This is a genomic window from Sphingopyxis terrae subsp. terrae NBRC 15098, assembly GCF_001598815.1.
GTDB classification, from domain to species: domain Bacteria; phylum Pseudomonadota; class Alphaproteobacteria; order Sphingomonadales; family Sphingomonadaceae; genus Sphingopyxis; species Sphingopyxis terrae.
The window spans coordinates 1-197,109 of the sequence record NZ_BCZQ01000017.1 but is presented as its reverse complement, the minus strand read 5'-3'; the positions used below and the strand labels follow the sequence as shown (position 1 = coordinate 197,109).

Genomic DNA, 197,109 nt, shown 5'->3' with positions numbered 1-197,109 from the left:
AGGTTCAGCGTGCCTACCCGGGTATCCAGCGAACGGTCGCGATAGCCGTTGCGCCAGGTCGCGCGCTCGCTGCTGCGTTCGTGGCGACCCGCGCCGATCAGGCCATCAACGTCGGCCTCCATGATCAGCTGCAGCACGTTCTCGGCGATGGTGCGCAAAAAATCCGGTTGGCCGCCCTTCGCAGCAAGCTCTTCGATCAGTAATCTGTCCTCGGTCATCGGGAACTCCTCTTCGTCACGGTTGAAGTGTGCAAACTCCACCATAACGATGAACCCGGTGGCCACCAGCGACGCCGCATTCCGGGGTGGGGCATGCCCCACCCCGGAATACACCATCGCCTACACCGGAAATTACACCACGAGCGCGGACGCTAACGCGGACGGTCGATGCGCTGGCTGCACCAGCGACAGGCCAGGCATTTCTTTGGGATACCGAGATCAAAGGTTTCGGTGTCCGTGTCGGCGCAACCGGGACGAAAACCTTCGTCATCCAGTATATGAATGAGGAAGGCCGGGTTCGGCGAGTGAAGATCGGGCGCTTCGGCGTGATGACGGTCGAGCAAGCCCGCGAGTTGGCAAAGATCCAGTTGGGCAAGGTCGCCTCTGGCGAAGATCCCGCAGAGGAGTCGCGCCGGGTACGGAAGGATCTCAATGTCGCCGAGATGTGCGAATGGTATCTCGTCGAAGCGCGGGCCGGCCGCATTCTTGGACGGAAGAACCGCCCGATCAAGGACACCTCGCTCAACATGGATGAGAGCCGCATCCGGACGCATATCATCCCGCTGACGGGTAAACGCCTCGTGCGGAAGCTGACGATCGCCGACGTCGAGGCCATGCAAAATGACATCGCCACCGGTCAAACCCGAAAGCCTCCTTCGGGCGGGCGCGGCGGCCGCCCGACGGGCGGTGCCGGCGTCGCCGGGAGGAGCCTCGGCACCCTTCAGGCCATTCTCGGCCATGCAAAGCATAAGGGACTGATTGCCGAACACCCCACGAAGGGCGCGAAGAAGCTCGCAACCAAGAAAAAGACCCGGCGTCTCAGCATCGCCGAGATCGAGCTGCTCGGTCGGGCGATCGGCCGGGCCGAACTGAGTTCCGAGAACCCCGTTGCGCTCGCAATTGTCAGGACTCTCCTTCTGACCGGCTATCGGCGGGAAGAGGCGCAGGCACTGCAGCGGCAGTGGGTCAACCCCATCTGCGGTTACGTCGCGTTCCCCGACACGAAGAGCGACGCGCAATATCGGGCGATCGGACCCGAGGCGGTCAAGATCGTTGTCGCACAGCCCGAAATTGCCGGCTGCCCCTACGTCTTTCCCGCGTCGAATGGCGAAGGCCCTTTTACCGCCGTCAGCGACTGCCTGGCTCGCCTGTGCCGCTCGGCCGGCATCGAGGGTGTAACGCCGCATACGCTGCGCCACACCTTCGGGAGCATGGCTGGCGAACTCGGCTTCTCCGAGCTCACGATCCGCGCGATGCTAGGCCACGCGTCGCAAAGTGTGACGCAGGACTATGTTCATATCGATGAAGCTGTGAAGCTGGCGGTCAGCCGCACTTCGGACGAGATCGCAAAACATCTCGAGACTGGCGTGCGGAAGGCGGCAAAGATGAAGTTCGCTCAATGACTCTTTCGGTCAGCGCATCCGGAGCGCGGATTGATCGGGTCGATCGAGTGCGCGGCTACTCCGGGAATGCGCTGGCCTTCAGCAATGTCATAGCTCATAGCGCCTCCCGGCAAGGTCGCCTCGTTCCCCTTTCGAAACCAGCATCGACTTGCTCCGCAATGCAGCCGGCAGGCTCGTGCAATCGGCGGCCCGGACGGGCCCAAGAATCCGGCAAACCTCGGCAAGATATTCGTCTGGAACCCGCATCCGGGCGCCTTGCAGGGCGGCATGAAGCATGACCGCTATCTCTTCTTGATTCAGCACGCCGCGCGTCACCGGACTCAGTAGCAATTCTGCCGAGCTAACGATTGGCAAGGCCGGGAAGCGCCGACTAGCGAGGCCGATCGCCTTGCGCTCGTCAATCATCGCGGTACCGCCGATCTGGAGGGCGTGCGCCAAAGTTGCGGCCTCACCATCGTCGAGCGTCTCGCTGATCGAACCGACGACGAACCCCATGAACAAGGCTTCTGCGTCCGCGTGCAGCTCGGCGACTTCGACCAGCCCCATCTCGATCAGCTCGGCCATCCTCTCGGCCGTCGCTCGCCCCTTGTCGCGGCCTCGCTCAAGTTCACCGAGCACAATGCGAGGCAGGATGGGCGGGCGGACAAGCGCTCGAAGGATCGCGATGGCCTGTCCCCCTGCGATGATGTTGATCCAGACGCTGGCATCCGCGACGAGCGGACGGCCGCCATCAAAGCAGGAACGAGGGGGACTCATCGGTCTCCGCTCCTTCCGCTTCGAACTCGTCGATCAGCGCGCGGGCATCCACGCGGTCGATATGCAGCAGACGCGCGACCTGGCCTTCGCTGATCAGCTCGCGGCGCCATGCCTCGCTCGCCATGAGGCTCATGCGCATCGACACCTGGCGCCGTGCGTCCGCGCGCGCATCGTCGGCCGGAATCGCGTCGCCGAGCACTTCGCGCGCCTGGACGTCGGTGATGCGGCCCTGATGCGCGAACCAGTCCCAGGTCCCCGCCTTAGTTAGGCCAAGTTCCTCGAGCCGGCGCACCATCGCCTCGCGCGACACACCGAAATAATGCGCGAGCAGGATGATATGGCGGCGAGTGAGCTTCGCCGCGCCCGCGGTCAGCTCTTGGAACTTGGCCGCAACAGCCCTCGCCGGGGTCAGGAAGCAGCGCCCGAACGCATTGGCATAACGCTCTTCGCGGCTGGATTCGGGGGAATTGGCATGGAGCGCGTCCGGCGACCTCCGGGTCGAAATGAAATGGCCAAGCTCATGCGCCCCGGTCTGGGTGCGCCGGTCGCGCGGATGGGCGGCGTTCAAAAGAATGCACGCGCCGATCGCATCGTCAAAGGCATAGAGACCCGAAATCTTCGGGTCGATGCGGCGGATGAACACTCTGGCGCCCAGCTGCAGTTCGAGCAAGGAGACAATGTCGTGGATCGGCGCCAGGCCGAGCCCCAGCAGCTGCCGCAGCTCCCACGCATCCTGTTCGGCCTGGAGCAGGACATTGCCCGGCAACAGTGGGCGCTCGGGCGGATCGAACCGCACGCGCTTGATGCCAAGGAGATTTTCCAGCTCGAGTTCGGCCTGGACAAGGCTGTTGAGCAGGTTGATCGCCGGATCGATCTCGTCGCCCTGCTCGCCGGCTTTGCGGAAGCGCGGCCGCAGATCGACCTTCGCGCTGTCCTGCCGGAGCAGCACGTTGAGCGAAGTTCCATAGAGCGCAGCCAGCTTCTGCAGTTCATCGACGCGCGCGCGGCGTTGCCCCTGCTCGATCGCGACAAGTGTGGTGCGGGCGACATTGAGCGCCGCCGCAGCCGCCGCCTGGGTCATCTTGGCATTCTCGCGCGCGTCGCGCAGCAGCTCGCCAATGCCTTCGGCGGTCAGGGATCCGGTGATCATTGCCATGGCGACACCATCGCGATCCGCGAGACGAACGATTCCTTGCCGAGGCTCGCGAGAAAGGCGAGCCATTCCGACCGGTGCCGTTCGAGCAGATCGAACATTTCCCGCTCGGCGACCGCCGCTTCTATCCCGAGCCCGTCGGCGGTTTCATGCGCAACGCGCCGCACTGCGCGGCGATGCAAGTCCGAGCGCGCGAGGGCGGCGAGATGATCAAGGTGAAGAATCCCCGCGATCGCATAATCCTCGAATGCCTTGCTCATCCGGGCAAACCCTTTGACGGTGCCGCCGTGAATGTCGCTCGCACCGAGATTTTCCCAGATATATTCGTCGGATGCCTCGACGATCCCGGCGGTGTGCATGCTCATGCGGCGCAGCATGCAGGCCGCGCAGATGCCGCACTGGCGTCGGCGGCCGCCGAAACTGACACGCCGCGAATCCTGCCAGCACGAGCGCGTGTCGTGCCAGGTCGGAGCAGCCTCCAGCGCGTGAGCCGCGGCAAGAGTCTCGCCCTTCGTATACCAGATGCGCGGATACTCGTAGGTCGGGACGCTTTTTCCCATGGCCGCGAACAGCTTCTCGATCCGCTGAGTGAAGGCGGGATGCACGCGATAATCGGGATAGATCTGACCGCTCGACGCGATGATCGGACCGAGTGCGCCTTGTCCGCTCTCGGTGACGACAATCCGATCGACCTTCGCCAGCTGCGCGGCGATGCCAGTGATCATCGCGAACTTGAACCCGCGTGACCGCGCGGAGGATTCGACGCGCTGGCGCTTGCCCAGCTTCACATCGAACGGAACCGCAGTGAACCGCCGCTGCTTGCGCGGCGTCCCTTTAGTGTCGGCCCCCTTGGTGCCGAGACGGACCCGCACCAGCCCGCCTTTCTCCTTTGCCGCGACGAGGGCGGCCACGGCCCGTGAATCGAGACCATCGCTATAGGGCATGATGATCTTGTCGGGGATCGAGAGATCAAGCTTACGCGGACCGACCTCGACGACATCGTGCTGGCGCCGGACGAAGCTCAACGCCCAGCGGTCGCCGGTGAGAAAGGCAAGTGCTTCCCCCAGCGCTTGTCGCACCGATGGCTTGTTCCAGAGGCTGTCGTCATGAACGGCGACGCGCAGATCGAAGGCGCGCGCCCAGCCCCACGCCGGACGGCGCACGCTCAGATCGCAATATTCGACGGCGGCAGCGATGATCATCAGGTCGACCAGCTCGGGATGCCAATCCGCGAAGAAGAAGTCCTTCAGCCCCTCAATCGACAGCGTGATGCTCTTGCCAAGGATCGCGCCCTGCGCCCCGTCACGCAGCGGCTCGTCTTCCTCCACGGCGTCGATCCGAACGCCTTCCGCATCCGCCACATGATAAGCCTTCACATTCACAGCGGCACTCCGTCGTCTAGGCCGGAATAGGTGGCAGCGGCCGGAGCCTGCGGGGCATCCGCGGTGCGAAGCACTTGCCGCGCCACCGCGGAAATATCGATCTCGCCATGCGCGCCTTCGAGACGCGACCGCACAGCGCGAGCGCGCTGGCCGGACGCCTCGCGGAACATATGCTCTTCGACCTGGCGAAATCCTGCGAGCAGCCGGTCGGAGACGGTGCCCTCGGCCGCCTGTTGCAGGGCGTCGGCCGGAGCGCAACCGTCATTGAGGGCATCGACCGCGTTCCGAAGGAAGCTCGCCTCCATCGGCGAACTGGCCTGGGAGTGCATCGCGCGGAGATCGGCAACGGGGAGGTCGCGAAATAGGCCAGGTTCATCAGGGCCGATGATCAGGCTGGACACCCTGCTGAGAAAGCCTGGCGACAATTCGGCGCGGCAATCCCGCTCGGCAGCAGCATGCAGCGCGTCGGCAATCTCGCGGGTCGAGAAAGCCTCAACATAAGCGCATTTGGCCGCGAGCTTCCAACGTGGCGACATAGGCAGTGAACGATAGGGCCCATCACTCATGGCAGATCTCCTGCCACGCTAACTAATTAGCAATCTGACATTGTCAATAATAATTTTTTATAAAGCTGACATTTCTCGCATATTGCCTTCCCCGAGCAGGCGCAGTCGGTCGCCAGCGGCCAACCCGCTGGTCGTCTCGGGGCCTCCGCAGACTTGTCGGTGCTCAGGCGGACTGCAGGTCCGGAAGCGACATTTCGGGTGCCTATTCGACGCTGGCGAAAGTCCGCGAACCCGATGGCAAACTGATCACGCCGGCTTCGCCGCCGTCGCGGGTATGCGGCATCCTCTGGCGGGGAGGTGTCGACACCGACCGGTTTCGCTTTGCCCTCAGCTTCTGCCGTCGATTCGGAACGGGGTACCTCCAATTCCGCCGCTGCGAGATGCGACAGCACCGCCGCGTAGCTGCCGAGACCGCGCACCGTTTCCGCCGAGATCAGGATTTCGTCATCGTCCGAGGCGCTGAAACGCCGAACGGTCGTGCCGTCAAAAACCACCCGCTCCGGGCCGAACGCCCCGGGAGCGCCGCCAGCCCAGCGCGCGAATACAAGGGCATGATCGACACAGAAAGTCTCGATCGCCTCGAACCGGCCCAAGGCAACATCATGGACGGCCAGGGTAAGCGTCCGGATCCCCTGGACAGGCAAAATCTGGGACAAAGCCGTCGTTAGCAGGTCAGACGGCGTCCGTCGGCTTTCGGTAAACGCGGACGTTCGATGAGCTTCCCTTCAGAGACGTGGGAGCCAAAGAGCAAGAAACGCCGCTGCGTTCAATTCGTAGCCAGCAGCGCGCGGGCTTCAATGGGCTTGTTTCTGCACTACCGCGCCCTGCGAATCCGGATCACCTGTACGAATGACCAAATAACGACGCTCGGCCGGGGCAGCATCCGCGACAATCTGGCGGATCGGCCCGACGGCGTTGACGATGGCGGCGCCGGCCGGATTGGTCATGAATTTGGCAAGAGGTTGAATCGCACCCGTCCCGTCTGCTTTGGTCGCCAGTCCAAGCGTGAACGGTTGCTTTGACGGCAGGCCCGCGACGGCGGCCTGCAGGATCTGGACCTGCCCCTGATCGAACAAAGTGACCTGGCTCTGGCCCTGGCCTGACAGGGTCAACTGGACCTTGCCGCTGGCCATATCGAGCGGGACCAGATTGGCCATGCCGTCGCCCGAAGGCACCGCGCCCGGCACATAGGCGACGCCCTGCGGCCCCTGACCGATAGGGATGGTCGTGAGCAGGCGGTTGGTCGCAGTATCGATGACCGCAACGCCGTCGCCATTCTCCAGCCCAACATAGATGCGGGTGCCGTCGCCCGAAGGCCATAACCCGTGCGGCAGCGCGCCGACCGGGACGGCGGCGACCTGCTCGAAAGTATCGGTCCGGAACACCTTGACGATATTCTGCGTGCCGACCGTCACATAGGCGAACTGTCCGCGCGACGTGCGGGCGATGTTGACGTGATTGGTGATGGCGCCGGTGTCGATCGTCTTAAGGACAGCGAACGGCGGCTTGGCATCGAACACCATCACCTTGCCGACATCTTTGAGCGTCAGCCAGACCTGCCTGCCATCGGGGGTCGCGGCGATGTCGGGGCAGAAGGGGCTAGCTTGGGCGACACGTCCGACAATCTTCTTGGCTTTGGTGTCGATTACGACCGTCTCGGGCGAGAAGCTCGAGCAAACGTACCCGTATTTGCCGTCGGGCGAGAAGATCGTCATGCCCGGGCCGTTCGGGACGGTGATGCGCGTGGCAGGTTCGAACGTCTTGCCATCGAGCACCTGGATATAGTCCTCGCCGCGAACGCTGACCCAGACCTCGCGCCCGTCGGGACGGAAGAACGCCTCGTGCGGCGAGCGGCCGACATAGGCGGTGTGCTTGACCGCGTTGGTGGCCGTATCGATGAAGGTCACCGAGTTCGACCCGATCGAGATCACCGCCAGCGTCCTGCCATCGGGTGAGAAGCCCATGCCGTGGACCAGAAGCTGACCCTTGTAGAGTGGGCTCAGATTGGCGGGCGTCAGATCGCCGAGCTTGATGACGCCGAGCAGCCGGTTGGTTGACGGGTCGATGACCGATACCGTGTTGGAAAACTGGTCCGAAGTATAGAAGCGGTCCTGCGAACTGATCGGCCGGTCGGGCGTCGCATTGGGCACCTGCTGCGCGGATGCGGTGTTTGCAAGCAGGCCGAGGGCGGACATGGCGAACGCCGTCTTGAGGTGATTCATAATCATTTTCCGTCTCCCTGATGCTGGTGAGGCACACTCGGCGGTGCGCCCTTCTCGGCAAGGATCGCCTGCATGACCTCGATCTCCTGACGCTGTTCAACGATGATGCCCTGCGCGAGACGGCGCAGGCGTTCGTCCTTGCCGTAGCGCAGCTGCGCCTGTGCCATCTCGATCGCGCCCTGGTGATGCGGGATCATCATCGCCGCGAAGTCGCGGTCCGGATCGCCGGACGGCGCGACCATCATCTCATGGTGCATCTGCTCCATCGCGGCGGCCATGTCGGTGGCGAAGTCCTGCGGCGCCGCTGCGAGCGCGCCTGCAGATGCCGCGAGGCCGAGGCCGGCAAGACCCAGTATCAGTTTCAAGCGCATGCCCCTTCTCATGATAGTCTCGCGATAACGCCTATGATGGCAGCCAGTGTCATCATCGCCGCCGGCAGCAGGAATATTTGCATCGTCGCCTCGCGGCCGCTGATCGTCAAGGCGAGGATTTCGACCGTACCGTTCAAGAATTCGCCGAAGCTACGCTGCCGCTCGCCCGGCACCGGACTGTCGGCAAGCAGGATGCCGCCCACGATCAGCGAGAAGTAGATGACCATGAACAGGGTCACCATCACCAGTACGCTGGCGGCATAGGCATCGCGTGCAAAGAAGGTCCAGAAGGACGCCACCATCATCGCGTAGAAGCCGACCAACGCGACCAGCACATGCGGATGCACGCCGCGATTGGCGACGCCGGGCGCCGGACGCTCCAGCTCCGCATAGGGATCGTCGGGCCGGACCAGCCGTAATGCTGGCTTGGCCGCCGGCTCGACCTGTGCCTCGGCCTGAAACTCGGTCTGCTTGATGCGCGTTGCCATGTCGGATCTCCGGATCGACAGCGCTGCGAAATGAAGCGTCGCTGTTCCTGTGATCAAGATGACGGCTCACCAGTCATCGATCCAACCGATGATACTTGTCGTTCCGATCACGAATGGAGATGAATGGCCTGGCTCGACGAACCCGACCTGATCAAGCGACGGCGGCAGTCCTTGGCGGATACACATGTCGCACAGCTCGAATGCTGGCGCGAAGGGCTGTTGGCCGACGGCAGACCTGTGCCGCATTTCGACCCGGCGGACGGCGGGATCGACGCCCGGCTGCTGTTGCTTCTCGAAACCCCGGGTCCCGGGCCTGAGCGCACGCGCTTCGTGTCGCGCGACAATCCGTCCGGGACCGCCCGCAATCTGCGGCGCTATCTCGACGAGGCCGGCATCGACCGGTCCGATTGTGTGCTCTGGAACACCGTGCCTTGGATCATGCATCCACCCGGCGCCCGCAATCGCACCGTGCGCAAAGCCGAGATCGATGCCGGGCTGGCCACGCTTCCCGGGCTTCTCGCGCTGCTGCCCAAGCTGAAAGTCTGCTTGCTGGCCGGCCGGGTGGCGACCAAGGCCGGACAACTCGTGTCGGCGCATGATGCTTCGATCAAGATCATCCCGATGCCGCACCCCAGCCCGGCCAACGTCTGTACAAGTCCGCAGGTTGGGGATCGCCTTCGCGCGGCATTCAGCGAAACAGCGGCCCTGCTCGACCAATCGTAAATGACGATTGGAACGATCCAATCAACAAGTTGGAACGATTGATCGCGCCGGTCTATTGATCCCTGCAGGAGATCGATATGACCCTCGAACAACTTCGTATTTTCGTTGGCGTCGCCGAGCGCGAGCATATGACCCGCGCCGCCGAGGCACTCAACGTCACCCAGTCGGCGGCGAGTGCCGCCATCGCCGCGCTCGAAGCGCGCCACGACGTGCCGCTCTTTCACCGGGTCGGGCGCGGCATTGAGCTCACCGAGGCCGGCCGCATGTTTCTGGACGAGGCGCGCGCCGTCCTTGGCCGGGCCGCGAGCGCCGAACTGGCGCTGTCGGAGTTCGGTGGTCTCAAGCGCGGTACGCTGCGGATCGTCGCGAGTCAGACCATCGCCAGCTACTGGCTGCCTGCGCGCCTCGCTGAATTTCATCGCCGCCATCCGCTGATCGGCATCGAACTGGTGATCGAAAACACCGACGGTGCTGCTGCGCAGGTGCTCGACGGCACGGCCGAACTGGGCTTTGTCGAAGGTTCGGTCGACCAGCCGGCACTTGCGCACTGGAAGGTCGCCGAGGACCGGATGCTACTGGTCGGCGCAGAGCGAACCAGGAATGTTGATGAAAACTGGATCCGCGAGGCCAACTGGATCGTGCGCGAACAGGGATCGGGCACGCGCTCGACCTTCGAGGAAGTGCTGCGCCATCGCGGCATCGATCCCGCTGACCTGCGCATCGGCATGACCCTGCCGTCCAACGAAGCGGTTCGTTCGGCGGTCGAGGCCGGCGCCGGGGTGGCGGTGCTGTCCGAGCTGGTCGTCCGCCGTGCGCTCTTGGCCGGGCATCTCCAAGATCTTGGCCTCGGACTGCCGGCGCGTCCGTTCGAAGCGCTGCGGCACAAGGAGCGCTTTCGCACCAGGGCAGCCGATGCGCTGACCGATCTCGTGAAGGAGCTTGGATGATGACCGGCGATCTCAAGCCCGTGCTCGACGGCCTGCGACCGCTCTCGCGGCTCGATCATCCCCGCGAGATGATCCGCCAGTTCACGCCCAACTGGTTCGCCGCGACCATGGGCACCGGCATCCTCGCACTGGCGCTTCCGCAGGTGCCGGGCATCGGCCCGACGCTGAAGCCGGTCGGCGAGGTGCTTTGGTTCTTCAATATCGCGCTCTTCGCGCTCTTCACCGGTATCTATTCTGCGCGCTGGATCCTGTTCGGCCATGAGGCGCGGCGGATCTTCGGCCATAACACGGTGTCGATGTTCATCGGCACCATCCCGATGGGCCTCGCCACGATCATCAACGGCTGCCTCGCCTTTGGGATCGCCCGGTTCGGCGACGGCATCGTCGGTGTAGCGCATGTCTTGTGGTGGATCGACGTTGCGATGGCGGTGACCTGCGGTGTCGTCATTCCCTATTTCATGTTCACTCGCCACGAGCACAGCCTAGATGGCATGACTGCAGTCTGGCTACTTCCAGTCGTCGCGGCCGAGGTCGCGGCGGCGAGCGGCGGCCTGCTCGCGCCGCATCTCGCCGATCCGCATGCTCAGTTCGTGACGCTGCTCACTTCCTATGTGCTCTGGGCCTATTCGGTGCCGGTCGCCTTCAGTATCCTCGCGCTGCTCATCCTGCGCATGGCACTGCACAAGCTGCCGCACGAGGGCATGGCCGCGTCGAGCTGGCTCGCGCTCGGCCCGATCGGCACCGGTGCGCTGGGCATGCTGGTGCTGGGCGGCGACGCGCCCGCCATCCTTTCCGCACACGGCCTCGCGTCGATCGCCGGCGTGGCACAGGGCCTCGGCAGCATCGCCGGGCTGCTGCTCTGGGGCTTTGGGCTGTGGTGGCTGGCGCTCGCGATGCTGATCACCTGGCGCTACTGGCGCGCTGGCATCCCGTTCAACCTCGGCTGGTGGGGCTATACCTTCCCGCTCGGCGTCAACACGGTCGCAACCTTCCGCCTCGGTACGACCTTCGACCTCGCCTTCTTCGGGATCGTCGGGACGGTGCTCACCCTTGCCCTCGCCATGATGTGGGTGGTAGTCGCCGCCAAGACGCTGACCGGCGCATGGAAGGGGCATCTCTTCGTATCGCCCTGCATCGCCACACCCAACTGATCGCCTGAGGCGATCAAAATCGAAAATCCGATCGCTTGGCTCGACGAGCCGGGTCGGCCACGTTCGCCCGAAGAAGGGAATGCTATCATGGACAAGCTCGACACCTGGCTCGCCGCGCAAAGCAGTCGTCGCCGTTTCCTCGGCCAGGCCGCACTGGGCGGTGCCGCGCTCGCCGCAGGCCCAGCGCTCGCACAGAGCCTTGTCGATCTCCATCTGCCAGGTGGCAATGCCGGACGGCCGATGACCAGCGCCTTTCCCGGCAAAGGCAGCATGATCCTCCAGCGCATGCACCCGCCGCTGCTCGAGACCCCGATGGAGGTGTTTGACCGCGACGTGTTCACTCCCAACGACCAGTTTTTCGTGCGCTGGCACTGGGCCGATATCCCGACGTCGATCGATGTCGATACCTTTCGGCTCACCGTTCGAGGCCACGTCAACCGGCCGCTATCGATCAGCCTTGCGCAGCTGCTCCGCCTGCCGCGCGTCGAGATGGCCGCGGTCAATCAGTGCTCGGGCAACAGCCGCGGCCTGTTCCAGCCGCGTGTGCCCGGCGCACAATGGGGCAATGGTGCGATGGGCAATGCCAAATGGCTCGGCGTGCGGCTGCGCGACATCCTCGATTTTGCCGGCGTGAAGCCGGGCGCGGTGCAGGTGCGTTTCGGCGCGCTCGACCAGCCCGTCGTCGCCGGCGCGCCGGATTTCGAGAAGGCGCTCGACATCGATCACGCCCACGACGGCGAGGTGATGATCGCCTTCGGCATGAACGGTGAGCAGTTGCCCTTGCTCAACGGCTTTCCCTGCCGGCTGATCGTGCCGGGCTGGTATTCGACCTACTGGGTCAAGATGCTCAACGACATCGAGGTGCTGCCCGGCCCCGACGACGAATATTGGATGGCCAAGGCTTACAAAATCCCGGCGACGCCTGGCGCCAATGTGAAGCCCGGTGCCAAGGACTTCCCGACCGTCCCGATCAACCGGATGATCCCGCGCTCCTGGGTAACGAGCCTCGGCGAAGGACAGGCCATTGCCTTTGACCAGACGATACCACTCGGTGGCATCGCGATGGGCGGCGATTGCGGGGTCGCCAAGGTGGATGTCTCCACCGACGGCGGGCGTACCTGGTATCACACCCGCCTCGGTCCCGATCACGGCAAATACAGCTTCCGCCGCTGGGACACGCAGGTGCCGCTGCCGGCGCGCGGAAATGTGCGGCTGATGTCGCGCTGCTGGAACACGGCCGGGGTCGCGCAGCCGATGGCGCCGATCTGGAACCCGGGCGGGTTCATGCGCGGCAATATCGAAACCACCAACATCACTGCGTCCTGAGGAGAGCCGAGATGAAAGTCCCTTCGATCGGCACGCTCTCGTTCGGCGCAGTCGGCCTTGCTGCCCTCGTACTAATCGCGATCGGCCCGCCCGGCAGCCGTGTAGCCCCGCCACCTCCGGCTCCCAGCGGGCCGGCGCCATCGAGTGTCGCGTTTGGAGGCTTCACACTCACATCGGACGCGGTCGACCTGCCGCTCGACGACCAGCAATATCCTGACGGACCGCACGCCGACGTGATCAATGCGAACTGCACCTCGTGCCATTCGGCCAGCATGGCGCTGACCCAGCCCGCGCTCACGGCCGACCAGTGGAAGGCGACGGTCACCAAGATGAAGGAGGTCTATAAGGCACCGGTCTCGGAAAAGGATATCCCGGCGATCGTCGACTATCTGACGGCGCTGAGCGCGAAGCAGGGCAGCGCGGCGCCGGCCGGCAAGGAATCCGGAAGTCAGGGCGCTCCCGACGCGTCGGGCGGGACTGGCTGAGTGACTTATCGCCGCGCGCCGCGTTGCTTGAATGAAGGAGGCGCCCGATGCGTATCGAGAAATTTGTGCATAGCTGCCTGCGGCTGACGCTCGACGGCAAGCGGCTGCTGTTCGACCCGGGCAAATTCTCGTTCGTCGATGGGCGCGTCGATCCTCGCGACCTCAGCGACGTGGATTTCATCCTATTTACGCACGGCCATCCCGATCATTTCGACTGCGAGGCGCTACGCACCATCGTCGGCGATGGCGAACCGCGGATATTCGGAGGCAACAAGGTCGCAGCCACGTTGCGCAGCCAGGGCTTCACCGTCAGCGAGGTCGGAGAGGAAGGGCTCGACCTTGGACCATTCACGGTCCGTGCCCTGCCGGTGCGCCATGAGCCGATCCTCGCCGAAGAAATCCCGGCCGTTCTGGCATTCGTCGTCAATGATCGCCTTCTCAATCCCGGCGATAGCTTTGATGAACGGCTCCACCAATTTGCTGGAATTGAGGCGCTGGCGCTGCCGGTGATGGCGCCGTTCCTGACCGAGATCGGCGCCTACGAGTTCGCCAGCTCCATGCGTCCAAGCCATGTGCTCCCGGTCCACGATGGCTATGCCCGCGACTGGTTCCTGACGCAGCGCTACGATACCTATGAGCCCTATTTCGAGAAGGCTGGCATAACCTTCCACCGGCTCCAGCAGCCCGGTGACGGGTTCGACCTGTGACCGACGACACCCCGCCGGACCCGGCAAAGCCCGCCCACGCGGCCAAGCAGTTGGTCAAGAGCGCCGACAAGCTCGCGACCAGCGCCGAGCAGCAGACCAACAGCGCCGATCGCCGCACAGTACTTGCTGCGGATCGGACCGTCCTCGCGGCCGAACGGACCTATGCCGCCTGGGTGCGAACCGGGCTCGCTGCTTTGGCAGCCGGCATCGGTGCTCGCGCCTTGCTCGACAAGCTGGTGCCCGACTGGATGATCGCGGGCACCGGCTCGGTTCTGGTCCTATTCAGCGCCCTGTGCTTTATCGCCGCGATCTGGCGCGAGTTCGCACCGGGTGTGCCGCCGCCCAAGCCCGACACGGCGAAGCTACCCGGCTGGCTATTGATCCTCGTCAACGGATTCCTGGTCATGGTGTCGATCGCAGCGCTGATCGGGCTCTGGCTCGCCTGATCGCGGCGTCGTCAGCTGTAGTACCGGATGCGCGCTCGGCGCAGGATCTTGTCTTCGAGTGAGTAATAGAGCCAGATAAGCGCAATGGCTGTGCGGATAACATCCTGCGTTGTGCAGGGTGTGTTGAATTTCGAGGAGAGCGACAGGTTTGCCCGCAGCTGCCGATACAAACCGATTGAGCTGAGGCTTCGAAATTTGCTGCGACGGCTAGCGCCGCGCCCTGGCAAATCCGCGATCGGTCGCGACGAACCGTTCCAGCATCGGCGGTATGAGCCGTTCGATCGACAACGGCTCCGACAGGCCATTTTCCTTCGCATGTGCCGCCGCATAGTCAGCGAGATCGCGCGCAAGCTTGCCCGTGAGTTCGACAGTAGCCTTGACCGGCTTCTCCTCGACGATCGGCCCAAGTCGCAGCCGACTCATCTCCAATCCGCCTGTGGCTCGAGAATAAGGTCGCGGGTAACGACTACGCGGAGCGCGAAACCCGGCCGGATGGTGAGCGTCGGACGCACCGCCAGTTCGCGCTCGACGATGCGGCGCCCGGCCTGGCTCGTGCTGTCCTGCATCCCGTAGCGGAGCGCCCGGGCGAGTTCGTCGTCGCCGCCGACGCTGAGCTCGCTCCCGACCCCGAGCAGGGTCGAGACGAGCGCGGCGCGGACCATCCGGCCCCAATGATTGTTCACCCGATCCTCCAGCCCCGACATGCCTGCGGCGTCGGCGCCGGGCTGCCGTTCGAGGCGGATCGATCGTCCGCCAGGCAAGATGAGGCGATCCCATGCGAGGAGAACCCGGCTCTGTCCCGCCGCGATCTCGCTGTCATATTCGCCGATCAACCGCGACCCTTGCGGGATGAGCAGGATACGCCCGGTCGGACTGTCATAGATATTCTGCGTCACCTGCGCGCTGATCTGGCCCGGAAGGTCCGAGCGTATGCCCGTGATGAGCGCTGCCGGAATGACAGTCCCGGCCTGGACGATCAGCGCGGAGCTCGGGGCGATCAGCCGCTCGCCACTTTCGAGGGGCCGTTTCGAACCCGATGCCAGAAACTGACGCCGCCCCTCATTGGCCGTGCGAGGCTCCGCCGCCTGTTCGGGCGCGGCCGCCTCGGCAGACACAATATCTGTTGCTGCGGAACTTGCGGTTCCGCCCCCCAGAAAGAGCCGGCTCGTCTGGGCGCTCTCGCGCTCCTGCAGTGCCCGCTGCCGCGCCTGTTCGGCGGCCGCCACGCGCGGATCGGGAGGATTGCGCCCTTCCGCGCCGATCGGCGGGACGGGGATGGCTTCGCCGCTCCCCTGCGCCGCAACGATCGGCCGGCCAAGGTCGCCGGGGAGCGGCGGACCGAGCTTCGGCACAGCGCCATAATCGGCGGGTGCTCCGGTGACCGCGTCGGGCCGCGCATTGTTGCTCGCTTCATGGAGCTCCTGACGCTCGGCCGGGGCCGGCGTTCGCAGCGCCCACATGAGCGATGCCGCAATCGCAAGACCGCCGGCCCCGCCGATAACCGCCAGCGTTTTCCGCGACAGACGCATGACCCGCGGCGTCTCACCCGCCAGGCGGAACGCATCAGGACTAGCAGGGGCGATCGGCGCGACCTCGGCCTCGGCGGGCACAGCCTCTGTGCTCTGCTGTTCGGGCGCCGTCACGACCGGCCTCGCGGGCGCGGCGTTTCGCGTTCGATCCGCACGGCCTTGGCGCCGCGCCCGCTCCCCAGCCGGAGTTCGGCGCGATCGAAGAGCCGGTCGACGATTATGTAACGCCCGTCGACGCGGTAGTTGAGCAGCTCGGCCGCGCCTTTCTCGCCGACCGCGAACAGCGGGGGCATGTCCGCCGTTGCGATCGCACCGCCGAACTCGACGAAGAGCTGGCGCCCATCATCAAAGACCCGCACCGGCCGCCAGGGGACCTTCGCGCCGGAGATGCGATAGGCAAAGCTCAACGCCGCGAAATCGATCCCGCCTGCAACCGGAGCGAGCCGCGCCTGTTCGGTCTCGGCGGCGCGAAGCGCGATCAGCTCGTCCTGCGGATAGGACCAGGAGACCGCCGCCATATAGGTGGCGGGGGTCGCGCGCAGCTCGATGTGATAGGTCCGACGGCTGGTGTTGATGACCAGATTCGTCATGATGTCGGGGCGCGTGGGCTTCACCAAAATATGGACGCGGCGCGACGCGCCCGTCCCGCTCACCGTATCGCCGATCACCCAGCGCACGGTGTCGCCGGCCGCGACAGGCCCCGGACCGACAAGCTCCTCGCCTTCCTGCAATGCGATGTCGGTGACCTGTCCGGGCGCGGTGTAGACTTGGAACAGCGCGCCATCGGCCCAGGCATATTTCTGGATGGCGTTGAGGAAGGTCGCGCGCTCGGGCTGGACGCGCGCCGCGTCGTTCGCGCGGCCGACCTGCGTGCGCGGATCGGCGGGTGCCGCCTGCGCCGGCAGCGCGAGCGCGGCAGCGCCGAGAAGAAGGGTAATGCGGATCATTGGCTGAGCTCCTTCGACCAAGAAATAGCGGTGACAAAAACGCCGAGCGGGTTCCGGCGCAGGGCGTCGGGAGTGCGGGGCGGCTGGATCGAGGTGGTCAGGATCGCCGACCAGCGCGACGTCTCGACCAGGCTGCCATCCTGATAGCGGCGCTCGGTCCAGGCGATGCGAAAGCTGTCGCGCGATGCGCGGATCACGCTCGATACATCGACGGCGACCTGCATCTTGCCGACTTCGGCAAAGGGATCGTTCGCGCGGGCGTGATCGCTCAGCGCCTGCGCGCCCTTGGGCGTGGTGAAGTCATAGGCGCTGAGCCAGTCCTTGCGGAGCACCACCGGATCGGCCGGGATCGAGCGGACATGCTCGATGAAGCGCGCGAGATGGAATGCGATCTGCGGGTCGGTCGGCGAATAGTCGGCATCGGCGGGCGCCACCGATCTTGCCTCGCCGAGCATGTCGACCTCGACGACCCAAGGGGTGATCGTGCCGCGCAGCGACTGCCACACGAGCGCCGAGGCGAGTCCGCCCGAAAGCGCGAGACAGCCGAAGAAGGCGAGGCGCCAGCTTTTCGCCTGGGTGCGGGCCGAGCCGATGCGGTCGTCCCAGACCTGCGCCGCGCGCTGGTAGGGCGTAACCGGGACCGGGGACTTGCCATAATGTTGGGACGGGCGTCGAAACATGAGTTCAATCCTTCTGGCTGATGTCGGGAGCGGAGCCGGCGCCATGGCTGTCGCCGGCCTTGAGGGTCTGCGAGGCGATGGTGGCGCCCGAGGTGACGGCCTGCCGTCGCTTCATGGCGGCCGCCCAGGTCGGGGGCGACGCCGCGCCGTCGCTGGCGGTGGCAGTGCCGGCCACGGACTTGCCCGCCTGCCCCGCGGCATAGCTTTGACGCAGGCGGTCAGCCGCGGCGCGGAGCGGCGAACCCGCGCCGCGCGCCGTGTCACGCGCCACATTGGCGAGCCCCGCACCGAACGCCCGCATCCCGCTCTTCCCAGCCGCGCCCCGGGCGTAGGATGCCGAAGCGCTGCCGGACGCGCGCGAGGCTCCGAGCGCGGTGCGACCGACGGCGCTGCTCGCCGCGCCGGCCGCCAGCGTCGCGCCCGCCGCGCCAGCGGCGAGGGTCGCCCCGGCCGCGAGGGTCGTGCCTGCGGCGGCGCCTGCGCCGAGCTGCGGGCCGCCCGCCACGATGCCGTTGGCGACGCTCGGACCGAAGATGCCGAGACCGAGCAGGGTCAAGGCGCCGAGTGCGATCGCCATCACCTCGCGGATGTCGGGTTCGGTCCCGAGCCCGGCGTCCATGAAGCGCTGGAAGAGGGTCGTGCCGATGCCGGTGATGACCGCGAGCACGAGGAGCTTAATGCCCGAGGAGATGATATGGCCGAGGACGCGCTCGGCCATGAAGGCGGTGCGTCCGAAGAAGGCGAAGGGCAGCAGGACGAATCCCGCGAGCGTCACCAATTTAAACTCCAGGATCGTGACGAAGACCTGCACCGCGAGAATGAAGAAGGCGATCACGACGATCACCCAGGCGATCAGCAGGATCAGGATCTGGACGAAGTTGGTGAAGAGCCCCACCGGGCCGACAAGATCGGCGGTCGCGTCGAGCAAGGGCTCGGCCGCGTCGAGGCCGGTGGACGCGATCATGCCGGGGCGCATGAAATCGCCGATCGCCATCGCGCTTCCTGCCGCTTTCAGGCCCAGCCCGGCGAAGCTCTCGAGCAATATCGTGGCCAGCGCCTGGAAATTGCCGATGATGAAGGCGAAGACGCCGATATAGAGCGTCTTCTTCACCAGCCGCTGCAGCACATCCTCGTCGGTGCCCCATGCCCAGAAGAGCGCCGCGATCGTTATGTCGATCACGATCAGCGTCGAGGACAGGAAGCCGACCTCGCCGCCGAGCAATCCGAACCCACTGTCGATATAGGTCGAGAAGACCGACAGGAAATTATCGATAACGCCGGTGTCGTTCATGGCTTGCTCTTTTCGGTCCGGAAGAAATGGCGCCGCTTCGCTTCCCAGGCCGCCTCGCATTCGGGATCGGCTTCGGTGGCGGTTCGGCAGCGACGAAGGGTGTCGCCATAATCGGGGGGTGCGTCCGCCCCGGAGATCGCGGGAGCGGACGCACGGGGCGCGGGCGGATCGAGCGCGGCGACAAGGGCAAGGGTCAGCGCAAGACCCAGGACGATTGCCCCCATCACCAGCCCGCCCGCCCGGCCCATCTCAATTGCCCTTGCGGAAGCGGCGGAAGCGTTCGCGGCCTTCGGCCTCGGCTGCGGCGGCGCGCGCGGCATCGAGCATCTCGGCGCGGCCCTGCGCGCTCATGACGGCGGCGAGATCGGCGATCTGCTGCGACTGGATGGCGAGCAGCTGGTTGCCCGCCTGCGCGGCCTGCAGCGCGCCGGTTGCCGACTGGCTGGCGCCGACGATCGTCGAGATCGACGTCCGCGTTCCGCCCATGTTCGTGACGATGCCGGCCTGCACCTTCATCGCATCCTCGAAGGCGCCGACGCTGTCCTTCCAGCGCGCCTCGGCATTGGCGACCATCTCGGCGGCAGAGCCCGTCAGCGCTCCGCCCTTGTAGCGCGCCTCGAACCCCTTCTGGATGTCCGACACGTTGAACGCGATGCCCTCGGCCTGCGCGAGGAGCTGGCGCGTCTGGTCGACCTGCGCCTCGAGCGTGCCCAGCGTCGATGTCGGCAGGCTGTTGAGGTTCTTCGCCTCGTTCATCAGTGAGGTCGCCTGATTCTGCAGCTGCTTGATCTGGTTGTTGATCTGCTCGAGCGTGCGCGCCGCGGTCAGGATATTCTGCGAATAGTTGCGCGGATCGTGAACGATGCCGCCGAGCTGCGCGCTCGCCGGGACGGCCAGCATCGCGCCCGATACTGTCAGGGACGCAAGTGTCGTGGCAGCGACGGCGCGGACGATATAATTCTTCATCGGGGGAACTCCTCATTGGGGGCGGCAATGGTGGGGAGCAGCTCGGCCGCCCATTCGAGCTTGCGGTGGGAAAGCCAGGCGGCCGCGAACCCTTCGGGGCCGTGCGCTGCGAACAGCTCGGCGATGCGCGTCTGGTCGGTCTTCGAGGATGCGGCGGTGAAGGCGAGCGCAACCTCGCCTAGCCCCAGGTCGAAGAGGCGATTGCCGCGCCGCGACTGGCAATAATAGTCGCGCTTAGGTGTCGCCCGGCTCAATATCTCGATCTGCCGGTCGTTGAGGCCGAAGCGCTCGTAGATGCGGGCAATCTGCGGCTCGAGCGCGCGCTCGTTCGGCAGGAATATGCGGGTCGGACAGCTTTCGATGATCGCAGGCGCGATGCTCGAGGTTTCGATGTCGGCAAGGCTCTGCGTCGCGAAGACCACGCTCGCATTCTTCTTGCGGAGCGTCTTCAGCCATTCGCGCAGCTGCGCCGCGAAGGCCGGGCTGTCGAGCACGAGCCAGCCTTCGTCGATGATGATGAGCGTCGGCGAGCCGTCGAGCCGTCCGGCGATCCGGTGAAACAAATAGGACAGGACAGGTCCCGCCGACGCGGCGCCGACAAGGCCTTCGGTCTCGAAGGCCTGCACGCGCGCGGCCCCGATGCGCTCCTCGTCGGCATCGAGCAGCCGCCCCCAGGGTCCGCCGACCAAATAGGGCGCGAGCGCCTGCTTGAGTTCGCGCGACTGGAGAAGCACCGCGAGCCCCGTCAGCGTGCGTTCGGCGACAGGCGCCGTCGCGAGCGAAGTCAGCGCCGACCAGAGATGCTCCTTCGCCGCCGGGTCGATCATCATGCCTTCGCCCGCGAACAGCGCGGCGAGCCATTCGGCCGCCCAGCTCCGCTCGGACGCCTCGTCGATCCGGGCGAGCGGCTGCAACGCCACGCCGCCCTCGCCATCGTGGAGCGCCCCGCCAAGATCCTGCCAGTCCCCGCCCATCGCGAGGGCCGCGGCGCGGATCGAGCCGCCGAAATCGAACGCGAAGATTTGCGAGCCCGGATAGCGGCGAAACTGCATCGCCATCGTCGCGAGCAGCACCGATTTGCCTGCCCCCGTCGGACCGACGACGAGGCAATGACCGACGTCGCCGACATGGAGGGAAAGGCGGAACGGGGTCGAGCCTTCGGTCTTGCCATAGAGCAAGGGGGCGTCCCCGAAATGCTCGTCCCGTTCCGCCCCCGCCCACACGGCAGACAGGGGGATCATGTGGGCAAGGTTGAGGGTGGAGATCGGCGGTTGGCGAACATTGGCATAGGCGTGGCCGGGCAAACTCCCGAGCCAGGCCTCGATCGCGTTCATGCCCTCGATCGTGCAGGTGAAGTCGCGCCCCTGGATGACTTTCTCGACCAGCCGGAGCTTCTCCGCGGCGAGGGCCGCGTCGGCGTCCCACACGGTTACGGTCGCGGTCACATAGGCGACGCCGGCATGATCGGCGCCGAGTTCCTGCAAGGCCATGTCGGCATCGGCGGCCTTGTTCGATGCGTCGCTGTCGACGAGCGCCGATTGCTCGTTGGTCATCACCTCCTTGAGGATCGCCGCGATCGACTTGCGCTTGGCGAACCATTGCCGCCGGATTTTCGTCAGTAGTTTTGTCGCGTCGGTTTTGTCGAGCATGATCGCGCGGGTCGACCAGCGATAGGCGAAGGCCAGCCGGTTGAGATCGTCGAGCAGGCCGGGCCAGGTGGCGGTCGGAAAGCCCGTGATCGTCAGGGTCCGCAGATGCTGCTCGCCGAGCCGGGGCTCAAGCCCGCCGATGAGCGGCTGGTCCGTCAGCAGCGCGTCGAGATAGACTGGCGTCTCGGGGACCCGGACCCGCTGCCGCTTCGTCGATACGGTTGAATGGAGATAGGTCAGAGTCTCGCCGTCATCGAGCCATTCGGCCTCGGGCATGAAGCCTTCGACGAGATGAAGGATGCGGTTCGACCGGTCGATGAAGCTCGCGAGATGCTCCTTCGGATCGACCCCCGAGCGCTCCATACCCTCATAAAGCCAGCCCTCCGCCCGCGAGGCATCCTCGGCCGGCGGCATCCACAGGAGGGTCAGATAATAGCGGCTCTCGAAATGCGCCCCTTCCTCCCGGAATTGCTCGCGGCGCTCCATGTCGACCAGAGCGGATGCCGGATCGGGGAATGAGGATGCGGGATAATCGCTCGATGGCAGCCGCTGCGCCTCCACGAACAAGGCCCAGCCCGAGCCGAGGCGCCGGATCGCATTGTTGAGCCGGGCGGTGACCGCGACGAGTTCGGCGGGGGTGGCGCTGTCGAGATCGGGGCCGCGGAAGGACGCGGTTCGCTGGAAGGAGCCATCCTTGTTCAGCACGGCGCCCTCGGCAACCAGCGCGACCCAGGGGAGATAATCGGCAAGGCAGGCCGACTTCGAGCGATATTCGGCGAGGTTCATCATGGCCGCATCCAGACAGGATATTTGAGGTGACGCTTGGCGACGTCGACGAATTGCGGGTCGCGGCGCGCCGCCCAGACCGAGAGCGCATGGCCGACGATCCAGAGGACGAGACCCGCGATCCAGAGGCGGAGACCAAGGCCGATCCCGGCCGCGAGCGTGCCATTGGCGATCGCGAGGGCGCGCGGCGCGCCGCCGAGCAGGATCGGCTCGGCGAGCGCGCGGTGCACGGGCGCGAAGAAACCGGTGACTTCGGCCGGAGCATCCATCAGACGACGGCTCCGCCGCCGAAGGAAAAGAAGGTCAGGAAGAAGCTCGACGCCGCGAAGGCGATCGACAGCCCGAACACGATCTGGACCATGCGGCGAAAGCCGCCCGACGTGTCGCCGAACGAGATGGACAGACCGGTGATGATGATGATGATCAGCGAGATCACCTTCGCGACCGGCCCCTCGACGCTTTCGAGGATCGATTGCAGCGGCGCTTCCCATGGCATCGACGAGCCACCGGCCCGAGCCGGGAAGGCGGTAACGAGCGCGACATAAAGAGCGGTCGGGGCGAGCAGGAAGCGCGGTGCCTCCCGCCGGGCGGCGTGGGTCATGGTCAGTCTCCTTCGGGGGTAAAGAGGGGGGTGATGCGATAGTCGCCGGTCGACGCATCGAGACCGTCGACGCGGGCGAGTTCGGCAAGGCGCCGCCCGGCGCCGTCGCGCACGAGAACGGCAACGAGATCGATCGTTTCTGCGAGGAGGGCCCGCGGGACCGTGATCACGGCTTCCTGAATGAGCTGCTCCATGCGGCGGAGTGCGCCGATCGCGCTGCCCGCGTGGATCGTGCCGATGCCGCCGGGATGTCCGGTGCCCCACGCCTTCAGAAGATCGAGCGCCTCGGCACCGCGGACCTCGCCGATCGGGATGCGGTCCGGCCGAAGCCGAAGCGAGGAACGGACGAGATCGGACAGCGACGCGACCCCATCCTTGGTGCGCATCGCGACGAGGTTCGGAGCCGCGCATTGGAGCTCGCGGGTGTCTTCGATCAGGACGACGCGTTCGCTGGTCTTGGCAACCTCGGCGAGCAGGGCATTGGTGAGCGTCGTCTTACCCGTCCCGGTTCCGCCGGCGACGAGGATATTGAGGCGCTCGGCGACCCCGGAGCGCAGCGCCTCTGCCGCCGGTGCGGACATGATGCCGGCTGCGACATAATCGCCGAGCGAGAAGACGGCGACCGCGGGCTTGCGGATTGCGAAGGTCGGCGCCGCGACCACGGGCGGCAACAGACCCTCGAAGCGCTCGCCGCTTTCGGGAAGCTCGGCCGACACGCGCGGCGACCCGGCATGGACCTCGGCGCCGACATGATGCGCCACGAGCCGGATGATGCGCTCGCCATCGGTGGCCGCGAGCAGGATACCGCTATCGGTGATCCCTGCGCCGAGGCGATCGACCCAGAGCCGACCGTCGGGGTTCAGCATGATTTCGATGACCGCGGGGTCGGCAAGCCACTCGGCAATTGCGCCGCCAAGCGCTGTCCGCAGCATGCGGGCACCACGCCCCTGCGCCTCGAAACGGACCGGCCCTGCGCCCATGATAGTCCCCGTTGGATGGTCCGGGCAAGGACGCCCGGCTCGACGGGGACGAGTAAGAGACGCAGAGATTCACTATTTTCAACAGAGATTTGCGCGCGTCGTACTGTGGGTAAGAAAGACAGGGAATGGCGTAGGCCGCGATGCGATCAGTTCCGATTCGGAAGCGATTAAATGAAGGTCGGCGGGTTGTGCCGAGCGCGATTTTGACAACAGTGTCAGGATGAGTGATTCGGGGTCGCAGCATTCGGACGAGTTCTTGAGGTGGACGCGCTTGACAGAAAAGCAGCGGGCCTGTCTCGATTTGCTGCTGGAACGAAAAACCTCGAAACAGATCGCCCGCGACCTCGACATATCGAAGCAGGCGGTGGATTTGCGGCTCACCACCGCACGCGACACGCTGGGCGCGGCCAACCGCGACGAGACCGCGATCATCTATGCGCGGCTCCGCCAGACCTATGATCGGATACCATGTGATCCGGTCATACTACCGCCAACCCCCGAACTGGTGCCATCCGATTTCCCGGACGGTGACCCCGCTAGCTTGCTGCATCTGAACGATAATTTGGCAAGTCGAGCCGGGTCTCGGAGCGAAGGCTCTCCGTTCAGGGATTTGCTGAGGCCGAACTATAGGCCTCAGGCCCGGGTCGTGATCGTCGTGAGCTTGCTCATCGCGGTCCTGCTCATGGTCATCGCAGGCCTGTCGATCGGTCAGACGCTGACCCGGCTCGCCTCGGCCTGATCCCATATCGTGTTGAACCATGGTCCGGGAGCGCAGCGCGCTTCTCCGGAGAGGAGAGTCTATGCAAAATTTGAACAGCGTTGCCGCGGAGCGGTTGCAGCGAGTGGTGCCTGCAGCCGAAGCGCAGATCGATGGCGCCCTCATCGCCGTTTCGTCGCTGATGGCGGAGGTCGTCACTGCCCGTCGAGATACGGCCGGCGTCCCTGCTGCCAAGGGACATGCGACGATCCGCCGCATCGCCGAAGCGCAACTGGCGCTGGTCGGGGTGAGCGGCGACATCCTTCGTGTTCATGGCGACCTTGCCGATATCGGCCGTGAAACGTCAGGCCTCGACCTTCACGAATGCCCCGCAGCTGCCGAAGCCGGCCCCGCAAAGCTTTCCCTGGTGAGCTGAGCGACATTGACGATGGGCCATCGGCATGGTGAATGAGCGCGATGCTGCGGATCGCAATCTTCGTGACATTGCTGCTGGTGGCTCTCGTCTACGCTCTCCGCAAGGGCGGCGGCCCGGAGAGAGCGGTGGCAGCCATTCTCCTGTTCATGCTGATTTCCGATCAGGCTCTACACCTGATTTTTGCGGTGAACTTTGTCACGGTCGATACGGGTCACTTGCTGATCGATCTGATAGCGGCGGCCGCGACGATGACCGTAGCGCTGACGGCCTATCGCTTCTGGCCCATGCTGGCGGCAGTCCTGCAATGTCTTCCGCTACTGGCTCACACGACCCGCGCGATCGACATGGAACTCCACCCAATAGCGTATCTGACGATGCAGGTCGCTGCATCCTGGCTTCTTCCGCCGCTCCTCGTGGCCGCAACCTGGCATCACCAAAAGCGATTGGCTCGAGCCGGCAGCGATCGGTCCTGGTACATTTTATTGCGACCATCGAGCCCGAACGCTGCGAAGCCTTAGCGGACCGGCTACTTGTCGCGTTTCATTCGATCAGCCGCATTTGGGCGCAGTCGCCAGAAGCGCTCGCTCGCGTCATTGGTGACGCGCCGCAGGTCGCAGAGGTCATTCTCGAGGCACATAAGCTCGCCACCGAGAGCCTTTCCGGCGATCTTCGAGGTATCAGCATCGATCCCTTCGACCGGAGGCTCCGCTCCTACCTCATCATGTCGATGGGCTCGCTCTCCGACGAACGGCTCCGTATCCTCTTCCTCGACGGTGGGCGCCATCTTCTCGCCGACGAGGTTTTGCAAAGCGGCACGCTTGCGCAGCTTGCCATCTACCCCCGAACGATCTTCCGGCGTGCGCTCGAACTCAATGCCGCCGGGCTAATCCTCGTCCACAACCATCCGAGCGGCGACCATCGCCCCAGCGTCGAGGACATCGAGGCGACGCGGAAGCTCGAAATGATCGGACGGTCGCTCAACGTCGAGATCATCGACCACATCGTTGTGACATCAACCCACTGCCATCACGTCATCAGCAACGACACTCTTGCGGGGACGCCGATTCCGTCAGCCTCCTTCACATTGCGAAGTCCGGGAGGTCCCGCCCGCATCGACCATGGGGACATTGCGCTGGCTAATGCGAAGGCCGCGATGCGCAGGCGCCTCCTCCGCCAACAACTGATCGGGGCCCCTGAACTCTTTGGCGATCCCGCATGGGAAATGCTGATCGATCTCTTCGTTCACGAATGCGAGCGAAAGCGCCTGTCCATCAGCGCGCTATGCGTCACGTCCTCGATCCCGATGAGCAGCGCGCTACGGCTGGCGCAGCGCCTCTGCGATGCCGGCATTACGCGCCGCGTACCCGATCCGATCGACGGGCGCCGGACTTTCATCCGGCTCGATCCGATCATCGCTCACCGGATGCGCGCCTATTTCGAAGCCGGTGCCGAATGAACGATGCCGAGGCCGGATCGTTAATGTTCGCGCGCGCTCCCCGAATGTTCGGCGGCCGCGCGCACCATTTGCGCCCAGCTCCCGATATAGGCAGCACGGTTCTTATATTGATCCCCGGACTCGGCCGTCATTAGCGCCACGCTGCCAAGCGTTTCGGCAAACTCATTGGTTGTGCAGACACCCTTTCGCTCCAGCACGCCGCCGAGCGCTGCCAATATTGAACCAACCGCAAAAAGTGCGTCTTCGTCCATGATAAGCTCCTTTTTATCCAGCAATTAGCGGATCGCAGAACTGGGATACTTGGATGTGGCATCTTTCCGGTCGGGGGGCAAAGCGCCAGCGGTAACCCAAAATTAGGAGCAGCGACGATGTCGCCATATAATGTGGCCAACGAATTTGACCGCGCGAAAGAGGAGGAAAGGTGCCCAAAACGCTCGCTGAGGAATCGCCCGATGGCCGCGTCTTTTTCGCGCCGGGCATTCTACGCCATTCGCCGTTCGCCAGCGACGTTGCCTATGTAATTGCTCTGTGGGCGCATATCGATGGCGATATTGCCTCGATCCTCAGCCGGATGCTGAAAAGCGACATTGCGGTCGGCACTGCAATGTATCTCTCGCTGGTCGGAGCCGGTGCACAGCGGGGCGCACTTGATGCGGCAGCGCACGAAGCGCTCCCCGAGTGGCAGCAACTGCTGTTCAAGGCGATCGGCTCGGTCGCAGAGGAGTCGCGCAAGACCCGCAATCATTTTGCCCATCGTATCTGGGGGCATTGCTCCGAACTCACGGAAGCGATCCTGCTCACCCACCCCAAGACCATCGTGAAGTACAACATCAGCCATCGCCAGCGCGTGGAGGAACTTCCCGACGGTCGCGGCGTGATCCGGCCTATGCCAATCGATGAAGAGAAGATCCTGGTCTATCGGCGGCCTGATTTCGATGCGGCGATCGAGGAAGCGGAGCGAGCGCAGACGCTCTATCGGCTCTTTTACGCCATTATGTGCGATTCCGGCGAAGGGCCAAAGGCCCAGCTCCTCGCCGATCCCATTTTCAAGGCTCGCCTCGATCAGATTGCGAAGGGCGCAAACGCCGAGGCGAAAGCCATTCTAGGGATCAAGGCCAAAGAGAAACGGAAGCACTGACTATGCGATACTGGAACACGGGGGACACGCCCACCAATTCGAACCTCAGCGCGCTCGAGAATCTTGCGCGGCCGTGGGCCGGGATCGACGCCGAGCACCTCCTCGATGTCATCCGCGGAGTGATCCGGATCGAGAAGATGCTGCCGAAGGCGGTGCGGGTGCATTTCAAGCTGCCGCATCTTTTCGTCGGCGCTGGCCCCTATGATTGGGACGCCGCGCGCCGGGATGAATATCATAGCGAACTCTGCGAGGCACTCAGTGCGGGCCTTGCCAATGTACAGGCCGACCCCACTCTCACGAAAGATGGTGGAGCCGATCTCAGCGACCGCCCTCCGACGCGGGGTGAAGAGCTTGAGTTCGCCTGCAGGGCCTGGAGCCGCAATCGGACGAGTAGCAATCTCGACGATCTGCGCATTGCATGCAGCGTGCAGGGGATGCAGAGCCGCTTCGACAAGCTGGAGCGCTGGCTGGGTCGAAAGCGTCCGGGCTCGTCGCCGCACTCGGTGGAGTATGAGGTCGAATGCGCGCTCGGTGACATCGATCGCTACGCCGATACCTATCACTCCATGGAAGCAAGCTACCGCTACGCCGAAAGACTACGCGAGCGCGAGCAGCTAGGCGAAGCGGACTGAACGAAGTTCGGCTTTCCAGGAAATGCGGCAAGATATCCCCAGACGCACCCCCGACTGTTGATAAAATTGCGATTCACCCTGTTGACAAGCGACTCGCCTGAGGGGCACTCCAGCCCGGAGGGCTTATCCCTCACGGTAACCCGCACGCGCATCTGTAACAGCGCGCCATTTTCGCGATGAATCCGTGAGGTTTGTGATGACCGACATGCCCCGTCTCCCGTCCGTAGGCGAGCGTCCGATGACTGACCGGGAGGCCGAACTCGCCCAGTTTATGGCGCTTGTGCAACAGGGCCGCCACAAAACGGCGGTGCTCCTCGAACTGTGCCGAACTCCTTTGGCCAAATATCTGGTTCTCACGATCATGCTGCTGGTGGCTGCTCTGTGCGGTGTCCCCGCCGAGGCCATCAGCTTTCTCTTAAAACTGCGAGCTGGATGAGCCGGTTAAAGGCTTCAATTGGAACCGCCGACATCACGCATCAGCTCCGCGGCGAGCTTTGGTCCAACTTCCATCCTACGTGAAAGGGCATCGACGAAAGCCTCCCAGCGCCGCTTCCCGCTGGCCTGCGCGGCCGGCAAAGCATCATCGGGCAAAGGCGCCGTGCTCGTGAGCCAGTGCCGGACGAACAGGGCCATCGCTTCTCCCGACATTTCCCCATGCCATTCGATGCGGTCGAGCTGGCGGCCGATGCGGTCGAGGCGCCGGGTCAACAGCGCCTCGATCCGCTCCTCCTGATCTGGCGAGAGAAAGGAGCGCAGCGCAGCCTCCAGCACTTCGGTCCGCGTCAGGCCGCGTCGGCGGGCAAGGTCTGTCAGGTCGCGCGACAGGCCGGTTTCGATCCGGAAGGTCTGTTTGACATGCGATCGGATCACAGCTGGATCCCGTCGTCAGGATCGAGCGCCGCTGCCCGGGCGCCCCGCGCCATCTGCCGATCGGCCGCGGCGCGGAGCCGCGCCGCATCGGCCTGCGCTCCATCTTCGCTGAAATCGAACTCGCCGTTGACGCTGCGCGGCGGCGGCGGCGCGATATCCTCATGGACGGGAAGTTCGGGTTCCTGCCGAATGCCGCCATTGGCCGCGTCATCGTCCTCCGCCGCCTTCGCTCTCGTCTCCATCGGCTGCGGTACCCGGTCGGCCATCCAGTCATGGGCGGCGGGAAGACCGCGACCGGGTGCGGGCGGCGGAATGACGCGGCCGGCCAGGCGCCGGTCGCCATAGTAGCGCGCCTTCTTGGCCCTGATCGGCGCGAGGCCGGCGGCCATCACGATCTCGTCGTCCGGGGGGAGCTGCATGACTTCGCCGGGGGTCAGCAGCGGCCGGGCGGTTTCGGTGCGCGACACCATCAAATGGCCAAGCCAGGGCGAGAGCCGGTGGCCGGCATAATTCTTCATCGCGCGTTGCTCGGTTGCCGTACCGAGCGCATCGGAAATCCGTTTGGCGGTGCGCTCATCGTTCGTCGCGAAACTGACCCGGACGTGGCAATTGTCGAGAATCGCATTGCTCTGGCCATAGGCCTTCTCGATCTGGTTGAGCGACTGGGCGATCAGAAAGGCCTTGATGCCATAGCCCGCCATGAAGGCGAGCGCGCTTTCGAAGAAGTCGAGGCGTCCGAGTGCGGGAAATTCGTCAAGCATGAACAGCAGCCGTTGCGACCGCGCCTTGGGATTCAGCTCCTCGGTCAGCCGCCGCCCGATCTGGTTGAGGATCAGGCGCATGAGCGGCTTGGTCCGGCTGATATCGCCGGGCGGCACCACGAGGTAGAGCGAGACCGGGCGCTCGCTTCCGATCAGGTCCGCGATGCGCCACTCGGAATGTCCCGTGACCTTGGCGATCACCGGGTCGCGATAAAGGCCGAGGAAGGACATGGCGGTCGACAGCACGCCGGACCGCTCATTCTCGCTCTTGTTGAGCAGCTCCTGCGCCGCCGCGGCGACGACCGGGTGGACGCGATCTCCCAAATGGCGGGTGGTCTTCATCCGGTGGAGCGTCGCCTCGATCTTGCGCTCGGGGTTCGACAAAAACGCCGCGACACCGGCGAGGCTCTTTTCCTCCTCGGCGTAGAGAACATGGAGGATCGCGCCGACGAGCAGGGCGTGGCTGGTCTTCTCCCAGTGGTTTCGACGCTCGAGGCTTCCTTCGGGATCGACCAGCACGTCGGCGACATTCTGCACGTCGCGCACTTCCCACGCGCCGCGCCGGACTTCGAGGAGCGGATTATAGGCCGCCGATGCGGGGTTCGTCGGATCGAAGAGCAGCACCCGGCCATGCTTTGCGCGAAAGCCCGCGGTGAGCTGCCAGTTCTCACCCTTGATGTCATGAACGATGCAGCTCCCCGGCCAGGTCAGCAGGGTCGGCACCACGAGGCCGACGCCCTTCCCGGATCGGGTCGGCGCGAAGCAGAGGACATGCTCGGCGCCATCGTGGCGCAGATAGGTTCCGGCCATGCGCCCGAGAATGACGCCATCGGGGCCCAGCATGTTGGCAGCCCGTATCTCGCGGTCCTGCGCCCAGCGTGCCGATCCATAGGTCTCGGCCCGCCGGCGCTCGCGCGCACGCCACACCGACATGCTGATCGCGACGACAACCGACAGCAGCCCGCCCGACGCGGCGATCGCGGCGCCGCGGTAGAAGATCGGCGGCGCATAGGCGTCGAACGCAAACCACCACCAGAAGAAGGCTGGCGGCGGATAGACGGGATAGTCACCGATGCGGAACCAGGGAGCGCCGAGCGCCGCCTGAAATCCGAGCGCTTCCGCCGTCGATTGGGTCGCGGTCCAGACCGCCGCGAGGACGATCAGCAGCACCGCGAAGATCTGGCCCCATAATATCCTGTCGCTCATCGTTCATCCTTTCTCAGATCGCGATCCCGCGATTGCGGCCAAGGCTCCAGTCGATGCCGCCCGCGGTGGCGGTGCCGGTGACATGCTGCCCGAGGTGCCGGTCGAGCGCCGGGCGCCAGGGCACGAGTTGAAAGCCAAGCCCATCGTCGATCATCGCGAAGCGCCCCGAGGCGAGCGACACGCGCTCGCGGTAGGTCCCGCTCACCGCGTCGCCGGTGGCCGGCGGGCGATGCGCGAGCCCGGTGCGCGCGGCGATGGTTTCGCAGGCCGCCTCGAGGTCACGCCGCTTCAGCGTTTCGATGAGATCCGGCGCCAGTACGAGCTTGCCGTTCTGACGGCTCGCGAGGCCTTCGCTCGCGAGAAACTCGGCGCGTGCTGCCATGGCGCGGCGAACATCGATGCCGAATCCCGACGTTCCTGCCGTGGGCCTCGCCGCGACCAGCTCGCGGTCGAGCCAGGTTGCGCCGCGCGCGGATATCTGGTCGGCGACCGCAAGGTCCGATCGCAGGGCGAGCGAGAGATGCTCGCCGCCGTCGCGTCCTTCCCAGCGCCGCAGCTCGACGACCGCGCCCGGCTTCGCGTCCCCGGTCCATTGGAGATCAGAGAATTTGATGTGATGGGTCCGGCCATCGGTCCCGTCGACGATGGCGAAGGCGGAGCCGGCAAGCTCGTCGTCGAGGCCGCGTGCGACCAGCCGCCCGACGAGGCCCGAACGCTCCGCCTCGCCGTGAAGGGCGAGCCTCGATGCGTCGAAGGAGAGCCCTTGCATGCGCATGGCGCGGTGGACGCCCTTGATGATGTCGCCTCGCTCGCCGAGGTCGCGCAATATGGTTTCGGCGCGCGGATCGATCTCGAATATGCCGGGTCCAAGGCGCGTCGCGAGCCCAAGCGCCTCGAGCTTCGCCGCACGTCCGATGAGATGCCGATCGCGGCCCGGCGGCGAGCTTGGGTCGGGACGAAGATCGACGATCCCCGTTTCGCCGCCGCGTTCGCGCAGGCGCGCGTCGAGCCCGGTCCAACGCTCGGCGCCCGTCTCCCGCACGAGGCTCGCGTCGATCTCCTGTTCGTTTCGCGGACCGAGTTCGAGGGTCGCGATCTCCGACGCCCGTCCGCGCACGCCTTCCGACATATAGGCGCGGTCGACGACCAGGTCGCTTCCGTCCTCGGCGACGCCGCGCACGAGTATATGGATATGCGGATTGTCGGTGTTCCAGTGATCGACCGCCACCCAGTCGAGCCGGGTCTCGAGATCCTTCTCCAGCCGGCCCATGAGATCGCGGGTGAAGGTCCGAAGGTCCTGGAGCCGCTCGGCATCTTCAGGGCTGACGATGAAGCGGAAATGATGGCGATCGTCGGCGCAGCGATCGGCGAAGGCCTCGCGGTCGGCGGCGTCTCCAGACGCATCGAACATCATGGCATCGCGTCCATCGCGGGTGACGCCGTCGCGTTCGAGATAAGCGATATGCCGTGCGAGCGGCGCGGAGCGAAACTGCGCGCCCTTATGCCGGACGATGCGCGCCATGACCGTGACGCGGCGCTGCGCGGGACCCCGCCGCATCGTCGCAAGCGCGGCGCGGCCGCGGCCGTGCCGACCGGTCCCGCTGCGACCGCCGCCGCCACGACGGGAGCGGGTGTAACCCGAGCGGGCGGCTGCCTTGCGCACCTGCGCCGCGAGCCTTTTCCCGCGCCGCGCCGATCCCGAACCAGCGTCGCGCCCCCTTCCCGGTCGCACCCGAAAATCATGCTCGTCGCCGCTCACGGCGCCGGTGCCATATCGTAAGCGCTTGTTCTGCCTCGGAAATCCAGAGGTCGATATGGCAGCCGGAGGGGGGTGCCATACGCATAAAGCGCTGTAATCCAACCACAATCTGCCAGCGAGCTGGCAGGTCTTTTATCTTGCCATCCCCCCGAACCCCTTCTGAACGCAAAGCAGTGCCTATCCATGGACCCGCGCACTCCAGCAAATATCGCCAGGACGACCATCACCGATTGTTCCCGGAAAGCGGGACGAAGAGGGGCGAGGGAGCAAGCGCGGAATGCGACGGCCCTGCAGCCGCGGCGTCGCCGCGCTGCACCGAAGTTGCAGCCGGCGTGTCCGATCGCTGCTCGGCGAAGAGCGACGCGCTGCGCCAGCTCGGCGGTTCGGCCGTCCGCGCCATCGTCGCTGACGGAGCAGCCGGCGCACCGAGCCCGGGTGCGATGGCTGCGACATAGGCGACCGTCTCGGCGGGCAAGCCGCGCCGTCCCGCTGTATAGGCGTCGGCGCGGCCGGGGCCCGCATTATAGGCAGCGAGCATGAGGCGAACGTCGCGATATCGGTCCCACATCGCGCGCAGATAGGCCGCGCCCGCGAGGATGTTGGCGCGCACGTCGAAGGGGTCGGACCCGAGACGGTGCTGCGCCGTCAGCATCGCCCAGGTTGCGGGCATGATCTGCATCAGGCCCATTGCACCGGCATGCGAGAGCGCCCGCGGCTTGCCGCGGCTCTCGACATGCATCACGCGCCATATCCAGACCTCCGGAACGCCGAAGCGTTGCGATGCCTCCGCCACATGGGCGGCATAGGGGTGGGCCGCGGCCGTCGGCGCTTCCGCCGGTGCCGCGCCCCATGCCCGGTCCGGGGCGGCGCTCGCCGAGCAGAACAGCAGCAAGGCGAGGCGCACGGCGCGGACGCGCGCCGAGCGAGCCGGATGCATGATGCTCACGCTTGTTCGCGTGGGACGGGACGCGTCCAGAGGAGATGATATTCATCCTCGTTCTGCGTCGAGCGGAGCAGATTGGCGCGCAGCGGAACCGCGAGCGCCGGGTCGTCGATCTGCAGGGCGATATAGGAGCCGGCGCGTTCGCTGCGGCGTTCCCAACCTGCGCCGATCTCGACGCCGGTGTCGGCTTCAACGAGGAGGACGCGCCAGGCCGGTGCATTTTCCGCGTCGTTCGGCTTCGCCGGAACGATCGCGATCATCGCATCGAGCAGCATCGTCCGGATCTGTCCGGCATAGCCGTCGCCAGCGGTTTGAAAGCTTCCGATAATCATGAGGACATATCCTTTCCTTCGGGGGTGAATGCGGAGCGATCGGCGTCACGGCGCCAGCGCAGCGGCGCGCCGGGCGCATCGCGGACGAGCAGCGGGTGCGCGACGCCGACGACGCCGGTGTCGGGGAGCGGTCCGAAATATCGGCCGTCGAGACTGTCGGGCGCGGGGTTGAGGAGGAACAGTTCGCCGGGGCGCAGGCGATGGCAGCCGAGCCAGCGCGGCAGCGGCCGCCCGAGGCGGTCCGCGTCCCGCGCGCGTGCTGCCGGCGCGCCGTCGATCGTCACGAAGGTGCCGCTGCGGCAGACGAGCGCGCCTTCGCCGGCAGCGATATGCTTCAGGAGCGGCACGCCGCGCGGCACATAGCCGCGCACCGCGAGACGCGCCGCGACCGCCTCGGGCGGGTGGAAGAGGATGAGGTCGCCGACCGCGGGCTCGGCACCGACATCGACGCGGTAGAAGCCGATCGGAACGCTCGGGCTCGCGTTCCAGATGAGGCGCGGTTGCGGCGCGAGCGCTGCCGCGGCGACGAACAGCGCCGCGAAGAGCGTAGCGCTCGCCGCGGTCGCGCGGAACCAGCGGCGGTTCATGGCGCGATCGCCTTGCGCTGGAGCCAGGCGCGGTGCCGCTCCGGACCATAGGGCCGGAACGGCAGTCCGTCGGCGATGTGGCTGCCGATGTGGCGCCAATGATCGGGGGCCGTCTCGCACGGATCGAGCCCGGCGGCCTCGATCGCATCGATCGCCGAGAGAACCTGCTGGACCCTCGGCCAACCGTCGACGCGCAGCAGGATGTCGCCGCCGGGGCGCACGTAGGGATGCGTCGCGAAGGGGGCGCGCGGCGCGGGCGCCGCGATGACCGAGATGCTCGAGAAGATCGTGCCGAAATCGTTCGCGCCCCAACGGACGAAGCCGAAGACGGCCTCGGGCCGGAAGGAGACGATGCGCGTCCGGCGGCTGACGATGCGCTCGGCGGCGACGCGGCCGAAGCGCAGCCAATGCTCGAGCCGCTGCTCGATCCAGGTCAGCTCAAGGTCGGTGAGACCGCTCGCGGTCGCCGCGACCGGCTGCACGCCGGGAGCGGGCGGGATGTTCTGGGCGGAGCGCATCAGCGGCGGACCGGGCGCGCGGGATGGACGACGCCCTTGCCGGGATCGGATGTCGACTTCTTGCGGCCGATCTCGGCCCAGGCGTCGAGATCAGCGATCGCGTAGACGATCCGCCCGCCGAGTTTTCGGTATTCGGGACCCGTTCCGAAGCAGCGATGTTTTTCGAGCGTCCGGCTCGACAGGCCGAGGTGCAGCGCAGCGTCGGGCGTCTTGAGGTAGCGCGGCGAAATGGGGGTGTGCATGTCGCTCAAGAGGGGCCTCCGTTCGCAGCGCCGGGTCCCGTGGCGGGCTCCGGCGGAGAGGCGGCGACATTCGGAAATCGGGACGCGATTTGGGAACGGACAAAGTGACGACGCGCGGAATGTCCCGATCAGGCGGCGCCGAGCAGCTCCTGATAGCCGCCGTCGCGCATCGCGATCGCGGCGCGGTGCCAGCGCGCGATGCGACGGCGCTCGCTCGATCCGTCCCAGTCGGCGGCCGAGAAATCCTGGGCATCGTCAAGGATGAGGGCGGCGGCGATGTCGCGCGCCGAACGCCCCTCGGCGGAGGCGTCGAGGAGCCGCAGCCACTGGATGAGACGCCAGCGCTCGGATGGTCCGGGGGCGCCTCCCCGCAGGAAGCGATGCGTCGTGACGCCCGCCGAGAAGCGGCGCTGTACGGCGAGGCTCACGGCCATCCGCAGCTCGCTGTGCGGATCGGCCGGATTTACATAGGCGAGCCGTTCATCGGCGAGGAAGCGGCGAAGCCAGAGGCGGAAGCGCCGTCCGTCGGCCACGAACACAAGATGCCACTCGCCCGGCAGGATGATCTCGGAGGCGATGTCCGCCGAGGCGATGAGCTCGGCGAGCCGCGGCGCGGCGAAGCCGTCGGGCGCCGGTTCGGCGATGGCGACATGCGCGCAGGCCTCGGGCTGCCAAAGCGCAGGGGAGTCAGTAACGGATCGGTCAGGGTCCAGGGCGAAAGACCAACCCCCATCGTCGCGCGAGCCCCGCGAGGCGCGCGGTGCGGCGCCGCGTCGGCGCCAACGCGGCCGAACGATAGGCGCGGCGGTACGCCGGGCTTCGGCGCAGGAACTCCTGCGCGAAATCGGCGCGATCATATGTTTCGAATATTCTCGGAAAATATGGCGATTGCCAATCGACGACCTGATCCATTCGCACCTCCGGCTGATCTTCAGGAATGAAAGCAAAGCCTATCAGCAGCTTGCCCGCATCGGCTGGAACATGGTTAGCGGCATGCAAAGGATCATCGTAACGCATTGCGGCGGAGAATCCCCGCGCGAAAAGCCTCAAAATGAGAGTATCGCCGCCCGGCTTGCGGCCGGGCGGCGATACTCGATCAGTCGCGCCGCTGGGGACGGGTCCAGACGAGGTCATAATCGCCGTCGCTTCCTTCGAAGAGCTGCGCGAAGAAGGGCGCGGTGAAGCTCGGGTCGTCGAACTTGGTCGAGAGATAGGTGCGGTCGTCCTGGCTGGTCTTCTCCCAGGCCGCACCCACCTCGACGTCGCCGACATAGATGCGGTGGGTCGGAGCGCTGGGTTTGGGATTGTCCTCGGGGACGATGCGAACCGCGTCGACCGAGAGGGCGAGGCTCGCGATTGCGCCCCGATATTCGCCCTTCGCTTTCTTGAAGGTTCCGATCTTGGCCATGTTGAAGTCCTTTCCTTGCGTTCGAGCCGCAGGATCGCGGTCTCGATGCGCATCGGTGGCCGGAAAGGAGGCCGCGCCGCAGCCGCAGGCCCGGAGCGCATGCGGAGGACGGCAGCGCAGCGATTTTCTTGGTCCGCGAGGAACGGCGGCACGCCGGGGGAAGAAAATCGGGAGCGCCGTTGCGGCCAGCGGGCTCAGCGCAGCGGCTTGCCGGCAGATCGCGCAGGGAAGAGACCGTGTTCCTGCGGCGGGAGCGAAGGACTCAGAGGCGGTCGGAAGCGGGCGAAGCGGAGGCCGGGATCGCGGATGCGCGATCGTCACATTCCCGGTCACCGACACCGATTGCATCCACCGAAGACCCGTCAAGTCCCCGGACCGCCGCCACTGCGGCGACGACGGCAGCGAGCACAGGCAGGATCGCCACCAGCATGCCCTCCGTAGCGAAGAGCCGCACGATCCCCGTCATGCCATAATAGCCTGCGACCCCCGCCGGGAGGAGGAAGAGCATTGCGACACAGGCTCGCAGCAATGTCGATCCGCCGTGCGCGTAGAGGTGCCGTCCAGCAAGATGGAGCAGGATCCCCGCCAGGAATGCCATCGCAAGGGCAGCGCCAATGCCATAGCCGCGGTCCTGAAGCTCGAAGGCGAGAGCAATGCCGGTGCCAAGCGGCAGCGCGAGGGCCGCCAGCCGGAACAGAAGCCAGATGAGATAGAGGCCTGCGGCAGCGCCGAGGATAAGCATGAAAGTCACGAGCGTCCTCCTTGGGGACGCGCTCTCCACCACCACCACAGCGCGGTCTGCACCGTCAATCTAGCAGACAGCCGCCCGCGACGGAACCGGAACTGGAACCATCGCGGGGCAAATTTTGCGGGTTCAGCGGTTGAACGGGTCATATTCGCACACGATGTGTTCGGGGTCGCCGTCGAACTCTTCGATGGGCATCACCGCATAGCCTTTTGTCGTTTCGATAAGGACGATGATCGTCATCATCGTGCGGGCGAGGCTCCAGCCGAGCGATTGAGCGGTGGAAAGCGGCATGGGTTTGGCTCCTGTCCTTTCGGAGCGGGACCGTTCCCGCTCGACAGTCGCCCCGCCGGCCGGGTGCGGGCCGCAATCACCGCAGCAAGGCTGCGGCCGCACGCGAAGCGTAGCGGACCCTTCACGGGTTGATTGAAGGAGGCCCGGCTCCGCGCCCAGGGACCAGCGGCTATCGAGAGCGGGTACGGTTTCGCGGGGGACGAGAGGCCCTTGCGCCTTCCTCCCGGACCATAATCTGCGGGCTCCGTCGCCCCGGCGTGCGCGAAGAACAGGGAGAATGACGCAATGGCAGGTCAGCGCAGTGAGTTCGGATATTATCCGCGGCCGCTCGATATCACGGTTGGACCGGTGTCGATCGCGACCCGCGATGGGCTCGACGATATGGTGAAGAACGTCAACGAGGACGAATGGCGCGAGGGCAAGTGGATCTATTCGCCGTTCAGGGAGGTTTCCCATCTCGGCGGGGGGCTTAACACCCGCCCCTATCCCGCCCGGGTTTTCAGTCTCCCGAAGACCCACGACATCACCCATGCCACCGCGCCGGACCTCGACCCGGTGAACTTTCATGTGTGGAGCCTGTCGTTTTTCAAGGGAATGCGGTTCACGATCACCGAGGCCGGGTTTCTCGACTCGACGCCGGTCGAGCCCGATGTCCTCGTAGACTTCGTTCTACTGGGTGGCAGCCTGGAGAAATCGATCGAACTCGCGGAGGCATTCTGGCTCGACAATCTCGCAATGCCTGAGCGAGCGCGCATCTGGGTCGCCGCAGTCCATGCCCTGTTCCTGAGTCAGAACCCGCAGCATCTACAGTTCGAACGCTTTCTGTATCTTTATACCGCGCTCGATGCCTGCTTTGCACTTGCGAAGTCTTTGAACCCTCCAGCAAGGAATTTGTCGCATGGGCAGCGCATCGCTTGGATGTGCGACTGGCTCGGGGTGCCGGTTCCCCCATGGGCAGATCCGGCTGCAGCGGGCGGGGTAGAGGTGGCGGCGATGCGCAATCCGATGATCCACGAAGGCCTCTACATGGGCGAGCCGCTCGGCTTTGCGCTTCATGGCGTGGGCGGGGGGCCAAACCTCACCCTCGAAATGTCCGGCTTGGTCTCCAGGCTCCTCGTCGCCCTCCTTGGCGCGCGAAACAATCGCTATATAACAAGTTCAACCGGCACCCGCCAAAGACAGGGGCTCGACCTTGGCTAAACCTGCAAAGACAAAAGCGCCCGCCTATGAGCAGCGCCTGATCCTGTTTCTCGACTTCCTTGCCTTCAAGGAGGTTGTGGCCGAGACCGAGCGCGACGCGACGGCGCTCGAACGCCTCGTCGCGGCACTCGACGAGGTGGGTCAGACGGTCGAGCCCGGCCTTTCGAAGAGCGAGCGGGTGACGCAATTCTCGGATTCGCTCGTCCTGTCCTACAAGGTCGAAGAGACATCAGCAGTCTTCTGGATGATCGATGCGATCGCCCGCACCGTCGTGCTCCTCGCCGATCGCGGCTATCTGCTGCGCGGCGCCGTGACGGTCGGGAAATTGCTTCACGACAAGCGGCACATTGTCGGGCCGGCAATGGTCAAAGCCTATGAGCTGGAATCGCGCACCGCATGCTTTCCCCGCGTGATCGTCGACCGCGAGGTGCTCAGGATGGCGCGCACCTACAGGCAACCCCAGCATTCGGGGCCGCAGGAAGAGCGCTATGTCCGGTCCTTTCTGGATGAGGACAAGGACGGCTGGCTGTTCATCGACTACCTCTCCTGGGACAAGGTGGTCGAGGCCATGGGCTGCGAACATGACGCCTATCCGGACTATCTCGGCCGGATGGCACGGTTGATCCGAAAGGGGTTGAAGCATGCCGACCCGCGTGTCGCGCGCAAATATCTGTGGCTGCGCAAGCGCTATCTCAAGGCGATGAAGCCCTATCGGGACCTTCCCGCCAATAAGGTGAACGATCCCGATTTCTGCGCGGCGATCGACGCGCTGCCGCGAATGCGCAAGCGCGCCCGCAAGGCGCGGAAGCGCGTGAAGGCATTCGACGCAAAGGCAGCTGCGTGATGGAGCCGCAAGACGTCGCGGGTAGCGACGACAAGGCGGCGGCGCCGAGCGCCAAGGCTGCTCCGGCGGTCCCCGAACGCGAGCATCCATCCATCTTCCACTATCCGATCGACGCCTGCGACGTCAGCGACAAGGCCTTGCTCGAGGCGTTTCGCGATACACTCCAGCATTGGTCCGAGCTGTTCGAGCGCGATCCCGACGCATCGCTCGCCGGGCAGTTCGCCGACATGATGTGGTTCGACATAGCCTGGCGCACGGCGAATGAGGCGCGGCAGTTCGCTGATGACGACGGCACCCGAGGCTCGACCGCGCCGCTGATCGCGATGATGCTCGACCGCGGCTATCTTGCCGGACAGGTCATCTCCATCACCCGGCTGCTCGAAAAGGCACCTGCGAACCAGCCGAAGAAAGCTGTGATCTCACTCCCGCGGATCGTCGATGAGATGCGCGCGGCACGCGAGCTCATGACACGCGAGAATTTCGTGTGCCGCGACGCGCTGCCTTATGACTATGAAGCCTTGCAAGCGGCGGAGCTGGAGCGGCTGTCCGCCGAAATGGCCGCCAATCCGAACAAGGCGCGGCGGGTGAACCTCAGCCTGTCGGGACCCGAAGGGTTCGACCAGGCGCGTATGGAACATGAGCTGTTCGACCTGTTGTCGGGGGTCGCTCCCGAAAATCGGGCGCGCGGCGACCTGATTGGCGAGGACTTTTTCGACCGACTGGACGAGCTGCTCGCGAGGCCGCCGCTTCCCGAGATCAAGGCGCTGCGCAACAAGAGCATCGCGCATGCTGCCGACGCCTTTTCGCGCGCGCAGGCAAAGGGGCTCCGGTCAGGCCTCAGCATCCACGATCTCGACCGCGCGCATTATCTGTTGTTCGCGGTATTCCAGACGCTGTCGGTCGTGCTGTTCGGCGTCTGGCGCGCCTCCCCCGTCCCCGTTCCCCAGCACAATATGTTCGAACATCTGACCGAGCCGTTTCTCGCCGAGAAGCGACTCGAGGCGATGCGCGGCTTCTGGGACAAGCATATCGGTGAGCGGGAAGGCTGGATGAACGACGTTTTCCGAGAGGTCGTACCCGATCCCGCAAAGGCCAAAGCCGCCTCCGCCGGGGACGGAAGCTAAACCCCACTCAGTTGGCAACCTTGCCTTCCGAACGACGCCGCTTGCCTTTTTACCCTAGGTAGGGGTAGGGGGTATCCCTATGGCACATCTTTCAGGCGATAATTCCGAACTCATTGCGCGCGTCCGCCGCATCAGCGGACAGGTTGGCGCGATCGAGCGAGCGCTCCAGTCGCAAGCGCCGTGCGCCGAAGTCCTGCATCTTGTTGCGGCGGTCCGCGGCGCGGTCGCCGGGCTCATCGAGGAAGTGATCTCCGATCATCTCGAGGAGCATGTCTCGCGCCCGGGGCTGACCGACGCCGAGCGCGCGGCCGGTGCCGAGGAGTTGCTCACCGTTATCCGCCGCTACAGCAAATAGGATCGCATAATGGCCACTACCTCCATCGCGGACGCGCGTGTCCACGATCATATGTTCCTGGGCGCGTCACATGACGAGAATGCCCGGCGCACGCTGCTCGTCGTCGTTTTGACCGCGCTGATGATGGTCGGCGAGATCATCGCCGGCTACATCACGGGATCGATGGCGCTGCTCGCCGATGGTTTCCACATGGCGACGCATGCCGGTGCCCTCGGCGTGGCGGCGATCGCTTATGGTTATGCGAAGCGCAATGCGCACAACGCGGCCTATAGCTTCGGAACCGGCAAGGTCGGCGATCTCGCCGGTTTTGCCTCGGCGATGGCGCTTGGGCTTGTTTCGCTCGGCATCGGCGTCGAAGCGGTGTCGCGACTGTTCAATCCGACCAACGTCGCTTTTCTCGAGGCGACTGTCGTCGCGGCGGTTGGCCTTGGCGTAAACATTGCGAGCGCCTTCCTGCTGTCGGGCGGGCATCATCATGGTCACGGGCACGGACATCACCATGGTCATGGCCATGGCCATGGCCATGGCGACGATCATCATCACAACCATGGGCCAATGGCGCAGAGCGGCGACAATAATCTGCGCTCGGCCTATGTGCATGTGCTTGCCGATGCGTTGACGTCGGTGCTCGCCATCGCAGCCCTGCTTGCGGGTCGCTATCTCGGATGGGTGTGGATGGACCCCGTAATGGGGATCGTCGGCGCGATCGTGATCGCGCGCTGGTCGTGGAGCCTGATGCGCGACACGGCCGCGGTCCTGCTCGACCGGAGCGACGATCATGTGGCGGAGGAAGTCCGCGAGCTGGTCGAGGCGCCCGGCGATGCCCGGATCGTCGATCTTCACGTATGGCGCCTCGGACCCGACGCGCATGCCGCGATCGTCAGCGTCGCCGGGCCTGCCGGTCTCACCGGCGCGGCGATCCGCGAGCGCCTCGCGCCGGTCCACGAGCTGCGTCACGTCACGATCGAGTGCAACTGAGCGATGCGTTCGCCCTGCATCGAATTATGTGCGTTCGACGGTCGGACGGGCTGGTGCCGCGGCTGCGGCCGCACCCAGCCCGAATGCCGGAGCTGGAAGAAGGCCTCGCCGTTCCAGCAGCGCAAGCTGGCCTCGGAGCTTCCGCGCCGATTGGCGAAACTCACGCAGGAAAAATGACGGCCCCGCCCGAAGGCGGGGCCGCTGGGGTCAGCTCGGCGGGTTCCAGATAAGCACCTTCTTCATCGGATCGTCGCCGGGCGCGTTCGCGATATTCGCGTAGATCGTGCCGAATTCGGGGGCCGAGAGGGTGACCGAGACATATTCAGTGCCGTTCGACTGCGACGTGCGGGTCCAGCCGGCGCCGACCTCGTAGCCGTTCTTGCGCGCGATCACGCGGAAGTCGGGCTCATTGTCCTTCACCTTGCGGCCGTTCGGGACGATCGCGATCGGCGCGGTGACCAGAAGGGTCGTCAGCGTGCCTTCGAAGCTGCCGTCGGCCTTGACGGTGAGATTTGCGATGGTGGCCATGTCGTGTCTCCTTGGGTTGCTCGGGACCATCCCCGATGGCGCCAGCCGAAGGGCCCGCGAGCCGCCGTCACCGAGCGGTACGCGAGGGCGAACCCCCGCAGGGGGTTGACGGCATGAGGCGAGCCGAGGCCCGCAGTCAGGCAGCCAAGGAGGGAGTGGTCCTGCAACCGGAGCATTTGGCCACCATCAGTGAAAGTCATGGCTCCGGACGCGCAACGCAGGCTCGCGGCTGTCGGGCCCGCCCCCGTTCCGCGCCCCGTCCCCGCGTCCCGGCGCAATGGAAAGCGAGCTGCGCCCGACCTGCCGCAGCATCGCGTCATGGTCGGTTATCCGGTCACAGATGACATGGATGATCTCGCCTTCCTTCTGGACGCGGCCGCGCATCGCGATCATCGACGCCGCCATGACCTGGCGCCGATAGATGTCGAAGCGATCGGGCCAGAGGATGCCGTTGGCGATACCAGTCTCATCCTCGATCGTGACGAACAGCACGCCCTTCGCCGAGCCGGGCCGTTGCCGCACGAGGATCACCCCGGCGACCTCGATATTCCGGCCATCGCGGATCGAGCCGAGATCCGCGCAGCGGACGATCCCCATCCGGTCCAGCTCCTCGCGCAGGAAACTCAGGGGATGCGCGCGCAAACTCAGTTGAAGCGTGCGATAATCCTCCACCACCTCGCGTCCTTCGGTCATCGGCCGAAGCGCGGTCGGCGGTTCGAGCCCTTCGGGCGAGAAGTTCGCCTCGCGCGCGTCGGCGGCCGCGAAGAGCGGCAGCGGCGCCTCGCCGAGGCCGCGGACCTTCCACAGCCCCTGCCGCCGGTCCTCGGACAGAGAGGCAAATCCATCCGCTTCGGCGATCCGCTCGATCGCGGCGCGCGGCACGCCGGCGCGCCGCCATACATCCTCGACGCAGTCGTAGGGCACATCGCCGCGCGCCCCGACGATCGCGGCACCATGTATGTTCGCGAGCGATCGAACCTGGCGGAAGCCGAGGCGAACCGCGAGATAGCGCCCGTCGCTCCTTTCCAGCGTACAGTCCCAATGGCTGTCGTTGATCGACACCGGACGCACCTCGACGCCGTGATTCCGGGCATCGCGCACGATCTGCGCGGGCGCGTAGAAGCCCATCGGCTGGGCGTTGAGCAAGGCCGCGCAAAAGACGTCCGGATGATGATGCTTCATCCAGCAGGAGGCGTATGCGATCTTGGCAAAGCTCGCGGCGTGGCTCTCGGGAAAGCCATAGGAGCCGAAGCCCTCGATCTGCTTGAAGGTGCGCTCGGCGAAATCCTTGGGATAGCCCCGCTCGACCATGCCGCCGACGAGCTTGTCGTAGAAATGCGACACGCCGCCGGTGAGCTTGAAGGTCGCCATCGCGCGGCGAAGCTGGTCGGCCTCGACCGGCGTGAAGCCGGCGCCGACGATCGCGACCTTCATCGCCTGCTCCTGAAACAGCGGCACGCCCAGCGTCTTCTCGAGCACGGCGCGAAGCTCGGGCTTCGGATATTCGGGCTTCTCCTTGCCCTCCCTCCTTCGCAAATAGGGATGGACCATGTCGCCCTGGATCGGACCGGGGCGGACGATCGCGACCTCGATCACGAGATCGTAGAAGCATTTGGGCTTGATGCGCGGGAGCATCGACATCTGCGCGCGGCTCTCGATCTGGAAGACGCCGAGCGTATCGGCCTTCTGGATCATGCCATAGACCGCCGGGTCGTCCTCCTGCAGGTCGGCCATGCCGACCGAAATCCCCTTATGTTCGGCGAGCAGGTTGAACGCCCGGTTCATGCAGCCGAGCATCCCGAGGCCCAGCACGTCGACCTTCATGAATTTCAGAACGTCGATATCGTCCTTGTCCCATTCGATGATCTGGCGGTCCTCCATCCGCGCCGGCTCGATCGGCACAAGATCGTCAAGCCGCTCCTCGGTCAGTACGAAGCCGCCCGGGTGCTGGGAGAGATGCCGCGGCGTCCCGATCAGCCGCCGGGCGAGATCGAGCGTCAGCCGCAGTCGGTAATCACCGGCGTTGAGGTTCAGCTCGGCAATGCGCTCCTCGGGGATGCCGTCGACCGACCAGCCCCAGACGAGGCCGGTGAGCATCTTGGTGAGGTCGCGCGGCAGCCCAAGCGCCTTCCCTACCTCGGCGACCGCGCCACGGGTTCGGTATCGCGTGACCACGGCGGTCAGCGCGGAGCGATGACGGCCGTAGGTCTCGTAGATCCACTGGATGATTTCTTCGCGCCGCTCATGCTCGAAGTCGACGTCGATATCGGGCGGCTCCTTGCGCTCGCCCGACACGAAGCGCTCGAAGAGCAGCTCATGCTTGATCGGGTCGATCGAGGTCACGCCGAGCAGGAAGCAGACGCAGCTGTTCGCGGCCGACCCGCGGCCCTGGCACAATATGCCGCGGCGCCGGCTTTCGGCGACGATCGAATTGACGGTCAGGAAATAGGGCGCGTAGCCGAGCTCGCCGATCAGGCGCAGCTCATGCGCGATCTGTTTCCGATAGGCAGGCGGCACGCCGCCCGGAAACATCCGGTTCGCACCTTCCTCGGTCAACGCCGCTAACGCCTCTTGCGCGGTGCGGCCCTCCATCACCTGCTCGTAGGGATATTGGTAGCGGATCTCGCCAAGGTCGAAGCGGCAGGCTGCCGCGATGTCGGCGGTCGCCGCGATCGCGTCGGGGAAGAGCGCGAAGCGCCTTTCCATCTCGGCCGGGCTCTTCAACGCCCGGTCCATGAAGCGTTCGCGTTTGAACCCGAGTGCATCGACCGTCGTCTTCTCGCGGATCGCGGTCAGCACGTCCTGCAGCGGGCGCCGTTCGGGCGCATGGTAGAGGATGTCGCCGAGCGCGACGCTCCGTACCCCCACTTCCTGCGCCAGCGCATCGAGCGCGCGAAGCCGCGCGAAATCGCCGGGCCGGCGGTGCAGCGCGAGCGCGAGAAAGGCGCGCGGGCCGAAGGCGCCGCTGAGCTCGGCGAGATCGAGCCGCGCCCGCTCGTCGGCTTCACCGGTCAGGAGGATCGCGACGAGGCCCTCGGCCGCGGCCGCGACGTCGGGCCAGTCGAGCCAGCAATTGCCCTTGCCGCCGCGCGCCTTCCCCAAGGAAAGCAGCCGGGTCAGCCGCGACCAGGCCGCGCGATCGGTCGGATAGAGGAGGATCGAGCGACCGTCGCGGAGGTCGACGCGCGTCCCCGCGATCAGCCGGACGCCGGTTGCTTCCTGTCCAGACAGGCCGCGCACCATGCCGGCGACACTGCCCCGGTCGCAAAGCCCGAGGGCCGAATGGCCGAGGGCAGCGGCGGTCGCGAACAATTCCTCGGGCGAAGAGGCCCCCCGCAGAAAGGAAAAATGGCTCGTGGCGTAGAGTTCGACATAGGTCGTAACGGGGTCCGTCATCCGAACACGCCATGCATGTACCAGCTGAGGTCACCCGTCTTGTCGGTGATCGCGTCGCCGCGGCGGAAGAGCCAGAAGCGCTCGCCGCTTGTCGCCTCGACCCGGAAATAGTCGCGAACCGCCCACATCTCGCCGGGACGACGCCACCATTCGCCATGGATCCGCTCGGGGCCATCGCCTGCGACCACCGCATAGCTCCGCCCGCGCCACGCGAAGCGGCGCGGAGGGTGGTCGGGAAGCAAGGCGACGACGCCCGACAGCGCCTCGGGCCGCGCGAGCATCCGGATCGGCCGCGGCCAGACGGGCCAGCCGGCGGGCTTGGCCAAAGGCCCGGCGCGCGCGATCGCGCGCTCGGGGACATCGCTTTCGATCGCGGACAGGCGGAACAGCGCGGCATCGCCGGCGCGGCCGGCCAGCGCATCGACGAGCGGAGCGAGGTCGGGCGCCTGGCGTGCCGTGTCGAGCACGGCGGCGATCGCCTCGGGCGCCAGCGCTTCGACCTGCGGCGCCGCGAGAACCATCGTCTCGATCCCGAGCCCCGGCTCGATCCGGTCGATCCGGAGCCTGAACAGGCGCATCAGATGTTTCGCATCGCGCGTCGCGCGCGCCGTGCCGACGGTGACGAACTGCGCGCCCATGTCGAGCCGGTCGCAGCGCAAGACGAGGCTTCGCACGCCGAGACTGCGCTCGCGCAGCGCGAGCACGAGATCGCCGAGCAGGTCGGCGATGACCTGCTCGATCGCCTCGGCGGTCCCGATCGGTTCGAGCAAGGAACGGCGCGCCTCGGGCATGTCGAACGGCACGACCGGAACGATCGGCTCAGGTACGAACCCTCGCGCCTGGTCGAGCCGCTCGACCGCGCTGCGCCCGAGGCGCCGGGCCAGGGGCCCGCGCGGCATCGGGTAGAGATCGGCGATCCGCTCGATCCCGAAGCGTGCCGCCGCGGCGAGCGCCTCTGGCGCCAGCCGGAGCGCCGCCAGCGGCAAAGGCGCCAGCGCCTCGCTCTCGCCTCCTTCCGGCAAGATCCGCACGCCCGCGCCGCCATAGCGTGCGAGCGCGTGCGCGGCGCCCGGTGTACCGGCGATCGCGACACGCGCGGTGAAACCGAGGCGCCGCAGAAAACCGAGCAATCGCGCCGCGAAACGCTCTTCGCCGCCGAAGAGATGCGTCGTGCCCGACAGGTCGAGCCACAGCCCGTCGGTGCCCGACACCGCCGCCGTCGGCGTCCAGCAGCGGGCGGCGTGGAACGCCAGGCGATCGAGCCACGCGCGATCGGCGTCGGGTGCGGCGTCGAGTAGGTCGAGATCGGAGACCAGCGCGCGGGCATGGGCGGCCGCCATGCCGGGCACGAGGCCGAGATCGAGCGCCGCCGGACAGGCGGCCGTCACGAGGTCACGCTGGCCGGTTCGCGCGACGACGATCGTCGGGCGGAGGCCCCAGAGCGGCGGCAGCGGCGCAGCGATCCCGCCCGACGTTCCGTCGTCCGAGCGCAACGCCCGGAACACCGGTGCGGCAGCTTCGCTCCGCCGTCCCAGCTCGCGCATCGTCGGTCGCTGGTGCGCCGGGAGGGCGTCGAGCGACGGCCCGCCGGAGTGCGTGCCTTGCGCCCAGCGCGCGCCCGGACGCCAGCCGCCGCCGCGCGGTACCGAGCAGGTGCCGGGATTGTCGTCGACAGGCTCGGGGAAGCGCGGACCAGCCCGCGCCCGATCAGGCGGCGTGCCCGAATGCGACGGTGTCCGTTCTGCCCGGCGCAACCGCTCGATCGGCAGTTGCGGCAGGAAGAGCGAGGCGACCCTGGTCATCGCACGCCTCCAGTTCGAGGGAAAAAGGCGGGCCGCCGCGCTGCCGGACCAGCTCGACATTCCAGCGCCCGCGCCCGACGCCGGGCGAGGCGAGGCGGCCCGACGACAAGGTGCCGATGCGCCAGCGGGTCATCGCGAGCGACGGATCGGCGAGCGGGCATTGGCCGTAACGCCGGTACCGGCGATAGAGGATCATCGGCGTGTGGCCCTCGGATGCGGCCAGTTGCAGCCGGCGCGTCGCGGTCTGATCGGCCGCTTTCACTTCGGCAACGACGCAGGCGAGCGAACCATCGCGCAGCGCGTCCTCGCACAGCGCCAGCAGTTCCTTGTCGGTCCTGCCTTGAGCATAGAGCACGCGGTCCGGACCGAGCCCCGCCTGTTCGAGACCGGGGGCATAGAGATCGAACCGCGTCAGCGCCCAGAGCGCCGACACGTCGGGCGCCGCCGCGAAGCGCGACGCGATTCCAGCCGCGAAGAGCGTTGCCGCAGCGTCGTCGCTCCAGCTTGCCGAGGCGCCCGCGACCTCGTGCAGGCCTGCGCCATCGAGCCCGCCGCCAGCGAGAAGATGATCGACCGGCCCGACGCCGAACGGCAGGACCGGCCCGCGCGAGGCGGCTGCACGCGCCACCGCCGCGCGAAGCACGTCGATATCTCGGGCACTTGGCCGAGGTGCAGATTGGGGCGTCGTGCTCATGGGAATATCGACTCAAATGTTCCCTTTATGTTCCACCGAGTCAAAGGGCGCGTCAAGCGGGCCGCGACGAACCGCCGGGAATCGGTGTGCGCCTTCCGCCCGGCCTCTGTAAAAGCGAAACAAATTGGGCTCATGATCGTGACGGCTGCGTCCTGCTGACGGAACGAGGATAGCCGCCAAAGCATTGGAAGACCGGTGACGGACCTATTGCGAGGCGAATCATGCGTGAGAATCACAGCCGCTATTCCACCGTCTCGATCGTCCTGCACTGGACGATCGCCATCCTGATCATCGCCAATGCCACCTTTGGCGGCTGGATGGAGGACGCCTCGGACAGCGAAAAACTTGGCTATTATCAGCTGCACAAATCGGTCGGGATCACGATCCTCGCGCTCAGCCTTATCCGGCTCGGCTGGCGCTTCGGCCATCCCTGGCCGGCCTTCCCCGGCGGCATGCCGTCATGGGAACGGCTGCTCGCGCGCACGACCCATATCCTCTTCTATGTGCTGATGATCGGCGCCCCGCTTCTCGGCTGGGCCGCAGCGTCGGCGGGCGGCGCGCCCGAAGTGCCGCTTTACGGCGCCGTGCCCGCGCCCAATCTTCCGCTACCGCTGAACGAGGATCTCGCCGAAGCGCTCGGCGACATACACAAGCTGATGGTGAAGGCCGTTTACGTCGTGCTCGCGCTGCATGTTCTCGGCGCGCTCAAGCATCATTTTTTCGACAAGGACGAAGTGCTCCACCGGATGCTGCCGCTGTTTCGCAATCCGCGCGGCTGACACGCGTCGGCGTCACGGCATGCTGTCGTCGCGGCTGAGCAGGCCGAGGGTGCGCTCATCGCGCTCGCCGCCGAACCAGCGGATGAGCGCGGCGGAGAAGAGCGGCCGCCGGCTCACGGCCTCGAACAATGTCAGCGATGAACGCAGCTTGACGGCGTCGACCTCGCCGAAGACCGCCACCGGGTCGCTTGCGGGCAGGTCCTGGATCGCCTCGACGCATTCGGCATAGCGCGCGCCGAGAAGCGGATGGGCCAGATAGGCCCGCGCCTCATCGGCTCCCGCGAGACCGTAGAGCTTCGACGTCGCGCTTCGGCCAAGGCCTGCCAGCTGCGGGAATATGAACCACATCCAGTGCGAGCACTTCTTGCCGCGGCGAATCTCGCCGAGCGCGCGCGCATAGATTTGCTCCTGCGCCGTCACGAACAGGTCGAGCCCCTCTTCGTTCGTCATAAGGCAAGAGCGCCTTGCGCGGGGGGCTTGCCATATACCTGCGTCACCTCGAGGCTGCCTTCGGGAAGCCATTTCAATATGTCCTCGGCCGGAACGCGCGGATCGAGCCAGGCGGCCCATTGATCGCGCGCGAGCGGAATGATCTGGCGATGGTGATAGGGTGCGATGTCGGGACCGGCGTCCATGGTCAGGAGGCTGAAGGCTTCGCCGACATGGCTGTCGCGCCACACACCGGCCATGCAGAACCAGCGATGGTCCTTCAGCGTGAACAGCCACTTGTCGAGCCGCTTCTGCGCGGGGTCGGTGGGATCGGTGAACTCATAGAAACCGTTGCAGAGGACGAGGCATCGCTGCATGCCGAGATCGCGGCGCTCCGAGCGCACATTATAGACCGGTTTGCCGCCCTGTCCGGGCCAGCTCCAGCGCCGGTTGACGAGCGATCCGGCGGCGGCGCCGTCGCTGCTCCTCACGATCGGCGCGGTATCGGTGATGCGGACATCCTCGCGCGCCGGCACGTTCGGTGCGCCCTCGGGCATATCGATCTTGATCTGGAGGTTGTCGAAGTCCTCGGCGATCGACGCGATGTCTACCTCGAGCCGATAATCATTGCACATGCGCGTCGGTCCCCTCGCCCTTGCGACTCAACATCGTTCCCATTATGTTCCACATATGGGTATCGCGCCAACCCCTTTCGATCCCGACGCCCCGAGCGGAGGCGTGCAAGCGCTCGTCCGGCGCAATCCCGACAATATGACCGAGATCGAAATGGTCAAAGCGGTTTGGGGTTCCGACCCGCGGTTCAACGACGGGATCAATTATCGTTTCGTGCGCGCCGAGGGCCGCGCCTTCCCGGCGCGCCGCTGCCTGATCCCGGCGTCCGAGTTCCGCATGGGAACCGGCGATCACCGCTACCGGGTGACGCTCGACAGCGGCAATTTCTTCTATCTCGCCGCAGTCTGGGACCCGCCACTTGCCGACTGGCCGCTGTCCTACCGCATCCTCACCATCCCGGCGGGCGCCGATGTCATCCCTTATCAGTCGCGCCACGGCGTGATCATCCAGCGGCGCGACGCGAACCATTGGCTCGACGGCAGCGTGCCGAACGAGGTGCTGTTCGAGGAACCCCCGCGTCACACGCTGTTCGTTGAGCCTTTGCGCAAACAGGCGGAACTTCCGCTCTAGATCATGATGTCGCCGGCCCGCAGGGCCCGAACAACCGCACTCTTGGCGAGCCCGCAGCGGGGCGGCGTGCGATGCGCGCCCGTGCCTAGCCGCCGCCCCGCAAGGATAGCGAGCCGAGCGTGCCGCGCGGCCAAAACAAAAGTGCGACCCCTGGCCGAGCCTGCGAGGCGAGAGCGCGCTCATCAGATGCCGCGCCCGACATGCCGCCGCGCGGCCGTCCCGCCGGGCACGCCGGCGGGACGTACCGGCTCAGCCGTTCAGACGATCCTTGACGGCCTTCGCGGCGCCAAAGGTCAGCTTCTTCGAAGCCGCAATCTGGATGGTTTCGCCGGTCGAGGGATTGCGGCCTTCACGCGCGGCCGATTCCTTGACCTTGAACTTGCCGAAGCCGTTCACCGAGACTTCGTCGCCCTTGGCGGCGGCGTCGGTGATCGCGGCGAAAACGGCATCGACAGCCTTCTTCGCATCGGCCTTGCTCAGACCAAGTGCGGTTGCGACGCTGTCCGACAGTTCGGCGTGGTTCATAAAATCATCTCCTTGAACGGCCGGAAGGATCCCGGCCGGGCGGGCGCTATAGCGCCGCGGAGGGATCGGCGCCATCTGCGCCGCGCCAAGGCGCGGCACGCCGAGTTGCACTCGGCGGCGGCGTGCGGCAGTAGCGGCGGATGCTTCCCCACCGCCTCATCGCATCCGCCCTGCTCCTGCTGGCTGCTGCCTGCTCGCCCGCGACCTCCGCACCCGCAAACCCGCCTGTTCCATCGAAACCGCTCAAGCTTGCGAGCTGGAATCTGGAATTTCTCGCCGCGAGGAACGGCGAAGGCTGCAACCCCAGGGATGACAACGATTATGCCGCGATGCGCCGCATCGTCGACGACCTCGACGCCGATGTGATCGCCTTTCAGGAGGCCGAGAATGAGACCGCCGCCGCGCGGGTCTTCGACCCCGCCAAATATGTCGTGATCATGGAAGCGCGGAAGGGCGCGCCGGGCGGCACCTGCGGCGGCAGGTTCCCGTCGCAGACGGTAATCCGCCAAGCCGTCGGTTTTGCGATCCGCAAGGACATGGCCTTCGATCGCCATGCCGATGTGACGTCGCTGATGCGCGGCAACGAGCAGCTTCGCTCGGGCGTCGACATCACGCTCCGCCCCGAGGGCCGCACACCGATCCGCCTTCTCGGCATCCACCTCAAGTCGGGCTGCTTCTCCGGGAGCGAGGCGAAGGCCTGCCCCATATTCCAGGACCAGATTCCGGCGCTCGAAGCCTGGATCGACGCGGCCGCCGCCGGGCCCGAGCGCTTCGCGGTGCTGGGCGACTGGAACCGCCGGCTCGCGCTTCCCGGCGACGCGATCTGGACGGAAATCGACGATGGCGATCCGGCCAACGCCGATCTGATGCTCGCCGACGCGGGCCAGCCGCCGGCCTGCGACCCGCGCTATGACAGTTTCATCGATCATATCGTGCTCGACCGGCGCGCCGCCGCTGACCGGACGGGGTTCAGCGAGACGCTCTATGCGCCCGGCGAGAAGCATTATTCGGACCATTGCCCGATCGCGGTCACGCTGCGGCGATAGAAAAAAATTCCGGGCCTCGAAGTAGCCCACGGAACCATCGCGCGCCCGGCACGTTTCACTTACCTGTCCAGACGAAAAAATGGCAGAATTTGATCGCATCTTCGGATGCAATCTAGGGAAGCCCCGCTGCAGAGATGTAGCGGGGCTTACCATTTCCGCTCCGCAGATATGCGGGCGCCATGGCGCAGGCGAGAAGCCAGCGGCCCGACGATCATTCTGCGTCAGGCACGTCCTCGACACTTTCCCGACCGTCGTCATCAGGAAGGGGAACCTGCTCCGGAACTTGCTCGGGGCCGGTCGGGGGAGAATCGGGATGCGGGTCGGGCGGTGCGCTTGCCATGACAGCTCCTATGGACGTTGCCACTGGGAAACGGCCGGCAAGTCCTGCGGTTCCGGCGAGCCCGAGCCGCCCTGCGATCAGGCCGCAGGCCCCGGCACAAAATAGATCCAAAATGGTTTGATCTGGCGGCGGCACTTCCGTTTCCCCCCTGTTGACGATAGCGTGCCGCGCCATGACCGTGGGGGAAGAGGAATCGATCGGACCGGGATCGTTGTGGCTGCGATGGGATCCGCACGTCCACGCCCCGGGCACGATCTTCAACGACCAGTTCAAGGGCGATTGGGAAGCCTATCTTGCCGCGATCGAGGGTGCGACGCCGGCGATCCGTGCGCTCGGTATTACCGACTATTACGGGCTTGAACTCTACAAGGATGTTCGCGCGCGCAAGGAGCAAGGTCGCCTCAAGGACTGCGACCTGATCTTTCCGAATATTGAGCTTCGGTTCAGCGTGGGAACCGCGCGGTCGTGGATCAACGCCCATCTGCTCGTCTGCCCCGACGATCCCGATCATATCGAGCAGCTCACGCGCTTCCTTCAGCGCCTGACCTTCAAGACCACGACCGACACCTTCGCCTGCAATCCTTCGGAGCTGATCCGCTTGGGACGGTCGCTCAATTCCGAGCTGACCGATGATCGTTCAGCGCTTCGCCACGGCTCCGAACAATTCAAGGTAAGCTTCGATCAGCTCCGTGAAGAATATAAGGGGATGAGCTGGGCGCAGGAGAATATCCTGATCGCGGTCGCCGGCGCGAAGGGCGATGGGACATCGGGACTTCAAGATGGCGCAGACCAGGCTTTGCGCCAGCAGATTGAACATTTTGCTCACATCATGTTCGCGTCGAGCCCGGCGCAACGTGAATTTTGGCTCGGCCGAAAAACCAGTCGCGAGCATATCTGCGAGACCTACGGCGGGCTCAAGCCCTGCATGCACGGCAGCGATGGGCATTCTGTGGAACGAACGGGCGCGCCCGATGGCGACCGCTATACCTGGATTAAAGGTGCGGCGACATTCGACGGACTGAAGCAGGCCTGCATCGATCCCGAGAGCCGCGCTTACGTCGGGACCGAGGCGCCGCCCGCAGCTGCGCCGTCCGAGACGATCCGCCGTGTGACCCTGACGAATGCGCCGTGGGCCCCCAATTCGGTGATCGATCTCAACCCGGGCCTCGTCGCGATCATTGGTGCGCGCGGGTCCGGCAAGACCGCGCTGGCCGACATGATCGCAGCGGGCTGCGATGCCCATGCCGACCAGCTCCCTATGCAGTCGTTCCTGGTTCGGGCGAGCGAATATCTCGACGATGCGACGGTGAAGCTCGATTGGGGCAATGGCGTTGTCACCGAACGCGGCCTCGATAATGCCGCGGCGGCATGGGACGGCTACGCCCGCGCTCGATACCTGACACAGCAGTTCGTGGAATCGCTCTGCTCACCGGAGGGAATGACCGATGGCCTGCTGTCGGAAGTCGAGCGCGTGGTGTTCGACGCGCACAGCCCGACCGAGCGAGAGGGCGCCGTCGATTTTGCGGACCTTCGCGACCTCAAGGCAGCCCGGTTCCGCGAGGCGCGACGCCGCGAAGAACAGAAGCTCGAGGAATTGTCCGACCGGATCAACATCGAGCTCGAGAAGCAATCTCAGATCGTGGCCATTCGGAAGCAGGTCGACGAGAAGAAGCTCAAGATTATCCAGCTCACCGATGACCGCGGCAAGCTTGTCCGCAAAGGCAGCGAGGACCGGATCAAGCGCCTCGAGGCCCTGACCGAGGCAGCAAACGAGGTGCGCGCACGGGTTAGGCGCCTGACCAATCGCGAGCAGAAGTTGCTACTCGTCCAGGACGAGGTTTCGGACTTCCGGACCCATCAGGCGCCCGAAAATCTGCGCGATGCGCAAGAGCGCCACAAGGATGCCGGCATAGCCGGAGAGGCGTGGGACCCGTTTCTGACGCAGTACAGCGGCAATGTGGACGGCATCATCAACGACAACCTGTCCTCCACCCGGAAGAACCGTGACGGGTGGCGCGGGATCGATATCGCAATCACCGATCCAGCGACCCCGCTCATCGCCGACGATGCCGATCTGACGAAACTTCCCCTTGGCCGGCTTGATGCGGAAATCCGGCGGCTCGGCGATATCATAAACGTCGACAAGGAAACACGCGAACGGTTCAATTCCCTGTCGACGAAAATCACGACCGAGACCGAATTGCTCTCGGTCCTGCAGGACAAGCTGAAGGACTATGAGGGCGCAGAGGAGCGCGCCAAGGGCCTGCCTACGGAAAGGCAGTCAAGCTACCGGCGGATCTTCGAAGCGGTGTTTTCGGAACAGCAGGTCCTCAACGACCTTTACGCACCCATCCGGGCGCGAATGGACGAGACGGGCGGGACGCTCGGGAAGCTTGCGTTCACTGTCACCCGCCGAGCAGACATGGCGGAGTGGGCAAAGCGCGGCGAGGATCTGCTGGACCTTCGCCGACAGGGCCCGTTCCGCGGCGAGGGCAAATTGCTCGAGGCTGCGAATGACGAGCTTCGCGGCGTTTGGGAGAGCGGAACCGCCGAAGAAGTGACCGAGGCGCTGAAGGAGTTTCGCCAAAAATATCAGAAGAGCTTCTTCGAACATGCTCTCGCACAGCGCAGCGATGCCGCCGCATTCCGCGGCTGGCTCAAGCTGTTCGCGCGCTGGCTCTATGGCACCGATCATATCGAAGTCCGATACAGCGTCGATTATGATGGGGTCGACATCCGCAAACTTTCGCCGGGCACGCGCGGCATCGTACTCCTGCTACTATACCTCGCGCTCGACAACGCAGATGAGCGGCCGCTGATCATCGATCAGCCCGAGGAAAATCTCGATCCCAAGTCGATCTATGATGAACTCGTCGGCCTGTTCCTCAAGGCCAAGGCGAAACGCCAGGTCATCATCGTCACGCATAACGCCAATCTGGTGATCAACACCGACGCCGATCAGGTCATCGTTGCATCAGCCGGCCCGCATCCGGGGGATGGCTTGCCCGAGATCGCCTATGCGAGCGGCGGCCTCGAAGATGCACCGATCCGCAAGATGGTCTGCGACATTCTCGAGGGCGGGGAACATGCGTTTCGCGAGCGCGCACGGCGCCTGCGCGTTCGCCTGGAGCGTTAGTCTCAATATTTTGCACGGGCTCAAGGGGGAGCAAAACCAATGAGGAAAATCATTCTGGCTGCGGCGCTGATCTGCGCGCCGGGACTGGCGCAGGCGCAATCGGGCTGCACAGCCTATACAGGCACCACGGTGCAACCGCAGACCTTCGACCAGGCTATAGCGTCCATCAAGCCCGTCGCGCCGAAGGACGAATTCGAGACCAGCGATGCATACCGCGCCCGGCTCGCAGCAGCGGGCGGCTCCGGCCCCCTCATCATCTCGAAGAAGATCGAAGGCGCGGAATATCTGGCCTATAATGCCGATCTCGGAGCCTTCGAGGTGAAGTCCTACCTGTTTGACAATACGAACTTCAGCGCTTGGGACACCTTCTATTATGCAAAAGTCGAAAGTCCGAAGGCCAGCACCCTCAGCAACCTCGACGTGACGATTTCGAGCAGCGAGGTCACGACCGGCACCTATTCCGCGCAGAATGGCTTCGGGGCGAAGGCCACCATCAGCAAGATTACCCGGACCGAGAAGGCGATCTTCGAGGGTGAACCGGCGCGCTATGGCGAAGAGCTTTTCATCGCCAACAAGGGTGGCGTCATCGGGACCGTCCCCATGAGCGTCGCCGAAGCGCAAGCCTTCAAACCCCAAGCCAAGATTGCCTTTGTTGTCGTGCCGAAGCTCCCGAATGTCGTTCGCGCCACCTACCCCTATGGCAAGACGACGATCAGCAATCCGACCGATATCACGGTGAATTCGACGGTCCTGGTCGCCGACATTCAGTGCGGCCTGCTCATGGACGGGACGAACAAGGTCGTCGCAGCCTTCACGACACGATGACCGCGTCAGAAGATCCCGGAGACAATTCCGGTCATAATGCGGCCGATCACCGCGCGGAGGATGAGGCAGAACGCCCACAGCCGCCGGTCGACGAACTCCTCGTTCTCGACGAGCGCCAACTCATCCGGATCGAGGCCGTACACAGGGGTTTCCTCTACCAGCATCTTTACGCGGCAGCGTGCCTTCTCCTCGCGGGAAAGGCGGGAGCCGAACATATCATCGTCGAGCGGGACGAGGACATCGAAGTCCAGCTTCCGGACGCCCGTATCTATGCGCAGGTCAAAACGCGGCAGGTCGTCCTCAATCCCAGTGATATTTCAGGAGCACTAGAGCGTTTCGAGGACATACGTGCGGAGCATCAGAACGGCCTGCGAGCTGGCGACGCGAGATTCGTGATCGCGACGAATGCGCCTCCGTCGCCAGCCCTGCTCAAGAAGATTGCCGCGGATGACTGGCCAGACGATGTCGAGCTGCATTGGCCAGGCGGTCCTGAGCCCTCCGACAATTGCCTGCCTCGACCTGCCGACAATGTTGCCGGTATGGCTGCATATTGCTCGGATCTCGCGGCGCAGCTGCCATTCGGGTTGCTCAGGCCGGAGACGCTGACCTGGAAGTTGGCCGCCATGGTCATGCTCGCATCCGCTGGCACGCCTCCGCGCGAGGATCACAGTTTTTCCCGCGAGGAATTGCCGGACCTGTTCGAGCAGCTCGTGGTCCAGATGCAGCAGCTTCCGGCGCCGCCACCGGTGTATCGCGCCCAGATCGACGAACCCGCCCTGCTAAGTGACCAGCCCGTCCGCATCATAGCGGGACTTTCGGGCTCGGGGAAAACCGCCTGGATGGCCGAGGCCGCGGTCCATGCTGCGCTCCCGGTCACCTATCTCGACGTTGGGGACACGCCGGGACCCGCGCTCGCGTCAGCGGTAGCACGCGAAGTGGCGGCGAAGATGTTCGGTCGCTCCAACGACAAGCTCGGCGAAATTCTTCTGCCGGGCGCGAGCGGATTGGACATGGTGAGCGCACTGAGCATCAAGCTCGGCGAAGACGGCCTTCACGCGGCTGTCGTCATCGATAACAGCCACCGCATTCCCGCGGCCGATATAGAGGCGCTGGTAGCACGGGGCCCCAATCTCCGATTTGTCCTGCTGAGCCAACCGGGTCGGCACATCGCCGAACTCGAAGCAGGACTAGATATTCAAGCCGAGACTCTGGACGGCTGGGACGAAGACACTATCGCGGCGGCAGTTCGAGATGCTGGTTGCCGTGCCGATTTCGGCGATTGCGAGCGGCTATCCAGAATTACCGGAGGCCTGCCATTTTATGTGCTCAACGCGGCGACGATCGCGGCGCGCGAATATGGCGGCGATATTCGGGCCTTTTGTACGGATATCGAGCAGCAGACCAATATCGTCGAGACGGCTCAAGAGATTATCCTGAGGCGCGCGTTCGAAGGCTTGCCGCCGGCCGACAGAGAAACGATTGCGGTCCTGAGCCTCGCCGACGTCGCGCTCTCAAGGGACGAAGCCAGTGCCTTGCTTCAAGCCGCGTGCGACATCGACGCGAAGGCGGCCACGGCCCGGTTGCGCGCGCTTCCCGCAACGGGTGCGCTGGAATTATTCGGGAATAGCGGCTTAAAAATTCACGACGCGGTGAGGATACTCGGCAACGCGGACGTCTCGGCAAAGGGTCAGGACTTCGAGCAGAAAGCCTTGGGCTCGCTGCAGCGGGTCATCGTAAGTTCGATCCGGACCAACTGGAGCCTCGCGAAGTTAGGACTGCTCATCCGTCTGTTCGGGCTTCTCGGTCAGGCGAGAATATTGGTGCAGTTTGCCACAGACGAATTGTTCCACGAACTCGGGGTCTGGCCGGAAATCGAACCCTATCTGCTGACGATCGCGGCCGATCCGAACGGAGATGCCGAGACAAGACTGTGGGCGCTCGACGGCCTGGTCTTCAACGATCTGCGGGAGGGAGATTATGAGGCCGGCCGGGAGCGCGTCGACGAGATGGAATCGCTGCTGAGGGCGAACGAGCTTGGCGACGAGGAGTGGATGGCCTGGGGCATGAAGCGGATGTTGCTCTTGTCCGAGCTTGGCGACATTGATGGCGTCCGGGCCATGCTTGACCAAGTTGCGGACCGACTTCCCGACCAGCCCGAACATCTGCGCGTGTTTCGTTACAATCGCGCCCTCGCCCTGTTCAAGCTAGGCGACAACGATACAGCGGTAAGTGAGGCACTCGCCCTCATCGGCGAATATTATCGGGAGCTCGGGATCAGGCCCGACGATGTGATAGGACGGAACGCCCCCGAACTTCGGGAGCTTCTTCCCAAAGACGAAGATCTCACCGATCGGCTGAAACATCTGGCAGACAGTCACGATCTTTTCGCGCAGGCCTTGGGCCGGAAGAGCCAGCGATCTACTCTCGCACGTATCCATGCGATGAAATTCTACGAACTGTCGCAATCCTACCAGTCATTCGTCCGGGTTGGTCTCGATCTTGTCGAAGAACTGGTCTGGGTGAACGACTTCATAAGCGCCCGCGAGGCCTTCGAACGGAACATCTTCCCCATCTTGCAAGGCGCGGGCCTCGCGGGGCCCGTTCTCGAAGCTCGCGCTCTATATGCGGTGGTTCTTGCGTACTGCGGCGACCATGATGCGGCGGCGAACGAGGTCGAGCGGCTGCTGCCGTTCGAGGATGCGATGGATCCGAACCATCGCGCGGCATTCCAGGAGCAGAAGGCCATCATTCGCGAGGTTCGGCGCAAAGGCGGTCCCCCGCAGCGACAGGTTGTGATTCCTGCCCCTTTGCAGGCGCTGTTCGATCAGCGTCGCGGTGCCCCCAGGGAGGTTGAGCCGAGGAAAAAGGTCGGCCGCAACGAAAAATGTCCCTGCGGTTCTGGCAAGAAATTCAAAATCTGCCACGGGCGGTGATCGCGAGCGGCTAGAGGCGGTCGTAGATGACGTTCGGCAGAAATTTCATCAGCCCAGCGACGAGCCTCCAGCGTTTGGTGACATAGGCATGAGATTTGCGGGCGCGAATGGCACTGTAGATCTGCTTCGCCACCTTTTCAGGCGAAGCAACCCAGAAGAGCCCGTCACCCTTCGCCATCGCGGTGTCGACGAAGCCGGGCCGCACGTCGGTCGTTGCAATCGGCAAGCCCCGACGTGCCATGTTCTGGCGTAGCCCCTCGATGTAGTTGGAGACGAAGGCCTTGGACGCATTGTAGGCGGGCGCATCGCCGCCGCCGCGTAATCCCGCGATCGACGAAATGGCGACAAGATGCCCCGTGCCTTGAGCGAGGAAGTGCTGCATGCCGATATTGGCCGCGGCCGCGAACCCCTCCACGTTCACCGTGATCGTCTCGCGTTCCGCCTCCCAGCCAAGATGGGCATTTATGTGGCCGACCCCGGCACTGATCACCAGTAAGTCGAGCCCGCCAAGCCGCTCGATCAAAGCGGCGAGCCCGCGTTGCATCGCGTTCGTGTCGGCCACGTCGAATGCCTCGCAGATTATCGAACCGGAAGAATTGCCAGCGAGATCGGCGAGCAGGTCGCGGCGCCGACCGGTGACGCCAACCGAGTAGCCATGACGCGAGAGCAGCATCGCCAGCTCTCGGCCGATCCCCGAACTCGCGCCGACTATGATCGCTCTGTTCACGGTCAAGCTCCTGGAATGCGCCGGAACATGACTCCGATCACAGCCTTCGTCATCAGATTTCAAATGCTCCGAGAAAGTCGGCCATAATTTCCGCGGCATGTCGCTGCCGCAAGATCCGGGCGTTCAGCAGATCGGGGTCGGCCGAGACATCGGCTTCGTCGTCTTCGAAACTTGCCACGGCGACGGGCCCGTCGCGCAAATAGCTCTCGTCGGGATTGGGATCGCGGAAGCGAGCCGCCAAGCGAGTAAGAGCCTCGCGTATCGACTCGGCATGCGGACCGGTCAGTGCAGCCGCGAATGCGGATTGCGCCGCGCCGACGCCACCTTCCAGATTCTCGATGCAGTAGATCAGGTCGTGCGCATCCTTGCGCTCGAACCTCTGATCGAAAGCAAAGGCCTTGAGACAGGTGAAGGTGACGATGTCAGCGTAGCGCACGACCTCGGTGGCACGGCCCTTACCGTTCAGCAGGTCCGCCGTGATTTCGACGGTCCCGTGATGGTCGAACACCATGGAAGCGTGGGGGATGTTCAACGCCGAGACATTTCCGTCCGAAGGAAGTTCCTTGACCTTGCCGCCTCCAAGTTCCGGCGAGTCCGCCAGAAACTCGAGGATCATCGTCGTGCCGTCCTCGATCTCGGCGCGCCACCGCCAGGATTGCTTCGCACCCTTTTCATTCTCGGCGCGCTCGAAGTTCATCGCCTTTAGATTTTCTTCTAGCGTACTGTAGGCTTCGGTCGTCGTGAGGATTCCGACGTCGACGACGATATCGACGTCACCCGTGCCCGCATGTTTCGGGACTTTCGGTGGCCTGGCGGTCACGAGATAGCGCGGCGCGAGTCCGCCGACGAGAAAGACCGAATCCTTCCATGGTCCAAGCCCGCGCAGGAGCGTGACCAGTACGCGCTCGCACGCGTCGGTGACCATGTCCTCATAGCCGCTGATCGTCTGTGGTTTGGGCATTATTTATCCAGACATTCGCTACGGAGGTGCATCGCCATTTCACGGGAACGGCCGGACGCCTGGAGCAGGTCGAGATAGACCTGCAGCGGCGGCGCATAGCAGACGCCATCGATCCGTTGGCCGACCGCGACATCGCGCCGGCTCTTCGCCTCGATGATACCGAGATTCCACCCCTCCGCCACGGGCCGGGCGTCGAGATTGAGCAGCGCCTCGATCAGCTTCTGCCCGGGCTCGATCCGGCAACGGAGCTGCGAGATGGAAGAAAGATAGGGGGCATAGATTTGAGCGGCTACCTCGCCGGTGACCGCATAGGCGGCTTTCGCCTCGTCGCACGCCCGATCAAGGCGCAGCGCCAGCGCCAGTGCGTCACTCCCTTTCGGGACATAGTAACGCCGCACTGTCGGCGCCTTCTGATCGCTCGCATAGCTGGTCCAAGCTTCGAGAAGGGGCCGTGCGGCGCGCAATCGACGCTGTTTCGACGGACCCGCCCCCTGCACATCCACCCACTCGCGCCGTTCGAGTTCCGTGAGGGTCTCGGAAGCCGTAGCGGGCGATACGCCGCTCGCATCGGCGAGATCCTTCACGCCCAGCCAGTCCTGCCGCCTCTCATAAATTTCATGGAGTGCGCGCGCCTTTTGCCCCTGAAAAATGGAATCGAATTTCTTCGTCCCTTTTTTCGGAGCCGGTTTATCGAGAAATATGAATGCCTTTTTCCCCGGAATATAAAGCGAGCCTCCGAGGTCGTAATATCCGACGCGCTCTTCCCGAAAAATCTCTCGAGCGCCCGGCGAGATCGCACGGGCGACAAAAAAAGGAATGATTTCCCGGTCGTCACCGGAATTGCTGAGATGGGCCTGATTATTCCGAAGCTGCCAGATTGCTTCGCGCACATCGCGCGGAAAAAGCTGCGCCTTGATTTCGACAAGCAATAAGAGCGGCTGGCGGCCGATATATGCGCCGATCAGGGCGTCGGCGCGGCCGCGAGGCCCGATTTCGACCTCATATCGCTCGATTTGCGCGTGCGACTGCGGCAGCGCCAAAAGCGCCTCCAAAAGCGCATCGAGCAATTCGCGCTGAGAATTTTCAAATTCGGCCATATTTTGTGCCCAGCAAAAATCACCCTAAAAGTGAATATTCGGAAAAACCTTGATATTTGCTGCGCAGAAAATTTGCATTAAAAAAATGGAAAAAATTTCATCTGAAATCTGGAAAGCGTCGAAACTGGCAACGCTCCGGTGGCGTCAACGAAGGATTTTGGCGTCACCGCGCCTCGAGGGTGATTTCACGCCTGCTGAACTGAGATGGCAATTTGATCTCGATATCGCCCGATGTGATAGCCCAATCGGTCGTCACCAAGGCTGGCTCTTCGCCACTATCGTCCTCGGACACCAGCACCTCAACATAAATAGCCGCGCTGGAAGTTGGACGAGCATGGTAAGTCCGAATATCCAAATCAGGCTCTCCCCGCCGCGAGATGACATACTCATGACCCGTCTCACGAACGTCGGCTTCGACCTCAGCCAAGACTTCGACCTCAAGGACAAAATCCTGTCCCTCCTCGGATTCGTCGACGAGAAACACGCTCGAAATCTCAAGATCGAAGAACTCGACATCTTCAACCTCGATATCGACACGGCGCGGACGATAGGAGTTAAGGCGTGCCCTCAGCCTTTCGAGCAGGGACGCGTCTCCACGGACATGCGCTTCAAGACGCTTCACCAACTGGGCTGACGCCAGAGCCAGCGAGAGAAGCTGGGCAACGGAGTCCAATTGGATCAGATCGTCCCGTCCCTCGCAGAATTTCACCAAGTCCGGATCCTTGCCAACCACATATATTCTGGGTCGACCGGGCCGGATCCAGGCGAGGAGGCTCGACAGCACAAAGGCGTCCGGAAACTCGCTCTTTTTTTTGCCCTCCCCAAAGGGCGCAGCACCAGCAAAATAATCGTCAAAAATCGCTTTGTGATCGGCAACAAGGGGGATTTCGGTAAATTTTGCTGTCGCTAGGAATTCTCGAAAGCGCGCGTGAAGCAGTGCCTTTCGATCGGCTGGATCGGTATCACCAAAGGGACCGCTTTCTCCAAGCTGGCCAAAAATCGCGCCGTGCTTCTTCGCTGCTGCTTCCGCCTCCGCCAGCGCTTCCGAAAGTCTCGCTTCAACCTCCCGCGTGGTGATGGAAGTCGTGATCGGCTCGAGCGTGCTCTTCGACGCTAGATCGATCAGGCTGGACCAAGTTCGCGATTGCCAGTCGAGACCCGCCGCACGAAAAGCCTCGGTATCGATGAAAGCATATGGTGTGACGAGGCGCTGTCCGCGCGGTGCTGGTGGTTCGCTCATCGTTGCAAACTAGCTTTTGCGACGGATTTCCTCAATCGTTCCCTTGAGCCTCGCCGCCCAATGCGACGCTTGAGAGAGAGCTAAGAATGGCGCAAAACTGGCTCACATAGGCCGATGGACGGAGAACTAGCCTCAATTTGGTTCTAAATCTCAAATCGCCACTGCATGGACCGGGTCGCCGACGCTAGAGTTGATCGTCGGAGGTGACGATGATCATTTTCAAGATGCTGGCGATCGCCAGCCTGACGATCCTGACAGCATGTGCTCCGCCGGAGCCACGCAGCGTTCAATATTTCGAGGCCAATCTCGATGAGGCACGCGACGTCGTCCAAAGCTGCACGGCGGGCGACAAGCGCGGCGATGAATGCAGCAATGCCAATGTCGCGGTCGAGACTGCCGAGGGAAAGGCCAAATTCGAGCGGTTCCGCGGGAAAAAGTAGCGGGTCTCAACCTGCCTGACGCGCTGTTGTCTCAAGCTCAGCGATGCGGTCACGGCAAATAGTCTCGACGATACCGGCGAGATGCTGAACCCGCGCGCCGAGCCATTCCAGTTCGTCGGCGGTGATCGCGTAATGCTTCGAATAGCGCGCCTTGATGTACGCTTCCTTCAACTTTTCGAACCGCGACCGGTCGGCCTTAACTTCTCGCGGCCATGCCTCGATCAATCGATCATCGATCCGCTCGGCTTGGGTGCGCAGGAAAACAAGATTATGGATGTGCGGCGTGTGGAAAGTGCATACCAATAAGATGCAGTGGTAATATCGTTCCGTCGCCTGATGAAGCTGAAAGGCCGCATTGTTCAACCAACCTTCAGCGACAGCGCTTCGATAGTGATGAAGAAACTGCGCTCCGCTGGGATACCACTCATCAAAATACTCGCGCGCCATCTCGAGCGCCGCATGCGGCGTCATCGGCTTGGGTTCTGCGAGCTCCTTCCCGTCGGCCTCGTACAGCGCGATCCCGTCACGAGCGACGTCGATGAAGAAATAGCGACCCTGCGTCAGTCCGGCATTCACCTCGTCGAGACTGTGAACGATGAAGTTCACCGGCGTGCGGAGCCGCTTGGTCACCGACAGCTCACGAATGAGCCGGTCGTCGAGCTTCGACCAATAGTCCGCCCGATCGGTCAGCCGCTTGTCGTTGACGATGATCAGCAGGTCATAGTCCGACTGATAGCCCTTCGCCGTGTGCGGCTCGTCGACCCACCCACCCCGTGCATAGCTGCCGTAGAGGATGATCTTGGAAATCCGGCCCTTGCGCTTCCAGTCCTGCGTCGCGAGCGCCAGCGCATCCTCGAATTCCTCGAAGATGATCTCGACGACGCGCTCGATCTCGCGTTGCTTGTGCGGGGGAAGATGTTCGAGGCTGCTCTGCATTGGGGTCACCCTAACAAGGTGGCGGCACCCTTGCACCCGGAAGATTGTTCCGATGCGCAAGGGTGCCGCAAGATGGCCGCCGCTCAATCGGCGGGTGTCCAGATGATCGCGAAAACATCGTCGCGATCCTGCCCCGCGGCCCGCCCGAGATTGGCGTAGATGCGCCGCGGCCCGAACTCGGGGGTCGCGAGCGACAGCGACACATAGGGACGCCCCGATTGCTCGGCGACGCGGACCCAGCCGGCGCCGATCTCGGCGCCATCGGACCAAACGCGATAGTCGGGCTGCACATCGCTCGCCTTGCCGCGGTTGGGGCGTATCTCGATCGGTGCCTTGATCGAAAGCGTTATGAGCTGGCCCACAAAGCCCTTCTCGATGCTGCCGCTGACGATGCCGATGCTCGCCATGTCGATACTCCTGCTGATTTGCCCGGGACCATCCCGGGCGTGCAGCCGGGCGGGTCGGCGGCTTGAGGCGCTTGCGCACCCGAAGGGCCGAAGCGCAGCGGAGGAGTGAGGCTACGCCTCGCTTGCGCGGGCGCCGCCGCCGACCAGATTGGCGGAGCGCTCTTGGATGGGACCGATCGAACTTAGACAGTGGAAGAGCGATAAGGGCGAGCGATCGCGCCAAGGATATGACGAAGCCGAAAAAGGGGCTGCATCGATACGGATGCTTCCCGGCCTCGTCGCGGCGATATATAGGCCTGCTCTATCGGACGTGGTCCTTCTGAAGGCACGCGCTCGACGGTCGTAACTCTGCTGAACAGGATCGTGTCGATGCCGTGGCCAAAAGGTACGCGCGCCCTCGTGCTGCACAATGCAAAGGCGCGGCAGGGAGAGCAGGCGCTGGTTCCCGTTCGCGAGCGTCTCGCTGCCGGCGGCCTTCTGGTGACGGTCGAGCCGTTCGAGAGCTTGCCCGAAATTGCACGCGACGTGACACGCTTGCATCAGACCGCCGATATCATTGTCGTGTGCGGCGGCGACGGTTCGATCTCATCCGCTGCGCCGGCTGTGATCGAGAGCGGCCTGCCGCTGGGAATCATTCCCGCCGGAACCGCGAATGACCTGGCGCGCACCCTGTCGATCCCGCTCGACTTCGCGGCGGCGGCCGACGTCATTGTCGAGGGTCACAGCCGACGGATCGATGTCGGCACGGTCAATGGCCATGCCTTCTTCAATGTAGCGAGCATCGGGATCAGCAGCGAACTTGCGCAGAAGCTCGACCCAGCGATCAAGAAAAGATTCGGCCGCCTCGGCTATGCCGTCGCCGCGCTGCGGGTCATCCTGGCCGCCCAGAGGTTCCGGGCGAGGATCAGGGAGAAGGGCGAGTCGAGGACCGTCAGCACCTACCAGGTCGCGATCGGCAACGGGCGCCTCTATGGCGGAGGTAATGTCGTCGAGGAAAATGCCGCAATCGATGACGGCACGCTCGATCTTTATAGTCTCGAGGTCAAAAACCTCTGGAAGCTCGCCCTCATGCTCCGGGCCTTCCGGTCTGGCACACATGGCGCGTGGAAGGAAGTGCGCACCGCCAAATGCGTCGAGTTCGATATCGAGACGCGGCGGCCGATGCCGGTGAACACTGACGGTGAGATCGTCACCGCGACGCCGGCGCATTTCCGCGTCTTGCCTCGAGCGATATCGGTGCTCGCCCCGTGCGAATGCCCGACCACCGCACGGCAATTCCCGCTCTACCATCACTGACCGAGCGAAGGCCCAGCGCAGTTGCGGCTGCAGCGTGCGGCGACGATTTTCAGTCGTTCGAAATGGCTCTGTGACATCGCGCCGCGCGGACGTCCAAAAATCGTCTCGTTAAGTATTTGAAAAATTTGAGTTCATATCGAAGGTTGAAAAACGAGGAGGCACAGGGTAGTTAAATTAATAAATTAAGCAGTGTGACATCGACCATGACCACCATCGCGCAATATCTTTCAGAGCATGGCCCATCGCGCTCGTCGCTGATTGTCGAGGCGCTCGTCGCTGCCGGAGCGAGCCCAGAGGCAGCGCGCCAGCGCGTCGCTCGGGTCGCAAAACCGATACGCCGCTTTCCAGTCCCGATGCTGCCCAAGCGCGAAGCCTTTCTCTATCTCGACAAGGATCGGAACAGCGAACGCTTCTGGCAGAATTTCATTCGCGACATGCGCGCGACCAATTCGGTCTTCGCTGCATCGGTCGATGGCATGATCGCACGCGGCGGCCTCATCCGTGCCGACCAATTCGCGTCGATCAGCGGCGCGACGGTCATCCCGCAGCGCGGACAGCTGCCGGTCGAGACGGTCGCGCAACGCCTGATCGCCGCAGGGTTCATCAAGGAAATACATAATATCGACCACGGCCGATGTTTCGAGCTCGCGCCGTCGCTGGCTTTCGGCACGCCTGCCGGACTAAGGGCCCGCGACCTCACAGAGGGGATTCTGCTCGACGGAATGCGCGAATGGGCGAGGAAGATCGGATTTGCGAGCTACAATCTGATCCGCATCCGCGGCGACGAAGAACTCCAGCCCATCGGCCCCTTCGCCTTCGATTTCGCCGGCCCGAGCTACCTGCTTCCGCTCCAGGGTCCCGGCGGCAAGCCCGGCTTCATTGTCGCCGACGTGTTCGCTGAGGGGCGGCTTACCGCCGACGAAATCCAGTTCTTCATCCGCAAGGCGAGGATGCTCAAGGCGACCCTCAAGAATATCGGGGTGTTGTCGATCATTGTCGCGGAAGAATTTACCGGCGAAGCAATGAAGGCTGGCCATGCCGCGGGCGTGATGCTCGCCACGCCGAAAGATCTGTTCGGCAAACGGGTTGGGGTGGCGATTGCGTCACTATGCGAAGTCCTAAAAAATGCCGCCAAATATGCATCGTCCAGTCCTGAGCGGCTCACATACCTCCTCGACAATTTGCTCGACATCGAGGGACGCAGCCTCAACCTGCGCGGCATCCTATTCGAGTTAGTGGTCGGCTACCTCGCCCGGCGAAGCGCTATCTCTATCGATATGGGGGTTACCGCGCGAAATCCTGCGACCGGCCAGACCGCGGACATAGACGTTCAGGCCATCACCCAGCAGTCGAGCGCGGTGACAGCGATCGAATGTAAAGGCAAAGAGCCCGGCGGATCACTGTCGCGCGCTGAGGTCGAAATCTGGCTCAAAAAGATTCCGATCTTTCGTGCGCACTATGCGAACCATGCCGCCCTACGAGAAGCCGAACATCGCTTCGAGATATGGACGAGCGGAACGATCGATGCCGACGCTCTCTATCTTCTCAAGGAAGAAAAGGCCAAGCGGTCCAAGGCGCCGATCGACTGGAAGGACGGGGATGCGGTTCTTGCGTTGGCGCGTGCCGGAAAGGAAAAGGGTATCGCCGACGCGCTCAACCAACATTTTTTCAAACACCCGTTCGCCGAGGTCGGCAAGACGCTCGCGGCCGAAAATCCTCCAGAGTTCAATTTCCCGTCGTTCATGATGCCTGCTTTCAAGCCAGACACGGGACCCGGCCCCTCGGGGCTGCCCGCCCTTCCCGACCTTTCGGGGATGGTCACCGAATGCTCACTCGACGACGAACTAAAGGGCGCGAAATAGCCTCGCGGTCCGCAGGAATTTGACTCGATCTGGACCTATCTCCGCACAGCCGGCTTGCAAGCGACAGGGGCAAAGCTATGCTTTGAGGTGCATCGGGCAAGGCGCACGGTGCCAGGCGTGAGAACCTGCTTAGCTTAGTTTTCCTATTCCATCCTGCCGGGTGGCCGCTGCGCATGTCCAAGCCCTCGGGCTAAAGGCGGCGGCGCTTGTTCGCTAAGCAAGTTCTCAACGCCCGGCTTGCCGCCTTCGTCCCGAACGGGAAGGCGGCAGGTATGGACTTCGAGGACAAGGACAGCGAGCGACCGGGTATTGCCGGCGGCGACCCCTTGCCGCCAGAGGATTGGGAGCGCTTCGGCCGATCGGCGCGCATCGAGGCGATCTACTCCGAACACCGCCCCCAAATAACCCGCTTCTTCAAGAGCCGCGCGCCGACCCAAGATGTCGGCGACCTTGTGCAGGAAGTCTTCAGCCGCTTTGCGAGCGCGCGCGGCGGCCTCGCTGCGCTGGTCGAAGGCCCCGGAGCCTATCTCGTGAAGAGCGCCCGGATGCTCCTCGCCGAATATGGTCGCGCCGACGGGCGCCGTCACCGGTCGCAGCACGACAGTTTCAGTGACGAGCATGAGGGAGCGAGCGACCCGCACGCCGCGCTCGAAGCGCGCGACGTCCTTCGCCGGGCAGAAAAAGCCATTTCGAGGCTATCTCCGCTCACGCGCGAGATTTTCCTGATGCATCGCTTCGAAGGACTACGCTATCCCGAGATCGCTCGAATCAAGGGAATCAGCGTGAAGACGGTCGAAAGCCACATGACCAAAGCCCTTGCCGCCATCAAGCGCGCGCGGGGTAAGCAGTGAGCCGCGCCGAAAGCGAAGCCACCGCCTGGCTCGACAAGATGATGGGCCCCGATGCCGACCAGCACCGGGCGGCGTTCGACGAATGGCTGGCCAAGCCGGACAACGCCAAGGCCTATGACGAAGCGCGCGACAATTGGAACTGGTCTGCGGCGATGTCGCCGTCCCGGATCGAGGCCGATGTTCGGGCCGATGCCCGGGAGCGTGAACCCGGCGGGCGGCGATGGGCTTTTGCCACAATTCTCGCTGCGGTGATCGCGGTCGGGTTCGCCTGGTATCTGGTCGGCCGCGACAGCGATCAGCCGATCATCGCCACCAATTCGGCGCAAGGCGAGAGCCAGCTCGCCGACGGGACGCGCGTGACGCTGATGGACGGCGCCCGCATCGAGACGCGCTTCTCGGACGGCGAACGCCGCGTCATTCTGTATGACGGCCGAGCCAGGTTCGAGGTCGCACACGACGCGTCGCGTCCCTTTCTCGTCGAGGCCGGAGATTCGGTCACGCGCGCGCTCGGCACCATCTTCGAGGTCGATCTCCGCGCGGATGTTCCGCGCATCGCGCTGGTCGAAGGCTCGGTCGAAGTGCGGCGCCTCGAAGGCGGAAAGGCACTTCGCCTCCGCCCCGGCGAACGCGCCGAGGTCAGGTCGACCGGCCCCCAGACGATCAAGAGCGAGGAGGCGAACGTCCCGGCCAAATCACTGTGGGCCGACAATCTCCCGCTTGGCGCGATCCTCGACCGCGCTGGCCGCGAGAATGGCGTCAAGATCAGCTTGGCCGATCCGGCGCTGGCATCGCTGCAGGTGACGGGACGCTTCGACATGACCGATGCCCGGAAACTTGCGCTGAAGCTCGGCGCCGCGCTCGATCTCAAGGTCGAGTTCGGTGCGAACGGACCGATTCTCGGCGCGAAATCCGAGTAGGACACCCAAGAAAAACCCATAGGGTGTTCGGAGCCCCCGTCATTTTTTCCCTTCAGACGGCCAAAATCGGCCGCACGGGAGGGATGAATGACGATGAAATTTTTCGCGGCCGTTCTGGCTTCGGGCGTCTCGGCGACCGCACTCTATGCACCCAGCGCGTGTGCGCAGACGGGCGAGCAGACCTACAATATCGAGGGTCAGCGCCTTAGCGACGCACTTCGCAAATATTCGGACATTTCCGGCCGCGAGGTCATCGCGGCTTCGAGCCTGCTCGAAGGCCGACGCAGCAACCGTGTCCGCGGGCGACTCTCTCCCGACGCCGCCCTTTCCCGACTCCTCACCGGCACGGGCCTGACGATCGAACTCGTCGAAGGCGCATGGGTCCTTCGCTCGGGAAACGTCGATGCCGGGGAGACTGGATCGACTGAGACGAACGGCGAAGCGATCATCGTTACAGGCTCGCGCATTCGCGGTGCAGGACCGACCGGTTCTCCGGTCGTCACCATCGACCGCGAAGCCATCGAAAAGAGCGGCTATGGCACTGTTCAGCAGATGCTCCAATCACTGCCACAGGCATTTGGCGGCGGCCCCAACGAGGCAGTCTCGACGACCACGACCCGGAACGGCGGGGGTTCGGATTCGACTTTCGGCTCGAGCATCAACCTGCGCGGCCTCGGGACCTCGTCGACCCTCGTCCTCATCGACAATGCGCGCCCAGCGCTTGGCGGGATCGGCGGCGTCTTCGCCGACATCTCGCTCATCCCGGTAGGCGCGGTCGAACGGATCGAAGTGCTGATCGACGGCGCATCGGCGATCTACGGCGCCGACGCGGTCGCCGGGGTGGTGAACGTGCGGATGCGGAGTCGCTTCGAGGGAGCCGAGACAATGCTGCGCGCGGGCACCGCCGATGGCGATACGACCGAGTTGCAGTTCGGCCAAATCTTTGGTCGTGACTTCGGCGGCGCACGGCTGGTGCTTGCTTACCAATACTCGCAGCGCGGTGCGCTCGCGGGCGCCTCCCGCGATTTCGCGCGCGAGGATCTGCGGGCCTTCGGAGGCCCCGACTATCGGACCAACTTCGCGGTGCCCGGGACGATTACGGCCGCGAATGGACAGCGGTTTGGCATCCCGGCCGGACAAGACGGCCGCGCATTGACTGCCGCTCAGCTGATTCCAGGTGTCCAGAACCGCTACGACGGTCGCGTGAACAGCGACATTTTGCCGAGAACGCGCATTCACAGCCTTTATGCCGCTGCCGAATTCGACCTTACCGACACGTTGACCTTTCGCGCAAGCGCGCTCGCGGCGCAGCGCCGCTACAGCCGCGTCAGTACCGGAGACTTCATCCAGGCCGCGCGGGTGCCGGTTACCAATCCTTTCTACGTTGATCCGATCGGCACGAACCAGCCGGTCAGCGTCGCCTATCGCTTCGTGAACGACTTGGGACCGCAGATCGACAGCGGCCGGGCGCGCGGCCTCACCGCCTCAGCGGGCTTCGACCAGGAAATTGGCCGCTGGCGCGTGCAGGTCGGCGGCGCCTATGGCCATCAGCGCGGCATCGCGAACAAGGCCAATCTCGTCAATCGCCCGCGCCTTGCTGCGGCGCTTGCCGACACCAACCGAGCAACCGCATTCAACGTCTTCGGAAACGGCACCGCAAACAATCCGGTCACCATCGACAGCATTCGCGGCACATTCCAGTCGGTCAATGATTTCGAAAGCTGGTCGGCGGCGCTCCGCGGTGACGGCCCGCTCTTCCGCCTGCCCGGCGGCGAGGTCCGGCTCGCGATCGGCGCGGAGTATCGCCGCGAGAATTTCGACTATTACACCGTCAACGGATTCAGCCTCGCGACGCCCTTCACCGACCCATTCGACATCATTCCGAGCGTGCGGAAGGTTCGCGCAGCCTATGCTGAACTGCTCGTGCCGGTCTTCGGGCCGGATAACGGGATGCCGGGTTTCCGCAGGCTCGACATTTCGTTGGCCGGGCGCGCCGAGAAATACAGCGACGTCGGCCGAAGCGAAAATCCCAAGGTCGGCGTCCGATGGGAACCGTTCCAGGGCATTGCGCTGCGCGGGTCCTACGGAAAATCCTTCCGCGCGCCCGCCTTCGACGAGCTCATCGGCGAGGCGATTTCGCTGTTTCAGACCGAAGCGGTCCCCGACCCCGCTTCGCCGACGGGCACGACCAACATACTCGGCCTGTTCGGCTATGCACCGGACGTAGGTCCCGAAAGAGCGACGACCTGGACCGCGGGCATCGACGTCGCCCCCTCGTCGCTTGCCGGTTTCAAGGCGTCGGTCACCTATTATGACGTCGACTATCGCGACCGCATCGGGACGGCGAGCGAGGATTACACCCGCTTTCTTGTCGACCGGGCGCGCTTCGGCGGGCTGATCACCGACAATCCGTCGCTGGCACTGGTAGAGGGATATTTCGCACGTCCCAGCTTCGTGAACGCAGCAAACATCGCGCCGGGCCAGGTCGCCGCGATCCTGGACGGTCGCATCCGCAACCTCGCCGCCGAACGCCAGCGCGGGATCGATTTCGATGTCGGCTATTCCCCCGCATTCGCGGGCGGAACGCTCGACCTCGGCATCGCGGGCACGCATATCTTCTCGATAAAACAGCAACTGACTCCGGGCGGGCCGCAGGTCGATGTCGTCGGCACCTATGCCAAGCCGGTCAAATGGCGCCTTCGCGGTCGCTTCGGTTGGGCGACGGGCGGCTTCTCGGCCAATGCCTTCGTCAACTACATCGACGGCTATCTCAACCAGGTCGTGACGCCGATGGAGCGGGTCGGTTCTTGGACCACGTTCGACCTCAGCATCTCGCAGCGCATCGGGGGCGGCGATGGCGTGGAAGGGCGGGGCCTGCGGCTCAGCCTTGGAATCACCAACCTGTTCGACAAGGATCCGCCCTATGTGAACAACCGCAGCGTGTCGTCCGCGCTCGGCTACGACCCCGAGAAGGCGAGCCCGCTCGGCCGCATGATGTCGCTCCAGGCCACCATCCGATGGTGAGCAAAGCCGCGATCCTCGGCTGTCTCCTGGCCGCGGCATCGCCCGCGGCCAGCCAGACGACCCCGCGCGAAATCGCCGAGATTGCCGACCTGTCGGGGCTCGCGGTCTCTCCTGACGGAAATTGGATCGCCTATCGGGTCGAGCGCCCATCCACCGTCACCAACCGGATCGATATCGACTGGTATCTAGCGCCCACGGACGCCACCGCCCCTCCCCGCGCGCTCGGACGACTCGGCACCGCGATGTGGAACGACGCCGGGAGCGTCCTGCCCGGCGAAGCCACATGGATGCCCGACGGCAAGGCAGTCGTTGTCCGTGCCCTTGTCGACGGACGAATCGGCCTGTGGGTGAGTCCCATCGACGGGTCGGGATTCCACGAGATCGGGCCAAGCGAAGGCGAAATCGAGGCCTTTGCCATCGCCGCTGACGGTACCGTCATCTCGCGCGAAGGACCTCCGCGCGATGCGATCGCGCGGGCAGAGGAGGCCGAGCGCGACACCGGTATCTTGTTCGACGCGCGCGTCGATCTTGCCCAACCCCTCTATCGCGGCGCCTCAATCAATGGACGTCCTTCGACGCAGCGCTTCTCTGGTGACTGGTTCGACCGCGTGCCGCTGCTCGAAGATACACCGCGCGCTGTCGTTGCCCGAGACGCATCCGGCACCAGCGAGCGCCCGGCGAACGACGCTGAACGCGCCCTGCTCAAGCCGGCGCCCGGGCCGGACATCCCCGAAAGCCTCCGCGGCATTCTTCGGCAGCGCGGCGTCTGCGTCGCGGCGAGCGGCTGCCCGAACGATGCGGAGCGTATCGCATGGCGGAGCGGGCTTGCCGACGGCCGCGTCCTGATCGCACTCCGCGCCCAATCGGGCCAAACGACCCTGCATGTGTGGACGCCCGCGTCGGCGAAGTTCAAGATGATCGCGGTCTCGGCAGGACAGCTCTCGAGTGGGCGGAGCGACAGCAAGCCCTGCGCTGCAGGCGAAAAAGCAATCTTTTGCGTCGAGGCGGCCGCGTCGGTCTCACCCCGCCTCGTCCGGATCGAGGCCTCTGGCCGCAAGAAGATCATCGATTCCCCAAATTCATTTCCTGGCCGCGACGGGCTCCTTGTCGAAACGATCGCGTGGCAGGTGAGCGGCAGCCGTGCGTCGGGCATACTCATCCGCCCGAAGATCCCCGGGCGGCTGCCGCTCTTCGTCACCTACTATCGCTGCAATGGATATCTGCGCGGCGGAACAGGCGACGAATGGCCTCTGCGCGCGCTTGCCGCGGGCGGCATCGCATCGCTCTGCATCGACGTCCTCCCAGGCGGCGAGATCGCGCAGGATCGCTACCAGATCGGCATGGAAGCCGTGCGGGCCGCGATCGACACCCTCGACCGGCGCGGAACGATAGATCGCAGCCGCGTCGGCATGGGCGGTCTCAGCTTCGGAAGCGAGGTTGCGGTATGGACTGCCATGCACAGCGATCTTCTCAAGGCGGTTTCGATCGCCTCGGTCCAGATCGAACCCACGTATTACTGGTACAATGCTCGCCCGGGCCGCGAGACATTCGCCCGCAATATCCGGCAGAACTGGAAGCTCGGCCCGCCGGATACCGAACCTGCCGAGTGGCAGGCGCTTTCGGCCGCGCTCAATATTGATATGATCACGGCGCCGATGCTGCTGCAACTTCCCGAGAGCGAAGCGCGCCAGTCGGCCGAACTGATGAGCAAGCTTGCTACCAACGGTCTCGGCGAGACCCACCTCTTCCCCCTCGCCCCGCATCTGAAGGTCGAACCCCGCCAGAAGCTCGCGGCCTATGAGCGCAATCTCGACTGGTTCCGCTTCTGGCTCAAAGGCGAGATCGACCCCGATCCAGCGAAGGCCGATCAGTATCGTCGCTGGCGGCTGCTCGGCCCCATCAAGGGCGAGGCTTCTACCGACCGCACCCAACGTTCGACATCGGCGATTTCGAGCAGCCGGAAATAGGCGAAGTCGCCCTCGACGAGATCGTGCGCGAGGTAGGTCTCGATCGCAGGCTTGTCCAGCAGCCCGCGTTCCGCCAGCCGCCCGCCGAGCAGGAGGTCGGCGAGCGCACCGCGCTGGCGAAGATAGCTTGCGGTACAGAGGGAATCGAGCCGCCCTTTGCCGCGCCTCCAAACGACCTCCGGCGGAAGTCGCGACGCGAATGCGGCGCGGGCAACCGCGCGGTCGCGACCGCCCCTCACCCACGCCCAGCTCGGAACAGTAAGGCAAAATTCTACCACCGGCTGTGAAAGCAGCGGCGCTACGACATCGCGGTCCCGCCAGCGGCGCGGCCGGTCGACGAAGTCGAGGATGCGCCGAAGCGCGCGCACATGGTTGCGCTTGCCGCGCGGCGCATCCTCCTCGCCCGCATCCCAGGGATGAGCCGGCGGCGAGGCCGGCACCTGGTCCGCGACGCAGAAGCCGGTCTCACGGCGCCAGCCGCTCGGGCCGTCCCGCACCGCCCGATACGCCAAGCGAGCGGCCTGCCAGACCGTTGCATCGCCCGCGCGCGCGACGTCGCGCATCGTCTCGAATGCAGGGCGCCGCGGCCCGAAATGACGAAAGGCGTCGAGGATCGGCGCGACGCTCGTGTCGAAATCGAAGATATTGTCCCCACCGATGCCCCCGAAGATCGCGGCATCGGAAACGGGGAACGCCGATTCGAAGGCATCGTCGATCCCGCCGAGCACGCCATAGGCGGAGGGCCGCGCGTGAAGGACAGGCGGTAGCGATACCAGATCGATGCCGGTATCCGCGTGGGGCATTTCGAGAAGCTCAGCACCGCAATGCGCCGCGACGGCGCGCGCGTAGGGACGCTCGTCGCCGTCGGCACCGGACGAAACGAAAGTGACGGCAGAGAAATTGGCTTGCGCCGATGACAGGCCTGCCGCGACGATCGAAGAGTCGAGTCCGCCCGACAGCTCGAGCAGGATGTCGCTCCGATTCCCACACCAGCCTCGCAAGCACCCAAGGAACCGACGTTCGAGGTCTAGCGCAAGTTCAGCGACTGGTCGAAGATCGGGCTGCGAGACAGCCTTCCAAGGCGTCCACAAAGTCTGGACAGCTGACTCCTCGGCCAAAAACTTGGCACAGCTGCCGGGCAATAGCTCGCTCACACCTTCAAGCCCGGTCCGTTCGGTCCGCAGATTGGCGTACGCCAAAGTCCCGGCGATGAACTGCCAATCGAATGACCCGATGCCAAGCATTGGCGCGACCAGCTCGAGATCGTTCCAAAGCAGAAAGCCGTCTTCAAACCGGGTCCAGTAGATCGGCATGCCGGTGAGCGCGGCGCGCGCGATCTCGACCGATGCATCGTCGACGGTGAAGGCCAGATAGCTTCCCCAGCCGTCGCCGGGCGCGTGGCAGGTAGCGCCCGAAAGCGAATAAATGTCCCCGAGCAATAGGGCACCGCTTTCCATCACTTGGTCAGCAATGCCGGCGCCTGCATAGACGGTCAGTGCGCCCGCATTCTGAACGCATCGCAATGCGTGGCGCTCGGCAGCTGCCGCAAGCGCCAGCCCCCCGGACGTGGTTCCCACAAGTGCGAGAATGCCGCGTTTCATCCGATCGCCAATATTGGTGTGAAGTTGCGGGCCTCGGCCGAGGTTCCGGTCAACACCGCGCCGGGACTCTGTAACCAGCAATGTGCGGCAAAGGGGCTGAGACGCACCCCAAAAACCAGCCGCGCGCCTAGGCCGTGCGACAGGAGGATGTGGTCGAGCGCTAGCGCGTCGATCAAACATCGTGGCGGGGTCCGCGCCATCCAGCGCGATGCTGCATAGGATGAAGCGATGCCCCGAACCGCCGCTTCGGCGCCCGGCACGCCGAGCCGAAGCTTTGCGTTCCGCATGGCTTCCACCGTTGACGCGATCCGGTTTGGCCGCATCGAACGTCTTGCCCAGCGCAGCGCGCGGGACGCTGCGAAACCCATGCGGAGCGATGTCGGTCCGTCGGCGACCGCCGACAAATCGTTGGCCGGAATGTGAGGCGAGGCCGGATCGAGCTTCGTCGGCTCGCTCGACCGTGCGAGGAATCCTGTCGCCACAAGACGCCCCATCGCCTCGCTGTCGTTCGGCTCGCCTGCCCGAAGCCGCTCGAAGGCCGCGCGGTCTTGCCCGCGCAGCGCGAAATATTTGTCCCGGACAAGGTCGAGGAAGACGAGATCTCCGTCGACTTCGCAATAGCCCGTTCCGGTTGCCAGTTTCCAGCCGGTCGTCATGGCGCCGCGCGAGACCCGGGAGCCGCTCGATGCTGGACGGCTCCCGGATACACCAGTCAGTCCTGGACGAGACCGGGCGTCGGCATACGGCCGCCGGCTTCGACATACAGGCCCCAGTCGCCGGCGGTGTCACCGGAGACCGAGCCGAGTTCGACGAGCGTGTCGTTATCGCGTTCCATGTTGCTTCCCTTCTCAGACACAAGGAAACGACCGGGGGCCGGCCTCGGGCCGGTCCCCGGAGCGCTGGTCAGTCCTGGCTGAGTCCGAGCGGCTTGAACTTGCCGTTCGTTTCGATGCCGACGTCTTCGCTGCCCGCGGTGTCGCCGGTAACGCTGCCGAGTTCGATCAACTCATTGAGTTCGCGGTCCATGATCGCTTCCTTCCATGATTGCCGCGGAATTGCGGCCCTCTCGAAGCTAGGGAGGCCGCGCCGTATAGGAATTTAATACGACTCATATTCTCCGAATATTATCCAGCGGCTCGGACCGGCGCCGGATTTCGGCCGCGACGCGGCCGGCATATGACGCGCGGCGGCGATGGAAGCGCGTGATTTTACTGCGTAAAGCGCTCCATCGACCGAACCGGTAATCGTCCGCCATCGCCGTGAGCGCGTCGCCCACAGACCCATCGACACGAACCTCCAATGTGCGGATTGTCATGCTTCGCTCGACACAATTGATGATGGTAGCGCGAAGTTCGCCGTTGCTGCTGCCGATTGCGATGGTCCGGAAGAGGCCATTGAGCCCCTCAGGATAGGCCTGGTGATTCGCGAGCGAGATCAGTCCGCCTGGCAAATCGGGCCTCGGCGTCCTCCCCTTCAACGCCAGCGAGAGAAGGGCGCCGGTCCACCAATAGAGTTCGACCAAATCCGCCTCATTAAGAAGGGGCTGCCGAAACCCCTCCTGATGCCAGCTCTCGATGATCCGCTCGCCCGACAGGCGATACAGGGCATCGCGAACGGGGGTAGCGCTGGCCGCCAGCGACTTTGCGAGCTGCGCCGCCTCGAGGCGCGTACCGGGCGGATAGGTGCCCGACAGGATACGCGCCTTGAGGTCCAGATAGACCCGCTCCATCGTGGTGCCCGGGCTCATGCCGCGAGCGTCCCGTCTCCGCCCGCCGATCTTTGGTCGCCGATATAGTCGGCAAGAAGCGCCTGCTGGTCGGGCCGGAGCGCATCAACGGCTGCGATCGGGTCGGGGGGATAGCCGCGGAACAGGATCGAGGGACACTGGCCCTCGAAGTTGCCGAGGTTTGGGCGATGCTGTACATAGCCGGTCAAGGCCGCCAGCTCCGGCGGAAAGTCCTTCGCGACGTCGGGTGGATAGGCGAGCCACTGGTTCTCATATGGTTTCAGCCAGCCAAGGCAGTAGCTGATGATGATCCCGCGCCGCACCGACGCGCTGCAATTGCCGCCGGCTCCGTGGAGCGTCGAACCCAGGAAGACGATGGCATCGCCCGGCATGGTCTCGGCAATGATCGGCTCCTCCGCCGGTTCCTCGATGAGCGCCTCGAGCCCATGGCTTTTCGGCCAGATGATCGTGGCGCCATTCTCGGTGGTGAAGGGCGTCAGCGGCCACATCACATTCACGAGATATTCGACCTCACCGAGTGTGCCCTGCCACATATCTTGATCGCGGTGCGGGAATTGCGGAAGCGCTCCCGGATGCAGCTCAATCGCTTGGGCGAGATTGAGCTGGATGCGCTCACACCAGTCGCCGAGCGCGGCCTCGGCGAGGGCGAGGATCGCCGGGTTCATGACCAATGCGCCAACATGCGGCGAGCGGATGAGCAGGCGGCCGAAGCGCTTGGTGCGTGTCCCATAGAAGCCGCCCTCGCAAAAGGGCGTCGCGGCGTATCGCGGATCGAGGTCGCGATCGATCGCCGCGATCAGCTCGGCGGGAACGGCTTCGCGAACGATCGCGTAGCCGTTTTCCTTGAGCGCCCGCATCGAAGCAGAGGGCGGCTGGTGGCTATCGACTGGAGCGATATCGGTAATCATGGTCCCGCTCCTTTCACGCTGCATTGGCCGCGACCGGCGTCGCAGCGCTGCCCGAAACAATCCCCGCCGACTTGAGCCTTGCGGGGGTGTCGGCGTCGATCTCGATCCGCAGCGAGGTCAGCGCGCGGCCGTCGTAAATGCCGGCTTCGCCGAGCGCCTTGCAGTCCCAGCCAAAGGTCCGGATCTGAGCGAACCAGTCGAGCTCTGCGACGCCGGTGTAGGAGCGGATGCCGTTGGCGAGCGCATAGTCTACCAGCCCGACAAGAAGCGTGTCGCGCGCGGTGCGGCGCTGGCGCGCACCGATCCCCGGCGACAGGCAGAAGCGCGTGATCTCGAAGATGTCGGGGCCGGACGGCGGGATGCCGTCGACGAGGCCGGGGAAGAGACCATCGAGAAGAGCCGGGCGCGTGGTGGGAAGGAGGCGCGCCGAGGCGAGATGCCCGCCCTCCTGATCGCCGACGATCAGATAGGTCGCATGGGGATCGTCGAAATGATCGATCTCGAACCGGTCGGCGAGCACCGGCAGGTCCCATTTCAGAAGATCGATGAAGACGCGCTTACGCGCCTCGAACATCGCGCGGAGCAATTGATGCTCGTGCGCGCGGTTGGAATGGTCGATTACCGAAAGCATGGATGTGTCTCCTTTTCGAAAGAGACCATCCAATTGAACGGCTTTTTGCCACTCCACCATAGCACGATCGGGGGGTGTCGGCGAAAAAAGTTCAGCGCTTGGCGATATCCTCGTAGCTGAGGTCGCCGGCATAAAGCGCGCGCACCGTCAGCGTGATCCCACCATTCGCGTCGTAACGCTGCCGCGCGTTGCGAAGATGCTCGCGAACCGTGTCGGGACTGAGATCGAGGATGCGTCCAACCTTCGGGGCACTGTTGCCTTTGGCGGACAAGATCAGACATTCGCGCTGGCGGTCCGTCAGCCGCGGCCCGACCTGCGCGAGTTCGGGATTGGCGAGCAGCCGCGCGGCTTCGAAGGCTGGCCCACCGATCATTCGGGCAAAGAGGAGCGCCATATCATTCGCGGCGATCCCCGGCGTCCAGGCGAAGGACACCGAACCATGCGCCTCGCCAGGAATATGCGCCGGTATGGTAAGCCCGTCTCCTATTCCGTGCCGCTGCGCCTCACTGAGAACCAGTTCGTCCTCGGGGCGTTCGCCCGAAAGCGGCTTCATGTTGCGCCAGAAGAAACCCTCGAGACTGCGGTGACTGGCGCGATGCACCGGATCGGTAAGCCCTAGGCCGCGCTCGTCAAACCAGCGGGCCCAATCCTCGGGATAGTTGTGGACGCGAACACCCCTGTCGGGAGCCGCGAGGAAATCGACATGGTGGCTCAGCGCGAACCAGGAACAGCCCATGCGCGCGCAGGCCTCCGCCAGCAGATCGGCCAGACCCGCCGCATCCTTCACCCGCGTGACGTCGAGCGCAAAAGCATGCGCAGCGTCCATCGTCGGCATTGCGACCCATGGCAGCGGACGGCAGTCGTCGCCAAGTCGGCCGACCGTCCCTGCTCCTCGTCATGGCCTGCGAGCGGTGCCCTCTCAATGGGCCGTCCCGCCGGCGACGGGTGATCGCCGCTGGTCATAGCGATCTACAATGATGTAAATTTGCGGATGTTACGAATATATTTCAATTATATTCGGGAGATAGAACCAGATTGGGGCCATTTTGCCGAAAGCGTCCGAATGCCCGACGGCTGTCATCGGCCCCGCTTGCGAAAATCCCAGACCGGAAGGCCGATCTTCGCAGCCTTGTCGGCGAGATTGTCCTGGATGCCGGTGCCGGGGAAGATGATGACCCCGACCGGCAGTGCTTCGAGCATCCGGTCGTTGCGCTTGAACGGCGCGGACTTGCCATGCCGGCTCCAGTCGGGACGGAAGGCCACCTGCGTCACCTTGCGGGTTTCGGCCCAGCAGGCGGCGATGCGTTCGGCCCCCGTCGGCGTTGCCCCATGGAGCAGGATCATATCGGGATGGCGGTCGCGTGCGCGATCGAGAGCATCCCAGATCGCCCTATGATCGTCGACATCAGCGCCGCCGGTGAACAGGATGCGCGTGCCCTCGGGAAGAAGTGCAGCCGCTTTCTGGCGCAACCGCGCGTCGAGAAAGTCACGGCTGTCGATCATCGCCGCGGTCATCGACCGGTGATGCGCGCGCGATCCGGTGCGCGGTGACCAGGCCTTGCGGCAGTGGGTCCGAAATTGTTCGGCGGCGCTTTCGCGGAAGAATTCCATCGCATCGCGCCGTTCGATCAGGCTGATCCCCTGCTGCACGAGGCGTTCGAGCTCGACCGACCGGATCTCGCTCCCGTCCTGTTCGCGCTGGGCTCGGCGTTGCGCCTGTTCATTGTCGTCGAGGCTGCGTTCGACCCGCTCCCCCGCGCGGTGGAAGAGGTTGACGACGTTCCAGAGGAGCTCTTCGAGATCGGGCTCGATCCGCGTATCGTCGAGACAGCCGACAAGGGCATCGAATATGTCGGCGACAGCGCCGGCCGCCAGGCGGGCATCGGGCAGCGGGCGCGGGTCGGGTTCGTCTTCGAAGGGGCGATGTCCGAAGAGTTGCATCTCCTGAAGGAGGAGATGGGTGGCGCCGGCTTCGGCAGGATCGTCGGCGGGTTCGGTGGGGCTCAACATGATCGTCTCCAGTCGGGTTTTGCCGCGCTCGCGCGGCCTTCGCGGCGACCCCTCGCGGCGCGCCGTACCGAACTGCACCGCGGCCCCGGCCGCGGCCGAAGCCGAAGGCGGAGGATGGCGGGCGAAGGCTATTTTGTTTCGCGATGCAAAGGGGCGCCGCGCGCCCCGGCGGAAAATAGCCGCCCGCCCGCCATTGCGGGCCCGGTACGGTTCGCCGCAGTCGCCCTCTTGCGAAGGCCGGAGCGCGGCCACCCCGTGGTGCTGCATCAGCACCGGTCCATCCCTCGCCCGCCCTCCTTCCGGCCGATGCTGAGGCGTCAGAGCAGGAGTGAACGATCCGCAGTCCGGAGCTGGGATCGAAGCGAGCCGATCATTCGCTGTCGGCCGAGTGTCATGAGATCGGCATTGAAGTCGCCGCGATCCGCTTCGAGCGCGATGACCTCGATGCCGAGCGGCCGGGCTCGGTCGCAAAGCGTCCCGAAGGCGGCCGCACCCGCCGGGTCGTCGTCACGCGCGACATACAGTCGCTGCAGTCCGCGCGGGAAGGTCAACGCTCCCAGATGGGCCGCCGAAAGGGCGGCGATCATCGGCAGGGCTGGTGTGATCTGACGCAAAGACAGGATGGTTTCGATGCCTTCGCCCGCCGCCATGACCGCAGCCGACGTGCCGAACCGAACGCCATGACCGAGCAATTGGCCCATGGCGCGCCGCGGATAGGCAACCGGCGCCTTGTCGCAGGCGGCCGAGTCGAGCCAGGTGCGATGGACTCCGGTGACATTGCCCGCCTCGTCAGTGATCGCCGCGATCAGGGCGGGCCATGCCCGGCGGACATCGGGGGCGTCGTCCTCGGATGGATGATAGAAGCAATGGGGATGGAAACGAAGCCATTCGGCATCGCGAAGGTCGCCGATCGCGCGGGCAGACAGATAGGCGCGGGCAAGGGTGCCGCTGAGCGGCTTCGATCCGGCCCATAGCCTGCGGGCGGCCTCGGGGGTGCCGCGCGGTGCTTTACGCGGAGCCGGATTTCGGTCGCCGGGCATGACGGCAGGCAGGCTCAGAAAGCGGCGCGCCTCGTCGAGCGTGTCGCGGAAGGATGTATGGCCGCAGCTCGCGGCGATGACATCGAGAAGATCGCCATGATCGCCGCTGGCGGCATCGGTCCATTTGCCAGCGGACCGAAGACCGTCGGCGGTGCCAGAAAGGCGAACGTAAAGGCTGCGGCCCGGCGAATTACGGACGTCACCGACCATCCAATAATGTCCCTCGCGGCGTCCATGGGAGAGATATCGGCGGCAAACCGCCTCGGCATCGTCGGCGAGGCGTCGCGCGACCTCGGCTGCAGGACTCGACATGGGGGCCTCCTTCACAAGACAGGCTGCGCGCGATCCCGCCCGGTGGAGCGGGTCAGGAAGGCATGCGGCGGTCTGGCAGCCCCTGCCGGACACCTCCGATGTTCGCGCGGAGCGTCCTGATTTCAAGGGCCAGCGAAAAAATGGGGAGCCCGGCACAGCGCCGAACTCCCCGAATGATAGTCGGTGGCGTTATTCGGCGGCAATCGCTTCGATGTCGTCGTCGCCCAGCTCGTCATGGCCCGCTTCGATTGCAGGGCCATCGTCATTGGCCGCAGCCAGCTCCCCATCACCGTCGGGCTCGTCGATGACGGGCGTGCGCAGCGGATGTGCAAGCCAGCCGGTGCCTTTGAGCAGGTCCTCGGCGGCGCTCGCCATCTCGGGCTTCTTCAGTCCCGCAATCCGCGCCGCCGCTTCGGCCCCGCAAGCCTCTTCGACGGCATCGAGGATCCCCGGCTTGGTCACCCGTCCGAGGTAATTGGCCGTGGTAGCAACCCAGCCCGCCTGGACCATGTCGAGGCCCGACGCCCGCGCGAGGATGTGCGAATGGTCGATCCGGCTCGCCACCGCGCGGGCCGACACCCGGCCTTCATTATAGCGGGTCGCCGGCTCCCACACCGCATTGACGCCGAAGGAGACGCAGTGCGCGAACAGTGCTGCCTGGTCATCAGCGTCGAGACCGGCAAGCACGTCCCACAGATCGGCGGTCGCATCGGGCAGCCGCTCGGACCAGCCTTCGTGCCGTTCGCGAATGGCCCGCGCGGACGGCGTATCGTTGAGCCCCGCATCATAGCCGACCATCGAATGATTGCGCAGCGCGATGCCGACGCAACTCGCCGAGGAGGCATAGGTGTAGAAGCATTCGAGAACGATGGCGTGGAGCATCGCCGCAAACGCCACCAGCGGGCTTGCGGCCAGCGCGTCGCGCAGCGCAAGGGTGCGGTGCGCGGTGAGGTCGGTCACGAGCTTGTCCGGAAGCGGGCGGACGAGATCATCCGGATCTTCGCCCTCGCCGGTGCCGCCTTCTTCCGGAGATGTCGCGCCGACCGCATCTTCCTGCATTTCGTCGCCGATCACGCCGCCGGCCGCTTCCTCGCCGCCCGCAGCTTCCTCGTCAACGGGCTCTTGCGGCTCGTCCTCGGGACGAACGAAGCCGCGTTCGATATGCAGCGACCCGTCGACATCGATGCTCACGAAGGTGCCGGCGATCGCCACTTCCTCCGGGTCGTAGATCAGCGGCTTCGAGACGAGCGGCGCGATCTCCTCGTCGATCGCATCGATCCGGGCACTGATTTCATCGGGGATGTCCTCGGCGCCCGCCCATTCGTCTTCGAGCCGGTCGGCTTCCTCGCGCAGCGCTTCGATCCGCGCCTCATCGTCGGCGCTCGTCTCGGCCGCCACGCCATCGAGCGGGCGGTGGCCGAAGGTGTGGCCATAGGGGAAGTCGACCGCCGTCTCGATCCACTTCCAGCCTTCCGCCGCGACACGCGCAACCTCGGCTTCGAACTTCTCGGCCTGCAGCCGGTCGAGCAGCGCGACGTCCTCGAGCCAGCCGCCGTCATCGCTTTCGAAGAGATCGCGAAGAATATGTCCGCCTGCCTCGCGATAGGCGTCGAGGGTGACGAACTGGACGCGCTTGTCCGATGCCCGAACCTTGTCCTCGGTCAGCCGCGCGCGGATATACCAGGGCTGCTGGGTGTGGCTCGAGGCGAGCATATCCCAGACCTGTTCCTGCCGCGCGTGATCGCTCGACACCGAAAAGGACATCAGCTGTTCGAGCGTCATGCCGTCATCGGCGTAGATGTCGTGGAGCTTGGGCGAGACCTCGGCGAGCTTGAGGCGCTGTTTCACGACCGCGGGCGTGACCATGAAGGTCGCCGCGATCGTTTCGATGTCGGTGCCCTGTTCGACGAGCTTCTGCATCGACCGGAACTGGTCGAGCGGATGCAGCGGTTCGCGATGGACATTTTCGGCGAGCGAATCCTCTTCGGCCGACACGGCATCATCCTCGCGGACGATGCAGGGCACGGGCTCGGTCTTCGCCAGGCGCCGCTGTTTCACCAGCATCTGGAGCGCGCGGAAGCGGCGACCGCCGGCCGGGACTTCGAAGCGACCGGTTTCCTGGCCCGCCTCGTCGCGCTGGGCGCGAACAGTCAGGCTCTGGAGGAGGCCGCGCCGCGCGATGTCCGCGGCAAGGCTGTCGATCGACACCCCGGCCTTCACGCGCCGCACATTGGCCTGGCTCAGCACGAGCGCGCTGAAGGGAATTTCCCGCGCGCCGCTGAGGGTGATTTTTGCCTGTTTCGTCATGATGCTTCTCCATGACAGGCCGCCGCGAGACTCTCTCCCGGCTCTCAGCCCGTCATGGCTCCGGCGCAGCCCTCTCCCTCTGAAGGGAAAGGACCACGCCGCCGGCGAACGCGAGATTTGCTCAGTGGACCGAGGCCAGAAGCTTGGCACCCTTGGCTTCCAGCTCGAGCCGTCCATCCTGATGCGGACGCTCGCGGGCCAGCGCGGTGATCCCCTGCACGAAGTCGAAGATCGATGCGGGCGGGTGCCCCTCTTCCTGCAGCACGCTGCGGATGATCCGCTCGCTCTCGCCCTTCGAGAAGCCGCGTTTGCGCAGGAAGGTCTGCCGATCGTCATCGTCGCGCGCGACGATCGCGGCCCGAGCGGCCTTGATGCCGTTCATAAAGGAGACCGGCGAGGAAGAGGCGAAGCGTTCGAGCGCGGGCGCCGCTTCCTGCGCGAAGCGACCGGCCGCGAACTTGCTGTGCCGGATGCTGATCTCTTCGAAGCCCTCGGCGCCCCAGATGTTCCGGTTCATGCAGACGGCGCGAAGATAGAAGGTCGCCATGCCGAGGGCTTTCGACCCGACCTCGCTGTTCCAGCAGTAGAAGCCGCGGAAGAAGAGGTCGGGATCGCCGTTGGGCAGACGACCGGCCTCGATCGGATTGGCGTCGTCGACAAGGAAGAGGAAGACGTCGCGGTCGCTGGCGTAGAGCGTCGTCGTATCTTTCATGACCTCGACGAAGGGATTGTGGCGCATCGTCGACCAGTCGAGGAGCCCCGGCACCTTCCACCGCGTGTCGCCAGTGCCATTGCCCGCGATCTTCATGACCGCGGCGACAAGCTCATGATCCCAGATGCGGCCATAATCGGGGCCGGTCACGGCACGCAGCTCGGTGCGCCCGTCGCCGGTCTCGAGCGTCTTCACCAATTCCCCGCGATGCGCGAGCAGACCGTGCTGCATGTTGATGCCCGCCAATGCGGCGGGAAGCTGGCGCAGATAGGCCGACGGCGCCCCGACGAGACTGCACATTTGCCCGAAAGACCAGTGCGTGGGTGCAACCGGCGCTTCGCGGTCGGGAAGGAGCAGGCTCAGTCGCTCGGGTTCGTCGGGCGCGGCGATGACGCGAATGGCGCGGGTTTCGACAGTCCGCGCAGTCGCGGTCTCGGCCCGCGCGCGCACTGCATCATAAAGGTCGGAGAGCGACAGGTAGCGCTCGTCGTCGGGCCGGGAGAACCATTCGGACGAGACGCGGCCGATGCGCCGGCCTCGCGAGATATCGACCTTGTAGCCCGGGGACGAATCGCGGGCGAGGGTGCTGGGTAGAAGTGTCATGGCGTGTCTCCGCGACGGGTCCGGAAGACTCTCTCCCGGTTTCAACCCGTCACCTGGCCCCTCTCTCCTCTCCCTCTGCGGCCGCCGAAGGGGGCCGCGCTTCGCGGCGGGACATCGCACCACCGACGCAGGTGCCGGCCGAGACCGCTTGCTGCTATCGCAATCGGGTGCGCGCCAGGTCCGGCTGGATGGGCCTGCTTCGGCGGTTATCCGTCGGTCAGATCGTAGAGGCTGCGATCATCCTGTGGGTGCGGCTCGAACTTCGGCAATAAAGTCGAGAAGAGCGGGCGCGATGAACCGACCGAAATCGCGGCTTGTTTTCACGTTCGATGACAGCGAAGCCGCCGCCAATCGGCCACGGGGAATGATGCTCGCAAGCTCTTCGGCCAGCGACTGCGGGTGTCTCGCGTCGTCACCCGCGAACAAGATGACCGGAACGGAAATGACGGCAAGCTCTTCGGGATCTTTAAAGGATCGGTCGCGACCGATCGCCGCAGCCGCGGCAATGCTCTCCGCATCGGAACGCGGGATCGCCTCGCAAACCATCGCGCCGATGATCGGAGATAGATGCGGCAAGAGGGGCTCCCATCCGGCCAGAATGCCGTCACGCTGTACTCGCAAGGCGAACGCCTCCATCATCCGGATTTCAGCCTCCTTTGCCTTATCGTCCTCGATATCCTCGATCCCGATCGCGATGACAGCCAGAACATAGGTCGGAAGATCCACCGCGAAGCGGAGTGCTATCGTCGATCCAAGTCCGGCGCCTCCGATGATGGCGCGCGAGAAACCAAGGGCGTCAAGCAACGCGACTGCATCGGATACATATTGGGCCCAAGTGTGGCGCGCCGTGTCGCGACATCGCGATCGGCCATAGCCGCGCACATCGGGAAGTATTACCGCATATTCGTCCGGGATTGTCTCGATCAGGGGCAGGAACATTGCGTGATCGGGTCCGCCACCGTGGCATAGCAGGATCGGCGTTGGATTCTCGATCCCTGGAGCCGCCGCCGACACCCAGGCAGACAACTCACATCGATCATCGCCCAGAAACCGGATCTCGGCCAGAGCCGCTTGCCTCGACATGATCGCCTCTCCTTCATTCTCGGGCCTAGGCGGTGTCTGCAGCTTCGCCGTCGCGAAGAAAGCGAGCGACGATGCAGCCATCATCGCTTATTCCGTCGCGGCGGGCATCGTCTAGAATGCCCTCCAGTTCCAGCCTCCCGATCGGGTCGTCGTCATTTTCCAGGAGACCGCGGGCCGATCGTTCGACTTCGGCGACGTCGAGCGGCGAAAGGATAAGGCGGCAAAAATAGTCGATCGAAAATTCTTCGGCTGCAAACATAGAGATTAGTTCGATCGCCGTGGGGCAGGCGTTGTGCACATATCCGCTCTTGCGGTCGCGCCTCTTCAGCCAGTTGTCATAGCGTCGTGCGACGCGCTGGGAAGCAAGGGTGTCGTCGAACCAGCAATCCAGGATGAGCACGGCGCAGCGCGCGACGCGCGACGCCTCGCGCAATGCTCTCGGCAAATTCTCCGTATGATGTGCGACATAATCGAGCGTCACGACGTCGAAACTGCGGTCTTCGAATGGCAGCGCTTCGGCACGACATGAAATGACGTCCAAACCCCGGGATCGCGCGCGGACGCAAGCTTGGGTTTCCGGCTCGATCCCGACAGTGCGGGCGATGCCCGCTTCGCGCGCTGCGACGAGAAGATCGCCCGTGCCGCATCCGACGTCGAGTAAGGTTGCCGGCTTGAGAGCGACAATTTCGTCGAGCAATTGGCGCTTATATTCCCCATGGGGACGGGCGGCGGACGAACGCTTCGTGGACTGGATCATCATGGGTAGGCGCATAAGGTCTCCGTCGATTGCGAAGACGATGCTGAGCGTTGGAGACTATGTCCGATAGATGATATCAGGACATAATGAATTCACTATCCGACAAGAATGCTCCTTCGGTCTCGATCGAGGTGGAACGAGCCACATTCCATGCACGAAGCATCGGGGAGTGGCACCGGCACCCAGTAGTCCAACTGATATACCCGAGCAGGGGGGTCATGATATTGCACACCCGTGAGGGACAATGGGTCGTTCCGCCCCAGCAGGGCGTTTGGCTGCCCGCGGACCATGAGCATCGCGTCGAGACCTCGGGCGGTTTCGAGATGTACAGCATATATTGTTTCGGCAGCATTCTACGGAGGCTGCCGAAAGAAGCCGGGCTAACTTCCGTGAGCCCCTTGATGCGCGAGATCATTTTTGCGGCCGCAGGCACGGGCGCAGGGGCGCGTCAGCGGCATCTGGCCTTCCTCTTCGCCGACGAGATGGCGTTGAAAATATCGCCTGCCCTGACGATCCCGTCGGTCACAGCGCCCCGTATCGCGCAAATCGCCGCGGCACTCGATCGCAATCCCGGCGACCGGAGGAGCCTCGAAGCCTGGTCGGAGCAACTCCATATCTCGAGCCGAAGCCTTGCGCGGCTGTTCCAACGCGATACCGGAACAGGCTTTACCGCGTTTCGGAACCAGATTCGGCTCAAGGCCGCGCTCTTGCGGCTGGCGCAGGGCGAGGCGGTCACATCGATCGCGCTCGAACTCGGTTTTGGGACGGCGAGTAACTTTATCCGCTCGTTTCGCGAACTGACCGGTGTAACGCCGGCACGCTACTTTCCCGATCGCAAGCGGAATCGAGACAATTAGTCTCCCGCTCTCACCGAGAGTGGCTTGGCGCGCAAGTTTTTGCGCAATCGGCGCGTGACATTCTGTTTTACCTAGCTGGGAGTCGGCGAAGTTGTATAGACGACTTATGAACCCTTCGCTCACTCGAAAATCCCCCGCTTCAGAATCTCGGCCCCGCGAGGCAACCCGGCCGCCCGAAGAGACGGGAGGCGAGGTGATGCCCCGGTACGTCGCCATCAAGCAAAGCATTTGCGATGCAGTGCGGGACGGCCGCCTCAACCCAGGAGACCGGGTGCCGTCGGAAGCGGAGCTGGTTCAGCAGTTCGACGTTTCGCGGATGACCGCGAACCGCGCTCTACGCGAGTTGCAGGCGGCGGGCGTCGTCGTGCGGCGCGCCGGCAGCGGATCGTTCATCGCAGAGCCAAAGCCGATCGGCCAGATGATTGAAATCCGCAACATCGCCGAGGAAATCCGGGAGCGCGGTCATGCGTACCGCGCCCGCGTGATCCAGAACCGCGAAGAGCGCGCCAATGTAGAGACGGCGCCGCTGCTCGAGGTGTCCGTGGGCACGAAATTGTTCCATTCGATCATCGTCCATCACGAAGCCGAATTTCCGATACAGATAGAAGAGAGGTTCGTTCTCGCGTCGATCGCCCCCGACTATGGCACGCTCGACTTCACGCGGATGACACCAAATGAATATCTGACGCGCATTGCACCGCTCGAACGGGTCGAGCATCGCGTTTGCTCGACGATGCCCGACGAGCGGATGCGCGGCATGCTGGGATTGTCCGACGGCGAACCGGTGCTCCAGATGACGCGCCGGACTTGGAGCCGCTCGCGCCTTGTGTCGCATGCCTGGCTGACACACCCCGGAACACGCTTCGAGCTGTCAGCCGCCTTTTCGATCGACGATTGAGGCCGGTCAGCCGGTGCGGGTGACCACGACCGGCTTGCGGCGCCGGCGCAGCCAACGGAAGTCGGCGCGGCTGAAGCTCTTGAACAGCAGATAGAAGCCGGTTCCCGACAGCCATAGTACACCGAAGGCGACGAAGATGATCAGCGGGTGGTTGAAGCTCGACCGGTTGATATAGTCCATATTGTGGAGCATCCAGAAGAAGTCCCATGTGCGCCAGGTATCGCCGCGCATGACGAGGAAGCGCGCGGTGTCGAGCGAGACATAGGCGCTGCTGTTCTCGTCGTCCGCGAAATCGACGCGCCACATCGCCCCCTCATGATCGCGCGATTCGAGGTTCGGCTTGGCGATTACGCTCACCTCTCGGATCGGCGCCTCGTTCATCATGGAGGCGACTTCGCGCGCCATGGCCTCGTCGACCCGGATGTGCTCGCCGCTTGTCGCGTCGACGAGACGGACGCCTTTTGCGGAGCGCACTTCATAGACCGGCCGGGTTCCGAGATCGCGAAGGATCACGCCCGTGACAGGTTCGCCGCGCGGCAGGGCCGCCACGTCGAAATATTCCCCCGGTGGCAGTGGATGCGCATGCGACATCCCGCCGCCGTGCCCGCCGACCTTATCCTTGTCGAGCAGCGCCATCACCGATCCGCTGAGCGCCCAGAGCAGGAACTGGAGACCCAGGTTCAGCCCGACCCATTTGTGGATGCGCCGGAAGAAGAGCGGCGTCAGTCGGATGCGTTTCATGCCTGCTTCCTCTTGCGGCGTTTGAAGGACCAGATCAGCAACCACGCCCCGCTGATCGCCATCGCGAAGACGCTCCAGGTCGCGACGCGGAGCAACGGGTTGTTGACGTCGGTCCGCTCATCATAGTCCATGATGTGGAGCATCCACGCGAAGTCGAACACGCGCCACAATGCGTGGCGGCGCGAGATAAGCTCACCGGTCGTCGGCGACAGATAGAGCGTCGGGCGGTTCCAGCCCTCGAACTCGACCTGCCAATAGGGCGGCTTGCGCGACTGCATTTCCTGTGGCGCTTCGGTCAACAGCCGCACCGACACGATCTTGCCGTCGCCGGTGTAGATGCGCCGCGCCTGCTCGCGGACCTGGGACTCGGTAAGCGCAGGCAGCGGCGCACCCGAGCGGGCATCGAACAGCCGCGCCCCTTCGGGAGTTTCAGCGCGCCAGACGGGGCGATCGAAGAACCGCTGCAAGCGAACCTCGGACGCACCGGGCGCGGCCGCAACGATCCGCGACGGCGGCGCGAGGCCCGCGAGGTCGAAGGGCTGAACCATCGGCGCGCGCACGAGATGGTCGCCATGGATGGTGTCGATATGCACGACCACCATGTAGAAGCCGGTCAGCGTCCAGAGCAGCGCCTGGACGCCGACCACCAAGGCCAGCCATTTATGCGTTCGCCGGACGAGCAGCGGCCAACGGATCGCCATATCGATTACCCTCAGAACGCGGTGCGGAAGCCGACGTAGAAACGCCGTCCGAGCAGGTCATAGGTCATCGTGTCGGTGTTCGCATCGGTGAAGCTCTGGATATAGGGCGCCTTGCGATCGAAAAGATTGTCGACGCCGACCTGGAAGCGCGTCTTCTCGTCAATCTCGAAGGCGACCTGGAGATTGTGGTAGAAGACGTTCGGCGTGCTGTAGCCGATTTCGCCGGGCGCCGCATTGAAGTCGGTCGCCTTGCCAATCCACTGGGTCGACCAGGTGGCGCTGACGCCGTCCTTCTCGGCGGTCAGCACGCCATAGCCGCGCCACTTCGGATAGCCGCCATTGCCGCCGCCGATGAAGCCGTCGAAATCGATCGGCGCGCCGCCGGGGAAGGGCAGGACGACATATTTGTTGAGATAGGTGACGTTGACGTCGAGCGAGACGTTCACGCTCCCGATGTTGTTGTTGTAAACGAGGCCCAGATCGAGCCCGTTCATCTCCTCACGACCGGTGTTGATCGGCTGCGCCGACAGGAAGGTGACCTCGCCGGTCAGAGGGCTGCGCGTGAAATCTTCGCAGAAGGGGTGCGAGAGATTCTGGCTCGCATAGCAGATGCTGAGCTTGGTCGACCCGGGAATGGCGCGGATGGCATCCTTGATCTTGATGTCGAACCAGTCCGCAGTGAGCGACAGGCCGGGGACCAGACCCTTCGGCGAGATCACCGTGCCGACCGTCCAGGTCGTCGAGCTTTCGGGCTTCAGATTCTCGTTGCCGCCGACCGTGGTCAGGATCGTCGTGCCAAGCTGGACATAGTTGGCGGGAACCCCCGACGCTTGGCAATTGGCGATCAGCGTCGCATTGCCGCTGGTCGCGTAACGCGAGCAGGGGTCGGTGGTCGTCAGATTGCCCTCGGAGACGCCGCCGAACAGTTCGGGGACATTCGGAATGCGAAAGCCCGTGCCGTATGTGCCGCGCAGGCGGAAGCTGTCATTGATGACCCAGTCGACGCTCCCCTTGTAGTTCCAGTCGCTGCCAAACAAATCATAGTTCGAGTAGCGAACCGCGCCGTCCAGAGTAAGCGACTGGAAGAAGGGTGTGTCGGCCAGAACGGGCACCGACAGTTCGAGATAGGCTTCCTTCGCGGTGCTCGTTCCGGAGATCGGATCCTGCTGGTTGGTGTTGGCAATACCGAGCACGGTCAACGGATCGGGATCGCGCCAGCCCTTTTCCTTGCGGTAGACGACACCCGCCGCGAAGGAGACGGGGCCGGCGGGCAGCTTGAAGAGATCGCCGTTGATATCGGCCGTGACCGTCGCAAGCTCGTTACCGCCGCGATCGCGCGAGGTGAACAGGATATAGTCGAGAACCTGCGGGGTCAGGTCGCCGAAGCCGAGATAGTCGGCGCAGGGTATCGAAGCGCCGGCCGCGAGGCTGCACTTGGTCGTATCGAGGGAATTCGCCACACGCTCGAGGTTGGCGATGTTGGTCGAACCATCGACCGCGGTGTTACGGCCGAACGCGCCGGCGACTTCCCAGCCCCAGTTGTTCGACAGTTTGCCGCGGAGGCCGAAAGTCCCCTGCCACGTGTCGGTTTCCTGGAAGAACTGCCGCGGCCCCGGTTCGGCGAGGCGGCGCTGGATGAGGACGATATTCTGCCCCGTCGGATTGGTGGGATTGCTCGCCGCGATCGAGAGGTTGCGAAGCGTTCCGGGCGTCGCGATCTGGTTCGACTTGCGGAAGGTGTATAGGAATTCGCCGAACGCCTCGATATTGTCGGTGAGGTCATAATCGGCGAAAAAGGCGGTGCTGACGCGCTCGACCGGGCTCACCGCGTTGAGGAACGGGTTCGAGTTGAAATTGTGCTTCGCCGCGCTGTAGGGCTCGAAGAAATTGCCGTTGCCGCCCAGCACCTGATTGAAGTTGATCTGCTGTCCGTTCGGCAGCACCGCGCGGCCGCCTATCGTCGACGCACTGTTGACGCAGCTCAGCGCGCCGGGCGTGGTTTCCGCCAGCGAGCAGGGCGCGCGGCTCGCCATGTTGACCGCCTTCGTCTTCTGATAGGTGACCGCCGCCATGAATCCGCCCCGGTCGTTGCGGATGCCCCAGAGAAGATCGGCGGTAAAATCGGATCCGTCGCCCTTTTCGGTGATCCCCTGGCGGACGCTGAGACCCAGCCCCTCGTAATCGGTGCGGGTCACGAGGTTGACGACGCCCGCCATCGCATCGGCGCCATAGATCGCCGACGCGCCATCCTTCAGCACATCGGTGCGCGCGAGCGCGGCGACCGGGATCATGTTGAGGTCAGGCGACGAGTTGGCGCCGGTGCCGCCCGCGACGAGGCGGCGGCCGTTGAGCAGCACGAGCGTGCGCTTGATGCCGAGGCCGCGGAGGTTGACCTGCGCGGTGCCATAGCCGTTGTTCGCCCAATAGGCCGAGGTCTGGTTGCCCGCGAAGCCCGCATTGGCGGGGAGGCGCTGGAGCACGGTTTCAATGTTTACGACGCCGGTATTCTCGATCTGCTCCGCCGAGACCACCGTTGCCGGACCGACGCCGGCCAGATCCTGGCGGCGGATACGCGATCCCGTGACGACGATATCAGAAGCGTTGGGGGCGTCCTCGGCGGCTGGCGCCTGTGCCGGAGCGTCGCTTTGCGCAAGGGCCGGCGTTGCGAAGGTAGCGACCATTGCGGCGCTGGCGAGCAAAATTGTCCTGGTCATCATAGCGAAACCCCCTGATGGTTGGCTGATTCCCCTCAGAGAGCATCAAATGTATATACAGGTCAATAGGGATTTATTGAATCATATCAATTGGTTATGAAGTAAATTCCGGGCGCACGATACTTGCTAGATACGCACCCCAAAGCTCTACCCCTCATCAATTTTGAAATTTTTTCCGGCCTGAGCCTTTTCGCGCAAGGAGCCGGCGGGCCCCTCCCTCGGCTTGCTCATGAAATGACATGATTAAGTGGGTCGGCACAGCTTGGGGGCGCGACCGACTTGAGCCGCTCAATGCGAAAGTATCTGTTCGAGAAAGGTCCGTGCGCGCTCGCTTTTCGGCGCGGCGAAAAAATCTGCCGGCCTTGCGTCTTCGATGATCTGGCCCTGATCCATGAAAAGCATGCGATCGGCCGCCTCGCGCGCGAATCCCATTTCGTGCGTCACGCACACCATCGTCCGTCCTTCGCCGGCAAGGGACGTCATCACATCGAGTACCTCCTTGATCATCTCGGGATCGAGCGCCGATGTCGGCTCGTCGAAGAGAAGAATCCGGGGTTCCATCGCCAAAGCGCGAGCTATCGCGGCCCGCTGTTGCTGCCCTCCCGAAAGCTGCCCCGGATATTTGCCCGCCTGGTCGCCAATCCTCACTTTGTCCAAATAGGATATGGCGCGCGCTTCCGCCTCCGGAAGAGACAAGCCGCCGAGCAGGACGGGCGCGAGGGTGCAATTCTCCAGCACCGTCTTGTGCGGGAACAGATTGAACTGTTGAAAGACCATGCCGACGGCGCGGAGCGCCGCAACTGACTCCCGCGACGCCTCGGTTATCCTGGTTCCCTCGATCAGGACGGCGCCGGAGTCGGGCACCTCGAGCCTGTTCATGCAGCGAATGAGCGTCGACTTGCCGGAGCCCGAAGGCCCGCAAATCACGATCCGCTCGCGCGGGGCGATTTCGAGGTCGATCGAGCGGAGCGCATGATAGGCGCCATAATATTTGTCGACCTGCCGCAAGCTGACGGCCGCGTGGCCCGAACCGTCGGTCATGACGCCTGCCCCCGGCCGCGTAGCGCTCGTACCCGCGCGAAGGCTGCGGCGAGGTCGGCGATCAGATCCTGCGGCGCTTCGAGTCCGGCGTGAATGCGGATCAGCGCCCCATCTGCCTCGCCATTCGGAAAATCGCGGATCGGAGCGGGCCACGCCGGAACCGCGAGACTTTCGAAGCCGCCCCAGCTCGAACCCAGCTGGAATAACGAGAATTCGTTGAAAAAGGCGCTAGTTTCGGGCGGGGTAAGACCGTCGAGCTGAACACCGAACAATCCGGACGCACCGGTGAAATCCCGCTTCCAGATCGCATGGCCGGGGTCGGCGGGATGAGCCGGATAGCGGACCGCAACCACTTCGGGTTGCTGGGCGAACCATTCGATCAGCGTCGTTGCGGTGCGCTGGTGGCGTTCAAGGCGCGCATCGAGCGTCCTGATGCCCCGGTGGACCAGATAGCAATTGTCGGGACTCGCGCAGTTGCCCCAGCGCGCCGCCGCGTCCTTGAGCTGGCGGTAGACGGCATCACTGGCGGCCGTCATCGTGCCGAGCAGACAGTCGGAGTGCCCCGAGAGATATTTGGTTGCCGAAGCAAGCGAGATGTCGACCCCGTGGGCCAAGGGCTTGAAGAAAAGCGGCGTCGCCCAGGTGTTGTCGAGAGCGGTCAATATGCCCCGGCTGCGTGCAACGGCCGTGATCGCGGGGACGTCGATCATATCGAATGTCTGCGAGCCCGGGGTCTCCATATAGATGAGCCGGGTGTTGCTGCGGCACAGCCCGGCAATCTCCGCTCCGATATCGGGCCGGAAATATTCCACCTCGACCCCGAAACGCGCGAGAACGTCGGTCAGAAACTTGCGGGTCGGCCCATAGACGCAATCCGCAACGAGCAGATGATCGCCCCCGGCCACGAAAGCCGTGAGGGCCAGCGCGATCGCGCTGGTTCCGGACGAGGTGATGACGGTGTTGCAGCCGCCTTCAAGTTCGCTGACAGCCTCGGCGAGCGCAAAGGTCGTTCGCGTTCCGTACAGGCCATAGATGACCTCATCGTAGAGACCCTGGTGCCGGTCCATATAGGCCTCGACGCTGTCGTAGATAATGGTCGAGGCTCGATCGACGGGCGGATTGATGAGGCCCCGCTGATCGCGCGGGCGGGGACCGCCGTGCACGGCACGCGTCGGATCCTGCCAAGCGTGCCCTTTCGGGCTCGCCGGCTCCTCGAGCCATTTTCCGTCATGATTATCCTGCATAGTCTAGTTTCCGTTCGATCTTCATGCTGAGCCGGGACAGGGAGAAACAGAGGAGGAAGAAGATTGTCCCGGTGAAAAGATAGGCTTCGGCGAAATAGGGTCGCCATTGCGCCTCGACGTAGGAGAGGCGGGTCGTCTGCAACAAATCGAAGACGCCGACGATGAGGACGAGCGTCGTGTTCTTCACCTCGCTAATCGAAGTGTTGACCAGTCCGGGTACGCTGACTTTCAGCGCCTGCGGCAACAGGATATGGCGCCGCGCCTGCCATTTGGTGAGGCCGAGAGCGTGCGCGGCCTCGGCCTGCCCGACGGGAACCGCCAGCAGGCCGCCCCGGATGACCTCGGCCATATAGGCGGCAGTGAAGAATATGAGCGCGAGCTGGACGCGCGGCAGGCTGTCGATCGAGAGATAAGAGGGCACGAACAGCGGAAACAGGACCGCAGCGAGGAAGAGCACCCCGATCAGCGGCGTTCCGCGAACCAGCTCGATGAAGACGACGCTCGGCCAGCGAATGCCGCGCCGCGTCGACCTGCGGCCGAACGCGAGGAGTATGGCCAGCGGAAACGCGCCGACAACCGCGAGGCTCGCGAGCAGCAATGTGACCGGCAGGCCGCTCCACTTCTCCATCGGGACATAGGAAAGGCCCGCGAATCCTCCTCGTAGCAGAAGTACCGCCACCGCGATCGCGCCGAGCCAGGCCAGGCCGAGGCGGCTACGCCAAAATCGCGGGACGAAGGAGAACGCGAGGCAGGAAAGCAGCGCCGCCGCCGCCGCTGCGGACCGCCACTGCTCGGCTTCGGGATAGGTTCCGAACAATATAAGCCGCGCATTTTCGCGGAGGAATGGCCAGCAGGCACCGCTGGCCAAACGGCAATCGGCCGCGCCCCCGGCGAATGTCGCCTCAAACAGCAGCCACGAGAGTCCCTTGCCGACGAAAGCCGCGGTCATGGCGAGGATCGCGATGGTCAGTATCGACTGGCGTCCTCCTCTGAACAGATTGCGCCGCATCCACGACGGCCAGGCCGCCGCCGAGCGTAGCGGAAAGGGTTCGAGGGGCGCCGACTGGATGCTGCGGCCGGGCTGCCCGGCAACGGTCCAGCCCAACCGGCGGGCATAGCGGCCGGTAACGAACGCCAAGGACAGCGAGAGCAGGAGAAACGTCGCGACGATCAGACCGACGCCTTCGATCGCCTGACCTGTCTGGCTGATGACGGTATCGACCACCGAGACAAATTCGGGATATCCGATCGCGACGCCCAGGGAGCTGTTCTTGATCGTGTTGAGATGCCAGCTCGTCATCGGCGGTATGGCAATGCGCAGCGCTTGCGGGATCACGATCCGTCCCATCGTTTGCGCGGGCGACAGGCCGAGCGCTTTGGCGGCCTCGCTCTGCCCTGCTGGAACGGCGAGGATCGCGCCGCGGAATATCTCGGCCAGATAGGCCGAGGCATAGACCGAAAGGCTGGTGACCAGAGTCAGAAACTCCGTTGAGAAGGACAGTCCGCCGACGGTTCCGAAGCGCCCCGCCCGCGGCAGATCGATCCCGCCCCACAGCAAGAGCGGCACCAGGGAGATGCCGGCGAAGGCCAGCGCAGTGCGCGTGCGAACGGCTCCTCGCCGCACGGCACCCAGCAGGATCGCACAGGCGACGATCGCGATGAGCAAGACCGGCCGTCCCGGATCGACCAAGGAGAGCGCGGGGAGGTGCAATCCCCGATTATCGAGGTCGAACGGTCCGACGGCGCCCGGGCCGGGTCCGGGCAGACCGAACAGCAGCGCGGCGTACCAGACGAACATCTGGAGCAGCAGGGGAATATTGCGAACCAGCTCGATATAAAGGCCGGAGAGCCTCGCAAGCAGCCAGTTGGACGACAGGCGCGCCATGCAGACCGCGAGGCCGAGCAAGGTCGAGAAGATGATGCCGAGCGCCGATATCAGGAGCGTGTTGAGAAGACCCACCGCCAGCGCCGCGGCATAGGAATCGCCAGGCGCGTAAGCAATCAGCGTTTCGCCAATCGCGAAGCCCGCCCGGTCGAACAGGAAACCGAACCCCGTCCGGATGTTTCGGTCCGCTAGATTGTCCGCCAATGTCGCAAACAGGCCGTAGGCGACCACAAGCCCGCCCGCGATCAGCAGCCAGGGCAACGCAGCGATGGCAAGCCGCCTGTGTTTATGGTTCATCGCATCGGCAACGGGTAGATCAGCCCGCCGTCCCGATAGAGCTTATTCTGTCCGCGTTCGACGCCGAGCGGCGTAATGTGCCGGTCGAAGATTTCGCCATAATTGCCGGTCGCCTCGATTGCCCGGTACGCCCAGTCATCGTCGAGGCCGAGCGACTTGCCGAATCCGGGCAAGCCGCCGAGCATCTTGCGCACTTCAGGGTCGCGCGAGGCCATACGCATGCGCGCGGCATTCGCGCGGGTGACCCCCATTTCCTCGGCAGCGAAGAGCGCGTTCAGCACCCATTTGTTGATCTCATACCATTGCTCGTCGTCGCTGCGCACGACTGGGCCGACCGGCTCCTTGGTGAGCCGCTCGGGCAGCACCACATAATCGTCGGGATGTGCGGTGTCGGCCAGGCGGATCACCGTCAGCGTGAAGGCATCGGTGGTCATTGCGTCGCACCGCCCGGCAAAGAAGGCGAGCTTGGCTTCCTCGGGATTCTCGAACACGACCGACAGGAAACGCAGCCCCTTGCGCTCGAAATATTCGGCGGTGTTGAGTTCGGAGGTCGTCCCCTTGGTGATGCAGATCGATGCGCCATCGAGATCCGTCGGAAGCCGCACGCCCGATCGCCGGGGCACCAGGAAGCTCTGCCCGTCATAATACATGGTGCCGACGAAATTCACCCCGAGGTCGGTGTCGCGCGTCAGCGTCCATGTGGTCGTCCGCGACAGGACGTCGGCCTCGCCCGTCTGCACGATCGTGAAGCGCTTGTTCGAGGCGACCGGCATGAACCGGACCTTGCGGGCATCGCCGAGGACCGCAGCGGCGAGCGCCCGGCAGTAATCGACGAAGAAGCCCTGCCAGCGTCCGCGCTTGTCGAGATAGGACATGCCGAGCTGCCCCGTATGAATTGCGCAATTGAGCGTTCCGCGCGCGCGAATCCGCGCAAGCGTCGACCCCTTCGCCGCGGCGATTTCATGCCCACCGGTGCCGGCGGGCTCGCGGCCGCAGCCGCCGAGTAACAGGGCGCCTGCGGCGAGCAGCGCCGGTAACCAGCGGCGCGATGCGTGCGACCTATTCATAAACGAGGCTTTCAATGCTAGCGCCATAAGAAATAGCTATAGGGAGCGATGTCCGATGAACCTGCGTCACCTCGAAGCCTTCAGGGCCGTGATGCTCTCGGGATCGGTCACCCAGGCCGCGCAGTCGCTCAACCTGTCGCAACCCGCGGTGAGCAAGATGCTTGCCGAGCTCGAGCATCAGCTGGGCTTTCAGCTCTTCCTGCGTTCGCGCGGCAGCGCGCTCACCGTGACGCCCGAAGCCGACGCCTTTTTCTACGAAGTCGAGCGGAGCTTCTCGGGCATAGCGGCCCTGAAGCGGGTAGCGGAAGACATCCGCAACATGGCGACCGGCACGCTCCGGATCGCCGCCCTCCCGGCGCTCGCGGTCAGTTTCCTGCCGCGCGTGATCGCGGCCTTTCGCGAGACGCATCCCGGCGTCACCGTTCAGCTCCAGACCCGCAGTTCCTCGACGGTGCGGCAATGGATGGCGAACCAGCAGTTCGACATCGGGCTCGCGACGCCGGCGCGCGAATTGCCCGGCATAAGGATGGAGCGCTTCCTGCGCTGCCCCGGCGCCTGCGTTCTCCCTGCCGGTCACCGGCTGGCCGTCAAGGACGTCATTCGGCCGGCCGATCTCGAGGGCGAGCCCTTCATTTCGCTCGCGCTCGAGGACGGCGTGCGTCACCGCATCGATCGCATTTTCGAGGACGCGGGCGTCCACCGCGAGATGGTCATCGAAACCCAATATGCGATGACCATCTGCGCGCTTGTCATGCAGGGGGTCGGATGTTCGATCCTCAACCCCGTGACCGCAGCGGATTATGCCGAGCGGGGCCTTACGGTCCGTGATTTCGCGCCGGAGGTCCATTTCGAATATATGCTCTTCACGCCGAAGTTGAGGCCGATGTCCCAAGTCGCTGCGGCCTTTATCGCGGTGCTCGAATCCCACCGCGACGCGATGTTCGGCTCCGACGCCAGCTGAAGACACAAGACGCCGCACGGCCCTCACGGCCACCGATCAGAAGGAGGCGGTCGCGCGAACGTACCAGAAGCCCCCGTTGAACCCCGTCGGCGCGAAGCGGAGATATCGGATCCCGTTGTTGATCTGGGATTGCCGCGCCTCGACGTCGGGGTAATTGTCGAAGATATTCTCACCGCCGACCGCGAGCTTGAGCATGTCGCTGACCTTGTAGGACAGCTCGAGATCGACCAGCAGTTCGGCGCCACCCGTCTGATCGGCAGCCGGTGCGGCGCCATAGTCGGTCCATTTTCCGTAATAATTTGCACGCGCGACGAAGCCGAAGCGCTCACCCGCATAGGTGAAAGACGCATTGCCCTTCCACTTCGGAACGAAGCCCTCGAGTTCGAGCAGCCGCTCGCGGTCCGCAGTGATCACCGGCGAGGCCTTGATGACATCTGTCTTGGTATAGTTGCCGTTGAGGCCCAGCGTCGCCTTGCCGCCGCCGAGGTCGAAGCCAACCGTCAGCACGGCGTCGACGCCTTGGGTGCGGCTGTCGAAGGAGTTGGTGAAGAAGCTCACCTGCTGGAAGGAATCCCCACCGGGAATGCCAAGCGCCGCGAGCTGCGCGCGCTGCGCCGGGGTGAGATTGAAATTGCCCGATACGGCGATCCGGTCTTCGACCTTGATGTTAAAATAGTCGAGCGTGAAGGTGATGCGATTGGATGGCTTCACGACGATGCCGCCCGCAAAGTTGAACGAACTCTCGGGCCGAAGCGGTGTTGCGCCGAAGAATTGCGCGACCGGATTGTTGGGCGCGATAATGCCCGCGGTCAGCGGCGCCCCGGTTATCGAGTCGATGTTGGTCTGGACCTGCGAGGCGTTCGACTGACCAGGCGTCGGCGCACGAAAGCCGGTGTTGACCGATCCGCGCACCGCGAAGACGTCCGAGAAATCATATCGCCCGTTGACCTTCCAGGTGAATTTCGAGCCGAAGTCCGAATAATTCTCGTAGCGACCGGCAAGGCCGAATTGGAGCGCGTCGGTGAGATTGCCTTCGAGCGACGTATAGGCGGCCCAGTTGCTGCGGGCGAACTCACCGGCCTGGATGGGACTGAAGCCCGGGAAGCCGTTCGAGCCGACCGGCAGTCCGACGCGGTTCCCGGTATCGGGATCGATGACCGAGGCGAAGGGTCCGACCTGCCAGGATGCGATGTCGCCGGCCGTGATCTCATATGTCTCGCGCCGATACTCAAGACCGCCGGCAAGCGTCAGCGGATCGGAGGTGCCGATCGCGATGGGGTAAGTGAGATCGAGATTGAAAGCGAGTTCGCGCTGCTCGAGCTGCCCCGGCTTGAAGGACGTTGGCGACGCGAGGCCAAGCGACGGATTGACAGTATTGTCGATCCGGTAGGACGCATGGTTCTGACCATAGGAAGCGCTGAGGTCATAGGTCAGACCCGAGGAGAGTTCGCCCTTGAGTCCGGCCGCAAGCGCGGCGTCGGTCACCGTCGCGCCGAAATCCGGGGTAAAGCCGCCGGGAAAGAGCTGGCGGAAGCTGAACCGCTGTCCTCCGGGCGTACCCGTGAGCGGAATCGAGGTGGAAATGAAGCTGGCATTGGGGTTGCGGTAGAAGAAGGCCGTCGTGCCGCGGCTCCAGCTGTAGTTGCCGAAGGTGTAGAACTCCATCTCGTCCGACAGTTCGATGCCCGCGTTGACGAAGATGCGCGCCGCCTCGGATTCGGGATTGCCCCAGCGCTGCGCCGGGACCGGGACGTCCTGAACGCCGGCATCGATGAGCGCCTGGGCGTCGGGACGCTGGATGCCGCGCGACGTCGTGCTGGCGTTCACATATTCGCCGCTGATGTTGACAAAACCCGCGTCGGTGAAGGGAAGCCCGACATTGCCCTGGACGAGGAAATCCTCGCCGTCGCCCTTGTAGAATTGGCCGTAGCGGGCGATCAGCAGCCCGCCCTCGCGGTCGCGGCGCAGACCGAAATTGAGAACGCCCGCGATCGCATCCGATCCGTAGAGCGCGGATGCCCCGTCGCGAAGCACCTCGAGTTGGCCGATCGCGATTGACGGGATCGCCGAAAGATCGGGTCCCTGCGATCCCCGGATATAGGGGACATTGGTGAACTGGACCGTCGCGCCGCGATGGCGCCGCTTGCCATTCACGAGCACCAGCGTCTGGTCCGGCGGCAGGCCGCGCAGCGAGAAAGGCCGAGTGAAGACGGCGCCGTCGTTGCTGACGAGGCGCTGGACGTTGAGCGACGGGACCTCGGTACGGAGGAGATCGTTCATGTCGGCCGTGCCCTTTTCGAGCAGTTCGGCGCCGGTGATGATGTCGATCGGCTGAGCTGAATCAGCCGCCTTGAGATCGTTCCGTCGCGTGCCGGTCACGACGATTTCGCCCTGCGTCGTTCCCGGCTTCGGCGCCTCTTCGGCGGCATCTTGTGCGAAAGCGGCGACGGCCGACGTGGCGGCCAGAACGGCAACAATCGAGCCACCCGTGCGAAGCAATTTCCTCATGGTCCCCTCCCATTTGCGAAAGCTCTCGGCTTCACCACCGAGCTATCTTCGCGGCCTTGCCATGACCAGAAATAATCACGACTCATCGCTACAAACGAGATGGTTATTCCATTTAGTTATATCTCGCACTCCGTGCGGCACGGCGTCGCGCCGCGCCCAACCCGCGGCCTCGCCGTCCATTCTCCCGGACGGGTTCCGGCGCGAACAGCATGGATTTCCGGGGCCGAGCGCCGTGGCGACAAACAAAAGGCAGCTCCCGCCGGAGATTTCCAGTCCCGACGGGCGCTTCATGCCGGCTGTCCCTGGGCGGCCGGCCGACAAGCCTCATCGGCAAATGATCACTTACTTTTTATCCATATCGTGCCCGGCGTGCGGATCGGGCTCGGATTCTACGGGCTTCGGCGCTTCCGGCGCGGCCTTCGCCCGCGGCGGAACAGCAGGTTTCGCGGCAGGTTTGGAATTCTCCGTCGCCCTTGCTGCTTCTGTCGGCGCCGCTTCGGGGGCTGTTGGCATCTCGTCGGCAGCCGGCATGGTCTCGACCATTGCCGGGGTTTCAGCGGCAGGGACTTCGCTTTGTTCCGGCGCCGTGCTGCTCTCCCGTGCAGGCTCGGCGCCGCATCCCGCCAGTGCGACCATCAGCGCTGCGGCGCTCGCGAGGGGAATATGTCTCGTCATATCAATCTCCACTTGTCGTTCCGACAGGTCATGCGCGAAATTGCGAAACCTTGCCGTCGCCGGCGAACGCCATCACTTCGAATGCGTCCGCGCTTCCGTCCGGCATTTCCATTCCCGGAGAACCGCGCGGCATGCCGGGCACGGCGATCCCGCGAATGTCACGCGGCTTGTCGCGAAGAAGCTTCGCAACGTGCGGCATCGGCACATGGCCCTCGATGGCATAGGCGCCGACGATCGCGGTGTGGCACGACGCCAGCTCGTCGGGCACGCCATATCGCGCCTTCACCGCGGGCATGTCGGCACGGTTTTCGACGGTCACCGCATAGCCCGCGGCACGCGCAATATCCGCCCAGACCTCGCAGCATCCGCATTCGGGATCGCGGTAGACGAGCATCGGCACGGCGTTTGCGCCTTTGGCTGGCGATTGCGATGCTGCCGGCCCGTCCGCCGCTGTGATGGCGGCTTGCTTTCGCTCGCATCCTGCAAGCAGCGCGCCGCCGGTGGCAGCGAAAAGCCCGAGAAGTCCACGCCGGCTATAAACGGACGTCCTATTCATTTTCGCTCCAATATATGCTTCATCTGGTCGATCTCGGCCTTCTGGCCAGCGATGATGCCGCTACATAGCTCCCGGACCTCTGGATCGGAGAGTTTGGCCTGTTCGCACATGAGGATCGCGCCCGAATGATGCGGGATCATCGAACGCAAGAAGGCCGTGTCGCCGATCGTCGTCTGCGTGCGGATGAGCGCGAAGCTACCGAAGAAGGCGACGGCCGATCCTAGCAGCAGAAGCATATTGAAACGCTTCGACGGGAACATGCCCGGCATCGCGACGATCATCAGCACCACCATCGGGGAGACCATCATCAGCGTCATGTAGAGCATGTTGAGATTATTGTAGAAGCTCGAAAGGCGGTCGATCATGACGAACATCACCAGATACATGATGACGCCGCTAACGATCGTCTGCAGCGCGAGGCTGCGATAGGCTGGTTTCACGGCATTTCTCCTCGACGTGTCGCCACCCCGCGAAACTTCTAGAACCAGGCCCGCACCCCCATCACGAAGCTGACGCCGCTCGCATCCTCGCCCGCGGCGCGGGCGAAGCGCGCGGTGTCACCGACCTTGCGCGCCCATTCAACGCCGACATAAGGCGCGAATTCCTTCACGACCTCGTAACGCAAGCGAAGCCCGAGCTCGAGATCCGAAAGCCCCGAACCGACGCCGGTCTCGGGCACGTCCTGCAGCGCGAAATTGACCTCCGCCATCGGCTGGAGGATCAGCTTCTGCGTGATGCGCTGGTCGTAATAACCTTCGAGCCGGGCGAGCAGGTCACCCTTGTTCGAAAGAAACAGCGCGCCCTCGACTTCGAACCAATAGGGCGCGAGCCCCTCGAAACCGATCGTCGCATAGGTGCGATCGGGGCCGGGTCCGAGGTCCTGCCTGATACCCGCCTGCGCGTTGAAATAAGGTCCGATCGCGCGGCTGTAGAGCGCCTGCACCTCGGCGCCCTCGATTCCTTCGCCAAAGACGCCTTCGCCTTCGCTCTTGATGGTCAGCCGGTTGATGTCGCCGCCGTACCATGCCTCGCCGTCCCAGCGAAAACCGTCGCGGCCCTTGCGCGCCTGATATTCGGCGAGATTGAAGCTGATGAATGCGATGGTTTGCGCGCCATTCTCTTTCATCATGTCGTGGCGCGAGTGCTCCATTTCAGCTTTCGGGTAAATGCGATCGGCATACCAGTCGCCCGGCGGCGCGGGAGCGGTCGCATCGCCGGGTGGCAGGTCGGTTCCGCTCCCGCCGCCCATGCCCGGCATCGGTTCCATTCCAGGCATCGCTTCCATCCCTGGCGTCGGCTCCATCCCCGGCATTGCGGGCATGGCGTCGGCTGAACTGGCCTTCGGAGTGCAATGACCCATTTTCGCGTGTTCGGGCGGACAATCTGGATCAGAAGATGACGACGCCTCCATTTCCATCGTTCCCATGCCGGTAGCGGGCTTCGCGGAAGCCTCGGCATCCGGCGTGCAATGCCCCATCGCGGCATGTTCCGGCGGGCAACTCGAAGGCTCGGGCGCCATGTCCATCCCTTGCATGCTGCCATGATCCATCGGCTCTTCGGCAGGCGCGGTCGGCGGCGGCGACGCTACCGGTGCGGGCGTGGGGGCCGGCGTCGGCGCGGGCGCCGAGCCGTGCATCGAATGATCCATCGATTGCGCAGCGGCCGGAACCGCGAAAGCGAGCGGCGCGATGCCGGCGAGGAGGAACGCGATCCGGGTCATTGCGCGTCCTCCTTCGGACGGACGCTGACGACGCGCATCATCCCGGCGTGCATATGGTAGAGAAGGTGGCAGTGGAACGCCCAGTCGCCGAGCGCGTCGGCGGTGAAATCGAAACTCGCGGTTCCGCCCGGCTGGACGAGCACCGTATGCTTGCGCGGCGAGCGGTCGCCTTTGCCCGTCACCAGCTCGAAGAAATGGCCGTGCAGATGGATCGGATGGCTCATCATCGAATCGTTGATCAGGTTGATCCGCACCCGTTCGCCTTCGATGAAGGGGATCGGCTCATGATAGTCGGACATCTTGATGCCGTCGAACGACCACATGAAGCGCTCCATGTTGCCGGTCAGATGGATGTCGAGCGAGCGCGACGCCGCGCGCACGTCGGGATTGCGTTCAAGCGCGACCAGGTCGTGGTAGGTCAGCACTTTGTGCCCGACATCTTCGAGCCCCTGCCCCGGCTCGCCCATACGATCCATCGGCATCGGCGATATCGTCTGGACGCTCGGATCGCGCTTGACCTGCGGCGCGACGCTGAAATCGCGCATGCTGTGCTGCATGCCGCCGGACCCATGATCCATGCCCGCCATCGCGCCGCCTTCGCCGGCGGGTGTGCAGTGACCCATCTTGGCGTGTTCCGGGGGGCAGGAAGGATTGGCCGCAGGCATGGGCATGGCGCCCATGTCACCGCCGCCCGAATGGTCCATGCCCGCCATGGAGCCGCCCGACATGTCCATGTCGCCCATGCCCATGTCCTTCATCGTGGCAAGCGGGCGTTCGCGAAGCGGTGGCACCTCGGCGATCATGCCGGCGCGCGGCGCGAGCGTCGCGCGGCCCATGCCCGACCGGTCATTGGCCTCGGCGACGAGCGCATAGGCGCGGTCCTCGACCGGGGTCACGATGACATCATAGGTTTCGGCGACGGCGATCTGGAATTCGTCGATTTCGGTCGGCACGACATTCAGCCCGTCGGCCTGCACCACCGTCATGCGAAGACCCGGGATACGCACGTTGAAGATGGTCATCGCCGAGGCGTTGACGATGCGCAGCCGCACGCGTTCGCCGGGATTGAAGAGCGCCGTCCAATTGTCGCGCGGCCCATGGCCGTTGACGAGAAATGTGTAGGTCGACCCGTTGACGTCGGCGACGTCGGTCGGGTCCATCCGCATCTTGCCCCAGTCGATTCGCTCCTTCAGCGGCTGGTCCTTGCCAGCGAGCAGTCCGGAAAGCGTCTGGCGCTGCATGTTGAAATGGCCGGGATTGACCTTGAGCTTGCGAAAGATCGCCTCGGGCGACAGCTGGCTGTGGTCCGACAACACGACCACATGTTCGCGGTCGTAGCCGATCGGATCGGGTCCGGCAGGATCGATCACGATCGGCCCATAATGGCCGAGTTGCTCCTGCAGTCCCGAATGGCTGTGATACCAATAGGTGCCCGACTGGACGACGGGAAATTCATAGACAAAGGTCGAGCGCGGCTTGATGCCGGGGAAGCTGACGCCGGGCACGCCGTCCATCTGGAACGGCAGAATCAGTCCGTGCCAGTGAATCGAGCTGTCCTCGTCGAGATCGTTGACGACGGTCAGGCGCGCTGTCTGCCCTTCCTTCAGCCGGACGAGCGGCGCGGGCACGGTGCCGTTAATCCCGATTGCACGGCTGACCTTGCCATCGATGCGCATCGTCTGGCGCGCGATGCGCAGCGTGATGTCGTTACCGGATACGGTCGGGAGGGGCGCGGTAATGCCGGACGACACCGGCTGGGCCCAGGCCGGGAACCATGCGGCCATCGCCGCAGCCGCCCCTCCGCCTAAAGCTCCACTGACGAACCGACGCCTTTCCATCTGCATATTCTTTCCGACCGTTACTGACTGTTCCTAAAGCTATACGCAGGCGGCACGGCTGCCCCTCAACAAAAATGCCGGACGATGAGGAGATGACGCCTGAACGAGCGGTCGAACCGTCAACCCTCCGCACTCGCGGACGTTCCCGCGAGTAATTCCCGGAGCCTGGTCCGCGCTCGGTAGAGGCGCGTTTCGACCGTCTTCTCGCTGACGCGCAAAATGACCGCGGTTTCGGCCTGGCTGACCTCGTCGACACCGCGGAGGAGCAAGACTTCGCGCAAATTCTGCGGCAGCTGGTCGATCGCCCCGCGAACCTTGGCGAGTTCTCGCCTGTCGGTCGCCTCGGAATCGGGCGCCGGACCATCGCTTGCTACGTGATGCGCATTTTCGAGCGGGAGCGCGCGGGAGAAAAAGGCGCGCACCTTTCGCCGTCTTGCCCAGTCGCGACATTTGTTGAGCGCGATACGGGCGATCCACGTGCGGAAGGGGCGTTCGCCATCATAGCGGTCGAGCGCCGAAAAACCGGAGACGAACGTCTCCTGCGTCAAATCCATCGCCTCGTCGGCATCGCCGATCTGCTTTACGATGAGCCGGTAGACACCCGTTTTGTAGCGGCGCAGCAACTCGCGATAGGCATCGTCACGTTGCGCGCGGGCGAGAACCGCCAAATCCTGGTCGCTACATTGCGATAAGTCGGCGCTCACCGCGCGTCGGCGGTCAGCGCCTTGACCACGCTCCTGTCGAACATTTCCGCCTGGTCGGGGTTGAGAACCCCGCGCATCGCGAAGAGATGCTGGAGCGTTTCCTTCTGCAACGTCCCCATCACCTCATGCGTCTCGTCGATCGCCTCCGTGACGCGCGGTCCATAGCCATGCTCGGCTTCGATCGCCTGCGCGAGCCGGACATTGGCGGCGCGCATCTCAAGCTCAAGCGCCTGCCGGCGACCGGCAAAGTCGGCTTCGATCCGCTCGAGTTTCGTTTCCTGCTCCGGGGTCAGATCGAGTTGACCGTGAAGAAGCGCATGAAGTTCGGTTTCGCTGGCTCTGGGCGCATCGGCCACCAGACGACCGACGAACACGCCGGCAATCGCCGCGGCGAAAGCAATGAGCCCCACGAGAAGAAGACGGCGCGACGGCATCGTTACTGCACGTCCAGCAAGGTGGAAGGCGCCAATGCGCTCGGCGGACCGAACGGGGTAAGGGGACTTGCCGCGACCGCTGGCTGGGAAATCGCGCTCCCCGCAAAAATACCGCCGCCAAGGGAGACAAAGGCCGCGAGCGCCATCAGGCGGCGCGTTGCTACCGCTTCGCGCCGGCGGATCGCCAATGCGCCCATGATGCGATCGTCGAGCGCGTCGAGCGCTGCGGGCAGATCGATCCTGTTCAAAATGCGAAGCTCCTCATCCATCGATCGTCTCTTCAAACCTTTCCATCATTGTACATACGCGCCGAAGCGCTTCACCCCTCACACTGGAATATTATACCGGAATATTTGAGGGCCATGCCGATATCCTGCGTATTAGCAGGACAGACACGCATTTGGAGGTGTTCATGTTCAAGTCTCTTCTCCCCTCTGCAGTGGCGGCTTTCGCACTGCTTATCACGCCGGTCGCAGCGAGCGCGCACACCAAGCTCGTCAGCTCGACGCCGGCCGCCAATTCGACCGTTTCGAAGGTCACGTCGGTCAATCTGCAGTTCAACGAAAAGATCGTCGCCTCGACCCTCAAGACCGAGCTGGTCATGACCGGAATGCCCGGCATGGCCAATCATGCACCGATGAAGGTGCCCTACTCGTCGATGATGGGCAAAGAGGGCAAGTCGGCGATGCTGATGCTCAAGCGGCCGCTGACGCCCGGAACCTACAAGGTCACATGGTCCGCGGCCGGCGCCGATACCCATCGCATGGGTAGCGAATTCAGCTTCACCGTTAAGTAAAGCGGTGGGGGACCCCGTCCTGATCGGCATCAGGTTCGCACTTTATGCGGACCTGATGCTCATCGCTGGCCTTGCTGCGTTCCCGCTCTATGCGCTGACACGAAGCGAACGCCTTGCGCCGCAGTCGATGATGGCCTCGATCTGGCGCGCAGAGCGATGGCTCTGCGCCGCCGGACTGCTTCTCTCCATCTTGGGGATGGGCGTGCTCGCGGCTTCAATGCAGGGTGTGGGGCTCCTCTCCCTGGAACTCCAGCCTTTCTGGGACCTTGTTCGCGAGACCGAGGTCGGCACAGCCTGGGTCTACCGGAGCGCAGCGCTACTGCTCGCGCTGGCCGTCGCGATCTGGATGGTCCGCTGGCCGACAACGTCGGCCGCCGTACTCGCGGCCGCAGGCTCGGTGGCCGTCGCGAGTCTGGTCTGGTCCGGCCACGCCGGCGCGACCGAAGGCGCCGCAGGCACCGCGCACCGGATCAGCGACATCTTGCACCTGATCGCAGCCGCGGTCTGGATCGGCGCGATCGGCGCCTTCCTGATCCTGATCTCACCACGTCGTGTCCGCGAATGGCCGGGCGGGCCCCAAATTGCGGCGCGGAGCCTCGAACAATTCTCGCGCGTCGGCACGATCTGCGTCCTCGTCATCGCCGCCACCGGCCTCATCAATAGCCAGATGATCGTCGGCGCCGAGAATCTCGGCCGGTCTCTCGGGTCGCCCTATGGACAATTGCTCCTTGCCAAGCTCGCTCTGTTTGGACTGATGCTTGCGCTCGCGGCCGCCAATCGCTGGCGACTGACGCCTGCGCTCGCGGCGGCGACGGCGGCAAGCGACGATGCAGAAAGCGTCGATTCCGATCCAGATGCGGCGCTCGCGGCCATGCGCAGGAGCCTCATCATCGAAGCGTCGGCCGCGCTCGCCATACTCGCGCTGGTTGCCTGGTTCGGGACGCTCGAGCCGTTCGTCGCCGCCGATCCGGTTTGACGCTCAACACCGTCTCCTGGTCCGGCTCGATCATGCTCGGGACCGGCTGGGCATTGATCGATGCGCGCATCGGGAACAGCCGTCCTCATGGCCATGTGGCGCATCAGGTCAGCCTCGCCGTCGAACGCGACCTCGAAATTTCCGGCGATGCCGACATGATAGTCCCTGCCGGACATGCGGTAGCCATTGCGTCGCAAGTCCGGCACCGCCTGGGGCCGCCAGGCGCCCTCGTGCGATCATTTTATCTCGACCCGCTTTTTCGCGCCGACGCGCGGCTGTCCGTCGGATCGGCGCCTGTCCTGTTGACACCGGTAGAGACAGCCGGACTATGCGATATCGCTAGCGGCGCAGACGCAAAGCGCTGGGCGTCCGGCTATCTCGACCGGTCGCAGGCGCGTCCGGTGGATGCACGCCTGTCCGAAGCGCTCGCGGCCCCCGATGATTTGTCGAGTGCCCGCGCCCTGGCCGACGTTGCCTGCCTCTCACCCTCGCGCCTGCGCGAAATCGTCAGCCGCGACTTCGGCGTGCCTCCGGCCAAATTGCTGCAATGGCTCCAGCTTCAACGCGCAGTGCGGGCGCTGGTCGGCGGCGGAAGCCTCGCCGCCGCCGCCGCCGCGGGCGGCTTTGCCGATCAGTCGCACTTCACGCGCCGCTGCGCCCAATGGCTCGGCGTCACGCCTTCGGCCGGCCTCAGCGCTTTCGCTTTCGAAATCGTGCCCTGAGCCACACGCGCCTAGCTCCGGCGAAACATTCAAGACCGGCGCGCCAGCTCGCGCCTAAACGTCTCGTCGAGACTCGCGCAGCCGCAATCCAGCGGCAAGCCAAAGCGTCGAAAGGAGACGGCCATGCCCGACCCGATACCCGTAGCGAGTTCCTACACGCCAGCGGCAGGATATCACTTCTTGACGCCCTTTTATGATTTCGGCGTCGCGGTGACGACGCGCGAGCGCGTGTGGCGCGACCGTCTCGTTCGCCATATGGCGCTCGGCGAGGGTGACGTTATTCTCGACATCGGTTCGGGTACGGGAAATCTCGCGCTGGCGATCGGCCGCCATAGCCGGGACGTCCGCTATCTCGGTATCGACCCCGACGAAGCTGCGACGCGAATTGCCCGAACCAAGACCGCGCAGATTGTTCCGCCGCCGGAGTTTCGCGTTGGCTTTTTCGCGGCTTCGGCGATCGATGACTGGCCCTCGCCTGCCAGGATTGCGATCTGCCTCGTCCTTCATCAGGTCGGGCTTGAGGAAAAGGCACGTCTGCTACGCGAGGCCTGGCAGGTGCTCGCGCCGGGCGGCAAACTCTATGTCGCCGACTATGGGGAACAGCGCAGCCGCCTCATGCGGTTGTTGTTCCGCCTCACGATCCAGCAGCTCGATGGCGTCCAGGACACCCAGCCCAACGCCGATGGATTGCTACCGGTGCTGATGAGAGAGGCTGGCTTTCGCGATATTTGCGAGCTTGAGACATTTCGCACGCTAACCGGTGCGATCGCCATCATCGAGGCCGGCAAGCCCCGGATCTGATTGGACGGGGCAAAGAAAATCCGAGGGATAATCACCTTCCTTGCGTATCGATAGGAGCGGCTCCATTCTGGAGCCGCCAGGAAAGCCACCAACGGCGAACACGGCCGGCGGCGTTCGGACGGCTCCGCCATAGGGTGGGCATCCGATATGGACGGGAGCGGCGACGATGCACGATCATCAAGGCGCGGAAAATGGCAGCGGGAGTACGACCGATCCGGTCTGCGGCATGATGGTCGACCCGGCCACCACGCCGTACATGGCGACGCACGGCGGCAAACACCATCATTTTTGCAGCGCAGGTTGCCTCGCCAAATTCGAGGCCGATCCCGATCTTTATGCCGCAAAGCGCGAGCCGGCCATAGCCGATGCACCCGAGGGCGCCATCTGGACCTGCCCGATGCATCCCGAGATCCAGCGCCCCGGCCCTGGAAGCTGCCCGATCTGCGGCATGGCACTCGAGCCCGTCATGCCAGCCGCATCCGACGGCCCGAGCGAAGAATATCGCGACATGCGGCAGCGCTTCTGGATCGGGCTCCTTCTCGCCCTCCCGGTGGTTGCGCTCGAAATGGGCGGTCATCTGACGGGCCTCCACCAATATGTCGGCCGCCAGACGAACAACTGGATCCAGATGCTGCTTGCGACCCCCGTCGTGCTATGGGCGGGCTGGCCCTTCTTCGAGCGCGCGTGGCTCTCGATCCGCAACAAAAGCCTCAACATGTTCACTCTCATCGCGATGGGGACGGGGGTCGCGTGGGGCTACAGCATGATCGCGGCGATAGCCCCGCAAATCTTCCCTGCCGCCTTCCGCGCCGCCGACGGCTCTGTCGCGGTATATTTCGAGGCCGCCGCGGTCATCACGGTGCTGGTGCTGCTCGGGCAGGTACTCGAACTCAGGGCGCGCGAGACGACGAGCGGCGCGATCCGCGCGCTTCTGGACCTCACGCCCAAGCTCGCCCGCCGCGTCCGCAGCGACGGAAGCGACGAGGAGGTCGCGCTCGAGGAAGTCGCGGTCGGCGACATGCTGCGCATTCGTCCGGGCGAAAAAGTCCCGGTCGATGGCATCGTCGTGGAAGGCCGCGGCTCGGTCGACGAATCGATGGTCACGGGCGAGTCGATGCCGGTGACCAAGGAGGCCGGCGCGGCGCTGATCGGCGGGACAATCAACCAGACCGGCGGCCTGCTCATGCGCAGCGAGAAGGTCGGGCGCGATACGATGCTCGCGCGGATCGTACAGATGGTCGCCGACGCGCAGCGCAGCCGCGCCCCGATCCAGCGCCTCGCCGATACGGTTTCGGGCTGGTTCGTGCCGGGCGTCATCGCCGTCGCCGTCGCGGCTTTCATCATCTGGTCGCTCGTCGGACCGGCGCCCGCAATGGCCTATGGCCTGATCGCCGCCGTCTCGGTGCTCATCATCGCCTGTCCCTGCGCGCTCGGCCTAGCGACGCCGATGTCGATCATGGTCGGCGTGGGGCGCGGCGCCGAAGCCGGCGTGCTGATCAAGAATGCCGAGGCGCTTGAACGGATGGAGAAGGTCGACACGCTCGTCGTCGACAAGACCGGGACGCTGACCGAAGGCAGACCCTCGGTCGTCGCGATCGAAGTCGCCGACGGCTTCGAAGAGCAGGATTTGCTGCGGATTGCCGCGAGCCTCGAGCGTAGCAGCGAACATCCATTGGCGGCGGCGATCGTCAAGGCCGCCGACGACCGGGGCCTCGCGCTGGTCGAGCCATCGGGGGTCGATCAGCCAGTCGGCAAGGGCATCGTCGGGGTCGTAGACGACAAGGCGATTGTCCTCGGCAATGCGAACTTTCTCGAAGAATATGACGTCGATCTGGGCGCGCTCGCCGAGGCAGCCGACCGCCTTCGCACAGACGGCGCGACGGCGATCTACATCGCGGTCAACGGCAAGGCGGCCGGCGTCATCGCCATCGCCGATCCGGTCAAGGAGACGACAAGCGCAGCACTCGCGGCGCTGCGCGAAGCCGGAATCAAGGTCATCATGCTCACCGGCGACAATCGCGTCACCGCCGAGGCGATCGCACGGCGGCTCGGCATCGACAATGTCGAGGCCGACGTCCTCCCCGACCAGAAGAGCGCCGTCGTCCAGCGGCTGCGCGAAGAGGGCGGGATCGTCGCCATGGCCGGCGACGGGGTCAACGACGCCCCGGCGCTTGCCGCCGCCGATGTCGGCATCGCCATGGGTTCGGGAACCGACGTCGCCATCGAAAGCGCAGGCGTCACGCTGCTGCGCGGCGACCTTATGGGTATCGTCCGGGCGCGGCACCTCAGCCATGCGACGATGGGGAACATCCGGCAAAACCTTTTCTTCGCCTTCGCCTATAATGTCGCGGGCATTCCGGTCGCGGCGGGGGTGCTCTATCCGGTCTTCGGGCTGCTCTTGTCACCGATCATCGCCGCCGCCGCGATGGCGCTTTCGTCGGTGAGCGTCATCGCCAATTCGCTGCGGCTGCGGTTCGTGAAAATCTGATCGAAGCGTCGCCGCGCCGTTCGGCGGCGGGTATTGAAAAAGGGAGAATGGGGATGAGAGGTTTCACTGCAGCGGCGATCGGGCTGGCGCTGGCCATGGCGGTTCCCGCCCACGCGGCCGCAACCCCGGATTATCAGGCGGCCGCCGCGACGCTGGCGCAATATAAGCAGGCGATCGAGAGCCGCGACCTGTCGGGCGTCGAAGCCTTGTTCGCGCCCGACGCCCAGATCTTCGAGTCGGGTGGCGTCGAAGGAAATTTCGCGCATTATCGCGACCATCATCTTGCCCCTGAATTGAAGGCGTTCAAATCCTTCGCGTTTAGCGACTATAAAATCTCGGTGCGCGGCGAAGGCGAGGTCGCGCTCGCCACCGAAACCTATAATTATACGATCGTCCTCACCAATGGCGAGACGATCGTGCGCGCGGGCGTCGCGACCAGCGTGCTCAAAAGGACCGACGGCCAATGGCGGATCATCAGCTTGCACAGCTCCTCGCGTAAGCCGAAGGCGTGAGCGGCGAGCGCGCGATAGGGTGCCTGTTCGCCGCGGCGCGATCAGCCCCGCTCGAAGACCGAAATAATCGGGCAGTGCGTCCGGTGGATCGTAACCGCGGCGGGGTCAGCCGCGAACTGCACATTTGACCCGCCCGAGTTTGGAATTGACGGCAAGTTGGACAAGGATCATGTGTCGACCGTGAAGCGTTGGCTTTCCCTCTTGCTCCTTCTGGGAGCGATGCTGGGCCTTTTGGCCCAGGAAGCGGCGTTCGCATCGGCGCCTGCCATGCCCATGCCGGCGGACACCACCATTGCCGCATCGGCGATGAGCGATGAATGCGCGGAAATGATGGGGATCGACACGTCCCAAGATAAGGCGCCCTGCAAGGGCCTGACACTCGACTGCATCGCCAAGATGGGCTGCGCATTGCCGCCAACGGTCGTGACTCCTGCCACCTTGTTGGCGACGTCCGACCATAGCGCCGAGCCGACCGACCAATTGCCGATCGCGCGTCTGCGCGGCCGCACCTTCGGACCCGAGCCCGACCCGCCCCTATTGCCCGGCTGAAACGCGCGATGCGCGGTGACCGTCGTCGCCGCGCATCCTTCTGCTTTTCAACCGAGGATATTCGACATGAAGACGATCATTGCGATGGCCGCAGCGCTTGCGGCTTTCACCACCGTGCCCTCCTTCGCCCAGGAGGCGGGCGGCCATTATGAATGGCAATCGCGGCAGGTCCCGGGCCCGAACAAGTCGGGCGCCACCACGAGGGTTCGCGTGTGGGTCGCGGACAAGCCCGAGCAGATGGCGAACTGCGACTGCGCCATGATGAAGACCGACGCGGCCGGCTGCATGCAAGCCATGCCCGGGCAGCGCATGTCGCCCTCCAAGGGCTGACGGCTTCCGTCCCCCGGCCGCCCGGCCGGGGGACATTCCCGCCTGTCTCGAAAGAGGGGGACATATGCGCATATATCTTGCGGCAATTTTGCTGATCCCGATGCCCGCGGCGCTGCGTGCCGAGCCGATGACGCTCGATGCGGCGCTCGTCCGCGCGGCATCGGAGGCGCCCGAATTGCAGGGCCGCGAAGCCGGCATCGATGCCGCCCAATCGGCGGCGATCGCCGCCGATCGGCTGCCCGACCCGAAACTCAATATCGTCCTGCAGGATTTCCCGGTGACGGGTCCCGATGCAGGCCGGTTCAATCGTGACAACTTCACGATGCAGGTCGTCGGTATCAGCCAGGATTTTCCGAACCCCGCCAAGCGGCGCGCGCGTGCAACGCGCGCGCAGGCCGACATCGGCATCGCCCGCGCCGACGAAGCGGTCACCGCGCAGGACATCCGGCTCTCGACCGCTCTCGCCTGGGTCGATCTCTATTATGCCAAGAAGCGGCTGAAGGAACTCGACCTGCTCGATGACGGCCTCGAGGATCTTCAATCGACGGTGACGGCACGGCTCGCGAGCGGCGCCGCGCGCCCGGCGCAGGCGCTCGAACCCGACCAGCTTCGCGCCGCGATCAACGATCGCCGCAGCGCGCTCGCGGCCGAGATTGCCCGCGCCCGCGCGCAGCTCGCGCGCTTTACCGGCGACGCGGCCGCCGACACGCTGGGCGATTTGCCGCCGCAGGCGATCGACGAGCAAGGATTGCGCGCCGGGATTGATGCCTTGCCAAGGCTGCGGGCGCTCGACGCCCGCGCCATCGCCGCCGACGCCGAAACCGGTCTCGCACGCGCCGACAAGCGCCCCGACTGGAGCGTCAACGCGGCCTATGGGCGGCGCGAGCCCAATTATGGCGACCTCGTCACGGTCGGGGTTACCGTCGACCTACCCTTCTTCTCGAAAAAGCGGCAGGACCCGAAGATCGCCGCACGCGCCAGCGAAGCGACGCGCGCCCGGCTCGACCGCGAGGCCGCGAAGCGCGACATCGCCGCGGCGCTCGACGCTGATCTCGCCGACCATCGCATGCATCATGAGCAGCTTGGCAATGCACGGTCACGGCTGGTGCCGCTCGCCAAGAAGCGCGCCGAACTCGATCTTGCAAGTTACGCCGCCGGAAAGCTCGACCTCGGGACTGCGCTCCTGTCGACTCTCGCGCTCGCAGAGGCCGAAGTCGATGCGCTCGCACGCGAAGCCGAGGTCGCGCGCGACGCGATCCGGATCAACTATATTTATGGGGAGGCAGGTCGATGACCGATGCAACATCAGCGGCGCGTTGGCGCGCCGGAATCCTGACCGCGGTACTGATCGCGGGCGGCGGCGGCTATTGGCTCGGACAGAGCGGTCAGAGCGACGCACCAACCGAGGCCGGAAGCGGCGGGCGGAAGATCCTCTATTATTATGACCCGATGTTCCCGAACCAGAAGTTCGACAAGCCCGGCAAGTCGCCCTTCATGGACATGCAGCTCGAGCCCAAATATGCCGACGAGGGCAGCGGTGCGGCGCCAGGCGTGTCGGTCGACCCGGCGGCGCGGCAAAGCCTTGGCATAAGGGTGGTCGCCGCAGAAATGGGCAGCCTTGCCGCGACCTTCGACGTCAACGGCAGCATCGATTTCAACCAGCGCGACGTCGCGATCGTCCAGGCGCGCTCGGGCGGTTTCGTCGAGCGCGTCTATCGCCTCGCGCCCGGCGATGTGATTGGCGTCGGCACACCGATCGCCGACCTGCAATTGCCCGAATGGGGCAGCGCGCAGACCGAATATCTGAGCGTCAAAAAGCTCGAAAAACCCGACCTCACCGCGGCGGCGCGGCAGCGGCTGCGGTTGATGGGCATGCCCGAAGGCGTGATCGCCGAGGTCGACCGGAGCGGTAGGACCGGCGGCAGGATGACGGTCCGCGCGCCAATCGGCGGGGTCGTTCAGACCCTGAACGCCCGCGCGGGCGTGACGCTCGCCACGGGCCAGACGCTCGCCGAAATCTCCGGACTCGGCACGGTTTGGCTAAACGCCGCGCTGCCCGAGGCGCAGGCGGGCCAGGTCCAGGTCGGCCAGCGCGCGACGGGGAAGCTCACCGCCTTCCCCGGCGAAGCCTTTGTCGGCAGGGTCGTCGCGATCCTGCCGACCGCATCGGCGGACAGCCGGACGCTGACAGTGCGCGTTGAGCTCGCCAATCGCGGCGGGCGCCTGCGCCCCGGCATGTTCGCGGTGGTGGCGCTCGGCGGCGACACGAAACCGGCGCTGCTGGTTCCGAGCGAAGCGGTGATCCGCACCGGTACGCGCAGTATCGTGATGCTCGAGAAGGGCGACGGACGCTACCATCCTGCCGAAGTGGTTGCCGGACGCGAAGGCGGTGGCAAGACCGAGATATTGCAGGGGCTCGCCCCCGGCGAGAAGGTCGTCGCGTCGGGCCAGTTCCTGCTCGATTCCGAAGCAAGCCTGACCGGCCTCACCGTCCGCCCGCTGGAGGCGGCGCAATGATCGCGAAGATCATTCATGCCTCGGTCGCGGCACGCGGGCTCGTCGTTGCGGCGGCGCTGATCCTGACATTGCTCGGGATCGTCGCGGTGCGCACGACGCCGGTCGATGCCCTACCTGACCTGTCGGATGTCCAGGTCATCATCCGCACCACCTATGCGGGCCAGGCGCCGCGGATCGTCGAGGACCAGGTCACCTATCCGATCACGACAACGATGCTCTCGGTGCCGGGCGCGCGCGTGGTGCGCGGCTATAGCTTCGTCGGCGACAGCTTCGTCTATGTCCTGTTCGACGACGGCACCGATCCCTATTGGGCGCGCAGCCGCGTGCTCGAATATCTAAGCCAGGTGCAAAGCCGGCTTCCCGAGAGCGCACGCGCAAGCCTCGGCCCCGACGCGACCGGGGTCGGCTGGATCTATGAATATGCGCTCGTCGACAAGAGCGGCCGCCACGATCTCGCCGAGCTGCGCAGCCTTCAGGACTGGTTCCTCCGCTTCGAGCTCAAGTCGGTTCCCGGCGTCGCCGAGGTCGCGAGTATCGGCGGCATGGTGCGCCAATATCAGATCATCGTAGATCCACAGAAGCTCGCCGCCTTCGGCGTGACCGCATCCGAAGTGGCAGACGCCCTCAAGCGCGCCAACCAGGAAAGCGGCGGCGGCTCCCTCGAGCTCGCAGAGGCCGAATATATCGTCCGCGCGAGCGGCTATCTGAAATCGCTCGACGACTTCCGCGCGGTGCCCGTTCGCACCGCCGCCGGCGGCGTCTCGGTAACGGTCGGCGATGTCGCGACGGTCCAGATCGGCCCCGACACAAGGCGCGGCATCGCCGAACTCAACGGCAAGGGCGAAGTCGCGGGCGGCGTGATCGTGATGCGCGAAGGCAAGAATGCCCGCGAGGTCATCGACGGCGTCCGCACCAAGCTCGCCGAGCTCAAACGCAGCCTGCCGCCCGGCGTCGAGATCGTCACCACCTATGACCGTTCGGGGCTGATCGACCGCGCGGTCGACAATCTTACCTCGAAGCTCGTCGAAGAGTTCATCATCGTCGGGCTCGTCTGCGCGCTCTTCCTCTGGCACGCGCGCTCGGCACTGGTCGCGATCCTGACGCTGCCGCTCGGCATCCTCATCGCCTTCATCGTGATGCGGCTGCAGGGACTCAACGCCAATATATTGTCGCTCGGCGGCATCGCCATCGCGGTCGGTGCGATGGTCGACGCTGCGGTGGTGATGATCGAAAATGCCCATAAGCATCTCGAACATTGGGAGCGCGATCATCCGGGCGAGGAACTGAAAGGCGCCGAACGCTGGCGCGTCATCACCGACGCCGCCGCCGAGGTTGGGCCCGCCCTCTTCCTCAGCCTCCTCATCATCACCTTCTCCTTCCTCCCCATCTTCACGCTCGAAGGCCAGGAGGGACGGCTCTTCTCGCCGCTCGCCTTCACCAAAACCTATGCGATGGCGGCCGCCGCGATCCTCTCGATCACGCTCATCCCGGTGCTGATGGGCTGGCTGATCCGCGGTAAGATACCCGCCGAACAGAGTAATCCGGTCAACCGCTGGCTGACCCGCATCTATCGCCCGGCACTCGACTGGGTGCTCGAACGGCCGAAAAAAGCGCTCGTGATCGCCGGCCTCGTCTTCGCCACCAGCCTGTGGCCGATGACCCAGATCGGCGGCGAGTTCATGCCGCAGATGCACGAAGGCGACCTCCTTTACATGCCCTCGGCGCTACCCGGCATCTCGGCCGCAAGGGCATCGAGCCTGCTCCAGCAGACGGACCGACTGATCAAGACCGTGCCCGAGGTCGAGAGCGTGTTCGGCAAGGCGGGGCGGGCCGACAGCGCGACCGACCCCGCGCCGCTCGAGATGTTCGAGACGACGATCCGCTTCAAGCCGAAGGACCGTTGGCGCCCCGGCATGACCGAGGAGAAATTGATCGAGGAGCTCGACGCGCGGGTCCGGGTTCCGGGGCTCGCCAATTTCTGGATTCCCCCGATCCGCAATCGCATCGACATGCTTGCGACCGGGATCAAGAGCCCGGTCGGCATCAAGGTCGCGGGCTCGGATCTTGCCGGGATCGATCGCACCGCCAAGCGCATCGAAGCGGTCGTCAAGACCGTACCCGGCGTAGCGTCGGCGCTGGCCGAGCGGCTGACTGGTGGGCGCTATATCGATGTCGACATCGATCGCGCCGCCGCAGCACGCTACGGCCTCAATGTCGCCGACGTGCAAGCGATCGTCTCGGGCGCGATCGGCGGCGAGACGATCGGCCAGACGGTCGAGGGGCTCGCCCGCTATCCGATCAGCGTCCGCTACCCGCGCGAGCTGCGCGACAGTATCGGCGAGCTCGCGAGCCTTCCGGTCCTGACGCCGTCGCGCCAGCAGATCACGCTCGGCACGGTGGCCAGAGTCAAGGTCAGCGACGGGCCGCCGATGCTGCGCAGCGAGAATGGCCGCCCGGTGACCTGGATCTACGTCGACAGCCGCGGCCGCGATTTGCAGGGCCTCGTGCAGGACATCCAGCGGGCGATCGCGCGCGATGTCGATCTGCCGCCCGGCGTCAGCGTTTCCTACACCGGGCAGTTCGAGTTCCTCGTTCGTGCGACCGAGCGGATGAAGGTCGTCGTGCCGGTCACGCTCGCGATCATCTTCCTGCTGCTCTACCTGACCTTCCGCCGCTGGGACGAGGCGCTGCTCATCATGGCGACCCTGCCCTTTGCGCTCACCGGCGGGCTCTGGCTCCTCTATCTGCTTGGCTATAACCAGTCGGTCGCGAGCGCGGTCGGGTTCATCGCGCTTGCGGGCGTTGCCGCCGAGTTCGGGGTCGTCATGCTCATCTATCTCAAGCATGCGCTCGCCGATCGCAGCGACGGCCACATATTGGCCGCGGTTCGCGAAGGCGCGCTGCTCCGCGTCCGCCCGAAGGCGATGACCGTTGCGGTTATCCTCGCGGGCCTGTTCCCGATCCTCGTCGGGACCGGCACCGGCTCCGAAGTGATGAGCCGCATCGCCGCGCCGATGATCGGCGGCATGCTCACCGCGCCGCTGCTGTCGATGCTTATCATTCCCGCCGCCTATCTGCTGATGCGAAGGCGTGCGGCTCATCCCGTCCAACCCGAAGGAGAAACGACATGAATAAACTCACTGCGATTACGCTCAGCCTTGCGCTCGGCGCTGGACTTGTCGCCTGCGGCAAGCAAGGCGAAGCACCGAAGACGGAAGAAAAGGCCGCGATGGCCGATGACACAGGGACCATGGCGGCCCCGGCCGAAACGAAGCATGGCAAGGGCACGGCGACCGTGACCGCGATCGATACGGCAAAAGGCCAGGTCACGCTCGATCATGGCGCGATCGCCGAACTCGAATGGCCGCCGATGACGATGGGTTTTGCGGCGAAACCCGAGCTGCTGAAGGACATCAAGGTCGGCGACAAGGTCGCGTTCGAGCTCAATTGGGACGGCAAGGCCGGGACGATCACCAAGCTCGACAAGGCGCCGTAACGCGCCGCCATTGCGCGCGGTGGCCCTAGTTGCCGCGCGCAATGGCTGCTTTGGGGCGCTGGCGGAAGACGGCTGTACTCGAACCTAGTCGGACAGCGCCTCCAGAAGCGGGCAGCCCCCGGCATCGCCGGCGCCGCACGCCTCGACAAGATCGCCCAAGACAGCGGCCATCCGGTCGAGGTCGGCGCGCTTGGCGAGGACGTCGGCAAGCTGGCTCTCGGCCATATGGCGCGCCTGATCGCAGCTATGGCCGCCGCCTTCGGCAAGAAGGAGCAAAGTCCGGACCGTATCGAGGGGAAACCCCAGTTCGCGCGCGCGGCGCACAAATGCAAGGCGCCGCACACCAGCTGAATCATAACGGCGAAATCGCCCGTACCGGACCGGCGCGGGCAGAATGCCGATGCGCTCATAATAGCGGATCGTCTCGATATTGCAGCCGGTAAGCCGAGAAAGCTCGCCGATGGGGATGGTGCTTGAGGGGGCCATTGCGATTCCGCTTGCATCTGTAGTCACTACAGATGGTAGACTTGCCGCTACCGCGAAACAAGGAGTTTGAATTTGGCTGGAGATGCAAGGCGTCCAAAAGGATTTGGGGCCATTTCGCTGGCGCTTGGCGGGATCGCATCGGGCTTTCTCGCAGCCACCTGCTGCGCCCTCCCCATGCTGCTGGCCTCGGCGGGGCTCGGGTCCGCCTGGCTCGTCGGCATAGCGGTCCCGGCCGCGCCCTACCGGCTCTGGTTCGTCGCATTCGGCGCAATTTCGCTCGTCGCCGGTGGCGTCCTGCTGGCGCGCCAGCAGATGCGCGCGGCGCGCTGCGGCGCCGATGGCCTGTGCGTGCCCGCGTCGCTGCGCTTTGTGACCCTGATCGGACTGCTCCTCGCCGCCGTCCTCCTCTGGCTCGGCTATCGCTATGCTTGATCCCTCGCCGGTCCTGCAATCGACGCTGACGTGTCCGCTCTGCGGTCAAATCGCCGACGAAATCATGCCCACCGATGCGTGTCAGTATTTCTACGACTGCAAGGGATGCGGCGCGCTGCTCAAGCCGCTGCCAGGAGACTGCTGTGTCTTCTGTTCCTATGGCACGGTACCCTGCCCGCCAATACAGGTTGACGGCGGCAAGGGCAGTTGCTGCGGCTGAGCCGCAAGCCGCCGACAGTCCCGATAGCGCGGCGGCTAGGCATTTCCGGCGGCGATGGCCTCGATGACCCGGCAATCCGACACCGGCCCGCCATCGCAGAGCTGGACGATACGGGCAAGTTCAGCACGGAGCCGCGCCATCCGTTCCAGCTTTTCATCGACATCGAGCAGGTGACGCGCCGCAACTGCGCGGATTTCGGCGCAGTCCTGCCCCGGCCCCAAGGCCAGCGCCGTCAACGACCGGATTTCATCGATCGAAAAGCCGAGGCCGCGGGCATTGCGGATGAATGCGAGGCGCCCGACATCCTCATCCCCGTAGGTGCGCCGGCCAGAGGCTGTGCGCGCTGCGCAAGGCAGCAATCCGATATCCTCATAGAAGCGGATCGTGTTTACCTTGGTGCCGGTGCGTTTCGCCAGGCCGCCGATCGGCAGCCGCGTGTCGCGCGCCATCTCCCTTCCTCTCAGTCTCGTTTCGATTTCAGCTTGCTTCTACAGTTACTGTAGAATGTAGAACAGGGGAATGAGCAACGACAGCAATTGCGGCTGCACGGGCGACACCGTCAGGGCCGAACGCGATCCCGCCTATCGAAGGGCCTTGTGGATCGTCGTAATTCTCAATCTCGGCTTCGGCGCGATCGAGATCGTCGGCGGGTTCATCGCCAACAGCCAGGCGCTGAAAGCCGACTCGCTCGACTTTATCGGCGACGGCACGATCACGTTGGCCGGCCTCGTCGCGATAGGCTGGACTGCGCTCGCCCGCACGCGTATCGCCTTAGCCCAAGGCCTGTTCCTGCTGTCGCTTGGCATAGGGGTCATCGGCGTCGCGCTGTGGCGTGCCCTGACCGCGGTTCCGCCCGAAGCCGAGCTGATGGGCGGCATCGGCGCCGCCGCCCTCCTCGTCAACCTCACCTCGGCCGCGGTCCTCTCGCGGTTCCGCGAAGGCGACGCCAATGTCCGGGCGGTGTGGCTGTTCAGCCGCAACGACGCGATCGCCAATGTGGCGGTGATCATCGCCGCCGGCCTCGTCGCATGGACCGGGCAAGCCTGGCCCGACCTTGCAGTCGCCGCCATCATTGCCACGCTTTTCCTGCATTCGGCCTATGAGATTCTACGCAGCGCGCGGACCGAATTGCGCGAACTGTCGACTGTGCCCGGACAATAGGGCCAATGCCCCCCGCCCGCCGCTTTCTCTCTCTGCTGATCGCGCTCGCTGCAATCTGCGGCCTCGTCGTGCCGACGGCACAGGCCCGCACTGATGCCGGCGAAGTCCAGACCATCTGGCGCCTGCTGGACTATGTTGCGGTCGACTATGGTGGAGCGGTCTCGAATGGCGCGGTGACGAGCACGGTCGAATATGCCGAGATGACCGAGTTTTCCGCCACCGTTCGCAAGGGGATCGAAGCGCTTCCGGTATCCCCGGCGCGGGCTCGCCTTGTCAGTGAAGCGGGACAACTCCAGACGGCGATCGCATCGAAGGCGGACCCCGGCAAGGTGGCTGGCCAGGCGCGCGGACTCGCGGCGGACCTCCTCGCCGCCTACCCTGTGCCCCTCGCGCCGCGCAACGCTCCAGATCCCCGGCGCGGAGCCCAAGTCTATCTGGAAAATTGCGCCAGCTGTCACGGCGCGCGCGGCGATGGCAATGGACCTCAGGCCAAGGGGCTCGACCCGGCACCTATCGATTTCACCGACGCCGGACGCGCTCGCAAGCGCAGTCTGTTCGCGCTCTATCAGGTGATAGGACAGGGGCTCGAAGGCACGTCCATGCCCAGTTTTGCCCATTTGCCCTCCGACGACCGCTGGGCGGTAGCAGCCTATGCCGGTGGATTTGCCTTTCGCGACGTCGCAGCCGGCCGGCGTGTCTGGAACCAGACCCCTGCGGCGCGCGAACTGGTCCCCGACCTGCAAGCCTTCACGAGTCTCAGCCCGGAAGTGCTTGGTCGTGGGCTGGGATCGGAGCAGGCCGACGCGCTTACCGCCTATTTGCGCTCAGATCCCCAAGCATTGACAACCGCTTCGCCCGCGACGCTTGCGGTTGCCCGTGACAAATTGGCGCAAAGCCTTGCCGCGTACCGCAAGGGAAATCGGAGCGAGGCAGAGCGTCTCGCGCTGTCCGCCTATCTCGACGGTTTCGAACCGATTGAGCCGATCCTGACGACGCGCGATTCCGCCCTTATGGCGCAAATCGAATCCGCGATGTCCGATTATCGCGTGTCCATCGCGCGAGGTGTGCCGGTCGATGCGGTCGCGGGTAAAGCCGCCGCAGTCGAAACCCTTTTCGCCGATGCCGAAGCTGCACTGTCTCCCGATGCAGCCAGCGACGCATCGACCTTTGTCGGGGCGCTTACCATCTTGCTGCGCGAGGGTCTCGAAGCGCTTCTGATCATCGTGGCGATGATCGCTTTCTTACGAAAGGCCGAACGGCCTGAGGTCCTACCCTATGTCCATGGCGGCTGGATCGCAGCCCTGGCAGCCGGCGGCGCAACCTGGGCAGTCGCGACCTATGCAATCTCGATCAGCGGAGCGAACCGCGAGTTGACAGAGGGATTTGGCTCGCTTTTCGCCGCAGTCGTTCTCGTCTGGGTCGGCATCTGGATGCACGGAAAGTCACATGCGGAGAGCTGGCAGCGCTATATTCGCGAAGCGATGGGCAAAGCGCTTTCACGTCGCTCGGCCTGGTTCCTGTTCGGGCTCGCTTTCCTCGTGGTCTATCGGGAAGTCTTTGAGACCATCCTGTTTTTCGCAGCTCTCGCCGCGCAAGGAAGCCGCAGCGCGATCGCCGCCGGAGCCGGAACCGCAGTGGTGATCCTGGCAGCAATCGCATGGGTCATGCTTCGTTACAGCCGGGTCCTGCCGATCGGAAGATTTTTCGCTTACAGCTCTTCGCTCATCGCTATCCTCGCGGTTGTCCTGGCCGGCAAGGGCGCGGGCGCGCTACAGGAAGCCGGCCTCCTCGGCATCACCCCGCTAGCTCATTTTCCCCGCTTCCCGGCGATGGGGATATTTCCTTCGCTCGAACCGTTGTTGCTCCAGCTTCTCGCGCTTGCAATCCTCTGGATCGGCTATCGTTACAACAGTCGGCAACATCGCCGCATCGAGACAGCGCCCGGTCGATGAGGGGAATCATCACGGGGTCGGCGCACTCCTCCTTGGCCGTAAGACGGCTTCCGAAAAGAGCCTCCGAGCCAGAGTGCTTACCCGGCGCCCGTTACGCACACGAGTTAGGCCTGCTATTGCGACCCGATGCCCGAAACGTCCAACTGGAACGGCCGACTTAGCCTCGGCGACTATCATGCTCTCTGGTCGGGTTCGGTTGGCGATGCCGCCGCGCACCGCCATTTTGCGGCGCAGGCAGTGTTTTGTGCCGAGCCGCTTACCGTGGTCGATGCTGATGGCGCGCGCCTGTCGGGGCGTTGCTTGCTCATCGAACCCGATACCGTGCACCGGCTGCTCCCCGCGCCCACGGCTGAATTATGGTTCGTCGAGCCGACAGTGGTCTTCGGTCCGCCGGTAGATCTGAAAGACCGGCTGATCTGCTCCGATCCGATTCATGTCGCGCTGCCGGGACAGCGGTCCTTCTGGAAAAACTGGCTCACGCGAGGCGCCCGACCCCCGCTCGATCCGCGCATCACCCGCGCCGCCGCCTCGATTGACCGCCTGATCCCCATGGGCTCTGTCCGTCTCGCGGCTGTGGCGGAGGAGAGCCGCCTTTCGCTCGGCCGCTTCCGGCATCTCTTTGCCGCCGAGATCGGCATGCCCTTCCAGCGCTTTGTGCTCTGGCGAAGGTTGATTATCGCCTTCGACGAATTGGGAATGCGCCGCAGCGCGACCGAGGCCGCACACATGGCAGGGTTCAGCGACAGCGCGCATTTCGCCCGCACGATCAAGGCGATGTTCGGTATCCGGGCAAGCGACCTTTTCATCGAATCATAGCCTCTCCGTTCAAGCCGGTGCGTGATCGCGCCTGGTAGAGGCGCATCATGTCAGACGCACACAGAGACTTCGTCCCGGCACTCGGCAAGAGCGGATCGCTCGACCGCTACGATGCCGCCATAGCCCTCATGACCAGAGAGAAAAGATGGCGAAGCGACTTGCTGCGCTTCGCCGAACCGCGGCCGGGCGAGCGGATCGTCGATATCGGGTGCGGCACGGGAACCTTTGCGATCGCCCTCAAGCAGGCGGCGCCGGAGAGCATCGTTCTGGCGGTCGATCCCGACCCCGCCGTGCTGGAAATCGCGCGCGCCAAGGCTGAGGTTGCCGATGCCGAGATTCGATGGTTCGAGGCTATGGGCGACGAGCTGGACGGCATCGACGCACTCCGGCAATGCGACAAGATCGTATCGAGCCTGGTCCTTCACCAGTGCCCGATGGCCGTTAAGGAAGCGATTGCCGCGCAGATGTTCAGGCTCCTGAGGCCGGGCGGGACCCTTTTCATAGCCGACTATGGCGAGCAGCGCTCGCTGCTGATGCGCATGCTTTTTCGACAGATCCAGCTGCTCGACGGGTTCGAATATACCGAACCCAACGCTAAGGGCTGCGTCCCGGTGATCCTTAAAGCCGCGGGTTTCGAGGCGGTCGAAGAGATGAGAGTCATCCCGACGCCGACCGGCTCGATTTCAATCTATGGGGCGAAGCGGTAGTTTCTCGCCCGGCCCGCGCGGTCGCGGCTAGCCGCGCCAGTGACGCCCGCGGTGATGGTGGTGCATCCGGCGCTTCTGATAGCGCCGCTCGTAGCGGTCCCGCCGTTCATAGCGGCGATCATGGCCGCGGTAGTAGGGATCGTAGCCACGATAGCCACGATCATAGCCATAATTGGGCACGCCGTGGCGTGAGGAACGATAGTCGCGGTCATGACCACGTGGCGCGTCATGTCCGCGGCTATATCCCCCGCGATAGCCATGGTGCTGGGCAAGCGCTGTTCCGGGGAGCGCGAAGGCGAGCATCGCGGCCGCGATCGTCATCAGTTTTCGCATGTCAGTCTCTCCTTTTCGTGGCGTTCAAAATCCCCCTTCATGTTTGAATGCGCTGTGAATATTGGCTCCGATGCTGCCGATCGGACGGTGACCCGGCGTCTCCATGCGACAGGCCGATGGCGGGAGAGACAGTATCGCGCCGCATGGTGGGCACCCGTCCCGCGTGGACGAAGCGGGACGGGTGCGGGCCCTCATTTGCCCTTTGCCGCTACCGCGGCCTGGACTCGGGCCTCGACCTGTTCGGGGCTCGGCTGGACGAGCATCTCGCCATTGACGAAGAAGGTCGGCGTGCCCCGGACGCCGACCGCACGCGCGTCGGCGATGTCCTGCTCCATCCAGGCCATCGCATCGGTTGTCGGCATCGCGCGCGCCTTCGCGACATTGAGGCCGGCCTTCTCGGCGGCCGCCCAGGCACCGTCCATCTTGCCGTCGTGCCATTCGGGCTGCGCTTCGAGCAGGGCGGCCGTCACCGGCTCGAGCTTGCCCTGGACGCGGGCGGCTTCGAGGATCACGATCGCCTCGGCCGAGCCGGGGTGCAGCGGCAGGTAGCGCATAACGAGACGCACATCCTTGGGATATTTGGCAACGATGCCCTTCACCGTGGGATAGAAGGCGCGGCAGGCCTCGCACGACGGGTCGAAAAATTCGACGATGGTGACCGGGGCATTTTTCGGTCCGATGATCGGCGAATGCGGGCGAATGAGGCTGTCGACGGGCCCCGCCACGACCTTCTTCGTGGGTTCGCCCTCGGCGGTTCCGCTGTAGAGCATCGCGCCGCCGGTGAAAGCGAGTGCGGAAACGACAAGCGTGGCCACCACTCCGATGCGTTTGTTCATGATTTCAGTCTCCTTTGGAAGTTGAGCAAGAGGGTGAGGATGAGCGCGAACGCGGTCAGCGACGGGAGGGGCAGCGGCACGCCTCCGATTGCCATGCTCTCTCCCGAGCATGATGGACCGCCGGTGCAGGGGACGATCGGGGCCGGAATGACGCCGACGTAGAGCAGGCTATGATAGAAAGCGACGAGACCACCGCCCGCAGCCAGCGCCAGCCCATAAGGAACGATGGCGCGGTCCGACCTGAACGCCGCGATGCCGAGAATGATCGCAAGCGGGAACATGAAGCTACGCTGGAACCAGCAGAGGTCGCACGGCGCCTGGCCCATGACCTCGCCGACGAAGAGGACGGCCAGGCTCGACAGGAGGGCGATTGCCCAGGCCGCGCCGAGCGGACGCCATTTGTGCGGCGCGAGCAGCGGAAAGCTCGTCATCGCCGGCCACCTTTGAACTTGGACTTGGGCCGTCGCGGCGGCGGTGGCGGCTTGCTGTATTTGGACTTGAGGTAGCTGAGCAGGATGCCGTCGATCGACGCGATCATTCGCTGGAAGCTGGTCTTGATGCCGGGAAGCCGGAGCCAGGCAAAGGGCCCGCGGCAACGATAGCGGTGAACGAACTTCGTCCCGCTCGCCGTCGGCGTCAGGATATAACTCTCCTCGAACTGGAGGATGAAGCTCGGCTTGACGTCGAGTATCAGCTCCTCGCCCGGGCGCGCGGAGAGCACCGCCGCGGAGACTTCGAGAAACTTGGGCTTGTGCGGATCCATGCGCATCGAATAGCGGATCGCGATCGGGTCCTCGGCAAGCTGCTCGATCCGGACATAGGGATTCCAGATCCGGTGGTTCTCGAAATCGCCGAGGACCGCCCATATCTGCTCCGGACTATAGGGGAGGTCATGCTCCCGCTCGAACTCCATCAGCTTAACTCCTCTATCGATCGGCCGCCGGGCTTTGCCCCGCGCCGATGTCGGTGACGCCCGCAGGCGATGGGTCGGCGTGCGCGCCGCCCGTCGTGAACCAGCGGCGCAAGCGCGGGACCATCCGGCGTTCGAAGCCCGCCGCGAGGCTGAAGGACGCCGGCACGATCAGCAGTGTCAGCATCGTCGACAGGATGAGCCCGCCGATCACCGTGACCGCCATCGGCGCGCGCCATGCGCCGTCGCCGGTGAGCGACAGCGCGGTCGGGATCATGCCCGCGACCATCGCGACCGTGGTCATCAGGATCGGCTGCGCGCGCTTGTGTCCGGCGTCGACAATCGCCTCGTCGCGCGGCACCCCCGACGCCATTTCCTCGATCGCGAAGTCGACGAGAAGGATGCTGTTCTTGCCGACGATACCGAGCAGCATCAGCACGCCGATGAACACGGGAAGCGAGAGCGGATAGCCCGTCAGCAGCAACGCGACCGCCCCGCCGAGCGGGGCGAGCAGAAGCGAGCCCATGTTGACGAAGGGCGGGATGATCTTGCGATAGAGTAGGATCAGCACAGCGAGCACGAGAAAAATCCCCGATACGACCGCGATCGCGAAGTTGCGCAGCATCTCGGCCTGCCACTTGGCGCTCCCGAGTACCAGCCGCGTGACCCCGGCGGGCAGCGCCTTGAGCGCCGGCAGCGCCTCGACCTTGTCCATCGCCTGACCGGTCACGAGACCCGGAGCCAGGTCGGCCCCGATGGTGAGCTGGCGCACCTGGTTGGTCCGATTGATCTGGGTCGGGCCGGCGCCGAAGCCGATCTCGGCCACAACCGAGAGCGGCACCGTTCCCCCGTTCCGGGTCGGAACAGGCATATTGCGCAGCGTATCGAGCCGCTCGCGCGCGGTTTCCGCAAGCGCGACGCGAACGGGGATTTGCCGGTCGGACAGCGAGAATTTCGCGCTATTCTGGTCGATCTCGCCCAATGTCGCGACGCGGATCGACTGGCTGAGCGCCTGCGTCGTCACGCCGAGCTGCGCCGCGAGCGCGAAGCGCGGGCGAATGACGATCTCGGGGCGCTGAAGATTGCCCTCGACACGCGGCGACCGGATTTCCTTCACGCGGGCCATCTCGGCAAGCAGCCGGTTGCCGACATCTTCGAGCTTCTTCGGGTCGTCGCTGCCGAGCGTGATCGAGATGTCGCGGCTGCTGCCGCCGCCGCCGCCATGCTGCGACTGGAAGTTGATTCGGGCATCGGGAACCTGCGCTAGCCGCGGCGCGCGGTCCTTTTCGAACTCGGTCGAGGTCAGCTCGCGGTCCTTGCGCAATTTCAGATAGACCGTCGCCGTGCCGACATCGATCCGCGACAGGGCGGATTCGACGAGCGGGTCGCGCTTCATGAGATCGGTCACCTCGTCGGCCACTGCCTCGGTCTGTTCGAGCGTTGCGCCCGGGGCGAGCTGGATGGCCACGCGGCTCGTGTCGGAATCGATCGACGGCTGGAAGGTCATCGGGAGCAGCGAGAAGCTGAAAATGGTCGCAAAGAGCGCCAGCACACCGATGCCGACCACCCAGACGCGATGGTCCTTGATGTAACCGAGCCATTTCCAGCGCCCGCCGCGCGCACGCGCGGCAGCGGCCCCGCTGGTGTCGAGGCTCCAGCGCAAGATGCGCATATAGGTGTCGATCAGCGGGCCCTCGCCATGCTTTTGCGGACCCTGCGCAGAGAGAAAATAGGCGGCGAGCATGGGTGTGATCATGCGCGCGACCGCGAGGCTCATCAGCACCGCGGCCACGACCGTCAGTCCGAAATTCTTGAAATATTGCCCGGCGACGCCCGGCATCAGCCCGACCGGCAGGAACACCGCGACGATCGTCATGGTTGTCGCGAGCACCGCGAGGCCGATCTCGTCGGCCGCATCGATCGAGGCCTGATAGGCCGATTTGCCCATCCGCATGTGGCGCACGATATTCTCGATCTCGACGATCGCATCGTCGACCAGCACGCCGGCAACGAGGCTGAGCGCGAGCAAGGTCATCATGTTGAGCGAGAAGCCCATGAGGTCCATGAACAGGAAGGTCGGGACCGCCGACAGCGGGATGGCGAGCGCCGAGATCAACGTCGCCCGCCAGTCGCGCAAGAAAAGGAAGACGACGACGACCGCGAGGATCGCGCCCTCGACCATCGCATTGATCGCCGAATGATATTGGCCTTTGGTATATTCGATATCGCTGAACAGCTCGGTGAATTTGACCTTGGGGTTTTCCTTCTCGAGTTTTCGCAGCTCCTCGACCGCAGCGTCATAGACGGTCACATCCGAGGCGCCCTTGGCGCGCTCGAAGCCGAAGGTCAGCACCTGCCGCCCGTCCTGCTTCGAGACCGAGCGCTGCTCGGCGTAGAGATCCTTGACCTCGGCGATATCGGCGAGGCGCACGGTCCGGTTCGTCCCGACCGAGATTAGCGTCTCGCCGAGCGCGTTGGCGCTGCTCGCGTTCCCGAGGATACGCACCGCCTGCTCGGAGCCCGCGACCTCCATCCGGCCGCCGGCCGCATTGACATTGAGCTGGACGAGCTGGGTGTTCACCGCGGCGGCGGTAAGGCCGTAGGCGCGCATGCGTTCGGGGTTGAGGATGACGCGGATTTCGCGGCTGACGCCGCCCCGGCGATAGGCGTCGCCCATGCCGGGGACCGCGATCAGCCGCTTCGCGACGACATTGTCGACATACCAGCTCAATTCCTCGAGCGTCATATCGGTGGCCGAAGCCGACCAATAGGCAAGCGTGTTGCCCGAGGTAGAGAGGCGGATAACCTGCGGTTCGAGGATGCCGTTCGGCAGGTTGCTGCGGATCTGGGTGATCTTGTCGCGAATGTCAGTCACCGCCCGGTCGATCGGCGTGCCGATCGCGAACTGGACGAAGGTCTGCGACTGGCCTTCGGTAACCGTCGAATTGAGCTCGTCGATCCCCTCGATCGTCCGCACCGCCGCCTCGACACGCTGCGTGACCTGCGTTTCGAGTTCGGTGGGCGCGGCGCCCGGCTGGGCGATGATGACGATGGCGCCCGGAAAATCGATGTCGGGATCGCTCTGGACCCCCATCATGAGGAAGGAGACGATGCCCGCCACCGTCAGACCGAAGAACATGACGAGCGGCGGGATCGGGTTCCGGATGGACCAGGCCGAGATATTCTTGAAGTTCATCCTCTCTCCCCCTTCCGGTTCGATCCCACCGCGACTGTGCGCCCTCAGCCCATGCTGCGATCGCGATAGGCGAGCAGGCGAAGCGCGTTGGCGACGACGACGAGGGTCGAGCCTTCGTGCGCCGCGACCGCCGCACCGATTCCGAGTCCGAAGATCGTCGCCGGCACGAGGACCACGACGACGCCGAGGCTGACCACCAGATTCTGGCGGATGATGCGGCGCGTCTGGCGGCTAAGTCCGATCGCGAACGGCAGATGAGCGAGGTCATCGGCCATCAGCGCGACGTCGGCGGTTTCGAGGGCAACATCGGACCCCGCGGCGCCCATCGCGATCCCGACGGTGGCGCTCGCCATCGCCGGTGCGTCATTGACGCCGTCACCGACCATGGCGACCGGCTGCTGCGCCTTGAGGTCGCGAATGGCGTCGACCTTCTGATCGGGCATCAGGTCGCCCCAGGCCTCGTCGATCCCGACCTCGGCGGCAATCGATTCCGCGACCTTCTGGTGATCGCCCGAAATCATGATCATCCGGCCGATGCCGAGCTCGCGCAGTTTGGCGATCGCGGTGCGCGCCGCTTCGCGCGGCGTGTCCATCAGACCGATCGCGCCAAGATCGCGGTCGCCCATACGAACGACCATCGTCGTGCGGCCCTGCTCGCGGAGGCCGGCGATCGCAGCCGCCACTTCGCCGCCGATCGGCGCGATGCCGTCGGCACCGAACATTTCGGCCTTGCCGATCAGGACGGTTTCGCCCTCGACCTTTGCCGTGACGCCGCGACCCGTCAGGCTGTTAAGGTCGTCCGCCACCGGTACGCGCGTCGACGTCAGCATGGCCTCGCCATCGCGCGCGATGGCAGCGGCAAGCGGATGATCGCTCAGCCGCTCGACCGCCACCGCGATCCGCAGCAGTTCCTCCTTCGGCACGCCGCTGGCCGGCAGGACGTCGGTGATGCGCGGCTTTCCTTCGGTGAGCGTTCCCGTCTTGTCGAACGCCAGCGCGGTCAGCGAGCCGAGATTTTCGAGCGGGCCACCGCCTTTGACCAGCACGCCGCCGCGCGCCGCACGCGCAACGCCCGACAGGACGGCACTCGGCGTCGCGATCGCGAGCGCGCACGGGCTTGCCGCGACAAGGACCGCCATGGCGCGATAGAAGCTGTCGCGGAACGGCTCGTCGACAACGACCCAGGCGAAGAGCAGGACGAACACAAGCGCGAGCACGCTCGGCACGAAGATGCGCTCGAACTTGTCGGTGAAGCGCTGGGTCGGCGATTTCTGCGTTTCCGCCTCGCTCACCATCTTCACGACCTTAGCGAGCGTGGTATCGGCCGCAAGACGGGTTACCGCGATCTCGATCGCGCCATAGCCGTTGATGGTGCCCGCGAAGACGCGATATTTTGCGTCGAGTGCATCGGGCTTTGCCGCGGCCTGCGCACGATCGGCCACCGGTTCCTTGTCGACGGGGACGCTCTCGCCGGTCACCGGAGCCTGATCTATCGCCGTGCGGCCAACGACGACGAAGCCGTCGGCGGCAAGACGCTCGTTGGGCTTGACGATGACGGTGTCGCCAATCGCCAGCTGCTCGACCGGGACTTCGCGAGCCGTCCCGTCGGCATCCTTCACCGTCGCGGTCTGCGGCGCCAGCTCCGCAAGCGCCTCGATTGCGCGCTTGGCGCGGCCCATGGCATAATGTTCGAGCGCATGGCCGAGGCTGAAGAGGAAGAGGAGCAGCGCGCCTTCGGCCCACGCACCAAGCGCGGCAGCGCCGGCCGCGGCGACGAGCATCAGCGTGTCGATCTCGAAGCGCTTGAGCTTCAGATTCTCGATGGCCTCGCGGACAGTGAACCAGCCACCGAAGCCATAAGCGGCAATATAGAATGCGAGCGGCACCCACTCCGGCGCCGCGGCGAGCTTCTCGATCGCAAAGCCGATGCCGAGGACGAGACCGCACAGCAGCGCGAAGATCAGCTCGGTCCGCTCGCCGAAGATGCCGCCATGATCATGGCCATGGTCGTGGCTATCCTCGCCCGTATGGCCATGTTTGTGATCTGGCCCATGCGCGTGATCCGGACCATGGTCATGGCCATCATCGCCATGTTGGTGGGCGGCTTGTGCCGGGGCAGCCGCGGCGACGGCAGTCGATTTCTGAGTGACGCCCATATCCGAGAGTGTCTTTCTGATCATTTCGATGGAGGTCTCCGAGCGCTGGAACTCGGCGCGCAGCGTACCGGCGGCGCCGACTTCGGCCTCGATCACGCCCGGCATTTCGCGAAGCTTCAGTCCGATCGTCCGCGCGCGACGGGCGTGGCCGACGCCTTCGAGGTCATCCCAGAAGAGATGCTGATACTGGCCGGTGAGCTCGGCACCGGCGCTGCGCGCGAGCTGCCGCACGCGTTCGAGCGGGAGAATATCCGGACGGTAATGGATGCAGAGCTGTGGCGGCGAACCGTCGCTTGAGCGGACAACATGGACCTTGTCGACGCCTTCGCGTCCTTCGAGTTCGCTCGTCAGGCGCGCGACGCAGCGGTCGGCGGTATCGGCGACTTCGGGGAGGAGAAGCGGAATATCGAGCCGCAACTGGTCACTCATGATGCCATCCTTTTCTGTTGGCGGTCGGCAATGCGATCCGGGCGCATGTTAAACGCGCGGCAGGATGAGGTGCGGGAGCCATTGCGGGATGCGACCCGGCTCCCGCACCTCCCTGACAGCCGGAAATCCCTGCCCGTGGTGAGGGGGGCGATTGAGAGGGGCCTCCGACGGCCAGGTTTCGAATTCAAGATCATGCGCGGCGCCCGCTTGGCCGCGCGTAGCGGGACTGAACTGTCGTGCGACGGAGTTGCTGTTCGAGCGCCATGTTCGAGCGCTTGAGAAAAACGCTGCAAACCCGCCGCAGAATGGGATAGCCGAGCCATGAGAAGAGACCCGCGCATTCCAGGCGATGGGTAACCTCCACCCCTTGGCCGAGCTTTTCGAGCCGGTAGCTCTCCTCGATGACGAGCAGCCCGCGCGTGCCTGTCCGCCAGGAGAAGCCCGTCAGCCAGTCGAGGCCGGTTATCCGCCCCTCGGATGCAAATTCCGGACCCCGCTTCCCGCGCGGAGAATAGACATAGCCTACGCGCTCATCATCTCCCGGACGATCGGTGAAACGGAGCGTCGGATGCCAGTCGTCGTACCGCTCGATATCGACGAGCAGTCGCCAGACCCGCCCGATCGGGACCGGCAAGCGGAGCGAGGTGCCTACCGAGAACATCGGAGACCTCCTCGCTCGCACGAGCTGGTCCGCGACGCAGGCCGGGGACCTGCGCCGCGGTGTAGACCGGCAAGATGCCGGTCAGCTCTGAACATCGGGGGGCTCCGCGGCGGATTTCCCGCCGAGGATTTCGACCGCTTCGAGCGTGATGAGCCCGATGTCCGGTATTTCGGTCAGCTGCGCCGCAAAGTCGCGGAGCCGCTGCTCCTCGTCGATGATCTCGATCACGACCGCCCGGTCATTCTCCAGCGCATGCTTGCGGTGGAGATGCGCCGAGCGACCGAAACCGAGAACCGCTTCGAGCACCGTAACGCCTGCCAGCTTTTGCTGGCGAGCGAGTTCGGAAATGAACTCGAAGACCCGCTGATCACCGAAGAAGGCGGATTCATCGGTGTAGATGCGCAAGAGCTTGGATGCTTTTGTCATGACAGTCTCTCCCTATTCCGTGACCGGCTGGACCGCCGACTCCGCTTTTCGCTTGAGGAACTTCGGCTGCCAGTTCGCCCCGAGGACGACTTTTGCGATCGCGGGGAGAACGAGCAGCGTCAGGATGGTCGCCGCGATGAGACCGCCGATGACGGTCGTCGCGAGAGGCTTCTGCACCTCGGCACCCGTGCCGGTCGCGATCGCCATCGGCACGAAGCCGATCGCGGGCACGAAGCCGGTCATGATCACCGCACGCATCTTCTCGGTCATGCCCTCGCGGATTGCCTCCGTGAGCGGGACATCATTCTCGAGCCGTTCGCGGATCGCCGTCATGACGACGAGACCGTTGAGCACCGCGACGCCGGCAAGGCAGATGAAGCCCACCGCCGCCGACACCGAGAAGTTGATGCCCGTAAGCGCGAGAGTGAACACCCCGCCCGCGAGCCCAAGCGGCACGGCGAGGAACACGGCGGTCGCGCGCCCGAACGTGCCGAGCGCCATGTAAAGCAGGATGAAGATGCCCGCGAAGCAGAGCGGCACCACGATCGAGAGCCGCTGCGATGCGGCCTGCAGACTTTCGAACTGCCCGCCCCATTCGAGGTAATAGCCCGCCGGAAGCTTCACATTGGCGATCTTCGCCTGCGCTTCGGCCACGAAGGATCCCGCATCGCGGCCTTCGAGGTTCACCTGCACGACGACGCGCCGCTTGCCATTTTCGCGGCTGATCTGGTTGAGCCCTTCGGTCAGCCGGATCTGCGCCACCTGGGCGAGCGGTATCTGTCCGCGATTGCCGCCCTCGGAGGGCAGCAACACGGGCAGCGCGCGGATGTCGTCGAGATTGACCCGGGTCGCGTCGGGGACGCGAACCGTGATGTCGAAGCGCCTGTCGCCCTCATAGAGCAGGCCGGATTCCCGCCCGCCGAGCGCCGCCGACACCGTATCGGCAACCTCCTGTACCGAGAGACCGTAGCGCGCGATCGCATTGCGATCGAGCTTCACGTCGAGCGTCGGAGCGCCGCCCACTTGGTCGGCCTTGACGCTGCCCGCACCCGGTATGCCCTGGAGCACGCGCACCATCTCGTTCGCCGCGAGCGACATCTTGTCGAGGTCGTCCCCGTAGAGCTTGATGGCCACGTCGCCGCGAACGCCCGCGATCAGTTCGTTGAAACGAAGCTGGATCGGCTGGCTGACTTCATAAAGCTGGCCGAGCTGGCCGCCAGCGGCTTTCTCGATACGCTCGACGACATCGGCCTTCGAATCGACACCTGCCGGCCACTGATCCTGGGGTTTCAGGATCACGAAACCGTCGGAGATGTTCGGCGGCATCGGGTCGGTCGCCACCTCGGCCGTACCCGTCTTCGAAAACATCAGCTCGACTTCGGGCAGGCTCGAGATCGCCGTCTCGACGTTGCGCTGCATGACCAGAGACTGTTCGAGGCTCACCGAAGGCACGCGCGTCGAGGCAAGCGCCATATTCTTCTCGTCGAGCTGCGGAATGAATTCCGAGCCGAGCAGTCCGAACGCCGGGATCGCAAGGACGAAGAAGGCAAAGCCGCCGGCGATGAAAGCCCACGGCTTGGCGAGCGCCTTGTCGAGCAAGGGCAGGTAGCGCTCCTTCGACTTGCGGATCGCCCAGACTTCCTTCTCGGCAACCTTGCCGCGAATCATCAGCGCGACAAGCGCCGGAACCAGGGTGATCGCGAGAATGAAGGCCGCAACGAGCGCGAGCATGATGGTGATGGCCATCGGCGAGAAGGTCTTCCCCTCGACGCCCGTAAACATCAGCAACGGCGCGAAGGCCAGTAGGATGATCGCCTGGCCGAAGACGGTCGGTTTGATCATCTCCTGGCTCGCGCGCATCGTCTCCTCGAGACGTTCGCGAAGGTTGAGCAATCTCCCTTCATGCTCCTGCCGGTGCGCCAGTCTGGCGAGGCAGTTTTCGATGATGATCACCGCCCCGTCGACGATCAGACCGAAGTCGAGCGCGCCGAGGCTCATCAGGTTACCGGGGACCCGGAAGGCGTTCATGCCCATCGCCATCATCAGGAAGGAGAAGGGAATGACGAGCACCGCGATGATCGCGGCGCGCCAGTTGCCGAGCAGGAAGAAGAGCGCGGCCGCTACGAGCAGCGCGCCTTCGGTGAGGTTCTTTTCAACCGTGCCGACGGTTGCGTTCACGAGCTTGGCGCGGTCGAGTACCACCTTCACTTCGACGCCGGGCGGCAGGGTCTTCGACACCTGCGCGATCTTCGCCGAAACATCCTCCGCAACAGTGCGGCTATTCTGCCCGATCAGCATGAGCACGGTCCCGATGACCGCCTCCTTGCCGTTCATGCTGCCCGCACCGGTTCTGAGGTCGCCGCCGATCTTCACATTGGCGAGCTGTCCAACCGTCACGGGCACGCCGCCGCGCGTCGCGACGACGGCGTTGCGGATTTCGTCGACCGAGCGGACGCGTGCATCGACGCGCACGAGATAGGCCTCGCCTGCCCGGTTATAGTAGTTGGCACCGACCGCGAGGTTGGCGCGTTCAAGGGCTTCGCCCAGTTCGCTATAGGAAATGCCGTAGCTGGTGAGGCGGGTCGGATCGGGTTCGACCACGAAGGTCTTGGCATAGCCGCCGATCGAGTCGACGCCGGCGACGCCGCCGACCGACTTCAATTGCGGGCTGACGATCCAGTCCTGGACCGTGCGAAGATAGCCCGATTTGGCGATCTCGTCGGTGAGGATATCGCCCTCGGGGGTCAGATAGCTGCCGTCGGGTTGCCAACCTGGTTGGCCCGCGACCTTCTTGGCGCCCTTCCCGTCGGGATTTTTGTAGCCGACGGTGTACATGACGACCTCGCCGAGACCCGTCGTGACGGGACCGATCTGCGGCTGGGCCCCGTCGGGAAGATTCTCGCCCGCCTGGAGAAGCCGTTCGCCCACCTGCTGGCGCGCGAAATAGAGGTCGGTTTCATCGGTGAAGATTGCCGTCACCTGGCTGAAGCCGTTGCGCGAGATCGAGCGTGTCGTCTCGAGCCCCGGAATGCCGGCGAGCGAGATTTCGATCGGATAGGTTACGAGCTTCTCGATTTCGACCGGCGAGAGACGCGGATCGATCGTGTTGATTTGCACCTGCTTGTTGGTGATGTCGGGAACCGCGTCGATCGGCAGCTTGGTGAGCTGCCATACGCCGAGTCCCGCGATCACGAGGAAGAGAAAGAGTACCGCCCAGCGCGCGCGGACGGATAGCGCCATCAGTTTCGCGATCACGGTTTATTCCTCCTCGCCCGCGCCCTTGCCGAGTTCGGCCTTGAGCAGGAATGCGTTCTTGGTCGCGACGATCTGGCCCGGCTTCAGCCCGGCGAGGATTTCGACACGGCCCGCGCTGCGCTGGCCGACGGTCACCTGCTGCGCGCGGAAGCCGTCCTTCGTGCGGACGAACACCACGTCGCGGCCTTCGAGCGTCTGGAGGGCTTCGTCCGCGATCACGATACGGGCCGGCCCACCGGTTTCGGCGCCGCGGCTCGGAAGCAGCCGCACCCGGACCGCCAAGCCCGGCTGGAGCGCCCCGGGTACGTCGAGCACGGCGGTTGCCGAGCGCGTGTCGCCCGACAGGCCGGGCGTGACGGCGCGCACGCGGGCATCGATCGTCCGTCCGTCGGGAAGTTCGATGATCGCACGGTCTCCGGGCGAGAGCCGCTGGGCATCGGCCGGACCGACGGCGGCCTCGATCTGCACCTTGCTGGGATCGGCAACGCGGAACAATTCGGTTTCGGGCTGAACGAAGGCGCCAAGGCTGGCGTTCTCGGCCGTGATCCGTCCCGAGATCGGGCTTGCCACGATGACGCTGCTGCCATCGCGCGTGACCTGCGCGGCGCTCGCTGCGGCACGCGCGCGCTGCGCTTCGGCCGCGGCGGCCGCGGCTTCGGCTTGCGCCTGCTCATAGTCGACGCGCGCCGACACCTTCTGGTCGAACAGGGTCTTCTCGCGGTGGAGATTTTTCTGCGCGAGCGTCGAGCGCGCATCGGCGGCAATCCGTTCGGCCGCAATCTGGGCGGCGTCGCGGCTTTGCACGATCGCGATCGTCTCACCGGCGCTGACCGGATCGCCGAGCCGCTTGAAGAGACGGGTGACCGCGCCGCCCGCGCGGGCGGTGACGATCGCCTCGCCGCTCGGCGCGGCGGTAACGGTCGCTTGCGAGATGATTTCCGAACCGAGTCCGCCGGCGCCGATCGTCTCGACGCCGATCTCGGCGGCCTTGATCGCTTCGGGCGTGATGGCGAGGCTGCTCGGAAGGGCTTCGCTCGCCGCTTCCTTTTCGCCTTCGGCAGCCGGCGCGGCGGCCGGGTCGGCGGTGCAGCGTGCAACGCCGAAGCCCGTGACGGCAGCGAGTATCATGGCGCCCGCGACAGTGCCGAGGAGACGCTTGTCCTTGGTGATCATATTCTATCTCCGCTGTTGATGCGGTTCGCGCGCCGACCGGCGGCGCACCCCTGTTGACTTGGAAGGACGATGGCGAAGGCGCCTCCGTCCACTGGAAGGCTCGGCGCGCTCATGGCTGATGATCCGCATCGCCGTCGGCGGCTGCCTGGCGCGATAGGATGGCGCGGGCTTCGGCCCGGGCCTGGCGCGCCGCGATCAGTTCGGCCTGCGTTGCCGCATAGGCCTGCTGCGCGTCGATATATTCGACGAGCGAGGACTTGCCGGCGCGGTAGCTGAGTTCGGCGAGCCGGACACCTTCGCGCGCCTGCTCGATGCCGCTACCCTCAAGCGCCGCGAGGCGGGCCTCTGCGGCTTCGAGTTCGGCCTGCGCATTGGCGATCTCCGCCTGAGCATTGACCACTGCATTCTCGCGCCGCGCAATGGCGGCGGCGACATCGGATTTGGCTGCCGAGATGTTGCCGCGGTTGCGGTCGAAGACGGGGAGCGGCACGGAAACATTGGCGATCAATGCGCGATCGCCGGTGTCGCGAAGCTGACGCACCCCGAAGCCGACCGACGGATCGAGCCGGCCATCGGCGCGCTGCCCCTGGAGCCGCGCTTCAGCAATCAGCTTCTCGGTTTCTGCCAAGCGAACGTCGAGCGTCGCGAGCGAGTCCACCGTCTCCGGTGCCACCCACATATCGCCTTCCATCAACTCGGCAGGCGGGACCGAGCTTCCAAGGAGCGCCGCGAGCGAACGCCGGGCGGTCCTTTCTTCGGCCTCGGCCGTGCGTAGCTCGGCGGTGGCCTGAACGAGAGCCGCATTGGCGCGGAACGCACGGAGCGGCGGCTCGTTGCCGGTATCGACCATGGCCTGTGCCACGCGGACGAGTTCGCGGGCACGCGCTTCATTTTCGCGTGCGAGCGCGAGGCTATCGCGGGCCGCGAGAGCGGTCGCGAACTGGTTGCGGACATCGAGCGCAAGATCTGCGCGTGCAATCTCCAACTTGTACTTCGCGGCCAGAAACTCGGCGTCGGCGAGCGTCATGCGCGACCGGCGCCGGCCCCCGATATCGAGACGCTGATTGACCGACACGGTCGTTTCGAGACCGTTCAGGCCCGAGTAGGGGCCGGTGCCTGCGAAATTCTCGACATCGACATTGAGCGTCGGATTGTAGCGATAGCCCGCCTGACGCTGGCGACCGCGAGCGGCCTCCACTTCGGCTTCGGCGGCAACCACGCGCGGCGAGCGCGCGTCGGCTTCCTCCATCGCCTGCGCGAGGGACAATCGAGCGGGAAGCGGGCCGGTACGCACGGCCTCGCCTGCGGAAGAAGGCGGTCCCACCAGCTCCGTCGCTGCCGACTGGGCAGCGGCGGGCGCGGAATTTGAGCCTGCAACGAGCGCCACGAGACTCGCGGCGACAACTATGGATTTCATGAAAAGGAGACTCCTGACGTTTCCAGGGAGAAGCGCACGCGAAGGGCACGCGCAGACCTAGAGCGTCAGGCGATTGGAGGGCGGAACGTCCCGATATAGGCGACGGGCGGCAAGGCGGCCGTCAGGATGCGCGTATGCGCTTCAGGGGCAGGCGTTTCGGTCGCTGCCGACAGCGATTCCGCCGGGACGCCCGAATGGTGACCGTGGCAGCCATGAGCGGCGGCAGGCACCTGCTGCTTTTCGCCGGGAGAGGATTTTTTCTTGTCGACTTCGGCGCCTTCGATCGCCGGTGCGGGAACGCAGCCGGCTTCGATCACAGCAACGAAAAGGCTCGCCTCGGCCCGATCCTCGGTCGCATGTGCGAGCGACCCCGCAACCGTTCCGGATGCAAGGAGAAGGGTCAGGAGGAAGAGGATCACCCGTCGCATTGAAACCGGCCCCTAGCATCGAAACGGCGCGGTGAAAAGTAGAAGATTTTCAATCAACTTCGGCGGCACTCTTCGAACCCCCGAACCGGCTCCGTAATTTTATCTCATGGAGGTAAGAGAGCAGTGCACCTTGCCCCTCTATAGTTGCAGATGCGCCTCAAGAAACAGGATATCGGCCGAACAATCACGCGTTAAGCACAATAATTCTACAATTGTCTTTCACTCTTATTTCTATCGCTTCGCTATTGGCTCCCGCCTCCTTTGTTCGGGACGACATTCGAGCGATATGCTTCCCGTGAGACGAGGGGGTAAATCGGACGCAGAGCGGCACAGCGTCCTGCCGGAACATCAGGGCTTGACCCTGTATCTACTACAGGGTGCAAGAGCCTGCCCTGCACAAAAAAGGGGGAAAGAGGATGGTGCCGCCGACAGTAAATCCCGTGAGCATGGCCGTCATCGAGCCGCTGCTGCGCGAGCAATATCGCCTGTTTTGCGAATCACGCCGAATCGGAGATGAAGCCGCTGCGTGGCAGGCGCTGGAATGGGAACATATATTGAGCCAGCCCTATATGGGCGCGCATCTCGCCTCCCACTGGCACATGTTTCGCTATGCGATCGAGCTCGGCGATGCCCGTGAAGCTACCGGTCAGGCAATGCGGTTCCTGCTCGTCCCGCTCGGTTCGCTGACCGGCCGCCTCCCCGCAGGGAATAATGGTCGCGCGCGGGTGAGCGCCTTCGAGCCGATGCCGATGCCGCAGGCCCTCGAAGCGCTGATCGAAACGGCCCGGTCGACGGAGAGCCGCGCTGCGCGAACCGATTGATCCGGTTTTGGACTTCCGGAACGGGTCATTCGCTGTTAGGGGCGCGACCATGTCCGGCGCTACCCTTCGCCTGTTGCTTGTGTTCATCCTGCTGCTCAGCGGGCTCCACAATGCTGCGCCGGCGATGGCGGGCATGACGCACCATGCGACGGATTCGCATCTTTCGCACCATGTCGAGCCGGGCCATGCGTCGGACAAGGACACGCAAAAAGGTCAGCAGGACGCCGACCTCCACGGCAGTCACCATAATTGCCCGGTCGCATCCGATCAGGCCCTTTCGGGTCATGACGATCTGTCCTGTTTTTCCGGCGGCCTGCACTTTGCGTTGCCCGCGACGCGCCTCGCTTCGCGCGCGCTCGCACCGCCCCTGAACCCTCCCCTCGCCTGAACGCCGCCTGCCGCGCGGCCCCTTTTCGGCCTGCGCTCAGTCGAATCGTTCAGGAGTGATCATTCATGCATATCCATATGCGCGCCGCCCTGTTGGCCGGGGCTGCGCTGCTGGCGGGGTCCGTTTGGGCCCAGCCGCTAACGCTCGACCAGGCGGTCGAGCGGGCCATCGCTGCATCGCCCGAGCTTAGAGCGGGCGAAGCGGGGGTCGACGCCGCGCGCGCCGACCAGCTGCAAGCCCGCGTCCGTCCCAATCCGACCGTGTCGGTCGACATGGACAATGGCGTCGGGACGGGCGGCTATGGCCTGTTCCGGCAATCGGAACTCACCGTCACCTATTCGCAGCCGCTCGAACGCGGGGGCAAGCGCGAGGCGCGAATGGCGCTTGCCGAGCGCGGTGTCGTTCTCGCCGAGGCGCAGTGGCGGCTCGTCCGGCTCGACATCGCCCAGGAAGTGCAGCGCGCCTATATCGACGTCCAGATCGCCGAGCAGATGGTCTGGATCGCAGAGGATCGCGTCAAACTTGAAAAGGAGATGCGGACCGAAGCGATCAGGCGCGTGCGCGGCTACAAGGATCCGCTCTTCGTCGAGACGCGCGCCGATGCCCGCATTCTCGAAGCCGAACTGGCCCTGAAGGAAGCCCAGGCGAAGCGGCAGTCCGCACGCGCATTGCTCACCTCCTTCTGGGGCGGCACGCCTGACAGCCTCGTTATCGCCGAGGGGATCGAGAAACCCGATCCGCGCGATCCGCCGCTCGCCGAAGCCGACGCGGCGGTCTTCGACGCCGCCGTCGACCGGGCCCGCGCGCAGGTCGTCGTCGAGCAGAGCCGTGCGCACCAGGACTATACGGTCTCGGGCGGCACGCGCTTTCTTCGCGAGACCAATGATGTCGCCGTTCTTGGCGGCATCTCGATCCCGCTCGGACGGTTCGACCGCAACCAGGGCAATATCGCCCGGGCGCAGGCCGAACGGCGGCAGCTCGAGTTCCAATCCGAAGCGAGCCGGCTCGAGCGGCTGCGGCGCCTCGCGTCGCTGCGCGCCGATGCCGACGCCGCACGCGTCCGGGCCGAGGGCATCATGAACGACGTCTATCCCAAGGCGGTGAAGACGCTCGGCCAGGTGCGCGAAGGCTATGCCCGCGGCGGGTTCCTGTTCGCCGACGTACAGGATGCCGCCGACGTCATCATCCAGATCCAGGGTCAGTGGGCCGAGGCCATGACACGCTACCGCGATTTGCTCGCGGAGATCGATCGCCTGACCGGCCGCTTCGATGCGGCTCCCCTTGCGGAGAATATTCCATGAAGAAGTTTCCATTTCCCGCCGCGGCTGCGGCGCTGTTCCTTGCTGTGCCTCTCGCTGCCTGCGGTGGCGGAGCCGAGGGCGAAGACAAGCATGAAGAAGGCGAAAGCCACGCTGAGGGCGAAGGCGAGGAAGATGCCAAAGGCCCGAACGGTGGCAAATTGCTCAAGAATGGCGATTTCGCGGTCGAGGTCATAATCTTCGAGAATGGCACCGAGCCGCAATTCCGCGTTTTCGCAACGCGGGACGGCAAACCGGTCGACCCGAAGGATGTCCAGCTCGCCATCACCCTCACGCGGCTTGGCGGCGACGTCGATCGCTTCACCTTCCGCCCGCAGGGCAAATTCCTCGCAGGGCAAGGTGTCGTCACCGAACCGCACAGCTTCGACGTCGAGGTTGTCGCGGTGACGGGCGGCAAGCGGCACGTTTGGAAATATGCGAACCCCGAAGGGCGCACGCGGATCGGGGCTGACGCCGCCAAGGCCGGAGGCATCGAAACCGCGGTCGTCGGACCGGCGACGGTGGGCGAAATGCGCGAACTCTACGGCACCGTCCAACTGTCGCCGACCGCCCGCTCCGAAATTCGCGGCCAGTTCCCCGGCCGCGTCGTCTCGGTGACCAAGGCGGTGGGCGACAGCGTCCGCCGTGGGGAACTGCTCGCGCGCATCGAGTCGAGCGAGAGCCTCCAGGTCTATCCGGTATATGCGACGGTCGGCGGCGTGATCGCCGAGCGCAACGCCAACCCCGGCGACGTCACCGACGGGCGCGCACTCTATGTGGTCACCGACCCGGCGCAGACCACGGTCGTCTTCAACATCTTCCCCCGCGACCTCGCGATCATACGTCCGGGCATGCGGGTGACGGTGGAGACGCAGGACGGCGCCGAAATCGCGACCGCGCCGCTCGGGCAGTTCCTGCCCGACGGCAATGTCGAGGCGGGCACTGCGCTCATCCGCGCGACCATCCCGAACCGCTCGGGAACGCTCCGCCCTGGCATGGCCTTGCGCGGCCGCGTGATGGTCAACCCCGTCACCGTGCCGCTTGCCGTGCGCACCGAGGCGATCCAGCCCTTCCGCGACTTCAAGGTGGTCTATGCCAATTTCGGGCAGGACTATGAGGTCCGGATGCTGAAGCTCGGCCGTTCGTCGCCCGAATGGACCGAGGTCCTGTCGGGCATCAAGCCCGGCACCGCCTATGTCACCAAGGGCAGTTTCCTCGTTCGCGCCGACATCGAAAAGTCCGGCGCGGGCCACGACCATTGATCGGGGAGCAGGATAACATGCTAGCCAGAACCATAGGCTTTTCGATCCGGCAACGATGGCTCGTCCTCGCGGTGGTCGCGCTCCTCTGCGCGATCGGCGCGTGGAGCGCGACCAAATTGCCCATCGACGCCGTTCCCGACATCACCAACGTCCAGGTCCAGATCAACACCAAGGCGGAAGGCTATTCGCCGCTCGAGTCCGAGCAGCGCATCACCTATCCGATCGAGACCGCGATCGCGGGCATCCCGAACCTCAACTATACCAGGTCGATCTCGCGCTATGGCCTGAGCCAGGTCACTGTCGTCTTCGAGGACGGGACCGACATCTATTTCGCGCGCCAGCAGGTCAACGAGCGGCTCCAGGCCGCGCGCGGCCAGCTTCCGCCCGGGATGGAGCCCGAAATGGGCCCGATCTCGACGGGCCTCGGCGAAATCTTCATGTTCTCGATCGAGGCCGAACCGGGCGCGCGAAAACCCGACGGCACGCCTTATACGGCGGAAGACCTCCGGACGATGTCCGATTGGGTCATCCGGCCGCAGATGCGCACGATTCCGGGGGTCGCCGAGATCAACACGATCGGCGGCTATGCCCGCCAATATCATGTGACACCCAACCCGGCCTCGCTCGCCTCGCTCAATCTCTCGCTCAACGATGTCGTCACCGCACTCGAGGCCAATAATGCCAACCGCGGGGCCGGTTATGTCGAGCGCAGCGGCGAACAGATTCTGATCCGCGTGCCGGGTCAGGCCAATAATGAGCGTGACCTGTCGCAGATCATCGTCACCACCCGCGGCGGGGTTCCGATCCGGATCGCCGACGTCGCCGATGTCGCGATCGGCTCGGGGCTCCGCACAGGCGCCGCAACCGAAAATGGCAAGGAAGTCGTCCTCGCGACGGTCTCGATGCTGATCGGCGAGAATCCGCGCGTGGTGGCGCAGGCCTCGGCCGAACGCCTCGTCGAAGCCTCGCGTGCGTTGCCGAAGGGTGTCGTTGCCAAGCCGCTCTACGATCGCACCGCGCTCGTCGAGCGGACGATTTCGACGGTGCAGAAGAATCTCGCCGAGGGCGCGCTGCTCGTCATCGTGATCCTGTTCCTGCTGCTCGGCAATTTCCGGGCCGCGCTGATCACGGCGGCGGTCATTCCGGTCGCGATGCTGATGACGCTGACGGGCATGCTCCAGACGCGGACATCGGCAAACCTCATGAGCCTCGGGGCGCTCGACTTCGGCCTCATCGTCGACGGGGCCGTCATCATCGTCGAGAACTGCCTCCGCCGGCTCGGCGAGGCTCAGCACAGGCTCGGACGCCTGCTCGACCGCGACGAGCGCTTCGGCCTAGTCGCTTCCGCAAGCGCAGAAGTGATCAAGCCGAGCATCTTCGGCATTATTATCATCACCGCAGTCTATCTGCCGATCTTCGCGCTCGAGGGCGTCGAGGGCAAAACCTTCCATCCGATGGCGATCACCGTCGTCCTCGCGCTTACCGCCGCTCTGCTGCTGTCGCTCACCCTGGTTCCGGCCGCGGTGGCGCTGTTCGTGACCGGCAAGGTCGAAGAAAAGGAAAATTGGCTGATGCGCGGGCTCGGCAAGGGCTACCGCCCGATGCTCGACCGCGTCCTCAATTGGCCGAAGGCTGCGCTGGCTGGTGCTTTGGCGCTTGTCGCGCTGAGCGGCGTGGCGGCGACCAGTCTCGGGTCCGAGTTCATCCCGGACCTCGACGAAGGCGATATCGCGATGCACGCGATGCGCATTCCGGGGACGAGCCTCACCCAGTCGATCGCGATGCAGGAGGCGCTGGAGAAGAGGATCAGGCAGTTCCCCGAAGTCGAGCGGGTGTTCGCGAAGATCGGCACTCCCGAGGTAGCGACCGATCCGATGCCCCCGTCGGTCGCCGATAATTTCATCATGCTCAAGGACCGGAAGGAATGGCCCAATCCGAGAAAGACGCGCGACCAGCTCGTTGCCGAACTCAACAAGGCGGCGAACGAGGTGCCAGGGAACAATTATGAGTTCACCCAGCCGGTGAAGATGCGCATGAACGAGCTGATCGCCGGCGTTCGCGCCGACGTGGCGATCAAGTTGTTCGGCGACGACCTCGATCAATTGCTCGAATCGGGGCAGGCGATCGAGGAAGTCGCGGGCGGGATTGCGGGCGCGCAGGACGTGAAGCTCGAACAGGTCACCGGCCTGCCGATGCTCTCGGTCACGCCCGATCGCGACAAGCTCGCGCGCTACGGTGTCAGCATGGAAACGGTGCAGGATGCGGTTTCGACAGCGACCGGCGGCCGTCAGGCCGGCGAGCTTTTCGAGGGTGACCGCCGCTTCGACGTCATCGTCCGGCTTCCCGAGGCCATTCGCACCGATCTCGCGTCGCTCGGCAATCTCCCCGTTGCACTTCCGGCCGGCGGCTTCGTGCCGCTTTCGGAGCTGGCGGAGATATCGCTCGCGGCGGGGCCGAACCAGATCAGCCGCGAAAATGGCAAGCGCCGCGCGGTGATCACGGCGAATGTTCGTGGGCGCGATCTGGGCTCGTTCATCGACGAGCTCACGCAAAAGGTCGAAGCTGAGGTCGTGCTGCCCGATGGTTACTACATCGAATATGGCGGCACATTCGAGCAGCTTCAGTCCGCGACCGAGCGCCTCCAGATCGTCGTGCCGCTGGTGCTGCTGCTGATCTTCGGGCTGCTGTTCATGCTGTTCGGCACGGTGCGCGATGCTGCGATCGTCTTCTCGGGCGTGCCTCTGGCGCTGACGGGCGGGGTCGCGGCGCTGGCGCTGCGCGACATTCCGTTATCGATCTCGGCGGGCGTCGGCTTCATCGCTTTGTCCGGGGTCGCGGTGCTGAACGGCGTGGTGATGCTATCCTTCATCAAGGATCTGCGCGAACGCGGAAAAGCGCTCGTCGAGGCGATCCGCGAAGGCGCGCTGACCCGCCTCAGACCGGTGATGATGACGGCGCTGGTGGCGTCGCTCGGGTTCGTACCGATGGCGCTCAATGTCGGGGCTGGGTCCGAGGTGCAGCGGCCGCTGGCAACTGTCGTCATCGGCGGGATCATCTCGTCGACGATCCTGACTTTGCTCGTGCTGCCGGCCCTGTACCTCCTGGTCCATCGACGGACCGCGAAGGCCGAAGAGGAAGAGCTGGCGCGCCCGAGCAGCGTCCCCAGCCCCGAAGGCTGAGACACTCCCGGATGGCCGCCATTCCCCCCTGTCGGCGGCAACCGAGAGTGCTGACTGGGGCGGAACCCAAGCGGGTTCCGCCTCCTTTTAGGGATGGTGAGGATTGAGGAGCTTGCAATGAATGAAAAAGCATCCGGGAGCGAACGCGAAAAGCGAACGCTCCAGATCGTTCTCGTCCTGAACTCGGCTATCGCGATCGCCTTCCTCGTAACCGGCGGGCTCGGCGATTCGAGCGCGCTCATCGCCAATGGGCTCGACAATCTGTCCGACGCCGCGGTCTATGCCTTGAGCCTCGTTGCGCTCAGCCACGGCCTGAAATGGAAAACCCGTGCTGCCACGGCATCGGGTGTCATGCTGCTGGTCTTCGCGGCCGGCGTCCTGTTCGATGTAGGACGGCGCTATTTCGAAGGCAGCGAACCGATCGGTCCGACAATGATGATCATGTCGGCCGTCGCTGCGGTGGTGAACTATGCTTGTCTGAAGCTCTTGCAGCGCATTCAGGATCCGGACGTCAACCTCAGAGCCGCGACAACCTTCAGCTACAACGACTTCATCTCGAACGGCGGCATCCTGATCGCGGGTGTCCTCGTCTGGTGGCTCGGTACGAACTGGCCGGACCTTCTGGTTGGATTTGCGACTGCGCTGATCGCGATCAAGGGCGGCATCGAAATCCTTCGCGACGCCCGCCAAGAGGCCAAACAGCAGAAAGATTAGAGCATGTGAGGCGTGTCGGATCGGCGGAAGAATGTTCGGACCTCTGCGAACAACGTCGCCGATCCTGCCCTAGAGGCACCCGACAGCTCGCTCCCATCATATTACGTCCTTATTACGCGAGGCAAAAATCGAGCCCACGTAACGACGCGTATTACGCCGCCATTCGGCGTAAGTGTCTGAAATTGTTAGGAAAACTGGAGCGGGCGAAGGGATTCGAACCCTCGACCCCAACCTTGGCAAGGTTGTGCTCTACCCCTGAGCTACGCCCGCTCTGGCGGCTGGCGACCGGTGGGTGCCAGCGGGTGAGGCGGGCGATTAGCACCGGCTTTTGGAGTCGGCAAGCCCCCCCTTGTACTTTTCTTACAGGGGCCGGGCGAAGGGTTGGCATCCGGCGCACAATTCCCACATAACGCGGCGAAGAGATTCTTTTCGCGTCGGCACGGGGCCATTGCAGCCCGCCACCATGGCGCGAAACAACCGGCAAGGAGCATGAGCGTGGCGACATTGGGGCTGAACCCGCAGGAAAAGGAAGCCGTCGAGGCCTTCCGCCGCGACGTCGTCGAACCGTCGATGACGAAGCTCGTCATCCTCGATTTCTGGGCCGAATGGTGCGGGCCGTGCAAGCAGCTCGCCCCCGTGCTCGAAAAGGTCGCCGCCGATTACGCCGACAAGGGCGTGGTGCTGGCGAAGGTCGACGTCGATGCGAACGGCTTCATCGCGAGCCAGTTTCAGGTCCAGTCGATCCCGACCGTTTACGCGATCTTTCAGGGCCAGCCGGTCGTCAACCTGACCAACGCGCGCAGCGAAAGCCAGCTCAAGTCGATGCTCGACCAACTGCTCGCCCAACTGCCCGTCGAAAGCGACGCCGGTGCACGCGCGGTCGAGATCGCCCCGCTGCTCGAAATGGGCGAATCGGTTCTGGCCGAAGGCGACGGCCCGCGCGCGGTCGGCATTTTTTCGCAGATCGCCGACATGGCGCCCGACAGCGCCGCCGCGCACGGCGGGCTGATCCGCGCGCTGCTCGCCGCAGGCGACAGCGAAGGCGCGGCGCTGGCGCTGGCCGCCGTCCCCGCCGACATTGCGGGCGATCCCGCGATTGCGCAGGCGAAAAGCGCGCTCGAACTCGCCGCAGATGCCCCCGACGCGGGCGAACTCGCGGCGCTGGAGGCCGCGACCGCCGCCAATCCCGACGACCATCAGGCGCGCTTTGATCTTGCCGTAGCGCAGATCGGCGCGGGACAGCGCGATGCCGCCGCCGACAATCTGCTCCACATTGTCGCCGCCGACCGCGAATGGAACGACGGTGCGGCACGCGCGAAACTGCTGTCGCTGTTCGAAGCGGTGGGGCTAGAAGATCCGTGGGTCGCCGCGCAGCGCCGCCGCCTGTCACTGATCCTGTTCGGCTGATGCCGACCGACGCGCCCCTGACCATTCAGCGGATCGCGATTTTTCCGCTGCCCGGGGCGGTGCTGTTTCCGGGGCTGCACCTGCCGCTCCACATTTTCGAGCCGCGCTACAAGGCGATGGTGCAGGAAGTGCTGGCGCGCGACCGGCAGATCGGGATGATCCAGCCGCGCCAGATCCCCGGCGAGGAGGATCGCGAGCCCCCCGCGCTTTATGATGTCGGCTGCGTAGGGCGCATCATCGACGTCGAGGCGCTGGCCGAGGGGCGGTTCAACATCGTCCTGGAAGGTGTCGCGCGCTTTCGCGTCCGCCGCGAGCTCGACGTCACGACACCCTTTCGCCAGGTCGAGGCAGAGATAGAGGCCGAGGTCGAGGATGAAGCGGTGCTGTCGAGCATCGAGCGCGCGAGCCTTGAGCGCGAGGCGAAACGCTTTGCGCAGCGGCAGGGCTATGTTGTCGACTGGGCTTCGGTCGGGCAGCTCGACGACGAAACGCTGGTGAACGGCATCGCGCAGGTCGCACCGTTCGACGCCGCGGCCAAGCAGGCGCTGCTCGAAACCTCTCCGCTCGAAATGCGCGCCGAGCTGGTGATCCAGTTGATGCAGTTTTTCGGCCGCTTCGACGGCGACGACGGGCGCGCCACGCTGCAATAGGGCGTCAGTGCGGCTTGCCGCCCGCCGCCTGCGCCATATCGGCAAAGGCGCGGCGGACGATGTGACGGTCGCTTTCGCCGAGCCGTTCGACGAGCGAATCGACATGCGCGAGCTGGCGCCGGACGAGCGCGCGTTCATGCGCGAGCCGCGTCGCCGCGCGCGCTCCTGCCGCTCCGCCGCGCGCGCCGCCTGCAAGCGCCTTGCCGCGCCGCTGCGCCCATTCGGCGACGAGCCGGTCGGCGCACAGCGCGGCGAGCGCATCGCGCGCACCGCCTTCGGTCGCGCCTTCGGCGGCGGGATCGGCCAGCCAGTCCCCGGCGCCGTCGTCGACCAGTGCATCATAGGACAGCGTCACGGCGCCGCGCCGACCCGCGCAGCGCGGGTCGCCATGCAGGCGCAGGCGCAGCGCCTGAAGCTCGGCGCGAATCTGCCAATTGGCATAGGTGGTAAAGCGTGCGCGCGCGGGATCATAGCGTTCGGCCGCGCGGTGCAACGCGATCGCGCACGCCTGCGCCGCGTCATCGACACAGTCGCCAAGCCCGTAGGCGCGCGTGAAATAGCGAATGCGCGGCGCCGCGAGCGCCAGCAGATGCGCAAAGGCACGATCGATCCGCGCCCGTGCCCGCGCACCCGGTGCCGCCTCTGCCGCGGTGTGCGCCGCGATCAGCGCGCCGACCGCGCTTTCGAATGCCTCGCTCCTGTCCGACATCTTATGTCCCCTGTTCCCGGCGGCAAAATGGCCGCGCAGGATCAGGCTATGCCGCGATGGTTAGCGCGGCCGCACCGGACACCTAAGTAGGATTACCTATATTTCCGTGCCGGCGAGCAGCCGCGGCAGATCGCCAGCTTCGCCGCGCGCTTCGTCCATGAAGAAGCGCTTGAGCGCCGGCATGCGCTGCACCGCGCCGAGCCCGGTACGGCGGACAAAGGAGGCAGTACGTCCGGGAATGCCGAACAGCCGCGTCAGTCCGTCGGTTGCGAGGCTGACCATCAGATTGTCGAGCCCGCGCCAGCGCTGATAGCGCGCGAGCAGCGCCGCGTCGCCAAGGTCGAGCCCGATCCGCGCGCCGTCGACCAGCACCTCGGCCAGCGCCGCCGCATCGCGCAGCCCCAGGTTGAGACCCTGCCCCGCGATCGGATGGATGCCGTGCGCGGCGTCGCCGACCAGGACGATGCGGTCGCCGACGATCTGCGCGCTGTGATGGAAGCCGAGCGGATAGGTCATGCGCGGCGCGACGAGTTCCATCGTGCCGAGAATGTCGCCCGCGCGCTTGCCCAGTTCGGCAAGGAAGCCCCGGTCGCCCAGCTTGGCGAAACCCGGCCCGTCCTGTTCGGATACGGTCCACACGAAGGCCGAACGATGCCGCCCCTCGGCATCGTCGACGAGCGGGAGCAGCGCGAAGGGCCCCGAGGGGAAAAAGATTTCGTGCGCGACCTGATCGTGCGGGCGCGAATGCGCCACCGCGCCGATCATCGCGTGATGATGATAGGACCAGTTGGCGATCGTGAAGCCCGCCGCATCGCGGGTCGGCGATCGGCGCCCTTCGGCGACGATGAGCAGCGGCGCCGCGAGCCGCGTGCCGTCGGCGAGGGTCAGCGTGACGCCATGCGCGTCGACATCGCGCGCGACCACCTTCGCCGGCATGAACAGGCGCACCAGCGGCGCTTCGCCGAGCGCCGCCGCAAGCGCGAGGCGAAGCTGGCGGTTTTCGACCATCGTACCGAGCGCGGGGGCATCCGCATCGGCGACGAAATCGAGCTCGCCCGCCTGTCCCCCGTCGCTGACCTTGATCGCGCGGATCGGGCAGCCGTGGGGCGCAAGCCGATCGGCAAGGCCGAGCACGCCGAACATCTGCCACACCGCGCTGGCGATCGCCGAGGCGCGGCCGTCGAAGCCGGGCGCGATCGTCGCAACCGGATCGGCGGGGTCGACGATCTGCGACGACAGACCATGATGGGAAAGCGCGATCGCCAGCGCCTGGCCGACAAGCCCGCCGCCGGAGATCAGGACATCGCTGCGCAATACTTCGCTCATGCCGCCGCTCTACTCTGGCCCGGCGCGCTTGGGAAGCGGGCAGGCGCACGCGGACCATCGGCGCGCCGGGCGCCGCTTGACGACGAGTCCGCCCCATGCGCATATCGCCGTGGTTAATCGATCGAGGACCGCATTCCGCATGGCAAGCCGCAAGGCCGCATCGGCGAAGGCCGACTGGCGCACCGTTTTCAGACAAAGCATCGCGCGATCGTTGGTGATCGCCGCGGCACTGGCGCTCGCCGCCTTCACGCTGTTTTTCGCGCTCGCCCTGCTTACCTACGACAGCACCGACGCAGCGCTCAACACCGCTGCCGGCGGCAGCGCCGCCAACTGGATGGGCCATGCGGGCGCCTGGTTCGCCGACCTTGGCCTGTCGGTCGGCGGCGCGCCGATCGCACTGCTCGTCCCGCTGTTCGGCATCATGGCGTGGCGGCTGTGGGCGGCCGAGCCGCAGCCCTATTGGCTGCGTCAGCTCGCCTATTGCTTTGCCGGCATCCTGCTCGTCGGCATGGGCGCCGAGCTTTGGTCGCCGGCGTCGGGTTCGCCGATGCCCGCGGGGTGGGGCGGCCTGCTCGCCCTGCTCGCGGGGAGCGCGATCACCCCGCTGTTTGCGCTGGCGGGCGACCCCGCCGCGGCGCTGATCCGCTTCGGTACGATCCTGCTGCTCATCCTTGTCGGCCTCTGGCTCGCGATGCGCTCGCTGCGGCTCGAAAAGGGCTGGCTCGGGCGGCTCAGACTGCCGGCGGCCGAAGGAAGCCGGGTCGTCGAACCGGCGCGCGCGGCCCCGGCCGATGCGCCGCGCCCCGCCAATCTGGTCGAGCGCGTGATCCGGCCGCGCCCGCGCGCCGAACCGAGCGACCGCGCCCCGCCCGAGATCGCCGACCCGGCGCAGCGCTCGGCGCCGTCGAAGCCGCGCGCGAAGCCGCAGACCGAGCTGTTCACCAATTACCAGCTTCCCTCGATCGACCTGCTTGCCCCGGCCCCCGACACGCCGGCGGGACAGATCGACAAGGCGGCGCTCGAACGCAACGCACGCTTGCTCGAATCGGTGCTCGAGGATTTCCAGGTCAAGGGCGTGATCACCGCGGTCCGCCCCGGTCCGGTCGTCACCATGTACGAGCTCGAGCCCGCGCCCGGAACCAAGGCGAGCCGCGTGTCGAACCTCGCGGACGACATCGCGCGCAACATGTCGGCGCTGTCGGCGCGCATCGCGCCGATCCCGGGGCGCACCGTCATCGGCATCGAATTGCCCAACGCGCACCGCGAGGCCGTCGTGTTGCACGAGATCATCGGCAGCGGGCTGTTTCAGGAACATAGCGGCGCGCTGCCCATCATCCTCGGCAAGAATATCAGCGGCGACGCGGTGATCGCCGACCTCGCGCCGATGCCGCACCTGCTGATCGCCGGAACCACCGGGTCGGGTAAATCGGTCGGCCTCAATGCGATGATCCTGTCGCTGCTCTATCGCCTCGGTCCCGATCAGGTGAAGATGATCATGATCGATCCCAAGATGCTGGAACTCAGCGTCTATGACGATATCCCGCATCTGCTCGCCCCGGTGGTGACCGAACCCAAGAAGGCGGTGCGCGCGCTCAAATGGGCGGTCGAGCAGATGGAGGATCGCTACCGGATGATGTCATCGCTCTCGGTGCGCAACCTCGCGTCCTACAACGACAAGGTGCGCGGCGCGCTCGCCAAGGGCAAGTCGCTCGGGCGGCGTGTCCAGACGGGCTATGATCCCGAGACCGGCCAGCCGGTCTATGAGGAAGAGACGCTGGATTATCAGCCGCTGCCGCAGATCGTCGTCGTCGTCGACGAGCTTGCCGACCTGATGATGACCGCGGGCAAGGAAGTCGAATTCCTGATCCAGCGCCTGGCACAAAAGGCGCGCGCGGCGGGCATCCATCTGATCCTTGCGACGCAGCGTCCGTCGGTCGACGTCATCACCGGCGTCATCAAGGCGAACCTGCCGACCCGCATCAGCTTCAACGTGACGTCGAAAATCGACAGCCGCACCATTTTGGGCGAGGCTGGCGCCGAACAATTGCTGGGCAAGGGCGACATGCTTTACGTTCCCGGCGGCAAGCAGATCACGCGCATCCACGGTCCTTTCGTGTCCGACGACGAAGTCCGCGCGGTCGCCGATCATTGGCGCGGCCAGGGGCGCCCCGACTATGTCGAGAGCGTCACCGAGGATCCCGAGGACGGCGGCTTCGCGATGGAAGGCGCACCTGCGGGCGGCGACAGTGCCGAGGACCGCATGTATGCCAAGGCCTGCCAGATCGTGGTCGAAAGCCAGAAGGCATCGACCAGCTGGCTGCAACGCCAGCTGCGCATCGGCTATAACAGCGCGGCGCGCCTGATCGAGCGGATGGAGGACGAAGGGCTGGTCAGCCCGCCGAACCATGTCGGCCGCCGCGACGTGCTGACCGACCAATATGGGCAGCCGCGATAGGGAACCTTTCGCTCCGCCAACGACTTGAACAGCGTCTAAAGGCCGGGTTCAGGGCGGGTTCAATGCCGCCCTGCAACAAGCCGGCATCGACCGAAACAAACAAGAGAGCCCGATGACCCTGACGATCGACCGCCATTTCCTGACCCGCGCCGCCGCGCTGGCGCTCGCGCCTGCCGCCGCCCTCGGCCTGACGCTGGCCGCGCCCGCCATTGCGCAATCGGCGAGCGCGCTTACCGCGGTGCAATCGCACCTCAAGTCGACCAGTTCGATGACCGCCGACTTCGTGCAGACGGATCGCAACGGTCAGCGGCTGAGCGGACAGCTGACGCTGAAGCGTCCGGGCAAGGTCCGCTTCCAGTATCAGAAGGGCGTCCCGCTGCTGATCGTCGGCGACGGCAGCCGCCTGACGATGATCGATTATGAGGTCAAGCAGGTGCAGAGCTGGCCGGTGAAAAATTCGCCGCTCGGCGCGCTGCTCAATCCCGATCGCGATCTCGCCAAATATGCGAAGGTCGTCCCGACCGGAAACAGCGATGTGCTGAGCGTCGAGGTCAAGGACCCCAAGCGCCCCGAATATGGGACGATCACCATGGTGTTCATCCGCGATGCGGGGGCGCCGGGCGGATTGCGACTGCGCGGCTGGGTCGCGCTCGATTCGCAGAACAACCGGACACGGATCGATCTGTCGAATCAGCGCTTCAACGTGCCGGTCGCCGATTCGGCTTTCCGCTGGACCGATCCGCGCCCCAAACAGCGCGGCCGCGTCTGACGCCAGCGCGACTTTTATGAACGGGGCGCCGTTTCCCCAAGGGGATTCGGCGCCCTTTTTCCGCCCAACCGACGTTCGGCATCGACGAACTGCAAATGTCGCCGACAGCCGCCGATTTTCGTTCAGCTTGGCGACAGGGAAGGGGGGCTATTTCATCTCTCGAAGGCGCCGACACGGCCTCCGGATTTTGGGTTTCCCCCTGTTGCCCCAACCGGATTGCCAGGTGTCTTCATTCAAGAGCGTGACGAACGCTGACCTTGAACCCCCGTTCCACCGCCCCTGGAACGGGGGTTTATGTTTATGCGCGGCGTGTCCGGCGCGTCGGTGCAGGCGGCACCAGCCCGCAACGATTGCAGTGAAGGCTTCGCACCGATAGAGCCGGACTCCATGACCCAAACGAGCATTGCTTCCTGGAACATCAACAGCGTGCGTGCACGCATCGGCATCGTCGAGAAATTCCTGCGCGAAGAGGCGCCCGACGTCCTCTGCCTGCAGGAAACGAAGGTCGAATGCGGGCTGTTCCCGAAACAGATGTTCGAAGACCTGGGTTATCGTCACATCGTCACCAACGGCCAGCGGATGCACCATGGGGTCGCGATCGTCAGCAAGCTGCCGCTCACCGATGTGCGCAAATATGATTGGCAAGCCAATGGCGAGGCACGCCATGTCGGCGTGACGCTGCCGTCGGGGGTACGGCTGGACAATGTCTATATCCCGGCCGGCGGCGATATACCCGACCGCGCGCTCAATCCGAAATTCGGGCAGAAGCTGGATTTTCTGGGGCGCATGACCGAATGGGCGGGCGCGCTCGCCGATACGCCGACGGTGCTGACCGGCGATTTCAACGTCGCGCCGCTCGAAAGCGACGTATGGAACCACAAGGCGCTGCTCGACGTCGTCAGCCACACGCCGATCGAGGTCGATACGCTCGCCCGTCTCCAGGCCGCGGCCGGCTGGATCGATCTCGGCCGCCAGTTCGTGGCGCCGCCGACCCCGCTCTACACCTGGTGGAGTTACCGCGCGAAAGATTGGGAAGCGTCGAACCGCGGTCGCCGGCTCGACCATATGTGGGTCACGCCCGACATACGGAACGCGGCGCAGAGCCACCGCGTCGTCCAGCCGGCGCGGAGCTGGGAACGCCCGTCAGACCATATTCCGCTCGTCACGGAATTCGCATTTTGAGCGACGCGCCGGCCAGCGACCGCGGCGCCCGCCGCGCCGCGCGTGCGATCGACGCGCTGCGCCGCGGCTGGCCCTTTCGGATCGAAGGCGCCGACGGGGCTCTCGATCTGCTGGCCGTCGAAAGCGCGCGCGATGCGGCGCTGGCCGAATTCGGCAGCGCCGACCTGCTGATCTCGGGCGAGCGCGCGGTCACGCTGAAGCTTACCAACCAGCGCGCCGCCGCGACGCCGGGGCCGGTGCGACTGGCGGACGGCGCCGCAAGCGTCGCCGCGGCGCTGGCGATCGCCGACCCGGCGCTCGACCTCGCCAATCCGCTCAAAGGACCATTCCGCACGATCGCGAGCGGCGGCGAGGCGGCAGCCGCGACCGCGATGACGATGGCGCGCCACGCGGGCCTGCTCCCCGCCTTTTTCGTGCGCGCGGCCAAGGGGGAAGCCGAAACCGCCTGCTCCACCGCCGACGTCGCCGCCCTGCTCGACCCGTCGCGGCTCGAAATCGCGGCGCGCGCCCGCCTGCCTGTCGCGGCGAGCGAAACCGCCGAGATCGTTGCTTTTCGCAGCCCCGAGGAAGCGTCGGACCATGTCGCGCTGATCATCGGCAAGCGCGACGGCAATCCGCCCGTGGTACGCCTGCACAGCGAATGCCTGACCGGCGACGTGCTCGGCAGTCTCAAATGCGATTGCGGACCGCAACTGCATGCGGCGCTGCACGCGATGGCCGACGCCCCATGGGGGGTGTTGCTCTATCTGCGCCAGGAAGGCCGCGGCATCGGCCTCGTCAACAAGCTGCGCGCCTATGCGCTGCAGGATCAGGGCTATGATACGGTCGATGCCAATCTGCGGCTGGGTTTCCCCGTCGAGGCGCGCGATTTTGCGATCGCCGGCCAGATGCTCGCGCTGCTCAACATCCCGCGCATCCGCCTGATGACCAACAATCCTGAAAAGGTCGCGCGACTGGAAAGGGAGGGCATCGACGTCGTCGAACGCATCCCGCTCGCGCTGCCGACGAACCCGCACAACGAACGCTATCTAGCGACCAAGCGCGACCGCACGGGACATCAATTGTAAAGCCTCGTCATTGCGAGGAGCGCAGCGAAGCAATCCAGGGCGGTTTACGCGTGCTCCGGATCGCCGCTTCGCTTCGCTCCTCGCAATGACGATGTTTATTGTCGGGGGTTAGTGCACGAAACGCGCGACCACATCGCGGTAGCTGCGGCTGACCTTCACCTGCGCGCCCGAACCGAGCACGAGGAAACACTCGCCGTTGGTGTGCGGCTTGACCTGCTTCACCTGGCTGAGGTTGACGATGGTCGAGCGATGCACGCGCTGGAAATTGCGCGGGTCGAGCCGCTTTTCGAGATCCTTCATCGTTTCGCGCAGGATCAGCGAATTGTCGGCGGTGTAGATGCACATATAGTCGCCGGCAGCGTCGATTCGTTCGATGCTGTCGACATCGACGCGGAAAATCTGCCCGCGATCCTTGATGTTGATCATCTTTTCGTAGCGGTCGGCGGCGGGCGCATCGGCCGCCGTTTCGGCATCATATTCCTCGACCGCGTCGGGCGCGACTTCGGCAAGCACCGTCTTCAGCCGCTCAACCTCGGCCACGCCGCGCTTTTCGGCGAGGCGCTGGCGAACGCGGTCGAGCGCATCGGCGAGCCGCTCGGGCTCGACGGGCTTCACCAGATAATCGACCGCCTGCGCCTCGAAGGCGCGGATCGCATGGTCCGAATAGGCGGTGACGAAGACGACGAGCGGGGGCTCGACTTCCATCAGTCCCTGGATCACCGAAAAACCGTCGAATCCGGGCATCTGGATATCAAGGAAGACGAGGTCGGGCTTGTGCGTCTTGATCTTGCGAATGGCCTCCCGGCCGTTCTGCGCGGTGTCGACGACTTCGACATCGCTATGCGCTTCAAGCCGCAGTTGCAGGCCTTGGGTCGCCAATTTCTCGTCATCCACCAGGATGGTTCTGATCGTCATGTGCGTTCGGTTCCAATCGTCGCTTGTCCATCGGGCTGAAACGGAATCTCGATAATCACCGTGAATCCGCCATCGGTGCCCGATTGCACCTCGAACCGTTGCTGGTCGCCATAGGCCTGGGCCAGCCGGTCCCTGATGTTGGCTAAACCCACACCGGTCGATTCCGTTGCAATCCCGGTGGTGGGGTCGACGCCATCGGCTGACAATCCCGTGCCGGTGTCGGACACGGTAATCCGAACATTTTGACCGGCAAGCTGAGCCGTCAGCGTAATGTCGGCTCCTTCTTCCTGCGGTGTCACCGCATATTTGATCGCATTTTCGATCAGCGGCTGAAGCAGCAACGAAGGCAGGCGCGCGCGCTGCGCCGCCGGATCAATCTGGAAATGCGGCCGCAGCCGGTCCTCGAAACGCATCTTCTCGATGTCGAGGTAGAGCTTCAGCGTCTCGACCTCCTGCGCCAGCGTTACCTGTGCGGTCGGTTCGTTGGCGAGCGTGTAGCGCAGAAAGGCCGACAGGCGCGACAGCATCGCATTGGCGGGCTCGGTCTGTTTCAGAAGGACGAGGGTCGAGATGCTGTTGAGCGTGTTGAACAGGAAGTGCGGGTTGAGCTGGTAGCGCAGCATCGCGAGCTGCGCCGACGCGGCCTGCGCCTCGAGCCGCAGCACGCGGTCATTCTGTTCCTCGAGCTGCAGGAAATAGTTGATCGCGAAATAGAGCGCCGACCAGGCCGCGAGCGTCGTCGCGTCGATATAGATCGACACCAGCAGCAGGCCGGTAAAGCTCGTCTCGCTGTCGGGTTTCAATATCTGGAACAGCCAGGCGTCGATGAAAGCCCAGACTGCGGTGGCAAAGGCCAGGAGGCCGAAGCTTGCCCCCCACATCAGGATCGTGCGGCGGTTGATCAGCGCGCGGTAGCAAACCGAAAGCAGCAGCGTGAGCGAAAAACCCGTAACCGCCGAAACAACGACAAGGACAAGGAAATCGAAGGATTGGCCGCCCGCCAGCCCCGACACGACGCGCAGGCCGAACCAGCCGAGCCAGCCGAGGATCTGGAGATTCCAGAAGGCGCGGACCTTGTTCCCGAAAAACGGTCCGGGCGAGGAAAAGCCGAACAGCGGAATCGGGGAAGTCTGGCTTGCCATGTCAGCCGCCGAAATCAGGGGACGAGCGCGCCGTCCGCAAAGTGAGGATCATTCGGCCGCGACCGGTGCCATCCGCACGCGCGCCTGGCCGAGCGGCTGGAGTTCCGAACGATGTTTCCAGACAAGCTCGCCATATTCGAGCGGCCGGCCGTCGTGCGCGGTGATCGTCACCGGGCCGATCGGCTGTTCGTCATGCGAATCGACGAGCACCGGGGTCGAGGGAACTCCCGCCCCCCATTTTTCGCCCCACTGGCGCAGCGCGATCATCGCGGGCAGCAGTTCGACGCCCTTCTGGGTAAGCTGGTACAGAACCTTGCGGCGATCCTCCGCCATCACTTCGCGCGCCATGATGCCATGATCGACCAGCTTCGAAAGCCGGTTCGACAGGATGTTGCGCGCGATATTGAGCTCCTGCTGGAACTCCTCGAAATGGTGGACACCGTTGAAAGCGGCGCGAAGGATCATGAAGGACCATCGTTCGCCCATCGCCTCCAGCGCGAGCGGCAAGGCGCAATTGCCCCCATCAAGATCGTTCAGTTTTTCGCGTAATTTTCCCATAGGCCATGCCCTAACGTAAAATCGCCGCCGTGCCAAAAAAATATAGGGCCTCGGTTGCATTTCGCAACGGACGCACCAGATCGCGAAGCGCAACCTTCCGGTTGTCAAAAAAAGGAGGCTCCCATGTTCCATTTCCGGCTTTCCCCCGGCACCCCGATACTCGCCCTGGCGGGCGCGCTGTCGATCGGCGCCGCGGCGCTCCCCGCTGTTCCCGCCGCCGCCGCTGGCGGCCCTTTCTATCGCGCCGAACTGGCCGACGCGGCGAAGACCGCGCGCTTCGTCGCCCGCGATGTCGTCTGGGTCTGTGAGGGCACGACCTGCACGGCAGGCCGCGGCACCAGCCGCCCGCTGATGATGTGCGCCGCGCTCGCCAAGAAGGCCGGCCGCGTTACGAGCTTCACCGTCGATGGCAAGCCGATCGAGGACGCCGACCTCGCGCGCTGCAACGGCGAAGGCTGACCCTTCGCCCGCAAGAAGGGCCGCGCACGCTCTCCCCTCTGCACCGCGCGACCCTTTTCTTGCCTTGGCGAAGCCAGCGGCTTCGCTGCTCCACCGATACAAATATATTGCAATTGGCATCGCATGAACGACATTGGATGCGATGCTGAGGCAGTATGAACTTGTCGAGCGCGTGCGCGCTTATGATCCCGACGTCGACGAGGCGCTGCTGAACCGCGCCTATGTCTTCACCGTACAGAAGCACGGGAGCCAGAAGCGCGCCTCGGGCGACCCCTATTTCAGCCATCCGGTCGAGGTCGCGGGCATCCTGACCGACCTGCATCTCGACAGCGAGACGATCGTCACCGCGCTGCTCCACGACACGCTGGAAGACACGCTGACCACGCCCGAAGAGATCGAGCGGCTGTTCGGCGCCGACGTCGGGCGGCTGGTCGACGGCGTCACCAAGCTCAGCAAGATCGAGGCGCAGACCGAGAATGAGCGCGCCGCCGAAAATCTGCGCAAATTCCTGCTCGCCATGTCCGACGATATCCGCGTGCTGCTCGTCAAGCTCGCCGACCGGCTGCACAATATGCGCACGCTGCATTTCATCAAGAATCCGGACAAAAGGCGCCGCATCGCCAAGGAGACGATGGACATCTATGCCCCGCTTGCCGAGCGGATCGGCATGTATGAATATATGCGCGAAATGCAGCTTCTGGCCTTTCGCGAGCTCGAGCCCGAGGCCTATGCGACGATCACCGGCCGGCTCGCCAAACTGACCGCGGGCGGCAAGGACAAGGTCGCCGGGATCAGCCGCGAGTTCAAGGAGCTGCTCGCGAAAAGCGGGATCGAGGCGGACGTGTCGGGGCGCGAAAAGCATCCCTATTCGATCTGGCGCAAGATGCAGGAACGCCACGTCAGCTTCGAACAGGTCACCGACATCATCGCCTTTCGCGTCATCACGCGCAGCGATGCCGACTGCTATGCCGCGCTTGGCGTCTTTCACCGCAAGTGGAAAATGGTCCCCGGCCGCTTCAAGGATTATATCTCGACCCCCAAGCGCAACGGCTACAAGTCGCTGCACACGACGATCATGCACAATGAAAATATGCGGATCGAAATCCAGATCCGCAGCGAGGCGATGCACCAGCAGTCCGAATTCGGCTTTGCCGCGCACTGGGCCTACAAGCAGGGCGGCGGCTCACCCGACGGACAGGCGGGGTGGATTCGCGACCTGCTCGAAATCCTCGACCAGACGCACGACCCCGACGAACTGCTCGAGAATACGCGCATCGCAATGTATCAGGACCGCATCTTCGCCTTTACGCCGAAGGGCAGCCTGTTCCAGCTTCCCAAGGGCGCGACGCCGGTTGATTTCGCTTATGCCGTCCACACCGGGCTCGGCGACCGCACCGTCGGTGCCAAGGTCAACGGCCGGCTCGTGCCGCTGCGCACCCAGCTCGTCAACGGCGATACCGTCGAGATATTGTCGTCGGAAAAGCAGACGCCGCAGCCCGCGTGGCTGGGCTTTGCGGTGACGGGCAAGGCGCGCGCCGCGATCCGCCGCCATGTCCGGTCGAAGGAAAAGGTCGAACTCGCCGCCCTTGGTCGCAAGATGTACGACGAGATCGCCCGCCGCCTGCCCAACAAGGTCGGCGACAAGGCGCGCGCCGCGGCGCGCGAGCGGCTGAAGCTCGAGGATGACAGCGCGCTCTATGTCGCGATCGCGCGGCGGCGATTGTCCGACGACCAGATCCTCGAAGCGCTCGTCCCCGGCATCACCGCCGAGATGAAATCGAAGCCCGGCAAGCTGCGCCAGGGCGCTGCGGTGTCGATCGAGGGGCTGACCCCCGGCGTCGCCTACAAGCTTGCCGACTGCTGCCACCCCGTTCCCGGCGACCGCATCGTCGGCCTCGCGCGGCCCGGCGAGGGGATCGAGGTGCATGTTATCGACTGCCCCAGCCTGGCCGACGGCATCGACGCCGACTGGATCGACCTCAGGTGGCAGGAGGACAGCGAGGGCGGCAATGCGCGGCTGTGCGTCGTCATCCTCAACGAAACCGGCACGCTCGCCGAAATGTCGGGCATCCTCGCCGCCAATTCGGCGAATATCACCAATCTGCGGCTGTCGAACCGCGAGGGCGATTTCCACACCTATGACGTCGTCGTCGAGGTGCGCGACGTTCAGCATGTGATGCGTATCCTGTCCGCGCTCCGCGCGTCGGACAGCGTCGTGCAGGCGGAGCGACTCTAGGCGATCAACTCAGGCAGCTTAGGGGTAGGGAACAGCCATTTTCCAACTTTCGTCATCCCGGACTTGATCCGGGATCCATTCATCCGGCGTTGAAAGAATGGATCCCGGATCAAGTCCGGGATGACGATGCAAGGTAAGCCGGCCTAGCTGCCTTCGCCTTCAGTTCGGGTAGGCCAGCGGCGGTCGCCACGCCGCCTGATCGACGGTGTCGCTGACCTTGTAGACCAGCCCCTTGCTGTTCAGGAACAGCTTCTCCATTTCGGGCCGGGTGAAGGGGCGAGATCCCACGCGGCCGAACACCGCCATCTGCCCCCCCGTTTCGTCGACCGCCCGGTCGCGGTCGAGCCCCTTCGACAGAGCGAGCGCCGGCGACGGAGTTTTGGCCCAGGCGATCAGTTCGGGCGTCGGCGCGGGCGAGAAGCCATAGAGGCCGGGATTGTCCGGACTGGTAAGCTGAAGCACCTTGATGCCGTTCCGTCCGTCGGCGACATAGGCGAAGAGCGACGCATTGGTCGATGCGACGATCACATCCTCTGCATCGTTGAGCGCTCCCCCGAAGGTCATCGCGGGCCAGACGGCCGGCGCCATCGGCCGCGTCACATCGACGATCACCAGACCGTCCTGCTTGGCCGCGACGTACATGAAGGTGCGCGCGAGATAGATTTTGCGCGCGTTGGCGAGCCGCACCGTTCCCGCCGGCACCGGTTCCGGCCGGTCCATATGCGTGATGTCGAACAGCTTCACGCCCTCCGCGTCGGTGACCCACAGGTACCGGAACTGCACGGCACTCGCGCGCGCATCGGTCAGCGGCAGCTGCGCCGTCACCTTCGGCTCGAGCGGCGTCGACAGGTCGAGCACGACGAGCCCGGCATCGGCGGTGACATAGGCATAGTCGCCCGCAAGCGTCACGTGGCGGGCCCCGGCCAGCACATTATCGGGATTCCACGTCAGCGCGCGGGTCAGCTTGTTGTTGCGGAATTCGCCGTCCGCCATCGTGTCGATGTCGACCAGAATCAGGCCTTCGACGCTGTCGGTGATGACGGCATAGCGGTAGAGCGGGTGCAGTGCCTGTTCGTGATTTTCGGGGAAATCCTTACGGATATGCTCGTTGCGGGCCATGCTGATCGGCTGGGTCGTGCCGATCGCCATGCAGGTCGCGTTCGTCGTTTTGACATGCGTATCGTGCCCCAGCGGCGAAAAAGGCGCGCGGGTGACGCGTTCGGAGAAGCCCTTGTTGCCGATCGATGCGACGTCATAGACACGAAAGCCGCCCCTGCCTTCGGCGACATACATATATTCGCCGCGCAGTTGCAGGCAGTTGACCCGGCCGCTCGTCCCCTGGACGATATTGGCGAATTCCTCGAGCGCATGGCTTTCGCCCGACCCCTTCTTGTCGAAGGTCTTGCCGCGCACCCAATTTTTGAGCTCGCGATGGTTCTGATCGACGTGCAGGCGCCAATAGTCGGGATAGGCATATTTCTGCAGATAGCTGCCGATCACCGCCTGCGGCTCGTCCCATTCGGTGACGCGCGTCGCCTGGAAGCCGTCCTCCAGCCCCGACCAGACATTGAGCCCGACGAAATTGACGAAATTGGTCCCCATCAGGAGCAGCTGCGACATGATCGCATTATTGTCGTCCGCCTGCGACAGATGGCAGTCGGTGCACTGTTTCGTCTCCTGACGCCGCACCGTATGTGGGAAATGCGGCGCGAAGGCCTGGCTCGAGAAGCCCGCAGCAGAGATCGGCGGCTGCTGGATATAGATGCGTTCGCGGTTGAGGTTCGTCGAGGACAAGACCAGCGCCGATGTCGACCGGATCGGCGCGATGATCCCGCGCGGATTGCCGTCGGCGTCGGGCTCGCCGGGCTTGGTCAGCATGTGCCGGCCGAGCTGGAACATCTCGTCGCGCGCCACCTGCGGGTTATAGGTCGCGAAGTTGCGCGTCTCCTCCCCTTCGAAATGGTGCATGCTGGTCTTCCAGTTCGCCTCGATCGGCAAATGGCAGCCGCCGCAGCTCGTCGTCCACGACAGATGGCAGGTGAAGCAGGCCATCTTGTCGTCGCCGTGCGCGCGATCTTCCCTTGCCACGCCCGGCCCCCACGCAAAGCTGCCATCGTCGGCGCCGCTGCGCGACATCAGTTTGGCGCGCGCCGCTTTCGCGTTGAAATGCGGCCCCGGCGTCACCGCCTGCTTGACCAGGCTGACCTGCCACTGGAGCTTCGGATCGACGATGGACCGCTGGATCAGCCCCGTGATTTCACCATTGTCGTCATATTGGAATTCGAACCGGCGCCGGCCGTCCGAATTGCGAAGCAGCGCAAGATTGGTCCCTTGCGGCCGTGCTGCGACGTTCGAGGTGAGCAGATTGGGATAGGCATCGGCGGTGCCATGGCAATCCTTGCACCCGATCTCGACCGCGTTCGCGACTTCGCCCTGGATATAGCCATTGCCGTGCGCATCCTGCGCGAAGTGGCAGTCGGCGCACTGCATCCCCTTTTCGGCATGAATGTCCATCATATGGACCGCCTTGCCGGGGTTGATGCCGGGCGGCACGAACTTGCCCTCGACACCGGGTTTGGCGGGATCGGCGCTGGCGAGACACAGGTCGCGCTGCGCCGGGTCGCTGTAGCTGGCGCAGCTCTTGCGCCATTTTTCGGGATCCTTGGGATCGACGATGTGCGCCTTGTCGGTGCCATAGGTCGACATATTGCCGTCGGCGTCGAGCAGATTGCCGCTGCGGTCGCGCTTGAAGATGCCGCGGAAGTTCCAGCCATGGCCGTGATAGTCGGCGAACTGGGTGTCCTTGTTGCTGTCGTTCACGTCATAGACGTCGCGCAGAAACTCGACGTCGGCCCACAGGCCGCGCGGGCTCGCGCCTTCGGGATTGCGTTCGAGAACCTTGTGGACTTCGGCGGCGGTCGGATAGCGTTGTTGCTTGTATTTCTTCTGATATTCCTCGTCGCTCATCCCCAGTGGGCGCGGTGCGGTGTTGTCGGGACCGGGCCATAGCTGCGGCGCGTCCGATTCATAATCCCACATCGTGTAGCCGAGGTAGGAGTTCAGGAAGATATTGGGCTGGTGCATGTGGCAATTCATGCACTGCGCCGTCGGGATCGCGCGGGTGAAGGCGTGGGTGATCGGATGCCCCGATTCGCGCCGGTCCTTCGCGGGTGCGGCTTGCGGTCGGGCTTTTGCGGCTTGGGGGTCGATCAGCGCGCCATGGCCATCGGGCGACGGCGCATGTTTCGCCGGATCGCCATGCGCGTCGCCAGCAGCGCCCCCACCATGTCCGCCGCCATGCCCGTCATCATCGGGTTTCCATTTCTTCCCCGCGATCGTCGGATCGATCGTCGCGCTTTCGCCATCGCGGCCATATTGCGCATAAGTCAGGCTGTGCCGCGGTTCGCGGTCGTTGGCATAGATGACATGGCAGCCGGCGCAGCCCGACTGGCGATAATCGCCCGGCTGGTCGTTGGTGCCCATGAACCACATGAAGGGGTCGTTGAGGCGCGTCTTGTGGATGTTGAGCACCGGAATCGCGACACGCAGCCCGGTGCCGGGACCGCGGTTCGACTGTTTGAGGTCGGGACGTCCGGGTTCCTCGAGCCGCTGGATGCTGCCGGTCGGGTTCGGCAGGCCGATTTCGGCGAACTGGGTGTTGATGTTGCGGCCGCCGCGTTCGAAGACGCGGAAGACGTCGCCGGGCGGGATCACGCTCCAGCGCGGCAGCGGGTACATTTTGGCAAGCGCGCCGCGCTTCTTTTCGGCGTCGGTCAAAATCTTGTCGAAGCCGAACTCCGGCTTGCACGCCTCGGCATATTCCTCTTTCGTCAGCCGCGACGAGGGCGACAGGATGCAGGCGGCCTTGCCGTCGCGCGTATAGGCCTCGCCGAAGATGTAATTCTTGTAGGGAACGATGCCGTTGTTGTACGCGGCCCCGCCCCACAGCATCGCGCCGGTCGACATCAGCGACCGCTCGGTCGCCTCGATGATCTCGAGGTGGCATGACCCGCACGCCTCGCGCGCCACGCGGTAGTCGCTCGGGTTGACGAAGCGGATATATTCGGGCGCTTCCTTGTTGAGCAGCGTATAGCTGCGCTTCGGGTTCGCCGATGTGCCACCCCACGCCCCGGGCAGCGTCGGCTGGGGATGCGCGAGTTTCATCGCCGCCAGATTATAGGGATTGTCGTAGCCGAGTTCGGGGCGCCCGAACGCCGCGGGCGATTGCGAATCGCCGCCGTGGCAGTCGGTACAGCCGAGGCGCACCGCAGGCGTCGCGTGCATCGACGGCCGGTCGGTCTGGGTGTGGCAGCTGTAACAGCCCTTCGACTTTGCCTCGACGTCGGCCTCGCTCTGTTCGCGCGGCGCCGGCGGCGTGAAGCGATAGGTGACGGCGACCGGCTTTTCGCCTTCCGACGCGCGCGCGCCCTGCATACCGGCGGTCATCGCCATCAACAGGAAGATCAGGAGGGCGAGGAGCCTGCGCATCATCGTCTAGAAACTCACGATCAGATTGGCGAGGACCGAGACATAAGCCCGGTCGCGCTCGCGATTCTCGAACAGATCCTTGAACCCGTCACCGGGCAGCAGCACCGCGGCGCTGAGGCGGCCGACGATATTCTGCGTCGCCTTGGGCCGCCAGATGCCTGCCACCGACAGATCCCAGCCGATATCCTTGGGGATCGACCCTTCGCTGCGCAGCACCTGCAAACCCGCGGTATTGTCGAACCACAGATGATTGGCGTTCACGCTGACGCGCGTTTCGGGTGACAGGTCGAAATCGGCGCCGGCGCCGACGAATACGGTGCCGGGGTTGTTGAAATTCGACTGCCCCTCTTCTTTCGACGAGCGCAGAGAATTGAGGATGCCGTTGCGGCCATTGATCGAAATGACGCGCCCGCCGCCCGCAAAGGGAATCGTCTGACGAATCCAGTAGCTGGTGTCGGCGCCGCCGAAGATCGGATTTTCGAAAATCGCGTCGAAGCCGCCCTCGACATCGTTATAGGGATCGCTGTCGCCGGTGGCGTAGAGGCCCGACAGGCGAAAGCGCATCCAGTCGTGATCGTAGCTGAGTTCGGCGGCGCCGAAGCCCGCGCGGATCTTTGCCGGCTTGCTGGTGAAGAAGCTGTTCCGGTCCTCGCCCAGCGCCGCATAGAAGCTGGCGGTCAGATTGATCCGTCCGATGCGCCCGTCGGCGCTGTAGCCGAGGTAGGTCACGTCATATTCGCGGCCGCGCAGATCGCCGAGAAGCGCCGGGCGCACCGGAAAGCCGTTGTGGTCGATCTGGATGTCGTTCTTTTCGCGGTTTCGATTGTAGGTTACGCTGACCTGGCTCGTCAGCCCGACGAAGGGGAAGTCCTGACGATAGAGGTTCGCGGTGAAGATGAAATCGTCGCGCGGGCTTTGGGTGATGTCGTTGAGCCCGCTGTTGGTGTCCTTTTCGAGCCGCCAGAAGGCCGCGACATTATATTGAAAGCGGTTATTGTCGCGGTTGCCGAACAGGCGGATGCCAAGTTGGCTGTCGTTGAACAGGAAACCGCGAAAATCGCTCTGGAACGGCTGGATGCCGATGCGGATCGAATGAAAGTCGTAACGGTCGCTGTCGTTGCCCAGATGCTTGTCGACGAACAATTCCTGTACCCCCAGGAAATTGTCGTAACGATGGCTCGGCTGCGACGGGCGCACGTCGAGCACGCGCCGTTCGGGCACGTCGACATAGTTGAAATTATAAGCCAGCGTGACGCGATATTCGACGTCGGGCGGCTTGAAGGCGGTCGATCCCTTGATGAGCGCGGCGCCCGCGATCAGCGTCTGCGACAGCACGAAGCTGCGGTTCTTGCCGAACACGTCGAGGCTGCCCGGCCGCTCGGTGGTCTGGACGCCGACCGGAATCGGAAAGGTGCGCGGTTCGAACACCGTATCCGACACCGCACTGGCGACGAAAAACCAGTCGTCGCCCCTGATCGGCAGCCACGGCACCTTCGACCGGTCGATCGGCCGGTCGCCCTTCAGCGTGTTCTGATGATAGGGATCGAACCAGCGTTCCTTGACCACGCCGAGCGATTCGATGAGGCGCCAGCGGTCGGGCACCGGCAGTTGATCCTCGATCCCCGGAAAGGCCTGCGGCGGCGGCGGACGCAGCGCGCCGACATTGTCCTGCCGCATCTGGTCGGGCAGATCGGGCGTGTAGCCGGGGCGGCGGCGGCCTTCGATAATCTGGGTGACCAGATCGTCCTTCAGTACATCCTTCCAGTCGACCGGCGGCGGCGGCGGGATCAGCGCTTCGCCGTCGGGTGCCGGGATCGCAGCCGGCGCCGCGTCCGGCGCGGCGCCATCGGTCGCGGGCGGTTCGGGCGGCGGCGGGGGTGGCGGCAGCGCCTGACCCGCCGCAGGCGCGCCCTGCGCCGCGAGCGTCGCGATGATCGGCAGCAGGCTGCTTCCAAGCGCGCTCATCGCCTATAGCCCCTGGCAGACATTCTGCTGGCTGGTGTCGAGGAAAGGCGCAAAGGGGCAGCTGATGTAGCGCAGACGCACCGTCTTTCCATCGGACAGCGTGACGACGATATTGTCGGCACGCTTGTCGATCGGGGCGTTACCGATCGTGCCGACGCGCGCGCCGCCGTTATGCGTCCCGAGGAAGCTGATCATATCGTCCTGGTCGATGCCGTCGCCCGACACGCCGATCGCGCCGACAAGCTGCGTCCCGCGATAGATGGGCACCGAACCCGGGAAAATCTGGATACCGTTCTGCAGGCGATTCTGCCCCGCCGCGACGTCGGGCAAGGTCGTGCAGCGTTGCGGCGTGTCGGTCGCGCTGGCGCCCGACACGAAGCCGAGGTGCACGCCGATATTGCCGATGACGAGGGCGGATTGCAGCCCGGTCGAAAAGGGATTGAACTGCGCGATCGGGCGCGACAGCGGGCCATTGGGCCGCCCGACCTCGCCGTCGGGGAAATAGGGGCGCGACAGATTGCCCCCCGACCGGTCGGCAAAGGCAAAGGTGCCGGTCAGCGCGCTCGGATCGTTCAGGAAGCTGCGCACCGCGGGGACGAAATGCTGCACATCGGCGCTGGCGTTCGCGCTGAGCTCCGTCCCGGCGTTGGCGCCAGAGAAAAAGGCCGCGGTGCGCGCCTTCTGCAGCGACACGTCGGTGCCGAAAATCGGCGCGTCGGGCGCGCGCACGATGCCGAGCACGGCGCCATGCGTATCGACGAGGCTGATCGTCACCTGCGCCCGGCTGTCGAGCGGGCGGCGAATCTGCGCGCGCGCGCGGCTCATCACCGCAAAGGCATCTTCGAGCACGGCGCGCACCTCGGCCTGGGTCAGCGGCGCGCTGTTGGTCGATGCATCGGTGCCGGCACGGATCGGGAAGCGGTTGGTGCCGCTGCCATTGGTCAGGACAAAGGCATCGCGGTTGGAAAATTCGGCTGCGGTCGAGGCGCGGATTCCCGACGCTTCGCTGCCATAGGCGGTGCCCGCGACGATCGCCGCGGCGGCATAGCCGATGACCGCGACCAGATTGCCGGCCGTGCCGTTCAGACTGGCGAAGCTCGCGCCGCCGCTCGTCTGCAAGCCGCCATAGGTGGCGTCCGAAAAGCGCAGCGTCGTCCCGTCGACGGTGATCTTGTCGGCGGTGATCGCCGCCGGCGCCTCGAACCCGCGCGTCCCGGCGAGCGCGATGAACTCCTCGGCATCATTGTCGATGTCGAGGATGTTGGGATCGCTGCCATAGACGCCGTCGCCCATCACCCCGATGCCGCCGACGAGCACGCCATTTTTGTAAAGCGGCAGACCGCCCGGATCGGCCGCGAGGCCGAGCGGCGAGCGCTTCGGCCCGATCAGCGCGCCGCCGCCCATGGCGCCGAAGCGCGCGGCAAGATCGCTGCACGGAAGCTGGCTGAACTGCACCCCGAACAGCGGCCCGCTTTCCAGCCCCGCAGTCGTCGGCGCGGGCGGGAAATGCTCCTGGACGATCTGGCTCGCGGTACGCGTCGAAAAGGCATTGCCGCCGCTCGACAGATAGGCGCCGGTGATCGCCTTCGCGATCGCGCCCGCTTCTGCAGGGAAGGTGACGTTCTGCGCGTCGATATTGTCGCCGTTGGGCGCCGCCGAGGTCGTCGCGGTGGCGCGCGCGCCGTTCATGCGGAAGACGCCGAGAACATTGCCGACGCGGTCGGTCACCGCGATTACCGACGGCAGGCCGCGCGCCTGCGCCTCGGCAATCGCGCCGGCGAGTACGGTCTGGACGTCGGCGACGCTGAGCGACTGGCTCGCCGGCGGGGTATAGAGGCCGCCGGTCGGGGTGGGAGTCGGCGTCGGCGTGGGAGTCGGCGAGGGGGTCGGCGTGCCGCCGCCTCCGCCGCCGCACGAGGCGAGGAGCAGTGCCGGGCCGGCGACAAGGGCGGCGGTGCGAAAGAGGCGCGATCGGGTCCGCATCGGCTTACCGCAGCGCCTGAATCGCGCGCACCGCGCTGCCGAAGGAGGCTTGGAAGTCGCTGGGCTTATAGGCGTTGGGATCCTTGACCGAGGCATAGGCACGGTCGATGTCGGCGCGGATTCCCGCCGCAGCGCCGATGGTGATCCGCCCCGACGAAACCATGGCGTTGAGCAGCGTGTCGACCCCCATCACCGCCTGCGACGACCCCGCATAGTCGGTGAAGCGGTCGTTTACTGCCTTGCCCGCAATCGCATCGACCATCGCAAAGGCGTCGGTGCCCGAAAAGGCGCGCGCCGCGAAGGCGCTTTTGAGCGCCGCGACCGTCTGCGCCAGATCGGCGGCGGCGCGAACAGCCGCCGGCCGGTCGGTCGCGATCGCGCGGTGGAAGGCGGCGCTGCGCGCGCCGAGCTGTTCGGCAAGCGCGGGCGAGGCCATGCGCGCGGCGGCCGAGAGCATGATCAGATTTTCGTCATTATAGGGCGGCATGCCTTCGGGAATGCCCGGCCGCGCCGGATTGTCGACGCTGGTCTTCACCGGCTTCGCCTGATCGTAGATCCGGCGGTGGCAACTGTGGCAGTCGAGGAAATAAAATTCGGGGAACATCCCCTCGGTCCCGCGTTTCGACTGAAACAGCGCGAGGCTGCGTTCGAGCGCGGTCGCTTGCCCCACCGCCCACATCTGCACATGGTCGGTGCGCGCGCCCGCCGCGCCGAACTTGCGCCAGCCATAATCGGCATCTTCCTGATGATGCGCCTGGAGCGAGGAGAAGAGGTCGAGCTCGAACGAAATGCGCGGATGCCCCGCCGCCATGATGCGGTGGGTGACGAACTGCCCCTCGCCCGCGGCTCCGAAATGGCAGTCGACGCAGACGCCCGCGCGCACCACCGGATCCTCGAGCCGGCGCAAGCCGGCGCGCAAATTGGCGAGATGCTTCTCGCGCATTTCGCCGTCGGGGCTGGGGTTGTCGCCGACCCCGGCATAATGGCTCGCGATCCAGCCCCCTGCAGGACCGTGGCAGGATTCGCAGGTGACCCCGTCCTCGATCGGCGCGGTACCGCGGCTCGTCGCCGCATCGCTGTGGCACCCGAGGCACATCGACGCGCGCGCCGGATCGCCGATGCCAAGGTTGCGGGCAATGAACTGGCTGCGGCTGGTGTTGAGCACCGCCCAGGCGCGGCTATGCGCGCCGCCGGGGGTCGAGGGTTCCTGCCAGCGCATCAACTCGTCCTGACGGACAACGACGCCGTCGCCCTCCATCCGGCCGTGGCAGGTCGATCCCGCGCAGGACGCAACACCCAGGAAACGCCCGCCGCTTTCGCCCTGCGAGCGCGCCGGAGGCGCCGAAAGCGTCGCGGCGATCGCAAGCATGGCAAGCAGCAGAGCCAGTGCCGCCACCGCCGCCCACGACCGATCGCCGCGCCCGATGCCAGCGTGCGTCGTCATTCCCACGAGTCCCCTTTTGCCCTGAGGGCCTTTTACCCTAAACGACCCCGAACGCCAGCATCGCGTCGGCGACTTTCTTGAAGCCGGCTATGTTCGCGCCCTTCACATAATCGATATAGCCGCCGCCCTGATCGCCATAGGTCAGGCAGCGTTCGTGGATGCCCGCCATGATATCCTTGAGCATCTGTTGCAGCTCGGCTTCGCTCCAGCTGCGCCGGCCGCTGTTCTGGCTCATTTCGAGGCCCGAAACCGCAACCCCGCCGGCGTTGGCCGCCTTGCCGGGCGCGAACATGATCTTTGCGTCCTTGAAGACATGAACACCGGCAAGGTCGGTCGGCATGTTCGCGCCCTCGCTCACCGCGATGCAGCCGTTTGCCACCAGCATCTTCGCGTCATCGCCATTCAGCTCGTTCTGCGTCGCGCACGGCAGCGCGACGTCGCACGGCACCGCCCACGGCGTTTTGCCAGCGGTAAAGGTGGCGCTCTTGAACTCGGCGCAATAATCCTCGATCCGGCCGCGCCGGTGCGTCTTATGCGCCTTTACCCAGTCGATCTTTTCCTGGGTGATGCCGTCGGGATCGTGGATGAAGCCGCCCGAATCGGACAGGGTGAGCACCTTGCCGCCCAACTGCACGATCTTTTCCGCCGCGTGCGTCGCGACATTGCCCGATCCCGAAATCACCGCGCTCTTGCCGACGAGATCCTGTCCCTTCGCCGCGAGCATGTTCGCGAGGAAATAGACGGCGCCATAGCCCGTCGCCTCGGTTCGGATCAGCGAGCCGCCCCATTCGAGGCCCTTGCCGGTGAGCACCCCGGTAAATTCGTTGGTAATGCGCTTGTACTGGCCGAACATGAAGCCGATTTCGCGCCCGCCGACGCCGATGTCGCCCGCCGGCACGTCGACGTCGGCGCCGATGTGGCGATAGAGCTCGGTCATGAAGCTCTGGCAGAAGCGCATGATCTCGCGCACGCTCTTGCCCTTCGGGTTGAAATTCGATCCGCCCTTGCCGCCGCCCATCGGCAGGCCGGTGAGCGCATTCTTGAACGTCTGTTCGAACGCCAGGAATTTGAGGACGCTTTCGGTCACGCTCGGGTGAAAGCGGATGCCCCCTTTATAGGGGCCGATGGCATTGTTGTTCTGAACGCGCCAGCCGCGCTGGACGCGGATATTGCCGTTGTCGTCCTCCCAGCAGACGCGGAAGGACACGACCCGGTCGGGTTCGGCAATGCGCCGCAATATCTGCTGCGCGTGATATTCTTCCTTGTCGGCGATGAAGTCGAAAATATCCTCGGCGACTTCCTGCACCGCCTGGACGAACTCGGGCTGCCCCGGGTTGCGCCGCTTCACACCTTCCATGAACGTCGGAAAATCGACGTGATCCGCTACCGCCATGCACCCCTCCCACGCAAAGACTTGGGAAAACCGGTGCGACCCCCTGTTTTACGATTTTATCGTTGACCGACCTCGCCCGACAGAGGCTACACCTTTGCCCGCCAAAGGCAATATGGCGCGGCACCGTCGCGCGCGATTTCGCCGCGGCGGATATTCGGGGGATGGAATGAGCGAAACCAAGGGTATGTCGACGACGAACCGTGCGATCCTGATCGCCGCCTTCCTCCTGCTAGCCGGCGCGATCGGCTATGCGATCTGGCGCGATTCCGCCAATAATGCCGCGGCGCCCGCGCCGACGGCCGCAGCGTCACCCGATGCCCAGCTTGCCGCAATCGAGGAACGGACGCGGCGCGAACCGCAGAGCGCCGACGCATGGATGGCGCTCGGCGCCGCGCGTTTCGACCTCGGCGATTATCCCGGCGCCGCCGCAGCTTATGAAAAATCGGTCGCGATCGCGCCCGAGTCGGCCGGGCTATGGTCGGCGCTTGGCGAGGCGCGCGTGATGGCGAGTCCGCGCGATCCGATGCCAGCCGCCGCGGCCGAAGCCTTTGACAAGGCGATCGCGCTCAATCCCAAGGATCCGCGCGCGCGCTATTTCATGGCGGTGAAGAAGGATATCGCCGGCGATCACAAGGGGGCGATCGACGAATGGTTCGCGCTGCTCGCCGACACGCCGCAGGGCGCGCCGTGGGAGGCCGACCTGCGCCGCACGATCGAACAGGTCGGCGCGATCAACAAGATCGACGTCGCCGCGCGCCTCGCCGCAACGCAGCCGCGCGCGCTCAAGGCCGACGAGATGCCGGTCGCCGCGCGGGCGATCCCCGGCCCCAGCCGCGCCGACATGGAAGCCGCCTCGCAGCTTCCCAAGGGGCAGCAGGACGCGATGATCGCGGGGATGGTCGACGGGCTGGAGGCCAAGTTGAAAGCGAATCCGGCGGACGTCGACCGCTGGATCATGCTGATGCGCAGCCGCATGACGCTCGGCGAAACCGCAAAAGCGGCGCAGGCGCTGAAGGACGCCCTCGCCGCCAATCCGGGGGCGGCACAGCGGCTGAACGCGCAGGCACGGATGCTCGGGGTGCCGGGGGCTTAGGCGTCGGAACAACCTGTACTCCCCCGCCTTCGCGGGGATACGCCAATAACAAAAGAGGCAGGAATTACCCCGCCATCAGCGCTGCATTGCCGCCCGCTGCGGTGATGTCGGTCGAGATCGATTTTTCCTCGGCGAAGCGGTGCAGATAATGCGGACCGCCGGCCTTCGGCCCCGTGCCCGACAGGCCGCGGCCGCCGAAGGGCTGCGATCCGACGATCGCGCCGATCTGGTTGCGGTTGACATAGACATTGCCGACCGCCGCGCGCGCCGCGACATGCGCCGCGACGCCGTCGATGCGGGTGTGGACGCCCAATGTCAGGCCATAGCCCGAAGCGTTGATCGCGTCGATCAGCGCGTCGAGCTCGCCGCCCTTCCACGTCGCGACATGCAGCACCGGGCCGAAAATCTCGCGCTTGAGGTCGGTGACATGGTCGAGGCGGATCATCGTCGGCGGCACGAAGGTACCGCCCGCCGGCCAATCGGTGCGCGCCGCCTGTGCAATCACCCGGCCCGCGGCGCGCGCTTCGGCGATATAAGCCGCGATGTTCGCTTGCGCCTCGGCATCGATGATCGGACCGACATCGGTCGCGAGAATAGCGGGGTCGCCGATATTGAGTTCGGCCATCGCGCCCGCGACCATGTCGATCATGGTTTCGGCGACATCTTCCTGCACGCAAAGCAGGCGAAGCGCCGAACAGCGCTGACCCGCCGACTGGAACGCGCTGGCGACGGCATCGCGCGCCACCTGTTCGGGAAGTGCGGTCGAATCGACGATCATCGCGTTGGCACCGCCGGTTTCGGCGATCAGCGTCGCGATCGGACCGTCGCGCCCCGCAAGGCTGCGGTTGATCGCGCGCGCAACCTCGGTCGATCCGGTGAAGGCAACGCCGATGATATCGTCATGACCGGTCAGCGCCGCGCCCACCGTTTCGCCGCGACCGGGGAGAAACGCCAACACATCGGCGGGCACCCCCGCCTCGAGCAGCAGTTCTATCGCGGCATGCGCGATCAGCGGCGTCTGTTCAGCGGGCTTCGCCAGCACGGCGTTACCAGCGGCGAGCGCCGCCGACACCTGCCCCAGAAAGATCGCGAGCGGGAAATTCCACGGGCTGATGGCAACGAAGACGCCCTTGCCTTCGAGGATCAGTTCGTTGCGTTCGCCGGTCGGGCCGGGCAGCGCGATGGGGTAGGTGAAATCGGCGCGCGCCTGGGCGGCATAATAGCGCAGGAAGTCGACCGCCTCGCGCACTTCGGCCACCGCATCGACGAGCGTCTTGCCCGCCTCGTCGATCGCCAGCCCGAGAAAGAGAGCATCGCGTTCCTCGAGCAGATCGGCCGCGCGTTCGAGCCGTTCGGCACGGAAGGAGCCACCGGCAAGGCTCCAGTCGCCCTGCGCCGCGCGCGCGGCGGCGACGGCGGCATCGACCATATCGGCATCGGCCTCGATCACATGACCGACGACCGCGCCGGTCGCCGGATTGCGCACCGCTTCGGCGGTGCCCGCCGCTGCCGTGCCGCCGACGATCGGCGCCGCGATGCGCCCGATGTCCCGCGCCCCGGCAATCGCGGCCGCCAGCGCCTCGGGCACGCCGGGTTCGCCAAGGTCGTAGCCGCGCGAATTGCGCCGGACGGGATCGAAAAGCTGGAGCCCGGTCGGGATTTTCGACGGCACGCTGGCGATGCTGCGCGGGTCGACCGCCAGCTCTTCGGCGGTCACGTCGGGGTCCGAAAACTGGTGCACGAAGCTGCTGTTCGCGCCATTTTCGAGCAGGCGGCGGACCAGATAAGCGAGCAGGTCGCGGTGGGTGCCCACGGGCGCATAGACGCGCACCGGGCGCGGCGGCGGCGACAGCGCAACGATCGCATCATGCGCGCCTTCGCCCATGCCGTGCAGCCGCTGCAGTTCGTAATCGGCGCCGTCGAACAGCTCGGCGATAAAGGCCAGCGTCATCGCATTGTGCGTCGCAAAGGCCGGGAAGATGCAATCCTGATGCTCGCGCAATATCTGCGCGCACGCCATATAGTTGAGGTCGGTGTGATTTTTTGCAGTGAAGACCGGAAAATCGCCCAGCCCCATCGTCTGCGCACGCTTGATCTCGGTATCCCAATAGGCGCCCTTGACCAGCCGCATCGACAGCATGACGCCCCGCGCGCGCGCCTTGGCGGCAACCCAGCGGATCGCCTCGCTCGCGCGCTTCTGATAGGCCTGGATCACGATGCCGAGCCCGGTCCAGCCGTCGGCGAGCCCCGCGTCGATCAGCGCGCCATAAACGTCGAGGTGTGGTTCGAGCCGGTCGCTTTCCTCGGCGTCGATCATCAGCGGAATGTTGACGCCGCGTGCGGCGCGGGCGAGCGCGATGACATCGGGGATCAATTCTTCGCGAACGCGGTCGGCCTGCAGATATTCGTAACGCGGGTGAAGCGCCGACAGCTTGATCGAAATGCCGTGGTTGGCAAACGGGTCGCCCGGCTTCGCATCGCGGCCTATGCGCGCGATCGCCGCGGCGTAGCTGTCATAATAGCGCCGCGCATCCTCTGCGGTGCGCGCGGCTTCGCCGAGCATGTCGAAACTCGCGAGTTCGCCCTTATCCTTGTCGGCGCGCCGTACCGCTGCGTCGATCGTTTCGCCCATCACAAACTGCTGGCCGAGCAGTTTCATCGCCGCGAGCGCCGCCTGACGGATCACCGGCTCGCCCGAGCGGCGGATCATCGACTTGAGCAGGGTGAGCGGGTTCGCCTTGCTGCCCATCGCGCCCAGCATTAGCGTCGCCGAGCCCAGCGACAGGCCGCGCGCCGACAGCGCGACGACCAGCGGGCTATCCTCATCCTCACCCTCGCGCCAATGGCGTCCGGCGATCTTGTCGCGGATCAGCGCATTGGCGGTCGCGCTGTCGGGGACGCGCAGCAGCGCTTCGGCAAGGCACATCAGCACGACGCCTTCCTCGGTCGACAGGCGGTAGCGGTTCATGAGCTGCGCGACGAGCGTCTCGCGCTCGCCCTCGGCCTTCGCCTTGCGGATGAGCGCGAGTCCGCGCCGCGTCACCGCGTCGAGGGTGGCGGGCGAGCGGGCAAGCTGGGTCCGCAGATCGGCGACGATGTCGGCTTCGGAGCGGCGGGCGAGGGCGCGGATGGCGGCGCGGTCGGTCGGCTGGGTCATGGCGCATGATAGCATGCGGCGAAAAGGCAATCCGCCTTCAATCGCGCTCGAACGATTATCTTTTGACCTATTATCGGCGTCATATTAGGCAATCCGCATGGCAAATACGAAAATCTTGGTCGATCTGGACGAGTTCGATCGCAAGATCATCGCGATATTGGGCCGCGACGGGCGGATGACCTACACCGAACTGGCGCAGCGCGTCGGCCTGTCGAAGACGCCGTGCCAGCAGCGCGTCAAGCGGCTGGTCGACAGCGGGCTGATCACCGGCTTTCGCGCGATCGTCGACCCCGCGAAGCTGGGGCTCGACCATGTCGCCTTTACCGAGGTCAAGCTGTCCGACACGCGCGAGGAGGCGCTACGCCGCTTCAACGACGCGGTGCGGCAGATTCCCGAAGTCGAGGAATGCCACATGATCGCGAGCAGCTTCGATTATCTCCTGAAGGTGCGCACCCCCGATATCCGCCGCTATCGCATCGTGTTGGGCGAGAAAATCTCCAGCCTGCCACACGTCGCGAGCACCTCGACCTTCGTCGCGATGGAAACGATCTGCGAATCGGCCCGCTGAGCCGCCGAATGTTGTTGGAGCCGCTGAAGCTCAAACCGCTGCGCTATCGAAGCCAACGGATGTCCTCCTGCAACTGCCAGCAATTTCCGATGGGCCGGAACAGCAATTGCCCATCCGAATCGGGATGTGTCCCGGGCGGGAGCGGTTTGCCCTCAGGGCCGATGATATTCCCCAGATCCTCACCGCCTTCCGATTGGCCATCATAGTGGACGCGCGCCCAATCGACCGAGAAATCGTCACTCTGGCTCTGGTTGAACTGGATATCGAGATACTCGTCCTCATCCCCGGGGGACCGGGGCTTGGCGGGCTTGTAATAGAAGTCGACCTGCCGGACCGGAAAATCCTCGTAGGAATTCGCGGGCACGTCGCGCGACGAAATTACCCTGCCCTGAGGGTCCAGCACGGCAGACGTGATGGTGGGCGCGCTATATTTGCGCCGGACGGCCGGTGATATCGCAATGGCCGTGAAAAGCTGCTGAAAGTCGCGATTAGCACAGGCGCGCTCGGCCATCTCCAGCGCGTTGCGATCTTGCTCGTCGAGTGATGTCGGTGCCGCAGCGCCCGGCATATACTGCGCGGGCGCCTCCGTTCCCTGTTTCGTCGGATGCGTATCGGCGCCATTTGCGCCATCGCAGGCCGCCAATGTGATCACTGCCATGATGCACAAGGTGAGCGCATTCGTAACAGACTTGGGTCGCAAGATCAGAACTCCCGTCAATTTCGTCGACATTACCCCGCCGATGATAGCGCGCGAACGCGCGGGATGTACCGGTACGCGATTGCCTCCTCTCGCCTTCGGGGATGCTGGAGTAGGCTGACGCCCTTGAGATTATCAGCGCGAGGGACCATGGCTACCGACGATCATCTGAGCCGCCTTGAACGATTGACGCGGCTGCGCGAAGCCGGGGCGCTCAGCGCGGAGGAGTTCGACCGGGAAAAGGCGCGGCTTCTGCAATGGCATGAAGCGACAGCAACGACAGCAAGCTCGCCGGAAGACCCGGAAGACAAGGCCATGCCGGTCGACGGTGGCAGAGAGAGGGCGCCCGGCAACCGACGATGGCCGTTTGCGGCACTCGCGGGACTGACGCTGCTGGGCGGGAGTGGATGGGCGCTGGCGCATCGGGGCGGCGCGACATCGTCCGTGGCCATGGCGGATGCGGCGCCGGGGGTCGCTCGCAAAGCGTCGGCCACCCAGTCGCCACCGACGGCCAAGCCTGCTCCGTCGGCCATTCGCAGCCTGCCGGAAGAGAAGCAGATGGATCTGGCGTTTGATGCCGTCTTCGGACTCGGCGAGCGGGAAATGCGCGTGACCGAAGACGCTGTCTATACCTATGCGAAGGGCAAACTCGTCTGGGCTTCATTCGGCCCCGTCCTGATTGTCGAAGGGAACGGCGAGCCTTATCCTGCGGGCCTCGGGACGCTCGGCATCTTCTATCTGCGCGAAATGCCCGGTGCCAAATTCGCAGAAACCGGTCGATGGCCTGACGCCGTGACGGGCAGCATAATGGGCAATCCGCCGCAGTGGAAAATCCGGCGCGACATCCTCGATGGACTCGTCATCGAATCCACCGCGGGCGGTGTTTGGCAGGGCTATGTCTGCGACGCCAAGACGCTGACCGAATTGACCCCGACCGGCCCGAGGTCTCTCGTGACCTTCGATTCCCATTATGACAGCAGCGGTGCCGCCGAAGAGGGCGGCCAGAGCTATGATGGCACGATCGTCAACGTCGTGCGCAATCGCTCGTTCGATGTCCGCTTCGCCGGCAGCCGGCTCATCACCCAGAATTTCGTCCGCAAAGGCACGCACTATGTCAGCTTGCCAGCCGCTGACGGCGAGGAGAGCAAAAGCGCGATCCCGACCTGCTGATCGCCGGGCCTGGCAGTATGGCCGGGTATCGATGGAAATTTGCACCTCCGGAGGCTCCGGCGCGCGCGAAAGCCCGATGGACCGAAGGGAACCGGTACATCGCAGCGCTTCGCCGGTGGGGGAAACAGGAACATTGATTGGTCCGACATTCGAAGCGCGGAGGAAATATATGGCGGGCAGGGTCACGCGGGCTGAAGGCGACGCCCAAGCCGGTCCGGCTACGCGGGAATGCTTTGAAGGGCTGTCGCGAGGCGCGCTGGCAGGGATCGGCCTGTCGGCAATTCTGCTCTGTGTCGCCATGCCTTTGTCCGCCAGCGCAAAGCCCGATGCGCGGGACGGCATCGGCGAGATCGTCCAGCCCGCCACGGGCACCGACCGGGCGGTCTATGCCCCGATTGCGCCTTCGGCCATCCTGCCGCACTTTCTGGGCGACTGGGCGACCCGTTCGGGCAACTGCGTGGGCCAATCCTACAAGAACCGCATGGGATTGAAGCCCGATCTTGCAATTATCGCGGGAGAGGCGCTCACCGTCCGGACGGTTTACGTCGATACCGGCACGTCGCATGATCGCGGCGATGATGCGCCGCCGCGTGCCGCAGATTATGCCGATGCGCGCGACATGCTCGCCAGTCTTGTTCGACCCGGAAGCAAGGCCGTCCACTTTGTCCATTTCCGCTTTTCGGAAGCCAGCGGTCGCCTGATCGTCGAGGAAGTAGGCAAACCCAGACGCGCCTATGTCCGATGCTCGATGTGATGTCTGTGCGATTTTGGGGCTAGCATGGCCCCCGACAGGCAGGGCGATTGCTCAACCGCGGTCGGGCTGTAAGGTCGGGGGTTCGGCCGTGCGTTTGGCAAGATAATCGGACACACTATCCAGAAGAGGACTGGCCGGATCGAGATTGCGGCCATAAAGCACCCATCGCGCGGCCTGGTCAGCGCCGCCAGCGGCATCGCGCTCGCCCAGCCACAGTGCCGCCAGCGCCGCACCGCCGCAGCTCGACGCATCGCCAATCTTGCAGCCTGCCGCAAACCAACCGAGCCCTGTATGCAGCTGCGTCGGCGCGCGATAGCCGATCAGGTACATAAGGCCGACATTGTAGCAGGAGCGCCCGCTGCCAAGATTGCATCCCCGAACATAGAGGCCGAGGGCGTCGCGCTTGCGTCCCGCCGCCCTGATTCCGTCACCGGCTAAAATGCCGAGCGAACGACATCCCTCTCCCTCGCCACCGTCGCAGGCTTGGCGATAGAGGCGCGCCGCTTGTTTCTTTCCCGCAGCCCCCGGATCGGCACGCTCGACAAGATAGCCCAGATTCTTGCACGCAATCATCTCGCCCTTGTCGCACGCCATTTTGAACAGGCCCTTGCCGATCGCGAAATCTTCCGGATTCCAGTCGTTCTGCACATATTCAAGCGCGAGGTTGCTGCACGCCTTCGCCGAACCGAGTCGGCACGCACGGTGATAATAGTCGAAACCCGCAAGCCGGTCAGGTGGACCGCCCGTGCCGTTCAGCGCCATCAGGCCAGCATTGAAACAATTGAGCGCGCGGCCGCCCCGCTCGCAGCCGAGGATAAAGAAGCGCCGGGCCGCTTCGAAGTCCTTCGCCGTACCCTCGCCCTGATGCAGCATTTCGGCCAGATCGCCGCACCCGTCCGCTTCCCAGGCTTCGCAGGCCCGCCGCAACAGGACGAGCGCACGCGGAAGATCCTGCACCCCCGACAGAGCTGACCGGTAATAGCCAGCAGCGGCGACGCAACCGCGCTGAAAGCCGCCTTCGCACGCCCGGTCGAAGCTGGCGAGAGCCGTCGTCCGGCGCGTCTTGTCAGCATCAGTTTTGAACAAGTCTTCGTTCAGCAGCCCCGCATTATAACAGCTCTTCATATTTCCCATGGCGCAGGAGCGATCGAACGCAGCCAGCGCGATCACCGTCTCGCCCGCAATCAGCGCATCACGCCCGCGATCATAGTCGTAGCCGCCGATTTCGGAGGGGACGGTAACGGGAACGGGCGGACGCTCGGCGAGCGCCCGCCCGGAGGGAAGAAGAAACAGCAGGGCGAGCCCCATCGCCAGTCGCGCAATCATCGAGGACCTTTCCCTGCAGCTTGCCCCGCTGGATAAGCCACGGCTTTCGCTGCGACAAAGGCGTCGACGTACCAGTTCATCGTCGGGGCCGACGATCCGTCCCGTGCCTAGAAGGCCTGTTTGAGATTGACGGTCACCCCTTGATCGGAGCCTGCTCCGGTCGCCTGGCGATTATTATATTCGACGTCGAACGACGTCCGCTCGCCGATCGCCATTTCGAGGCCGAGGCCGAGCAGCAGCCGACTGCGCGCGTAGCCCGCGAGCGGAACGGCGTTGAACGGTCCGCCGGTCTGATCGAAATAGGCGACCAGCGCGTCGCCCTGCCGTTCGACGTCGCGCTGATATTCGACGCGTACGCGCGGCAGGAAATAGCCGTTCTCGACCGCGATGCGATAATCAAGCCGCGCGCCGAGGCCGAGCGAGGTGAACGCCACATTCTGATCGAGGAAGCGCAGGTCGAACAGCGAGCCGCTGCTTTCCACATAACCATTGAGCCGGCCGCGCTGCGCGTCGATGCGCACATAGGGAGTGACGCGCAGATCGCCCGTCTCGATATCGGCGCCGGCCGAGATCGCGCCGAACCACTGCCGCCCCTTGCGCGACGAATTGACCAGCGCGCTCGTCGCGGTGACGTAGCGACGCAGGTCGAAATCCAGCCACTGATAGCCGCCGAGCCAGTCAATGAAGAAGCCGCCGCCGAGCAGATGGCTGCCGTAGAGCGCAATCGTCTTGGCCTCACCCCGGCTTTGCGACCCGTTGCGCCCGACATCGGTCGTATCGCGGCCGATCCCGACGCCGATGCCGATCGCGAAATCCGGACCGAAACGATAGTCGGCGCCGAGCGTGATGCCTTCGGATTCGAAGCGCTCCGACGGCCGCCCGGTCGAGGGGTCGCGATCGCCATAGCGGATCGCGCCGCCCGCCCAGATCGCGAGCGGTGCGTCGATCGGGCCGCTCGACGCCGACGCGTTTTGCCCGTCGTCCGCATCCGCCGCCGTCCCGGTCCCCGCCCCGAAGCCTGCGCCGGCACCAAGCGGCGGCTGCCCTGTCCGGCCGGGGATGGCCCGCCCTCCGCCGGCCGGATCACCGCTCGCACACAGGCTGTTGGTCCAGGCCGTCAGCGTGTCGAGGCAGGGATCGGACGCGCTGATCCGCAGCCCGTTGCGGAATCCGCCGCCTCCGCCATGGCGGAGCCCTTCGAGCCGGCGGGAAAAATTGCCCACCTGAACGTCGGCGAAGCGCCGCGCCGAGGCGACCTGCGCCTGCACCAGACCGCGCACCTCGGGATCGTTCGCCGGATTGGGCCGTGCGGTCACGGCGAGCACATAGCTCACCGAAACGGTCGACGCCGTTCCGCCGGTGCTGTCGGTGACCAGAATGGTGAAGCTGGCGTTGCCCGAGCCGGTCGGCGTACCGCTGATCAGCCCCGCCGGACTTATGGTGATTCCCACGGGCAGGCTGCCCGCCGACACTGCGAAGCTGTAGGGCGCGACACCGCCCGCCGCGGTCAGTTGCTGACTGTAGGCGATCCCCTGCACCGCGCTGGGCAACGACGCGGGCGTGATCGTCAATGCCGCGTTGGCAACGGTCAGCGTCAGCGCGGCCACACTCGTCTGCCCATTGGCGTCGGTCACGGTTACGCCGATCGCGAAATCGCCCGATGCGGTGGGCGTTCCACTGAATGTCCCGTCGCCCGCGAGCGCGATTCCGGCGGGAAGCGTTCCGCTCGCGAGCGCATAGGAATAAGGCCCGACCCCGCCAGACGCCGACAGAAGCGCCGAGTAGGGCGCCCCCGCGGTGGCCGGGGGGAGTGCCGCAGGCGTCACGAGGATCGTCGGCGCCGCCACGGTCAGGCTGTAGCTTCCCTGCGCGGTGAAGGGCGCGCCGGGACCGGTGGCGCCGTCATCTCTCGCCGTCACCGAAAAGGCGAAGCTGCCAACCGCCGTCGGCGTCCCCGCGATCACGCCCGTCGCCGGATCGATCGCGACGCCGGCGGGCAGGTTCCCGCTGACCGCATAGCTGTAGGGACCGACGCCGCCGGTCGCGCTGATCTGTTGACTGATGGGAGCAGCATAGGCGGCGGCAAAGCTTGCCGACGGCGGCGCGAGGGCGAGCGTCGGCCCCGCCACCGTCAGCGTGAATGCCTGCGACCTGGTAAATGGGCCTGTTCCCGTCGAGGCATCGGTGCCCGAAACGGTCAGGACGAAGCTGCCCGCCTGAGTCGGCGTTCCCGATATGCCGACGCTGCCGGCATCGCTTGTCGAAACGGTCAAACCGGCGGGCAGCCCGGTGACCTGATAGGCCGAGAAAGGCTGGGCGCCGCCGGAAAAAAGGAAGCGCCGGTCAAAGTGCGTTCCGACAATGGCCGCCAGCGACCCGTCGGCGGCGATGGAAATCGTCGGCGCCGAAACCTGGATCGTCGCAGTTGCGGGCGCCGAAGTGCCCCCAGCATTGCTGGCCGTATAGGCAAAGCTGTCGGGTCCGGCATATCCCGCCGCGGGCGTGTAGCGGATCGCCGTCCCCGACACGCTCGCCGTGCCGTGCGACGGAGCGTTCGTGATCGCGACGCTTGCCGGCGTCCCTCCGCTGATAGCGAGGGCGATGGCCGTATCGACGCTGCCATAGGCAACGGTCGCCGACACTGCTCCGGTGACGGGCGTCTGTTCGACGATCGTCAGTGTATAGGCCTGCGACGTCGAATAGGGCCCGGTTCCGCCCGAACTGTCGGTCGCCGTGACGGTGAAGGAAAAGCTTCCGAAGGCGCTAGGCGTGCCCGTAAGCTGCCCCGTTGGCGAAAACGTAACGCCCGCCGGTAGCGCACCGCCGGTAACGGCATAGCTGTAGGGCGCGGTGCCGCCGGTCGCCGCAAGGATCGTCGCGCTGTAGGCGGCCCCCACCTGGCCCTGCGGCAGGCTGGTCGCGGGCAATGTCAGCGCCGGAGCGGCGACGACCAACGTATAGGCCTGCGCGCCCGACTGACCGTTCGCGTCGGTTGCGGTGATGGTGAAACCGAAGCTGCCGCCGACGGTCGGCGTCCCGGAAAGCCCCCCGCCGCCCGATAGCGTCAGCCCCGTCGGCAAGGCGCCGGCGGTCACCGCATAGGCATAACCGCCGACCCCACCCGACGCTGTGAGCGTCTGGCTGTAGCTGGCGGCGACCGTCGCGCCGGCAAGCGCCGCCGGTCCGATGGCGATCGTCGGAGCGGGCACCGACAGGCTGTAGTTCGCCGATACGGCAAACGGTGCCCCCGGACCGGTCGATCCGGTGTCGGTTGCCGTTACCGTGATCGGATAGACGCCCGGCGCACTGGGCGTGCCGGTCAGCATATTGCCGCCGAACGCCAGTCCGGCGGGGAGCGTCCCGATGACCGAATAGCTGAACGGGCCAACCCCGCCGCTTGCTGCAAAGGCTTGCGAGAAGGCCGCGCCATAAGGCGCCGGGAGCGTTCCCGCGCCGGGCGCGAGCGACAGCGTCGGCGCATCAACCGTCAGCACGAAGGGCTGGCTGGTGGTGAAAGGGCCATTGCCCGTCGAACTGTCGATGGCGGATACCGTGAGGCTGAAGCTGCCCGATTGGGTCGGGGTGCCCGCGATCGTCACGCTGCTCGCATCCGAACCCGTGATTGCGACGCCCGCGGGCAGATTGTTCACCTGATAGCTGCCGAACGGCTGCGCGCCGCCGCTGAAGCTGAACGTCTGGCTGTAGGCCGTGCCGACGGTCGCTGCGAGCGGTCCGGTGGCGGCGACGCCGATCGCCGGGTCGGCGATAGTCAGACTGACGGTCGCCGGCGCCGAGGTGCCACTGGCGTTCGCGGCGCTGTAGGTAAAGCTGTCGGGGCCTGCATAGCCCGCAACGGGCTGGTAAGAGATCGTGGTTCCGGACGCCGTCGCGGTGCCGTGTGACGGCGGGGTAACGATCGCGACGCTCGTCGCCGCGCCGCCCGAAAGGCTGAGCGTGACGCCTGTGGAGCCGCTGCCATAGCCGATCGTCGCCGAAACGGCATTGGCGACGGGGGGCGCCACCGCGATGTCGATCGCAAAATCATTGAATGCCGAATAGGGGCCGCTGCCCGTCGAACTGTCGGTGGCGGTAATCCGGAAGCTGAAGCTGCCCGCCGCGGTGGGGGTTCCCGAAAGCGAGCCAGTTGCGGGGTCGAGCGTCACCCCGCCGGGCAGGCTGCCGCCGGTCACCGCATAGCTATAGGGCGCGGTGCCGCCGCTCGCCGCGGTGATCGTAGCGCTGTAGGCTGTACCGACCTGCCCCGCCGCCAGCGGGGTCGCCGGCAGGACGATGGTCGGCGGCGCGATCGACAGGCTGTAAGGCGTCGAACCCGAAAATGGCCCCGGTGCCGCGCTGCTGTCGGTCGCGGTGACCGTGAAGTTGAAGGTGCCGCCTGCGGTCGGCGTTCCTGACAACAGGCCGCCAGGCGCCAGCGTCAGCCCCGATGGCAGCGCGCCCGCCGTCACCGAAAAGCCATAGGGTCCGGTGCCCCCGGTCGCCGAGACCGTCTGGCTGTACGGGGCCGCGACCTGTCCTCCGGTAAGGGCGCCGGGTGACAGCGTAACCGGAACATCGTCGTTGGTGATGGCGATGAACGCCGTCGGTATGGCGATCGTCGCGTTGACGGCGCCGAACAGGCCGAGCGAGAAGGCCTCGTTTGTTTCGGGAACGGTGTCGCCGACGACGGAAATCGCGATCGTCCGGCTGGTCTGCCCCGGCGTGAAGGTCAGCGTTCCCGACACCGCGCCGTAATCCGATGGCTGCGTCGCCGAACCATTTGCCGTGGCGTAGTTTACCGTCACCGTCTGGCCGCTTGCCGTGTCGAGCGTGACCGTGACGATGGCATTGGACGAACCGCTGTTCCCTTCCACGATCGACACATCGGACGTGGAAATCGCCGGCAGCGGATCGTCGTTGGTGATTGTGCCGACCCCCTGCCCGTCGATGACGACCGCATTCACTACATTGGTGACGTTCGCGAAGAATGTCTCGCTCGCTTCGTTCAGAGTGTCGCCGTTGACCGTGACGGTGAAGCTTGCGCTGCTCGTTCCCGCCGGGATCGTCTGGCCGGTCAGGCTGCGAGCGACATAGTCGCTCCCCGCGGCGGCAGTGCCGTTGGCGGTCGCGATATCGAAGGAGACGCCACCCGGTCCCGCTGGCGCCGACAGGCTGACCGTAAACGTAAAATTGGTTGTGCCACTGTTTCCTTCGGCCGCGGTCACATCATTGATGCTCAGCGACGGAAGATCGTCGTTGAGGATCATGCCCGTCGCGCTGTTCGGCGCACCGACGACATAGCCGGTGCCGGCGGCGAGCGACAGGATGGCCGTTTCGTCGGCTTCGATGGTCGCATCGGCCGTCGGATTGACCGTGACGGTTCCCGATGTGCTGCCCGCCGCGATGACGAGCGGCGACGCGAGGGTCGCATAGTCGGTGCCGTTAGTGGCCGTTCCGCCGACCGTATAATTGATCGACACGCTCGACGACGGCGCCTGGGAGAGCGTTACGGTGTAGACGAGATTCGGCGCACCATCCTCGGCCACTGCAGCCGGCGACACGGCGATCATCGCGGTCGGAACATCGTCGTTGAGGATCGTACCCGTGGCGCTCGACGGCGCGCCGACCGTATAGCCGGTGCCGGCGGCCACGCTCAGCGTAACCGTCTCGTCTGGCTCGATGATGCTGTCGGTGGTCGGGTTGATCGTGATGCTGGCCGTCGTCGACCCCGCTGGAATCGTCACGCTGGCTACATTGCCCGTATAATCGACGCCAGCGGTTGCGGTGCCGCCGGTCGTGATATTGACCGTTGTCGGCGACGACAGGTTCGCACTGCGGGTGACGGTATAGGTCAGGTTGGTCGCGCCGTCCTCGCTGACCGAGGCCGGCGAGACCGCGATCGAAACGCTGGGTGCCGACACGACATTGATCGTCAGTGTTTCGAGCTCGAAATATTGGCCGGGCCCGCTGCTGCTGTCGGTGACGCGCAACTGGACGCTCGCGCTTCCCGACGAAGAAGGCGTTCCGGTAATAAGGCCGCCTGTCGAAAGACTGAGCCCGAAGGGCATGGGGGTGCCGGGAGGTTCGGTGGCATAGATATAGGGCGCGACCCCGCCATTGGTCGCGAGCTGGGCTGATGCCGCCGTGCCCTGAACCAGCGTTACCGTTCCCGTTGCCAGCGAGAGCGACGGATTGCCGATCGTTCCGCTATAGCTCTTCACCGCAGTTGCGCCGAGCGAGTCCTGCGCGGTGACACTGAACGTATAATTTCCGCGGCGCGATGGCGTGCCGGAGAGTATGCCGCTGGACGACAGATTCAAGCCGGGGATCAGCGTCCCGCCGGACACGCTAAAGCTATAGGGCGCGGTGCCGCCCGTTGCACTCAGCGCCTGATTAAGTGCGGTCCCCGCGTTCAGCGAAGGAAGCGACGCGGGGGTCACGACAATAGACGACGTCGGCGCGCTGATGGTGATGGTGATCTGGATCCAGAATCCGTCATTGTCCTGAATGTCGAATACATCCTGCGTCGCCGCATCGCCGTTGTGGCTGTATGTGAGGATCGATGCAGTCGAGCTCGGCGGGACAAAGCGTTCCGATGTCGTCGCCGTTCCGTGGGACGGCCCGTTTCGCGTCACCGCGACGCCGTTTCCCAAACCTATATGCGTATTGTCACAAGATGTGAGGTCAACCTCGACCACCCCGCCAGACGCAACGGTTGCGGTGCGCGGCGAACAATAAGGCGACGTGTGCTGCGCCTGAGCGGCTCCGCCGAATGCGAGGCCCCCGACGGTTATCATCACCAGGAGCGTCCAGCGCATCCACAGCCGACGCAGCGTCAAAAATCCCATCGCCCCCATCCCCCGTACATTCGGAACGGCGGTTCTGGGCGTCGGACCAGCGGGGCGCCAGCGCGGCCATGCACCGGTACGTTTCGGCGTCTCGAACAAAAATGGGGACGGAGATTGCTCTCCGCCCCCAGGTCGTCGTCTCGTCGACGATCAGAATTTGACCACGGCACCTGCATAGAAACGGCGACCGTAGAGATCGAACACCGGCGATGTTTCGAGCCCCGTCGGCGTACCGAATGGCGAGCCGGGAATATATTGCGGCTTCTTGTCGAAGATATTGTCGACGCCGACATAGAAATCGAACTTCTTGTCTTCACCCGGCTGCCAGCGAAGCTGGGCATTGTGGAGCATGAAGCCGTCGATCTTGTTCAGCGCCTGAACGGCGGGATTGGCGTTGAAATAGTCCTTAATATAGTCGCCGCCACCATGGTAATTGGCCTGCCAGCTAATGCTGAAGCCGCCGGTGCGATACGTCAGACGCGAGGTCAGGTTGTGCCGCGGATTGCCGAACGTACCCGCATAGTTGATCACGTCATCGGCCGGGTCACCCTGTTGCTTCGACGCGATCAGATAGGTGTAATTGAGGCTGAACCCCAGGCTGTCGTCGGCGCTGAGGCCGAGCGGCATATTATACCGGACGCCGACGTCGACGCCTTCCGACCAAAGGCCCGCAACGTTTAGCAACTGCCCGTCGACGCGGGTAACGAACCCCGTCGTCGCATCGCGCGTCACATTGTCGCAGTAGATCGGCAGGCCGGTCAACACGCACTGGCTGATCGAGTAGGAGCGCCCGAGCGTGCTGATCGCGCCTTCGACCTTGATATTATAATAGTCGACGGTCAGCAGCAGGTTCCGCACGAAGCTGGGCTGATAGACCATGCCGAGCGTGTAGGTTTTGGCCGTTTCCTCACGCAGCGCGGTGTTGCCGCCGATAAACCCGTTGATACCCTGAAGATCGGCGAGCGAATATTTGAAGATGCCGTTGGCGGTAATCGCCGCCTGCACCGCCGGAATGGCGCGGCAGGCCGCCCCGTAATCGCCCCCCGTCGATGCCGTGATCCCGTCGCAAGGATCGCTGACCGACGCGAAGGTTTCCGACGGCGCGGTGAACAATTCGCTGATATTCGGCGCGCGGTTCGCTTCGGCATAGACGCCGCGGAAACGCAGCCCGGGCAGCGGCGACCATTCGGCACCCGCATTCCAGCTGAACGTCGAACCCACCGTCGAATAGTCCGACAGGCGTGCCGCCCCGATCAGCCCGAGATATTCGAAGAAAGGCTTACCCGACAGCAGCGGTACATTCACTTCGCCGTAAAATTCGAGAACGTCGAAATCGCCGCGCGTGTCGGGGATGACGTTCCCCGAGTTACCGCCCGTATTGGTCAGGATGTCGAGGTCACTGACGCTACTTTCCTTGCGATATTCGACCCCGAGCGCCAACCCGACGTCGCCGGCGGGCAGCGCAAAGACCGGGCCCGAAATATTCGCCGACCACACCTGTTGCTTGTTGGTGATGAGCTCCGATTTCGGAACAACCGATTTCACATAGTTGGCGGCGCGGGGATCGGCGGTGTTGTAACCGAAGATGTCCAGCGGAATGCACCCCTCAGCCCGGGCCGCGGCGTCGGCGCAAACGATATCCACGCCCACGACATTGCCCGGCCCGACGCGGATCGCGTTCAGCGCGTTGCGGTAGCGGTTATTGTCGATATCTTCGCTGGCATTATAGTCCCGCAGGTGCCCGTAGACATAGCTTGCGTCCCATTTGAAACGGCCCAGTTCGCCCTTCAAACCGGCGACAACGCGCCAGGTGTCGCGGCTGACGACGTTCGAGCGATCGAACACATCGTTCTGGCGACGACGGCCGTTGATCGCATCGACGTCGTTCGTCGGATCGGCATCCGAATTGGCAGCAGCAATCGCCGCGGCAACTGCCGCGGGGATGAACGGGTTGGTGATCGGAATGCCATAGGGATCGATATCGCGATAATAGACATCGCTCAGAATATCGAGCGCGAAGGGTTCGAGGCGCGAACGCGACTTGACCTTCGCATAGGTGACTTCGGCAAAGGCGGTGACATTGTCGGTGAGATCGAAATTGCCGACCCCGCTCGCAAGATAACGCTCGAGCGGAACCGAAATATAGCGCTCGCCGTTACGGTTGAAGCCATATTGGCCGGTGTCGAAGCCGGCGAGGTAGGCAACCGAATTGTCGGGGTTAAACGAAAAAGTGTTGCGACCGCCCGGCAGGATATTGACCGCCTGCCCCGACGCGTTGACCGTGCGGAACTGCCCCTGCGGCGCATAGGAGGAATAGGCCCCCAAACCGCATACCGTTCCTGAACAATCCTGCGCCGAAATCGCGCGGTCACGCGAGCGCAGTCCCATGTCCTTGTCGTAGGAAAAGTTCAGCAGGATATTGCCGCGATCTTCGGCACCGAAGCTTGTGCCAGCGGTGATGCTGGCGAGATAGCGCCCATTGTCGCCATGTTCGGTGATGCCATATTGGCCGCGTACCGAGACGCCGTTGAACTTGTCCTTCAGGATGAAGTTTACAACGCCCGCAATCGCATCCGAGCCATAAACGGCCGAAGAACCGCCGGTGACGATTTCGACGCGGTCAATGAAGTCGGTCGGGATATTGTTGAGGTCGACTGCAGAGTCGCCTGCAAAGCCCGAAATGAAGCGCCGGCCGTTGACGAGCACCAGCGTGCGGCTGGAGCCGAGATCGCGCAGATTGACCGTCGCGATGCCGGTGCCCGAGGTCAGGAAGTTGGTGTTCGTCCGGGTAATCCCGATTGCCGTTTGCGGCATTTCGTTGAGGATGTCAGAGATGTTCGGCGCGCCATCGAGCGCAATGTCCGCGCTGCCCACGACAGCGAGCGGAACGGGGCTCGCGGCTTCGTCGGTACGTGCGATGCGCGACCCTGTAACGACCAGTTCAGTCGCAGCGACATCGGTTCCGTCATCTGCCTCTTGCGCGGAAACCGAAGGCGCCAGCGCCATAGCCGCAACGGCGATCGGAGCCGTCGCGAGCCTCAAGCGAATGATGCGCGATTTTGCCAATTTTTTTCCCCTTTTTACTTCAGATCATGCCAGCCAAAATCCCGCTCGGCCTTATGGGCTCGAACGGCAGGACAATAGATGATGGGGTCGCGTCCGTCAAGGTGGTGTAATTTCGGCTGTGGCCGTGGGCCATCGTCAGGCGGCTTTGGCGGTGATGTGTAGGGGCTGATTTTCCTCCTCGATCATGGGTTGGTTGAGTTCGGCCATGCCTTCGATCTGCATGTATCGGTG

The 197,109-nt window shown here is 64.9% G+C and carries 179 protein-coding genes and 1 tRNA gene; 73 read left to right on the top strand and 107 right to left on the bottom strand.

The genetic code is table 11. The annotated features are described in order from the left end of the window. Positions 1-218, bottom strand: a 218-nt coding sequence (locus tag STE01S_RS11550) for a transposase (protein ID WP_174531837.1), incomplete at its 3' end; no start/stop codon positions are given. 131 nt (positions 219-349) lie between these two features. Here STE01S_RS11550 and STE01S_RS11545 point away from each other — a divergent pair. Continuing rightward, positions 350-1,621: a site-specific integrase gene (locus tag STE01S_RS11545; RefSeq protein ID WP_062767789.1), complete on the top strand. Its 1,272-nt coding sequence runs from the start codon at positions 350-352 to the stop codon at positions 1,619-1,621. An 87-nt stretch (positions 1,622-1,708) separates the two neighbouring features. Here the strand turns inward: STE01S_RS11545 and STE01S_RS11540 are convergent, their stop codons facing one another. The 8 genes from STE01S_RS11540 to STE01S_RS11505 form a co-directional block, all read right to left on the bottom strand. After that, positions 1,709-2,377 (bottom strand): hypothetical protein, encoded by a 669-nt coding sequence (locus tag STE01S_RS11540; RefSeq protein WP_058455239.1) that lies wholly within the window; start codon positions 2,375-2,377, stop codon positions 1,709-1,711. Next, positions 2,352-3,527, bottom strand: a complete 1,176-nt coding sequence (locus tag STE01S_RS11535) for a helix-turn-helix domain-containing protein (protein WP_197409123.1) — start codon at positions 3,525-3,527, stop codon at positions 2,352-2,354. Before STE01S_RS11535 ends, STE01S_RS11540 begins: the two co-directional genes overlap by 26 nt. Then, positions 3,524-4,891 (bottom strand): 7-cyano-7-deazaguanine synthase, encoded by a 1,368-nt coding sequence (locus tag STE01S_RS11530; RefSeq protein WP_156416692.1) that lies wholly within the window; start codon positions 4,889-4,891, stop codon positions 3,524-3,526. The genes STE01S_RS11535 and STE01S_RS11530 overlap by 4 nt, the downstream gene beginning before the upstream one ends. 17 nt (positions 4,892-4,908) lie before the next feature. Continuing rightward, positions 4,909-5,448 (bottom strand): hypothetical protein, encoded by a 540-nt coding sequence (locus STE01S_RS11525; RefSeq protein ID WP_058800252.1) that lies wholly within the window; start codon positions 5,446-5,448, stop codon positions 4,909-4,911. Positions 5,449-5,504: 56 nt separating this feature from the next. Next, positions 5,505-6,134 carry a hypothetical protein gene (locus STE01S_RS20400; RefSeq protein ID WP_058455243.1) on the bottom strand — a complete coding sequence of 210 codons (630 nt, stop codon included), beginning with the start codon at positions 6,132-6,134 and terminating at the stop codon, positions 5,505-5,507. Positions 6,135-6,272: 138 nt separating this feature from the next. After that, a complete protein-coding gene (locus tag STE01S_RS11515; protein WP_120694179.1) occupies positions 6,273-7,706 on the bottom strand; it encodes a YncE family protein in 1,434 nt (477 codons plus the stop codon). Continuing rightward, on the bottom strand, positions 7,703-8,071 hold the full coding sequence (copM, locus tag STE01S_RS11510) for a CopM family metallochaperone (RefSeq protein ID WP_120694178.1): 369 nt from the start codon (positions 8,069-8,071) through the stop codon (positions 7,703-7,705). Before copM ends, STE01S_RS11515 begins: the two co-directional genes overlap by 4 nt. A gap of 8 nt (positions 8,072-8,079) precedes the next feature. After that, positions 8,080-8,559: a hypothetical protein gene (locus STE01S_RS11505; protein WP_058455246.1), complete on the bottom strand. Its 480-nt coding sequence runs from the start codon at positions 8,557-8,559 to the stop codon at positions 8,080-8,082. A 123-nt stretch (positions 8,560-8,682) separates the two neighbouring features. Here STE01S_RS11505 and STE01S_RS11500 point away from each other — a divergent pair, with 123 nt between their 5' ends. From STE01S_RS11500 to STE01S_RS11470, 7 genes are all read left to right on the top strand, one after another. After that, positions 8,683-9,282, top strand: coding sequence for a uracil-DNA glycosylase (locus STE01S_RS11500; RefSeq protein ID WP_058455247.1), 600 nt, complete (start codon positions 8,683-8,685; stop codon positions 9,280-9,282). A 77-nt stretch (positions 9,283-9,359) separates the two neighbouring features. After that, positions 9,360-10,229, top strand: a complete 870-nt coding sequence (locus STE01S_RS11495; protein ID WP_058455248.1) for a LysR family transcriptional regulator — start codon at positions 9,360-9,362, stop codon at positions 10,227-10,229. Then, the gene (locus STE01S_RS11490; protein ID WP_231729122.1) at positions 10,226-11,380 is read left to right on the top strand and encodes a TDT family transporter; all 1,155 of its coding nucleotides are present in this window, start codon (positions 10,226-10,228) and stop codon (positions 11,378-11,380) included. The genes STE01S_RS11495 and STE01S_RS11490 overlap by 4 nt, the downstream gene beginning before the upstream one ends. A gap of 87 nt (positions 11,381-11,467) precedes the next feature. Further along, entirely contained in the window at positions 11,468-12,706 is a 1,239-nt protein-coding gene (locus STE01S_RS11485) for a molybdopterin-dependent oxidoreductase (protein WP_058455249.1), read from the top strand. 11 nt (positions 12,707-12,717) lie between these two features. Next, on the top strand, positions 12,718-13,191 hold the full coding sequence (locus tag STE01S_RS11480) for a c-type cytochrome (RefSeq protein WP_058455250.1): 474 nt from the start codon (positions 12,718-12,720) through the stop codon (positions 13,189-13,191). 47 nt (positions 13,192-13,238) lie between these two features. Then, positions 13,239-13,898, top strand: a complete 660-nt coding sequence (locus tag STE01S_RS11475; RefSeq protein WP_058455251.1) for an MBL fold metallo-hydrolase — start codon at positions 13,239-13,241, stop codon at positions 13,896-13,898. Beyond that, positions 13,895-14,344: a DUF202 domain-containing protein gene (locus STE01S_RS11470; RefSeq protein WP_058455252.1), complete on the top strand. Its 450-nt coding sequence runs from the start codon at positions 13,895-13,897 to the stop codon at positions 14,342-14,344. Before STE01S_RS11475 ends, STE01S_RS11470 begins: the two co-directional genes overlap by 4 nt. A 207-nt stretch (positions 14,345-14,551) precedes the next feature. Here the strand turns inward: STE01S_RS11470 and STE01S_RS11465 are convergent, their stop codons facing one another. From STE01S_RS11465 to trbB, 11 genes are read right to left on the bottom strand one after another with little or no spacing between them, the layout of a single operon-like run. Further along, positions 14,552-14,767, bottom strand: a complete 216-nt coding sequence (locus STE01S_RS11465; protein ID WP_062767763.1) for a DUF2274 domain-containing protein — start codon at positions 14,765-14,767, stop codon at positions 14,552-14,554. Continuing rightward, on the bottom strand, positions 14,764-15,987 hold the full coding sequence (locus STE01S_RS11460; protein ID WP_062767761.1) for a TraB/TrbI/VirB10 family type IV secretion system protein: 1,224 nt from the start codon (positions 15,985-15,987) through the stop codon (positions 14,764-14,766). Before STE01S_RS11460 ends, STE01S_RS11465 begins: the two co-directional genes overlap by 4 nt. Further along, positions 15,984-16,820, bottom strand: coding sequence for a P-type conjugative transfer protein TrbG (gene trbG / locus STE01S_RS11455; RefSeq protein WP_082813307.1), 837 nt, complete (start codon positions 16,818-16,820; stop codon positions 15,984-15,986). Before trbG ends, STE01S_RS11460 begins: the two co-directional genes overlap by 4 nt. Beyond that, positions 16,817-17,500 (bottom strand): conjugal transfer protein TrbF, encoded by a 684-nt coding sequence (trbF, locus tag STE01S_RS11450; protein WP_062767759.1) that lies wholly within the window; start codon positions 17,498-17,500, stop codon positions 16,817-16,819. Before trbF ends, trbG begins: the two co-directional genes overlap by 4 nt. A gap of 4 nt (positions 17,501-17,504) precedes the next feature. Beyond that, entirely contained in the window at positions 17,505-18,791 is a 1,287-nt protein-coding gene (gene trbL / locus STE01S_RS11445) for a P-type conjugative transfer protein TrbL (RefSeq protein WP_062767757.1), read from the bottom strand. Then, complete coding sequence (gene trbK-alt, locus STE01S_RS11440; protein WP_052182317.1) at positions 18,788-19,015, bottom strand: putative entry exclusion protein TrbK-alt; 228 nt, start codon at positions 19,013-19,015, stop codon at positions 18,788-18,790. Before trbK-alt ends, trbL begins: the two co-directional genes overlap by 4 nt. A 25-nt stretch (positions 19,016-19,040) precedes the next feature. Further along, on the bottom strand, positions 19,041-19,757 hold the full coding sequence (gene trbJ / locus STE01S_RS11435; RefSeq protein WP_062767755.1) for a P-type conjugative transfer protein TrbJ: 717 nt from the start codon (positions 19,755-19,757) through the stop codon (positions 19,041-19,043). Next, positions 19,754-22,195, bottom strand: a complete 2,442-nt coding sequence (gene trbE, locus STE01S_RS11430; RefSeq protein WP_062767753.1) for a conjugal transfer protein TrbE — start codon at positions 22,193-22,195, stop codon at positions 19,754-19,756. The genes trbJ and trbE overlap by 4 nt, the downstream gene beginning before the upstream one ends. Further along, positions 22,192-22,461 carry a VirB3 family type IV secretion system protein gene (locus STE01S_RS11425; RefSeq protein WP_037553365.1) on the bottom strand — a complete coding sequence of 90 codons (270 nt, stop codon included), beginning with the start codon at positions 22,459-22,461 and terminating at the stop codon, positions 22,192-22,194. Before STE01S_RS11425 ends, trbE begins: the two co-directional genes overlap by 4 nt. Continuing rightward, complete coding sequence (locus tag STE01S_RS11420) at positions 22,461-22,793, bottom strand: TrbC/VirB2 family type IV secretion system protein (RefSeq protein WP_062767751.1); 333 nt, start codon at positions 22,791-22,793, stop codon at positions 22,461-22,463. The genes STE01S_RS11425 and STE01S_RS11420 overlap by 1 nt, the downstream gene beginning before the upstream one ends. A 2-nt stretch (positions 22,794-22,795) precedes the next feature. Then, positions 22,796-23,773, bottom strand: coding sequence for a P-type conjugative transfer ATPase TrbB (gene trbB, locus STE01S_RS11415; protein ID WP_062767749.1), 978 nt, complete (start codon positions 23,771-23,773; stop codon positions 22,796-22,798). 271 nt (positions 23,774-24,044) lie between these two features. Between trbB and STE01S_RS11410 the strand changes: the two genes are divergently transcribed. From STE01S_RS11410 to STE01S_RS20390, 4 genes are all read left to right on the top strand, one after another. Next, entirely contained in the window at positions 24,045-24,512 is a 468-nt protein-coding gene (locus STE01S_RS11410) for a LuxR C-terminal-related transcriptional regulator (protein ID WP_255265934.1), read from the top strand. Between the two features lie 61 nt (positions 24,513-24,573). After that, on the top strand, positions 24,574-24,906 hold the full coding sequence (locus STE01S_RS11405; protein ID WP_062767745.1) for a hypothetical protein: 333 nt from the start codon (positions 24,574-24,576) through the stop codon (positions 24,904-24,906). Between the two features lie 32 nt (positions 24,907-24,938). Then, the gene (locus STE01S_RS20395) at positions 24,939-25,424 is read left to right on the top strand and encodes a hypothetical protein (RefSeq protein WP_062767743.1); all 486 of its coding nucleotides are present in this window, start codon (positions 24,939-24,941) and stop codon (positions 25,422-25,424) included. Then, positions 25,331-26,362 (top strand): JAB domain-containing protein, encoded by a 1,032-nt coding sequence (locus tag STE01S_RS20390; RefSeq protein ID WP_255265939.1) that lies wholly within the window; start codon positions 25,331-25,333, stop codon positions 26,360-26,362. The genes STE01S_RS20395 and STE01S_RS20390 overlap by 94 nt, the downstream gene beginning before the upstream one ends. A 20-nt stretch (positions 26,363-26,382) precedes the next feature. Here the strand turns inward: STE01S_RS20390 and STE01S_RS11390 are convergent, their stop codons facing one another. Continuing rightward, a complete protein-coding gene (locus STE01S_RS11390) occupies positions 26,383-26,637 on the bottom strand; it encodes a hypothetical protein (protein ID WP_162928263.1) in 255 nt (84 codons plus the stop codon). Positions 26,638-26,783: 146 nt separating this feature from the next. Here STE01S_RS11390 and STE01S_RS11385 point away from each other — a divergent pair, with 146 nt between their 5' ends. From STE01S_RS11385 to STE01S_RS20385, 3 genes are all read left to right on the top strand, one after another. Continuing rightward, positions 26,784-27,500, top strand: a complete 717-nt coding sequence (locus STE01S_RS11385) for a hypothetical protein (RefSeq protein WP_062767741.1) — start codon at positions 26,784-26,786, stop codon at positions 27,498-27,500. A gap of 2 nt (positions 27,501-27,502) precedes the next feature. Next, entirely contained in the window at positions 27,503-28,132 is a 630-nt protein-coding gene (locus STE01S_RS11380) for a hypothetical protein (RefSeq protein ID WP_062767740.1), read from the top strand. Positions 28,133-28,328: 196 nt separating this feature from the next. Beyond that, positions 28,329-28,568, top strand: coding sequence for a hypothetical protein (locus STE01S_RS20385; protein WP_062767738.1), 240 nt, complete (start codon positions 28,329-28,331; stop codon positions 28,566-28,568). A gap of 14 nt (positions 28,569-28,582) precedes the next feature. Here STE01S_RS20385 and STE01S_RS11370 read toward each other — a convergent pair whose 3' ends face one another. The 13 genes from STE01S_RS11370 to STE01S_RS20380 all read right to left on the bottom strand — a co-directional run bounded on the left by STE01S_RS11370 (position 28,583) and on the right by STE01S_RS20380 (position 37,797). Further along, a complete protein-coding gene (locus tag STE01S_RS11370; protein WP_037553350.1) occupies positions 28,583-29,002 on the bottom strand; it encodes a hypothetical protein in 420 nt (139 codons plus the stop codon). Then, the gene (locus tag STE01S_RS11365; protein ID WP_062767736.1) at positions 28,999-30,969 is read right to left on the bottom strand and encodes a conjugal transfer protein TraG; all 1,971 of its coding nucleotides are present in this window, start codon (positions 30,967-30,969) and stop codon (positions 28,999-29,001) included. Before STE01S_RS11365 ends, STE01S_RS11370 begins: the two co-directional genes overlap by 4 nt. A gap of 13 nt (positions 30,970-30,982) precedes the next feature. Beyond that, the gene (locus tag STE01S_RS11360; RefSeq protein ID WP_062767734.1) at positions 30,983-32,728 is read right to left on the bottom strand and encodes a relaxase/mobilization nuclease domain-containing protein; all 1,746 of its coding nucleotides are present in this window, start codon (positions 32,726-32,728) and stop codon (positions 30,983-30,985) included. A gap of 223 nt (positions 32,729-32,951) precedes the next feature. Next, positions 32,952-33,665, bottom strand: a complete 714-nt coding sequence (locus tag STE01S_RS11355; protein ID WP_082813309.1) for a lytic transglycosylase domain-containing protein — start codon at positions 33,663-33,665, stop codon at positions 32,952-32,954. A gap of 5 nt (positions 33,666-33,670) precedes the next feature. After that, positions 33,671-34,003: a DUF736 domain-containing protein gene (locus tag STE01S_RS11350; RefSeq protein ID WP_062767732.1), complete on the bottom strand. Its 333-nt coding sequence runs from the start codon at positions 34,001-34,003 to the stop codon at positions 33,671-33,673. Continuing rightward, positions 34,000-34,590, bottom strand: coding sequence for a S26 family signal peptidase (locus STE01S_RS11345; protein WP_062767730.1), 591 nt, complete (start codon positions 34,588-34,590; stop codon positions 34,000-34,002). The genes STE01S_RS11350 and STE01S_RS11345 overlap by 4 nt, the downstream gene beginning before the upstream one ends. Continuing rightward, the gene (locus tag STE01S_RS11340; protein ID WP_062767728.1) at positions 34,587-35,108 is read right to left on the bottom strand and encodes a DUF2840 domain-containing protein; all 522 of its coding nucleotides are present in this window, start codon (positions 35,106-35,108) and stop codon (positions 34,587-34,589) included. The genes STE01S_RS11345 and STE01S_RS11340 overlap by 4 nt, the downstream gene beginning before the upstream one ends. Next, positions 35,108-35,350, bottom strand: a complete 243-nt coding sequence (locus STE01S_RS11335) for a helix-turn-helix transcriptional regulator (RefSeq protein WP_037553423.1) — start codon at positions 35,348-35,350, stop codon at positions 35,108-35,110. The genes STE01S_RS11340 and STE01S_RS11335 overlap by 1 nt, the downstream gene beginning before the upstream one ends. 128 nt (positions 35,351-35,478) lie before the next feature. Beyond that, entirely contained in the window at positions 35,479-35,883 is a 405-nt protein-coding gene (locus tag STE01S_RS11330; protein WP_255265938.1) for a DUF2285 domain-containing protein, read from the bottom strand. Between the two features lie 169 nt (positions 35,884-36,052). Beyond that, positions 36,053-36,262, bottom strand: a complete 210-nt coding sequence (locus STE01S_RS20815; protein ID WP_082396360.1) for a transcriptional regulator domain-containing protein — start codon at positions 36,260-36,262, stop codon at positions 36,053-36,055. 184 nt (positions 36,263-36,446) lie between these two features. Next, a complete protein-coding gene (locus STE01S_RS11325) occupies positions 36,447-36,758 on the bottom strand; it encodes a DUF736 domain-containing protein (RefSeq protein ID WP_058802367.1) in 312 nt (103 codons plus the stop codon). 262 nt (positions 36,759-37,020) lie between these two features. Continuing rightward, the gene (locus STE01S_RS11320; protein ID WP_162928262.1) at positions 37,021-37,509 is read right to left on the bottom strand and encodes a hypothetical protein; all 489 of its coding nucleotides are present in this window, start codon (positions 37,507-37,509) and stop codon (positions 37,021-37,023) included. Between the two features lie 123 nt (positions 37,510-37,632). Continuing rightward, a complete protein-coding gene (locus STE01S_RS20380; RefSeq protein ID WP_162928261.1) occupies positions 37,633-37,797 on the bottom strand; it encodes a hypothetical protein in 165 nt (54 codons plus the stop codon). Between the two features lie 285 nt (positions 37,798-38,082). On the opposite strand from STE01S_RS20380, the gene STE01S_RS11315 reads away from it, so the two are divergent. From STE01S_RS11315 to STE01S_RS11290, 6 genes are all read left to right on the top strand, one after another. After that, positions 38,083-38,997, top strand: a complete 915-nt coding sequence (locus tag STE01S_RS11315) for a hypothetical protein (RefSeq protein WP_062767724.1) — start codon at positions 38,083-38,085, stop codon at positions 38,995-38,997. Continuing rightward, positions 38,990-39,841, top strand: coding sequence for a hypothetical protein (locus STE01S_RS11310; protein WP_062767722.1), 852 nt, complete (start codon positions 38,990-38,992; stop codon positions 39,839-39,841). Before STE01S_RS11315 ends, STE01S_RS11310 begins: the two co-directional genes overlap by 8 nt. Beyond that, positions 39,841-40,965: a hypothetical protein gene (locus tag STE01S_RS11305; protein ID WP_062767720.1), complete on the top strand. Its 1,125-nt coding sequence runs from the start codon at positions 39,841-39,843 to the stop codon at positions 40,963-40,965. The genes STE01S_RS11310 and STE01S_RS11305 overlap by 1 nt, the downstream gene beginning before the upstream one ends. 79 nt (positions 40,966-41,044) lie before the next feature. Then, the gene (locus STE01S_RS11300) at positions 41,045-41,320 is read left to right on the top strand and encodes a metal/formaldehyde-sensitive transcriptional repressor (protein WP_037553343.1); all 276 of its coding nucleotides are present in this window, start codon (positions 41,045-41,047) and stop codon (positions 41,318-41,320) included. Positions 41,321-41,329: 9 nt separating this feature from the next. Further along, positions 41,330-42,298, top strand: a complete 969-nt coding sequence (gene dmeF, locus STE01S_RS11295) for a CDF family Co(II)/Ni(II) efflux transporter DmeF (RefSeq protein ID WP_062767718.1) — start codon at positions 41,330-41,332, stop codon at positions 42,296-42,298. Positions 42,299-42,301: 3 nt separating this feature from the next. Next, a complete protein-coding gene (locus STE01S_RS11290; RefSeq protein ID WP_062767716.1) occupies positions 42,302-42,475 on the top strand; it encodes a DUF1289 domain-containing protein in 174 nt (57 codons plus the stop codon). A 30-nt stretch (positions 42,476-42,505) separates the two neighbouring features. On the opposite strand, the gene STE01S_RS11285 is transcribed toward STE01S_RS11290, so the two are convergent. From STE01S_RS11285 to STE01S_RS11270, 4 genes are all read right to left on the bottom strand, one after another. Then, complete coding sequence (locus STE01S_RS11285; RefSeq protein ID WP_037553339.1) at positions 42,506-42,826, bottom strand: DUF736 domain-containing protein; 321 nt, start codon at positions 42,824-42,826, stop codon at positions 42,506-42,508. A gap of 186 nt (positions 42,827-43,012) precedes the next feature. After that, on the bottom strand, positions 43,013-46,222 hold the full coding sequence (locus tag STE01S_RS11280) for an error-prone DNA polymerase (RefSeq protein WP_062767714.1): 3,210 nt from the start codon (positions 46,220-46,222) through the stop codon (positions 43,013-43,015). Continuing rightward, a complete protein-coding gene (locus tag STE01S_RS11275; protein WP_082813304.1) occupies positions 46,219-48,024 on the bottom strand; it encodes a DUF6504 family protein in 1,806 nt (601 codons plus the stop codon). The genes STE01S_RS11280 and STE01S_RS11275 overlap by 4 nt, the downstream gene beginning before the upstream one ends. Further along, positions 47,930-48,718, bottom strand: coding sequence for an ImuA family protein (locus STE01S_RS11270; protein WP_174531836.1), 789 nt, complete (start codon positions 48,716-48,718; stop codon positions 47,930-47,932). Before STE01S_RS11270 ends, STE01S_RS11275 begins: the two co-directional genes overlap by 95 nt. Before the next feature lie 221 nt (positions 48,719-48,939). On the opposite strand from STE01S_RS11270, the gene STE01S_RS11265 reads away from it, so the two are divergent. Beyond that, complete coding sequence (locus STE01S_RS11265) at positions 48,940-49,497, top strand: cytochrome b (protein WP_062767712.1); 558 nt, start codon at positions 48,940-48,942, stop codon at positions 49,495-49,497. A 12-nt stretch (positions 49,498-49,509) separates the two neighbouring features. Here STE01S_RS11265 and STE01S_RS11260 read toward each other — a convergent pair whose 3' ends face one another. Together STE01S_RS11260 and STE01S_RS11255 are read right to left on the bottom strand one after the other, a co-directional pair. Then, a complete protein-coding gene (locus STE01S_RS11260) occupies positions 49,510-49,947 on the bottom strand; it encodes a DUF1810 domain-containing protein (protein ID WP_062767710.1) in 438 nt (145 codons plus the stop codon). Then, on the bottom strand, positions 49,944-50,561 hold the full coding sequence (locus tag STE01S_RS11255; protein ID WP_062767708.1) for an SOS response-associated peptidase family protein: 618 nt from the start codon (positions 50,559-50,561) through the stop codon (positions 49,944-49,946). Before STE01S_RS11255 ends, STE01S_RS11260 begins: the two co-directional genes overlap by 4 nt. A 55-nt stretch (positions 50,562-50,616) precedes the next feature. Between STE01S_RS11255 and STE01S_RS11250 the strand changes: the two genes are divergently transcribed. After that, on the top strand, positions 50,617-51,129 hold the full coding sequence (locus tag STE01S_RS11250) for an SOS response-associated peptidase family protein (protein WP_062767706.1): 513 nt from the start codon (positions 50,617-50,619) through the stop codon (positions 51,127-51,129). 249 nt (positions 51,130-51,378) lie between these two features. Here STE01S_RS11250 and STE01S_RS11245 read toward each other — a convergent pair whose 3' ends face one another. Next, positions 51,379-51,729: an HU family DNA-binding protein gene (locus tag STE01S_RS11245; RefSeq protein WP_255265933.1), complete on the bottom strand. Its 351-nt coding sequence runs from the start codon at positions 51,727-51,729 to the stop codon at positions 51,379-51,381. A gap of 65 nt (positions 51,730-51,794) precedes the next feature. Here STE01S_RS11245 and STE01S_RS11240 point away from each other — a divergent pair, with 65 nt between their 5' ends. The 4 genes from STE01S_RS11240 (at position 51,795) to STE01S_RS11220 (ending at position 59,934) form a co-directional block, all read left to right on the top strand. Next, the gene (locus STE01S_RS11240; protein WP_120694177.1) at positions 51,795-52,700 is read left to right on the top strand and encodes an endonuclease/exonuclease/phosphatase family protein; all 906 of its coding nucleotides are present in this window, start codon (positions 51,795-51,797) and stop codon (positions 52,698-52,700) included. Positions 52,701-53,212: 512 nt separating this feature from the next. Further along, the gene (locus tag STE01S_RS11235; RefSeq protein ID WP_062767704.1) at positions 53,213-56,176 is read left to right on the top strand and encodes a TrlF family AAA-like ATPase; all 2,964 of its coding nucleotides are present in this window, start codon (positions 53,213-53,215) and stop codon (positions 56,174-56,176) included. 39 nt (positions 56,177-56,215) lie between these two features. Further along, positions 56,216-57,001 carry a hypothetical protein gene (locus STE01S_RS11230; RefSeq protein WP_062767702.1) on the top strand — a complete coding sequence of 262 codons (786 nt, stop codon included), beginning with the start codon at positions 56,216-56,218 and terminating at the stop codon, positions 56,999-57,001. Next, a complete protein-coding gene (locus STE01S_RS11220; RefSeq protein ID WP_218016987.1) occupies positions 56,998-59,934 on the top strand; it encodes a YecA/YgfB family protein in 2,937 nt (978 codons plus the stop codon). The genes STE01S_RS11230 and STE01S_RS11220 overlap by 4 nt, the downstream gene beginning before the upstream one ends. 10 nt (positions 59,935-59,944) lie before the next feature. On the opposite strand, the gene STE01S_RS11215 is transcribed toward STE01S_RS11220, so the two are convergent. From STE01S_RS11215 to STE01S_RS11200, 4 genes are all read right to left on the bottom strand, one after another. Then, positions 59,945-60,760, bottom strand: a complete 816-nt coding sequence (locus STE01S_RS11215; RefSeq protein WP_255265932.1) for an SDR family NAD(P)-dependent oxidoreductase — start codon at positions 60,758-60,760, stop codon at positions 59,945-59,947. Further along, the gene (locus tag STE01S_RS11210) at positions 60,714-61,622 is read right to left on the bottom strand and encodes a hypothetical protein (protein ID WP_062767694.1); all 909 of its coding nucleotides are present in this window, start codon (positions 61,620-61,622) and stop codon (positions 60,714-60,716) included. The genes STE01S_RS11215 and STE01S_RS11210 overlap by 47 nt, the downstream gene beginning before the upstream one ends. Beyond that, complete coding sequence (locus STE01S_RS11205; protein WP_062767692.1) at positions 61,622-62,719, bottom strand: MarR family transcriptional regulator; 1,098 nt, start codon at positions 62,717-62,719, stop codon at positions 61,622-61,624. Before STE01S_RS11205 ends, STE01S_RS11210 begins: the two co-directional genes overlap by 1 nt. Before the next feature lie 163 nt (positions 62,720-62,882). After that, positions 62,883-63,959 carry a PIN domain-containing protein gene (locus STE01S_RS11200; protein ID WP_062767690.1) on the bottom strand — a complete coding sequence of 359 codons (1,077 nt, stop codon included), beginning with the start codon at positions 63,957-63,959 and terminating at the stop codon, positions 62,883-62,885. 209 nt (positions 63,960-64,168) lie between these two features. Here STE01S_RS11200 and STE01S_RS11195 point away from each other — a divergent pair, with 209 nt between their 5' ends. Then, entirely contained in the window at positions 64,169-64,399 is a 231-nt protein-coding gene (locus STE01S_RS11195) for an EexN family lipoprotein (protein ID WP_037553321.1), read from the top strand. A 6-nt stretch (positions 64,400-64,405) separates the two neighbouring features. On the opposite strand, the gene STE01S_RS11190 is transcribed toward STE01S_RS11195, so the two are convergent. Next, positions 64,406-65,335, bottom strand: coding sequence for a HEPN domain-containing protein (locus STE01S_RS11190; RefSeq protein WP_062767688.1), 930 nt, complete (start codon positions 65,333-65,335; stop codon positions 64,406-64,408). Positions 65,336-65,418: 83 nt separating this feature from the next. Then, complete coding sequence (locus STE01S_RS11185; RefSeq protein ID WP_062767686.1) at positions 65,419-65,742, bottom strand: DUF736 domain-containing protein; 324 nt, start codon at positions 65,740-65,742, stop codon at positions 65,419-65,421. 369 nt (positions 65,743-66,111) lie between these two features. On the opposite strand from STE01S_RS11185, the gene STE01S_RS11180 reads away from it, so the two are divergent. From STE01S_RS11180 to STE01S_RS11155, 6 genes are all read left to right on the top strand, one after another. After that, on the top strand, positions 66,112-67,038 hold the full coding sequence (locus STE01S_RS11180) for a lipid kinase (RefSeq protein WP_062767684.1): 927 nt from the start codon (positions 66,112-66,114) through the stop codon (positions 67,036-67,038). A gap of 203 nt (positions 67,039-67,241) precedes the next feature. Then, positions 67,242-68,900: a hypothetical protein gene (locus STE01S_RS11175; protein ID WP_037553316.1), complete on the top strand. Its 1,659-nt coding sequence runs from the start codon at positions 67,242-67,244 to the stop codon at positions 68,898-68,900. Between the two features lie 206 nt (positions 68,901-69,106). Beyond that, on the top strand, positions 69,107-69,751 hold the full coding sequence (locus STE01S_RS11170; RefSeq protein WP_162928260.1) for an RNA polymerase sigma factor: 645 nt from the start codon (positions 69,107-69,109) through the stop codon (positions 69,749-69,751). After that, on the top strand, positions 69,748-70,668 hold the full coding sequence (locus STE01S_RS11165) for a FecR family protein (RefSeq protein WP_062767680.1): 921 nt from the start codon (positions 69,748-69,750) through the stop codon (positions 70,666-70,668). Before STE01S_RS11170 ends, STE01S_RS11165 begins: the two co-directional genes overlap by 4 nt. An 87-nt stretch (positions 70,669-70,755) precedes the next feature. Then, complete coding sequence (locus STE01S_RS11160) at positions 70,756-73,692, top strand: TonB-dependent receptor (RefSeq protein WP_052181959.1); 2,937 nt, start codon at positions 70,756-70,758, stop codon at positions 73,690-73,692. Next, positions 73,686-75,659, top strand: coding sequence for an Atxe2 family lasso peptide isopeptidase (locus STE01S_RS11155; protein WP_037553315.1), 1,974 nt, complete (start codon positions 73,686-73,688; stop codon positions 75,657-75,659). The genes STE01S_RS11160 and STE01S_RS11155 overlap by 7 nt, the downstream gene beginning before the upstream one ends. Here the strand turns inward: STE01S_RS11155 and STE01S_RS11150 are convergent. From STE01S_RS11150 to STE01S_RS11095, 14 genes are all read right to left on the bottom strand, one after another. Continuing rightward, positions 75,560-76,903, bottom strand: a complete 1,344-nt coding sequence (locus tag STE01S_RS11150; protein ID WP_255265937.1) for an asparagine synthase-related protein — start codon at positions 76,901-76,903, stop codon at positions 75,560-75,562. The genes STE01S_RS11155 and STE01S_RS11150 overlap by 100 nt on opposite strands. Positions 76,904-77,256: 353 nt before the next feature. Beyond that, a complete protein-coding gene (locus STE01S_RS20810) occupies positions 77,257-77,916 on the bottom strand; it encodes a lasso peptide biosynthesis B2 protein (RefSeq protein WP_037553313.1) in 660 nt (219 codons plus the stop codon). A 56-nt stretch (positions 77,917-77,972) separates the two neighbouring features. Next, positions 77,973-78,095 (bottom strand): hypothetical protein, encoded by a 123-nt coding sequence (locus tag STE01S_RS20805; RefSeq protein ID WP_255265931.1) that lies wholly within the window; start codon positions 78,093-78,095, stop codon positions 77,973-77,975. A gap of 68 nt (positions 78,096-78,163) precedes the next feature. Further along, a complete protein-coding gene (locus STE01S_RS20800; protein WP_255265930.1) occupies positions 78,164-78,286 on the bottom strand; it encodes a hypothetical protein in 123 nt (40 codons plus the stop codon). Positions 78,287-78,368: 82 nt separating this feature from the next. Further along, positions 78,369-78,989 (bottom strand): GntR family transcriptional regulator, encoded by a 621-nt coding sequence (locus tag STE01S_RS11140; RefSeq protein ID WP_162928258.1) that lies wholly within the window; start codon positions 78,987-78,989, stop codon positions 78,369-78,371. A gap of 14 nt (positions 78,990-79,003) precedes the next feature. Next, entirely contained in the window at positions 79,004-79,915 is a 912-nt protein-coding gene (locus STE01S_RS11135; RefSeq protein ID WP_037553312.1) for a phytanoyl-CoA dioxygenase family protein, read from the bottom strand. Between the two features lie 13 nt (positions 79,916-79,928). After that, positions 79,929-80,546, bottom strand: coding sequence for an acyl-homoserine-lactone synthase (locus STE01S_RS11130; RefSeq protein ID WP_052181957.1), 618 nt, complete (start codon positions 80,544-80,546; stop codon positions 79,929-79,931). 91 nt (positions 80,547-80,637) lie between these two features. Next, positions 80,638-81,381 carry a helix-turn-helix transcriptional regulator gene (locus STE01S_RS11125; RefSeq protein WP_052208764.1) on the bottom strand — a complete coding sequence of 248 codons (744 nt, stop codon included), beginning with the start codon at positions 81,379-81,381 and terminating at the stop codon, positions 80,638-80,640. A gap of 242 nt (positions 81,382-81,623) precedes the next feature. Beyond that, positions 81,624-82,556: a DUF2493 domain-containing protein gene (locus STE01S_RS11120; RefSeq protein ID WP_037553311.1), complete on the bottom strand. Its 933-nt coding sequence runs from the start codon at positions 82,554-82,556 to the stop codon at positions 81,624-81,626. Positions 82,557-82,873: 317 nt separating this feature from the next. Next, the gene (locus STE01S_RS11115; protein WP_037553310.1) at positions 82,874-83,908 is read right to left on the bottom strand and encodes a DUF7146 domain-containing protein; all 1,035 of its coding nucleotides are present in this window, start codon (positions 83,906-83,908) and stop codon (positions 82,874-82,876) included. 189 nt (positions 83,909-84,097) lie between these two features. Continuing rightward, positions 84,098-86,215: a ParB/RepB/Spo0J family partition protein gene (locus STE01S_RS11110; protein WP_037553309.1), complete on the bottom strand. Its 2,118-nt coding sequence runs from the start codon at positions 86,213-86,215 to the stop codon at positions 84,098-84,100. A 121-nt stretch (positions 86,216-86,336) separates the two neighbouring features. Further along, positions 86,337-87,530: a hypothetical protein gene (locus tag STE01S_RS11105; RefSeq protein ID WP_037553308.1), complete on the bottom strand. Its 1,194-nt coding sequence runs from the start codon at positions 87,528-87,530 to the stop codon at positions 86,337-86,339. 237 nt (positions 87,531-87,767) lie between these two features. Further along, positions 87,768-88,697 (bottom strand): alpha/beta fold hydrolase, encoded by a 930-nt coding sequence (locus tag STE01S_RS11100; RefSeq protein ID WP_197411521.1) that lies wholly within the window; start codon positions 88,695-88,697, stop codon positions 87,768-87,770. After that, a complete protein-coding gene (locus STE01S_RS11095) occupies positions 88,639-89,373 on the bottom strand; it encodes a class I SAM-dependent methyltransferase (RefSeq protein ID WP_052181955.1) in 735 nt (244 codons plus the stop codon). The genes STE01S_RS11100 and STE01S_RS11095 overlap by 59 nt, the downstream gene beginning before the upstream one ends. Before the next feature lie 83 nt (positions 89,374-89,456). Here STE01S_RS11095 and STE01S_RS19690 point away from each other — a divergent pair, with 83 nt between their 5' ends. Together STE01S_RS19690 and hutC are read left to right on the top strand one after the other, a co-directional pair. After that, complete coding sequence (locus STE01S_RS19690) at positions 89,457-90,227, top strand: AraC family transcriptional regulator (RefSeq protein WP_081932949.1); 771 nt, start codon at positions 89,457-89,459, stop codon at positions 90,225-90,227. A gap of 196 nt (positions 90,228-90,423) precedes the next feature. Then, entirely contained in the window at positions 90,424-91,125 is a 702-nt protein-coding gene (hutC, locus tag STE01S_RS11085; protein ID WP_052181953.1) for a histidine utilization repressor, read from the top strand. Between the two features lie 6 nt (positions 91,126-91,131). Here the strand turns inward: hutC and STE01S_RS11080 are convergent, their stop codons facing one another. The 7 genes from STE01S_RS11080 to STE01S_RS11050 all read right to left on the bottom strand — a co-directional run bounded on the left by STE01S_RS11080 (position 91,132) and on the right by STE01S_RS11050 (position 100,815). Next, a complete protein-coding gene (locus STE01S_RS11080) occupies positions 91,132-91,866 on the bottom strand; it encodes a PepSY domain-containing protein (RefSeq protein WP_062767678.1) in 735 nt (244 codons plus the stop codon). After that, positions 91,863-92,567, bottom strand: a complete 705-nt coding sequence (locus tag STE01S_RS11075; protein ID WP_011542692.1) for a PepSY domain-containing protein — start codon at positions 92,565-92,567, stop codon at positions 91,863-91,865. The genes STE01S_RS11080 and STE01S_RS11075 overlap by 4 nt, the downstream gene beginning before the upstream one ends. A gap of 11 nt (positions 92,568-92,578) precedes the next feature. Beyond that, positions 92,579-95,284 (bottom strand): TonB-dependent receptor domain-containing protein, encoded by a 2,706-nt coding sequence (locus STE01S_RS11070; protein WP_062767676.1) that lies wholly within the window; start codon positions 95,282-95,284, stop codon positions 92,579-92,581. A 285-nt stretch (positions 95,285-95,569) separates the two neighbouring features. Beyond that, complete coding sequence (locus STE01S_RS11065; protein ID WP_062767675.1) at positions 95,570-96,322, bottom strand: amino acid ABC transporter ATP-binding protein; 753 nt, start codon at positions 96,320-96,322, stop codon at positions 95,570-95,572. After that, a complete protein-coding gene (gene metC / locus STE01S_RS11060; protein WP_062767673.1) occupies positions 96,319-97,566 on the bottom strand; it encodes a cystathionine beta-lyase in 1,248 nt (415 codons plus the stop codon). The genes STE01S_RS11065 and metC overlap by 4 nt, the downstream gene beginning before the upstream one ends. Then, the gene (locus STE01S_RS11055) at positions 97,556-99,748 is read right to left on the bottom strand and encodes an ABC transporter permease subunit (protein ID WP_062767671.1); all 2,193 of its coding nucleotides are present in this window, start codon (positions 99,746-99,748) and stop codon (positions 97,556-97,558) included. Before STE01S_RS11055 ends, metC begins: the two co-directional genes overlap by 11 nt. Further along, the gene (locus STE01S_RS11050) at positions 99,745-100,815 is read right to left on the bottom strand and encodes an amino acid ABC transporter substrate-binding protein (protein ID WP_120694176.1); all 1,071 of its coding nucleotides are present in this window, start codon (positions 100,813-100,815) and stop codon (positions 99,745-99,747) included. The genes STE01S_RS11055 and STE01S_RS11050 overlap by 4 nt, the downstream gene beginning before the upstream one ends. A 55-nt stretch (positions 100,816-100,870) precedes the next feature. Here STE01S_RS11050 and STE01S_RS11045 point away from each other — a divergent pair, with 55 nt between their 5' ends. After that, the gene (locus STE01S_RS11045) at positions 100,871-101,776 is read left to right on the top strand and encodes a LysR substrate-binding domain-containing protein (protein ID WP_003046376.1); all 906 of its coding nucleotides are present in this window, start codon (positions 100,871-100,873) and stop codon (positions 101,774-101,776) included. Between the two features lie 36 nt (positions 101,777-101,812). On the opposite strand, the gene STE01S_RS11040 is transcribed toward STE01S_RS11045, so the two are convergent. The 9 genes from STE01S_RS11040 to STE01S_RS11000 form a co-directional block, all read right to left on the bottom strand. Further along, positions 101,813-104,284 (bottom strand): TonB-dependent receptor plug domain-containing protein, encoded by a 2,472-nt coding sequence (locus STE01S_RS11040; protein WP_062767669.1) that lies wholly within the window; start codon positions 104,282-104,284, stop codon positions 101,813-101,815. Between the two features lie 342 nt (positions 104,285-104,626). After that, a complete protein-coding gene (locus STE01S_RS11035; protein WP_162928257.1) occupies positions 104,627-104,959 on the bottom strand; it encodes a hypothetical protein in 333 nt (110 codons plus the stop codon). Between the two features lie 28 nt (positions 104,960-104,987). Continuing rightward, positions 104,988-105,353 carry a DUF411 domain-containing protein gene (locus STE01S_RS11030; RefSeq protein WP_255265936.1) on the bottom strand — a complete coding sequence of 122 codons (366 nt, stop codon included), beginning with the start codon at positions 105,351-105,353 and terminating at the stop codon, positions 104,988-104,990. A 158-nt stretch (positions 105,354-105,511) separates the two neighbouring features. After that, positions 105,512-105,901 carry a DUF305 domain-containing protein gene (locus STE01S_RS11025; protein ID WP_255265935.1) on the bottom strand — a complete coding sequence of 130 codons (390 nt, stop codon included), beginning with the start codon at positions 105,899-105,901 and terminating at the stop codon, positions 105,512-105,514. Positions 105,902-105,993: 92 nt separating this feature from the next. After that, positions 105,994-107,235, bottom strand: coding sequence for a copper resistance protein B (locus STE01S_RS11020; protein WP_062767661.1), 1,242 nt, complete (start codon positions 107,233-107,235; stop codon positions 105,994-105,996). Then, positions 107,232-109,079, bottom strand: a complete 1,848-nt coding sequence (locus STE01S_RS11015) for a copper resistance system multicopper oxidase (RefSeq protein WP_062767659.1) — start codon at positions 109,077-109,079, stop codon at positions 107,232-107,234. Before STE01S_RS11015 ends, STE01S_RS11020 begins: the two co-directional genes overlap by 4 nt. A gap of 113 nt (positions 109,080-109,192) precedes the next feature. Further along, positions 109,193-109,777 (bottom strand): RNA polymerase sigma factor, encoded by a 585-nt coding sequence (locus STE01S_RS11010; protein ID WP_062767657.1) that lies wholly within the window; start codon positions 109,775-109,777, stop codon positions 109,193-109,195. Continuing rightward, complete coding sequence (locus STE01S_RS11005; RefSeq protein WP_062767655.1) at positions 109,774-110,211, bottom strand: periplasmic heavy metal sensor; 438 nt, start codon at positions 110,209-110,211, stop codon at positions 109,774-109,776. The genes STE01S_RS11010 and STE01S_RS11005 overlap by 4 nt, the downstream gene beginning before the upstream one ends. Before the next feature lie 2 nt (positions 110,212-110,213). Continuing rightward, complete coding sequence (locus STE01S_RS11000; RefSeq protein ID WP_152998646.1) at positions 110,214-110,459, bottom strand: hypothetical protein; 246 nt, start codon at positions 110,457-110,459, stop codon at positions 110,214-110,216. Positions 110,460-110,623: 164 nt separating this feature from the next. Between STE01S_RS11000 and copC the strand changes: the two genes are divergently transcribed. The 12 genes from copC to STE01S_RS10940 all read left to right on the top strand — a co-directional run bounded on the left by copC (position 110,624) and on the right by STE01S_RS10940 (position 123,398). After that, positions 110,624-111,007, top strand: a complete 384-nt coding sequence (gene copC, locus STE01S_RS10995; RefSeq protein WP_058802399.1) for a copper homeostasis periplasmic binding protein CopC — start codon at positions 110,624-110,626, stop codon at positions 111,005-111,007. A 4-nt stretch (positions 111,008-111,011) separates the two neighbouring features. Then, positions 111,012-111,983, top strand: a complete 972-nt coding sequence (gene copD, locus STE01S_RS10990; RefSeq protein WP_062767651.1) for a copper homeostasis membrane protein CopD — start codon at positions 111,012-111,014, stop codon at positions 111,981-111,983. A gap of 32 nt (positions 111,984-112,015) precedes the next feature. Next, positions 112,016-112,705, top strand: coding sequence for a helix-turn-helix domain-containing protein (locus tag STE01S_RS10985; RefSeq protein WP_062767649.1), 690 nt, complete (start codon positions 112,016-112,018; stop codon positions 112,703-112,705). Positions 112,706-112,828: 123 nt separating this feature from the next. Further along, on the top strand, positions 112,829-113,506 hold the full coding sequence (locus STE01S_RS10980) for a class I SAM-dependent methyltransferase (protein ID WP_062767647.1): 678 nt from the start codon (positions 112,829-112,831) through the stop codon (positions 113,504-113,506). Between the two features lie 166 nt (positions 113,507-113,672). After that, on the top strand, positions 113,673-115,994 hold the full coding sequence (locus STE01S_RS10975; RefSeq protein ID WP_062767645.1) for a heavy metal translocating P-type ATPase: 2,322 nt from the start codon (positions 113,673-113,675) through the stop codon (positions 115,992-115,994). A 53-nt stretch (positions 115,995-116,047) separates the two neighbouring features. Beyond that, a complete protein-coding gene (locus STE01S_RS10970) occupies positions 116,048-116,506 on the top strand; it encodes a YybH family protein (protein ID WP_062767643.1) in 459 nt (152 codons plus the stop codon). Positions 116,507-116,662: 156 nt separating this feature from the next. Then, positions 116,663-117,055 carry a hypothetical protein gene (locus STE01S_RS10965; RefSeq protein ID WP_255265929.1) on the top strand — a complete coding sequence of 131 codons (393 nt, stop codon included), beginning with the start codon at positions 116,663-116,665 and terminating at the stop codon, positions 117,053-117,055. 66 nt (positions 117,056-117,121) lie between these two features. After that, positions 117,122-117,385: a hypothetical protein gene (locus STE01S_RS10960; protein WP_062767775.1), complete on the top strand. Its 264-nt coding sequence runs from the start codon at positions 117,122-117,124 to the stop codon at positions 117,383-117,385. A 64-nt stretch (positions 117,386-117,449) separates the two neighbouring features. Further along, positions 117,450-118,679 carry a TolC family protein gene (locus tag STE01S_RS10955; RefSeq protein WP_062767641.1) on the top strand — a complete coding sequence of 410 codons (1,230 nt, stop codon included), beginning with the start codon at positions 117,450-117,452 and terminating at the stop codon, positions 118,677-118,679. Beyond that, a complete protein-coding gene (locus STE01S_RS10950; protein WP_062767639.1) occupies positions 118,676-119,902 on the top strand; it encodes an efflux RND transporter periplasmic adaptor subunit in 1,227 nt (408 codons plus the stop codon). Before STE01S_RS10955 ends, STE01S_RS10950 begins: the two co-directional genes overlap by 4 nt. After that, positions 119,899-123,033 carry an efflux RND transporter permease subunit gene (locus STE01S_RS10945; RefSeq protein ID WP_062767637.1) on the top strand — a complete coding sequence of 1,045 codons (3,135 nt, stop codon included), beginning with the start codon at positions 119,899-119,901 and terminating at the stop codon, positions 123,031-123,033. Before STE01S_RS10950 ends, STE01S_RS10945 begins: the two co-directional genes overlap by 4 nt. Continuing rightward, positions 123,030-123,398 carry a copper-binding protein gene (locus STE01S_RS10940; protein ID WP_003046451.1) on the top strand — a complete coding sequence of 123 codons (369 nt, stop codon included), beginning with the start codon at positions 123,030-123,032 and terminating at the stop codon, positions 123,396-123,398. Before STE01S_RS10945 ends, STE01S_RS10940 begins: the two co-directional genes overlap by 4 nt. Positions 123,399-123,482: 84 nt before the next feature. Here STE01S_RS10940 and STE01S_RS10935 read toward each other — a convergent pair whose 3' ends face one another. Next, the gene (locus tag STE01S_RS10935; protein ID WP_003046453.1) at positions 123,483-123,884 is read right to left on the bottom strand and encodes a MerR family transcriptional regulator; all 402 of its coding nucleotides are present in this window, start codon (positions 123,882-123,884) and stop codon (positions 123,483-123,485) included. A 174-nt stretch (positions 123,885-124,058) separates the two neighbouring features. On the opposite strand from STE01S_RS10935, the gene STE01S_RS10930 reads away from it, so the two are divergent. Both STE01S_RS10930 and STE01S_RS19685 read left to right on the top strand, forming a co-directional pair. Further along, a complete protein-coding gene (locus STE01S_RS10930) occupies positions 124,059-124,316 on the top strand; it encodes a hypothetical protein (RefSeq protein WP_003046455.1) in 258 nt (85 codons plus the stop codon). After that, on the top strand, positions 124,309-124,536 hold the full coding sequence (locus tag STE01S_RS19685) for a GDCCVxC domain-containing (seleno)protein (protein ID WP_081611194.1): 228 nt from the start codon (positions 124,309-124,311) through the stop codon (positions 124,534-124,536). The genes STE01S_RS10930 and STE01S_RS19685 overlap by 8 nt, the downstream gene beginning before the upstream one ends. Before the next feature lie 35 nt (positions 124,537-124,571). On the opposite strand, the gene STE01S_RS10925 is transcribed toward STE01S_RS19685, so the two are convergent. Next, positions 124,572-124,985, bottom strand: a complete 414-nt coding sequence (locus tag STE01S_RS10925; protein WP_003046458.1) for a MerR family transcriptional regulator — start codon at positions 124,983-124,985, stop codon at positions 124,572-124,574. Between the two features lie 70 nt (positions 124,986-125,055). Here STE01S_RS10925 and STE01S_RS10920 point away from each other — a divergent pair, with 70 nt between their 5' ends. From STE01S_RS10920 to STE01S_RS10905, 4 genes are all read left to right on the top strand, one after another. After that, the gene (locus STE01S_RS10920; RefSeq protein WP_037553278.1) at positions 125,056-125,697 is read left to right on the top strand and encodes a cation transporter; all 642 of its coding nucleotides are present in this window, start codon (positions 125,056-125,058) and stop codon (positions 125,695-125,697) included. Between the two features lie 5 nt (positions 125,698-125,702). Then, positions 125,703-127,649 carry a cytochrome c/FTR1 family iron permease gene (locus STE01S_RS10915; RefSeq protein WP_003046463.1) on the top strand — a complete coding sequence of 649 codons (1,947 nt, stop codon included), beginning with the start codon at positions 125,703-125,705 and terminating at the stop codon, positions 127,647-127,649. 126 nt (positions 127,650-127,775) lie between these two features. After that, the gene (locus tag STE01S_RS10910) at positions 127,776-128,465 is read left to right on the top strand and encodes a helix-turn-helix transcriptional regulator (RefSeq protein ID WP_003046466.1); all 690 of its coding nucleotides are present in this window, start codon (positions 127,776-127,778) and stop codon (positions 128,463-128,465) included. A 47-nt stretch (positions 128,466-128,512) separates the two neighbouring features. Beyond that, a complete protein-coding gene (locus STE01S_RS10905; RefSeq protein WP_037553277.1) occupies positions 128,513-129,172 on the top strand; it encodes a class I SAM-dependent methyltransferase in 660 nt (219 codons plus the stop codon). 27 nt (positions 129,173-129,199) lie between these two features. Here STE01S_RS10905 and STE01S_RS10900 read toward each other — a convergent pair whose 3' ends face one another. From STE01S_RS10900 to STE01S_RS10845, 12 genes are all read right to left on the bottom strand, one after another. Then, positions 129,200-129,505 (bottom strand): hypothetical protein, encoded by a 306-nt coding sequence (locus tag STE01S_RS10900; RefSeq protein WP_062767635.1) that lies wholly within the window; start codon positions 129,503-129,505, stop codon positions 129,200-129,202. Positions 129,506-129,696: 191 nt separating this feature from the next. Further along, positions 129,697-130,341 carry a DsbA family protein gene (locus STE01S_RS10895; protein WP_003046475.1) on the bottom strand — a complete coding sequence of 215 codons (645 nt, stop codon included), beginning with the start codon at positions 130,339-130,341 and terminating at the stop codon, positions 129,697-129,699. Next, positions 130,338-130,772 (bottom strand): disulfide bond formation protein B, encoded by a 435-nt coding sequence (locus STE01S_RS10890; protein WP_003046478.1) that lies wholly within the window; start codon positions 130,770-130,772, stop codon positions 130,338-130,340. Before STE01S_RS10890 ends, STE01S_RS10895 begins: the two co-directional genes overlap by 4 nt. Beyond that, positions 130,769-131,254: an SRPBCC family protein gene (locus STE01S_RS10885; RefSeq protein WP_003046480.1), complete on the bottom strand. Its 486-nt coding sequence runs from the start codon at positions 131,252-131,254 to the stop codon at positions 130,769-130,771. The genes STE01S_RS10890 and STE01S_RS10885 overlap by 4 nt, the downstream gene beginning before the upstream one ends. A gap of 13 nt (positions 131,255-131,267) precedes the next feature. Further along, positions 131,268-134,447: an efflux RND transporter permease subunit gene (locus STE01S_RS10880; protein ID WP_003046483.1), complete on the bottom strand. Its 3,180-nt coding sequence runs from the start codon at positions 134,445-134,447 to the stop codon at positions 131,268-131,270. A gap of 44 nt (positions 134,448-134,491) precedes the next feature. Next, positions 134,492-137,032, bottom strand: a complete 2,541-nt coding sequence (locus tag STE01S_RS10875) for a heavy metal translocating P-type ATPase (RefSeq protein WP_003046486.1) — start codon at positions 137,030-137,032, stop codon at positions 134,492-134,494. A gap of 190 nt (positions 137,033-137,222) precedes the next feature. After that, complete coding sequence (locus STE01S_RS10870; RefSeq protein ID WP_003046490.1) at positions 137,223-137,693, bottom strand: SRPBCC family protein; 471 nt, start codon at positions 137,691-137,693, stop codon at positions 137,223-137,225. Between the two features lie 81 nt (positions 137,694-137,774). Further along, on the bottom strand, positions 137,775-138,119 hold the full coding sequence (locus STE01S_RS10865) for a DUF190 domain-containing protein (RefSeq protein ID WP_003046493.1): 345 nt from the start codon (positions 138,117-138,119) through the stop codon (positions 137,775-137,777). A 12-nt stretch (positions 138,120-138,131) separates the two neighbouring features. After that, positions 138,132-141,374 (bottom strand): efflux RND transporter permease subunit, encoded by a 3,243-nt coding sequence (locus STE01S_RS10860; RefSeq protein WP_003046495.1) that lies wholly within the window; start codon positions 141,372-141,374, stop codon positions 138,132-138,134. A gap of 3 nt (positions 141,375-141,377) precedes the next feature. Beyond that, a complete protein-coding gene (locus STE01S_RS10855) occupies positions 141,378-142,547 on the bottom strand; it encodes an efflux RND transporter periplasmic adaptor subunit (protein WP_003046498.1) in 1,170 nt (389 codons plus the stop codon). Positions 142,548-142,656: 109 nt separating this feature from the next. Further along, positions 142,657-143,964 carry a TolC family protein gene (locus STE01S_RS10850; protein ID WP_037553274.1) on the bottom strand — a complete coding sequence of 436 codons (1,308 nt, stop codon included), beginning with the start codon at positions 143,962-143,964 and terminating at the stop codon, positions 142,657-142,659. 65 nt (positions 143,965-144,029) lie between these two features. Continuing rightward, a complete protein-coding gene (locus STE01S_RS10845) occupies positions 144,030-144,392 on the bottom strand; it encodes a hypothetical protein (RefSeq protein WP_003046504.1) in 363 nt (120 codons plus the stop codon). Between the two features lie 446 nt (positions 144,393-144,838). On the opposite strand from STE01S_RS10845, the gene STE01S_RS10840 reads away from it, so the two are divergent. The 6 genes from STE01S_RS10840 to STE01S_RS10815 all read left to right on the top strand — a co-directional run bounded on the left by STE01S_RS10840 (position 144,839) and on the right by STE01S_RS10815 (position 152,054). Further along, positions 144,839-145,213, top strand: a complete 375-nt coding sequence (locus STE01S_RS10840) for a DUF3703 domain-containing protein (protein WP_037553271.1) — start codon at positions 144,839-144,841, stop codon at positions 145,211-145,213. Between the two features lie 49 nt (positions 145,214-145,262). Next, the gene (locus STE01S_RS10835; RefSeq protein ID WP_003046510.1) at positions 145,263-145,601 is read left to right on the top strand and encodes a hypothetical protein; all 339 of its coding nucleotides are present in this window, start codon (positions 145,263-145,265) and stop codon (positions 145,599-145,601) included. A 65-nt stretch (positions 145,602-145,666) separates the two neighbouring features. Beyond that, positions 145,667-146,902, top strand: a complete 1,236-nt coding sequence (locus STE01S_RS10830; protein WP_003046513.1) for a TolC family protein — start codon at positions 145,667-145,669, stop codon at positions 146,900-146,902. Then, positions 146,899-148,161: an efflux RND transporter periplasmic adaptor subunit gene (locus tag STE01S_RS10825; RefSeq protein WP_003046516.1), complete on the top strand. Its 1,263-nt coding sequence runs from the start codon at positions 146,899-146,901 to the stop codon at positions 148,159-148,161. The genes STE01S_RS10830 and STE01S_RS10825 overlap by 4 nt, the downstream gene beginning before the upstream one ends. Before the next feature lie 17 nt (positions 148,162-148,178). After that, complete coding sequence (locus STE01S_RS10820; RefSeq protein ID WP_037553392.1) at positions 148,179-151,340, top strand: efflux RND transporter permease subunit; 3,162 nt, start codon at positions 148,179-148,181, stop codon at positions 151,338-151,340. Positions 151,341-151,457: 117 nt separating this feature from the next. Then, entirely contained in the window at positions 151,458-152,054 is a 597-nt protein-coding gene (locus STE01S_RS10815; protein WP_003046522.1) for a cation transporter, read from the top strand. Between the two features lie 195 nt (positions 152,055-152,249). On the opposite strand, the gene STE01S_RS10810 is transcribed toward STE01S_RS10815, so the two are convergent. After that, positions 152,250-152,324: transfer RNA gene (locus tag STE01S_RS10810), tRNA-Gly, on the bottom strand. 225 nt (positions 152,325-152,549) lie between these two features. Between STE01S_RS10810 and STE01S_RS10805 the strand changes: the two genes are divergently transcribed. After that, positions 152,550-153,461: a tetratricopeptide repeat protein gene (locus STE01S_RS10805; RefSeq protein WP_062767773.1), complete on the top strand. Its 912-nt coding sequence runs from the start codon at positions 152,550-152,552 to the stop codon at positions 153,459-153,461. After that, positions 153,461-154,111: an LON peptidase substrate-binding domain-containing protein gene (locus STE01S_RS10800; protein WP_003046528.1), complete on the top strand. Its 651-nt coding sequence runs from the start codon at positions 153,461-153,463 to the stop codon at positions 154,109-154,111. Before STE01S_RS10805 ends, STE01S_RS10800 begins: the two co-directional genes overlap by 1 nt. A 4-nt stretch (positions 154,112-154,115) precedes the next feature. Here STE01S_RS10800 and STE01S_RS10795 read toward each other — a convergent pair whose 3' ends face one another. Continuing rightward, positions 154,116-154,820, bottom strand: coding sequence for a sigma factor (locus tag STE01S_RS10795; protein ID WP_062767633.1), 705 nt, complete (start codon positions 154,818-154,820; stop codon positions 154,116-154,118). A 96-nt stretch (positions 154,821-154,916) separates the two neighbouring features. After that, positions 154,917-156,146 carry an FAD-dependent monooxygenase gene (locus STE01S_RS10790; RefSeq protein ID WP_062767632.1) on the bottom strand — a complete coding sequence of 410 codons (1,230 nt, stop codon included), beginning with the start codon at positions 156,144-156,146 and terminating at the stop codon, positions 154,917-154,919. Between the two features lie 139 nt (positions 156,147-156,285). On the opposite strand from STE01S_RS10790, the gene STE01S_RS10785 reads away from it, so the two are divergent. The 4 genes from STE01S_RS10785 to ribA all read left to right on the top strand — a co-directional run bounded on the left by STE01S_RS10785 (position 156,286) and on the right by ribA (position 161,619). After that, positions 156,286-158,601 (top strand): FtsK/SpoIIIE family DNA translocase, encoded by a 2,316-nt coding sequence (locus STE01S_RS10785; protein ID WP_062767630.1) that lies wholly within the window; start codon positions 156,286-156,288, stop codon positions 158,599-158,601. A 112-nt stretch (positions 158,602-158,713) separates the two neighbouring features. Then, positions 158,714-159,370 carry a LolA family protein gene (locus STE01S_RS10780; protein ID WP_062767628.1) on the top strand — a complete coding sequence of 219 codons (657 nt, stop codon included), beginning with the start codon at positions 158,714-158,716 and terminating at the stop codon, positions 159,368-159,370. A 387-nt stretch (positions 159,371-159,757) separates the two neighbouring features. After that, complete coding sequence (locus STE01S_RS10775) at positions 159,758-160,552, top strand: exodeoxyribonuclease III (protein ID WP_003046544.1); 795 nt, start codon at positions 159,758-159,760, stop codon at positions 160,550-160,552. Beyond that, positions 160,549-161,619, top strand: coding sequence for a GTP cyclohydrolase II (gene ribA, locus STE01S_RS10770; protein WP_062767626.1), 1,071 nt, complete (start codon positions 160,549-160,551; stop codon positions 161,617-161,619). The genes STE01S_RS10775 and ribA overlap by 4 nt, the downstream gene beginning before the upstream one ends. 108 nt (positions 161,620-161,727) lie before the next feature. Here the strand turns inward: ribA and STE01S_RS10765 are convergent, their stop codons facing one another. From STE01S_RS10765 to STE01S_RS10755, 3 genes are read right to left on the bottom strand one after another with little or no spacing between them, the layout of a single operon-like run. After that, on the bottom strand, positions 161,728-162,534 hold the full coding sequence (locus tag STE01S_RS10765) for a LytR/AlgR family response regulator transcription factor (protein ID WP_003046549.1): 807 nt from the start codon (positions 162,532-162,534) through the stop codon (positions 161,728-161,730). After that, on the bottom strand, positions 162,531-163,676 hold the full coding sequence (locus STE01S_RS10760) for a sensor histidine kinase (protein WP_058811037.1): 1,146 nt from the start codon (positions 163,674-163,676) through the stop codon (positions 162,531-162,533). The genes STE01S_RS10765 and STE01S_RS10760 overlap by 4 nt, the downstream gene beginning before the upstream one ends. A 48-nt stretch (positions 163,677-163,724) precedes the next feature. Further along, positions 163,725-164,234: a winged helix-turn-helix transcriptional regulator gene (locus STE01S_RS10755; protein ID WP_003046553.1), complete on the bottom strand. Its 510-nt coding sequence runs from the start codon at positions 164,232-164,234 to the stop codon at positions 163,725-163,727. Between the two features lie 123 nt (positions 164,235-164,357). Between STE01S_RS10755 and STE01S_RS10750 the strand changes: the two genes are divergently transcribed. Then, positions 164,358-164,693, top strand: a complete 336-nt coding sequence (locus STE01S_RS10750; RefSeq protein WP_062767624.1) for a CC_3452 family protein — start codon at positions 164,358-164,360, stop codon at positions 164,691-164,693. Positions 164,694-164,835: 142 nt separating this feature from the next. Continuing rightward, entirely contained in the window at positions 164,836-166,929 is a 2,094-nt protein-coding gene (locus STE01S_RS10745; RefSeq protein WP_058811283.1) for a RelA/SpoT family protein, read from the top strand. Positions 166,930-167,088: 159 nt separating this feature from the next. Here STE01S_RS10745 and STE01S_RS10740 read toward each other — a convergent pair whose 3' ends face one another. The 5 genes from STE01S_RS10740 to gdhA are packed head-to-tail and all read right to left on the bottom strand — an operon-like array spanning position 167,089 to position 178,202. Beyond that, entirely contained in the window at positions 167,089-171,420 is a 4,332-nt protein-coding gene (locus tag STE01S_RS10740) for a hypothetical protein (RefSeq protein ID WP_409371976.1), read from the bottom strand. Between the two features lie 3 nt (positions 171,421-171,423). Further along, the gene (locus STE01S_RS10735; RefSeq protein ID WP_255265928.1) at positions 171,424-173,382 is read right to left on the bottom strand and encodes a hypothetical protein; all 1,959 of its coding nucleotides are present in this window, start codon (positions 173,380-173,382) and stop codon (positions 171,424-171,426) included. A gap of 3 nt (positions 173,383-173,385) precedes the next feature. Next, positions 173,386-175,365 (bottom strand): heme-binding protein, encoded by a 1,980-nt coding sequence (locus tag STE01S_RS10730; RefSeq protein WP_058811035.1) that lies wholly within the window; start codon positions 175,363-175,365, stop codon positions 173,386-173,388. Positions 175,366-175,369: 4 nt separating this feature from the next. Continuing rightward, positions 175,370-176,809: a multiheme c-type cytochrome gene (locus tag STE01S_RS10725; protein WP_062767622.1), complete on the bottom strand. Its 1,440-nt coding sequence runs from the start codon at positions 176,807-176,809 to the stop codon at positions 175,370-175,372. A 37-nt stretch (positions 176,810-176,846) separates the two neighbouring features. Further along, positions 176,847-178,202 carry an NADP-specific glutamate dehydrogenase gene (gene gdhA, locus STE01S_RS10720; RefSeq protein WP_003046570.1) on the bottom strand — a complete coding sequence of 452 codons (1,356 nt, stop codon included), beginning with the start codon at positions 178,200-178,202 and terminating at the stop codon, positions 176,847-176,849. A gap of 166 nt (positions 178,203-178,368) precedes the next feature. Here gdhA and STE01S_RS10715 point away from each other — a divergent pair, with 166 nt between their 5' ends. Further along, positions 178,369-179,295, top strand: coding sequence for a tetratricopeptide repeat protein (locus tag STE01S_RS10715; protein ID WP_162928256.1), 927 nt, complete (start codon positions 178,369-178,371; stop codon positions 179,293-179,295). Positions 179,296-179,359: 64 nt separating this feature from the next. Here STE01S_RS10715 and putA read toward each other — a convergent pair whose 3' ends face one another. Then, the gene (putA, locus tag STE01S_RS10710) at positions 179,360-182,452 is read right to left on the bottom strand and encodes a bifunctional proline dehydrogenase/L-glutamate gamma-semialdehyde dehydrogenase PutA (protein ID WP_255265927.1); all 3,093 of its coding nucleotides are present in this window, start codon (positions 182,450-182,452) and stop codon (positions 179,360-179,362) included. 97 nt (positions 182,453-182,549) lie between these two features. Here putA and STE01S_RS10705 point away from each other — a divergent pair, with 97 nt between their 5' ends. Further along, positions 182,550-183,020 carry an Lrp/AsnC family transcriptional regulator gene (locus STE01S_RS10705; protein WP_062767618.1) on the top strand — a complete coding sequence of 157 codons (471 nt, stop codon included), beginning with the start codon at positions 182,550-182,552 and terminating at the stop codon, positions 183,018-183,020. A gap of 43 nt (positions 183,021-183,063) precedes the next feature. On the opposite strand, the gene STE01S_RS10700 is transcribed toward STE01S_RS10705, so the two are convergent. Further along, positions 183,064-183,678: a hypothetical protein gene (locus tag STE01S_RS10700; protein ID WP_162928255.1), complete on the bottom strand. Its 615-nt coding sequence runs from the start codon at positions 183,676-183,678 to the stop codon at positions 183,064-183,066. Here STE01S_RS10700 and STE01S_RS10695 point away from each other — a divergent pair. Continuing rightward, positions 183,625-184,887, top strand: a complete 1,263-nt coding sequence (locus STE01S_RS10695; RefSeq protein ID WP_218016985.1) for an SHOCT domain-containing protein — start codon at positions 183,625-183,627, stop codon at positions 184,885-184,887. The genes STE01S_RS10700 and STE01S_RS10695 overlap by 54 nt on opposite strands. Positions 184,888-185,056: 169 nt before the next feature. Next, a complete protein-coding gene (locus STE01S_RS10690) occupies positions 185,057-185,641 on the top strand; it encodes a hypothetical protein (protein ID WP_062767612.1) in 585 nt (194 codons plus the stop codon). 51 nt (positions 185,642-185,692) lie between these two features. Here the strand turns inward: STE01S_RS10690 and STE01S_RS10685 are convergent, their stop codons facing one another. From STE01S_RS10685 to STE01S_RS10675, 3 genes are all read right to left on the bottom strand, one after another. Continuing rightward, positions 185,693-186,967 carry a tetratricopeptide repeat protein gene (locus STE01S_RS10685; protein ID WP_162928254.1) on the bottom strand — a complete coding sequence of 425 codons (1,275 nt, stop codon included), beginning with the start codon at positions 186,965-186,967 and terminating at the stop codon, positions 185,693-185,695. 107 nt (positions 186,968-187,074) lie between these two features. Further along, positions 187,075-193,812 (bottom strand): putative Ig domain-containing protein, encoded by a 6,738-nt coding sequence (locus STE01S_RS10680; RefSeq protein ID WP_062767608.1) that lies wholly within the window; start codon positions 193,810-193,812, stop codon positions 187,075-187,077. Between the two features lie 150 nt (positions 193,813-193,962). Next, positions 193,963-196,818: a TonB-dependent receptor plug domain-containing protein gene (locus STE01S_RS10675; RefSeq protein WP_162928253.1), complete on the bottom strand. Its 2,856-nt coding sequence runs from the start codon at positions 196,816-196,818 to the stop codon at positions 193,963-193,965. Positions 196,819-197,109 lie beyond the last annotated feature (291 nt).

Bases quoted from the DNA above. Each gene is read 5' to 3' on its own strand.
- STE01S_RS10690 (WP_062767612.1), top strand. From the start codon at position 185,057: ATGGCGGGCAGGGTCACGCGGGCTGAAGGCGACGCCCAAGCCGGTCCG.
- STE01S_RS10775 (WP_003046544.1), top strand. From the start codon at position 159,758: ATGACCCAAACGAGCATTGCTTCCTGGAACATCAACAGCGTGCGTGCA.
- STE01S_RS19685 (WP_081611194.1), top strand. From the start codon at position 124,309: ATGCTTGATCCCTCGCCGGTCCTGCAATCGACGCTGACGTGTCCGCTC.
- STE01S_RS11465 (WP_062767763.1), bottom strand. From the start codon at position 14,767: ATGAGTCGGCTGCGACTTGGGCCGATCGTCGAGGAGAAGCCGGTCAAG.
- STE01S_RS11110 (WP_037553309.1), bottom strand. From the start codon at position 86,215: ATGACGAAACAGGCAAAAATCACCCTCAGCGGCGCGCGGGAAATTCCC.
- STE01S_RS10845 (WP_003046504.1), bottom strand. From the start codon at position 144,392: ATGCGACGGGTGATCCTCTTCCTCCTGACCCTTCTCCTTGCATCCGGA.
- STE01S_RS11050 (WP_120694176.1), bottom strand. From the start codon at position 100,815: ATGAATAGGTCGCACGCATCGCGCCGCTGGTTACCGGCGCTGCTCGCC.
- STE01S_RS10750 (WP_062767624.1), top strand. From the start codon at position 164,358: ATGTTCCATTTCCGGCTTTCCCCCGGCACCCCGATACTCGCCCTGGCG.
- STE01S_RS10795 (WP_062767633.1), bottom strand. From the start codon at position 154,820: ATGTCGGACAGGAGCGAGGCATTCGAAAGCGCGGTCGGCGCGCTGATC.
- STE01S_RS11475 (WP_058455251.1), top strand. From the start codon at position 13,239: ATGCGTATCGAGAAATTTGTGCATAGCTGCCTGCGGCTGACGCTCGAC.
- STE01S_RS10835 (WP_003046510.1), top strand. From the start codon at position 145,263: ATGTCCGGCGCTACCCTTCGCCTGTTGCTTGTGTTCATCCTGCTGCTC.
- STE01S_RS10725 (WP_062767622.1), bottom strand. From the start codon at position 176,809: ATGACGACGCACGCTGGCATCGGGCGCGGCGATCGGTCGTGGGCGGCG.
- STE01S_RS20800 (WP_255265930.1), bottom strand. From the start codon at position 78,286: ATGGACCGCGAACTCAATGAGTTGATCGAACTCGGCAGCGTTACCGGC.
- STE01S_RS10820 (WP_037553392.1), top strand. From the start codon at position 148,179: ATGCTAGCCAGAACCATAGGCTTTTCGATCCGGCAACGATGGCTCGTC.
- STE01S_RS20395 (WP_062767743.1), top strand. From the start codon at position 24,939: ATGAGCGCGATGCTGCGGATCGCAATCTTCGTGACATTGCTGCTGGTG.
- STE01S_RS10890 (WP_003046478.1), bottom strand. From the start codon at position 130,772: ATGACGAGCTTTCCGCTGCTCGCGCCGCACAAATGGCGTCCGCTCGGC.
- STE01S_RS11035 (WP_162928257.1), bottom strand. From the start codon at position 104,959: ATGACGAGACATATTCCCCTCGCGAGCGCCGCAGCGCTGATGGTCGCA.
- trbL (WP_062767757.1), bottom strand. From the start codon at position 18,791: ATGAACGACACCGGCGTTATCGATAATTTCCTGTCGGTCTTCTCGACC.
- STE01S_RS11315 (WP_062767724.1), top strand. From the start codon at position 38,083: ATGGCAGGTCAGCGCAGTGAGTTCGGATATTATCCGCGGCCGCTCGAT.
- STE01S_RS10930 (WP_003046455.1), top strand. From the start codon at position 124,059: ATGCTGCTGGCCTCGGCGGGGCTCGGGTCCGCCTGGCTCGTCGGCATA.
- STE01S_RS11075 (WP_011542692.1), bottom strand. From the start codon at position 92,567: ATGGCGATCCGTTGGCCGCTGCTCGTCCGGCGAACGCATAAATGGCTG.
- copC (WP_058802399.1), top strand. From the start codon at position 110,624: ATGTTCAAGTCTCTTCTCCCCTCTGCAGTGGCGGCTTTCGCACTGCTT.
- trbG (WP_082813307.1), bottom strand. From the start codon at position 16,820: ATGATCCGCATTACCCTTCTTCTCGGCGCTGCCGCGCTCGCGCTGCCG.
- STE01S_RS10950 (WP_062767639.1), top strand. From the start codon at position 118,676: ATGACCGATGCAACATCAGCGGCGCGTTGGCGCGCCGGAATCCTGACC.
- gdhA (WP_003046570.1), bottom strand. From the start codon at position 178,202: ATGGCGGTAGCGGATCACGTCGATTTTCCGACGTTCATGGAAGGTGTG.
- STE01S_RS10680 (WP_062767608.1), bottom strand. From the start codon at position 193,812: ATGGGATTTTTGACGCTGCGTCGGCTGTGGATGCGCTGGACGCTCCTG.
- STE01S_RS10765 (WP_003046549.1), bottom strand. From the start codon at position 162,534: ATGACGATCAGAACCATCCTGGTGGATGACGAGAAATTGGCGACCCAA.
- STE01S_RS10910 (WP_003046466.1), top strand. From the start codon at position 127,776: ATGCCCGAAACGTCCAACTGGAACGGCCGACTTAGCCTCGGCGACTAT.
- STE01S_RS10880 (WP_003046483.1), bottom strand. From the start codon at position 134,447: ATGAACTTCAAGAATATCTCGGCCTGGTCCATCCGGAACCCGATCCCG.
- STE01S_RS11525 (WP_058800252.1), bottom strand. From the start codon at position 5,448: ATGTCGCCACGTTGGAAGCTCGCGGCCAAATGCGCTTATGTTGAGGCT.
- STE01S_RS11100 (WP_197411521.1), bottom strand. From the start codon at position 88,697: ATGATGGCTGCATCGTCGCTCGCTTTCTTCGCGACGGCGAAGCTGCAG.
- STE01S_RS11420 (WP_062767751.1), bottom strand. From the start codon at position 22,793: ATGACCCACGCCGCCCGGCGGGAGGCACCGCGCTTCCTGCTCGCCCCG.
- copM (WP_120694178.1), bottom strand. From the start codon at position 8,071: ATGCGCTTGAAACTGATACTGGGTCTTGCCGGCCTCGGCCTCGCGGCA.
- STE01S_RS10940 (WP_003046451.1), top strand. From the start codon at position 123,030: ATGAATAAACTCACTGCGATTACGCTCAGCCTTGCGCTCGGCGCTGGA.
- STE01S_RS10920 (WP_037553278.1), top strand. From the start codon at position 125,056: ATGAGCAACGACAGCAATTGCGGCTGCACGGGCGACACCGTCAGGGCC.
- STE01S_RS11300 (WP_037553343.1), top strand. From the start codon at position 41,045: ATGGCACATCTTTCAGGCGATAATTCCGAACTCATTGCGCGCGTCCGC.
- STE01S_RS10685 (WP_162928254.1), bottom strand. From the start codon at position 186,967: ATGATTGCGCGACTGGCGATGGGGCTCGCCCTGCTGTTTCTTCTTCCC.
- STE01S_RS11065 (WP_062767675.1), bottom strand. From the start codon at position 96,322: ATGACCGACGGTTCGGGCCACGCGGCCGTCAGCTTGCGGCAGGTCGAC.
- hutC (WP_052181953.1), top strand. From the start codon at position 90,424: ATGCCCCGGTACGTCGCCATCAAGCAAAGCATTTGCGATGCAGTGCGG.
- STE01S_RS10675 (WP_162928253.1), bottom strand. From the start codon at position 196,818: ATGGCGCTGGCGCCTTCGGTTTCCGCGCAAGAGGCAGATGACGGAACC.
- STE01S_RS11130 (WP_052181957.1), bottom strand. From the start codon at position 80,546: ATGCTTTCGGTAATCGACCATTCCAACCGCGCGCACGAGCATCAATTG.
- STE01S_RS11500 (WP_058455247.1), top strand. From the start codon at position 8,683: ATGGCCTGGCTCGACGAACCCGACCTGATCAAGCGACGGCGGCAGTCC.
- STE01S_RS10960 (WP_062767775.1), top strand. From the start codon at position 117,122: ATGAAGACGATCATTGCGATGGCCGCAGCGCTTGCGGCTTTCACCACC.
- STE01S_RS10730 (WP_058811035.1), bottom strand. From the start codon at position 175,365: ATGCGGACCCGATCGCGCCTCTTTCGCACCGCCGCCCTTGTCGCCGGC.
- trbJ (WP_062767755.1), bottom strand. From the start codon at position 19,757: ATGAAGAATTATATCGTCCGCGCCGTCGCTGCCACGACACTTGCGTCC.
- metC (WP_062767673.1), bottom strand. From the start codon at position 97,566: ATGCAGGATAATCATGACGGAAAATGGCTCGAGGAGCCGGCGAGCCCG.
- STE01S_RS11205 (WP_062767692.1), bottom strand. From the start codon at position 62,719: ATGGCCGAATTTGAAAATTCTCAGCGCGAATTGCTCGATGCGCTTTTG.
- STE01S_RS10915 (WP_003046463.1), top strand. From the start codon at position 125,703: ATGCCCCCCGCCCGCCGCTTTCTCTCTCTGCTGATCGCGCTCGCTGCA.
- STE01S_RS20385 (WP_062767738.1), top strand. From the start codon at position 28,329: ATGACCGACATGCCCCGTCTCCCGTCCGTAGGCGAGCGTCCGATGACT.
- STE01S_RS11505 (WP_058455246.1), bottom strand. From the start codon at position 8,559: ATGGCAACGCGCATCAAGCAGACCGAGTTTCAGGCCGAGGCACAGGTC.
- STE01S_RS11265 (WP_062767712.1), top strand. From the start codon at position 48,940: ATGCGTGAGAATCACAGCCGCTATTCCACCGTCTCGATCGTCCTGCAC.
- STE01S_RS10700 (WP_162928255.1), bottom strand. From the start codon at position 183,678: ATGGCAGTGATCACATTGGCGGCCTGCGATGGCGCAAATGGCGCCGAT.
- STE01S_RS10875 (WP_003046486.1), bottom strand. From the start codon at position 137,032: ATGAGTGACCAGTTGCGGCTCGATATTCCGCTTCTCCTCCCCGAAGTC.
- STE01S_RS11240 (WP_120694177.1), top strand. From the start codon at position 51,795: ATGCTTCCCCACCGCCTCATCGCATCCGCCCTGCTCCTGCTGGCTGCT.
- STE01S_RS10855 (WP_003046498.1), bottom strand. From the start codon at position 142,547: ATGATCACCAAGGACAAGCGTCTCCTCGGCACTGTCGCGGGCGCCATG.
- STE01S_RS11210 (WP_062767694.1), bottom strand. From the start codon at position 61,622: ATGCCCAAACCACAGACGATCAGCGGCTATGAGGACATGGTCACCGAC.
- STE01S_RS11335 (WP_037553423.1), bottom strand. From the start codon at position 35,350: ATGCACACCCCCATTTCGCCGCGCTACCTCAAGACGCCCGACGCTGCG.
- STE01S_RS10840 (WP_037553271.1), top strand. From the start codon at position 144,839: ATGGCCGTCATCGAGCCGCTGCTGCGCGAGCAATATCGCCTGTTTTGC.
- STE01S_RS11195 (WP_037553321.1), top strand. From the start codon at position 64,169: ATGATCATTTTCAAGATGCTGGCGATCGCCAGCCTGACGATCCTGACA.
- STE01S_RS11040 (WP_062767669.1), bottom strand. From the start codon at position 104,284: ATGAGGAAATTGCTTCGCACGGGTGGCTCGATTGTTGCCGTTCTGGCC.
- STE01S_RS10755 (WP_003046553.1), bottom strand. From the start codon at position 164,234: ATGGGAAAATTACGCGAAAAACTGAACGATCTTGATGGGGGCAATTGC.
- STE01S_RS11185 (WP_062767686.1), bottom strand. From the start codon at position 65,742: ATGGCGAGCATCGGCATCGTCAGCGGCAGCATCGAGAAGGGCTTTGTG.
- STE01S_RS11495 (WP_058455248.1), top strand. From the start codon at position 9,360: ATGACCCTCGAACAACTTCGTATTTTCGTTGGCGTCGCCGAGCGCGAG.
- STE01S_RS10715 (WP_162928256.1), top strand. From the start codon at position 178,369: ATGAGCGAAACCAAGGGTATGTCGACGACGAACCGTGCGATCCTGATC.
- STE01S_RS11245 (WP_255265933.1), bottom strand. From the start codon at position 51,729: ATGGCGCCGATCCCTCCGCGGCGCTATAGCGCCCGCCCGGCCGGGATC.
- STE01S_RS10825 (WP_003046516.1), top strand. From the start codon at position 146,899: ATGAAGAAGTTTCCATTTCCCGCCGCGGCTGCGGCGCTGTTCCTTGCT.
- STE01S_RS10905 (WP_037553277.1), top strand. From the start codon at position 128,513: ATGTCAGACGCACACAGAGACTTCGTCCCGGCACTCGGCAAGAGCGGA.
- STE01S_RS11485 (WP_058455249.1), top strand. From the start codon at position 11,468: ATGGACAAGCTCGACACCTGGCTCGCCGCGCAAAGCAGTCGTCGCCGT.
- STE01S_RS11230 (WP_062767702.1), top strand. From the start codon at position 56,216: ATGAGGAAAATCATTCTGGCTGCGGCGCTGATCTGCGCGCCGGGACTG.
- trbE (WP_062767753.1), bottom strand. From the start codon at position 22,195: ATGATGAACCTCGCCGAATATCGCTCGAAGTCGGCCTGCCTTGCCGAT.
- STE01S_RS11125 (WP_052208764.1), bottom strand. From the start codon at position 81,381: ATGCCGACGATGGACGCTGCGCATGCTTTTGCGCTCGACGTCACGCGG.
- STE01S_RS10695 (WP_218016985.1), top strand. From the start codon at position 183,625: ATGCGTATCGGCGCCATTTGCGCCATCGCAGGCCGCCAATGTGATCAC.
- STE01S_RS11490 (WP_231729122.1), top strand. From the start codon at position 10,226: ATGATGACCGGCGATCTCAAGCCCGTGCTCGACGGCCTGCGACCGCTC.
- STE01S_RS10985 (WP_062767649.1), top strand. From the start codon at position 112,016: ATGCTCGGGACCGGCTGGGCATTGATCGATGCGCGCATCGGGAACAGC.
- STE01S_RS11095 (WP_052181955.1), bottom strand. From the start codon at position 89,373: ATGATGATCCAGTCCACGAAGCGTTCGTCCGCCGCCCGTCCCCATGGG.
- STE01S_RS10955 (WP_062767641.1), top strand. From the start codon at position 117,450: ATGCGCATATATCTTGCGGCAATTTTGCTGATCCCGATGCCCGCGGCG.
- STE01S_RS11355 (WP_082813309.1), bottom strand. From the start codon at position 33,665: ATGCATCCGGCTCGCTCGGCGCGCGTCCGCGCCGTGCGCCTCGCCTTG.
- STE01S_RS10760 (WP_058811037.1), bottom strand. From the start codon at position 163,676: ATGGCAAGCCAGACTTCCCCGATTCCGCTGTTCGGCTTTTCCTCGCCC.
- STE01S_RS10885 (WP_003046480.1), bottom strand. From the start codon at position 131,254: ATGGAGTTCGAGCGGGAGCATGACCTCCCCTATAGTCCGGAGCAGATA.
- STE01S_RS10745 (WP_058811283.1), top strand. From the start codon at position 164,836: ATGCTGAGGCAGTATGAACTTGTCGAGCGCGTGCGCGCTTATGATCCC.
- STE01S_RS11015 (WP_062767659.1), bottom strand. From the start codon at position 109,079: ATGCAGATGGAAAGGCGTCGGTTCGTCAGTGGAGCTTTAGGCGGAGGG.
- STE01S_RS11135 (WP_037553312.1), bottom strand. From the start codon at position 79,915: ATGATTACCGATATCGCTCCAGTCGATAGCCACCAGCCGCCCTCTGCT.
- STE01S_RS11115 (WP_037553310.1), bottom strand. From the start codon at position 83,908: ATGTCGAGTCCTGCAGCCGAGGTCGCGCGACGCCTCGCCGACGATGCC.
- STE01S_RS11515 (WP_120694179.1), bottom strand. From the start codon at position 7,706: ATGATTATGAATCACCTCAAGACGGCGTTCGCCATGTCCGCCCTCGGC.
- STE01S_RS11325 (WP_058802367.1), bottom strand. From the start codon at position 36,758: ATGGCCAAGATCGGAACCTTCAAGAAAGCGAAGGGCGAATATCGGGGC.
- STE01S_RS11030 (WP_255265936.1), bottom strand. From the start codon at position 105,353: ATGCTCGTCTACCGCGATCCCGAATGCGGATGCTGCGAGGTCTGGGCG.
- STE01S_RS11150 (WP_255265937.1), bottom strand. From the start codon at position 76,903: ATGCTTGGCATCGGGTCATTCGATTGGCAGTTCATCGCCGGGACTTTG.
- STE01S_RS11275 (WP_082813304.1), bottom strand. From the start codon at position 48,024: ATGACCAGGGTCGCCTCGCTCTTCCTGCCGCAACTGCCGATCGAGCGG.
- STE01S_RS11215 (WP_255265932.1), bottom strand. From the start codon at position 60,760: ATGCCGCGGAAATTATGGCCGACTTTCTCGGAGCATTTGAAATCTGAT.
- STE01S_RS19690 (WP_081932949.1), top strand. From the start codon at position 89,457: ATGAATTCACTATCCGACAAGAATGCTCCTTCGGTCTCGATCGAGGTG.
- STE01S_RS11025 (WP_255265935.1), bottom strand. From the start codon at position 105,901: ATGTATCTGGTGATGTTCGTCATGATCGACCGCCTTTCGAGCTTCTAC.
- trbB (WP_062767749.1), bottom strand. From the start codon at position 23,773: ATGGGCGCAGGGCCGGTCCGTTTCGAGGCGCAGGGGCGTGGTGCCCGC.
- STE01S_RS11260 (WP_062767710.1), bottom strand. From the start codon at position 49,947: ATGACGAACGAAGAGGGGCTCGACCTGTTCGTGACGGCGCAGGAGCAA.
- STE01S_RS20380 (WP_162928261.1), bottom strand. From the start codon at position 37,797: ATGCCGCTTTCCACCGCTCAATCGCTCGGCTGGAGCCTCGCCCGCACG.
- STE01S_RS10735 (WP_255265928.1), bottom strand. From the start codon at position 173,382: ATGAGCGCGCTTGGAAGCAGCCTGCTGCCGATCATCGCGACGCTCGCG.
- STE01S_RS11425 (WP_037553365.1), bottom strand. From the start codon at position 22,461: ATGGATGCTCCGGCCGAAGTCACCGGTTTCTTCGCGCCCGTGCACCGC.
- STE01S_RS11480 (WP_058455250.1), top strand. From the start codon at position 12,718: ATGAAAGTCCCTTCGATCGGCACGCTCTCGTTCGGCGCAGTCGGCCTT.
- STE01S_RS11380 (WP_062767740.1), top strand. From the start codon at position 27,503: ATGCGATACTGGAACACGGGGGACACGCCCACCAATTCGAACCTCAGC.
- putA (WP_255265927.1), bottom strand. From the start codon at position 182,452: ATGACCCAGCCGACCGACCGCGCCGCCATCCGCGCCCTCGCCCGCCGC.
- STE01S_RS10865 (WP_003046493.1), bottom strand. From the start codon at position 138,119: ATGACAAAAGCATCCAAGCTCTTGCGCATCTACACCGATGAATCCGCC.
- STE01S_RS11270 (WP_174531836.1), bottom strand. From the start codon at position 48,718: ATGAGCACGACGCCCCAATCTGCACCTCGGCCAAGTGCCCGAGATATC.
- STE01S_RS20805 (WP_255265931.1), bottom strand. From the start codon at position 78,095: ATGGAACGCGATAACGACACGCTCGTCGAACTCGGCTCGGTCTCCGGT.
- STE01S_RS10850 (WP_037553274.1), bottom strand. From the start codon at position 143,964: ATGAAATCCATAGTTGTCGCCGCGAGTCTCGTGGCGCTCGTTGCAGGC.
- STE01S_RS11290 (WP_062767716.1), top strand. From the start codon at position 42,302: ATGCGTTCGCCCTGCATCGAATTATGTGCGTTCGACGGTCGGACGGGC.
- STE01S_RS10705 (WP_062767618.1), top strand. From the start codon at position 182,550: ATGGCAAATACGAAAATCTTGGTCGATCTGGACGAGTTCGATCGCAAG.
- STE01S_RS10870 (WP_003046490.1), bottom strand. From the start codon at position 137,693: ATGTTCTCGGTAGGCACCTCGCTCCGCTTGCCGGTCCCGATCGGGCGG.
- STE01S_RS11045 (WP_003046376.1), top strand. From the start codon at position 100,871: ATGAACCTGCGTCACCTCGAAGCCTTCAGGGCCGTGATGCTCTCGGGA.
- trbK-alt (WP_052182317.1), bottom strand. From the start codon at position 19,015: ATGGGGGCAATCGTCCTGGGTCTTGCGCTGACCCTTGCCCTTGTCGCC.
- STE01S_RS10780 (WP_062767628.1), top strand. From the start codon at position 158,714: ATGACCCTGACGATCGACCGCCATTTCCTGACCCGCGCCGCCGCGCTG.
- STE01S_RS11180 (WP_062767684.1), top strand. From the start codon at position 66,112: ATGCCGTGGCCAAAAGGTACGCGCGCCCTCGTGCTGCACAATGCAAAG.
- STE01S_RS11280 (WP_062767714.1), bottom strand. From the start codon at position 46,222: ATGACGGACCCCGTTACGACCTATGTCGAACTCTACGCCACGAGCCAT.
- STE01S_RS11540 (WP_058455239.1), bottom strand. From the start codon at position 2,377: ATGAGTCCCCCTCGTTCCTGCTTTGATGGCGGCCGTCCGCTCGTCGCG.
- STE01S_RS11055 (WP_062767671.1), bottom strand. From the start codon at position 99,748: ATGAACCATAAACACAGGCGGCTTGCCATCGCTGCGTTGCCCTGGCTG.
- STE01S_RS11175 (WP_037553316.1), top strand. From the start codon at position 67,242: ATGACCACCATCGCGCAATATCTTTCAGAGCATGGCCCATCGCGCTCG.
- STE01S_RS11105 (WP_037553308.1), bottom strand. From the start codon at position 87,530: ATGACACTTCTACCCAGCACCCTCGCCCGCGATTCGTCCCCGGGCTAC.
- STE01S_RS11080 (WP_062767678.1), bottom strand. From the start codon at position 91,866: ATGAAACGCATCCGACTGACGCCGCTCTTCTTCCGGCGCATCCACAAA.
- STE01S_RS11340 (WP_062767728.1), bottom strand. From the start codon at position 35,108: ATGCGCTCCGCCCAGAACATCCCGCCCGCTCCCGGCGTGCAGCCGGTC.
- STE01S_RS11305 (WP_062767720.1), top strand. From the start codon at position 39,841: ATGGAGCCGCAAGACGTCGCGGGTAGCGACGACAAGGCGGCGGCGCCG.
- STE01S_RS11020 (WP_062767661.1), bottom strand. From the start codon at position 107,235: ATGACCCGGATCGCGTTCCTCCTCGCCGGCATCGCGCCGCTCGCTTTC.
- trbF (WP_062767759.1), bottom strand. From the start codon at position 17,500: ATGTTTCGACGCCCGTCCCAACATTATGGCAAGTCCCCGGTCCCGGTT.
- STE01S_RS11190 (WP_062767688.1), bottom strand. From the start codon at position 65,335: ATGCAGAGCAGCCTCGAACATCTTCCCCCGCACAAGCAACGCGAGATC.
- STE01S_RS11200 (WP_062767690.1), bottom strand. From the start codon at position 63,959: ATGAGCGAACCACCAGCACCGCGCGGACAGCGCCTCGTCACACCATAT.
- STE01S_RS10830 (WP_003046513.1), top strand. From the start codon at position 145,667: ATGCATATCCATATGCGCGCCGCCCTGTTGGCCGGGGCTGCGCTGCTG.
- STE01S_RS11220 (WP_218016987.1), top strand. From the start codon at position 56,998: ATGACCGCGTCAGAAGATCCCGGAGACAATTCCGGTCATAATGCGGCC.
- STE01S_RS11405 (WP_062767745.1), top strand. From the start codon at position 24,574: ATGCAAAATTTGAACAGCGTTGCCGCGGAGCGGTTGCAGCGAGTGGTG.
- STE01S_RS10925 (WP_003046458.1), bottom strand. From the start codon at position 124,985: ATGGCGCGCGACACGCGGCTGCCGATCGGCGGCCTGGCGAAACGCACC.
- STE01S_RS11250 (WP_062767706.1), top strand. From the start codon at position 50,617: ATGGGTATCGCGCCAACCCCTTTCGATCCCGACGCCCCGAGCGGAGGC.
- STE01S_RS10815 (WP_003046522.1), top strand. From the start codon at position 151,458: ATGAATGAAAAAGCATCCGGGAGCGAACGCGAAAAGCGAACGCTCCAG.
- STE01S_RS11160 (WP_052181959.1), top strand. From the start codon at position 70,756: ATGACGATGAAATTTTTCGCGGCCGTTCTGGCTTCGGGCGTCTCGGCG.
- STE01S_RS10945 (WP_062767637.1), top strand. From the start codon at position 119,899: ATGATCGCGAAGATCATTCATGCCTCGGTCGCGGCACGCGGGCTCGTC.
- STE01S_RS11070 (WP_062767676.1), bottom strand. From the start codon at position 95,284: ATGATGACCAGGACAATTTTGCTCGCCAGCGCCGCAATGGTCGCTACC.
- STE01S_RS11285 (WP_037553339.1), bottom strand. From the start codon at position 42,826: ATGGCCACCATCGCAAATCTCACCGTCAAGGCCGACGGCAGCTTCGAA.
- STE01S_RS20815 (WP_082396360.1), bottom strand. From the start codon at position 36,262: ATGGATCAGGTCGTCGATTGGCAATCGCCATATTTTCCGAGAATATTC.
- STE01S_RS11155 (WP_037553315.1), top strand. From the start codon at position 73,686: ATGGTGAGCAAAGCCGCGATCCTCGGCTGTCTCCTGGCCGCGGCATCG.
- STE01S_RS11350 (WP_062767732.1), bottom strand. From the start codon at position 34,003: ATGATTATCGGAAGCTTTCAAACCGCTGGCGACGGCTATGCCGGACAG.
- STE01S_RS11535 (WP_197409123.1), bottom strand. From the start codon at position 3,527: ATGATCACCGGATCCCTGACCGCCGAAGGCATTGGCGAGCTGCTGCGC.
- STE01S_RS11140 (WP_162928258.1), bottom strand. From the start codon at position 78,989: ATGGAGCGGGTCTATCTGGACCTCAAGGCGCGTATCCTGTCGGGCACC.
- STE01S_RS11005 (WP_062767655.1), bottom strand. From the start codon at position 110,211: ATGCCGTCGCGCCGTCTTCTTCTCGTGGGGCTCATTGCTTTCGCCGCG.
- STE01S_RS10895 (WP_003046475.1), bottom strand. From the start codon at position 130,341: ATGAACAAACGCATCGGAGTGGTGGCCACGCTTGTCGTTTCCGCACTC.
- STE01S_RS10970 (WP_062767643.1), top strand. From the start codon at position 116,048: ATGAGAGGTTTCACTGCAGCGGCGATCGGGCTGGCGCTGGCCATGGCG.
- STE01S_RS11365 (WP_062767736.1), bottom strand. From the start codon at position 30,969: ATGAGCGACAGGATATTATGGGGCCAGATCTTCGCGGTGCTGCTGATC.
- STE01S_RS20810 (WP_037553313.1), bottom strand. From the start codon at position 77,916: ATGACGACCGGCTGGAAACTGGCAACCGGAACGGGCTATTGCGAAGTC.
- STE01S_RS10975 (WP_062767645.1), top strand. From the start codon at position 113,673: ATGCACGATCATCAAGGCGCGGAAAATGGCAGCGGGAGTACGACCGAT.
- STE01S_RS10740 (WP_409371976.1), bottom strand. From the start codon at position 171,420: ATGATGCGCAGGCTCCTCGCCCTCCTGATCTTCCTGTTGATGGCGATG.
- STE01S_RS10900 (WP_062767635.1), bottom strand. From the start codon at position 129,505: ATGCGAAAACTGATGACGATCGCGGCCGCGATGCTCGCCTTCGCGCTC.
- STE01S_RS11235 (WP_062767704.1), top strand. From the start codon at position 53,213: ATGACCGTGGGGGAAGAGGAATCGATCGGACCGGGATCGTTGTGGCTG.
- STE01S_RS11120 (WP_037553311.1), bottom strand. From the start codon at position 82,556: ATGTTGAGCCCCACCGAACCCGCCGACGATCCTGCCGAAGCCGGCGCC.
- STE01S_RS10785 (WP_062767630.1), top strand. From the start codon at position 156,286: ATGGCAAGCCGCAAGGCCGCATCGGCGAAGGCCGACTGGCGCACCGTT.
- dmeF (WP_062767718.1), top strand. From the start codon at position 41,330: ATGGCCACTACCTCCATCGCGGACGCGCGTGTCCACGATCATATGTTC.
- STE01S_RS10790 (WP_062767632.1), bottom strand. From the start codon at position 156,146: ATGAGCGAAGTATTGCGCAGCGATGTCCTGATCTCCGGCGGCGGGCTT.
- STE01S_RS11345 (WP_062767730.1), bottom strand. From the start codon at position 34,590: ATGAACCGCCGCTGGTTCCGCGCGACCGCGGCGAGCGCTACGCTCTTC.
- STE01S_RS11255 (WP_062767708.1), bottom strand. From the start codon at position 50,561: ATGTGCAATGATTATCGGCTCGAGGTAGACATCGCGTCGATCGCCGAG.
- STE01S_RS10800 (WP_003046528.1), top strand. From the start codon at position 153,461: ATGCCGACCGACGCGCCCCTGACCATTCAGCGGATCGCGATTTTTCCG.
- STE01S_RS10980 (WP_062767647.1), top strand. From the start codon at position 112,829: ATGCCCGACCCGATACCCGTAGCGAGTTCCTACACGCCAGCGGCAGGA.
- STE01S_RS10935 (WP_003046453.1), bottom strand. From the start codon at position 123,884: ATGGCCCCCTCAAGCACCATCCCCATCGGCGAGCTTTCTCGGCTTACC.